The sequence below is a fragment of the Mesorhizobium sp. M0491 genome (assembly GCF_040321265.1).
Classification (GTDB): Bacteria; Pseudomonadota; Alphaproteobacteria; order Rhizobiales; family Rhizobiaceae; genus Mesorhizobium.
The window spans coordinates 1-230686 of the sequence record NZ_JAMYRE010000012.1 but is presented as its reverse complement, the minus strand read 5'-3'; the positions used below and the strand labels follow the sequence as shown (position 1 = coordinate 230686).

Below are 230686 nucleotides of genomic sequence, written 5' to 3'. Positions count from 1 at the left end.
GCTGGTGAACCTCGCCCATGGCGACCTCATCATTCTTGCCGCCTACCTGGTTTTGATGGGCGTCACGCTGCTCGGCCTGTCGCCCTGGATTGCCGCTCTGGTCGCCATGCCGGTGATGTTCGCGCTCGGCTGGCTGCTGCAGACCGCCGTTCTGAACCGCGTGCTGGGCAAGGACATCCTGCCGCCGCTTTTGGTCACCTTCGGCCTGTCGGTCGCCCTGCAGAACGGCCTGCTCGAGGCCTTCTCCGCCGACAGCCGCCGCATCCCGGTGGGCGCGTTGGAAGGGGCATCGCTCGATCTCGGGCTGGTCACGGTGGGGATCATGCCGCTGATGACCTTTGCCTCGGCGATCGTGATGATCATTGCGCTCAACGCGCTCTTCTACCACACCGCCCTCGGCCGTGCCTTCCGCGCCACCTCGGACGACGTCGTGACGGCGGGGCTGATGGGGATAGAGCCGAAGCGGATCTTCGCGATCGCCACCGGGATCGCCATGGTCGTCGTGACGCTGGCGGCACTCTATCTCGGCATGCGGGCGAACTTCGATCCTTCGATCGGACCGGCGCGGCTGATCTATGCCTTCGAGGCGGTGATCATCGGCGGCCTCGGCAGCCTGTGGGGGACGCTCGCGGGCGGGATCATCATCGGCGTGGCGCAGACGTTTGGCGCCGCGCTGAATCCGGAATGGCAGATCCTGGCCGGCCACATCGCCTTCCTGGCCGTGATGCTGCTCAAGCCGCGCGGGCTTTTTCCGCGCGCAGTGGATTGAGGGCGGCATGTATCGACTGACAACCCGCACCCGCGCCGGAACCGTGACCGCGATCATCGTGCCGATCTTCATCGTCGCCGCGCTCGCGCTGCCTGCCGTGGCCTCGCGTGGCGTCATACAGGATCTCTTCTTCATCCTCACCATGCTGACGCTGGCGCAGATATGGAACCTGCTGGCGGGCTATGGCGGCCTGGTGTCGGTGGGCCAGCAGGCTTTCGTTGGCATCGGCGCCTATGCGATGTTCGCCGGCGTGATCCTGCTCGGCTGGAATCCGGTCCTGGCGATCCCGCTGGGCGGCCTTGCCGCTCTGGTGCTGGCGGTTCCGACGGCCTTCTTCGCGTTCCGTTTGCAGGGCGCCTATTTCGCCATCGGCACCTGGGTGATCGCCGAAGTGACGCGACTGCTGGTCGCGCAGTGGAAGGCGCTCGGTGGCGGCACCGGCACCTCGCTGCCGCGCGAGGCGACGAGCAGTATCCTGGGCACCGATGCGGTCCGGGCGCTGTTCGGGGTCCGCGAGGCCGCGGCACGCGATGTTATGGCCTACTGGCTGGCTTTGGCGCTGCTCGTGGCCGTGACGGGAGGCATTTATTGGCTGCTGCGCAGTCGCCTCGGGCTGGCGCTGGCGGCCGTGCGCGACAATGTCGACGCGGCGCAATCGGTGGGCGTCGATACCGGCCGGCTCAGATGGGCGGTCTTTCTGATCGCCGCGGCCGCCACCGGGCTGACCGGCGCGCTGATCTTCCTGCAGACGGCCCGCATCTCGCCGAGCGCGGCCTTTGCCGTCACCGACTGGACCGCCAACGTCATCTTCATTGTCGTCATCGGCGGCATCGGCACCATCGAGGGGCCGATCCTCGGCGTGCTGGTCTTCTTTGCGCTGCGTTCGGCGCTGGCCGACTACGGCAGCTGGTACTTGATGACGCTCGGCCTCATCGCCGTCGTCGTGATGCTTTTTGCACCAAAGGGGCTGTGGGGCCTGATCGCGTCCCGCAATGGCCTGCACCTGTTTCCGGTTCGCCGCAGGCTGACCGGTCCGAAGATCGAGGGAGGAATTTGATGGCGGATATCGAAACCGACGTGCTGATCATCGGCACGGGCCCAGCCGGCTCGGCCACGGCGGCACTTCTGTCCAGCTACGGCGTGGCCAACATGATCGTCAATCGCTACCGCTGGTTGTCGAACACGCCGCGTGCCCACATCACCAACCAGCGCACCATGGAAGTGCTGCGCGACCTCGGTCCGGATGTCGAGGCGGAGGCCATGATGCACGCCTCGCCGCAGGAGCTGATGGGCGAGAACGTGTTCTGCGAAAGCCTGGCCGGCGAGGAGATCGGCCGCATGAAGAGCTGGGGCATCCACCCGCTCTCGAAGGCCGAACATCTCCTGTCGTCTCCCTGCTTCATGAACGATCTGCCGCAGACCTTCATGGAGCCGATCCTGTTCAAGTCGGCCTGCGCCCGCGGGACGCAGGCACGCATGAGCACGGAATATGTCAGCCATGTCCAGGATGCGGACGGCGTGACGACGACCTGCCACGATCGGCTGTCGGGCAAGGATTTCACCGTGCGGTCGAAGTTCCTCGTCGGTGCCGACGGCGGCAACTCGCTGGTGGCCGAGCATCTGGGCCTGCCGCTCGAAGGCAAGATGGGCGTCGGCGGCTCGATGAACATCCTGTTCAGGGCCGATCTCTCGAAGTATGTCGCCCACCGGCCAAGCGTCCTCTACTGGGTCATGCAGCCCGGCGCCGACGTCGGCGGCATCGGCATGGGCCTCGTTCGCATGGTGCGGCCCTGGACCGAGTGGCTGATCGTCTGGGGCTACGACATCAACCAGCCGCCGCCGGACGTGACGCCGGAACTGGCCACCAGCGTCGCGCGTCAACTGGTCGGAGATCCCGCGCTCGAGATCGAGCTCCTGGGCGCGAACACCTGGACCGTGAACAACTGCTTCGCCACGCACATGCAGAAGGGGCGGGTGTTTATCATGGGCGATGCCGCGCACCGGCATCCGCCCTCGAACGGGCTCGGCTCGAACACATCGATCCAGGACGGGTTCAACCTCGCCTGGAAGCTTGCCAAGGTCATCAAGGGGCAGGCGGGGGTCGGGCTTCTGGACAGCTTCTCGGCCGAGCGCGCACCGATCGCGCGCCAGATCGTGACACGGGCGAACCAGTCCATCGCCGAATTCGGACCGATCTTCGAGGCGCTCGGCATGGACGGCGGCGTGGATCACGACAAGATCCAGAGGAACATGGAGGCTCGCGCCGATGCGACGCCCGTCGCCGAAGCGCAGCGCGAGGCGCTCCGCAAGGCCATCGCCTTCAAGAAGTACGAGTTCGACGCCCATGGCGTCGAGATGAACCAGCGCTATGCCTCGGGCGCGGTGGTGACCGACGGCCAGCGCGAGCCGGCCTTCGAGAAGGATCGCGAGCTGCACTATGCGCCGACAACCTGGCCGGGCGCGCGCTTGCCGCATGTCTGGGTCTTCGAGCGCTCGGGCAGGAAGGTCTCGACGCTCGATCTTTGCGGGCATGGCGAGTTCACGCTGTTGACCGGCATTGGCGGAGAGGCGTGGGTCGCCGCGGCGGAGACGGTGGGCGCGGAGCTCGGTCTGCCGATCCGCAGCCATGTGATCGGCCCACGCCGCGCGATCGAGGATCATACCGGCGACTGGGCCGGCGCACGGGAGATCCGCGACACCGGCTGCCTGATCGTTCGTCCCGACCACCACGTCGCCTGGCGCAGCGAAACGCTGGCGGCCGATCCGGCGGCCGAACTACGCCGGGTCTTCAAATCCGTTCTGGCGCGCTGAGGAGGATCCCATGATCGACGAACACGAATCCGGCTATTTCACCGAAGCGAACTCGGCCGAGGTCGTCGTGGCGCGGAACCGGAACGCTGGGGATGAGCGGCTCAAAGAGGTGACGGAGGTCATCACCCGCAAGCTGCACGAGGCGGTGAAGGAGATCGAGCCGACACAGGAGGAATGGTTCGGCGCGATCATGTTCCTGACGCAGACGGGCCAGATCTGCAACGAGTGGCGGCAGGAATACATCCTGTTGTCGGATGTTCTCGGTATCTCGATGCTGGTCGATGCGATCAACAACCGCAAGCCGTCGGGCGCCTCGGAATCGACGGTGCTGGGACCCTTCCACGTCGCCGACGCCCCCGAACTGCCGATGGGCTCCAACATCTGCCTCGACCAGAAGGGCGAGCCCATGTTCGTGCATGGCCGCATCCTCGATACCGAGGGCAACCCGATCGCAGGCGCCAAGATCGACGTCTGGCAGGCCAATGACGAGGGCTTCTACGACGTGCAGCAGAAGGGCATCCAGCCCGACTTCAACCTGCGCGGCGTCTTTCGCACCGGCGCCGACGGACGTTACTGGTTCCGCGGCGTGAAGCCCAAATACTATCCGATCCCGGATGATGGTCCGGTCGGCAAGCTGCTGGGCGCGCTGGGGCGTCACCCCAATCGTCCGGCGCATCTCCACTACATCGTCGAGGCCGAGGGCTTCGAAGCGCTGACCACGCACATCTTCGACCCGGACGACCCGTACATCGATTCAGATGCCGTCTTCGGCGTGAAGAAGAGCCTGCTCGCCGAATTCCGCAAGGTCGAGAACGCCGAAGCTGCCGCCAGGGTCGAGGTTGCGGCCCCGTTCTACGACGTGGAGTTCGATTTCGTGCTGTCGCACAAAGGAGGAAACTGATGGCCGCACTTGAGGAGATGTTCGATGTCAGAGGCAAGTCGGTGATCGTCACCGGCGGCGCCAGCGGCATCGGGCAGGCCTATGCCGAGATCATGGCCGAGCACGGGGCGAAGGTCTGCATCTTCGACCTGAACCCTGCCGGGCTTGACACGACCGTGGCCGCGATCAGGGCGGTGGGTGGCGATGTCTGGGGCCAGGTTGTCGACGTCGGCGACCGTGCGGCCATGGCCGCAGCCTTCGACAAGGTCGCCGGGAAGGCGGGCTCGATCGATGTCGTATTCGCCAATGCCGGGATCGATGCCGGGCCGGGCTTCAACACCCAGACGGGCGAAAGGAACCCCGAGGGCGCCATCGAGAACCTGCCCGACGAGCACTGGGACAAGGTGATCGAGATCAACCTGACCTCGGTCTACACCACGATCAAACATGCCGTCCGGCACATGAAGCCGAATGGCGGCGGCCAGATCATCGTCACGTCGTCCATTGCATCGCTGATCAACGAGAGCATCGTGGGCACGCCCTACATGCCCGCCAAGGCCGCGGTGAACCATCTCGTTCGCCACATGGCGATGGAGCTTGGCGCCTACAACATCCGCATCAATGCCATCCTGCCCGGACCGTTCATCACCAACATCGCCGGCGGTCGGCTGCGCAACCCGGCGGACCGCGAGGCCTTCGAGGCCCAGTCGCTGCTCGGTCGGATCGGCGACCCCGAAGAGATCAAGGGCCTGGCGCTTTATCTGGCGTCGCCTGCCGCTTCCTACGTGACGGGCTCGCTGATCGTCATCGATGGCGGCTCGCTGCTGCGGATGACCTGAACACGCTTTGAACTGAGACCGGTCCCGTGGGCCGGAGAAACTTAACCCAGGGAGGAACCGACGATGAGCTACTACAACAGACTGGTGAAATCGGGCTTGCGGCCCAGCCGCCGAAGTGTCCTGAAGGGGATTGGAGCCGGCGTTGCCGCCAGCACGCTGGGCATGCCGGCCTATGTGCGCGCCGCGACCGCCGGGAAGATCAAGCTGGGCTACCTCAGCCCGACGACCGGACCGCTCGCCCTTTTTGGTGAAACGGATGACTACACCTTGCAGCAGATACGCGCCCTGCTCGGCGGCCAGCTGCAATGCGCCGACGGCAATACTTACGAAATCGAGATCCTCGACCGCGACAGCCAGTCCAATCCGAACAAGGCATCGGAAATCGCCGGCAATCTGATCCTGAACGACGAGGTTCATCTGCTCGTGCCGGCCTCGACCACCGACACGATCCTGCCCGCGGCCGAGCAGGCCGAACTTTATGAAACGCCCTGCATTTCCTCGGGCGCTCCCTGGCAAGCGGTGATCATGCCGCGCGGCGGCGGCAAGCAGACCTTCGACTGGACCTATCATTTCTTCTGGGGCCTCGACGAGGCGTTGAACACCTTCGTCGGGCTCTGGAACCATTTGGAGACCAACAAGAAGGTCGGGATGCTGTTCCCGCAGAACATCGACGGCGAGACCTGGGGCAACGACGAATATGGCTTGCCAGCGCCGACCCGCAAGGCCGGCTACGAGGTCGTGGTGCCCGGCTATTTCCAGCCCCGCACCAATGATTTTTCCGCACAGATCGCCGAGTTCAAGAAGCAGGGCTGCGAGATCATCGGCGGCATCACCTATCCCGACGATCTGAAGACCTTCGTCACCCAGTGCAACCAGCAGGGCTTCAAGCCGAAGGCGGTCACGGTGGCGGCGGCGCTCCTGTTCCCGGGCGGTGTCGAGGCGATGGGGCCGCTTGGCAACGGCATGTCCTCGGAGGTCTGGTGGACCCCGGCCTTCCCGTTCAAGTCGTCGCTGACCGGGCAGATCAGCAGCGACATCGCCAGCCAATGGGAAGCCGATACGAAGCGCCAGTGGACGCAGCCGCTTGGCTATTCGCACGCGCTGCTGGAGGTCGCGCTCGACATCCTGAAGCGCTCTTCCAATCCGCTCGACCGTGCGGCCAATCGTGACGCTCTGGTCGCTACCGATCTGCAGACGCTGGTCGGTCATATCAAGTTCGACGGCTCGCCCCACAAGAACATCTGCAAGACGCCGATCTTCGGCGGCCAGTGGGTGAAGGGTGAGAAATGGCCTTATGACCTGAAGATCGTCGACAACACGGTCAATCAGCTCTTCGCGCCGCAGCAGGCTATCCAGCCGATCGCCTGGTGACATGAGCGGGAACGCGGGCACAGTTATGGGTAGGGAAATCCTGCTGAAAGCGCACGGCGTGTCGAAGTCCTTCGGCGCTGTCCGCGTCCTGCATGACGTGAGTTTCGACGTGCATAGGGGCGAGGTCCTGGGCATCCTAGGCCCGAATGGGGCGGGCAAAACGACGCTGTTCAACATGATCAGCGGCGATTTGAAGACGTCCGGCGGCGAGATCCAGCTCGGCGACACCGCGCTTCGCGGCGAGCCGCCCTTCCGGCGTTGCCAGATGGGGATCGGGCGGACCTATCAGATCCCGCGTCCCTATTCCGGCATGACCACCTTCGAAAACCTGGTGGCGGCCGCCTCTTTGGGGGGCGGCCGGTCCGAGAAGCAGAGCTATGCTTTCTGCGCCCAGGTCCTGCGCGATTGCGAGCTCTCCGACAAGGCCAATGTCTCGGCCGGCGCTCTCACTCTGCTCGATCGCAAGCGGCTGGAGTTGGCGCGCGCGCTGGCGTCGGATCCGAAGCTGCTGCTGCTGGACGAGATCGCGGGTGGGCTGACCGACGATGAATCGAAGGCGCTGGTAGCGCTGGTGCGCCGCATCCGCGACCGTGGCATCACCATCGTGTGGATCGAGCATGTGTTGCACGCGCTGCTGGCGGTGGCCGACCGGTTGTTGGTGCTGAACTTCGGCGAGAAGATCGCTGAAGGCGTGCCCGCCGAAGTGATTGCGCTGCCCGAGGTCCAACGCGTCTACATGGGGATCGAGGCATGACGGCCGTTCTTTCCACCCACGGGCTGTTGGCCCGCTATGGCGATTTCCAGGCGCTCTACGGCGTCGACATCGAGCTGCACCAGGGTGAGGCCGTGGCCTTGATCGGCGCCAACGGGGCAGGAAAATCTACACTCCTGCGTTCGATCATGGGCCTGCTCCCGGTCCGGCGCGAGATGGTGCTGCTGCAAGGGGAGGCCGTTGGCGGCACCACCACCGACCGCATGGTGCAGAAGGGTGTCGCCATCGTGCCGGAGGGCCGCCGGCTCTTCACCGGCATGTCGGTCGAGGACAATCTGCGCGTCGCCATCGACCAGGCCGCGCGCATAGGCGCCAAGGGCGGATGGACGCTGCCGCGGTTGCATCAGCTGTTCCCGATCCTCAAGGAGAAGGCCCGCACGCAGGTCCAGAGCCTCTCGGGCGGGCAGCAACAGATGGTGGCGATCGGCCGCGCGCTGCTCTGCCAGCCGCGCGTGCTGCTCTGCGACGAGATCAGCCTTGGTCTTGCGCCGAAGGTGATCCGCGAGATCTATGCCGCCTTGCCCGAAATCCGCGCCACCGGAACGGCGATGATTGTGGTCGAACAGGATGTCGGCCTCGCCCGAACCGCCACGGACCGCCTCTACTGCATGCTGGAGGGGCGCGTGACCCTGACCGGCAGGTCCGCCGAGATCACGCGCGAGCAGATCGGCAAAGCCTATTTTGGAGCAGGCCATGGAGTGGTTTGACGCCTTGGTGCAGGGGGTCCTGCTGGGCGGCATGTATGCCCAGTATGCGCTCGGCATGGCGCTCATGTTCGGCGTCATGCGGATCGTCAACATCAGCCATGGCGATCTTGTGATCCTTTTGTCGCTGATCGGCATCTCGATCGCCACGGCCTGGGGTCTGGGGCCGCTGCCTGTGCTGATCGTACTGGTGCCGCTCGCGGTGCTGATGGGCTGGGTGCTGCAGAAGGCCGTGCTGAACCGGGTGGTAGGGAGCGATCCGCTGCCCTCGCTGATCGCGACCTTCGGACTGTCGATCGCGCTGCAGAACCTGATGCTGCAGATATGGTCCGCGAACAGCCGATCGTTGCCCGGCCATGGAATCGAGAGTCAATCCATCGAGATCGGCGGTATCTATGTCGGCCTCCTGCCGCTGATCGTGCTGGCCGTCGCCACGGGGTTGACAGGAGGCCTCGACCTGACGCTGAAGCGCACGCGCTTCGGCCGGGCGCTCCGCGCCGCGTCGGCGGATGTCGAGGCAGCGGCAATGACCGGCATCAATCCGCGCGCTGTCTATGCGATGGCGACAGCGGCAGCGGTCGGCATCCTCGGTTTTGCAGCCGTCTTCCAGGCGTTGCGGTCGACCGTCGCGCCGGCCGACGGACCTGCCCAACTGATCTACGCCTTCGAAGCGGTGATCATCGGCGGCATGGGGACGGTATGGGGCGCCTTCGCCGGCTCGATGGTCCTCGGCATCTCGCAGGCCGTCGGCTTCCGCATCGATCCGGGCTTCGGCGTGCTCGCCGGACACATCGTCTTCCTGATCGTGCTGGCGACCCGCCCGCAGGGCCTGTTTGGAAAGGCATTGTCATGAGTGCGATCCCCTATGTGGCAACCGAGGTGCCTGAGGTCCTGGTCCAGCGCCAGACCCGGTCCGGTCGCATCGCGATGACGCTGGCTGTGCTGGCGCTGATCGGTGTCGCCGCCATGCCGTGGTGGGCCTCGACCGGCACGATCCGGTCGATTCTGGTGCTGTGCTGCTACATCGCCGTCGCGCAGATGTGGAACCTGCTAGCCGGCTATGCCGGCCTCGTCTCGGTGGGCCAGCACGCCTTCATGGGTGCTGCCGGCTATGCGCTTTTCGTGCTGGCGCAGACTTACGGCATCAATCCGTTTGTGGCGGTCTTCCTTTCGCTGCTGGCGCCGGCCGCGCTGGCCGTGCCGATCTACCTGCTGCTGCATCGCCTGGATGGCCCCTATTTTTCGATCGGCACATGGGTGGTGGCCGAGGTATTCCGGCTGGCCGCCTCGAATCTCCCGCTCGTCAATTCCGGCGCGGGGATGTCGCTTCGCGTGATGAAGGACTATTCGGCCTTCGAGCGGAATGTCGCCATGTCGCTGCTCTGCGCGGGGATGCTGCTCGTCACGCTGGGCGGCAGCTATTGGCTGCTTCGCTCGCGCTTCGGCCTTGCGCTGATCGCCATGCGCGACAATCCGGTCGCGGCCGCGAGCCAGGGCGTGAATGTCGTCAAGCTGCGCTTCCTGATCTACGTCGCGTCGGCGGTCGGCTGCGGCCTTGCGGGCGCCATCTATTTCATGGCGCAACTGCGCATCACCCCGGGTTCGGCCTTTGATCCGATGTGGGCGAACGTCGCGATCTTCATCGTCATGGTCGGCGGGATAGGGTCCATCGAGGGCGTTCTGATCGGATCCCTGATTTTCTTCATCGCGGACCGCTGGTTCGGTGAATACGGCGCGAGCTATTTCGTCGTCCTCGGCCTGATGACGCTGCTGGTGGCGCTCTACGCCCGCACCGGCATCTGGGGCCTGATCTCGAAACGGTGGGATGCGCCATGGTTCCCGATCCGACGCAGGCTCGTCGATCCGAACCGCTGAGAGGGAGGGTTTTTATGAAAGCAGCCATCTTCGATACGGTCGGCAGTCCGCTGCGGATCGGCACGGTGCCGGATCCGACGCCGGCGCCGGATGAGGTCGTCTTGCGCATCGCAGCCTGCGGCATCTGCGGCAGCGACCTGCATATCACCGAGGATCCGGTGCCTTTCGGCATCGGTGGAGGTTTCGTTCTTGGCCATGAATTCGCCGGCGACATCATCGCGCTGGGATCACGGGTGGCGAGCCTTCGGATCGGTGAGCGTGTGGCCGTCGTGCCGATGCACGGCTGCGGGCACTGCCAGGCCTGCAGGCGCGGCGATCCAGGCCGCTGTCCCGACATGGTGCTGATTGGTGGCGGCTATGCGCAATACGCGGCCGTCGCCGCGCGCCAGTGCCATGTCTTGCCCGACGACGTTGCGCTGGAGGATGGCGCGCTGGCCGAACCGCTCTCGGTCGCGTTGCACTGCATCGTCCGCTCGGGCATGAAGCCCGGAGACCGGGTCGCCATCCTTGGCGCCGGACCGATCGGCCTGCTCGTCGCTTTCTGGGCGCGGCGGCTGGGAGCGTCTTGTGTGGTCGTGGCCGATATTCACAGCCATCAGCGTGACCGTGCGCTCGCACTGGGCGCAACCGGTTTCGCGCTGTCCGGAAACAAGCTGGCGGATAGCCTTGCCGATCTCTGCGGAGGAGCCCCCGATATCGTCTTCGAATGCGTCGGCAAGCGCGGCCTTATCGACGCGGCGGTCAAGGCGGTTCGGCCGCAGGGCACGGTGGTCGGTGTCGGCTTGTGTATCGGCGGCGACGAATGGGATCCATTCGTCGCGCTGACGAAGGAAGTGAACCTGCTCTTCTCGGTCTTCTTCCATCAGCGCAACGAATTCGGCGTCGCCCTCGATGCGCTGCGCGGCGGACCTTTCGCACCGCAGGCGCTGATCACCGATCGGATCGACCTCTCGCCGGTTCCGCAGATATTCGAGAGCCTTCGCCGCCGCACAACGCAATGCAAAGTGCTGATCCAGCCGGACCTTGTTTGAGGAGGAATAAAATGGCCGTTCAATTCGAAACGCTCAAATACGATGTCGCTGGCACCAAAACGGTGGTGAAGGCCATTGGTGAGGGAAAGCCCGTGCTGTTCCTGCACGGCGCCTCGACGCTTGAAGGTTTCGACTTCGCCGAAGGCCTCGCCGACCGTTTCCGCGTGCTTTGCGCGAGCCATCCGGGCTTCGGCTTTTCGGGCGCTGCGCCGCATGTGACCGGGATGTCCGACATGGTTCTGCACTACCTGAACCTGCTCGATGTTCTGAACCTGCCGGAGAAGCCTCATCTCATCGGCTTTTCCATGGGCGGCTGGATAGCGACGGAGCTCGCCGGCCTTGCGCGCGAGCGTTTCGACAAGGTGGTGCTGATCGCGCCGGCAGGGCTCAACGACCCCGCGCATCCGGCCACCGATCTGGGCGCGGTCGCGCCGCAGGAGCTGCCGGCCTATCTGGCGCATGACGTCTCGGTGGCGCTGCGCTATTTCCCGGACGGCTCGGATCCCGCCTTTGCGGAGGCCTTCGGCGCCGATCGCGCCCGCGAAGGAGAGACGCTCGGCCGGTTGCTGGCGCCGTTCGGCATGGGCCATCCGAACCTGCGGCGCTTCCTGGCGCGCATCGCCAATCCGACGCTGGTCGTCTGGGGCACCAGGGACCGTCTGCTGCCAGCTGGCCAGGCGCCGCTCTTCGTCGAAGCCCTGCCCGACGCACGCCTGATCCTGGTCGAGGATGCCGGCCATTTCGTCATGCAGGAGAAACCCGAAACACTCAGGAAGATCGGCGATTTCCTCGCCGGCTGACCGCATTTGAAAAGGAGGAGAAGACAATGAACAAACCCATCAAGCACGGCTCGTGGGGGACGACCACCGACTATCGCGACTTGCTCAGCAAGATCGCGGAGATCGGGCCGGCCCTGGAAGCCAACGCCACCACCGATGAGGAGAATGGCGAACTGACTGCGGCCACGTTCGAGCTGCTGAAGCCGCTGCGCATGTCGCATATCTTCGCCGCGGAGAGCCTCGGCGGTGCGCAGCTGCGACCCACCCAGGGTCTCGAACTGCTGGCGGCGATCACCTGGCACTCCGGGGCGGCCGGCTGGGTTTCAATGGTGCATTGCTGCATCGGTGCGATGTCGGCGGCCTTTCTGCCGGATAGCGCGGTCGAGCGGCTGTTCGCACCGGGCACCGACAACCGTTTCTCGGGGCAGGGCGCGCCGCTCGGCATGCTGAAGAAGGTCGACGGTGGTTACCGGCTGAACGGCAAGTGGAGCTATGGCAGCGGCTTCAGCCACGCCACCTATAGCCACAGTGCCGCCTTCGTCGACGACGGCACCGGCAAGCCCGCCAAGGACGACAAGGGCAATTTGATTATCATGTGCGCCCATGCCCCGATCTCCCAGCACAAGCAGGTCGGCAATTGGGACGTTCTGGGCCTCGGCGGTACCGGCAGCATCGACTATGCGGCCGAGGATGTCTTCATCGCCGACGATCTCGTCTTCCCGATCCTGACCGCACCACCGCTGCGCCAGAAGGAGTTCTTCAGTCTCGGGGTCGTTGGCCTCGCCGCCATCGGTCATACCGGCTGGGCGCTCGGCACCGGGCGGCGGATGCTGGACGAGATCGCCAAGTTCGCCCGCTCGAAGTCAGGCCGGGCCGGACTGATCGGCGAAAGCGAGAAGTTCTGGCACGACTATGGCCGCGCCGAAGCCCGCTATCGCGCTGCCCGCGCCTTTGTCTTCGAAGTCTGGCGCGACATCGAGGCGACGGTCGAAGCCGGCAACAGCGTATCGACGCGGCAGATCAGCCTTGTCCATCTGGCCAAATCCGAGATTCACGAGGTTGGCGTGGATATCTGCAACTTCGCCTACCGCGCCGGCGGCGGCGCGTCGCTGCGCGCCGGCGTGATCCAGCGCACCTTCCGCGAGATGATGGTGGCGGCCAACCATTTCACGATCGCGCCGTCGATCGTCACCTCGGCCGGTCGCGACATCGGCGGCCTGTGGAGCGATCGCACCTGGCAGTTCTACGACCTGATCGAGAAGAAGTAGCCCGCAAGGGCCGGACGGCGGACGCCGTCCGGCCCTTATTCACGCTGCAGAAGAGAGACGTCGATGAGCTTCCCGCATCCGATGACCAACGCCTTCCGCGAAGCCTTTCGCCACCATCCGGCCGGTGTTGCCGTGATCACGGCCGATCCCGGCGACAGGCCGGTGGCGATGACCGTATCCTCGCTGATCTCGGTAAGTGCTGCGCCGCCGGTCGTCGCTTTCTCGCTCTCCATGAAATCGACTTCGTCCGAGCCCTTGCTACGGGCCGAGACCATGGTGATCCACCTGCTGCGCTTCACTGATATCGACCTGGCGCAGCTCTGCGCGTCGAGCGGCGCGGAACGTTTCCCGCCGGGAGGCGCCTGGGCGCGGCTGCCTACGGGCGAACCCCGCTATACCGGCGTTTCGACCTGGTTCCGCGCCCGTCGGCTCGGCATCCTGCCGATCGAGGGCGCGACGCTGGTCGCGGCCGAACTCCTTGACGGCGAGGTGCAGCCGGACGAGGTCCCCCCGGAGGCGCATTCGCTTGTTTATCTCGACCGTCGCTGGCATCGCCTGCACAAGGAACTGGACGGGGTGGCTGAGCTTCTTGAGTCGTCGCGTTTTCTTTGAACGGCGCCGAAGCGCGGGTTGTCCGGTCGTTGCGCACGGAACTTGCAAAGCCAGTCGAAGCGCGTTCGGCGTCAGTCGTACCGCGCTCCCTGGCTCGCCGCGCAGGGTTGAGGGTCATCCGGCCAGTTGGGCATTGGCCGGAACTTCGTCCCGCATCGGATGCGGTACGAGTGGATGGCAATTTTTGTCGCAGATGACGTCAGACTTTTCCGCAAAAATATCTCACATGTTGACGTTAACTTAACATGCTATTATGGTCTGTTTACCGCGTCGGATGCGTCGCTTTTGTATCACCGTTGCTCGTTGATTGTCGTCATGTCTGTCATCCCTATCCCAACCTGCAGGTTAGCCTTGCAGCGCCCTTCACCAGTTGCTGAAAGCGGCGGCGCCCATGCCCAGTTTGCTCGGAATCGATAACGGTCTCACGGTCACCAAGGCAGTGATCTTCGATGCCGATGGCACGCAGTTGTCGGTGGCGCGTCGGCGCGTTCCGCAGTCGATGCCCCATGCGCGCTGGGTGGAGCGCGACATGGCAAGGCTATGGCAAGCCACCGCCGATGCCATCCGCGAAGCGATCGCATTGTGCGGCCGGCCCGCCAACGATATCAAGGCGGTGGCGGCGACCGCACACGGCGATGGTCTCTATTTGCTCGACAAGGATCGCCGGCCGCTAGGCCCCGGTATCCTGTCGCTTGACAGCCGCGCCGGCGAGATTGTCGAACAATGGTCGGCGGACGGGGTCTTCCAAAATGCGTTGGCGCGCACCGGACAGGCGCCGCACGTTTCGGCTCCGTCGGCGCTGCTGGCCTGGATCAGGAAGAACCAACCCGACCGCTATGGCCGCATCGGGCATATACTGGCCTGCAAGGACTGGCTGCGCTTTTGCCTGACCGGCACGATCGGCACCGACCGTACCGAGGCAAGCACCTCATTCACGGATTTCCGCACGCAGGATTACGCGCTGGAAGCGATGCGCATCTTCGAACTGGACGATCTTTTCGACGCGCTGCCGCCGATGGCGCATTCGGCCGAGATCGCCGGCCACGTTACCGCCGAGGCCGCCGACATGACCGGCCTTGCCAAGGGGACACCGGTCGCGAGCGGCCTGCATGACGTAACTGGCTCCGCACTTGGCATGGGCGGCCATGAGGAGGGCGTGCTCGCCATTGTTGCCGGGACCTATTCCATCAACGAAGTAGTCTCTTCGCAACCGCGCGTCGATCCGCGTTGGCTCTGTCGCAACGCCATCGACGCCGGCCGCTGGAACAACATGGCGATATCGCCGGCCTCGACCGCGAACTACGATTGGTTTCTCGACACGTTCTGCCGCTCGGAACAGGAGAGGGCATCGGTCGGTGGTGGCTCGATCCACGAGTTTCTGGCAGGCGAGATCGACGCGGCGCTGAAAAAGCGGTCGACCATCCTGTTTCATCCCTATCTGTTCGGCTCCCCCTTTGGCGATGTCGCCAGCGCCAGCTTTGTCGGCCTTCACGGCTGGCACGATCGCGGCGATATGCTCAAGGCGGTTCTAGAGGGCATTGCCTTCAATCATCGCACCCATGTCGAAGCCCTGCGCGAGGGCTTTGCTATCAGCGAGATCCGCCTGACCGGGGGCGGTTCACGCAATCCGGCCTTTGTCCAGATGTTTGCCGATGTGCTGAATGCCCCGGTCACCGTCACCTCGACCGACGAGGCCGCGGCCTTTGGCGCGGCCCTTTGCGCGGGTGCCGCGGTGGGCATCTTCGCGACGCCGCAACAAGGCGCCAGGCAAGCCGGCATGACGGCACGCCAATACGAGCCGATGGCGGCCTCAAGTGCTGTGTTCAACGAGCGCTTTTCCCTCTATGGCCGCATAGCCGGTGCGCTCGAACCGCAGTGGCCGGAGATCGAGAAGCTGGCGCGGCAAGACACTGGGGGAACCGCATGATCAAGGCCGACGAACGACGCGAAGAGATCGCCGACTATGTGATCAAGCTCGGCCAGGTGCGCATCGACGATCTGGTCGAACATTTCGGCGTATCGCGCATGACCATCCACCGGCACATCGACCGGCTGGCGCAGCAGGGTGTGCTGCGCAAGCTGCACGGTGCGGTGACGGTTCAGCCTTCCGGCCTCTATGAAAGCGCCTTCCGCTACCGGGTGACGGTCAATCGGGCCGAGAAGGATGCGCTGGCGCGGGCGGCGCTCGATTTTGTCGAGGCCGGCCAAGTGGTGATGCTGGACGATTCCTCGACGGCAAACGCCGTCGCCACGCTGCTGCTCGACGTCAAGCCGCTGACCGTCATCACCAATTCAGTGGCGACGGCTTCCCTGCTGACCAATGTCGACGAACTCGACTTCATCTGTCTCGGCGGTCAGTACCACGGCACCTACAACGCCTATATCGGCATCGTCTGCGAGAACGCCGTGGCGCAGCTGCGCGCCAATGTGCTGATCTGTTCGGCTTCGGCCATCACTGGAACCACCGCCTTCATCCAGGACCCCAATGTCGTGCGGGTCAAGCAGGCGATGATGGCCGCATCGGTCAAGCGCATCCTTCTGATCGACCATGCCAAGTTCGACAGGATCGCACTGCACGTCTTCGACGATCTGACCAGCTTCGACGTGGTACTGGCGACCGAAGGCCTGGGCGATGCGCGGGCGCGGGCCCTCGAACGGGCCGGCGTGAAGCTGCGCATCGTCAAGACGAAAGCGCCATGAGCTCAAGCGAAGCAACATTTACGGAAAATCCCGCCGGGCGATTGGCCGCCATGGCCGGGACCGGCGAGGTCGACGTCGTCATCCTTGGCGCCGGCATCAACGGGGCGGGCTTGTTTCGCGACCTGTGCGCGCAGGGCGTCAGCTGCCTGATCGTCGACAAGGCGGATTTCGGCTCCGGCACCAGTGCCGCGCCATCGCGGCTCATTCACGGTGGCCTGAAATATCTAGAAACTGGCGAATTCGGGCTGGTGGCGCAATCGACGCTCGAGCGCAATTTGCTTTTGAAAAACGCGCCGCACTATGTCAGCCCGCTGCCGACCGTCATCCCGATCTTTTCCTGGAGCAAGGGCATGCTGGCGGCGCTGCGGACGCTGTTCGGCTCGACCAGCGCGCCGCGCAGCCGCGGCGCCATCCTGATCAAGATCGGCCTGATGATCTATGATTTCTACGGCTCGCGAAACCAGGTCATGCCGCGCCACCGCATGGTCGGGCGGCGCCAGGCGCTCAGCAAGATGCCGGCGCTCAACCCCTCGATCGTCGCCACCGGCACCTATTACGACGCCAAGATAAGCCATCCCGAAAGGCTGGTGCTCGAACTGATCCTCGATGGGCTGCAGGCAAATACGGCCTCGGCCAGCGCGAACTACACGGCGCTGGCGAAGTCCGCCGATGGCGTGCTGACCTTCCAGCCGAAAAACGGCGCGGCCTTTTCGGTGCGGCCGAAGCTGGTGGTCAATGCCGCCGGTCCATGGATCGACGATGTCAACGATTTGCTAGGCGCGCCGTCGAAGATGATCGGCGGCACCAAGGGCTCGCACATCCTGTTGAAGCATGACGAACTGGTCAGAAGCCTGGCCGGGCGCATGCTCTATTTCGAGGCCGATGACGGCCGCATCTGCCTTGTCTACGACTATCTCGGGCTGGCGCTGGTCGGCTCCACCGACATCAAGGCCGACAATCCCGACGCGGTGCGCTGTGAGCCTGACGAAGTCGAGTACCTGCTCGACAGCGTGCGGACGCTGCTGCCGGGGATGGCGTTCGAGCGCGACCAGATCGTCTATGCCTATAGCGGCATCAGGCCGCTGCCGGCCTCGGATGCATCGCTGCCCGGGCTGATCAGCCGCGATCACTCGGCGCCGGTCGCCGAGCCGGATCGAAACAGACCTTTCGCGGTCATTTCGCTAGTCGGCGGCAAATGGACGACCTTTCGCGGCTTCGCCGAGGAAGTCGCCGACACCGTGCTCGGCCGCCTGCAACGCAGCCGCAAGGTGACGACGCAGGCCATGCCGATCGGCGGCGGCAGGGATTTCCCGGTCGATGCCGCAGCGCGAGCAAGTTGGCTGGCTCTGGCTCACTCGGAAACGGGCGCTGGAGAACGGCGTCTCGATGAGCTGCTGTCGCGATATGGCACCAGAGCCACGCAGATCGCCACGCATGGGTCGGGTGATGAGGGTCGGCTGCCGGATTCAGAAAGCTACAGCAAATCGGAAATCGACTACATCGTCCGCACCGAGTTCGTCGAACATCTGGCCGATATCGTCATGCGCCGCAGCACCCTGGCGATATCAGGGTCACTGACGGGCCGGGATCTGGAGGAGATTGCGACGATTGCCGGACGGGCGCTGGGCTGGAGCGCCGGGCGCCTCGCAGAGGAAGTCGAGGCCGCCGCCCTGGAACTCGAGAACCGGAACCTGATGCGGCTGGGCTGATCATTCCGTCGCCGATGCTCTTTCCCAAGGCAATCCGGTCGGTTTGCCTAAGGATGCGCCGCATCCCCAATCGCTCAACTCACAGGCGGATTGGGATTTCGCAGATATTAGATATTATTCCCGAGAAACAGTTAGTTAGAAAAAAATTGGATAGCCGATGGCTGTGCAATTCTACTGGCGCAGGCACGAAATAACACATATTGACGTTAAATTAACATAGCCGTATGATCAAGTAACATGCTCACCTCCTAATAGATCGATGTTGCCCGCCGAAATGTCGGCAGACCGGCGTTTCGGGAAGGGCGAGACCTGTGAATTCCCCGTATGTGCATGCGCCAAATCCGGCGAGGGATTGACAGCGAAGCAGGGATGTGAAAATTTTTGCACGCAAAGATAATAATATCATCCTGGGGAGGAGATGGCTTGAAATCCGGCGGAACCGCTAACCGCGACCATGAGTCCAGCCTCGCCACGCGCGCGGCCTGGCTTCACTATGCCGGGGGGCTCACACAGGCCCAGGTGGCCAAGCGGCTCGGCCTGACCAGCCTCAAGGCGCATCGGCTCATCACACGGGCCACCCAGGATGGCCTTGTCAGAGTGATCATCGACGGCGACGTCGGCGAATGCATCGACCTCGAGCAGCAGCTGATCGATGCTTACGGGCTCGACTATTGTGAGGTCGTTCCTGATCTCGATCAGGACGAATTGCCGCTGAAGGCGCTTGGCATCGCTGGCGCTCAGTTTCTGAAGCGGGAGATCGATCGCGGCGAGGATATGCTGATCGGCGTCGGCCATGGCCGTACCCTTGCCGCAAGTGTCGAATATCTGACGCGCACAGCCGCCGCCCATATCCGTTTCGTCTCGCTGCTTGGCGGCGTGACGCGCAAATTCGCGGCCAACCCGCACGACGTCATGCATCGTCTGGCCGAGCGGACTGGCGCGCAGGCCTATGTGATGCCGGTGCCTTTCGTCGCCAACACCGCCGAGGACCGTGAGGTGCTGCTTGGCCAGCGCGGCATCAGCGACGTCTTCGATCTGGCAAGCCGGTCCGACCTGATGTTTGTCGGGATAGGGACCGCCGAGCGGGAAGCCTCGCTGGTCGCCACCGGTATGATCGAGCATTCCGAAATCGATGAGGTCAAACGCGATGGCGGCGTCGGCGAGCTGCTCGCCCACTTCTTCGATGATAAGGGGCGCCCGGTGGAAACAGCGCTTTCGGAAAGAATTCTGGCGCTTCCGCGGGGCCAGTTGAAAGGCCGCAGGATCGTCGCCGTCGCCGGCGGCAAGATCAAAGTGCGTGCCATCAAGGCGGTGCTCGAAAGCCGTTACCTGAGCGGCCTGATCACCGATGAAAGCACTGCCCGTGCCCTTGTCGAACAGAACCAATCCAATGGTGCCAAGCGCCATGTGAACGGAGGATCGTCAAATGCGTGACAAGCGCAGATCAGCTTTGCCGGCGGTTGCGTCATGAGCGCGAAGGCTGCCACCGCACCGACCAGGCCGGCTTCGCCCGGCTTGCGCCGGGCAATTGCCGGCGCCGCGGTTGTCATCCTGCTCGGCGCGATGGCGCTCGACACCAAGGTGGTCAGGATCGGATCCGCCGGCGACGTTCGCAGCGCCGTCTTTTCCGCGACCGACTACGGCAAGTCGGAGTTTCCCAAGGTGCAGGCCGATGTCGAAGCGCGTGCCGCAGACGCGGTGACGGTGGCGACGGCGATCGCCAAGGACAGGGCGACGGCAGAGAAGGAATACGGCGTGCCTGCGGGTGTCGGGCCTGTCATTTCCGTCAAGTTCAGCGGCGTCGTCGGCGAAGGAACATCGGGCATCTACAAGGTCGCCGTCGAGGGCGTGCCGGATACGCTGGTGATCCGCGTGCAGACCGGGCCGGCGATCAACGGAACGGAGCTGCGCGACGCCACCGGCAAGATCACATTCGGCCAGTTCACCAACCAGATCGAGTATCAGGACGCCGGCTCGGCGCTGAACAACGAGATGAAGAAGGAAGTCTTGGCAAAGCTCGATACGAGCGCCTTGACCGGCAAGACGATATCGGTGGTCGGCGCGTTCAAGCTGGTCAATCCGAAGAGCTGGCTCGTCACTCCCGTGAGGCTGGACGTCAAATGAATCTGACTGCCGACACCGGACCCGCGACTGGTGACGCCGTGCTTTCGGCGCGCAACATCGTCATGTCGTATGGCGGCGTCCATGCACTCAAGGGCGTCAATTTCGACATCCATCGCGGCAAGGTCACGACGCTGTTCGGCGAGAACGGCGCCGGCAAGTCGACGCTGATGAAGATCCTGTCCGGTGTGGTCACGCCGACATCCGGCGACATCGTGCTCGACGGCCACCTCGTCAGCTTTTCCTCGTCCTCCGACGCACGCGATCGCGGCATCTCGATCATCCACCAGGAACTCAGCCTGGCGCCGAACCTCAGCGTTCGCGACAACATCTTCATGGGGCGCGAACTGCGCACCAGGACCGGTCTCGACTTCGCCGAGGAGTCGCGCCAGGCGCGCGCCCTGATGGCCGACCTCGAAGAGGATATTGACCCGATGACCTTGGTTGAGGATCTGCGCCTCGGCCAACAGCAGATCGTCGAGATCGCACGGGCACTGTCGGTCGACTCCCGCATCCTGATCATGGACGAACCGACCTCGGCGCTCAGCGCAACAGAGGTGGAGGTGCTGTTCAAGGTGATCCGCGACCTGACCAGCCGCGGCGTCTCCATCGTCTACATATCGCATCACCTCGAAGAGGCGCTGCAGATCACCGACTACGCCGTTGTCTTGCGCGACGGCGCGATAACGGCAACGGCCGAAGCCAGGGATATCGATCTCGAGTGGATCGTGCGCAACATGGTCGGCGAGAATTTCGATCTCGGCTCGCCGCCGACCGGCCATGCGTTCGGCGAGGTCGCCCTTTCGATCGAGGATGTCAGCGTCGTCGACACTTCGGGCTCAGGCTATTCCGTCGTCGACCACTTGTCGCTGGACGTCCGGGCAGGCGAGATCATCTGCATCTACGGGTTGATGGGCGCCGGGCGCACGGAATTGCTGGAAGCCGTCGCCGGACGGGTGCCGATGGCGGGCGGACGCGCGCTTCTGGAAGGCGAGGACGTTTCCGGACTGAGCATTGCGCAGCGCATCTCCAGAGGGCTTGTGCTGGTCCCCGAGGACCGCCAGCGCGACGGGCTGGTGCAAACGATGACCGTCGGCCGCAATCTCTCGCTCGCCAGCATCGAAGCGTTCGCCAAGGGGCTGTTTCTGTCCCGTTCGAGAGAGCGAGAGCTGGTCGAAGACTCGATCCGCAAGGTGACCGTCAAGACCGCAGGCGGCAATGCCATGATCGGATCGCTGTCGGGCGGCAATCAGCAGAAGGTCGTCATCGGCAAGATGCTGACGACCAACCCAAAAGTCATCCTTCTCGACGAACCGAGCCGTGGCATCGATGTCGGCGCCAAGGCCGAGGTCTTCCGCTTGCTGAGCGAACGCGCCGCGCAAGGGCTTGCGGTCGTCTTCTCGACCTCTGAGGTCAACGAATGCCTCAGCATTGCCCACCGCATCGTCGTCATGCGGCGTGGCAGGATTTCAGCTGAATTCGGCGCCAACGCCACCAAAGAGCAGATCATGGCCGCCTCTGGCGAAGCCGTGGTCGCCTGATCACCAGAATTTCGGAGCCCAGACCAATGACCGACGTCAGCCAGGCCAGAAAACAGTCCAGTCCAAGCGCGGGCGGCGAAGGCTTCGATCTCGCCAAGCTGCTGCTCGAGGGTCGCGCTTTCTTTGCCCTGATCGTCATCATCGTCGTGTTCTCGATCCTGTCGCCCTACTATCTCTCGGTGGCGAATTTCCTGACCATGGCCTCGCATGTCGCCATCTTCGGAATCCTCGCGATCGGCATGCTGCTCGTCATCCTCAATGGCGGTATCGATCTGTCGGTGGGGTCGACGCTGGGCTTGGCCGGCGTCGTTGCCGGGTTCCTGATGCAAGGCGTGACGCTGACCTGGCTGGGTGTCGTTCTCTATCCGCCGGTCTGGGTGGTCGCGGTGTTGGCCTGCATGCTCGGCGCCGTCGTCGGACTGATCAACGGCGTGCTCATCGCGCGCTTCAAGGTTCCGGCTTTCGTCGCCACGCTCGGCGTCATGTACATGGCGCGTGGCCTGGCACTGCTGATGACCAGCGGCCTGACCTATAACAATCTCGGCGGCAAGCCGGAGCTCGGAAACACCGGCTTCGATGCGCTTGGCTTCAACCGCTTGTTCGGCGTGCCGACGGGCGTCGTGGTTCTCGTGGTCATCGCGCTCATTGGCAGCATCGTCTTGAACCGCACCGCTTTCGGGCGCTGGCTCTACGCCTCGGGCGGCAACGAGCGCGCGGCCGAACTCTCCGGCGTTCCGGTCAAGACGGTGCAGATTTCCGTCTATGTGCTGTCGGGCATCTGTGCCGCCATCGCCGGCCTGATCCTGTCCTCGCAGTTGACGTCGGCTGGACCGACCGCCGGCACCACCTACGAACTGACGGCCATCGCGGCCGTCGTCATCGGCGGCGCGGCACTGACCGGCGGGCGCGGCAACATCCGCGGAACCCTGCTTGGGGCCTTCGTCATCGGCTTCCTGTCCGACGGTCTGGTGATCATCGGCATCTCATCCTACTGGCAGACAGTGTTCACGGGCGCGGTCATCGTGCTCGCCGTGCTCCTCAATGCCGTTCAGTATCGCCGCCGTAGCAAGCTCCCAAGCGCGTCAGGTGGCCAACCGACTTCTCAGAAACGGGGGAAGGCCGAACCGGCCAATCCTGCCCAAGGGAAGACTGCCAGGTGAACTGGCAGCAACACCGCGTAATCATTGGAGGAATGTACATGAAAACCATGCTGAAAAGTCTGCTCGCCGCCGCGATGGTCGTCGGGTTCACGGCCGCCGCGTCAGCCGCGGGCCTGATCTCGATCATCGTCAACGATCCGGCCAACCCCTACTGGCTGACTGAGGGCAACGTCGCCAAGGCCGAGGCCGAGAAGCTTGGCTATACGGCCAATGTCGGCGCCCACAAGGGCGATACCAATACCGAAAGCAATTTGATCGACACCGCCATCACCAACAAGTCGGTGGCGATCATCCTCGATCCGGCCAACGCTGACGGCTCTGTCGGTGCGGTGAAGAAGGCGATTGCAGCCAACATCCCGGTGTTCCTCGTCAATGCCGAGATCAATCAGGAAGGCCTCGCCAAGGGTCAGCTCGTTTCCAACAACGCGCAGGGTGCTGCTCTCGGTGCCCAGCAGTGGGTGCAGGCCGTCGGCGAAAAGGGCAAATATGTCGAACTGCTCGGCGCCCCGTCTGACAACAACGCCGCTACGCGCTCGAACGGGTACGCGACTGTGCTGAGCCAGTACCCGGATCTCGAAAAGGCTGCTTCGCAGGTCGCCAATTGGGATCGTACCCAGGGCCACGACAAGATGCAGAGCATGCTGCAGGCCAATCCCGACATCATCGCCGTGATCAGCGGCAATGACGAGATGGCGCTTGGCGCGGTTGCGGCGCTGAAGGAAGCCGGCAAGCTCGCCGGCATCAAGGTCGGTGGCTTCGACGGCTCCCCGGATGCGGTTGCGGCGATCAAGTCCGGCGAACTGCAGTACACCGTGCTGCAGCCGGTCGCCATCTTCTCGGCCAAGGCCGTGCAGCAGGCGGACTCGTTTATCAAGACAGGTGCCACCGGTGCAGCGACCGAGAAGCAGCTGTTCGATTGCCTTCTCATCACCAAGGACAATGTCGACAAGTACACCGCACCCTTCGTGCTGTCTGAGTAATACCTGTACAGGGGGTGTTTCGCGGACACCCCCTGCCTCTTCTACGAAATGACTGCCCTCGTGAACTGCCTTCGCAACCAACCGGAATTTGCGGCATGAAAGACCTGCTGATCGGCATCGACGCGGGAACGTCGGTGATCAAATCGATCGCTTTCGACCTGTCCGGGCGGCAGCTCGCCATGACGTCGGTGCCCAATAGCTTCGTCACGCTGGAAGGCGGCGGCGCCGAGCAGGACCTCGACCAGACCTGGCGCGACATGGCGCGGACCGTTCGCGATCTCGCGGCCAAGGTTCCCGACCTCGCGCAACGAACCGCGGCGGTGGCCATCACCGGGCAGGGCGACGGAACCTGGCTGATCGATGGCGACGGCTTGCCTGTCTCGCGCGCCTGGCTGTGGCTTGATGCCCGAGCTGGACATCTGGTGGACGAGATGCGCGCCGATCCCCGGGATCGCAGGCGGTTCGAGCTGACCGGCACGGGGCTGAATTCCTGCCAGCAAGGCGCCCAGCTTGCCTTCATGAAAAAGAACCATCCCGACATGCTGGAGCGGGCGGCGACCGCACTGCATTGCAAGGATTGGCTCTACTTCAAGATGACGGGCGAACGCGCCACGGATCCCTCCGAGGGAACCTTCACCTTCGGCGATTTTCGGTCGCGCAGCTATTCCGACGAAGCCCTCGACATCCTGGATCTGACGACGCATCGCCGCCTGTTGCCTCCCATGCTCGAAGGCACCACCGACCATCATCCGCTGTCGCGATCGGCGGCGGCAGAGACTGGCCTGCTCGAAGGCACGCCGGTGGTGCTGGGTTACGTCGATATGGTCTTGACGGCGCTCGGAGCCGGCCTCTATGATCCCTCGGGCAATGTCGGCTGCACGGTCATCGGCTCGACCGGCATACACACACGCTTTGCCGCCACTCCCGACGATGTCGTGCTGAACGACGATGGCTCCGGCTACACGATCGCCATGCCTATTCCAGGCGCCTTTGCACAATTGCAATCCAACATGGCGGCGACGCTCAACATAGACTGGGTGCTTGGCCTTGCGCGCGACGTGCTCGCGACGGCTGGCGGCAAGCCTTCTCATGACGAGTTGCTGAAGGCCCTCGACGCTTGGGTGGAAGCATCGGAGCCTGGTTCGCTGATCTACCAGCCCTATATATCGCTGGCCGGTGAAAGAGGACCGTTCGTCGATCCTGACGCACGCGCTGGCTTCATCGGCCTTTCGGTCAAGCACGGCTTTGGCGATCTGGCACGCGGCGTCCTCGAGGGACTGGCCTTCGCCGCACGCGATTGCTACCAGGCGATGGGCGCCGTGCCGAGCGAGATCCGCCTGTCGGGCGGCGCCGCGCGCAGCCCCTCCCTACGCCGCATCATCGCGGCGGCGACCCGGGCGCAGGTGCGCACCAGCAGTCGCCAGGAAGCCGGCGCGGCAGGCGCCGCGATGATGGCGGCCGTCGGCCTCGGCGTCTATGGCTCGATGGAAGACTGCGCCGCCGAATGGGTGACGCCGCTTCTCGGCGACTGCGATGCCTATGACGAGGCGCTTTCGCATACCTACGATGCCCTCTTCCCTTCCTTCGTTGCAGCGCGTCAGGCGCTTCGGCCGGTGTGGAAGGGCATGGCGCACCGCACAGGAGCAAGATCTTGAGCAATACAACAGATGTCGTCGATCTCTTCGTGATCGGCGGCGGCGTCAATGGAGCCGGCATAGCGCGTGATGCGGCAGGTCGCGGGCTGTCCGTCATCCTGTGCGAAAAGGACGATCTCGCGCAAGGCACGAGCTCGCGCTCCGGCAAGCTGGTGCATGGCGGCCTGCGCTACCTCGAATATTATGAATTCCGGCTGGTTCGCGAAGCACTGATCGAACGCGAGGTGCTGCTCGAGGCAGCGCCGCACATCATCTGGCCGATGCGCTTCGTTCTTCCGCACAGCCCGCAAGACAGGCCGGCATGGCTGGTCCGGCTCGGGCTGTTTCTCTACGACCACCTTGGCGGCCGTAAACGCCTGCCGGGGACACGAACACTGAACCTCAGGACTGCGCCGGAAGGCGCGCCGATCAAGGACGAATTCAAGCGCGGTTTCGAATATTCCGACTGCTGGGTCGACGATGCGCGCCTGGTGCTGCTCAACGCCCTGGATGCCAGGCAGCGCGGTGCCAGAGTGCTCACGCGCACCGCCTGTGTCGCGGCCCGCCGCGAAAACGGACTATGGTCGATCGACATGCAGGATGGTCGCACGGGTGCGGTGACGAAGGTCCGGGCGCGGGCGCTGGTCAACGCGGCCGGGCCGTGGGTCAACGACATTGTCAGCCGAGTCGCCGGGCAGAACTCCACCCGCAATGTTCGCCTGGTGAAAGGCAGTCATATCGTCGTGCCCAAATTCTGGGAGGGGCGGCAGGCCTATCTCATCCAGAACAACGACAAGCGAGTGATCTTCGTCAACCCCTACGAGAACGATCTGGCGCTGATCGGCACGACCGACATTCCCTACGAAGGCAGGCCCGAGGAAGTGGTCGCCGAGGCAAGCGAAGTCGATTACCTGATCAAGGTGGTCAATCGCTATTTCAAGCGACAGCTGACGTCACAGGACGTGGTCCACAGTTTCTCAGGCGTGCGTCCGCTCTATGACGACAATGCCGACAATCCAAGCGCGGTGACGCGCGACTATATTTTCGAACTCGACGCCTCCAATGGCAACGCGCCGCTGCTGTCGGTGTTCGGCGGCAAGATCACCACCTTCCGCAAGCTGTCGGAACATGCGCTGGAAAAGATCCAGCCGTTTTTTCCGATGATGAAGAAAGCCTGGACGGCCAAAATCCCCTTGCCGGGAGGCGACCTGCCCAATGCGGACTTCGAGCAGTTCCTGAGCGATCTGCATTCCGAGTTTTTATGGCTCAGCCCGTCGCTGGTGAAGCACTACGCTCGAAGCTACGGCACCCGTGCCAGGCAATTGCTCGCCGGCGCACAGCGCGAGGCGGATCTCGGCCGCCGCTTCGGTCCCGACCTGTATGAGCGGGAGGCAAGGTTCCTGGCCGAGACCGAATGGGCCGGCACATCAGCCGATATTCTGGAACGCCGCACCAAACATGGCCTGCATCTCAATGCGGCCGAGCGGAAAGCATTCGAAGACTGGTTCGATAACATCATGGCGACGGCAGACTGATGGCCTTCACGCTTTCCCTCAACACCAATCCGCTGGTCAACCGTTTCGCCGATCCGGACGATTTGATCGACGCGATTGCCTATGGCATCGGTATCCGCGACGTGCAGCTGACGCATGAATTCGTCAATCCGGGCTGGCCGGCGGCAACGATTGCCAAATTCCTGCGCCTGTTCGACAGGGCGCTTTCGCGGACCGGCGTGCGGATCACCTCCGGCATGACCGGACCTTATGGCCGGCTCAATCACTTCGGCCATCCGGACGCGGATGTCCGGCGCTACTATGTCGACTGGTTCAAGACCTTCGCCGATATTTCCGCGGAACTCGGTGCGTCGGGCATGGGCACGCAGTTCGCCATCTTCACCCACAAGGACTTTGACGATCCGCAACGGCGGGCAGTGCTTCTCGATATCGCCCTCGAATGCTGGCGCGAGGTGGCCGAACACGCCAAGGCGGCGGGTCTGACATACCTGTTCTGGGAGCCGATGTCGGTCGGCCGCGAGTTCGGCCACACGATCGAAAGCTGCGCCACGCTGCAAGGCGCCATCGACGCGGCGAAGCTGCCCATACCGATGAAAATGATGGTCGACATCGACCATGGCGACGTCACTTCGCCCAACCCTGCCGACACCGATCCCTATGCCTGGGCGAAAGCGTTTCCCTTGCAATCGCCGATCATCCACATCAAGCAGTCGTCGATGAATAAGGGCGGGCACTGGCCGTTCACGGCCGCCTACAACAAGGATGGCCGCATAGTGCCGCAGAAGTTGCTGGACGCGGTTCGGCAGGGCGGTGGAACCGACAATGAAATTTGCCTTGAACTTTCCTTCAGGGAGAGGGAACCAGTCGACCATCAGGTTATCGAGATGATCCGCGAGTCGGTGGATTTCTGGGCGCCTCATATCGACAGCGGTCGCGACAGTCTCAAGCCTCGGGCTTGAGTGAAATGCTGGCTAGACGCCGGCACCGATGGTGGCCAGGAAAAACGCGCGTTGAAGGAGAAAAGAATGACCCCATATTGGGTCGGCACGAGCTGGAAGATGAACAAGACGCTTGCCGAGGCGCTGCAGTTCGCCGATGCGTTGGCGGCCTTCGTGCCTGACTTCGATCAGGCGATACAGCCTTTCGTCATTCCGCCGTTCACCGCCGCGCGCCAGGTCAAAGCGGCGCTGGCCAACACCCGCGTGAAAGTCGGCGCCCAGAACATGCATTGGGCCGACGCCGGTGCCTGGACGGGAGAGATCTCGCCAGTGATGCTGAAAGACTGTGGGCTGGATGTGATCGAACTCGGCCATAGCGAGCGTCGCGAGCATTTCGGCGAAACGGACGCGACTGTGGGACTGAAAACGGCGGCCGCTGTCAGGCACGGGTTCGTGCCGCTGATTTGCGTCGGCGAGACGTTGGCTGAGCGTGAATCAGGCCGCGCCGAGGCGGTGTTGACGGCACAGGTTCTCGGCGCGCTGCAAGAGCTGAGCGGCGATCAACTGAAGGCTGAAATCCTCTTTGCCTACGAGCCCGTCTGGGCGATCGGCGAGAAGGGCATTCCCGCCAGCGCCGACTATGCCGACAGGCAGCAGGCGCTGATCAAGCAGGTTGCCGCCGACCGGCTGCCGGCTGCCCCGCCTGTGCTTTACGGCGGCAGCGTCAATCCCGGCAACGCGGCCGAACTCATCGGCCAGCCGCATATCGATGGCCTGTTCATCGGCCGCTCGGCGTGGCAAGCGGAAGGCTATATCGACATTCTGAAAAAGGCGTCGGCCGCCATCGCGCGCTGACCGCTAAAAGACCAACCAAAGGAGCTCATCATCATGAAGATCGCACTCGGAGCCGACAGCGCCGGCAAGCCGTTGCTCGACGTCATCGCCAAGCATCTCGCCACCAAGCCGGAACTGCAGGTCGTCGACCTAAGCCAGGCCGGATTCTACGCCGATATCGCCGCCTCGGTCGGCCACGAAATTCTCGACGGCAATTACGACCGGGCCATCCTGTTTTGCGGCACCGGCATCGGCGTCAGCATCTCCGCCAACAAGGTCCCGGGCATTCGCGCCGCATTGACCCACGACACCTATTCCGCTGAGCGCGCCGCCAAGTCCAATAACGCCCAGATCATCACCATGGGCGCCCGCGTCATCGGTCCCGAACTGGCGAAATCGATCGCCGACGCATGGTTGGCCTCGGAGTTCGATCCGAATGGCCCCTCCGCCACAAACGTGCAGGCCATCGACAAGCTCGACGCCAAGCGCTGAGGCGCGGAAGGCCCGTTACTGATCAGGTGGTCAAGGCGACCCGCATCGCCTCGATCACGGTCACGGCGGAGGCGGCGCCCGGGTCCATGTGGCCAAGCGAGCGTTCGCCGAGGCGCGATGCCCGGCCCTTGGTGGCGACCATCGACTTGGTCGCCTCCGCGCCGGCGTTTGCCGCTTGTGCAGCAGCTTCGAGACTGCCCGCCAGATCCTTGCCGGAGGTCAGCGCTTCGCCCGCCGCCTGCGCAGCCGGCGCCCATGCATCGATCATCGTCTTTTCGCCTGGCTCGGCCTTGCCGCGATCCTGAATGCCTTTGGCCATCGCCTGGAACAGAGTGACCACGTCCGCGTCGTCGAGCGTCGTCTTGCCCTTGACGGCTGCCGCGGCGCGCATGAACGCGGTCGCATAGAGCGGACCGGAGGAGGCGCCAACCGCATTCAGGAACGACTTTGCCGCCGTGTTCAGCAAGGTGGTCGGATCAGTGGCCTCGGTGTCCAGTGCGGCGACTGCATCGCGTGCCGCGGAAAATCCAAGCTCCATCGCGATGCCGTGGTCGGCGTCGCCGATAACTCCGTCAAGCGCGCATAGTCGGTCCCTGTCGGCCGACATGGCGGTTGCGATCGCCGCGAACATCGCGACAAGGCGGGCGGTGTCGATTGTCGTCATGTCTTAGTCCTTGCCACAGAAGTGGGTTTAGCCGGCGCGAAACATGGCGCAGTCGCAGGGGTGGTCCAGCATCGTCTGCAACTCGCCGTCCAGCCGATGCAGAGTGATCGAGGCCCCGGCCATTTCGAGCGAGGTGCAGTAATTGCCGACCCAGCTTGCGTGTATGGACACACCGATCTCATCGAGCCTCTGCTTCACGCGCCGGTTCATGATGTAGAGTTCCATCAGCGGCGTCGAGCCCAGCGAATTGACGAGCACCGCGACCTTGTCGCCGCGCGCCGGCGCCATCTCGTCGAGAATCCTGTCCAGCATCTCGTCGGTGATCTCGTCGGCTGTTTTCAACTTTTCGCGCGCGATGCCGGGCTCGCCGTGGATGCCCATGCCGATCTCCATCTCGTCCGGGCCGATCTCGAAATTCGGCCGGCGGGTCTGCGGCAGCGAACAGGGCGACAGCGCCACGCCCATGGTGAAGGTATGGTCGTTGGCCTTGCCGGCGACGCGCTCGCATTCGTCGAAGGACAACATCCGGTCGCAGGCGGCGCCGGCCGCCTTGAAGATGAAGAAATTGCCGGCGACGCCGCGCCTCTTGTGCCGCTGGTCGCGCGGTGCCGAGGCGACGTCGTCGGTGCTCAGCACCGTGCGCACCTCGATGTCGTCCATGGCGGCCATCTCGGCCGCCATGTCGAAATTCATCACGTCGCCGGCATAATTGCCGTACATGAAGAGCACGCCGGCGCCGCCGCTGACTGCCTTGGCGCATTCGAGGATCGGGTCCGGCGGCGGCGAGGCAAAGACATTGCCGATGGCCGCAGCGTCAGCCAATCCCTTGCCGACAAAGCCGAGAAAGCTCGGCTCGTGGCCCGAACCGCCGCCAATCACGAGGCCCACCTTGCCCTGGCGCGGTCCGTCGCGGGCGATGATGGAGCGTGGACTGCCGTCCACGCTTTTGAGATGGCGGGGATGCGCTGCCAGGATGCCTTCCAGCATCTCGTCAACGGCGCGGTTGCCATCGTTGATGATCTTCTTGGTCTGCACCCGACGTCCTCCCGATTTCGGCATTTTCGCAGATAGTACCGGGTGTTACCGGGATTTCCACCCGGCAAGGCGCATTTCGCGTGTTGAAGTGCTCTCGCACAGCGGCTCCTGAAATCCAGGTGTCGGCTGGTTCAAGTGCCGAGGCCGTCGCGGATGGCTGAGAAATAGCGATCGGTTCCGACCTGGCCGCCCTTGAGCGCGACCTCCAAGCCGTCGATCGCCTTGACGCGCGAGTGGGCAACGCAGAGCGGCGAGCCAGGCGAAGCGGGCAGCGGCATGCGAATTGTCAGGGCATCGACACCCATCTCGCCGAGTGCGTGGCTCGACGTGTCGCCGCCGGCAATGACCACGCGCCGCAAATTCTGTTCGATCGTCAGGCTGCGAAGGATTTCTCCAAGGCCGCGGCCAAGCCTGTGGCGGGCGCCTTCCTGCCGGTCGATTTCGGCGCCCCTGTCGGCATCGGGGCCAAGCGCGGTGTAGAGGATGACGCTGCGCCCGGCTTGCAGACTGGCACGGCCGCTTGCCGTTGCGCGCGCGATCGCCTGCTGCGAAGACTCCGAAACCAGCTCGACGGGATCGACCTCGATGCCGTCGAAACCGTCGGTCAGGGCATGCCGGATCTGCCGCTCGGTGGTCGGCGAACAACTGCCCGACACGACGGCTATCCGCTCGGCTGCGCCCGGCGGCGTAAAACCTTGTCCAGCGCCGACAATGTCATTCGACGCCCATTCGGCCAGCAATGCATACTCGACCCCGGACGAGCCGACGACAAAAGAACCGCCTGGCTTGCGAACGCGCCAGATCTCCTTGCCGGCCAGAGCCTGCGTTTCCAGATTGTCGACATCGAGAAGCACGATGGGGGTGCCGTTTCCGGTCAGGCGATCGAACGCGGCCGATCGCGACGCGGACTGCAGCGTTGCAAGGTCGATCAGCCCGGAGCTCAGCGCCGTCTGCCGCGACAGATGGATCAGGAGATCGGCCTCATCCATCGGCGTCGTCGGATGGCGGCTCATCACAGGGTGGCGATCGATGCGGAAATATTGGTCGCGATAGGCGGCGAATAGATGGCCGAAGGCGGTGTAGCGCTTGAGCTGCGGCGCGCCGACCAGCAGCGGCACACTATCCTGCGCGAACACCGAGCGGCCGACCTCGATGGCCCGGCCGATGCTGCCGACCGTTGGGCTGGAATCGAAGGTCGAGCAAACCTTGTAGTGGCAGATCGCGGCGTTGAGTGTCTTCAGCCAGGCAAAGGCATCGCGCAGATGCATGTCCATCCACTGCGGCGTCTCGCTGCGGCTGGTGCCGGCGAGGCCGATCGCCCGGCAATGGGCAAACCGCGAAAGCAAGGCATCGTCCGGCTGGCGCATGAACAGCACGGTCGGCACGCCGCCGAGCTCAAGCGCCTCCATGACATCGGTCGAGCCGGTCAGGTCGTCGCCATAATAGCTGAGAAGCAGGTTCTGCATGGCTTCAGGCTGCCTTGCCGTCGCCGAATTTTTCGATCGACCGCGCCAGTTCAGGGTGGTTCAGGGCGAAGTCGGCAAGCGGAATGCCGTCGACCGCCGCCTGCCAGGCTTGCTGCACGGCACGCACGCCGGCGCCCGGCCCGTCCGGATGGCTGACGATGCCACCGCCGCAGAGATAGAGAAGATCGACGGTCCGGCCGGTCCGCGCATATGTCTCGGGCGCCTGCCCGCCCCACTGGCCGGAGCCGGCGACCGGCAAGGCGCAGTCCTCAGGTGAGAAGATCGGCGTCGTCACCGCCTTGAACGACTCGACGAAGGAGTCATCCGGCTCCCAATATTTCGAGGCGATGCCGTTGATCTGGAATTGGTCGACGCCGAGCAGTCGCCAGAATTGCTGCCAGACCTTGAAGCCCATACCTAGCCCGGGGTGCCGGGTGAGGATGTCCCAGCCGTTGCGGTGAGCATGCAGCACCAGACTGGAGCGCTTCCTCAGGAACGCCATGCCACTGAGCCCGATCGAATTGATGTTGACAACAGCGCAATTGCCGCCGGCCTTCGCCACCAGATCGTGGTTGCGCATCATCTCATCCGGGTCGGCATGCGAAATGCCGAAGGCATACATCACTTTCTTGCCGGTCTTCTGCTTATGGTCGAGGATCAGCGGCATGATTGCCTTCACCCGCTCCGACAGCGGCGAATAGGCCGGGCTCATCAGCTTCTCGTCATCCTTGATGAAATCGACGCCGGCGGCGATCAGTTCCGCCACCATTGCCGCCGTCTCGTGCGGCCGCAGCCCGAGCGCCGGCTTGACGATGGTGCCGATGATCGGGCGGTCCGTCACACCGGTCAGTCGGCGGCTGCCGGCGACACCGAACTGTGGGCCGGGATGCGCGCCGCGAAAATCCTCCGGCAGCTTCATGTCGACGACGCGGATCCCGGTGAGGCCCTTGATCGAATAGGTGCCGCCGATGGCGATGGTCATCAGCGCCGAAAGGTCGGTGCCGATGGCATCGAACGGAAAGGCGATGTCGACATCGGCGCGTTTGAACGGCCCGCTGCCGTCATCGGGAAGTGACGGCCGCTCGGCATCGGGCAGAGGCCGGATCGCCAGCACGCGCGCCGCCACCCGGGCCTTCAGCTCTTCGGTCTCGCCGGGCAGCGCGACGAAGGTGCCGGTCGACTGGTCGCTGGCGATCTTGGCGGCCAACGCTTCGATGCTTCCAGGCGTTTCGATGCGATAGGTGAGGGTGATCATGGTCTGCTGTCTTAAGCCGAGGCGTTCGAAAAAGGTTCACCGGTGTTCTAAATCTGGTATAATGAGTACATAAGTATTGCAAGGCATATCCGGCTAGAAGTTTTAGGCAGATCGACAGGCGGCAATTTCCGGGAAATGTGGCGGCAGTGTTAGATAGGGCCGGCTCAAGGGAGTGATTCGCGACGATGAACCGTTCGGAACCGATTGTCCGGCGCAAGCTTTCCGACGAGGTCTTCTTGCGGCTGAAGCGCCTGATCACCAGCGGCGAATTGATGCCGGGTGACGACATGCCGTCGGAGCGCGAACTGATGGAGCGCTTCGAGGTCGGCAGGCCGGCGATTCGCGAGGCGATGCAGGCGCTGAGCAATATGGGCCTGGTCGCGATCTCGCATGGCGAGCGCGCCAAGGTGCTGCAGCTCACGGCAAAGTCGATCATCAAGCAGGTCGATGGCGCCGCCAAGATCATCCTGTCGTCATCGAAGGACACGCTTGAGCACCTGAAGACCGCGCGCATCTTCTTCGAGCGCGGCATGGTCAGGGAAGCCGCCGAAAAGGCCACCGCCGAGGATGTGCAGCGCCTCAGGGCCACCGTTGCCGAACAGCGCGGCTTCCGTGGCGATTCCGAAGCCTTCATCTCCGCCGACATGAAATTCCATACCCAGATCGCCGCGATCTCAGGCAATCCGATCTATGTCGCCGTTAGTGAGGCGATGCTCGGCTGGCTGAAGGAATACCACACCGAAATGCTGATCTGGACCGGCAAGGAAAAGTTCACGCTGACCGAGCACGAAGAGATCATCGGCCGCATCGAGAAAAAGGATGCGGATGGCGCCGAGAAGGCGATGATCAAGCATCTCGAACGCTCGCGCGCGCTCTATGTGATGAATTCCGAAAAGTAACTTCAGCCGAGCCGGGTGATCGCGTAAGGCGTCATCACGAGATGGCCGCGGCCAAAAGCCGAAATGTCGACCGGCACTTCGTCCGCCGTCAGGTTCGCCAGCCACGCGATTGTCTTGCCCGAGGCGGAGCGCCCGGCCAGCGCCAGCACCTTGGTCTCATCGCTCGTCCTTGCCGACACATGCGCAAGGCCGGCCAGTTCGCAAAGCCCCTTGATGGCCCTGAAGAGCGGCCGGGGTGTTCCTTCCGCGACGGGTTCTCCAAATGACGCCAGCACGCCGAACGGTCCGGTGAAGCTGGAGAGCGTGAGCTGTTCCAGCCCAGCGGGCGCGATGCGCGCGGCATAGCCGATCGTCCATGCCGCCGCGAACTGGCCGGCATGGCGCGGGTCTCGGTCGGCCATGGCGATGCGCTGTCCCCCGGGATTGGGCTTGGTCGCGCCGCCATAGGGGTTCTGCCGCATGGCAATCGTCGATGGTCCGATCCGATAGGGTTTCGCCCCGAAGATCGCCCGCGCCGATTGGGTGATGAAAGGCAGCGCCTCCAGCGATTGCATGATGCTGAGATCGTCGGCGGCGTGAACGATCGGGCAAGTACAATGGGTGACGAAATCGAGCTGGTCCTCCGGCACGCGCTTGCGGTTGAGTTCGGTGAAATAGCTGAACATGCCGCCGCCGAGCCGGATGTCCGGAAAGGCGCGCCGCGCGGCCGCGTAAACGTTCTCGAGCGGCGGACAGTCCGGCCACGTGCTGCCCGGCGGTGTCGACTGCCGGTCGACCGAAGGCGACACGGCAATGGCCGAGAGTTTTAGCCCGGCCTCGCGCACCAGGCCGGCGACACCTGACATCTCGGCGTCGAGATCGCCAGCGCAGGCAACGACGCATTCGAGGGTCGTTTCGGCTGCGTAGGCAGTTGCCAGTCGGGCGAAAGCGCGCAAGGCGTCGAGCCCGTGGCCACGCGTCGGATCGTAGTGGAAGATCAGCTGTTGCGGGCCGAGCGCCGACAGCATCGAGAGCTTCGCAAGTGCGCTCTCGACATCCTCGGGATAGATGACCACGCCGATATCGGGCAGCCTTGGCCCGGCTTCGCCGAGTTCGACGCGGACCGGTTCGCTGACCATGGCGGCAGCCGGCGCGTTGCCTTTCCCTGTGATGCGCAGGCTGATCGTTTGGCGCAAGGGCTGGCCGGCAGGCAGCACATAGGGCCATGGCAACGCGAGCGGCCGCACATAGGTCTTGTAGGAGGCGTCTGACCAGTTGCGCTGGTCTTCCATCTCGAATGTATCGCCTTCCATTAGGCATTCGGCGGTGACACCAGGCCGAACCTGATGGGTGATGGCGCGGATATCCTTGAAAGGCTGCCACGGGTCGATCAGTTCGGGCAGTTTCGTCGCCACCACGATGCCGTCCGTATGCTCGACAGTGACTGGACTGCCGGCCAGCCCTGCGATCGGATGCAGGATGCAGAAGCCGCAGCGGTTGGTCTCGAAATCGCTTTCGGGGAGGGCGCCGACGTCGAAGACCAGACGGCCATCGGCGAAGCCTTTGATGGTTGCGTGGAAGCCGAGCCGGCTTCCATCGGGTCCGATGCAGCTTGCCGAATAGCTGATCGCGAAGCTCTCCGCGTCCTGATCGATGACGAGGCCCGTCAGCACCGGCTCATAGGTGCCCCAGTCGCGGTCACGTACGATATAGGCGATGGCGCGCAGCACTTCGGTGCCGCGATGGCGGATGGTGCGCAGATTGCCGTTGACGAAGTCGGCGCTGAGCGCGCCCGCGCTCAGCCTGACTGGCTCGGCCTCGAGAGCACGCGTGCCGTAGAGCAGGAAAGTGTCGGCGGTCATTTCAGCAAGGCGTCGAGTTGCACCGGTTGCCGGCTCGCGGCACCAGCATAGGCGGCCTCGACGAGCGCGAACGTCTTGAGATTGTCCGCTCCCGAGGTCGCCGGTTCGATCCCCTTTGCCAGGCAGTCTACCCAGTGCTGCTGGATGGCGACAACGCTTTCCTGGATGTTGTGCCAGGGCCGCGACGCCCATGGCAGCAGCGGCGGCGAGACGTCGGTGACGACCGTGCCGTTCTTGCCGGTGACGGTGAGCCGGTATCCCTGCGCCAGCCGGATCGTTCCGTCGCTGCCGTCGATCTCGATCAGCGTCTCGGGAAACGGCTCGGTGGCAAGCTTCGTCGCATAGCTGCAGTCGACCACGGAGGTCGCGCCGCTCTTGTGGTCCAGAAGCATCGTCGCCACATCCTCGCCCGCGATACTAGGATTGATGCGGGCGGTTCGCGACGTGATGGTCGAGACGTCGCCGAGCAGGAAGCGGGCGATGTCGAGGACATGGATACCGAGGTCCTCGATGATGAAGCGCTTTCCCGTCGCCAGATAGGGCTGGCCGGAAAACACGTCATAGCCGGAGCGGAAGGAGATGCGCCCGAAGAAAGACGTGCCGATCTCGCCGCTGTCGAGCACGGCGCGCACCGCCTGGATCGGCGACTGCCAGCGAAAATTCTCATGCACCATCAGCGGCACGCCGGCTTCCGCGCATGCCCCGACCATTGCCTTGGCGTCGGCGAGCGTCGGCGCGAACGGCTTTTGGCAGATCACCGGAACGCGATGAGCGGCCGCCATTTCGACAAGCGGACGATGGCTGGGCGCGGTGGTGGCGATGTCGACGAAGTCCAGGCTTTCGCCGGCAAAAAGTTCCGCCGCATCGGTATAGCGCTTCGCTATGCCGAACTGGTCGCCGACGATCTTGAGCCGTTCCGGGTCACGGTCGCAGATAGCAACGATCGAAGCGCCCGCAATGCCGCGCCAGGCGTGCATCTGGTTGACGGCAAAGAAGCCGCAGCCGATCAGCGCTCCACGCAACTCCGCCATGCTCAACCCGCCTTCGCCATCTGCATCAAGGTGACGCGCTGTTGAAGCCGGCGTTGTGCCTGGTCGACGACAACGGCGACGATGATGACGAGACCCTTGATCACCATTTGCCAGAACGAACTCACACCCATCATCACCAACCCGTCCGAAAGAATGCCGATGACGAAGGCGCCGACGATGGTGCCGCCGATCGTGCCGCGCCCGCCCGACATCGAGGTACCGCCGAGCACCGCCGCCGCAATGGCGTTGAGCTCGAAACTTTCGCCTGTTGCCGGATGCGAGGCCATCAGCTCGGACGAGATGATCAGGCCGACGATCGCCGCGCAGAAACCGGAGAACATATAGACGAACATCTTCACCATGTTGACACGGACGCCCGAAATCCGCGACGCCCGTTCATTGCCGCCGACGGCGAAGATATGGCGGCCGAGCGGTGTGTATTTGGCGAGATAGGCGGCTCCCAGTGCAACGACGATCAGGATCCAGATCGCCACCGGCAGGCCAAGCAGCCGGCCTGCACCGAGGAAACCGAAACCGGTGGTGCCAAGCTCCGGCTTGCCGACGAGGTTGGGAAAGGTGCGGCCATCCGACGACAGCAGCGCCAGGCCGCGCGCGACATAGAGCACGCCAAGCGTGGCGATGAACGGCGCGACGTTCAGCCGGGTGATCAGCAAGCCGTTGACGGCGCCGATCAATATGCCGACGGCAAGCGTGATCAGCGCGATCTCGAAGACGTTGAAATAGATGGTGTAGCCGATCTGCAGGTCGATGCCATTGAGCACGAGATAGCCGGCCACCATGCCGCACAGGCCGACGATCGAGCCGACCGAAAGGTCGATGCCGCCGGTGATGATGACGAAGGTCATGCCCATCGCCAGGAACGCGTTCAGCGCCACGTGCTTCGACATCAGGATCAGATTGGCGGTCGACAGGAAATTCGGCGCCGCGATCGAGAAGAAGATCAGCACGGCGATAAGCGCGATGAAGGTCCTGAGCTTCATCAGCGTCAACAGCACGGAGCCGCTGGAAGCGGAATGAGCGGCCGCCTTGGCTGGGATGTCAGTCATGGGCGGTGCTCTCCGTGTGTGGGACCGGTCCGTGGCCAAGCGCCGAAGCAGCGACGAGTGCCGCCTCCGTCGCCTCGGCACGGTCGAACATGCCGGTCAGTTTTCCGTTGCTCATCACCGCGATGCGGTCGGACAGCGCCATCACCTCATCGAGGTCGGAGGTGGCGAACAAAATCCCCAATCCGTCGCGGGACAGTTTGCGCATGGTGCGGAAGACGTCTGCCTTGGCGCCGACATCGATGCCTCGGCTGGGTTCGTCCATTAGCAGCACCTTGGGTTCGGTGAGCAGCGCCTTGCCGATCACCACCTTCTGCTGGTTGCCGCCCGACAGCGAAGACACTTCCTGCGCCGGGTCGGCGACCTTGATCGCCAGTTCCCGCACCATCTGCGTCACCGCCTGCCTTTCGTCGGCGCCACGGATATGGAACAGGCGGGCAAATCGCGACAGGCTGGCTAGCGTCAGATTGCTGGCGACCGAGAGGATCGACACCAGCCCTTCGCGCTGGCGATCCTCGGGGATCAATGCCAGGCCACGCCGGATGCGCCGCGTCGTGTCGCGCTCCTTGACCTTTTTACCGCCAATGAAGATCGCGCCTGTCGAATGGCCGTGGCGGCCCATGATGCAGTCGAACAATTCGCTGCGACCGGCGCCCATCAGGCCGTAGATGCCGAGGATCTCGCCGGCGCGCAGCGACAGCGAGACATGGTCGACGGCAAGCCCGCCGATAGCGCGCGGCAGGCAGATGTCCTCGGCTCGAAAGATCTCCTCGCCCGGAAGATGGCCGTCAGCCTTGGCGAAATCCTTGGCGTCGGAACCGATCATCTGGCGAACGATCCATTGCGTGTCGACGTTCTTCATCTCCTCCTGGCCGGTGATGCGGCCGTCGCGCAGCACGGTGATGTAGTCGCCGATGCGGATCAGCTCTTCCAGCCGGTGCGAGATGTAGACGATGGCCACGCCGCGCGCCTTGAGGTCGGCGATCACCTTGAACAGGATCTCGACCTCCGCAGCGCTCAGCGCCGAGGTCGGCTCGTCCATGATCAGGATTCGCGCATCGAGCGAAACCGCCTTGGCGATCTCGACCAACTGCTGCTGGCCGATGCGCAAATCCTCGACCAGCATGTCGGGCCGTATGCCGGCTTGCAGGCGTTCCAGAAATTCAGCCGCACGGCGCTCCTGTTCCTTGCGGTCGATCTTGCCGAAGCGGTTGGTGATCTCCCGGGTGGCGAAAATATTCTCGGCGACGCTCATGTTGCCGAACAGGTTCAGCTCCTGGAACACCATGCCGATGCCGCGGTTCACCGCATCGCCGGATGACGAGAAGGAGACCTCTTCGCCCTCCAGCAGGATGCGGCCGGCTGTCGGCCGTTCGACACCGGCGATAATCTTCATCAGCGTCGACTTGCCGGCACCGTTTTCGCCGACCAGCACGTTGACCGCGCCCTTGCGCACCTCGAAATTGGCGCGCTTGACCGCAACGGTGCCGGAATAGACCTTGGAGACGTCTTCGAGCTTCAGGATGATTTCGCGCTCTGCTGTCGCGCTCATGGCTTCGGCCCGATCTCTGCCTCCGCCGGCGTCACCAGCGGCAGGTCCTGGCCGCTCCCCAGCGTATAGGCGCCCAGCACTTTGGTACTGCGGCCTTCCAGCGCTTCGCGCGGCAGCTTGGAGAGCACCGTCTTGTCGGTGTAGCTGTTGAACGCCTTGCCGAACTGGGCGAAGTCGATCTGGTTGGTGAAGTCGTTGAACTGGATGAAGTCCAGGCTGTCGCGCAGCGCGGTACCGCGCACCGCCGGTCCGATCTGCACTCGTGCATCGGCTTTGCCGTCGCCGTCGACATCGACGTCGACGGTTGCCGCCCGCGACTGCGTGTTGGCCGCGACGATCTTGCCTTCCAGCCGAACCGCGAAAGTCCAAGGCGAATTCGCCTGCTTGTTCGGATTGCCGTATTTGGCGCCGGCAGCCGATGGATCGGTTGTCGCCAGGGTGTGAACCTGCGCAAACGGTCCGGCTTTCTGCTGGAGATAGGGCACGACCTTTGCCGCCCATGTCTCTTCGACCATCTTGTCTGGATTGAAGGCGGGAGCGTTGTCTCCGGCTTCCGATTTCGTAGGCAGGATCTTGCAGGCGGTCAGGCTGATGCTGACCATCACGGTAAGGATCGGCCAGTTCGGCTTGGTGTTCAGCATGGCGGCCTGTCGTTCAGCATCGTGGGCGACCCACGGAAAATGGCGGCGAGGGGCGAAAACCGATTTTCGCCCCTCGCTATTGAAATCACGCTGGCTCAGTTCGTCAGCGCGAAGGTCTCCAGCTTGGCGGCATTGTCGCCATTGATCAGAACGCAGTCCATCAACTGCTTTTCCTTGGCCGGCGACTTCTTGTTCTTGATGAAGTCGTTGGCCTGCTCGACCGCCATCTGCGCCTGCGCGAAGGCCGGCTGCAGCACGGTTGCCTTGATACCGCCCGACGTGATGGAGTCCCGTACGTCGTTCGATCCGTCGAAGCCGACGACGATGACGTCCTTGCGGTTCGCCGCGGCAAGTGCCGCATAGGCGCCCATCGCCATCGTGTCGTTGCCGGAGATCACACCCTTGATGTCGGGGTTGGCCTGCAGGATCGATTCCATCTTGGAATAGGCTTCCGTCTGGCTCCAGTTGGCCGACTGCTGGGCAACCATCTTCAGGTCCGGATAGTCGTCGATGACGTCGTGATAGCCCTTGGAACGAATGCCGGCATTGGTGTCGGATTCCTTGCCGACCAGCTCGACGAAATTGCCCTTCTCGCCCATCAGCTTGACGAATTCCTGCGCGCCGAGCTGGGCGCCCTGGTAGTTGTTGGAGACGATCTGCGCCACGGCGACGCCGGTGGCGTTGATCTCGCGGTCGATCAGGAAGGACGGGATGCCTGCGTCCTTGGCCTTCTGCACGGCGGCGACAGTGGCGTCGGCGCCGGCATTGTCGAGGATGATCGCCTTGGCGCCGCGGCCGATCGCGGTGTCGATCAACTCGGACTGCTTGTTGGCGTCATCGTCATGGACGAGCACCAGCGCCTCATAGCCGAGTTCCTTGGCCTTGGCTTCGGCACCGACGGCTTCCGCCTTGAAGAACGGATTGTCGTGTGAGGGCGTGATAATGGCGATGAGATCCGCCGCGTAGGCGGGCACGGCCGTGCCAAGCGCCAGCATGCCGGCGAAAGCCGCAAGCGTCATTCTGCGTGTGAGTTTCATGAAGTCCTCCCGTTTGAAAATTGCCTTGATCGGCCAATGGCTTCGTCTGCATCCGAACTCGTCAGGCAGCGCGGGCCGCGGATCGCTTGGGTCAAAAAACCGTTGCCGGCTTACCCCAGGCGGATCGTTGCTCCCCAGCCATCCTCCACTCGCCAGGCTTCGAACTCCCTGCGAAACCCTGTCGATCCGAGCCATGAACAGCTAAGCCAACTGGTATGATGAGTCAACCACTAATTCAGGTGACATGTACCTGATGAGCTACCAAAACCGAGGGTCGGCAATGACAGGCCGGGCCCTCGAGGTGCTGCGTCAAGCACCTGTCTTCTCTCAGGTGATCCGCTGAATGCTGGCGGCGATCTCTTCCGGTTCGAACACCCGCTTCCAGTCGTCACGCATCAGCACCGGCTTGCCGAACTCGATCGCCTTGTTGCAGGCGTCCGAGAAAACGCCCTTGGTCTCGCCGAAGATGACGGCGCCGAGCACGTTCATATGGCCGAGCAGGAAGTCGAGCGCCGCCTGCTTGTCGACACCGCGCGCCACGACTTCGTCGACGGCTTCCTTCATCACCACCAACAACGAGGCGCACACCGTCTCCGAAAGGCCAGGCTCGAGCAGCGCCATCTGTTCGACGCTGACGCGGTGCGAACGCATCACCGGCGCCCATATGATCTTCGCGATCGCCTCGCCCTTGGCGTAGTCCTCTTCCGGCCCCTGCATCAGGGCGCTGACCATATGCTGCTTGGCCTTCACGCCGCCGAAATAGTCCTTCTTCGCGGCCATGTCCGTCTCGTCATTGAAGATCGGCGGATGGCAGGGGTGGGTGACGAAATAGGTGAGGTCCGGCCGCTTCGGCAGATGGCCGGCGAAGGGTGCTGCCGCGTCTAGCACCACCACCATCGTGCCTGATACCAGCTTGCTCTCGATGCTGGCCGCTACCTTGCCGATATGCGTGTCGGGAACGGCCAGGATCACCACATCGGCGTCCTTGAGCGCCTCGTCGGCACTGACCGTATCGAAACCCAGTCCGGTCTTCAGCCGTTCGCGGCCGGCATCGCTGACCTCGACATGGCGTATCGTGTAGGGCGACCCGCGAAAGTTGGTCGACAGGCGGTAGCCCATTTTTCCGCCAGCCCCGAACAGCGCAATCGTTGTCATCTGGTCACCACTCCTGTTCTTCGCCGACGGCATCGCCCGTCGTCAACTGATCAACTGGTATAATCACGCTACCAGATTTTGGCAATCTGATAATGACCATGCGATGCGTGCGCCGCGTCATCGGCTGCCGACGGCAAGCTCCAGCACGAGAACCATGGATGGCGCGCTCTGGATACGATTTCTAGATCACCAGAAGAAGCCCGCGCTTGCCCGCTGAGTGCGCATGGGCGCTGCTCTGCCATCCCTAGAAATAGGAGGCATCTGTTGGGGGTTGGAGGTGGGGCCGGGCGCTACTTCAAAAGGTCGACCAGCATGTCGAAAGCCGCATCGATATCGCCGCGAACCGCCGCCTGAACTGCCTGCTCGTCCCGGTCGCGCAGGGCCGCAAACATCTGTTGATGGTATGTGTTCGCGGTCGAGTAGGACCCATGCAGCATATTGAAATAGGGGCTGATCTGCAGCCATAGGTCCTTGATGATCTTGAGCAGGGTTTCGGATCCTGCTGCTCGGTAGATTGCGAAGTGGAAGGTGTAATTCGCCCTCAGATAGGCCTTTACGTCGTCCGCGCCATTCGCGCGTTCCAGCGAGTCCAGATCGCGCGCGAAAATCGCAAGATCCGCATCACTCCGGTTCTGTGAGGCCCAGCCGGCGGCGATGGCCTCTATCTCAAAACGTACATTGCGCAAATCGGTGAGCCGCTCGCGGCTGAGCGCCGGAATACCAATGGAGCGCCCGGATACCACGGTCAGCGCGTTGGCTGCCGTCAGGCGCCGCAGCGCTTCCCTGACCGGCATCGGGCTGACGCCAAAGGCGTCGGCGAGGCTCTGAACCGTGACCATCTCGCCCGGTACGATGCTGCCGTCGAGGATCAGTTCGGTGACCTGATTATAGACCCGGTCCTGCAGAGTTTCCTTGGACAGTGGAATGATCTCGACACCAGGCTTCCTGAACGCCGATCCAGCCATCTCCGGTCAACCTTCCCGCCCAACGGCGACACTATTGCTTGTGTCGGAATGCAAGGTTCGTGGTGCCACGTCAAGCGGCTGACATAGCCGTTTTGATATAAACGATTTCATCATTGATATTTGATCAAATCATGTTACGGTCGCTGGCATCGAATGGCAAAGGTTACGTTTTGTGCCCTTGGGAGGCATTCGGTCGTTCTGTTTGGGAGGAGTTTCACATGGGTATCGGATCGAAAGTCCGGCGGCTCGCGCTGCTGGCTGGGATGGCTGCATGCGCCTTCGGCCTGTCCGCCGCGCAGGCAGCCGAGAAGCACAAGATCTTTCTCAGCATGAGTTACATCGGCAATGATTGGCAAGCGGAGGCGGCCAACATGGTCAAGGCCATGGCCGCCCACAAGAGCCTGGCCGACAAGGTCGACCTGCAGGTCCAGGTCGCTGGCCCCAACGCGCAACGCCAGATTCAGCAGATCAACGCAATGGTGCAAAGCGGCGCCGAGGCCATCGTCGTATATCCGATCTCGCCGACCGCGCTCAACCAGGTCGTCAAGAATGCCTGCGACAAGGGCGTGAAGGTCTTTGCCTACGACGCCGAGATCACCGAGCCTTGTGCCTACAACGTCCACATCGACCAGCTGGAAGCCGGCAGGGTGACCGCCGAATGGCTGGTCAAGAAGCTCAACGGCAAGGGCAACATCATCGCCATCACGGGTGTCCCGGGAACATCCGTCGACGATCAGCGGACAAAAGCCGCCAAGGAAGTCTTCGCCAAATATCCTGATATCAAGATCGTCGGCGAGGCTGTCGGCATGTGGAGCCAGGCGGTCGCCCGCACCGAACTTTCGAAAATCCTGGCCACCCGCAATTGGGACGACATCAACGGGCTGTGGATGCAGGTCGGCTGCTTCACCGCCAACTCGATGCAGCTCGAGGCCGGCAAGAAGACAAGCGAACTCCTGCCTTGCGCCGGCGAAGGTTCCAATGGCGGCCGCATCCAGATGCTGCCGGAGGGCACCGAAGTCGAAGGTGCGGCCGCCCCTTACGCGCCGGCCGGCGCACAACGCATTTCCTACGCCTCGCCGCCTTATTCGGGTGCGCTGGCGCTGAAGCTTGCCGTCGAGGCGATCGAAGGCAAGGACGTGCCGAAGACCACCATCCTGCCGCTGCCGCTCGTCACCAATGAGACGATCAAGCTGTGCGACGAAGGCACATGGGCGGAGATGAAGGCCGGCTGCAACGCCTTCAAGCCGTCGCTGGTCTCCAATCCGGGCTGGTTTGCCTCGATCTTCTCGGACCAGACACCCGAGGTCGGCCTTAATGCTGCCCTCGTCGGACAACCGGAGAACTAAGCCTCCCAAGGCGCGTGTGACGATGCACGGACTGTTGTCCGTGCATCGTCAATCCATGCCAAGCCCGGCGATCGAGGACAATGACAGAACATTCCGAGCTCCCCGCCATCGAGATCGACGGTATCAGCAAGGCGTTCGGCCCGACCGTCGCGCTGGACGGCGTGTCGTTTGCGATCGCGCCCGGCAGCGTCCATGCCCTGCTCGGTGAAAACGGAGCGGGCAAGTCGACACTGGTGAAGCTGCTGTCCGGACTGGTCCGGCCGAGCCAAGGCCATGTCCGTGTCTTCGGCAAGGAGATCGCTTGCGGCGCACCGCGCGCAGCACATGCGCTCGGTATGCAGACAGCATTCCAGGAGATGACCCTGGTGCGTGACCTCTCCGTCCTCGACAACATGATGCTGCCTTACGCCCCCGTCGGCATCTCCGGCCTGATCCGCCGCGGTGCCGCCCGCAAGGCCGTCCGCCGCCATATCGAAGATCTCGGTTTTTCCGTCGATCTCGATGCCGAGGTGAGTGAGCTCGAGCTTTCGGTGCGCCAGAAGATCGAGATCGCGCGTGCCGTCTACCGCAAGCCGCGCATCCTTTTGCTCGACGAACCGACCTCGACGCTCGCCGGCCGCGACGTCGACTGGCTGGGCGACATCATCGCCAGGCTGAAGGCGGCCGGCACCACCATCGTTTTCATCACCCATCGCATGCGCGAGGTCCGTGCCTTCTGCGAGACGTTGACGATCCTGAGAAACGGCCGCCACGTCGTCACCGCGCCGGTTGCCGATGTCTCGGATGGCGACGTCATCGAAAAGATCATCGGCCGCAGCATCGAGCAGACCTTCCCGCCCAAGCCGGACAGCGCCCAGGCCTTCGGCCCGCCGGTTCTGGGCGTGCGCGATCTCAAGGTCGGGCGCAAGCTCGACGGCGCTGGCTTCGATCTGCGCAAGGGCGAAATCCTCGGCGTCGCGGGGTTGCAGGGCATGGGCCAGCAGGACCTATTCCTGGCCTGCTTCGGCATGGCCGAAATCACCCGCGGCCACATCCTCGTCGACGGCCGCAAGGTCTGGCTCGGTTCGCCGGCCGATGCTTTGCGCCCCAACATGGCCATCGGCCTGGTGCCGGAAGACCGCAAATCCGAAGGCCTGTTCCTGAAACTGTCGGGCAGCCAGAACGCCACTCTGCCCGTGATATCGCGCTTCACACGGCTAGGTCTTGTCGACGGGCAAGCCGAGACCCGCTCCGTCGAGGCGGCATTCGCCACTGTCGAGGTCGACCGCCGCGCGCTTTGGACGCGGGCCGGTGCGTTTTCCGGGGGCAACCAGCAGAAAATCGCCATCGCCAAATGGCTGGTGGCGCAGAGCCGCATCCTGCTGTTGTTCGATCCCACCCGAGGCATCGACGTCGGCACCAAGCACGAGCTTTATGTGATGATGCGAAACTACGTGGCTTCGGGCGGTTCGATCCTGCTGCACTCGACCGAGATTCCCGAACTCGTCCATCAATGCGACCGGGTCCTGGTTCTCTACGATGGGCGCATCGCCGCCGAACTCGAAGGCGACGCCATCACCGAACCGGCCATCATGCGCCCGGCGCTCGGGCATGCCGGGGAAGCCGCCGCATGAGCAGCGCAGCAGCCTCATCCCCCGCTACCGGCGGCGTCGGACTGCGCCGTGCGCTGATGCGCAATCGCGGCGCGCTGATCGCCGCGGCCGTCCTGGCGATCCTGCTCTTCGTTGTCGACTGGATCAGCGCCGGGCCGCTGACATATTTCGACGTGTCGTTCCTGTCGAGCGGCGGCGCCACCTCGGCGCTCGCGGCGATCGGCCAGACCATCGTCATCCTGTCGGGCGGCTTCGACCTGTCCGCCGGCGCGGTGATATCGCTGGTCAATGCCGTGCTGGCATCGAGCATGGACCCGATGGCGCCGGGCGCCAGCATCATCCTGTGGACCGCCGTCGGCATCGGCGTCGGCATGGCGGTGGGCGCCTTCAACGGCTTCTTCATTGCGGTGCTGCGCATGCAGCCGATCGTGGTGACGCTGTCGACCATGTTCATCCTGCAAGGCGTGACGCTGCTGGTGATGGACAAGCCCGGTGGCTTCGTGTCGCCCGATCTCGGTACCTTCTATCTCGGCGACGCGATCGCCGGCTGGCTGCCGATGCCGCTGGTGGTGATCGGCGTCGTCCTGCTCGCCTGGTTCTGGCTGAAGGGAACCCGCTTCGGCACAGCACTTTATGCGGTTGGCAGCGATCCGGACTCGGCCGCTTCCGTCGGCATCAATGTCGTGCTGGTGCGCTTTGCCGTCTATGTCATCGCCGGCGGCTGCTATGGCCTTGCCGGCGTGTTCATCAGCGCCCAGACCGGCAGCGGCGATCCGCTGGTCGGCAATCCGCTGCTCTTGTCGATGTTCGCGGCGGTCGTCGTCGGCGGCACGCGCCTCGGTGGCGGGCAGGGCGGCCCGGTGGGCTCTGTCTTCGGCGCCTACATCCTGATGATCGTGGTGAACATCCTGCTGGTGCTCAACGTATCGGCCTATTATTCGACCATTGCCGAAGGCACCATTCTGGTGCTGGCAGCACTTGCCGGCTCGATCTCCCATGCATCGGTGCTTGCCGTGCAATTGCGCGCCGCGCGCGCCCGGCTTGCCGCTTGGCGCGCCGGCATATTGCCCTCGCAACTCGAGCGCGTGGACCGGCGTCTCAAGATCGCCGAGCCAGCCCATGCCCAGCGCAATCCGGCATCGCCGCGCCCTGCCTTCCATCTACGCAACGCGGAAACGTTGCGCTATGCGCTGCCCGCCTATGTCTGCCTGTTGCTCATCGTGGTCGTCACGCAGGTCTGGCTCGGCCGCGCCATCCTCAATCCGGGTTACTGGAATTCGCTGCTGGTGCTGTCGTCCTTCCTCGCCGTCCTAGCGCTCGGGCAGGGAACCGTCATCCTGACCGGCGGCCTCGATCTCTCCGTGCCGTGGACGATCGGCATCTCCGGCATCATCCTGGCCGGCATGGTCAACGGCTCCGACGCGGCCCTTGTCTACGCCTTGCCGGTCGTTCTGGTGATGGCTTGCGCCATCGGCTTCGCCAATGGTTTCGGCATCGTCTATCTCGGCATATCGCCGATCGTCATGACGCTTGCCACCAACGGCATTCTGCAAGGCTGTGCGCTGCTCTATTCGCAGGGAACGCCGGCCGGGTTTTCCTCGCCGATGCTGCGCTGGGTCATGACGGCCAAGCTCGCCGGCCTGCTGACCCCAATCGTCCTGCTGATGGTCGTCTTTGTCGTCGCAGCGGTACTGCTGCTTGGCCGCACCCCGTTCGGACGACGCGTCTACGGCATCGGCAATGGGCTGCGCGCGGCGCGCTTGTCGGGCATCGGCGTCGAGCGCACGCTGATCCTGGTCTATATGCTTTCGGCCGTCTGCGCGGCTGTTGTCGGCGTCATGCTGACCGGCTTTTCGGGTCAGGCAAGCCTCGGCATGGGCGACGACTATCTGTTGCCGTCGATCGCCGTGGTGGTGGTCGGCGGCGCGCTGATCACCGGTGGGCGCGGCCACTATCTCGGCATGCTCGGCGGCGTGTTGTTGCTGACCGCGCTGCAGATGCTGCTCGCCGGCACCACGCTTCCCTATGCCACGAGGGCAATTCTTTACGGACTGGTCGTTCTGGGCGCCGTCATGGCGCTGCGCGAACGGCGGCTGCAATGAGAAGGACAGGACGATGAGCACAAGAGCCCCGGCATCTGCGGACGAATTTCTGACTGGGCTGAAAGGCCAGCGCGTGCTGGTGACGGCAGGCGCCGGCGGCATCGGTTTTGCCATAGCCGACACGCTGTCACGCCTCGGTGCCCGCATCGTCGTCTGCGACGTTTCCGACGAGGCGCTGGCCGCTGCTCCCGGCAAGATCGATCTGGTCGCCGCTGTGAAGGCGGATGTTTCGCGCGACGATGACGTCGACCGGCTGTTCGAGGCGGTCGAGAAAGAACTCGGCGGGCTCGACGCGCTGATCAACAATGCCGGCATTGCCGGGCCGACCGGCGGTGTCGACGAAATCGACCCGGCCGACTGGCGGCGCTGCATCGACATCTGCCTGACTGGCCAGTTCCTGTGCGCCCGGCGCGCCGTGCCGCTGATCAAGGCGGCGGGCGGCGGCTCGATCGTCTCGATGTCGTCGGCCGCCGGCCGCCATGGCTACGCCTTCCGCACACCCTATTCGGCGGCCAAGTTCGGTGTCATCGGTTTCACGCAGAGTCTCGCCAAGGAGCTCGGGCCGCACGCTATCAGGGTCAACGCCATCCTGCCCGGCATCATCGAAGGGCCGCGCATCGAAGGTGTTATCTCGGCGCGCGCCAAGCAGGTCGGTATCAGCCACGAGGAAATGACCGGACGCTATCTGCAGAATATCTCGCTGCGCCGCATGACTAGCCCCTATGATGTCGCATCGATGGTCGCCTTCCTGCTCTCCGATGCGGGGATCAATATTTCCGGCCAGTCGCTCGGCGTCGACGGCAATGTCGAAACACTTTGAGGAGCCGATCCATGGCCAATGTCGCAATTGTCGGAAGCGGGTTCATCGGGCGGGCCTGGGCAATCAGCTTTGCCCGTGCCGGCCATGACGTGCGGATGTGGGATCAGTCGCCCGCTGCGACCGGCGGCGCCCGCGACTACATTGCCGGCGTGCTCGGTGACCTTGCCGCAAACGACCTGCTGCGCGGTCAGTCCGTCGACACTGTGCTTGGCCGGATCACCATTGTCGCGGAGCTGGCAAAGGCGCTGGCGGGTGCGGTCCATATCCAGGAGAACACACCTGAAAACCTCGAGGTGAAGCGGGAGGTATTCTCGCTGATCGACACGCTTGCCGATCCGCGGACAGTCATCGCCAGTTCCACCTCGGCGCTGTTGCCGTCGAAATTCACCGACCATCTGCAAGGACGGCATCGCTGTCTGGTCGTGCATCCGATCAATCCGCCCTATCTCATTCCGGCGGCCGAAATCGTGCCGGCGCCATGGACGTCCGCCGAGACGGTCGAGAGAACCCGCGCCTTCCTCATCGACGCCGGTCATGCGCCCCTGGTGATGAAGCGCGAACTCGACGGCTTCATCATGAACCGCCTGCAAGGCGCATTGCTTGAGGAGGCTTTCCGGCTTGTCGCCGACGGCTACGCCAGCGTCGAGGATGTCGACATCGGCATCCGCGACGGGCTGGCGCTGCGTTGGTCGTTCATGGGGCCTTTCGAGACCATCGATCTCAATGCACCTGGCGGCGTGCGCGACTATGTCGAGCGTTATCAGTCGATCTATTCGAACATTTTCCCGCAGATGCTGCGGCGCGTCGACTGGGCGGGCGAGGTGATGAAAACCGTCGAAGCCGACCGCCGCGAACGCCTGCCACGCGAAAACCTCGGCGAACGGCAGGTATGGCGTGATCGTCGGCTGATGGCGCTGGCGGCACACAAGAAAAAATCGGACCAGGAGTACGGACAATGATCGAAACGAGCCGCAAGCCAGGTGCTGCGCAGACCAGGGGCAAGGTCATCATCACCTGCGCGGTGACGGGCGCCATCCACACGCCGACCATGTCGCCCTATCTGCCGATCACTCCTGACCAGATCGCTTCTGAGGCGATCGCGGCTGCCGAAGCCGGTGCCGCAATCCTGCATCTGCATGCGCGCGATCCGGAAACCGGCAAGCCCGACCAGACGCCGGAGGCCTTCGCTCGCTTCCTGCCGCGCGTCAAGCAAGGCACCAACGCCGCCATCAACATCACCACCGGTGGCAGCCCGTACATGAAGCTCGAGGAGCGCGTGCGCCCGGCCGCCCAGTTCAAACCGGAAGTCGCCTCGCTCAACATGGGCTCGATCAATTTCGGGCTCTATCACCTCGCCGACAAATACGAGACCTTCAAGTTCGACTGGGAAAAGCCGCATCTGGAAGCGACCCGCGACCTCGTCTTTCGCAACTCGTTCAAGGACATCGAGTACATCCTGGCGACCTGCTACGACAACGGCACGCGCTTCGAGTTCGAGTGCTACGACATCGCTCATCTTTACAACCTCTCGCACTTCGCCGACCGCGGGTTGGTGAAGCCGCCTTTCTTCGTGCAGTCGGTGTTCGGACTGCTCGGCGGTATCGGCACCCATCCCGAAGACGTCGCCCATATGAAGCGCACTGCCGACCGGCTGTTCGGCGACCAGTTCCGCTGGTCGGTTCTCGGCGCTGGCGCCAGCCAGCTCCGCATCGCCGCGCAATCGGCAGCGCTTGGCGGCAACATCCGCGTCGGGCTGGAGGACAGTCTGTGGGCGGGCAAAGGCAAGCTTGCCAAATCGAACGCTGAGCAGGTCTTGCTGGCCCGCAAGATCATCGAAGGGCTCGGCATGGAGGTGGCGACGCCCGATGAGGCACGCGAAATCCTGTCATTGAAAGGCGGGGACAAGGTCGCTTTCTAAATCGTTGCGTGGCGCCAATTCCGAGGAGGACGGCATGAAGATCGAAGTCGTGGTGGACGTGAAGACCACACTGGGCGAAGGACCGCTGTGGGACGTCGAACAGGAGCGCCTCTACTGGATCGACAGCTTCGACGGGCGCGTGTTTCGGGCGACCGCCGACGGACGCGAGATCCGGTCATGGGACGTGCCGATGAAGATCGGCTCAATGGCGCTGCGCAAGGACGGTAGCGGCGCCGTGGTGTCGCTGCAGCGCGGTTTCCATCTGCTCGATTTCGCCTCCGGCGACGTGACGCTGATCCACGATCCCGAGCCGGACAGGCCAATGAACCGGCTCAACGACGGCAAGGTCGACCGGCGCGGCCGCTTCTTCGCCGGCTCGATGGACACGATGGAAGAGGGGCCGTCCGGCGGTCTCTACAGGCTGGATCCGGATTTCTCCGTCACCCGGATCGATTCCGGCATCATCTGTTCCAACGGTCCATGCTGGAGCCCCGACGACCGCACCTTCTATTTCGCCGACACCTGGACCGGCGAGATATGGGCCTACGACTACGACATCGCCACCGGTGCCGCCACCAACAGGCGTACCTTCGTGCGCGTCGACACCAGCCGGGGCGGTGCGGCGGACGGCTCGACCGTCGATGCCGAGGGCTATCTGTGGAATGCGCTGGTCTATGACGGAAGACTGGTGCGCTATGCGCCCGATGGCAGCATCGATCGCATCATCGACATGCCGGTCAAGAAGATCACCAGCGTCATGTTCGGCGGACCGAAGCTAGATATCCTTTACGTCACCTCGATGGCCAAGCCGCCGTTGCCGCGTTTTCCCGGCGACGGCGTTTTGCGCGGCAGCCTGTTCGCCATCACGGGCCTTGGCGTCAAAGGCGTTGCGGAGCCCCGCTTCGGCAGCTGACGCCAGACAAGCGAAGCGCCCGTAGCATACGCGGATCAGGCCTTCGCGCAGGCATCCCAATGAGCGGTCAACGGATCATTGGCCAAACAGGTCCGGGCGAGCCACGTTGAGCCGTTGCACCGTGCGCAGCACTTCGCGCAGATGCGCCGCCATACGCGCGCCTGCCTGCTTTGCCTCGCCGGTCTCCACGGCCTCGAAGATCGCCACATGCTGAGCGAGCAGCGTTTCGAGGTGACCCGGCTCGGGCAGGCTCAGATAGCGCACACGGTCCATCTGCAGCTTGACCACTTGGATCACCCGCCAGCTCTTGGGCAGGCCGGCCTCTTCGCAAAGGCTACGATGGAAGCCCTCGTCGAGCTCAAGAAACAGCTCGCGGTCGCCCTCGGCCACTGCCTTGGCCTGCTGGGCAAGATTCACCCTGCCTGCCGCGATGAAGGCGCTCGAACCGTGTCCGGCCAGCTTCTGCACGACGGAGACCTCGAGTGCCTCGCGAATGAACTGCGCTTCCTCGACGTCACTTAGCCGGATCGGCGCGACGAAGCTGCCGCGTTGCGGCAGGATGTCGATCAGCCCTTCATCGGCAAGCCGGATCAGCGCCTCGCGCACGGGTGTCCGGCTGACACCGAGCTGCTGGGCTAGGTCCTGTTCGCTGAGCGCTTCCGACGGCAACATCGCCAGCGTCGTGATGGCGCGGCGCAGGCGCTCGTAGATCTGCGGTGAGATCGGCATGCGATTGTTGACCGGCTCCAGCACCCGCGAGGGTTCGCGCTGACCGGCGGTTTTCAGCCTGGCAGCACTGCCTGAAAATCTGGTCGCCCCCGAAAGCTTGGTCCCCATGACGAATCCGTTGCTGTGAATGGCGCTGCACTGCTCCGGTCATGACACCGCGCACGTCCCAACTCAAGCGGCAAGCAGGATTGAAGCTGTGTTGACATACTACCATGGTAGTGTGTATGACGCCAGCAGGCTAGGGGAGAGGAGCCGGCATGAAGATCACGGACATCAAGGCGACCACCATCACCGTTCCGCTGGAAGCAGCATTGCGGCACAGCAACGGTACGCATTGGGGACGCTTTGTCCGCACCGTGGTCGAGGTCGAGACCGACGAAGGCATTGTTGGGCTCGGCGAGATGGGCGGTGGTGGCGCCGGCGCCGAACTCGCTTTCGCCGGCCTGAAATCCTACCTGGTCGGCCATGACCCTTTCGATCTCAACCGGATGCGCTACGCCATCTGCAATCCGACGGCGTCGCTCTACAACAACCGCACGCAGCTGCACGCAGCGCTGGAATTCGCCTGTCTCGACATCATCGGCAAGAAGCTCGGCGTGCCGGTCTACCAATTGCTTGGCGGGCGCGTGCGCGACCGGATCGGCTTCGCCTCCTATCTGTTCTTCCGTTATGCCGACCGCCGCAGCGGCAAGGGCGAAGTCCGCACCATCGATCAATTGCTCGAGCATGCCCGCGCGCTCAAGGCCGAACATGGTTTTCACGCCCACAAGCTCAAGGCCGGCGTGTTTCACCCCGACTATGAGTTGGAATGTTTCAGGGCGCTCGCCGCCGAATTTCCTGCCGATACGCTGCGCTACGATCCGAACGCAGCCCTGTCAGTCGAAGAGGCGCTGCGTTTCGGCCAAGCCATCTCCGATCTCAGGAACGACTATTTCGAGGACCCGACCTGGGGCCTGGCCGGCATGCGCCGCTTACGCGAGAAGCTCTCCATCCCGCTGGCCACCAACACCATCGTCATCGATTTCGAACAGCTCGCCACCAATGTGCGCGACCCTGCGGTTGACGTGATCCTGCTCGACACCACCTTCTGGGGCGGCATCCGCGCCTGCGTGCGCGCGGCGCAGATCTGCGACACGTTCGGTCTCGGTATTGCGGTGCATTCCTCTGGCGAACTCGGCATCCAGCTCGCCACCATGCTGCATCTTGGCGCAGTGCTGCCCAACCTCGTCTTCACCGCCGACGCGCATTATCACCACCTTGCCGACGACATCATCGTCGGCGGCAAGATGCTCTACGAGAATGGTGCGATCGCGGTGCCGGAGGCACCGGGCCTCGGCGTCGAACTCGATCGTGACAAACTCGCCACCTATGCCGAACTCTATCGCTCGCTGGGCGGCTATGCCTACGACCGCGATCCCGGCCGTCCGGGCTGGTATCCGCTGCTGCCCAACACTAATTTCGCCGACCATTTGAACGATGCCGTGCCTGATCTCGGGCTGGGCTGACATTTTCCGTTCGAAAGGATCGTCGGGAGGACGCTATGACTTTCAACCGGAGGAGAACAACAATGAGCAAGACCACAGCCTTATTCATTGCAGCCATGCTCGGCTGCACCAGCTTTGCAGCGCTGGACGCGCGCGCCTATGAAGGCGTCGCCAAGGGCGACACTTCGGCCAAGAAGATCGCCTTCAGCAATTCCTACGCCGGCAATTCCTTCCGCCAGGTGATGATCAAGAGCTTCGAGGAAATGGGCGCCAAGGCCGTGGCCGACAAGCAGATCGCCGCAACAGCCGTCGTCAGCTCGAACAATTCGGTGACCGAACAGGCGAGCCAGATCGAGAACCTGATCCTGCAGGGCTACGATGCGATCATCGTCCTTGCCGGCTCCGACACCGCACTCAATGGCGCCATCAAGGATGCCTGCAATGCCGGTATCACGGTCGTCGCCTTCGCCAGCGGCGTCACCGAGCCTTGCGCCTATGTCGTCGACTACAACCTCGATTCCTATGCCAAGGCCGAACTGGATTTCATCTCCAGCAAGCTCGGCGACAAGCCGGCCAACATCCTCGAGATCCGCGGTATGGCCGGCGACGGTTTCGACAAGCGCCTGCATGAGGGCGTCGAGAAGGCGATGAAGGCGCACGCCAGCTACAAGGCTGTCGGCGAGGTCTATGGTCAGTGGACGGCCACCGTGGCACAAAAGGAAGTGTCGGGCATCCTGCCGTCGTTGCCTCAGGTCGATGCGGTGCTGACGCAGGGCGGCGACGGCTATGGCGCGGCGCAGGCATTCAAGGCCGCCAGCCGGCCGCTGCCGATCATCATCATGGGCAACCGCCAGGACGAATTGGCGCTGTGGAAGCAGGAGCATGATGCCGGCGGCTACGAAACCTTCTCGCTGGGCGCCACGCCCAGCGTCTCGCAGGTCGCGTTCTGGGTCGCGCAGCAGATCCTGGCCGGCAAGCAGGTGCCGAAATTCGTCGAGGTGCCGCTCCTGCAGATCAATCAGCCTGACCTCGACGCCTGGCTGAAGACGGTTCCCGCAGGCGGCGTGGTCAATGCCGAATACCCGCAGGAGCTGGTGGCCAAGATCATCGACGCCAACGTGAAGAAGGAGCCTCTGCCGGGCGTTCCCGCGCCGAAATGAGCAGCATGGCCGAATGATGAACGATCCCACGTCGCCCAAAAGGGACGCAGCAGAGACGGTCAATGCCGACGGCCTCCTCATCGAGGTGCGCGATGTCCGCAAGCACTATGATGCCGTGCATGCCCTGGGCGGCGTGGATTTTCATCTCAAACCCGGCGAGGTCGTTGGCCTTGTCGGTCACAACGGCGCCGGCAAGTCGACGCTGATGAACGTGCTGGCCGGCACCATCGAGCGCAGCAGCGGCAGCTTTCGCCTCGGCGGACGTGAGATCGGTGCCTGGAGTGCGGCCAGTGCCCAGCAGGCCGGTCTGCGCTGTATCTTCCAGGAACTGTCGCTCTGCGCCAATTTGACGTCGGCGGAAAACACCCGCATCGTGCACAGGTCCTTGCGTGGGTTGGGCTGGCGGCGGCGCGCGCGCCAGGTGATTGGTCCGGTGCTGGACGAGATCTTCCCTGGCCACGGCATCGATCTCGACAGGAAGGTCGCCGACCTGCCGATCGGCGAGCGACAGATGGTCGAGATCGCCCGCGCCTTCACGCAGACCAGCATCAAATTGCGCGCCGTCATTCTCGATGAGCCGACCTCGGCGCTCGGCCATGAGGCGACGGAACAACTGCTCGCCCACATTCGTCGTGCCGCAGGGCGTGGCATCGCCTGCATCCTGATCACCCATCGCCTCAACGAGATCCTCGCCGTCTGCGACCGCACCGTCGTCATGGTCGACGGCAAGGTCGTCGCCGAGCGGCCCACCGCCGGCCTGTCACGCGCCGCGCTGGTCGAGTTGATGGGAAGCATCGAACGGCCGCGTGAGCGCACGGCCGGCAAGGTGGCCTCGGTGCAAGCTCCGGTTATCCGGCATGCGGGTCGCGACACCACAGATCTGACCATCGACGTCGGCAAGGGTGAGGTCATCGGCTTCGCCGGGCTCGACGGCCACGGCCAGCGCGAGCGGCTGCGCGCGATGTTTTATGCCTCGCGCCGGCAACGCGAGGCCTTGCCGGGTGCCTATGTCGCCGGCGACCGCGGCTCGGAAGGCGTGTTTTCGCTGTGGTCTATCGCCGACAATCTGACCATCCGCAGCCTGAATGCACTGACGCGGGGCGGCATGATTTCAGGCGCCGCCGCCCGCAAGCTGGCCGAGACCTGGTCGAACAGGCTCAACGTCAAGGCGCCTTCGATCGACACGCCGATCCTGTCGCTGTCCGGCGGCAACCAGCAGAAGGTGCTGTTCGCCCGCGCGCTGTCGTCGGACGCCGAGGTGATCTTCCTCGACGATCCGATGCGCGGCGTCGATGTCGGCACCAAGCAGGAGGTCTACCGGCTGATCCGCGCGGAAGCCGAGAACGGACGCGCCTTCGTCTGGTACACAACCGAACTCGAAGAGCTGACCAATTGCGAGCGCATCTATGTCTTCCGCGAGGGCCGCGCCGTGACCAGGTTGGAAGGCGAGGCCATCGAGACCGGCCGTATCCTGCAGGCGTCGTTCGGAGGCGACCATGTCTGACGCGCCTGCCCGAGTTCCGGCCCGTTCTCCTTCCAATCCGCGCTCGGCCTTGCTCAATGCGATGCAGGTCGGCCTGCCGGCAATCGCGCTGCTGGTCATGCTGGCCATCATCTTCAGCATCCGCCCGGCGGCGATGAGCTATTTCGGCTTCCATCTGCTGTTCAAGCTCTCGGTGCCGCTGGTCTTTGCCGCACTGGCGCAGATGATGGTGATCATGCTGGGCGACATCGACCTGTCGAACGGCGCCTTTGTCGGGCTGATCACCTGCATCACGGCGCTCTATCTCGGGGATGCGCCGGCAATTGCGGCGCTGTGCTACCTGGTCCTGATCGCCGCCTATGCCGGCTTCGGCCTGCTTATTCATGCACGGCAATTGCCCTCGATCATCGTGACGCTGGGCATGTCCTTCATCTGGCTCGGCATCGCCGTCATCCTACTGCCGGCACCGGGTGGCTCGGCACCCGCATGGCTTGCCGCCTTCATGAGCTGGCAGCCGCCTTTGATGCCGCTGTCGATCTGGCTGGCGGCACTGGCGGCGCTTGCCGGCCATCTCGTCATCTCACGCTCCTCCTATGGCGTGGTGTTGCGCGGCGCAGGCGGCAATCCGCGCGCCGTCCAGCGCGCCGGCTGGTCCGTTGTCGGCATCCGCGTCGCTGTCTATGCCGCCGCCGGCCTGCTCGCCTGTCTGGCCGGGCTGACGCTGACCGGCCTCACCACATCGGGCGACGCCAATGTCGCGCCGGCCTATACGCTGCTCGGCGTCGGCGCGGTGATCCTCGGCGGTGGCGCTTTCACCGGTGGCGTCGTCTCGCCGGTCGGCACGGTGGTCGGCGCTCTGACGCTGTCGCTCGCGGGCTCGCTTTTGTCTTTCCTGCAGGTGCCGCCGACATGGCAGATCGGTGCCCAGGGCGTTATCCTGTTTCTCGTGCTGGCCGGGCGCGTGCTTTTGTCGGAGCGGGCGCGATGACCCGAAGATTGAGCCTCGCGCCGTGGACCTACGGCTTCATCGTGGCGCTCGCAATGTGGGTGGTGACATCAGCCTATTCCGGTATCGACAGCGCCGGCGCCACGCTCTCGGGGGCGCTCGCCTTCGGTGCCTTCAGCGTTGTGGTGGGAACCGGGCAGATGTTCGTCGTCGCCTCCGGGCCGGGCAATATCGACCTGTCCGTGCCATCCGTGCTGACGCTGGCCGCCTATGTATCGATAACGGTCATGCAAGGGTCCGACGGCATGCTGCTGCCTGGCCTGCTTGCAGCACTTGCCGTCGGCGCCGTCGCGGGTGCCGCTAACTTCCTTGCCATCGTCGCGCTCAGGCTGCCGCCGATCATCGCAACGCTCGCCTGGAGCTTCGTCTTCCAGTCGCTTGCCTTTAATCTCGGCGGCCAGGCGACACTGAAGCCGCCGGCCGGCCTTTCCCGGTTTACCTTGATGAACCTTGGCGGCGTCCAATTCATGCCGATCGCGGTGATGGTGCTGACGCTGGTCGCCATGGTCGTCCTCAAACGCACGGTCTGGGGCCGGCAATTGCTGGCCACCGGCCAGAGCGAACCGGCGGCGCGGCTCGCCGGCATCAACGTCGCCCGGGTGCGGTTGATTGCCTATATGCTGTGCGGCACGGCGGCAGCGCTCGCCGGCTTCCTGCTTGCCGGCTTCAGCGGCGGGGCAGCACTCAACATGGGTGACGCCTATCTGATGGAATCGATCGCCGTGGTGGTGCTTGGCGGCACCAGCGTCGCCGGTGGACAGGCCAACGCGGTAGGCATATGGGGGGCTGCGCTGTTCTTCAACCTGATGTCCACCATGCTCAACACCTTTGGCATCCAGGCAGGCGTGCGCTTCCTTTTGACCGGCGTGCTGATCATCCTGATCGTCGCTCTCGTGCCGAGGCCTCGCGTCAGATGACACCCGCCACCGATACGCTCGCCGGGCTGTTCGAAACAAAGGCAGTTTCCTTCGTCGACCTGACGCATCCGATGAAGCCCGGCATGCCGGTGTGGCCGACGCACCCGCATTACTGCCAGGAGATGGTGGAATCCTATGACCGCGGCGACGTCGCCTGCAACCATGCGTTGGCTATGAGCGAGCACACCGGCACGCATTTCGACGCGCCGGTCCATTTCATCCGCGGCGGTGCTGCCATCTCGGACATTCCGGTCGAGCGTTTCTTCGGCCGCATGGTGACGATCGATGCGCGGGACTGCGCGCCCCGGCAGGCGGTCGAGCCGGATTCTATCTTCGCTTTCGAGGCCGAACAGGGCTGCGTACGGCAGGGCGACGCCGTGTTCTTCCGTTTCGGCTGGGACCGGTTCTGGGACGATCCGGCCGCGTTTCTCGCCGACTGGCCCGGCCTGTCGCGGCAAGCAAGCGAATTGCTGGTCGAGCGCGGTGCGCGCATCGTCGGTTCGGACTGCCTGTCGATCGATTGTTTCGGCAGCGAGGATTTCCCGGCGCACAATACGTTGCTTTCAGCCGGCATCCTGATCGGCGAGAATTTCGCACGGCTTGGTGACTTGCCGCCTCGGTGCTTCCTGATCAGCTTGCCGCTGGCGATCGAAGGCGGCACCGGATCACCGCTGCGCGCCATCGCGCTGGTCGAGGGCTAAACCGGCTCAAGAGAAATCCAGCTGGACCTTGAGCGTGCGCTGAGGTTCCTTCTCGATCAGGTCGAAGGCGGCGCGCGCCTCCGTCGCCGCGAAGACCTGTGTGATCATGCCTTGCGGATCGAGCCGCTTGTCGGCCAGCCATTCGACGACGCGCGGCAACAGCCGGCGGTTCAGGCGCGAGCCGACGATGGTCAGTTCCTTGCGCACCACTTCCTGCTGGCTGAGGTTGGATGGGGCGTCCGAAAAGCCGAGCAGGCCGATGCGGCCCGCCGGGCTGGCCAGCCGGCAAGCCTCGTCAAGAAGTGCGGGAATGCCGGCGCCGTCAATGACCAGCGTCGGGCCAAGACCGTCATTTTCACCGCGCACCGCGGCCGGCACGGGATCGCGCACGGAGTGAATCACCCTGTCGGCGCCGAAGCGGAGCGCTCGCTCCAGGCGGGCTTCGTCGATATCGGCAACGATGCAGCGTGCGCCCTTGAGCTTGGCGACCTGCAGGACAGTGACGCCGACCGTGCCGGCGCCATAGATCAGCGCCGTGTCCTCGGGTCCGCAACCGGTACGATCAAGCACATTGGCGGCGATGGAAAACGGCTCGGCCAGTGCCGCCAGCCCAAACGGCATATCCCTTGGAACCGGTATGACATTTGCCGCCGGCACCGCCACGAAGGCGCGAAAACCGCCGTCGCGGTGAACGCCCATCACTTCGAGGTTGGCGCAGACATTGGAGCGGCCGACCCGGCAGGGATAGCAGTGGCCGCACGACACCACGGGATCGACCACCACGCGGTCTCCCACCGCTATGCCGGTCACATTGCGTCCGAGCGCTGTTACGGTGCCGGCGAATTCATGGCCGATGATGCGCGGATAGACGGCGAACGGATTGGAGCCGTGCAATATGTGAATGTCGGAGCCGCAGATGCCGGCACGGCTGACATGAACGACGACTTCGCCAGTGCCGGGCTCTGGCATGGCGCCCTGCCGGACTTCCAGCGACTGCGGTGCGCGAACGAGAACTTCAAGCATGGCCTCACCACTTGTATACTAGTCGACAAGTGGCTCAATCTCGCTGTGCCGTCAAGACGCAAGCGCTCATGGCGGCGGTAAGACGGCCTCTTACCTGACACGTTCCTTCACGAAATCGGGACGGGCGTCCGCTGAAACGCAAATGTGCCTGGCGACGGCAGTTCGGACTCCCAATGCGCTGTCCTGCCGATCTCCTCTCGAAGGGGTCGGCAGTCAAAATTTTTTGACTTCCATCAAAGAGGAAATGACTACCGCTTGCCTGCTTGTCGGACCATAAGACAGGCCGTGTGATCGGGCCTCGGCTGGCTTGCCGCACGGAAGGCGACCTTGCCTTTGAACGCGGACGCGCCACCTGGAATAGAGCAGCCGCTTGCATGACGGAATTGGCAATAGAATTGGAACAGCCTCAATTTGCCACCGAGCGCGACCCGAGGCTGAGATTGATCATCCCAATCATCGTCGCCATCGCCTTTCTGATGGAGCAGCTCGATTCCACCATCATCACCACCGCGATCCCCGCCATCGCACGCAGTCTCGACACGACGCCCGTCAGGCTGAACCTGGCGATCACCACCTACATTCTGACGCTGGCCGTATTCATTCCCGTCAGCGGCTGGTTCGCCGACAGGTTCGGTGCGCGAAAAGTGTTCGCGCTGGCGCTTTTCACCTTCACCCTCGGCTCGGCGCTGTGCGGCATGGCCAACAGTTTCGGCATGCTGCTGGCGATGCGCGCCCTGCAGGGGCTGGGCGGCGCCATGATGACGCCGGTCGGGCGGCTGATCCTGCTGCGCAGCTTCCCACGCAGCGGGCTGATCACCGCCATGACCTACACGACCTTGCCCGCCATCATGGGGCCTGTGATCGGGCCGCTGCTCGGCGGCCTGTTGACCACTTATGCCTCATGGCGCTGGATATTCTATGTCAACGTGCCATTCGGTTGCCTCGGCATTCTGGCGGCGCTGCGCTTCGTCGACGATTTCCGCGAGGAAGCGGTGCAACGCTTCGACTTTGCCGGGTTCCTGATGGTCGGATGCGGAGTCGCGCTGCTGCAGTTCGGACTGGAAAGCATCGGTAGGCCAATCATCTCCGTTTCGGCGACAGCGTTGGTGTTGGCCGCGGCGATCCTGCTGCTGCTCGCCTTCGGGCGCTATGCGCGCCGCGTCGTTGCACCGGCAGTCGATCTGACACTGTTTCGATTTCGCTCGTTCTGGGTCGGTACGCTCGCAGGCGGCCTGTGCCGCGTTGGCCTCAATGGCGTGCCTTTCCTGTTGCCGCTGATGCTGCAGGTCGGCTTTGGCATGAGCCCGGTCACCTCGGGCTCGCTGACATTCGTCGGCAGCTTCGGCGCCTTGCTCATTCGGCCGCTGCTGTCGCCGCTGTTGCGGCGCTTCGGTTTCAATGTCGTGCTGATCGGCAGCGCGGTGGTTGGTTCCGCCGCTGTCGGGGGCTTCGCCTTGATCGAAGCCGATACGCCGCACTGGATGATCGGCCTTTACGCCTTTGTCTTCGGGGTCATCCGGTCGGCGCAGTTCATGACCTCCAACACGCTTTCCTACGCCGACCTGCCGGCCGACAAGCTCAGCCGCGCCACCAGTCTCGGCGGCGTCCTGCAGCAACTCAGCGTTTCCCTGGGCGTTTCGATCGCCGCCATGGTGCTGGGCCTTGTCGCAGGAGAAACCCACATCGTGACAGCGGAACGCTTCCACCAGGTGTTCCTGCTGACCGCGGTCATCCCGTTGCTGTCCGTCCCCGGCTTCCTGTACCTGCGTGCCGAGGACGGCGTGCAGGTCAGCGGTCATGTTCGATCGGGTAATTCTCGCAAATGATGCCAGATGCATTCTGCGTTCAAAAAGGATTGCCTCGCCGGATCGGTCGATTATCATGAACGGCGATACCGTATGGCTGAGGGCAGCCCCACAGCGCTCTTGGCGGCGGATAGTGGGAAATGATCGCGCTGGCGAAACGGGAAAACGCGATGGTGTGGGTTAAGAAGCCTTCGGCTGACGAGAAGCTGGCCATGGCTGCCACTTGCGAGCGTTTCATCGCCGAGGTTCTGAAGCCTCGGTTCATCCACGGCCAGCCGAATCGGCTCGACCATCCGCTAGACATTTTCGGCAAGTGGCGAGGAAGCAAATACGGTTTCTCAGCGCGCTACCGTTCGGATGACGGTGAAGAATTCAACGCTCCCTTCGCCCGGCTCGATCATGTGGAGGAGCATCTCGCCGAGACCCGGTTCGACCTCATGTGGCACAGGCACACCGGAGCATGTGGGCGGCTGCATGCGACCGTTACGTTGGACGAAGCCCTGCGTCTCATCTCGGCTGACTCGAGGCTCCAGCCGCCACTATGAACCGCAAGAACAGCCGACCCCGTTTCGATGTCGATGCCCTGCGCGATCTTGTCGGCACCAAGGTGTACTCGCGCGGCGAGGCCTACTGGCGTGACGGGCTGGTGCAACTGCTGACCGTTGGGCCCAAGCGCGTGCTGGCGCAGGTTGCCGGCACGGAGGACTACCGTGTTGAACTGACGGGGCGTGGCGAGTCGGTCGACGGTTCGTGTTCCTGCCGCGCCTTCGGCGACTGGGGCTATTGCAAGCATTTGGTGGCGACGGCGCTGGCGGCAAACGCGATGGGCAGCGACACGGAAGCGCAAAGCATCGATGTGTTCACGCGTATACGCGAACATCTGGAAGGCAAGAACAAGGCGGCGCTTGTCGATATGATCATGGATGTCGTCGAGCGCGATCCTATCCTGTTGCGTAGGCTGGAAATGGCCACGCTGACTACGCAAGACGGCGACGAGGCGGCCATCGAGGCGCGTCTCGGCAAGATGATCGACGGCGCAACCGCCACGAATGGCTTCATAGATTACCGCGAGGCGCCCGACTGGGCCCAAGGTGTGGACGAGGCGCTCGATGTGATCGCCTCGGTCTCGAGCAAGCATGCGGGCATCGTTATACGGCTCGCTATGCGAGCCATCGATCGGATCGAGGCTGCCATCGAGGTCGTGGACGATTCCGATGGCCATTGCGCCCCACTTCTCGACCGGGCATGCGAAATTCACTGCAACGCTGTCTCGGAGGCGCCTTGCGAACCCTTGTCCCTGGCGCGTGACCTGTTCGCGCGCGAGATGAATGGTGGCTACGACACCTTCGGTGGCGCGGCTGAGCGCTATGGCGATATCCTCGGCGAGGAAGGATTGGCCGAATACCGTCGCCTGGCCAACGAAGCCTGGAATGAACTGCCCGCAACCGCCGGCAAGAATCGGATAGGTCACGGACTGTCCGGCGACCATTTCAGGCTGCAGGAAATCCTCGACTTCTTTGCTGACCGCGATGGCGACCTCGAGGCACGCATCGCCCTTCGCGCCAAGCATCTGTCCTCACAGCAAGCCTATCTGCAAGTCGCCAAATTCTGCCTCTCGCACGGTCGCGCCGAAGAGGCTTTGCGCAGGGCCGAGGACGGCCTGTGGGTGTTCGAGGATGATCGACCCGACGAGCGGCTCATTTCCTTTGTAGTCGACCTGCTGACCACGGCCGGTCGCGATGCGGACGCCGAAGCGCATCTGTGGCGCGCATTCGAGAAGGCACCGAGCTTCGGACTGTATCAACGGCTGTGCAAGACGGGCACGGCGACGCGCGATCGAGTAATCGAGCGCCTCCAGTCCAGGCTAGCGCGCGAGAAGCCGTCCGCCTGGCATTATCCGGCCGATCTGCTCATCAGCATCTTGATTGAGGAGAAGCAGTTTGATCTGGCGTGGGCGAACACGCGCGCACATGGCGCTTCCGAAGGACTGAAGGAAAAGCTCGCGCAGGTCAGTGAAGCCACGCATCCGCGCGAGGCACTGAAGATCTATGCGGAACGCGTAAACCAACTGGCCCAGTTTGGCGGTAACGGCGCCTATGCAGAAGCGTCAACCCTGATCGGCCGTATGGCCGGCCTGCGCGGCGCGTCCGAACATGCCGCGTATCTGGCGGATGTGAAAGACCGCTTCGGCCGCAAGCGCAATTTCATGAAACTGTTGGCCTGACATGCGGCGCGCGGCGATTGACGAGCAAAATCGCTACATGCTGGAACGCCAGCAGCAGTTCCGCGCGGCGGCGGATGTCGTCACCGATGCTTGGACGCGTTTTCGAGAGGTGGGGGCGGTGGCCGTTATCGGCTCTGTCGCGAAGCCGCTTTGGAAAGAGGTGCCGCGCTTCAGCGAATTCCGGCGCGCTCGGATCGAGGTCTGGCATGAATGTAGCGATCTCGACCTGGCGCTTTGGCTTGACTCGCAGGCTCGTCTAGGCGAACTGCGTCGCGCCGCCGCTCTTGCCCTGCGTGAGGCGTTTGAGAAGGGAACAGGGATCAGCGTTGCCGATCACCAGCTAGACGTTTTTCTGATCGAACCCGGCAGCGACAGATATCTGGGCCGGCTCTGCAAGTTCAGTCAGTGTCCGAAGGGAAAGCTCGACTGCCTGGTTCCCGGGTGTGGCGAGATCGCCTTCAACAAGTGCGTTGCCGACTTCACGCCGCATGCTGATCTGCTCGCCCCAGCTCAAGGCGCGATGCTCTACAAGCGTGGTGTCGGGCGGATGCGCTCCGCGCTTGACCTGCCGCAGACTGGCTGAAAGCCCGCAGGGCTGGGCGAGCCGCGCCTTCAGTGCTTCAGACGATCGTCTCATATGCGCGAATCGGGACGTTGCCTTGCGGAGGCGGGTGGCGTCTTGCGGAGGAAGTCTGCTTGGCGCGGGCAGTGTGTATACGGGCATACCTATATCCGCATGGGTTTTTCAATTAGGCTCGATGCTGTGTGAAAACGGGGAGCATCGATTGCGAGGATTTGCGGAAAGCGTGATGCAGGGGCCGCGGACCGTGGCCGAACAGGTCGCCAATGTCCTGCGCGAAGCGATTGCCAGTGGAACCATCAGGGCGGGCACGCCGCTGCGCCAGGATGAATTGGCCGAGCAGTTTGGCTTCAGCCGCATGCCAATTCGTGACGCCCTTCGCCAATTGGAAGCCGAAGGTATTGTTTCCATTCATCCCACAAAAGGCGCGCAGGTCGCCCGGATGGACGGCGCCGAGATCAGTGAAATCTACGCGCTACGCGAGCTGCTCGAAAGCGAGGCGCTCCGGCTTTCGGTACCCAGCCTCTCCGGCGCGAAGTTCGACGAGGCCGAACAGGTGCTCGACCAGATCGACGCGGAGCGCAATGTCGGCCGATGGGGTGCGCTGAACCGTGCCTTTCATCTGGCTCTCTACGATGCCTGTGGCAACCATCGATTGCTCGGCCTGATCGAGGCGCACCACAATGCCGCCGATCGCTACGTCCGCATCCTGCTGTCGAACCTGGACTATCGCAGCCGCTCGCAGACGGAGCATCGCGAGCTGCTGGCCGCCTGCCGGCGGCGCGACGGCGACAGGGCCATAAGCATTCTGAGGCAGCATCTTCGCGAAGGAAGCGAGACGCTGGTCCGCGCGATCAGGGAAGATGGCCTGTCGCGAGAATCCTGACGGCGTGGCTCATGGGCATGCGATGGGCTTCAGCCCTGCGCCGGCCTGCGTTCGACGATGTAGACGTGGTCGGCCGCCAGCACCACTTCGCCGCGCTGGTTGATCACCTCGCAGCGTTCGATCACCCGTCCCGCCCCCGGCCTCTTCGGGTCGTCTTCCCTGGCCGTAATTGTCGTGCGCGTCCGGATCGTGTCGCCGATGAACACCGGCTTGATGAAGCGCAGCCGGTCATAGCCATAGGAAAAGGCAACAGGATTGATGACGGTTGCCGTCAGCCCGATGCCGACCGAGAACACCAGCGTGCCGTGCGCGATGCGCTGGCCGAATGGCGTCGTCTTCATGAACTCGGCGTCCATGTGGTGCGGGAAGAAATCGCCGGTGTGGCCGGCATGGACGATGAAGTCGGTCTCGGTGATGGTGCGGCCGCTGGTCAGGCGCGACGCGCCAATCTCATAGTCTTCGAAATACTGAATCCGTTCCATCAGGGTCTTTCCGCAATCGGCGTCGCCGGTGCCGCACTCGACTGATACGCCGCCTCGACCAGCGCCATCGTGCTCCACGCGTCCTCGACCGGGCTGATCAGCGTAGCATCTTCTCCGGTGGCAAAACGCTGGACATTGGCCATGCGGCCGACGAAGGCGTCGGGAAACCACTCGCCGGCCAAGGGCACTGCGATCCAGTCCGTCCCGCCTTTCGGATAGATTTCCAGCACATCCGGCTCACCTGTGGGATAATCGAGGTTGAGACCCAACTTGAGATAGGCTGCTCCCTCGGTGCCGCAGATGCGGAACTCGCAGGCTTGGTGCCGGCGGCCGAACTTGTGGTCGTGGTTGATCGACAGCGCGCAGCGCATGGTGTTGCCATAGTCGAGAATGGCGCTGGTGCGCGTCTGCGCCACGGCATGATTGGGATGGCCGAGCGTCTTAGCGTGCACGCCCTTGGGGTCGCCGAGCAATTGCCTGATCAGGTCGAGATAGTGGATCGAATGCATGGCGATCTCGACGCGCGGCGCCTTGAGCAGGAATTCCCAAAGCTGCCACGGTGTCGCCAGCGCCAGCCAGGCATCGAAGTCGACGATCTCGCCGAGCCAGCCCTTGCCGACGGCATCTTTGAGCGCCAGCATCATCGGCGCGAAGCGCAATTGGAAGTTCACCGCTGCGTGCAGCTTCCGGGCGCGGCAGATCTCGAGGATCGCGGTCGCCTCGGCAAGATTGCTGCCCATCGGCTTCTGGATCAGCGCCACCGCGCCATCAGGCAAGGACTTCAGCACATCGGCATGACGCGACGGCGGGGTGGCAAGGTCGAAGATCGCGCCCTCGACGGCAGCAGCTTCTTCGACCGACCCAAAGGCCGTCACGCCCCATTGGCTGGCCAGCTTTTCGGCCCTGGTATGATCAGGATCATAAAGCCCGGCAACCGGAAAGCCGGCCTTCCGGTAGGCCGGGAAATGCGCGTCGCCGACGATCGATCCGGCGCCGAAGGTGACGATCTGCCGGGGCTTGGAGGGTTTTGGCCAGGATTGAACGAGCAAGGCAGGGTCGAAACCGCCTTCAGTCATGATGGAAGACCTCATCCATCTCGGCCCACCACTCGCCCTCTTTGCGCGTCGCCAGCGGCTCCTGGCACGGCATGCAGACCGCCCACCATTCCTGCGTCTTCGGATCGGCCGCCATCTTCGCCATGTCGGCCTCGTAGTCGCTGCCGTGGTATTCGAAGGTGCTGAACAGCACGTTCTCCGGCCGCTTCAGGTAGATCGAGTAGTTCTTGATGTTGCAGGCGGAGATCATGGCCAGCACGTCGGGCCAGACGGCGGCATGGAGGCGGACATACTCCTCGACCTTTTCCGGCTTCAGCCCCAGAACCATTCCCATCCGCTGCATATCATTCTCCTATTTCGTGATCGCCGTGGTGAATTCGGCGATGCTCATGGCCTTGACCGCGTCCCAGTCCCAATCGATGCCGATGCCGGGTTCGTCGGGCGCCAGCGCCTGGCCATCCTCGATGCGGAGGCGCTTGCCGGTCAACTGGTCGAGTTGCGGAATGTACTCGACATATCGGCCGTTCTGAACAGCGCAGGTCAGGCTGACATGCAGCTCCATCAGGAAATGCGGGCAGACCGGAATGTCGAAGGCCTCCGCCGCGTGCGCGATCTTGAGCCAGGGCGTGATGCCGCCGATGCGGCCGACATCGACCTGCACGATCGAGCAGGCGCCTTTCTGCATGTACTCGCGAAAATGGCGAATGGAGTAGAGCGACTCGCCGATGGCAATCGGCGTCGGCGTCGAGTTCGACAACCGCACATGCCCGTCAATGTCGTCGGCCGGCAGTGGCTCCTCGATCCAGGCGAGGTCGAGGTCGCGTAATCTTGCCGCGCGCCGGATCGCCTCGTCGACCGAAAAGCCCTGATTGGCGTCGGTCATGATCTCGTAGCCGTCGCCGACCGCCTTGCGCACCGCCGACAGGCGCGCCAGATCTTCCGAGCCGTGCGGCCTGCCGATCTTCACCTTCGAGCCGCGAAAGCCCTTGGCCTTGGCGGCCAGCGCATCGTCGACCAGCGCCTGCGTCTCGATGTGCAGCCAGCCGCCTTCGGTCGTGTACAGCGGGCAGCGGTCCTTGGCGCCGCCGGCCAGCTTCCACAAAGGCAGGTTCTGCTTCTTTGCCCGTAGGTCCCACAGTGCTGTATCGATGGCCGCGATGGCGATGGCGGTGATGGCGCCGATGGTCGTGGCATGCGTGGCGAATTCGAGATCGTGCCAGATTGCCTCGATCATGTCGGGGTCGCGGCCGATCAGGCGCGGCACCAGATGGTCGGACAAAAGCCGCATCACCGACGAGCCGCCGGTGCCGATCGTGTAGCTGTAGCCGGTGCCGACCGCACCGTCGGAATCGGTGATGGTGACGATAGGCGTTTCCTGGCTGACGAAGCTCTGGATGGCGTCGGTGCGCTTGACCTTGGGCACAAGGTCCACCATCCGAAGGTCGACTTTCTCAATTTTGGCCATGCCGATCAGCTCCGCAATGTCTTTCCGGTCTCGGTTGCAAACAGGTGCGCCTGCGACATGTCGAGGCTCATGGCGACCCGCTCGCCCGGCCGCAGTGGCCTCGGGTTCAGCATGCGCGACACCCAGTCCGTACCGTTGAATTCGACGAATACCAGCGTCTCGTTGCCGAGCGGTTCGGTCACCGTGATCGGCAGTTCGATCTGGTGTACGTCTGCCGCGCCACCGGAACTGATGCCATGGCCGGTTGGATAGATGTCGTCGGGCCGCAGCCCGAACACGATCTTGTCGCCGGTGGCGACATTGGTTTTGAACTGGCCGGGCAGCGGCAGCTTTTCGCCGCTGGCGAAAACCATCTGGCCGTCATCGATCGTCGCCTCATGCAGGTTCATCGGCGGCGAGCCGATGAAGCCGGCAACGAAGCGGGTTGCCGGCCGCCGGAAAACCTCGTCGGGCGTGCCGACCTGTTCGATATGGCCGTCGCGCATGATGACGATGCGATCGGCCAGCGTCATCGCTTCGACCTGGTCATGGGTGACGTAGATCACTGTCGACTGCACCTTGGCATGCAGCTTCTTGATCTCGGTGCGCATCTGCGTGCGTAGCTTGGCGTCGAGATTGGAAAGCGGCTCGTCGAACAGGAAGACGTCAGGATCGCGCACGATGGCGCGGCCCATGGCGACGCGCTGGCGCTGACCGCCGGACAGTTGTGAGGGGCGGCGATCGAGCAACGTGTCGAGGCCGAGGATGGCCGAGGCTTCGGCGACACGGCGATCCATGTCTTCCTTGGCGGCACCGGCGATCTTCAGGGAGAAGCCGAGATTCTCGCGCACCGTCATGTGCGGATAGAGCGCGTAGGATTGGAACACCATCGAGATGTTGCGCGAGCGCGGCGGCAGGTCGTTGACGATGCGCCCGCCGATCTCGATCGAGCCGGCGCTGATCTCTTCCAGTCCGGCGATCATGCGCAGCGTCGTCGACTTGCCGCAACCAGAGGGGCCGACCAGCGCGATGAATTCGCGGTCGGCGATCTCGAGATCGATGCCGTGCACGATCCCGATATTGCCGTAGCGCTTGGTCAGCTTGGTGAGGGTAACGGTTGCCATGGTATCAGCCTTTCACCGCGCCGGAGGTCAGGCCGCCGACAAGGTGTTTCTGGACGACGTAGGTGAGGGTGAGCGCCGGGATGATCATCACCACGGCCAGCGCGCACATGCCGCGCCAATCGATGGTGAACTCGGCCGTGTAATCGAGCAGGCCGACCGGCAGCGTCTTGGCGCTCACCGAGCGGGTCAGCTGCGAGGCCAGCGCGAACTCGTTCCAGCAGGTCAGGAAGGCGAAGATCGCGGCCGACGCGATGCCCGGCCCGGCAAGCGGGAACTCGACCTGCCAGAACGCCTGCCAGCGCGTGCAGCCGTCGATCTGTGCCGCCTCCGCGAGGTCCTTGGGCACCTGGCGGAAGAAGCCGTCGATCAGCCAGATCGTGAATGGCACGTTGAGGGCGACATAGGCAAGGATCAGCCCGAAATGCGTATCGATGATGCCGAGCCGCACATAAAGGAAGAACAGTGGCAGCGAGAGCGCAATGCCCGGCACGGTGCGCGTCAGCATCAGGCCGAGGAAGACGCTCGATTTGCCGCGAAAACGATAGCGGGCGAACGCATAGCCGCCGGCCATGCCGATGGCCACCGCAATGACCGTCGAGGTCACCGAGATGATCAGTGAGTTGCGGAAGTACTCGATGACAGGGATGCCGCCCTTGCCGATGCCTGAGAACATGGCGACATAGGCGTCGAATGAAATCTCCTGCGGGATCCAGACAGGTGGCTTGGCCATGATCTCGACCGTCGGCCGTAGCGACGAGATGACGATCCACAGGCCCGGCAGGCAGATGGTCAGCATCGCCAGGAACAGGCCGATGCGATAGACGACGCCCAGCAGCCGGCGCTTCAGGCGGGCGGAAGAATTCTCGTCCATCACCACTCCGCACCGATCTGCGTGCGCGCCGCGGCGAGCTTGTTGAAGAAGTGGACGGTGAAGGCGATCGACAGCAGGATCGAGAAATAGGCCATGGCGTTGGCCATGCCCATGCGCCCGTCGCTGTAGGCGGTGCGGGCCACCAGGGTCCATAGCAGTTCGGTGCGGCCCGCCGGTCCGCCATCGGTCATGATCTTGACGATGTCATAGGCGCGCGCGACGTCGAGCGAGCGAATGGTCATGGCGATGTACGCGAAAGGCATGACGAACGGCCACGTCACATAGCGGAATGTCTGCCACGGCGTGCAGCCGTCGACCCGCGCCGCCTCGATCGGCTCCTTGGGCATGGCGAGCAGACCGGCGAGGATCAGGATGGCGAAGATCGCCGTCGACGACCAGATCTCGGCGATCGAGATGGCGATGAAGGCGAGATGGCCCTCGATCAGCCACGGTATGGCGTCTTGCGTGATGCCGAGCGACTGCAGCGCATTGTTCACCAGTCCGATATTGTCGTTGAACATAAACTTGAACTGAAAGCCGACCAGGATCGGCGAAAACATCATCGGAAACATCATCAGCGTGCGCAGGATGCGCTGGCCGCGTGTCGCTTTCTCGACCAGCATGGCAAGCCCAAGGCCAAGCAGCATTTCGAGATTGAGCGCGATGGTCAGCAGCAGCACCGTGCGACCGAACGCCCACCAGAAATCAGTGTTGGACAGGATCGAAAGATAGTTCCGGATGCCGATGAAGACGTAGAACGTTTCGGGCCGCGTCAGGCGGAACGGCGTGAAGCTGGAGTAAAGGGACAACAGCAACGGCACAACGACAACCGCCGCCAGCACGATCATGGCCGGAAGCAGCAGCAGGAATGGCGCGGATGGCTTGAAGCCCTTCATCAGAATCCTTGAGGTGTTTGCATTTGGACGGCCGTGAGTGGGCCGGGGGCGATGGGTTAGCGTAAATCGCTGGCCGCGAAACACGATCGCCTCCCCCATTTCCGATGGGGGAGGCAGCCTTGGGAGCCCGTTTCTAGAGCTTGCCGGCGTCCTGGAGGATTTGCGTCGCCTTGGCGGCCGCATCGTCCAGTGCCTGCTTGGAGGTCTTGTCACCGAGGATCGCCGCCTGCAATTCGGGATAGACGGCGTTCGAGATCTCGATCCATTCAGGCGTCTGCGGCACGGCAAACGCGTGCTTGGCCTCTTCCTGGAAGGCGGTAAGAACCTCCTTCTTGTAAGGATCGTTTTCGGCCTGCTTCAAATCCCAGTCCCACACCGCGGTGCGGGTCGGCAGCGGGCCTGCGGCGGCCTCGAGCTTCTGGCTGTCTTCGTTGGTCAGCCACCACACCAGGGAAGCCGCGGCCTCCTTGTTGGGGCAATTCCCGGTCACCGAGAAGCCATGGAAACCCGACCAGCCGGTGCGTTTGCCGGACGAGCCCTTCGGCGAGACTTTCACGCCGACATTGCCGGCGACCTTCGACGACTTCGGATCGTTGAAGAAGCCAGCCCAGCCCGGCCAGTCCAGGTTGATGGCGACGGTGCCGGACGCAAAGCCCTGGCCGAGATCGTCCCAGAGATAGTTGGTGGTTCCGGCCGGTACGGCCTTGGCCTTGTAGAGGTTGACGAACCAGTCGAGCGCCCGGATGCCGGCCTCGGAATTGAAGACCGGCTTGCCGTCCTTGTCGAGATACTCGCCGCCTTCAGCGACAACCATCTCGTAGAAGCGGCCGTTGATCGCCTCTTCCTTGCCGGCGAACTGCGTGCCGTAGAAATTGGGTGGGTTGGCGAAGAACTGGGCCTGGTCGGTCACTTCCTTCCAGGTGTCCGGCGGCACCAAATCATAGCCGTACTTCGCCTTGAACTTGGTCTTGTTGTCGGCGTTCTCGTACAGGCTCTTCTGGTAGTAGAGCGCCGAAACGTCGAACTGCGCACGCGGCAGCATCTCCAACTTGCCGTCGATGGTTGCGGACGTGATCGTCGACGGCACGAAAGCGTCGATCTCTTCCTTGGGCAGCAATTTGCTGAGGTCGGTGTAAAGGCCCGTATATTGCGGCGCAAAGGACGAATGGTTCCAGCCGACGCACCAGTTGGTGCTGCCCGAGGCGATGTCGGACTTGAGCTCCTTGTCGATGTCGAAGCCGTTCTTCTTGGTCAGGATGTTGACCTTGGCGCCGGTCGCCTTCTCCCATTCGGGAATGCGCTCGTAGAGCTTTTCATATTGCTGGCCGCCGATCAGCTTCACGTCGACGGTCACGCCTTCGAACTTGCCGGGCAGGTCGCCGGCAAGGGCAGCGCCCGCACCTGACGCGAGCAACAATGCACCGGCGCACACGCCGGACAGCAGTCTGTTCATTGGTATCCTCCCTTGGTGCCGCCTCCGCGGCGACCGCAACTCGTCTGATGACAAGAAGTGCTACATTCATATACAAACAAAACATTCATAGACACGTCAAGGCGAAATTTGTTTCCGCCGCGCACGTTCCTGCGTATATGAAGGGTGAAATTCACTGGAGGATGAGCCCATGGACGACAGCGAAGACGAGCGCTATCGCGCGCCGGCGCTCGACAAGGGGCTCGATATCCTTGAACTGCTGGCGGGCGTCGACGGCGGCCTGACCCAGGCAGAAATCGCCAAGAAACTCGACCGCAGCCCCAACGAATTCTACCGTATGCTCGACCGGCTGGTGCGGCGCGGCTATGTCACCAGGCTCGACGGCGACCGCTATTCGCTGACGCTCAAGCTGTTCGGTCTGGCACAGTTGCACGCGCCGGTTCGGCGGCTGGTCTCCTATGCGACGCCGCTGATGCGTGAGCTTGCCGAGACATCGCAGCAGGCCAACCAACTCGTTGTTTTTGATCGCGGTTCTGCCGTCGTCATCGGCCAGCAAGAAGCACCGAACTACTGGGGCATATCGATCCGGGTCGGCTCCCATATCAGTCTGTTCGACACCGGCTCGGGACATGTGCTGCTCGCTTTCCGCTCACCGGAAGAGCGCCAGATGATGATTTCCGAACACGTCCGCAGCACCGACAAGACGGCGCAATCGACCGAGTTCTTCACCCGTCTCGACCAGATCCGCGACCGTGGCTACGAGATGATGGCCTCGATGCAGACAGCCGGCGTCTTCAACCTGTCCGCCCCGGTGCGCAGTTCCGACGGCAAGGCGATCGCCGCGCTGTCGATTCCCTACATCACGGTGGTCAACGCGCCTTCCGCGCCCGACATCACCAGGACGATCGAACTGTTGCTGGCAACGTGTGAAAAGCTGTCGCACCTTGCTGGATCAGCAGTCGGCTCATCGGTGTGAATTCTTATTTGAATGAAGAATTCCCCCGTGAGATGATTTGAAAAGCCAGAGGGAGGAGCCTCACCATGATCATCGATACCCATCTTCACCTGATCGATCGCTCGGCCCTGCGCTATCCCTGGCTCGCCGGCGTGCCGGCGCTCAACCGCGATTTCTCCTATGAGGAATACGCCGTGGAGGCGCAGCGTGTCGGCGTAGGGCGTGTGCTGCATATGGAGGTCGATGTCGATGCGGCCGACATCGAAGCCGAGACCGCTCGTGTGGAAGGACTGTCACGGCAGTCCGGCAGCATGCTGGCCGGGGTGATCGCGTCCTGCCGTCCTGAGGAAGGGGACTTCGCGGCCTATCTCGAACGGCAGCGGGCAAACCCGTTCGTAAAAGGCTTTCGCCGCGTCCTCCACGTCGTGCCCGACGAGCTCTCGGAAGGTGCGGTGTTTCGCGCCAGCATAAAGCGGCTTGGCGGCACCGGCCTGACCTTCGATCTCGTCGTGCTGCCGCACCAGATCCCCAGGGCGATCGTGCTTGCCGACCTGGCACCCGATGTGACGTTCGTCCTCGACCATTGCGGCGTCCCCGACATCAAAGGCAAGAGCGAACATCCATGGCGCGAGCATATGAGCGACATCGCCCGGCGCCCGAATGTCATGGCCAAAATCTCCGGTGTCGTCGCCTATGCCGATGCCGGCAGCTGGACGGTTGAGACGTTGCGGCCGTACGTCGAGCACACCATCAATTCATTCGGCTGGGACCGCGTCGTCTGGGGCAGCGACTGGCCGGTCTGCACGCTAGGCGGCGGTCTGTCGACCTGGGTGGCGGCGACCCATGCATTGCTCTCGGGCTGCAGCATCTCCGAGCGCGACAGGCTGTTGTCCGGCAATGCCCGCAAGCTGTGGCGGCTCGACTGACTGGTCCTTTCAGATGGTTGTCGAGACGTGCCGTTCGCGGCCATAGAGCGAAACCAGCAGCACGATGACGAAGCCGAGCGCGGCCTGCACCGCTGCGGGCTGGAAGCCGAGGCCGATCAGTAGCGTGTTGATCTCGGTCAGCACCAGCACGCCGGCGATCGTGCCGAGATAGCTTCCCCGGCCACCGACAAGTGCTGCGCCTCCTACGACGACCGCCGCGATGGTCTGGAAAAGATAGGGCTGGCCGACATCGCCATAGGCCGAACCGGTGAAGCCGAGCAGCAGCACCCCTGCCACGGCGGCGAAGAAAGCGCTTGCCGCATAGGTGATGACCCACATGCGAACCGGGTCGATCAGCGCCAGCGGTGCCGCGCCCGGATTGCTGCCCAGCGCATAGAGCCGGCGGCCATAAGGCGTTCGCTCCAGCACCAGCACGACGAGCGCGGCCAGCACGACCAGGCTCGGCACCAGCCACGGAACCGGCAGCGGTCCGGCCGATCCCCCGATCGACACGAAGCTGGAAACCGCTTGCGGCGCGGAGCCCGACGGGAAGCCGGCTGTCCACAGCAGCACCAGCCCTTGCACGACCATGCCGACGCCGAGCGTGACGATGAGCGGCTGGATGTCGAGGCTGCGCGAGATCAGCCCGTTCAGCCCGCCGATGAAGAGCGCCAGCATACTGACGAGGACGCAGACCAGGACAAAATTCCAGCCATCGCCATAAAGCTGCGCCGCCACGACATTGGCAAAGCCGATGACGAAAGGGATCGAAAGGTCGATGCCGCCCATGATGGCGACCAGCGTCTGGCCGATCGAGGCGACGGCGAGCAGCGAAGCGAGGACCAACATGGCGCGCACCGCAAACGGCGAGGAGTAGCCAGGAATGAGAACCGTACCGGCAAGGTGCAGAAGGACGGCGACACAGAAGGCCCCGACGACGCGGGCGTTGGTTGTCGCGAAGAGGTTTTGGCGCAAAACCATGTCAGCGTCTCCCCATGGCAAGACGTTCCTGCAGCGCTGTCAGCATCACGGCCAGCACCAGTATGGCGCCATAGGCGATCTGCAGCACGAAGGTCGAGACGTTGAACGTCGTCAGCACGCTTTGCAGCAGGAAGATGTCGATGGCGCCAATGGCGGCACCGGTGACGCTGCCACGCCCGCCTGCAAGGCTGACGCCGCCGAGCGCTACCGCGGCGATGGCGATCAGTGTGTAAGTTGGCCCGATGTTCGGATCGGCGGAGCCGATCAGCGCGGTCAGCATCAATCCGGCGCAGCCGCCAAGGATGCCGGTCATGATATAGGCGATGAAGCGCACGCGCGTGACATCGACGCCGGCGGTGTAGGCGGCACGGTCGTCGCTGCCCACCGCCATAAGCTGGTCGTAGTAAGGGGTGCGCCGCACCAGCCACCAGACGATGAACATCGCCGCCAGCGGCAGCATCGACAGCGGGCCGGACAGTGCCTTGAGCCAGGCCGGTGCGGGACCGATCGGCGCCGGCAGGATTGTTAACGTCACGCCGGTGAGGATCAGATAGGTGCCGAGCGTCGCGACGATCGGCTGAATGCGCACGATTGTCGCCAGAAAGCCGTTCGCAGCACCCACCAGCGCCCCGACGAGCAATGCAGCCGGAACGAGCACCAGGGGCGATGAGATGCCGGTGCCGAGGAACAGCACCTGGATCGTCAAAGCGTTGACGAAGCCCATCAATGGCCCGACCGAGATGTCGATTCCGCCACGCCCGGCGAGGATGACAGGCGTGGACGCAATGGCCGCACCGATCAAGGGCGCCGCCAATCCGACCAGCGCGCCCCAGGAACCCGGCTGGAACCGCCCGGGGCTAAGGATAAGATTGATCGCAAGCAGCACGACCAGCAGCACCACCGCGAAGCCGAAATTTCGCCCAAGGGACAGGAGGCGCGCAACAGGGTTCATGCCGCACGTCCGAACATGGCTGATATCACGCTGTCGGTGGTGAGCGCGTCGCCAGAGATCTCGGCCGCGACTTCATTCTCACGGAACACCAGCACGCGCTGGCACAGGAGAAGAATCTCCTCGATTTCACTGGATAGGATGACGAGCCCCATGCCGTCGGACGCCAGCCCGCGAAACACGTCGTAGAGCACATGCCGCGTCGCCACGTCGACGCCACGCGTCGGATCGTTGAGGAGCAGGATCGCGGGCTCCAGCGCCAAGGCACGCGCCAACAGCACCTTCTGCTGGTTGCCGCCCGAAAGAGTGGTGATCGGCGCATCGGGCCGGGGCGCCACTATCGAGAGTTTTTCGCGATAGAAGTCGTAGCGCGCCTTGCGTGCCGACGGGCTGATTAGCCCGAGCCGCGTGTCGCGCGACAAGGTCGAGACGGCGAAATTGTCGAGCACCGACTGTGTCGGGAAAATGCCGTTGGCGCGTCGGTCGCGCGGCAAATAGGCGATGCCGCTGGCGACAGCCTTGCGAAACCCGGTAATCTTTCGGGAGGCATCTGATGAACCGAGTTCGATCGAGCCGCCATGGGGCGGTTCCAGGCCGGCAAGCATCTTGAGAAACAGCTCCTGGCCATGACCATCGAGACCGGCAAGCCCGACGATCTCACCCGGAGCGATTGCCTGCGTGATCGGGCTGGCGCCGGGCGCGATGACGAGGTCGCGAACGGCAAGACCACCAAAATCGAGGGCGGCGCGATCAGCCATGCTGCAGCTCCGCCGCCGTGCGTGGCGCCATCGCCTTGAGAAGTTCAGCCGGCGTCGAAGCGCCGCGCTCCTCGGTGCGCACGACGCTGCCGCCGCGCAGGATCGAGATGCGATCCGACAGCGACATCACCTCGTCCATGCGGTGGGTGATGAACAGGATCAGGCAGCCTTCGCCGGCCAGCGCGCGCATCAGGGAAAAGACGGATTCGCGATCGGCGAAGTCGAGCGCGGCGGTGACCTCGTCGAGGATCAGGATCTTTGGGTTGCGCACGATCGCGCGGGCGAGAACGACCAATTGCTGCGCGGCAAGCGGCAGCAGGCCGGCTGGCTTGTCGAGGGGGACGTCGGTAACCGCGAAGCGCTTCAGCGCGGCTTTCGCCCGGTCACGGCGCTCGTTGCGGGGAACAGCGCGCCGGACCAGCCCGTCGAGGCCGAGCAGGATGTTATCGATGACGCTGCAGTCCGGCGCGATCAGCACCTCCTGGAACACCGTGGCAAAACCTTGCGCCTGGAAGGCCGAGGGCTTGGCACCCGAAAACGGCTTGCCTTGCAGCAGGATCGCGCCATTGTCCGGCTGGACGATGCCGGACAGCAGCTTGACCATCGTGCTCTTGCCCGAACCGTTCTCGCCCAGGATGGTGTGGATGGTTCCCGCCCGAAACGCGATCGATGCGTCCGCGAGCGCGATCGTCTCGCCATAGCGTTTGGATATGGTTTTGATTTCAAGCATGTCGCGTTTCGATGCTGGCAGGCCGGCTCCCTGAAAGGAGCCGGCCTGCTGAGAGACTAGCAGGCGTCACTTTGCACAGGCATCGGGCACCTTCGAATAATCCCAGCCCTTGGTCGGCGCCGGGTTCGAGAAATAGGCGTCGAGCCATTCCTCCGGCATCGGATCTTTCGGCGGGATCGGGAAGATCGACACGGCATCCGTCGTCATGCAGTCCTTGTACCAGGCACCGAGATCGGCGGTGTGGACAGGCGGGATCGGGATCAGCAGCGTGTTCAGCTTCGGCTTCTGGCCGTCGAGCATGCGCTCGCCGACGCGGAACAGTGTTTGCGCGGTCCAGTGCGGCAGCACCGCATGGCCTTCGAAGCGGTACTTGTCGGGGTTGGCCTTCCAGTAGCCCAGCGCGTCCCCGGTGATCGAGCCGGTGATCAATGGCGCCGGCCGGCCGGCTTCCGCGAAGGCTTCGGCAACGACACGGCTTTCGCTGCCTGTCGTCCACACCGCATCGATCGGCGCCGGGTTGGTGGCGATCGCCTGCAGCACCACGGTCTTGGTGACGTTGGCTGTCCAGTTGCCGTTGACGTTGCGCGAAATCTTCAGCTTCGGATTTTCGGCCAGCGCCTTGTCCGCGCCCTGGCGCTCCTGCACCACGATCGGGTGTCCGGCGATGCCTTCGACCAGAAGGATGCTGGCGCCGTCCGGCTGCGCCTTGGCGATCGCCGTCATCATGTCATAGCCCCAGCGCGCATAGTTGGAATCGACATTGATGGCGTTCGGGCTGGTCACCGAGCCGGCGGCGGTGATGAACGGAATGCCGGCCTTGGCGGCAGCGTCGATGGCATCGTCGAGCGCCGTCGCCGAGCCCGGCACCGACGTGATGATAGAGCATTTCTTGTCGATGAAGGCGCGGATCTGGTTGATCTGCTGGCTGGCGTCGTTGTTGGAATCCGACACCTCGAAGCTGGAGACGGTGCCGTCGGCGATCAGCCCGTCGACAAGACGCTTCAACTCCTTGGTCACCGTGACCCGCCACGGGTTGCCCTGGTAGGATTCCGAGTGGCACCATTTCCACGGCTTTGGCGGCGCGTTGAAATTCTCCCAGGCCGAAGGCAATACCTTCTGGGGTGCTCCGTCATACTGCGCCTTGAGTTCGGTCGGCAGTCCACCGATGACGCCTTGCACATCCTGTGCAAAGGCGGCCGTTGCAAGCGAGGCAAGCGCCGTTGCGGCCAGCAGGCCGCGGATCATTCCTGTCATTCTTGTTCTCCTCCGTTCGGTTTGGTTCAGGCTCCTCCACCGGCAGCGCCGGACACCTGCACCGGGGAACTCTCCCGAAACAGGCGATTGAGATCGGCAACGACCTGTCGGGCTTGATGCCGGAAGGTCATGCCGGAAAGGATGCGTTCGGACGCGGCCTGCTGGAACGCCATGTAGCCGTCATGGCGCGGCCGCACCCATGCACCCTCCAGTGTCGCGCGCGTGTCCCGGTAGAAATTGCCGGTCGCTTCATTGACGGCCTGATCTTCCCAGGCCGCTGCATGGCCGGGCTGGCCGCCGGCGGCGGCATAGGCGCCGCGCTGGACATCGCCGCTCGAGACCCAATAGGCAAAGTTGATCGCGGCATCCCTGGCTTTGGAAAAGGCTGATACGGCTATGCCGGTGCCGCCGAGCGCCGAACCGATCGGGCCGCCGGAACCGATGACCGGAACATCGGCAAAGGCCAGCCGGTTCGCCCGAAAGCCAGTCGTCGCATAGGAAACATAGCCATAGATCAGTGGCGCGCAGACGAACCTGGAACCGGCCTCCGCCATGCGCTCCGAGACGGCAATCGGATCCATCTCCAAGCAAGCCGGATCAACGAGCGCTGCAATCTCGCGCATTGCTTCAAACACTTCGCTACCGGCGTCAACATCGATGAGATCGTGGGATGGATCGGTGGTGCAAGGACGGCCGAGATTGCCTGCGAATGTGTAAAACACCATCAACACGTGAGGCGGCCGCAGCGGCAGCAGCACACGGCCTTGCCGGGCGAGATCGAGCACCTCGCTCCAGCGCGCCGGTGGCGCCTCGATCGCATCCGGCCGCCATGCCTGGACCTGGGTTGCCGCATCGATCGGGAAAGCCCATTGCCGTCCTTGCCAGTTGTAGCTCGGATAGGACTGGCCGACGCTGCCCGAGGCAAGGGCCGTGCGTTCCGCCTCGCGTCCGGCGACATCCAGCGGCTCCAGGCAGCCTTCGGCCGTGATCTGGCCGACATGCGGATGGTCGATGACGATGAGATCATAGGCGCGCGCCAGTTCCTCGACCGGGAAGGATTCGAAATCCTGCAGCGAGCGCTTGTCCCATTCGATGGCAATACCGGTCTTCTGCTGCCACAGCGCCGAGCAGGCGACCATCGGATCGTAGCCACGCGGATGGCTCCAGGTCATGCCCTTGAGCTTGGGCACGCTCACAGGCCGAACTCCGCGCGGATGGCGGCACTGTGCTCGCCGATGCGCGGCGCCGCCCGATCGACCTTGGCCCTGATGCCATCGACCCGGAGCGGCGAACTCGTCGTGAGGATCGAGACGTCATCCTCGCGCGTCACCGTCTGCAGCATATCGAGCGATTGAAACCCCTCGCTTGCCAGCATCTCGGGCCAGGTCAGTACCTTGGCGCACCAGATGTCGGCCGGCTCGAGGATATCAAGCCATTCGTCGATGGTTTTGGTGGCGATCCGCTGCGCGATGATCGCCTTGATGTCGTCGCGCGCGGTGAACCACGATGCAGGCTTGTCGCGATAGGGTGCCAACTCGCTGAGCGACAAGAGGTCGGCCAGCTTGGGGATCGGCGTCATAGCGATGGCGAGATAGCCGTCCTTGGCCGGGTAGACACCGTAAGGCGCCGACAGATAGGCATGCGCGCTGCGGAAGCTGGAGCGCCTGGGCAGCCGGCGGCCGTCATTGAGATGCGTCGTCAGCACCTCGAACTGGAAATCGACCAGCGCTTCCAGCAGGCTGGTTTCGATATGGCTGCCCTGACCGGTGATGCCGCGCCGCACCAGTGCGGCCAGAATGCCCTGCGCACAGGCGGCACCAGCCAGCATGTCGCCGATGGCGAGGCCGAACGGCACCGGTCCCTGATCCTCGTCGCCGTTCAGCCACATCACGCCGGAACGCGCCTGCGCCAAGAGATCCTGGCCGGGCCGTTTGACCCATGGCCCATCCTCGCCATAGCCGCTGATCGAAGCATAGACCAGCCGCGGGTTGATCTTGCGGACCGCTTCATAGTCCAGGCCGAGCCGTTCGATGACGCCCGGCCGGAAATTCTGGATCAGCACGTCAGCCCTGGCCAGGAGGCCGCGCAACGCTTCGAGATCGGCCTCGTTCTTGAGGTCGATGGCAAGACTTTCCTTGGCCCGGTTGATGGCGTGGAAGATGGTGGAATCGCCGCCGATCTCGGTGTCGCTGAGATAGAGCCGGCGCGACAGGTCGCCGCCATCCGGACGCTCGATCTTGATCACGCGGGCACCGAGATCGAGCAGCCTGAGTGAGCAGTACGGGCCCGACAGGAACTGGCTCATGTCGACGACGACGAGACCGGCGAGCGGCAATTCGGCTGCTGCCGGCATGCTATTTCTCCGTCTTGCCGACGAAGTCGGCCGGGTTGCGGTACTTCACCGTCTGCAGATGCTCGCAATAGAGAACGAGCTCGCCTTCGCCCTTGAAAACCTCATAGCTGGCGCGGATCAGCCCCATCTCCTTGTAGCGGGGCTTCTTGTCGAGGTTGGAGCGGATCGAATAGATCGTGTCGCCAATGAAGACAGGCTTTATGAAACGGAGCTTGTCGTAGCCATAGGAAAAGGCATTGACGCAATTGGTGGCGACCAGGCCGAGGCCAGCCGAGAAGACAAAGGCGCCGGCGATCAGCCGCTTGCCGAAAATGCCTTCGCTCTCGGCAAATATCTGGTCCTGCACATAGGGGTGGATGTCGAGCACCAGCGTGTTGAACAAATGGCTATCGCCTTCGGCCATGGTCCGTCGCAACGAGCGGATCTTCTGCCCGACCGGCCAATCCTCATAGAACCAGTTTTCGGCGTTCCACACCGGCAGCGCGGCGTGCTCCTCGGGCATATTTTTTGGGTGCGTCGAGGCGACGCCGACGGTGGGCGCAAAATCGTTCATGGTCGGCTCCACCAGCCCTGCCTGGAGCACGTCTCAGCTGTCGGAAAACGCATCAAGGCGTCGAAATGCAAGACGTCTCCTCCCGTCAATCTTCTTTTGTAAATAGTATTTTCACATATGGGGTTGCGTTGCAAGCGTGAGCAGGCGAAATTTTGGTTGCTCCCGCGCGCCGAAGCGCAGGCGGGCAGGGGAGGAAATCATGCGCAAGGATTGTCTGGTCTTTGTCGGCAGCCTGAACCGCGAGGCGCCGTATTTTCAGGGCGCTCGGGGCGTCGGTCTCGGCGTCTACAGCTTTGACGAGACGACGCTGGAAACACGAAAACTGGCCGAGACCAACGATGTCGACAATCCGACATTCCTGTCGGTGACGCCAGACGGCTCGCACATCTATGCCAATTCGGAAGTCTTCACCTGGCGCGAGGGCACCGTCTCCGCCTACAGCTTCGATCGAGCTTCTGGTACGCTCATTTATCTGAACAAGCAGCCGTCGCTCGGCAGCATCACCGCCCACAACACCATCACCCGCGACGGGACGAGGCTGCTGGTCGCCAACTATGGCATGGGCGAGGGCGGTCCGGATTGTGCCGTGGCGGTTTATGGTTTCGAAAAGGACGGCGCGCTGTCGGCGCCGCTGGCCAGCGTATCGCATTCCGGCACCGGCCCGAATGCGGCGCGGCAGGAACGCTCGCATGCCCACAGCGTCACCGAAACCATTGCCGGTGGTGGCATGGCTATCGTCGCCGACCTCGGCATCGACCGGCTGGTGTCCTACCGCATCGGGCGAGATGGCGAGCTCAGCAAGCTCGCTGAATCCGCTCTGCCGCCGGGCGCCGGTCCGCGCCATCTTGCGTTGCATCCGAACGGACGCTTCGTCTTTGTCATGAACGAGCTGGATTCGACCATTGTCTCGATGGCGCTGGACGAGGCATCAGGCAAGCTGTCCATCATCGACGCAAAGCCGGCGGTGCCGGCCGAGGCGCGCGACAGCAACCATTGCGCCGATATCCAGATTTCGCCGGATGGCCGTTTTGTCTACGGCTCCAACCGTGGCCACGACAGCGTCGTCATCATGGCGGTCGATCAGCAGACAGGTTCGCTGGCCCTCGTCGGCTATGTCCCTTGCGGCGGTGCGACGCCGCGCAACCTGGCGCTGACGCCTTCAGGCGGCCATCTGTTCTCGGCTAACCAGAATGCCGACCGCATCTCGATTTTCGCTCGCGACGCCGAGACCGGCATGCTCAGCGACACCGGGCGCGCCATCGAGATCGGCACGCCGATGTGCATCAAGATCGTGCGCTGAACGCCCACAACTGTGAAGCCCTGGACAAAATCGCCCTGGGCTCAAGCCTGTTGTATTGCCGAGAGCTTCCAGTTCGAGCCATTCTCACGCACGAATGTCCACAGCTCGGTCGTCTCTGTCGGATGATCATCGTCGCCCGCGACGACCTTGCCGCTAGCCCGTTCGCGCGTCACGTCACGAGACTCGTAGCGCAATGCGGCCGTGGCGTAGTCGCGGTCATCCTCACGCCAGCTTTCAGCGACGTCGGCCTGCAGCAACGTGACGTCCGTTACCTCGTTCCTGAGACCTTTCTGGGCATTGTCGGCCAGCTCTTCCGACAGATAGGACACCATTTCGGGGGTAACAGCCCGGCGCAGAGCGGCATGGTCTTCGCGCCCGAATGCTTCCTGGACATCGGTCAACAGCTGCTGGAATGCGTCGAGGTCGGTCTGAGCCAGCGTGATCTCATCAGAACCGATGGCCGGAGAGCTTCCGCCCGAAACACCGCCAAAGCCAGGAATTGTGAAGGAGCCTGCAGTCTGCTGCCCTGCCGTTGCGCGGTTCTCAAATCTCGAAGCCTGGGCATTGCCGACACCGGCGAGCGCTGGCGCAGGACCACGCGCCGATTGCGAGCGGAAGAAGCGGATAGCCAGCATGATCGTGCCACCGATGAGCAGGGCCTGAAGCAGGAAACCGAACATGCCGGCCAGGCCGCCGAAGCCTTGGCCGACGAGCAGGCCGATCAGGCCGCCGAGCAGCAGGCCGCGCATCATCGTTCCACCGAAACCGCTCATGAAGCCGGGCCTCTGCGGGCCGGCCTGCGGCTGCTGGGCCGCGTTGTTCGCACCGGTGTTGGGCGTCGTCGAACGCTCGACTGGAGCGGTCGGGGCCGTGCGGTCCTGGTCGGCGGTGCCGATTGGAACGTGCGCATGCCACGACTGCCGAAACTGCCGCCGCGGCGCGCCTCGGCATGGTCTATCGCAACCATCGAAAACGCCAGGAACAGTCCTGCAAAGAGGGCTGCAAATCGGCTTGTACGGGAAGTCATCGGAGATGAACCTTTGTCTCTGCGGTTTCGGAAGTTTTCAGCCGCCGCCGGGTGCCGGCGTCATGCGGTCAATCGAACAACTCTTCGAAAAATGATTTCTTCCGCTTCGGATAGCGGTGGCCGTGGGAGCGGGAATAATCGTCGTCGCGGCCCTGGCCGTGTTGCGGCTGGGAGAATGCTGCCGGCTGTGGCTGCGGCGCGGGCGCCGCTTCCCTGCCGGAACGCTCGATGATTTTGTCGAGTTCTCCCCGATCAAGCCAGACGCCGCGGCACTGCGGACAGTAGTCGATTTCGATACCCTGGCGTTCGCTCATCACGAGCGCAACGCGGCAGGAGGGGCAAGTCATGCCAAGAAGAGAAGATGTCATACGGGGCTCCAAACCGAAAAAGATTGAGCCCGCTTGACCGAAAACATGGAAACGGGCCCGTTAAAGCGGTCCGACATCACGATCGCCAAAAGCGATAGTCAGAGGGGCCCGGCCCGCGTGAGACAGTTAGGAATGCAACTCGGCGCCTTCAAGAGCGATATCGCCCCCAGGAACGATTTGTTTGTCAACTCCGCTCAAATCATCACCACGATTTTGCCGAACTGCTCGTTTGATTCCAGATACCGATGCGCTTCGACGATCTGGTCGAACGCAAAGGTCCGGTCGATGATCGGTCTTAGTGCCCCACTCTGCAGGCCTTCGACGATGAACGCCTTGGCGGCCTCCAGCTTTACCGGGTTACCGGTGATCTGGTGCACGAGGTAGCCGCGCAGTGTCAGCGTCTTGCTCAGCACCGCTGGCAGCGGGAATGGCGTCGGCGCGTGGCTCAGTCCGCCATATTCGATGAGGATGCCGCTATGCGACATGGCCGCCGTCAGCGGCTCGAAGATCGGGCCGCCGACCGCATCAAACACGACGCGCACGCCTCGCGGCCCGGCGATCTGGTTCAATCGCGCCGCCAGATCCTCCTCCGTCGAGGCCACGACGTCGGCCGCGCCGGCCTCGAGCAGCGCCCGCATCTTCGCCGATGTCCGCGTCACCGCGATCGCGGTCGCGCCGACCTTGTTGGCGATCTGGATCGCCGCAAGCCCGACACTGCTCGATGCTGCTGTGATGACGACGGCGTCTCCGCTGTGCAGCCCGGCGATGTCGATCAGCGCGCCATAAGCGGTGAGATATTGCATCCAGACCGCCGCTGCCGTTTGCCAGTCAAGCGACTGCGGATGCTTGACGACAAGTCGGGCGGGGTAGGTGGCAAGATCGCCATAGGCCGGCCAGCGGATCATCGATTGCGGCGGGATGACACTGACGCTGTCACCTGGCGCGAAATCCTTCACGCCGTCGCCAATAGTCTCGACGACACCCGCCGCTTCAAGACCAAGCCCCGAGGGGAGCGTCGGCGTCTCGATATAGGCCCCCGCGCGCAGCAGCGCTTCGGCGCGATTGAGGCCGAGTGCCTTGACCCGGATTTGAACTTCGCCCGGCCCCGGTGGGGAAAGCGCGACATCCTCGATGCGCAGAACCTCCGGGCCACCATGCTGGTGAAAGCGAACTACGCGTGTCATTCGGGATACTCCAAATCATCTGAACCGAATGAGCTATGCAGCTAGGCTTGCCGGGGATAAATGGCTGTAAGGGAAGAACAGTAGAAACCAGGAGTTTTGAATATGGATCGGCTTGAGAGCATGTCCGTGTTCGTCAGGGCCGTCGACCTCGGCTCGTTCGCAGCCGCCGCAGTCGCACTCGATCTGTCCGGACCAATGGTTGGCAAGCATGTGCGGTTCCTCGAGGAGCGGCTGGGCGTGCGGCTGCTCAACCGGACCACGCGGCGGCAGAGCCTGACCGACTTCGGGCGCGCCTACTATGAACGCTGCCGGGTGGTGCTGGCCGAGGCCGAAGCCGCCGATGCGCTCGCCGCCGACCAGTTCTCCGAACCACGTGGAAAACTGCGGGTCACCATGCCGGCGCATTTCGGCCGCCATTGCGTTGCACCCGTGCTGCTGCGGCTGGCGCGGCAATATCCGATGCTGGAGCTCGACCTGTCGCTCACCGACCGCTTCGCCGATCTTGCCGAAGACGGATACGATCTCGCCATTCGGACCGGTGCTCTGGGCGACAAGGCGGGGTTGATCGCACGCCGCGTCGCGCGCCAGGACATGGTCGTCTGCGCCGCACCCTCCTATCTCAGAATTCATGACGAGCCGCAGCGTATCGAGGATCTCGCTGATCATCAGGCGATTGTCTACCGCCGGCTCGGCCAGGTCGTTCAGCCGTGGCTGTTTGCGCGCGAGGGGCAATCCGTACAGGAGATTACGCCAACCGGGCGGCTGCGGCTCGACGATCTCGATGCCATCGCCGATGCGGCTGTTGAGAGCATGGGGCTTGCCTGGCTGCCCTGGTGGCTGGTGCGCGAGCGCATTGAAGCCGGTGCGCTGGTGGCGCTGTTGCCGGACCAGCCGCGATATCTCTACGACTGCTACGCCCTTTGGCTGCAGACACCGCATCTGCCGCTGAAGGTGCGGCTGGCCGTCGATGCGCTGGCTGCCGCCTTGCCGAGATCGATGGCCTGATTGCCAATCGCAGCCGCTTTCAGTTGAGGTCGCGCGGATACTCCTTGACCTCGCTGCGATCGACGACCACTTCATCTCCGTCATGGGCAGTGATGTGGGTCTCGATCCGCCAGACATCGCGCAGCGCGCGCACGGTCGCCTTCACCGAAAGGCGCGCCTGCCAGTCGCCGCGGCCATAGGACTTTTCCCAGGTGCAGGTGCCGACCGCCGAGTTCGGATCGTCGGGGTGGATGGTGAACCGGTCGACATGCCTCGCCGCAACGGTCATCTGCGTATGTGGATGCCGCACCGTGCCGCCATCATTGACGACCTGATAGACGGTCTCGCCGGTGACCTGGTCCGCCGACACCGAGCGCTGAAAGCCGTCGCCCTTGGCCAGAACCTCCTGCTCCATCGGCTTGGCGCTTTCAGGTCCCAGGAAGGCCCCTAGCGTGTCGTCCAGCTTCTGCGGTGGGCGTACCGGCAGGATCAGCCGGCTGTCGCCGCAATGGATCGACAGCGTCGCCTGTTCGGCGGTCGGGAAGACGATCGGCCAATGCGATGTCGCCAGTGCCAGCCGGATACGCTCGCCAACCTCGAAACGCTGCCCGCAGCAGCGCAGCTTGATGCGCACCGTTTCCGCCTGGCCCGGCACCATGGGTGCGATGTCCAGATCATCGTTGCGATGGCTCAGGTTGAGGATGCCGTAGCTGATGCGCGAGGCAGCACCTTCAGGGAACACTTGCGACAGCGTGGCGGACAGAAGGGCGACGGGCTTGTCAGAGGAGAGCCTGACCTCGAATTCGGGGAAACCAAGGATCTCGATGGCTTCGGTCAACGGCGCGGTCTCGAAGATCAGGGCATTGCCTTCCTCCGTGCGCTGGTCGACCGGCAAAGTCGGCATGACGCCATAACCGCACCAGGCGCCGGACGACAGGCCGGCCGTCTGCGGCGACGAAATCTCCAGGATCGTATCTTCGCCCCTGGCCTCGCTCAGCACATGCGGCGCAAGGTTCAGCACCTTTTCGCCAACGCCTGGTCCCGGCCACGCCGGCTCCGCCACCCAGCGGCCGGGCCGCTCGTCATAGATCGCCGCCGGCCGTGCGGGGTCCTGAATCCAGGCGCGCAGCATCGGCTCGTCGGCAATGCCGGTGTCGATGCCCTTGAGATATTGATCCCACCAGCGCAGGCACTCCTGCAGGAAGCCGATACGCGGGCCGGGCATGGCGAAGTGCGGATATTTGTGGCCCCAGGGTCCGATCAGGCCCTTGCGAGGACCGCTCAGTTTTTCCAGCATCCGGAAGATCGGATTGGGATAGCCGTCGGCCCAGCCGCCGACGGCATAGACCGGGATTTCGACATCGGAATAGTCCTCGCAGATCGAGCCGTGCTTGTAGAAATCGTCGCGGCGCTGGTGTTCGAACCAGTCCTGCATCCAGATGCCGTTGCCGTTCAGCCGTTGCTCCCAAAGATCGCGCCAGCGATCGCCGACAATGAACGGGTCGGGCGGGGTCATGGCGATGGCCCAGGCGGTGGTTCCCCACATCAGATTGTCGCACATCATGGCGCCGCCGAGATAATGCACGTCATCATTGTAGCGATCATCCGTGGAGCACAGCGAGACAACCGCTTTCAGTGCTGGCGGTCGCCGCGCGGCGACCTGAAGCCCGTTGAAGCCGCCCCAGCTGATGCCGATCATGCCGACACTACCCGAGCACCAGGATTGCCGGGCCAGCCATTCGATGACCGCCAGACAGTCATCCTGCTCCTGCTTCAGATACTCACCCTTGCACAATCCCTCGCTGTCGCCTGAGCCGCGCATGTCGACCCGCACGCCGGCATAGCCGTGACCGGCAAAATAGGGATGCGTCAGCGCATCGCGCTCCACCGTTCCGTCGCGCTTGCGGTAGGGCAAATATTCGAGGATCGCCGGCACCGGATCGGCCTCCGCGTCTTCCGGCAGCCAGACACGCGCCGCCAGCTTGACGCCGTCAGGCATCGGAATCCACAAATTCTCGATCTCGCGGATTTTGCGCGGGAAATCGGTGACGACGCGGATATCTTGCATGGCGGCTCCTCTCGACGCCCCGGCCGACAACTTGCGCCGGTGGCGATCCTTATGTGTTCAGCGGGAAATGGCAGGTCAGGCGGCCGTTTCCGACCGCGACCGGGATGGGGACATCCACCGCGCAGCAGCGCTGGGCCTGCGGACAGCGTGTGTGAAATTCGCAGCCTGAAGGGCGCGCCAGCAGGGAGGGAACGTCGGCCGGCAGCGTGATGCGCTGGTGCACCCGATCTGGGTCCGGCTCGGGATTGGCGGACAGAAGGGCCGCCGTATAGGGATGATGCGGCGCGCGGAAGATCGCTTCGGTTTCACCCTGCTCGACGAAGCGCCCGAGATACATCACCGCCATGCGGTCGGCGATCTGGCGCACGACATGCAGATTGTGGGTGATGATCAGCATCGACAGGCCCATTCGGTCGCGCAGGTCGTTGAGCAGGTTCAGCACCTCTCCCTGCACGGAGACGTCGAGGCCGGCGGTCGGCTCGTCGGCGACGACCAGCACCGGGTCCAGAGCGATCGCCCGCGCCACACCGACGCGGCGCGCTTGGCCGCCGGAAAGCTGGTGCGGGTAGCGGTCGGCGAAATCGCGCGGCAGCCCGACCAGCGCAAGAAGCCGTGTGACTTCGGCGTTGAGATCGCGATCGGACAAGCCGTGAATGACGAAAGGCTCAGACAGCAGCGAGCGCACGCTGAGCCGTGGTGACAGCGATCCCACAGGATCCTGGAACATCATCGGCATGCGCCGCCGCACCGGTTTCATGGCGGTGTTAGACAGGCCTTGCAGTTCCTGCCCTTCAAACAGGATCGTGCCCGCCTTCACCGGCTGAAGACCGTTGAGCGTGCGCGCCAGCGTCGTCTTGCCCGAGCCGGATTCGCCGACCAGCGCGAAGGTGCTGCCTCGTTGAAGCGTGAAGCTGACGCCGGAGACCGCTTCGATCTCGGTGGCCCGCCCCGCGAGCCTGGCGGACAGGCCGCCAGCGCGGAACGCGACGCGCAAATCATTGACGCTGAGCAGGTCTTCGGAGCTCATGCGTTCATCGCTCCCAAGGGAATGTCCGCATGCCAGCAGTGGGCGATGTGAGACCCACCGAGGACTGCGCTGGGAGGCGTCGTCAGGCATTGGGCGTCGGCGCGATCGCAGCGCGGCTGGAAGACGCAGCCGCTCGGCCGGCGGCGCAAATCCGGCAAGGTCCCGGCAATGGTCGGCAGGCGAGCAACCCGCTGCGACAGCCGGGCGGGATCGCAAGCCAAAAGCTTCTGCGTGTAGGGATGACGCGCATCGTGGAATATCTCGCGGGTCGTGCCGCTCTCCACTACTTCGCCGGCATACATCACGATCATCTCGTCGCAGAGTTCGGCAATCACGCCCAGATGATGCGAGATGAACAGCACCGAGCAGCCGATGTCGCGCTGCAGATCCTTGAGCAGTTCGATGGTGGCCACCTCCAGCGTCGCATCGAGTGCCGTCGTCGGCTCGTCGGCGATCAGCAGCGCCGGCTCCATCATCAGCGCCATCGCAATGGCGATGCGCTGCTTCATGCCGCCGGAGAACTCGTGTGGAAACTGCGTCAGCCGGCTTCCCGGATCGGGAATGCGAACCTTGCGCAGCATGGCGACGGAGCGTGCATCCTTGTCCCGCTTCGACAGACCCGAGCGATACTGAATGTCGCGCATCTGCCGCCCCACCGACAGCACCGGGTTGAGCGCGCCCATCGGATCCTGGAACACAGTGGCGATCCTGAGGCCACGCAGGCCGCGCATCGCGGTCGGGTCGAGCCGGGCAAGGTCCTTGTCGCCCTCGAAGATGATCTCGCCCGATGTGATTTCACCATTGTCGGCGAGCAGGCCGAGAATGGCGTTGATGAGCGTCGATTTCCCGCAGCCGGATTCGCCGACCACGCCGACGCTGCGGTTGGCCGGCACGCAAAAACTCACCTGCTTCAGCGCCTCCAGTCGCCCGGCCTCGGTGTGGAAGGCGACGCTCAGATCCTTGACCTCGAGAACCGTCATGAGCGTCCCTTCAGCCTGGGATCGAAGAGGTCGCGTAGCGTCTCGCCGAAGAAGGTGAAGCCGAGCGTGGTCAGCACGATCGGCAGGCCGCCGGCAATCACGATCCAGTAGGAATCGCGGATGTTGGCGAAGCCGTCATTGAGGATCGCACCCCAGCTCGGCGTCGGCGGCCGCACGCCGAGCCCGAGGAAGCTCATGCCCGCCTCGATCGCCACCACCACGGGAATGTCCATCGAGATCAGGATCAGGATCGGGCCGATGATGTTGGGCAGGATATGGACACGCAGGATGCGGCCGGCGCTTGCCCCCATCGAGCGCGCCGCCATGACGTGTTCGGCCGATTTGAGCACCAGCGTCTGGGTTCGGATGATGCGCGCATAACCCGGCACATTGACCAGCATCACCACCAGCACCACCGCGTAGAGCGAGGGGCCGAACAGGGTGACCAGCGTCAGCGCCAGCATAACGGTGGGAAAGCTCTTCACGGCGTCGAAGATCAGCAGCAGCACATTGTCGAGCCAGCGCGGCCCATAGCCTGCGATCAGCCCTAGCACGACGCCGACAACCAGCGACACCGCTGTCGCGCCCAGCGCGATCAAAAGCGCGACGCGTCCGCCATAGAGCACCCGGGTGAGAAGATCGCGGCCGAGATGGTCGGTGCCGAGCAGATGCAGGAGGCTCGGCGAAGCGAAGCGTTCGGCCGGCGATATCTTGCTCGGCGCATAGCTGGTCAGGAGGCTGGCGAAGACCGCCGACAGCACCACGACCGTCACCAGCGTCAGGCCGATCGCGCCGAGCGGCTCGCGCATGATGCGGCGCAAGGTGCGCCATATCATGCCGAGACGGAAGCTGCGGGATGGCAGCTCAGTTGAAACTTGATCTGACACGGGGATCCAAGATACCGACGAGGATGTCGGCTGCTACGTTGACGAGAACGAAGAAGACCGTGGTGACCAGCACGGCTCCGGAGACGATGGGATAGTTGCGCACCGAGATCGCCTCATAGACCAGCTTGCCGATGCCGGGACGGGCAAAGACGATTTCGGCGAAGACGGAAGACGACAGCATGTGGCCGATGCCGACGCCGAGCAAGGTGATCGTCGGCAGCACGGCGATGCGGAGGGCGTAGGTGTAGACGATCCTGTGCTCGGTCAGGCCGAAGGCGCGCGCCGTGCGGATATGGCTGGCTTCCAGCGTCTCCAGCATCGAGGCGCGCACCATGCGCGAGATATAGCCGATCCAGCCAAGGCCAACCGCCAGCGACGGCAAGATGAGGTGCTGGAGCCGGCTGGCGAGGTCGCCCGGTTCGCCGGCGCCGATCGCCGGCAGCCATTGCAGGGCGACCGCAAACACCAGCAGCGAATAGATGGCGACGACGAAGGACGGCACGGCGATCATCGCCACCGACAGCACCCCGATCACCTGATCGACAAAGCCGCCGCGCCGCACCGCCGCGATGCAGCCAAGCGGAATGCCGAGCGCCACCGACCACGTGATGCCGCCGACCACCAGCGCCAGCGTGAACGGAAGCTGTTCCATCACCACGTCCAGAACTGGCCGATCTGACAGCACCTCTGTGCCGAGATCGCCGCGCAGGACCGATCCGTAGAAATGTAGGAACTGCCGCCACACCGGCTGATCGAGGCCCATGCGTACGCGCAGCGCCTCCATCATCTCCGGCGTCGCGCGCGGCCCCAGCGCAACGGAGGCCGGGTCGCCGGGAATGAGGTAAACCATGGCGAACATCATCATCATGGCCACGCTGATGATGATGGCGCCAAGCCACAGACGCTTGAGGGCGTAGCGGATCATTTCCAGTACCTGTCGGACGGTCTTTGGCGGGGACGAGCCCCGCCCGCCGATATCATGCGGGTTTGAAGTCGGTGAACACGGGTTCGCCGTTCGGCTTCAGGCCGGCCACAAGCGTATCTCGATTCATGATGCCGGTGACCTCATGCGTCAGGAAAACGTAGTTGCCGTTCTCCTCCATCAGGTCCTGCAGCTTCTTGTAGATGACATCGCGTTTTGCCGGGTCGAGCTCGACCATGCCTTCGGCATTGAGCTTGTCGAATTCCTCGCTGGAAAACCGCTCCCAGTTCCAGACACCGATCTGGTCGCGGGTAAACCAGGCAGTGGCCCAGCTCGGATCCGGCTGCATGGAGAAGCGGCTGATGATCATCTGCAGCTTTTTGTAGTAGTCGCCTTCCTTGGCGCCCAGCGTCCAGAAGGTGCCGCTGTCGTTCTGCTTGATCTCCACAGTGAGGCCGACATCCTGCAGGTTCGACTGCACGACCTGCGCCGCGGTCAGGCGCTCGGTCTTGTTGAGGATGTCGAGCGTGATCGTCGCGCCGGCCAGTCCTTCCTTGGCGATCATGTCGCGGGCGCGGTCCGGATCGAAATCGAACAGGTTCTTCTCGCGATGGCCGGGCAGGCCGGGCGCGATGATGCCGGTGGCGGTGGCGGCGGCGCCGAAATAGGCGGCATCGACCACCGCCTTGCGGTCCACGGCGTACTGAACCGCGCGGCGCATGTTCGGATTGTTGAAAGGCGCGACATCCTGGTTCATGCCAAGCCAGACAAAGGCCAGCGACGGCTTCTCGACCACGGTCGTCTTTGGCGGCGGTGTCTGCTTCAGGCGCGAGATCGAGGAGACCGCGGTCCAGGTGTAATCCAGGTCGCCGGCCTCATAGCCGAGTTCGGCGGTCTTCTCATCCTCGATCGGATGGATGTGGATCTCCGCGAAGGCACCTTGCTCGTACTTCCAGTCGGGATTGCGCACCAGCACCGTGCGCTGCTTGGGCAGCCATTCCTTCAGGATGTAGGGCCCCGACTGGGCCACCGGCTTGACACCCATCTTGCCACCGAGCTCGGTGATGGCGCGCTTCGACAGGATGGTGCCGGAAGGCGTCGGCAAGGTCGACGTCCACAGCGGCGCGAAGGCCTGCTTCAGGTGGATCAGCCCCGACAGCTTGTCCTTGACTTCGACCTCTTTGAGCGTCGCCCAGTCGCCGGAGTAGGGGCTCTTGTTGGCGGGATCGGCGATGCGTTCGATCGAAAACTTGACGTCTTCGGCCGTCATCTGGCCGTAGCCATCGGTGAAGCCGATATTGTCGCGCAGCTGGAAGGCGACGGTCAGCGGATCGAGCTGCTTGATCGTCTCCGCCGCCATCGGCCGCCAGCCCCAGCTGTCGCCCGGCGTGGTGACGACGAGGCCGGCGAAGATGACGCTGGTGATGTCGCCTTCGGGTGCCGCCAGCCGGAAGCAAGGGTCGAGCGTCTGGATGTCGGCGTAGGAGCGCACCTTGAGGATCGGCCCGTCGCTCGACCAGGAAACTTTTGGATTGACCATTGAGGCGAGGCCGAAAGCGCCGGCTCCGGCGAGCAGGCTGCGGCGCGAAACCCTGGTGTCGGCTAGAATGGACATGCTCTACCCCTCTGCTGTTTTCGTTGTCTTGTTTCCGGCCGTTGGCCATTCTCCAAGCCGGGCCGAATGTGTCTGTCAGCTAAAACTGCTAATAATAGACATGTATGTCTAGCGAAAATTTTGCCGGCATGTCCGAATCTTGAATACGGACGATCTTGCGGGAAATATCGACATCTGTTCCGACCGCGCCAGCGCGTCGGCTTGGGCCCTACGCGGGCTAAATGTGATCGCCCACACGGCGCGGCTTGGCCCGCCATTCGGTGGGGCCTGGATCAAGAGCTGTAGCGGACATGCGCCTCTCCGCGGCCGATCACTTCCAGATTTCGGCCGCCAGGCGCACGAAATTGCCGCCCAGGACGTTGCGCACGGTCTGCTCGGACTGGCCGCGGCGCAGAAGCACATCGGTCAGTTCGCTCATCTGGCCGGGAGCCGCGTAGGTCGTCGCCCCTTCCGGATACTCGCTCCTGGGCCAGAATTGCGGGTTGTCGGAAATGATACGGTCGATGCCTTTGATGTCGACGGGGAAGGCGTAGTCCAGCCCGATGCCGACATGATCTGGGCCAGCCAGATCGACAAGATATTCGATGTGGTCGGCCAACCTGTCCGAGTCCGTGCGTCCCTCTCCCAGGAAACGATTGAGCCCGACGATCGCGACGATGCCGCCGGTGCGCGCGCAGGCCTTTATCTGCTCGTCGGTGATGTTGCGGCCATGGCCGCACAAGGCCTTGGCGTTGGAGTGCGAGAAGATCACCGGCCGGTTGGAATATTCCATCACCTCCATCGAGGTGCGATAGCCGGTGTGGGTGACGTCGACGAACATGCCGAGACGGTTCATCTCGTCGATGACCTGGCGGCCGAACGCCGTCAGGCTGGTCTCGACATCGTGGCAACCGCCGCCGGCGAGGTTGTTCCTGTTGTAGGCAAACAAGATCTGGCGCACACCCAGATGGTGATAGAACTCCACCATTTCGATGCGGCCGTCGAGCGCGTTCATGCCCTCGACGTCGAAGGTGATTGCCAGTTTGCCCTCAAGCTTTGCCTTGCGGATTTCCTCTACCGAGGAGACCAGCGTGTAGTGCTCGGGATTGGCAAGGATCCAGTGGCGGAAATTTGCGAGCGTCCGCACTGTCTGCTCCCAGGGCAACAGGTCGAAGCCGACATCAATCGACAGATAGTCGATGCCGGCGTCGCGCCAGATCTGCAGATTGTTCAGGTCCGCAGCCGGGTCCGGCATGAAGCCGGAATGCGCGTCCCATATGATTTCACTGTCGAAAATGGCCTTGGCGGCAGTCGAAACGCTCACTTTTTTCTCACTCTCTTGGCAACGCCAACACGACGGAAGGCCGGATCAAGCGGCGTTCCGGACGTGTGATCCAGATGCAGTACGCATCAAGTATCAGGCCACAGACACATGTGTCTATACAGCTCCGAACGGGCCTGTATGGTCGCCGTCGCTGCATGTCGCTCCGATCGGACCATCGGCAAAAGGGAGAACAAAGATGAGTTCAAACGGAAGCCATGGCGGGAGCGATAGCAGGCACATCGCGGTAATCGGCGGCGGCATCATCGGCTGCAGCGCGGCTTTCCATCTGCTGCGGTCCGGCGTGCGCCGGGTGACGGTCATCGATGCGGGTCAGCCGGGTGCCGCGACCACCAGCGCCGGCGCGGGATTTGTCTCGCATTGGTCCGCCGGCATGATTCCGCTTGGCGAAGAGGGTCTTCAGCTGCAGCAATATGGCCTCGATTTCTATCGCCGGCTGCACGAGGTCGGCGTCGAGATCGGCTATCGGCCGAACGGCACCTTGATCATGGCGCTGACCGAGGACGGGCGCGAGCGTTTTGTCCGCCCGGTGCTGGACTCTTCCTATGCCCCGACGGAAATGCAGGATCTGAACGCCGCGCAGATCGGCCAGAAGATGCAAGGTCTCATCGATCCGGCGCGGGTCCATTCGGCGGCCTACAATCCGCATGGCATCCAGCTCGACACCAAGCTGGCAATGGGTGTGCTGACCGGCCAGATCAGCGAGCTGGGCGGCGTATTCCGCAGCAACACACGCGTGACGGCCGTCCATGATGCCGACGACCGGGTGGCGATCGAGACCGATCAGGGCAGCCTTGAGGCTGACGGCGTGATCGTTGCCGCTGGCGCATGGGACAACCAGATCATATCGGGCCTCGGCTGGAAGTTGCCGCTGCTGCGGGTCGTCGCGACACGCATCGTCACCGATGATCGCGGGCTGCCGTCGACCATCCCCACCGTCCAGTGCCGCGAATTGCGGCTGTGGCTGCGCGAGACATTCGGGGCCGTCATGTGGGGAACCGGCCGGCACTACAAACCCCTGTACAAAACAAATGACAGCGAAATCGAACCCGGCCAACCGCACAATCTCGAACTGATGCAGGAGACATTCGAGCAGGAGCTTGCCGAGCTGCAGACGGTGTTCCCGCCGCTGCGCGGTTCGACGATCGCGAGTTGGGCGCAAGGTGTGCCGTGCTACACGCCCGACAACGGTCTTATCGTCGGCAAGGTCCCCGGCAGCGACAATATCGTGGTCGTCGGCGGCGATAATGAGAGCGGCGTCACCCATGGGCCGGGTCTTGGCCGGCTCTCCTGCGAACTGGTCCTCGGGCAGACCCCATTCGTTTCCGCGGAGCGGTTCCGTGTCGATCGCTACGCCTCCGATGCCTTCAAGTCGGAAGCAGAGATCGAGGCCGCCATGCCGGCCTGGGGCGCGCGTCATGAGGCGTCGCGATTTGGCCGCGAGGCTTGATGTCAGCAGTCGTCGACGCTGCCGAGCAGCGCCTGCGCCACCGCCCTGACCACCGGGCCGGCATTCTTCCTCGTGACGATGTGGAAGGAGCCGGCGTGACGACGCGAGGTCTTCGTCAGCCGGACGAGCTGGCCGCGGCGCAGATGCTCGTCGGCAAACCCGGCCCAGGCGAGCGCGGCGCCGCGCCCGGCGATGGTTTCGTGGATCATCGATATGTAGCCCGTGAACCGAGGTCCATCGAGTTTCCGGTCGGTTCCGATCCACGATTGCCAGCTGTCGATCGCGCCCGGCGGCGTCACCTGATGCAGCAGCGGCACTGCTATGAAAGCCTCTGGGTCTTCCGAGGCGAGCGCCGGATAACGCGCCAGGAACGCCGGTGCGCAGACCGGGAACCATTCACCGTCGAGCAGTTTTTCGGTCACGAATTCGGACCATTGCCCGGCTTCGCCGAAGCGGATCGACAGCGCCACTTCAGGCTGGTCGAAATCCCTGTAGTCGGTGGATGTCTGCAACAGCACCCGGCCATCGGCAACCTGCGATGTGATGAGGCCGAAGCGCGGCATCAGCCATGCCTGCGCGAAGTCGTGGCTGCAGCCGACCACGAATGTATCGCTGTCGTGCGCGGTCAAATCCTCGACCGCTTGCCTGATGGTGCCGAGACCCTCGCGGATCGCTTCGGCTAGCGTGTTGCCGGCCCCGGTGACGGCGACGCGGTTGCCTTTGCGCGCGAACAGCTCGACCGACAGCTGGCGCTCGAGATTGGCGACGTGCCTGCTGACCGCCGATTGGGCGATGTTCAGCTCCTGAGCGGCCAACGTCAGCCCGCCATGCCTGGCGGCAGCCTCGAAGACGACCATGGCGTTCAGCAGGGGAAGCGATGTCTTGAGGGTTTTCACAATCCAAACCTGCCTTCATGCCTTTTCGATATGAAGGTCTATCATTTCTGTGTTTGCCGCAAGCCTTTCCGCATCGCACATTCCTATCGAAACGTCATCCTAACGCCAGCGAGCAGAAAGGTGTTGCAGTGCAGGCCTATACACCGAACAGCCAGCCTATCGACAGAAGCGAGACCGTCAGGCTGATCGACCGGCAACGTCCGGACTGGTCGCTGGAACAGGCCTTTTATGCCGACCCTACGATCTTCGCGCTGGAACGTGACTTGTGGTTTCCGCGCCAATGGATGCTTGTCGCCCATGCCAGCGAGGTCCCTGAAAAGGGCCGCTACATCGTGCGCCAGCTGTTCGACGAAGAGATCATCGTCGTGCGCTTCGGCGATGGCGAGGAGGACATCGCGGCCTACTACAATGTCTGCACCCATCGCGGCTCGCGGCTCTGCGCCAAGGATGGTCGCGGCAAGCTTCTGGTCTGCCCATATCATGCCTGGTCGTTCAGGCTGACCGGCAAATTGCAGTCGCGGCAGGACCTTCCTACAAGCGCCGATCCGGAAACGCTCGGCCTGCACCGGGTGCCCTGCAAGAGTTTCGGCGGCCTGGTATTCTGCGGCCTCGATGCCAAGTCGTTGCCCGACATCCAGCCTGTCGCGGACGGGCTGACCGGTGGCTTGCGCGAGAACGGCCTCGACCGCGCACGCATCGTTGCGCGCAGGAATTACCTGACCAAGGCGAACTGGAAGCTGGTGCTCGAGAACTTCCTTGAATGCTATCACTGCCGTCCGGCTCACCCCGAATATTACCGCGTCAACGGTCATGTCAAAGTGACCGCGACCCGCGATGCCGACAAGGCGGTCGAGTGGCAGAACGAAATCGAGGCCTGGCACAGCGTCATCGGCGATGCCGAGTTCCACAAGGGCGCGTGGCAGGCTGGCGACCTGGACACGATGCCGTTCGCCATGCACCGCAAGCCGATCGGCTCCGGCCGTAACACGCTGTCCAATACGGGCGAGGGGGTCTCGTGCCTGATGGGTGGTCGTCGTGCCTATGATGGCGGCGAAAGCGGCTTTCGCCTCGGACGCCTGTCGTTTGCAAGTGCTGCCAATGACTATGTCACGCTGTTCCAGATGATACCGCGCAACGCCATGGAAACAGACGTCATCCTGACTTGGCTCGTCGACAAGGATGCCGATAACGACGTCGACGCCGATGCGATCAGCTGGATGTGGGACATCACCACGGTGCAGGACAAGAAGATCACCGAAGACAATGCCGACGGCATCATGTCGCGCGCCTACCGGCCGGGGCCCTATACGCCGCTGGAAAGCCAGACCTCGTTCTTCGTGCAGACCTATCTGTCGGAACTGCGCTCGCTGATCACCGGCACGCGCGGCGCGACCGTCAGCCAATGGTCTGCGCCGAAGGAACTTTTCGCTTCGCCGAAAGCGGCGAGTTGCAACACGCGCCTCTGACCCGCGGCCGAAGATGCCTCTTTGAGGCGTCGCATTCCGATGCCATATGAAGGGGGGCCGACGGAATGTTGCGGGAGAGACAGTTTATGACCAAAGGTTCGGATCTGTTCGTCGCGGCCCTCGAGAACGAAGGGGTCGAACGGATTTTCGGCATTCCGGGCGAAGAAAATCTCGATATCGTCGAATCCATCCGCCGCTCCTCGATCCAGCTGATCCTGACCCGCCACGAGCAGGCAGCGGCCTTCATGGCCGCCACCTATGGCAGGCTCACCGGCAAGCCGGGTGTGTGCATCACCACCCTTGGCCCAGGCGCGCTCAATCTTTCGACCGGTTCGGCCTATGCGCTGCTCGGCGCGATGCCGATGATCATGATCACCGGCCAGAAGGGCATCCTGTCATCCCGGCAGGCGCGCTTCCAGATCGTCGACATCGTCGCGGCGATGAAGCCGCTGACCAAGCTGTCGCGCCAGATCGTCTCGCCGAAGATGATCCCCTCGCTGGTGCGCGAAGCTTTCCGTGTCGCCCAGGAAGAGCGTCCCGGCCCCGTGCATCTGGAACTGCCGGAAGACATTGCGGCGGCCGAGTGCGAACCGATCGCGCTGGTGCCGACGCACCCGGTCGAACTGCCGCTGGCCAGTCCAGGCGCGCTTGATCGCGCCGCCCGTATGATCCTGGAAGCCAGGCGCCCGCTGCTGATGTTCGGCGCGGCGGCGTCGCGACCGCGCGTGACCCCCGATGTCGCGCAGTTCGTGCTGCGGACGCAAATTCCCTATTTCACCACGCAGATGGGCAAGGGCACCGTGCCTGGCGGCACGGAGCTCTATATGGGAACGGCAGCCCTTTCGGAGCGCGACTACGTGCACGAGGCCATCGAGCAGGCCGATCTGATCATCACCATCGGTCACGACACCGTGGAGAAGCCGCCCTTCATCATGGGGGCGAAGGGGCCGAAGGTCATTCATGTCGGCTACCAATCAGCCGATGTCGAGCAGGTCTATTTCCCGCAAGCCGAAATCGTCGGCGACCTCGGCCCTTCGCTGGCGCTGCTGGCCGACCGCATCGAGGGCAAGATCCCCAACGCGCAGGCCCTGCTGCCGCTGCGGGAAGGCATTCTGAGCCGGATCGCCGCGCGGGCCACCGAAGATCGCTTCACGCCGCAGCGCATCGTGCACGACGTGCGCGCCGTGATGCCGGCCGACGGGATCCTCGCCCTCGACAACGGCATGTACAAGATCTGGTTCGCGCGCAACTACCGGACGCGCATGGCAAACACGATCCTGCTCGACAATGCGCTGGCCACCATGGGCGCGGGCTTGCCGTCGGCGATGATGGCGGCACTGCTCTATCCGCAGCGCCGTGTCATGGCCATCTGCGGCGATGGCGGCTTCATGATGAACAGCCAGGAATTGGAGACCGCCGTCAGGCTCAAGCTCAACCTCGTCGTCCTGCTGCTCGAGGACCATGCCTATGGCATGATCCGCTGGAAGCAGGCGGTTGACGAATTTCCGGATTTCGGCATGACCTTCGGAAATCCCGATTTCGTCAAGTATGCCGAGGCTTATGGCGCCAAGGGAACCAGGGTTGCAGAGATCGCCGACTTGCGGCCGGCGCTGGAACAGGCCTTCACCGGCGGCGGCGTGCATCTCGTCGTTGTGCCTATCGACTATTCCGAAAACACCAGGGTGCTCGTCGACGAATTGCGCGAGCGTCTGCCTGCGCCGCAGACGCCCTGACGGCAGCGACAAAGCCGCCGTCAGGATTGCTTGGGCGGAAGACCCTACACCTTGCAGTAAGGCGTTACCGGCGCGATGGTGCCGAAATCCTTAGCGATCTCGTAGCCGATGCCGTCGGCCGCCGCCTTGCCTACATAGGAATGGCAGAGTGTGTGGTTGTTGGTGGCGTCGACGCGGATCTTGCCTTGCGGTGCGTCGAACTCGATCGACGGCAGCGCGGCCAATACATCGTCGTCCTTCAGCGATCCCGCCTTCTCCGCGGCCAGCGCGTAGAGATGCAGGCCGTTGTAGCCGGCCTCCCCGATGCCGTTGACCATCTTCTCCTGGCCGAATTTCTCACGGAAGCTGGAGATGAACTTTTTGTTGACCGGATTGTCCAGCGCCATCCAGTAGGGCTGCGGCGCATAGGTGCCGGCCGCAACGCCGGGCGGCAGCGCGTCCTTGTTGAAGACCTCGTCGAGCGGGGCGATCAGCGGCTGCTTGATGTCGAAGCTGCGATACTGCTTGAGCTGGGTGACGGCGTCGTTGCCGACCACCATCGACCAGACGACATCGGGCTTCAGCGACTTGATCTTCTGGAAGGCCGGGCCGAAATCTGTGGTCCCGAACGGATAGTAATCGGCGCCGATGATCTTGCCGCCGGCCTTCTCGTAGGCCGCCGTGATCGCCTCGGTCATCTTCTGCGGCCAGGCATAGTCCGAAGCCATGACATAGATCGTCTTGCCGAGGTTCTCTGCCACCCATGGCATCATCGGGTCGACCTGCTGCATCGGGATCGGGCCGGTGGCGACGAAGTAGCGGTTGCATTCGCCGCCTTCGAAATTGGTCGGGTAGAAGAACAGCTTCTTGGCCTTCGAGGTGACCGACAGCGTGGCGCTGCGCTCAGGCGAAATGATCGTGCCCATGATCACGTCGACCTTGTCTTCGTTGATGAGCTTGCGCGCCTTGTCGATGGAGCCCTTGGTCGTGGTCTGGTTGTCCTCGATGATGAGTTCGACCTGGCGCCCGCCAATGCCGTTGGCGGCGTTGAGTTCGGCGGCGGCGAGCTTGTAGCAATTGAGCAACGTCTCGCCGAGGATCGCCTGCAGTCCGGTGATCGGGATCGACAGGCCGACCTTGACGGTGTCGGCGGCGCGCAGGATCGACGGCGCGCCGACTATGGCGAAGGCGGCGGCAGCGCCGCCCGATTTCAAGACAGTTCTTCTGCTTATCATTGTTGTGTTCCCTTCCAGTCCCAGGCGCGCCCCATGCACGCCTTACAAAGCCAACAGGTCCTTCAGCAGGGTCTCGTCGGCGAAGGTCTCAGGCGCACCTTCGTGGACGATCCTGCCCTTCTCCATCACCAGGCAGCGGTCCGATGCCTTGAGAACGAGATCGAGATTCTGCTCGACAAGAATGATCGCGATGCCGCGCTCGCGGGCGATGCGCGGCACCAGTTCGGCGATCGACTGCACGATGTTCGGCTGGATGCCTTCCGAGGGCTCGTCGAGCAGCAGCACCGAGGGCAGGCCGCAGAGCGCGCGGCCGATCGCCAGCATTTGCTGCTGGCCGCCCGAAAGCGTGCCGGCGACCTGCGCTTCGCGTTCGCGCAGGATTGGAAAATAGCCGAAGATGTCGGCCGGAATGCCGCCGTCGCCACGGTCCTTGGCAGCGCGGGTGCCGACCTCCAGGTTTTGCCGCACCGTCAGCTGGTTAAAGATCCCGCGCCCCTGCGGCACATGCGCGATGCCTGCGCGCGCACGGCGGAAAGCCGGCGCGTTGGTGAGATCCTTGTCTCCGAGAACCACCGCCCCGCCGCTTGCCCGCAAGCCGCCGGAGATGACGCGCAGCAGCGTTGTCTTGCCTGCGCCGTTACGGCCGAGCAAGCCCACGACTTCGCCCAGCGCGACGCTGAGGTCGATGCCGTTCAGCACGGGGAGCAGACCGTAGCCGGCCGACACCGCCATTGTTCGCAGCATGATCAGCGCCTCCCCAGATAGACATCGCGGACCATCTCGTCGGTCTCGATGTCATGGAAAGGACCGCTGCGCAGCCGGCGTCCCTGATGCAGCACCAACGTCTCGCAGTTCAGCGCCCGCACGAAGCGGATGTCGTGCTCGACGGCAACGATCGAGAATTCACCTTTGAGTCGCAGCAGCATCTGCGCCGTCGCCAGCGTCTCCTGCGGCGTCATGCCGGCAGTGGGTTCATCGAGCAAAAGCAGGCGCGGCTCTATCGCCAACGCCATGCCGATCTCCAGCCATTGCTTCTGGCCATGCGCGAGTTCGCCGGCCAACGTGGCGGCGCGGTTGGTCAGTGCGACCAACTCCAAGAGTTCGCCAACCGGGCGCGCAGGCGAAGGCGCCCCCCAGCGCGCGACCTTGAGATTATCCTCCACCGAGAGGCTCGGGAAGACAGAGGGGATCTGGAACTTGCGGGCAATGCCGAGCCGGGCGATGCGATGCAGCGGCAAGCCGGCTATGTCGTGGCCGAGGAAGCGCACGCTGCCGCTGGTCGGACGCAGCGTGCCGGTCAGCACGTTGAGGAAGGTGCTCTTGCCAGCGCCGTTCGGCCCGATGATGCAGCAGAGTTCCTTGTCGCGCACCGTGAGGTTCAGAGCCTCCAGCGCCTGCAGCCCGCCAAAGCGGATACCGACGTTCTCGGCCTGCAGCAGGATGTCGCTCATTGCGCGCGCCTCCCGCCCTTGAACAGGCCTTTCAGCCGCGCGTAGATCGACAGGATCCCATCCGGCAGGACGAAGACGATGATGACGAAGACACAGCCGAGCAGAAGGGGCCACAGGCTCGGGTTGAAGCTGCTGATCGTCTGCTGCGCGCGCTGAATGAAGATGGCGCCCAGTACTGGCCCAAGCAGCGTGCCGCGCCCGCCGACCGCCACCCAGACGATCACCTCCGTCGACAGGAGCAGTCCGGACAGGTCGGGCGCCACCAGTCCTGCCATGCAGACATAGAGCGCGCCGGCAAGTCCGGCGATCGCCGCCGACAAGACGAAAGTAACGAGCAGCCGCAACGGCGCATTGTGGCCGAGCGCGGCCGCCCGGACTTCATTGTCCTGGATTGCGGTCAGCACCGTGCCCCAGCGGCCGCGGCTGATCGACCACAGCGCCAGCACCGTCACGGCGACGATAGCCGAGACGAAGATATAGGAGGGCAGATCCTGGCTCAGATCGACATGCAGGCCGCCAAGATCGAACTCGATCGGCGGAATGCCGATCAGGCCGCTGTCGCCGCCGGTGACCGAACTCCAGGAAACCGCGGCCTGCTGGCAGATGACGCCCATGGCCAGCGTGACGATGGTGAAATAGCTGCCACGAATGCCGCCGAAGAACAGGAAGTAGCCGATGATGGCGGCGACGAAGGCCGCACCCGCCACCGCACCGATGATGCCAAGCAGGCTTCCGAAGGGGATGGCATCATTGAGCGTAACCAGCGCCATGATGTAGCCGCCGATGCCGAAGAAGGCGGCGTGGCCGAAACACAGGATTCCGGTGCGGCCCCAGAAGAAGTCGAGGCTCGCCGCGAACAGGCCGAAGATCAGCGCGTCGCGGATCACCGTCAACTGATAGCCGCCGGCAAAGAACGGATAGATGATCGCGAGCGCCACGCAGACGGCAAAGATCATCAGCCAGTTGCGGTCGCGGGCGATCATCGCGACGCTCCGTTGAACAGGCCGTTGGGCCGCAGACGGACAGCGACGATGGCAGCCAGCAGCACGATCGCCTGCGCCAGCGACGGCGAAATCTGATAATTGAGGATGCTGGTCAGTCCGCCGACGAAGACGCTGCCGGCGACAAGGCCGCCGATCGAGCCGACACCACCGACGATGACGACGAAGAAGGCGTTGGCGAGATAGTTCACCCCCATCTGCGGCAGCACGATTGCCAGCGGTGCGACCAGTCCGCCGGCAAGGCCGGCGATTGCCGCGCCGAAGGTGAAGGCGATGGCGTAGGTGCGCCGGGTATTGATGCCGACGCCTTCGGCCATCTCGCGGTTCTGGATGACGGTGCGGATGTCGAGACCGAAGGGCGTCCGGCTGATCAACAGGATGACGCCGAGCAAGGTCAGCATGGCAATGCCGATCAGGATCAGCCGGTAGGCCGGATAGACGGTAAAGAAAAGATCGAGCGTGCCCTCGATCGGCGGCGTCACCGGCTTGGCGCCGAGCCCGAAGATCAGTTCCAGCCCTTGCTGCAGGATCAGGCTGACGCCCCAGGTGGCAAGCACGGTCGAGACCGGCCTGGAATAGAGATGGCGGATGATGGCGAATTCGAGGATACAGCCGACCACCGCGCCGGCAACGGGCGCCGCCGCCAGGCCCAGCCAGAACGAGCCGCCCACGCTCTGGACGAAATAAACCGCGAAAGCGCCGACGGTGACGAACTCGCCATGCGCCAAATTGGTCACGTTCATCAGCCCGAAGCTGATCGCCAGCCCGAGCCCGACCAGAATCAGGATACTGATCAGCGTCAGCGCATTGAGCAGCGTGGTGATGAGAAAATCCATCGCGTCAGGCCGCACTGGCGAGACGTTGGCGCAGGCCGGCGAGCAGGCCTTCGGCGGCATCGATCGCCGCGGCCTGATGCGACTGCAGATCCTGCCCCGCCCATTCGTCGATATGCTCCGACAACGGGTCGACCACTTCGGTGCGATGGTTGGCCAGAGTCTCGATGACGGCATGGCCGCAGAACGGCACATAGCCCTCGGAGTAGCCGCCCTCATGGGTCATCATCAGGCGCCCTTGCGAAGTTTCGGCGGCCAGCGCCACCATGCGCGCGGCGAGCCGCCTGAAGCATTCGCTGTTGAGCATCATGCGGCCGAGCGGATCAAAGCCGGACGCATCGAAGCCGGACGCGACGATGACGAGGTCCGGTCTGTAGGCACGCAGCGCCGGCGCGACGACACGGTCGAAAGTCGCTTCATAGGCGCCGGTGCCGCTGCCCGCCGGCAGCGGTATGTTTATGTTGTAGCCTTCGCCGGCATCTTTGCCGTTGTCGGCCAGCGCACCGCGCCCGGTCGGGTAGAGATTGTCCTGATGCAAGGAAATGGTCAGCACCGACGGGTCGGAATAGAACACCGTCTCGGTGCCGTTGCCGTGGTGCACATCCCAGTCGACCACTGCGGCGCGGCCAAGCAGGCCTTCATGCTGCAGCCGGCGGACAGCGACGCCGATGTTGGAGAACAGGCAGTTGCCCATCGCCTGATCAGGCTCGGCATGGTGCCCCGGCGGCCGCGCCAGCGCATAGGCATTGTCGACGCGTCCGGTCAGCACGGCGCGCATCGCGGCATAGGTGGTGCCGGCAGACAGCAGCGCGATGTCGAAGCTGTTGAGGCCGATTGGCGCCTGCGGCCCGGCGAAACCGGAGCCGCGCTCGCTGAGCATCCTGATGTCGTCAACGTGACGTTGCGTGTGGACGCGCAACAGGTCCTCGACCGAGACCGGCTCGGGGATAATCGGGACGAGATGGCGCGACAGGCCGCTGACCTGGATGAGGTTGTTCAGCCGCCGCTTCGAGCCAGGGGATTCCAGATGGCGGCCGGGTTCCACGAAACGGCCGGGAGGCATCATGTCGGCGCTGGAGCCGGTGTCATGCCACATCAGCTGTTCGTGAAAAACGTAGCCTGTCGCCATTCGCAGCGTCCTCTAAAAACCAGGTGACGCTAGCAGGCTAACGATCATGTGGCCCGACCCGAAAGAGGGGCCTGCGCCTGTATCTATGCCCCTCCTTTCGGAGGGGTATAGGCGCCTGCTGACCCTTGCGCGGCGCGCACCGCCTGCACCCGGTTGGATACCGCAAGCTTGCCGAAAATGTTCTTCAGGTGCCATTTCACCGTGGTTTCGCTCACCGACAGCGCCAAGGCGATATCGCGATTGGACATGCCCTCAGTGAGATAGCGCAGCAGTTCGGCCTCGCGCTGGGTGAGCTGTTCCTTCTCAGCGGCTGGTGCGGCCAGCTTGCGCGCCGCCACGGGCATCGCCTGCGCTGCATCGATGATGCGCGTGGCATAGGCTGACAGCGCGGGGTCGGTCTTCGCCTGGGCAGCACGCAGCCGCATCAACCCTTCGACGACAGACCTTCCCTCGTCGACGAAGGAACGGATGAAGCCGGAAGGTTGGGCGAGACGCAACGCATCGAGGAGATTGCGGTCTGCCTCGCGTTGGTCGTGGGCAGCGCTGGCCGCTTTGGCTCGCAGGATCAGCGCCAATATATGGCGACGCATGCGCCCGCTGGTTCTCGTGCGCTCCAGAAGCGCGTCGAAAACCCCCGCTGCATCGGCATAGGATTTTTCCGCCGTCAGCAAACGGCCCTCGGCAAAGAACTCGAACTCGTTTGCGGTGGTGATGACCGTCGAAGTCTCGGTCTCTTCGCCGCGATGCTCGGCCAGCAGCGCGCGCGCCTCGGCATTGCGGTTCTGGTCGAGCAGCACACGTACGCGGTCATGCATGATCATCGATGCCAGGCGGCGATACACCGTGCCGCGCACGCGTTGATAGACGCGCTCCAGCATGTCCAGTGCGGCTTCGGTGCGACCGGTCAGCTGCAGCACACGGGCATAGGTCGGCACGCTGGCAAGGGGATAGACGATGACCGCCGCGCCCTCGATCTGCGGGCCGAGATTCTCGACCAGGGTCAGCGCTTCGCCCGACGCATTGGTCTCGTAGGCGAGCTCGGCTAGCAGCGTTCCGGCCAAGGCCTCGGCATAGGAATTAGCACCGATCCGCGCCCTGGCCTCGATGATGGCGTTGCGCAGCAGCCGCTCGGCGGCGGGCAAGCGGCCCGCCGAACGCTCGACAACGGCCATGTAGCAATTGGCAATGGTGACGCCGAGCAGGCTGCCGCTTCGCTCATGCGCCCGTCGCGCCGCATCGATCGCGGCGCGGGCACCTTCGAGGTCACCCAGCGCATAGAGGTTGTAGCCGATGACATTGGCGGTCGCGCCTTCCATGAACCAGGCATCGGGTGAGATGACGCGCAGGGCCGCAAGTGCTGTGTCGCGCGCCTGATCGAACTGCTCCAGCGTGCTGTGGACGGCAGCGGCGAGAACCACCAGTTCGGCCTCGATCGTTGTGCCGGTCATGGTGCCTGGGTCATTGCTGTCAGTCGGTCCGGTCTCGACCAGCTTGCGCGCATTGCTCAGCGTCTGCTGGGCAATCTCGGGTTGGCTGCTGTGCACCGCCAGCCAAAGCACCACCAGTTGCAGCCGGATGCGCTGGTCGATCAGTTTCCTAGGCAGCAGCGCGAGCAGCTGGCGCACGTAGAGAAGCTGGCACTGGGCGATGAGGTCGAGCGCGTTGTTTTCGACGAATACCGCCGCGCGTGCCTGGTCGCCGGCGGCCAGCGCGTACCCGATCGCCTCGGTCAGCATCTTGCGTTCGCCGAACCATTCGGCGGCCGCCAGATGCAGCGGCGCGATCATCTCCGGTTCGCGCCGTTCCATTTCGCGGCTGAGGAAATCGCGGAACAGATGATGGTAGCGGAACCAGCGTCGCTCTTCATCGAGCGGCACCAGGAACAGGTTGCGCGTCTCGATCTCGGTAATCGCCGCCTCGGCATCCGCCGCGCGCATCACCGCCCGGCAGGCTTCGGCGCTGAAGCGTTCGAAGATCGAACTGTAGAGCAGGAATTTTGCGATTGCCGGCGGCAGCTCCAGAAACACTTCGCCCATCAGGAAGTCGGCGACGTTGCGGTTGGCGCCGGTAAAATTGCCGATGACGGTTTCGGGTGCGTGTGCGGCACTCAGCGAGAGCGAGGCGAGCTGCAGGCCGGCGGCCCATCCTTCGGTACGCGAGCACAAGGTCTCCACTGTGCCGCTGCTGACGCTCAGGCCCAGCTTCTCGTTGAAGAAAGCCTCGGCCTCGGACGAGGCGAAACGCAGATCGTCGGGGCCGATTTCGAAGATGTCGCCCAGCACCCTGAGCTTGCCGAGTTGCAGATCGGGCAGGCTGCGCGAGCCGATGACGAAGGCGACGTTTGCCGGCGCCTGCCGGGTCAGGCGCTCCATGAACCGCTTCACCGCCGTCGCCTCGACAGCGTGGTAGTCGTCGAAGAACAGCGTGATGTCAGCTTCGCGCGCTGCAAGGCCCGTGACCAGTGCCGCGAGCATGACATCGAGCTGGGGGATCGGGCTGGACTGGAAGGCAAGGTCGAGTTCCGCTGGGCTCTGGACGAGATGGCGGAGCGCGCCCACCAGATGCGACAGGAAGGCGCCCTCGTCATTGTCGGTTGCCTCGCAGGATAGCCATGCGGTCAGCCGACCGTGGCGCGCGACCTCCGTGGCCCATTGCGCCATTGTCGTCGATTTGCCGAAGCCGGCGGGCGCGGCGAACAGCACGATCCGCGTGTCGATGTGGCGCTCCAGCGTCGACAGGATGGTCTCGCGGCGCACCCATCGGCGATGGTGCGGCGACGCTTGGCTGACGGATTGCGGAGCTGTTCTCATCTAGGTCCGTGCAACCTGCCGCTTTTCCGGGAAAGCGCGGCTCCCTTGCCATTGCTCCACTCCGTTTCGATCAGCGGAATCTGCGGTGCGGCATCGCGCGGCAAGGTTCCCTTGATCCGGGGATCGTCGATGATCTCAAATCCGGTCGCGAAGGGGACGAACCCGCAGGCACTGTAGAACCCGATGACACTGTGATGATCGAAGCTGCTTGTATGCAGCCAGATGCGGCTCGGGTTGAGACGCCATGCGAGGTCCAGTGCCCCGGCCATCAGCCGTTTGCCGAAACCCCTGCCGGTCAGGGACGGGAACAGGCCAAAATAGGTGATCTCGATCTCGCTGCTGTCGGCGACGAAGAATTCGACCATACCGAGATGCGCGCCGGTCTCGTCATGGCCGTAGTAGAGATGCTGGCGCGGGTCGGCGAAATGCTCGGTGATTTCGGCATCGGACATTTCGGAAACACGGTCCCAAAGCCAGGGCGCGCCGATCTCTAGGAAAATCGCCCGGTAGGAAGCGCAGTCGGGGGTCGTGATCCGTGTCATGGCCAAGGGGTGCGCGAGATCGGGCTGCGGCGAGCGCGCCTCCATCCACGTCACCGCATTGGCAAGCTTGCCCGCCGGCAGGCGATGGTAGCCAATGGCGAGATCGGTGATTTCGGCCGGCATCGTGTCTTCGGTGATCAACGCATTCCTCGTCATGTCTTCCAGAGATAGCAGTATCGGCTTGCTGCATCCGATGCCAACTCCCCAGACCATGGCAGCATTGAACGGCAAGTCCTGGACTGAAAGTTTGGCGCGTATGCCACTTGCATTTCACAGAAATGGCATATGAGATATGATACACCATTCAGATGAAAGTGAAACATAATGCCTGAGCGGATTGCGGACGAGGCCATTCTCAGCGCGGTCGATGGCGGCTTCGCGCGGCAGGTAGCGTTTCTGCAAGACCTCGTGCGTTTTCCTTCGCAGCGTGGTGAGGAACATGCCGCACAATCGTTCATGGCGGCTGCCTTTGAGGCTGACGGCTATGCCGTCGACATGTGGCGCGTCGATGTCGATGCGATTCGCGACCTGCCGGGTTTTTCACCCGTGGCAGTTTCTTATGACGACGCCTTCAATGTCGTTGCCACGCATACGCCGCGAAACGCGACCGGCCGCTCGCTGATCCTCAACGGCCATATCGATGTCGTTCCGACCGGACCGCTCGACCGCTGGGTGCGCGATCCCTACGATCCGGTGGTCCAGGACGGCTGGATGCATGGCCGCGGCGCCGGCGACATGAAGGCCGGCCTGTCCGCCTGCCTCTATGCGCTGGCCGCATTGCGCAGCCTTGGCTATCAGCCTGCCGCGAACGTGTATCTCCAGTCGGTGGTCGAGGAAGAATGCACCGGCAATGGCGCGCTCGCCTGCCTGCAGCGTGGCTACCGCGCCGACGCCGCTTTCATTCCCGAACCGCTGGAGCCGAGACTGATGCGGGCGCAGGTCGGGCCGATCTGGTTCCGGGTCGAGGTCGACGGCGATCCGCAGCATGCGTCGGGTGCATTCTCGGCCGGGGCCAATGCCATCGAAAAGGCGTTCGTCATCATCCAGGCGCTGAAGCAGCTCGAAATCGTCTGGAACGCGCGCAAGGTCGACGACAGGCATTTTCACGATCACCCGCACCCGATCCGCTTCAATCTCGGCAAGATCGAAGGCGGCGAATGGACATCGAGCGTTCCGGCGCGATGTGTCTTCGAGATGCGGGTCGCTACCTATCCCGGCCAGAAGCTCGAGGACGCTAGGGCCGAGCTTGAGGCCTGTATCGCCGAAGCGGCGCGTGCCGATCCGTTCCTGGCCAATCGTCCACCGATGATGACCTACAACGGCTTCATGGCCGAGGGCTATGTGCTGGAAGGCGCCGACGAGATGGAAGCCGTGCTGCGCCGCAGCCACACCGCCGTGTGGGGCGAGCCGCTGACGGAGCACGTCACCTCGGCGACCACTGATGCGCGCTTCTTCGGCCTCTATGCTGACACGCCGGCGATCGTCTACGGCCCGATCTGCCGCATGCCGCATGGCTATGACGAGGCCGTCGATCTCGACTCGGTGCGCAAGGTCACCCAGACGATCGCGCTGTTCATCGCCGACTGGTGCGGCCTCGAACCTATCGAGGCCAAGCCATGAATGCAGCCGTCCCCGATGCTTTCGGCGAAACGCTCGCCGAGGACGCGCCCCATGTCTCGACGACCGACGCGCTTGCCATCCTGCGCCGGCACTACGGGCTGACCGGCACCGCGCGTCCGCTGCCTAGCGAACGCGACCACAATTTCCACATCCAGGCCGACGGCGAGCGTGAGTTCGTTCTAAAGATCTCCCATCCGGCGGAAGAGGCCGGCTTCACCGATTTTCAGAACAAGGCGCTCGACCACATCCTTGCAGTCGACCCCACCTTGCCGGTTCCCGCGGTGCGCAAAAGCCTTGAGGGCGAAGCGCAATTTACGGCCAGTGTTGGTGGATCGGCACCGCGCATCGTCCGGCTGGTGACTTATCTGCCCGGTCAGCTGCTGTCGCGCTCGCCGACTTCAGAGGCGCAAGATCGCAATCTCGGCATCTTCCTCGCCCGCCTTGGCCGGGCGCTGCGCGGCTTCTTCCATCCGGCCGCCGGCAGTGACCTGCTTTGGGATATCCGCAAGGTGGCCGAGACGCGGCCGATGATGACGCATATCACCGATCCCGGCCGGCGGGCGATGGTCGAGCGTGCGATCGACTCCTTCGAGCAGCACGCGGCGCCGGTCATCCCGAAACTGCGCGCCCAGATCGTCCACAACGACATGAACTCCTACAATGTGGTGATGGACGCCTCGCGGCCGGAGATCGTCAGCGGCATCCTCGATTTCGGCGACATGATCCATTCGCCGCTGATCTGCGACCTCGCCATCGGCGCCGTCTATCGCTGGCCGGCACAAGGCCATCCGCTGGCGCCGGCCGCGCGCTTTGTCGCCGGCTATCAGTCCGTGCAGCCGCTCGAGGAGGAAGAGATCGGCATTCTCTTCGATCTGATCCGTGCCCGCCTTGCGCTCATCGTCAACATCGCCAGCTGGCAGGCCGAGCGCTTCCCGGCCAAGCGCGACTATGTGCTGCGCCTCGCCACCGAAGTCTGGGCCTCACTCGAACGGCTGGACGGCCTGTCGTCCGCTGATGCCCGCCGCTATTTTCTCGACCATTCCAATCCGGAGTAGATGCTCGTGTCCCAATCCTCGCTATACCCTGCAAATGCCGACGCGGCATCGGAGCGCGCGCTGCTCGAACGCCGCGCCAGGCTGCTCGGGCCGACCTACCGCGCCTTCTATCGCAACCCCATCCATCTTGTGCATGGCAGCGGTGTGTGGCTCTACGATGCGCAGGGCCGCAAGTTCCTCGACGCCTACAACAACGTCGCCTCGGTCGGCCACTGCCATCCGCGTGTCGTCGAGGCGCTGTCGGGGCAGGCCGCCACGCTCAACACCCACACACGCTATCTCAGCGAAATCATCCTCGATTACGCGGAAAAACTCCTCGGCACCGTCCCGGCCCATCTCGGTCACGCCATGTTCACCTGTACCGGCAGCGAGGCCAACGACCTCGCCATCCGCATCGCCCAGCATTCCAGCGGCGGCACCGGGGTGATCATCACCGACTTCGCCTATCACGGCGCCACCATCGCGACGGCGCAGCTGTCGCCGGCGGCGGTCGGGGCAAAGGGCGTGCCCGCGCAGCACCGCACCGTGACGGCGCCGGACACGTTCCGCGACCATGGCCGGGCCGCGAATGATTTTGCGAAAAATGTCGCAGCAGCCATTGAGGACATGGGCGCAAGAAATGTCCGGCCGGCGGCGCTGCTCCTCGACTCGGCCTTTTCCAGCGACGGCATCTTCTTTCCGGATGCGGCGGTAATGCGCGAGGCGGCCGACAATGTAAAAAAGGCCGGCGGCATCGTCATTGCCGATGAGGTCCAGTCTGGCTTCGGCCGGCTCGGCCAGGGCATGTGGGGCTTCGCCAATTATGGCATCGAGCCGGACATCGTCACGATGGGCAAGCCGATCGGCGACGGGCATCCGATGGGTGCGGTGCTGGTGCGGCCGCAGCTTGTCGCCTCGTTCGGCTCGAACACCGGTTATTTCAACACTTTCGGCGGTAATCCCGTCGCGGCCGCCGTCGGCCTCGCCGTGCTTGAGGTGATCGAGGGCGAAGGTTTGATCGAGAATGCACGCAACGTCGGCGCCTATACGAGTGAACTGCTGCGCGCCCTGCATAGCCGGCATGGCGCGGTCGCCGATATCAGGCACAACGGCCTCTATTTCGGCGTCGAGCTGACGGCGGACGGTGACGAGGCGCTGGCCGCCACCAAGACATCGGCGGTCGTCGAAACCATGCGCGAGGACGGCGTGCTGATCTCGTCCTGCGGCCCGCGCGGCAATGTGCTGAAGATCAGGCCACCACTGCCCTTTGCCAGGGACAATGCCGAGCAACTGGCCGAGACGCTCGATCGCGCCCTGTCGAACTGGTGATCGGGGCGGGCCGCGCATGCTGAAGCTCGAACATCAAACCCTGAATGACCGCGCCTATGGCTCGCTCAAGCAGGAATTGATTTCCGGTGGCTTCAGCCCCGGGCAGACGCTGGTCATCCGCAAGCTCGCCGAGACCTTCGGCATCTCGACGACACCGATCCGCGAGGCGCTGCAGAGGCTTGTCGCCGAGCGGCTGCTCGAGATGCAGAACAACCGCTCGGTCATCGTGCCGTTGCTGTCCGCGCCTGCCTTCGAGGAGCTGACGCGCATCCGCATCGCCGTCGAGGGACTGGCGGGCGAGATGGCAGCGACCAGGATGACGGAGAGCGCGCTCGCTGACATCCAGGCCACGCTCGCCGGCATGCAGCGTGCCATCGAGGCCGGTGACGCTCGGGCCTATCTGACGCTGAACGAAGCGTTCCACTTTGCCATCTACCAGCAGGCCGGCGCGCCGATCCTGTTGAACATGATCCGCGACCTCTGGGGGCGGGTTGGACCCTATCTCAAGCTGCTGATGCAGGCCGATCGCTACATCCCGCACTCCAACGACGCGCATCGCAAGATCGTCGCCGCACTGGAGCAACGCAGCGGCCCCACTGTGCGGGTCTTCATAGAAGAGGACATCGCGATGGCGGCCGCCGTGCTGTCGGCAAACCTTGACGCTGCCAAGCTACTGTCGGCCTAGCTCGTCCTGTCCAGCCGATCGCGCAGCATGCTCCAGCCGAGCAGCATGTTGGGCGCGTGCCGCAGCAAGGCATGGAACGGGATTGGCGCCGGCGGCGCAAAGGGCAGCGACAGGTCGCGGGCCTCGGTTCCAGAGGCCCAGTCCGCCAGAACCTTGCCCATCGCCGTGGTCATGGCGATGCCGCGGCCGTTGCAGGCGCGCCCGGCGATCAGGCCTGGGCCGAGGTCGATTAGGTGCGGCAGGAAATCCGGTTCGACCGCGGCCATTCCCGACCAGCTATAGGCGAGTGGCGGCAGGTCGGGCAGATTGAGATGTCGGCCAAGCCTTCGCCAGATCGTCTGCGGTACGCGCGTGTCGGCACCGGTGCCAAGGATGTGCATGCCGCCGCTGATCAGCCGGTTGTCGGCGTCGAAGCGGAAGGTGAAGAGATTGCGCCTGGTGTCGCCGACACCTTGCCCACCGGGCAAGAGGCGCGCGCGGATTTCGGGCGGCAGCGGCGCCGTGGCGATCTGGAAAACCTTGAGCGGGAAATAGGTTCGCTGCAATGACGGATTGAGGGACCAGCCATAGGCGTTGGTGGCGATCAACACCTTTGCGGCGCGTACCGATCCCGCCGGCGTTTTCAGCACCCAGCCATCGGCTATGCGATCAACCGAGGTGACGCGCGTCAGCTCGAAGATGCGCGCGCCGGCCTTCTCCGCCGCATCGGCGAGCCCGCGTGCATAGGCGACCGGATTGAGCACGCCGCCAGAACGATCCATCCAGCCACCGACATAGCCTGGCACACCCGTCAGTGCTTCGACTTCCTGCCGATCCAGTGTGACTGCCGGCCGGCCAAGCTGTGCCCATTGCCCGGCACGTGACTTGACCTTCTCGAAGGCGGCTGGCGAATGCGCCGGCTGGATCCACCCGTTCTGCACCGCGTCGCAGTCGATGCCGTGCTGCCGGATCAGGCGGAAGACCAGGTCGGCGCTGCCGGCGGCGAAATCGATCAGTCTTTCGCCGCGCGAAGGTCCGAGATGGGCCAGTATGTCGACCGGGTCCATCTTGGCGAAGTTTGGTACGACGAAGCCCGCATTCCTGCCGGTCGCGCCCCAGGCGATGAATTCGGCTTCGAGAACGGCGACGGAAAGGCCTTTCCCGGCGGCGTGCAGCGCGGTTGAAAGGCCGGAAAAGCCGCCGCCGACAATGGCCAGGTCGACATTGAGCCCACCTTGCAGCGCCGGCCGCTCGCGGCGGCTACCGCTGACGGCATGCCAGAGCGAAGCGCCTTGTGCCTCCTGCCGGATCACGGCATTCATGAGCCGGAACTGCTCTCGCCCGCAGCGATCTTCGCCCGCTTGCTGAAGCGGCGCCGCCGCGGCCTGTCGCCGAACAGGCCGTTCGGCCGGATCAGCAGGATGACGCAGAGCATGACGCCGATGGCGGCGATCTGCAGCGCGGCGGCGCGAGCCTGCTGTTCCGGCGGGAACAGGATGCTGGTCAGCGTGCCCGATCCGGCCCATATCGCCCACACCAGGATGCTGCCGATGACGGCGCCAAGATTACTGCCCGAGCCGCCGACGATCAGCATCACCCAGACCTGGAAGGTCAGGATCGGCAGGTAATTGTCCGGCGCGATGAAGCCGGTGAAGTGCGCCTGCAGTGCGCCGGCCAGCGCCATGATGGCGCCGCCGACGGCAAAGGCCTGGACGCGGTAGAAACGCGCGCTCTTGCCAAGCGAGATCGCCGCCCGCTCATCCTCGCGCAACGCCTTCAAAACCCGCCCCCATGGGCTGCGCGACAGGTGCTCCAAAGCGAGATAGGCGATCAGCGTCACCACCGATACGACCGCGAGGTTGGACAGGTTGAACAGCAGCGGCGTCTCGGCAAGGCTGCCGAAGGGGCGCGGGATGAAACCGATGCCGAACGGGCCGCCGGTCAGCTTCTGCGCGTTGAGCGCGACCAGTTGCACCACCACGGCGACGCCGAAGGTGGTGATCGCAAGATAGTCGGATCTCAGCCGCAGCGTCGCCATGCCGGTAAGCGCCGCGGCGATGCCGCCGACAACCATGGCGCCGAGCCAGCCGACAAGGATCGGCAGGCCGAAGCCGCCCAGCCGCGCGGCATCGTCCGGTGTGGTCAGCAGCACCGATGTATAGGCGCCGATGGCGACGAAGCCGGCGAGGCCGACATTGAACAGGCCGGTCAGCCCCCATTGCAGATTGAGCCCCAGCGTGACCAGCGAAAAGATCAGCGCGGTGGTCAGGAAGAAGGCGCCGTAGCCGAGCAGGTCCATCAGCGTTCCCTCACACCAAACAGGCCGATAGGCCGCACGAACAGCACCGCCATCAGGATGATGAAGGAGACGGCGGCGCGCCACTCGGCTCCGATCAGCTGTACTGCACCGGCTTCGGCGAACCCGATGATCAAGCCACCGAGCACCGCGCCAGGAATGCTGCCGATGCCGCCGAGAATGGCGGCAGCGAACATCGGCAGCAGCATGTCGAAACCCATGAACGGGCGGATCTGCACCAGGATGCCGATCATCACGCCGGCCACGCAGGCCAGCGCCCCGCCGATGACCCAGGTGACGCGCACCACGCTGGCGACATCGATGCCGACGATGCGGGCCAGCGCCGCGTTCTGGCTCAAGGCCTGCATCGAGCGGCCGGTCTGCGTGCGCGTTATCAACAGATGCACGCCGAGCACCAGCACCGCGGTCAGTAGCAGCAGGGCGATCTGGTCGGGCGTGATGCGGATGCCGAAGCCGACCGGCATGGCGATCTGGATTGCCCGGCTGAAATAGGTCGGCCGCGAGGTGAAAGTGAATTCGAGCAAGCTTCTCAGCGCCATCGAGGCGCCGAAGCTCGCCATCACCACGATGATCGCCTGGCCTTGCGAGCGAAGCCGCGAAAACAGCACCTTGTCGAGCAGCAGCGCCAAGAGCGCGGTGAAGGCCATGCCGATAGCGAGCGCAACAATGAGCGGCCAGCCGAAGGACAACGGTGCGATCGGCGCCACCTTGCCGACTGTCGCGCCGATGGCGCTGACGACGGCCAGCGTCGCATAGGTTCCCCAGGCCATGAAGTCGCCATGGGCAAAGTTCGAGAAGCGCAGGATCGAATAGGTGAGCGTCACGCCGATGGCGCCGAGGCCGATCATCGAACCCGTCAGCAATCCGTCGACGACAAATTGCAGGCTCATGCCGCACCTCCCGTGTCGGCCTTACGGGGGCGCTGGCCAAGATAGAGTTCGGCGACCACCGGATCGTTCCATAGTTCGGAGGCGATGCCCTCGTGCCGGTCCTTGCCTTCGACCAGCACATAGGCGCGGTCGCCGATGGCGAGTGCCGCCTTGGCATTCTGCTCGACCAAAAGGATGGTGACGCCGGACTTGCGGATGCCGGCCAGCATCTCGAACACCATCGAGACGAATTTCGGCGACAGGCCGGCCGACGGCTCGTCCAGAACCAGCACTTTGGGGTGGACGATCAGCGCGCGCGCGACGGCCAGCATCTGCCGCTGCCCGCCCGACAAATTGCCGGCGGCGGTGCGACGCTGGCGCACGAGATCGGGGAAGGCCGAATACATCTCCTCGATGCGGCCAGGGATCTCGCGCCGTTCGAGGATGCCGCAGGCGACTTTGAGATTGTCCTCGACCGACATCAGCGGAAAGATGTTTTCGGTCTGCGGCACGAAGGCAAGCCCGAGCCGAACCATGGTGTGGGCAGGCGCGGCCGTGATGTCCTTGCCGTCCAGAAACACCGTGCCGCCGGTGATCGGGACGAGGCCGGCGATTGCCTTGATGAAGCTCGACTTGCCGGCGCCGTTGGGGCCCAGCACGACGACGATCTCACCCTTGGCGACGATGATCGAGGCGCCGCGCACGATCGGCACGCCGGGCTCGTAGCCGGCCTCGAGGTCGCGGACATCGAGGACGATCTCGCTCATGCCGCGCCTCCGAGATAGGCCTCGATGACACGTGGGTCGCGGGCGACTTCCTCTGCCGTGCCTTCGCTGAGCAGCTGGCCGCTCGCCATGACGAGGACGCGATGGCAAAGCCGCGTCACCATGTCGATATTGTGCTCGATTAGCAGGAAGGTGATGCCGCGCGCATTGATGTCGCGGATGCGTTCGATGATGACTTCGAGCAGCGTCGCGTTGACTCCGGCGGCCGGTTCGTCGAGCAGGATGATCGCCGGGTCGGCCATCATGACGCGGGCGAGTTCGAGGAGCTTGCGCTGGCCGCCGGAAAGCACGCGCGCCGGCTCATGTGCGAGGCGGGTGAGGGTGACCAGTTCCAGCAGTTCGAGCGCCTTTGTCCTGGCGGCTCTTTCCTGCGCGGCGACGCGCCATGGCGTCACGAAATTGGCGAGCAGCTTTTCGCCGGCCTGACCTTGTGCCGCCAGCATGATGTTTTCGATCAGCGTCAGATTGGGCAGCGGGCGCGGTATCTGGAAGGTGCGGCCGAGACCGCGTCCGATGCGCAGATGTGCGGCTTCGCCCGAGACTGGCGTACCGTTGAGAAGGATTTCACCGCTGGTCGGCAGGATGCTTCCGGCAAGCAGGTCGAACATCGTCGTCTTGCCGGCGCCGTTGGGGCCGATCAGGCCGAGGATTTCTCCCGCTTTGACTTCAAACGAGACATCGTTGACCGCGACAAGGCCGCCGAACCGCCTGACGACATTTCTTGCCGTCAGAACCGGCGCGCGGGTTTCCCCTTGCCGTTTGGTTGCCTCGCTCATCAAACCCTCTGGCCGAAGACGATCGTTGCCGCCTTCTGATTATGATTTGTGATCACACTTGCTTTGATCACGCTATTCGGCTTTAATTTCATCCGCAAGCCGAAAACCGGCCAAGAACGGAATTCCATGCAAAAGGCTGCCATCGAAAAGAACAACGAGGCGATCGCGGCCCAACTTGCGCCGGTCGGCCGCGAAACGGTGCAGGACCGCGTCTACTCCGAACTGCGCCGTGCCTTGATCGGCGGCCTGTTCGAGCCGAGCCAGGTGTTGACCATCCGTGGCCTGGCCGATGCGCTGGTCACTTCGACCATGCCGGTGCGCGAGGCGCTCGGCCGGCTGATCACGGAAAAGGCGCTGGAGGCGCTTCCCAACCGTTCGGTGCGTGTGCCGCCGATCACATTGGAACGCCTCGATGATCTCTTGCGTGCCCGCATCCTGATCGAGGGCGAGGCGATCGCGCTGGCGGCCGCCCGCATGGGTCCGCGCCAGATCGCCACCATCGAAACCATTCTCGGCGAATGGGACGAGATGCGGGCGCTGAAACACAAGAAGGACGTCGATCGCGAAGTGACGCTCAACCAGAGCTTTCACTTCGAGATCTACCGCTCCTGCGGCTCGGCCGTGCTGATCCCGATGATCGAAAGCCTGTGGCTGCAATCAGGCCCCTGCATTCGTGTCGCCATCTACGCCTTCTCGGAAGCCGGCGAGGTCGACACCGCCCAGTATCACCGCCGCATCGTCACGGCGCTGTCCACGCAGGATGCGCAGGCCGCGCGTGAATCACTGGTCGCCGACATCAGCCGCCCCTTCACCTTCCTGCGCAGCAAGCTGCAGGCTGCCGCCGCGAAAGACCAGACATGACCGCCATCAGGATCACCGAGCCACGTTCGAAGCTTTCCGTCACCGCATTGTTGCTGTCCGAGAAGGCGCCGGAAAACGCTGCCTTCCTCTTGGCCTATCTCGGCACGCCACGCGTCGTTCCGGGTATCCATGCGATGTGGACAGGGCCTGAGATTTCCTGTCCAGTTCCCGCCGCCGCCCTCGAGGGCCAGGCCTATGCAAAACCGTTGCCGGCCGAGAACGCGACGCTGACGCCGCAGCCGGGCGACATCGTCCTGTCCTATGTGCCGCCACGCATGTGGGGCGGCAATCCCAATGCGATCTTCGACATCGGCCTCTACTACGGGCAGGGGGCGCGGCTGTTGTTCCCGATCGGCTGGCTGGCCGGCAGCGTGGTGGCGCAGGTGCGTGCCGGGGAGCGCGATCAGTTCGCCGCCGCTTGCGGCGTCATCCGGCGCAACGGCGCCTGCGATGTCACCTTCAGCCTGGTGGAGGCCTGAAATGACCGACGACAGTTTCGAACTCTTCGATCTTCGCGTCGAGGCGGTCATCCCCGAGGGAAAACCGATCTATTGCGGCGCCAGGGCCGGCGACTATTTCGAGCTCAAGGGCGAGATGCTTTCGATGCCGGCAGGGCAGGGGTTTTCGATCTATTCGCTCGCCGCCGTCTTGCCGCTGCTGGCGGCCAAGCAGCGCCCTACCGACAGGAACGACTGGATGACCTCGGACGCCGAGATCGCTTGTCCCGATCCCAATTGCGCCAGCCGGCTGCGGATTGTCAGGGTGGCCAAGCGACGGTTCAGCCACGCCGAGACGACGGCCGTGCCGCTGCCGAAGGAGGATGACCAGAGATGAGTGCCAAGACCTTCGAACTCGGCCCCGGCTACACCATCTCGCGCGTCATTCGCGGCGGCTGGCAGCTGGCTGGTGGCCACGGCGCCATCGACCGCAGCCAAGCGGTGGCCGATCTGATCGCCACTTTCGATGCCGGCATCTGGACCTATGATTGCGCCGACATCTACACCGGCGTCGAGGAACTCATCGGTGCCGCGCGCCTGCGGCTGGCCAGCGAGCGCGGCCTCGACGTCGCCGCCCGGATGAAGGTGCACACCAAGCTGGTGCCCGACCTCGAACGGCTGGCCAGCATCAGCCGCGACTACATCAGAGGCATCGTCGACCAGTCGCTGCGGCGGCTGAAGACCGAGCGGCTCGATCTCGTGCAGTTCCATTGGTGGGATTATGACCAGCCGCGCTATGTCGATGCGATGGGCTGGCTCAACGAGCTTAGGCTGGAAGGCAAGGTGCGCAATCTCGGCACCACCAATTTCGATACGCCGCGGCTCACCGAAATCCTCGCCGCCGGCATCCCGCTTGTCAGTCAACAGCTGCAATATTCCGTGCTCGACCAGCGGCCGGGCAACAGCTTGGCGGCACTCGCAAAACAGAACGGCGTCAGCTTCCTCTGTTACGGCTCGGTTGCCGGCGGCTTCCTCAGCGACAAATGGCTCGGTGCGGCCGAACCCGCCACGCCGCTCGAAAACCGCTCGCTGGTCAAATACAAGCTGATCATCGATGATTTCGGCGGCTGGGATCTGTTCCAGCACCTGCTTCAGGCGCTGAAAGCCGTTGGCGACCGCCACGGCGTCGACATTGCCACCATCGCCAGCGCCTGGGTGCTGGAACAGCCGCAAGTGGCGGCTGTCATCGTCGGTGCCCGCAACCAGGCGCACGCCATTGCCAATGCGAAAATCATGGACGTGGCGCTTGACGCCGAGGACCGGGCGCGGATTGCGGCCGTCATCGCGCAAGGCGCGGGTCTCGAAGGTGATGTCTATACGCTGGAACGCGACCGCCGCGGCCGCCACGGTTCGATCATGCATTACAACCTCAATGCGGGGAAGAAATGAGCGGCGAACCCTCCCTGTTTTCACGCGCCAGTGCCGAAATCATCGACCTGCACCGCTTCTTTGTCGACTGGTTCGTCGCCGCGCGCGCCAACACGGCTGATTTCGGCCGCTTCGAACGCGCGATGGGAAAAGACCTCAGCATGGTCGCGCCGGACGGGCAGATCCTCGACCGCGAAGCGGTCGTCGACCATGTCCGCTCAAGCCGCGCCTCTTGCGACGACGGTTTTGCCATTTCGATCGAGGATATCCGGCCCGGCTGGCAGGACGCCGATACCATCGTCGTCCTTTATGTCGAAGCGCAGCTGCGCGCAGACAAGCACAGCCGACGCCAGTCGAGCGCCGTCTTCACCACCAGTTCATCGGCGCCCAACGGCGTCGAATGGCGACATCTGCATGAAACCTGGCTGCAGGTGCCGGAACGCTGAACAGGTTCCAGAATTCAAATACAGTCGAGTAACGAAAAGGGGAACAACAATGACAAAGACGATACTCCAACTCACCACCGCGCTCGCTCTCGTCACGATGGCGGATGCCGCGCAGGCAGCCAATTGCAAGATCACCGTCGGCCTGGTCATGGAACTGACCGGTCCGGCCGGCGAATACGGCCAGGCCGGCGCCAAGTCGGTCGAGATGGCCTTCCGCGACATCAACGGAGCCGGCGGTGTGCGCGGCTGCGATCTCGTCACCGACACGCGCGACAGCCAGAGCCAGGGCAACATCGCCGTCGACGCCGCCACCCAGTTGGTTCAGGTCAAGAAGGTGCCGGTCATCATCGGTGGCATCATCTCTTCGGTGTCGATCCCGATCCTGACCTCGGTCACGGCACCCGCCAAGATCGTCCAGGTCTCGCCGGCTTCGTCCTCGCCGACGCTGACCGCGCTCGGCCGCGACGGCAAGACCAACGGCATCTTCTTCCGCACCATCACTTCGGATGCGCTGCAGGGCGTCGCCGCCGCCAAATATGCCGTCGACAAGGGCTTCAAGAAACTGTCGATCATCCACGTCAACAACGATTTCGGCGTCAACATGGTGGCCGAATTCTCGCGTGCCTATAAAGCGCTCGGCGGCACCATCGTCTCCGACACGCCCTACAACGAGAAGCAGTCGAGCTATGCCTCGGAAGTCACGGCGGCGATGGCCGGCGAACCGGACGGGCTCTATCTCGTCAGCACGCCGGTCGACGGCGCCACGGTTGCCCGCACCTGGATCTCGCAAGGCGGCGTGCAGAAATTCCTGCTCAATGACGGCATGAACAGCCCTGATTTCATCGAATCCGTCGGCGCCGATTATCTGAAGGAAGCCTACGGCACGTCGTCCGGCACCAGCCCGACGGCCTCGACGGAGTATTTCACCAAGAACTACAAGGAATTCTCCGGCATCGAACCGACCAATCCGGCAGCCGACCGCTCCTATGACGCCGGCGCGATTGTTGGCCTCGCCATCGCCATTGCCGGTTCGGAGGATCCGGCCAAGATCAAGGACGCGATGTACAAGGCGGTCGATCCGGCCGGCACGCCGATCTTTGCCGGCAAGGAAGAGTTCGCCAAGGCGCTCGGCTTGATCAAGGACGGCAAGCCGATCCGCTACGAAGGCGTGATCGGCCCGGTCGCCTTCGATAAATATGGCGACATCACAGGCCCGTTCCGGCTGTGGAAGATCGTCGACGGCAAGGTGGCGACGGACGGTGAAATGACCACCGACGATGTCAACGCCTTGCAAGCCAAGCTTCAGTAAGCATCATTCCGTTTGTCCGGCATCGATTGTATCAGCATCGATGCCGGACCAAGACTATGGCTGCTTCATTGCTGCGCTCTTGCCCGGCACTCAAGTCCGTTCCGTCGCGACCTGCCTGGGGATGAGAAAGCGGGCGGCGAGCACGCAGAGCAGCACTGTGAACATCAGGATCAGCGCTACCAGCGCATTGATGTCAGGTGAGAAGCCAAGCCGCATCATTGCCCACAGCCTGACCGGCAGCGTGCTCTGGGTACCTGTGACCAGGATCGTGATCATGGTCTCGTCGAACGACAGCGCGAAGGCCAGGATGGCGCCGCCGACCATGGCGCTCGACAGGTTCGGCAGGATAATGCGCCAGAACGTCTGCCAGCCCGTGGCACCGAGATCGTAGGACGCTTCGACCAGCGTGCGGCTCATCGACTGCAGCCGCATCAGCACCGTGCGGTAGACGATCGCCAGCACGAAAACCGTATGCCCGATGACGACCGTCAGCAGCGAGCGTTCGAGGCCGATTTCGCGGAAGAAGATCAGCAGCGCTAGGCCGCTGATGATCGGTGGCATCAGGAACGGCAGGAAGATGATGAACTGCAGCACCGAGCGTCCGGAACGGCGCCCATGATAATAGAGCGCCAGCAGCGTTCCGCTGACCACCGACAGGATGACGGTGCAGACGCCGACGATCAGCGTGGTGCGCAAGGCGACCAGTATGTCGTGGTTTTCAGCCAGCGCCACATAGGTCGACAGGGTCGGCGCCGACCAGTCGACGGAACCATGCGAAATGGTGAAGAACGACGACACGATCGGCACGAACAGCGGGCTGTAGAGCAGGACCGCAACCAGTGTCGTGATCGCGGCCAGAAAGATCGTGGACAGTCGGGGCAGGGCGCTCATACCGAAGTCCCCCGGTTGCGGCCAAAGCGTTCGCCGACGAGGATTGCGGCGATCACCACGACGGCCAGCGCCACCGACAGCGCCGCGCCGAACGGCCAGTTATAGGCCGTGCCGAACTGGCTGTAGAGGATGCGGCCGAAGGTGAAGCCGCTGATGCCGCCGACCATTTGCGGCGTCAGGAAATCGCCGATCGCCAGCACGAAGACGAAGCTCGCCGCCGAAGCGACGCCGGGCAGGCTGAGTGGCAAGGTGATGCGCAGGAAGGTCTGCAAGCCGCTTGCGCCGAGATCGTCGGAGGCGCGCAGCAGCACCTGCGGAATCCGCTCCAGCGACAGGAAGATCGGCAGGATGGCGAAGGGGATCAAGAGCAGCGTCAGCGTCAGCAGGATGGCGTTCATGTTGAACACGAAAAGCGTCGACGGTTCCTGCAGGATACCGAGCGCCACCAGTGCCTTGTTGAGGAAGCCGTTGAGGCCGAGGATGCTGCGGATCGCATAGATCTTGATGACGTAGCTCATCAGCAGCGGCACCAGCAGCAGCATCAGCAAGGCATAGCGCCAGCGCCCTTTCAGTGTCGTCAGGAAATAGGCGGCGGGATAGGCGAGCAGGATGCAGATGATGGCCACCGACACGCACAGCACGATGGTGTTCCAGAACACCGGCAGAAAGACTGGGTCGGTGAGGAACCTGATATAGTTGCCCAGGGATAACCCGTAGACGATGGTGCCCTGGTCGACACTGAAGAAGCTGTAGCCGAGGAAGATCGCCAGCGGCACCAGGACGAAGACCACCGGCAAGGCAAACGCCAGCACCGTGACCAGCAGCGACAGTCGTCTTTCCGCAGTGAGTGTCGAGCCGGCTTCGCTCATGCCAGCACCAGATGGCCTTCATACGGCGCAAACGAAAGCGATACAGCCTCGCCGGATTTGAGCGCGCTGCCGTCGATGCGGCTCGGCACGCGCAGCCGCAAGCGTTGCGCAGCATTGTCTGGGCCTGCCGCGATGGTGGCGACGCTCGACGAGCCGGCAAAGGCCATGTCGGAGATCGTGCCGGAAAAACGGTTGTCGGTGTCCTTTGCGTCTGCAAGATGCAAGGCCTCGGGACGGAACGCAGCGTAGGCGCTGGCGCCATCCGCTGCGCCCTTCAAATGCGGCTGGTCACTGATCGAGCAGACCAGGCGGCCGAGCGTCGTTTCGATTGATCGCAACTCGCCCTGGACGGCCCCAAGTTTTCCGGCCACCAGATTGTTCTCGCCGAAGAAACGCGCGACGAACTCGCAATTCGGTCTGTAGTAAAGGTCGTGCGGCGTGCCGAGCTGGCGGATATGACCGGCCTCCATGACGCAGATCCGATCGGCCATGCCGATGGCTTCTTCCTGGTCATGGGTGACGAACAGGAAGGTGGTCTTGATTTCTCGCTGGATGGATTTCAGGAAGATCTGCATCTGCCGGCGCAGTTCGAGGTCGAGTGCCGCCAGCGGCTCGTCGAGCAGGATCAGGCGCGGCTGGCAGATCAGAGCACGGGCGAGCGCGACGCGCTGGCGCTGGCCGCCGGAGAGCTGCGCGGGAAAGCGGTCGGCGAAACGCCCAAGCTGGACTAACTCCAGCGCCTCCGCGACACGGCGCGCGATTTCCTTGCGCTGGATATGGCGAACCGAAAGCCCGTAGCCGACATTGCCGGAAACGGTCAGGTGCGGGAACAGCGCATAGTCCTGGAACACGGTATTGAACGGCCGCCGGTTGATCGGCATGCGGCTGATGTCTTGCCCATCAAGGTGGATCTCGCCCGACGTCAGCGGCTCCAGCCCGCCGATCAGCCGCAGCACCGTGGTCTTGCCGGAGCCGGATGGTCCAAGAACGGTGAGGAACTCACCGTCCCGGATCGACAGGTCGATGTCGTGCAGCACGGGAACCGTGCCGTAGGATTTCGAGACGGACCGCAGCGTCAAGAGGTCGGTGTTCTGGTTCATGAAATACTCTCGCATACGCTTCGGCGGTCCGGAATTCCGGACCGCCTGGTCCTTCGAAGGCATGGTGCGGAAAGATCAGGGCGTCGCCTTGACCTCGTTCCACATGTCCGACCGCTTGAGCGGGTCCTCGACATTGTTGAGCCAGACCAGCGTGTCGTTGCCACCGGCGCTGCCGGTTTCCGTCACCGTGTTGCCGAAGCCGGTGCGCTCGGAAAGCTCGCCGCCGACCTTCTTGCTCAGCATGAAGTCGATCCATTTCTCGGCTGCCGCATTGTCACGGACACCCTTGGAAATGACCCAGTTGTCGAGCCAGGCGAGCGCGCCCTCGCTTGGGTTGACGTAGGCGACATGGGCGCCGATCTTCTGCAGCGCCTTGACCTGCTGCTGGCCGTAATTGGCCCAGATCAGGGCCACGTCATTGTTCTGGTAGATCTGCTGCGCCTCGTCGGCGGTGGTGTAGAAGCTCAGCACGTTGCGCTTGAGTTCGACCAGCTTGGCCTTGACCGCCGCCATCTGCTGTTCGTTGAGGTTGAACGGATCCTTGTAGCCGAGCGTCAGTGCGGTGAACGAGAAATTGTGCTCGCCATTGTCATAGGCCAGAACCTTGCCCTTGTAGGCCGGGTCCCACAGAACCGACATCGAGGTCGGCGCCGGCTTGACCTTGTCCGTATCGTAGATCAGGCCGATGGAGTCGAAGCAGAACGGAATGCCGTAGACCTTGCCGTCCTTGGTCACGCCGCTGACCGCCGTCAGGTCGCGGAAGCGCGGCAGCACTTCTTTCTGGTTGGCGAGCTTCGTGACGTCGATCGGCGACACCAGGTCGGCTTTGATGTAGCGCTGCAACTGGGCGGTGTTGACGGCGAAGACGTCGAAGTCCTGGCCTTCGCTGCCCTTGATCTTGGCCCAGATCTCGTCGTCGCTGCCGATGAAGACGACATCGACGCCGATCCCGGTCGCGGCGGTGAAGTCCTTGACCCAGTCGGCATCGGCGTAGCCGTCCCAGGCCAGTACCCGCAGGTTCGCGGCGAGTGCCGCCGATGTCATCAGGCCGATGCCGAGCCCGATTGTCGCTAGTCTTAGAAACGCTTTCTTCAGTCCCATTTTTAATCTCCCATTGTCGTTCTGGTGGACCGTAATTTCCGGGCCTGCGCCGTCACAGCTGGGTAACAGCGACCAGTCCCTCGTCCGGCACCGACACCATCCGGTTGCGCAGTGGCTTGCCGAATGTCTGTGCCTGGATTTCATACTCGTCGCCGGAAGCCGTCTTGACGCCGGAGGCGTAGCTCATCACCGCCGCGCCGAAGAAATAGGCATGCAGGTCGCCCGCCCTGCGGTGCATCGGGTAGCGGAAATGGAAGTGTTCGAGATTGGCGATCGAGTGCGACATGTGCGCTTCGCCCGACAGGAACTCCTGCTCCCAGATGACGGTGCCGTCGCGCAGGATGCGCGAATGGCCGCGCACTTCTTCGGGCAGGTCACCGATCAGCAGCTCGGGTCCGATGGAGCAGGAGCGAAGCTTGGAGTGGGCGAGGTAGAGGTAGTTCTCGCCCTCCGTCACATGGTCGGAATATTCGTTGCCGAGCGCATAGCCGATCCGATAGGGGCGGCCGTCCGGCCCGTTGAGATAGAGGCCGACGATCTCGGCCTCTTCGGCGCCGGCGCGCGCGAAGGCCGGCATCGGCAGCGGCGCGCCGGGCGGCACGACACAGGTGCCGACGCCCTTGAAGAACCATTCGGGCTGGATGCCGATCTGCCCGGCGGCAGGCTTGCCGCCTTCCAGGCCCATACGGAAAATCTTCAGCGAATCCGATTCCTCGGTACCTTCGCCATGGGTCAGAACATGCATCTGGTTGCGCGCGGCGGCGCTTCCCGTGTGGGTCAGGCCGGTCCCGGTGACCAGGAAGCGCGCCGGTTCCGGATGGTCGACCGGAGCGAGCACCTGGCCATCGCGTAACAGTTGGTCGTAGTCGATTTTCGCTGTGCCCGTCTGCTTCTCGACCAGCGCTGCGATCGACGTGCCCTGGGCAATTGCCGCTTCGGCCAGCTCCAGCACGCTGCCGGTCTTTTCGAGCGGGTGCAGATGATTGCCGTCATCCGAGACACGGCCAACCCCTCTGCTGCCGTCGGCCATTCTGAACTGAACAAGACGCATGAATACTAACCTTCTTCCCTTGGAGCCGTACGGGTCACACCCAGCCCGCATCGACGATGAACTGCTGGCTCGTGCACATGCGGCTGTCGTCTGCGGCGAGAAACAGCGCCATGCGCGCGATATCGGAGGGTTGCAGCCGGTCGGGCAGGCACTGCCTTTCCGCGATCTGGCGTTCGCCGGCCGAGTTCAGCCACAGCCGCATCTGGCGCTCTGTCATGACCCATCCCGGCACCATGCAGTTGACGCGGATGCGTTCGGGGCCGAGTTCGCGAGCCAGCGCCCGCGTCATGCCGTAGACAGCCGCTTTCGCGGTGACATAGGCTGGGCAATCCGGATCGCCGACCATCCAGGTGATGGAGCCGAAATTGATGATCGAGCCGCCGCCCAGCGCATTCATCTGTGGACGCACCGCCTGCGCCGCGAAGAACTGATGGCGCAAATTGACCGCCATGCGGTCGTCCCAGTAGGCAACCGTCACGTCCTTGGTCTGGTGGCGGTCGTCATTGCCGGCATTGTTGCACAGCGCCTGGATAGGGCCGTTGTGCTGCATCGCCTGAACGGTTGCCGCCTGCAACTCTTCGACGTTGCGCAGGTCGCAGGGAATGAACAGCGGCGCGGCATGTCCCTCGGCCGAGATCGCGTCGACCAGACGCCGGGAAGGCTCCTCGGCCATGTCGACGAAGGCGACGCGGCTGCCTTGCGCGCAGAAATGGCGCACCAGGCTTTCGCCGATGCCACTGCCGCCGCCGGTTATGAAGACGCTGCGGCCCTTGAGGCTTGGATAGATCGCATAGCCGATTTCATCCGTCATCGCGCGCCTCTCTAGTGCGAATGCCGAGGAATGCCGGCATCGCGCCGACCGACGAGAAAGTCGAAATCGCAGCCCTTGTCGGCCTGCAGCACGCGCTCGACATAAAGGCTCTGATAGCCGCCTTCCGGCGGCGCCGGCGGCTTCCAGTCACGCCGGCGGATCGCCAGCTCCTCATCCGACACCAAAAGCTCCAGCCGGCGGCCGGCGACATCGAGCTCGATGAGGTCGCCGTCGCGCACCAGAGCCAGCGCGCCACCTGCGGCTGCTTCCGGCGCCACATGCAGAACCACGGTGCCGTAGGCGGTGCCGCTCATGCGCGCGTCCGAAATGCGCACCATGTCGGAGATGCCTTGCTTCAGCAGTTTCGCCGGCAGCGGCATGTTGCCGACTTCGGCCATTCCGGGATAACCGCGCGGTCCGCAGTTCTTCAGCACCATCACCGAGGAGGCGTCGATGTCCAGCTCCGGATCGTCGATGCGGGCGTAGTAGTGCTCGATGTTCTCGAACACCACCGCCTTGCCGCGATGCTGCATCAGTTCAGGCGTTGCCGCGGACGGTTTGATGACCGCCCCGTCGGGCGCCAGATTGCCGCGCAGGATCGAGATGCCGCCTTCCTTGGTCAGCGGCTGGCTCAGCGGCCGGATCACCTCGCTGTTGTAGTTGGGCGCGCCGTCGATCAGTTCACCGATGGTCTTGGCGCTGACGGTCATGGCGTCGCGATGAAGAAGCCCCACTTCATCAAGCGACGCCATGACCGCAGCTAGCCCCCCGGCGTAGTAGAAATCTTCCATCAGGAACCGGCCCGACGGCATCAAATCGACAATAGTTGGAATGTCCCGGCCAAGGCGGTCCCAGTCATCGAGGCTGAGATCGACACCGATCCGGTTGGCGATGGCGATCAGATGCAGCACCGCATTGGTCGAGCCACCGATCGCGCCGTTGACTCGAATGGCGTTCTCGAATGCTTCCCGGGTGAGGATCTGCGCGATTGTCACGTCCCTGCGGACGAGGTCGACGATCTGGCGTCCGGCCATCTGGGCGAGCACGCCACGGCGCGAATCCACCGCGGGGATCGCGGCGTTGTCCGGCATGCCGATGCCGAGCGCCTCGACCATGCTGGCCATGGTCGAGGCCGTGCCCATTGTCATGCAGCTGCCCGCAGATCGGCTTTGGCCCTGCTCGGCGGCGAGAAAGTCGGCGACCGGCATCCGGCCGGCCTTAACTTCCTCGGCGAATTTCCAGACATGGGTGCCCGAGCCGATATCCTGTCCGCGGAACTTGCCGTTGAGCATCGGCCCGCCGGAAACGGCGATGGTCGGCAGGTTGCACGACGCGGCACCCATCAAGAGTGCCGGCGTGGTCTTGTCGCAGCCGACCAGCAGGATGACGCCATCGATGGGGTTGCCGCGGATGGACTCTTCGACATCCATGCTGACCAGATTGCGAAACAGCATGGCGGTCGGGCGCATGTTGCTCTCGCCGAGCGACATCACCGGGAATTCGAGCGGCAGGCCGCCCGCTTCATAGACGCCGCGTTTGACGTGATCGGCCAGCGCCCGCAGATGGGCATTGCATGGGGTCAGTTCCGACCAGGTGTTGCAGATGCCGATCACCGGGCGGCCATCGAAAGCGTCGGCGGGGATGCCCTGGTTCTTCATCCAACTGCGGTGCATGAAGGCGTTCTTGCCCTCACCGCCGAACCAGGCCTCGGACCGCAGCTTGCGTTTGGTGTCGGTCACGATGTCTGTTCCCGATCCTGGCGGCGCTTGTTGCGGCTTTCGACGCTGCGGCGCACGTCTTCCTCGGCATTGTCGATGAGCACCAGCAGCGCGTTTTGCGCACCAGTGGCGTCGCCGGATGCGATCTTTTCGGCCACTTCCCGATGCAGCGGCAAAGAATGACGCTGCCCGTCCGGATTGTCGTTGGAGAGGCGAAAGCTCATCACCAATGCGGTTTCGACCAGTGCCGCCAGCGAGCCGATCAGCTCATTGCCGGTCATGCGCAGGATGGTCTGATGGAACAAAAGATCGGGCTTGGCGAAGCGGTCGCCGTCGTCAACCACCGCTTCCATTTCGGCCAGCGCGGCATTGATCTCGGCAATCTGCGCCGGCGTGGCGCGTTGCGCGGCAAGTGCGGCCGACATCGGCTCGATGGCTCGGCGCAGCTCGAACAGCGCCCGGACATCGTCGGCGCTGACGCCGCCTGCGTAGCGCCATGACAGGACGTCCGGGTCGAGGAAATTCCAGTCGGCACGGGGACGCACCCTTGTGCCGGTCTTCGGCCGCGATTCGACCAGTCCCTTGCCGGCCAGCACCTTGATCGCCTCGCGCAGCACCGTGCGGCTGACCCCCAGCATCTCGCTGGAATCGTCGGCATTGGGCAGTGCCTCGCCGGGCAGGAAATCGCCTTGCACGATGCGCAATCCGATCTGCTCGACGACAGTCGCATGCAGCGCCGTCGAGCCGCTGGAGACCGCGACCGCAACCCTCGACGTGCGCGCCGTGCTGAAAGATTTCTTATTCTTCATACTATTCATATGATATGTCTTATCGGCATTGCGACTGGAGTCAAGGGAGGGGGAATGCCGGTGACAAAGAATTCCGCTGCCGTTGCCGAGCGGCATCAAGAGCTGGTCTCGATCAGCGATGGCATTGCGACTGTAGAGATTGCCCCGGCCGCCGGCGGCGCGCTGGCGTCGTATCGCTGGCGGCAAAACGGATCCGTCGTGGATTGGCTGCGTCCTGCGGATCAGGCGGCGATCGACAGCCGCGATGCCGGCGCCATGGCCTGCTTCCCGCTGGTTCCCTATTCCAATCGCATAAGGGGCGGGCGCTTCGCATTCGCGGGCCGCACCGTCGAACTGCCGACCAGCCCGGAAGATCCGCATCATGAGCATGGCCATGGCTGGCGTCGGCCATGGACAGTCGTCCGGCACGAAGCCAGCACCACCCTCCTATCTTATCGCCATGCCGCCGATTCCTGGCCGTGGAGCTATGAGGCAAGGCAAGCGATCTCGCTGGCCGATGGCGGGCTGATCATTGCCCTTTCGCTGCGCAATCTCTCGGACATGCCGATGCCGGCAGGCTTCGGCCTCCATCCCTATTTCCCGTCGACACCGTGGACACATGTCCAGGCGCAGGTATCCGGCATGTGGGAGACCGATGCGGAAATCCTGCCCACCCGGCACGTCCTGCCGCCCGCTGGCTCCAATCCTACCACCGGCTTCGACGTGTCGGAGACGGACTTCGACACGGTCTTCACCGGATGGACGCGCCGTGCCCGGATCTCCTGGCCGGAGCGTGGGCGGCAACTGGACATCGAGGCCGAGGCGCCGCTCGATTTCCTCGTCCTCTACACGCCGCCCGGCGAGCCATTCTTTTGCGCCGAGCCGGTCAGCAACATCACCGACGCCTTCAACCGCACGGGTGAAGCAGGCATCGACACCGGTTGCATCGTGCTGGCGCCTGGGCAGATGCGATCCGCAAGCGTTCGCTTCACGCCTTCGCAGGCGGCCTGATCGCCAATCTGAGCCGCATCAACTGCTTTGCTTTGCTGCTTCGCGGATGGTCTGCAGCAGGATGGAGAAGGCCGGCGAGGGCGCCGTGTCGGTGCGCATGGTCAGACCGACCGGTCCCTTGGTTTCCTCGGTGTTGACCGGCAAGGCGACGAAGGCGCCGCTGCCGAGTTCGTTGGCAACGACGCCAGCCGAAATGATCCAGACGGCATTGCTCTGCCGCAGGAAGGCTCGGCCGAAGGAGTCCGAGACGGTTTCGATCTCGGTTGCCGGCGCCGTCATGCCGTTGGTGATGAACAGGCGGTCGACGAAGGGGCGGATGACCGATTCCCGCGTCGGCATCAGCATCGGGAATTCGTCGAGCCGTGCGAACACATCCTGTCCTGGATCGAGCAGCGGATGTCCCGCCCGCACCACGAACAGCACCGGTTCGGAATAGAGGTGCTCGAAGAAGAAGCCGGTCATGTTCTCCGGCGCCGCCAGCCGTCCGACGACGAGATCCAGTGCGCCGGTTCGCAACTGTTCGAGCAGCACCGCATTCTCGCCGGTGACGATCTTGATCGCCGCACCGGCGCTCTCCTTGAGGAACAAGGTCATGGCGAGCGGCATCACCCGCGCCGAGACCGTCGGCAGCGCGCCGATGCGGATCGGGTGCCGGTTGACCGCTCCGTCCTGCCGGACGGAATCGACGCCGCGTCTCAATGCTGTGATCGCAGTACCCGCATGGCCAAGGAAGATTTCGCCCAGCCGTGTCACCTTGATACCGCGGCCATCGCGTTCGACCATAGCGACGCCGAGCGCCTCTTCCAGTTCGCGCAATGTCTTGGTCACAGCCGGCGGACTGACATGCAGCAAGTCGGCCGCTCGTGCCACGCTTCCCTGCCGCGCAACTTCCAGGAATGCCTGCAGGTGACGGAACCGGATGCGGCTATGGGACATGGATTGATAACCCATGAGTTAATGAAACGACGCAAAATATCATTTTACCGAACCAAACGCCTTGTGCAATGTGGAGGCGGAGGACCAAAACCGTGCCATTCGTCACCATCGGCGGCATCACGCTGCACCATCGCCACACCAAGGCGGCCGGCAATGCGCGCCCTATCATATTCATCAATTCACTGGGCACCGACTTCCGGATCTGGGACGAAATTGTCTCGGCGCTCGATGGTGAAATGCCGCTGCTGGTCTATGACAAGCGCGGCCATGGGCTGTCCGATATCGGCGACATCAGGTCGATCGACGATCATGTCGATGATCTTTCGGCGCTCATCGATCATTTCGGCTTGAGCAAGGTCGTGCTGTGCGGCCTGTCGGTCGGCGGCATGATCGCTCAGGGGCTTTATGCCAGGCGCCCCGATATCGTAGAGGCCATGATCCTTTGCGACACGGCACACAAGATCGGCACGACGGACAGCTGGAATACACGCATCGCGACGGTCGAAAGCAAGGGCATCCAAGCGATTGCCGATGGCGTGCTCAAAGTGTGGTTCACCGCCGCCTTCCACGCGGCGCGTGTGGCCGAGCTCGACGGCTATTGGAACATGATGACGAGGCAAGCGCTTGCAGGTTACGTCGGCACTTGCGCGGCCGTTCGCGATGCGGATTTCACCGACAGCGCGCGCCACATCGCGGTGCCGACGCTCTGCGTTGCCGGCGACCAGGATGGCTCGACGCCTCCCGATCTCGTCCGCTCGCTGGCCGAGCTGATCCCCGCCGCGCGCTTCCAGATCATCCGCGACGCCGGACACATTCCTTGCGTCGAACAACCCGAAGCGCTGGTCGCCCTGATCCGCAGTTTTATCGCGTCGCTTGCCCCTGGAGCAGAAACCCATGGATGAAGTCCCCGGCGACGCAGCCAGATATCGCAAGGGGCTCGCGGTGCGGCGCTCGGTACTCGGCGACCGGCATGTCGACCGGGCCGAAATCGCCGCCACCGATTTCGACCAGCCTTTCCAGGAGCTGATCACCGAGGCTGCCTGGGGAACCGTCTGGGCGCGGCCGGGCTTCACCAAGCGTGAGCGTTCGATCGTCACGCTGGCGCTACTGGCCGCACTCGGCCATGATGAGGAGATCGCCATGCATGTGCGCGCCACCGCCAACACCGGTGCTTCGCGCGACGACATCTGCGAGGCGTTCCTGCATGTCGCCATCTATGCCGGCGTGCCGGCAGCCAACCGTGCCTTCAGAATAGCCAAGGACGTGTTTTCGGAAATGGACGGAGCCAGGAATGCCCGCTGAGTCCGGCGCGACGAGGCCCGAGACCGGCGCCTTCTTCCAGCGCGACCGGACCTGGCATCCGCCGGCTCTGACGCCGAACTATAAAACCTCGGTGCTGCGCTCGCCGCAAAAAGCACCGCTCGCCTTCGACAACACGCTGTCGGAGATTGCAGGTCCCGTTTTCGGCCACGCAATATTGGGCGAACTTGACGTCGACCTGATCCACAATTTCGCCAGGCCCGGCGAGAGCGCGCTCGGCGAGCGGATTATCGTCCATGGCCGAGTGCTCGACGAGCGAGGCGTTGGCGTGCCCGGCGCGCTGCTCGAATTCTGGCAGGCCAATGCCGGCGGCCGCTATCGCCACAAGAAGGATGGCTATCTGGCGCCGCTCGACCCGAATTTTGGCGGCTGCGGCCGAGCCCTCACCACCGAGGACGGCGGCTATGCGTTTCGCACCGTCAAGCCTGGACCCTATCCCTGGCCGAATGGGCCGAACGACTGGCGCCCCTCGCACATTCATTTCTCGGTGTTCGGCCACGGCTTTGCCCAGCGGCTGATCACGCAGATGTATTTCGAGGGCGACCCGCTGATCTGGCAGTGCCCGATCGCGCGCGGCATTCCCGACAAGGCAGCCGTTGAGACGCTGATCGCCGCGCTCGACATGCAAGCGACGATCCCCTTCGACGCGCGCGCCTACAAGTTCGACATCGTGCTGCGCGGGCGCCGCGCGTCGCTGTTCGAAAACAGGCTGGAGGGCAATTGATGGCCCAGTCGCTCGACCGGCTCAGGGAAAGCCCTTCGCAGACCGCCGGACCCTACGTCCATATCGGGCTGACACCCAATTTCTGCGGCATCGGCGGCGTCTATCCCAGTGATCTCGGCGCCACCATGGTCAACGACAAGACCAAGGGCGAGCGCATCGGCCTGCGCATCCGGGTGCTCGATGGCACCGGCACGCCGCTCAAGGACGCGCTGATCGAGATCTGGCAAGCGGATGCGGATGGGCTCTACAATTCGCCGGCCGAACTGCGTGGTGCTGCCGATCCGAATTTCTTCGGCTGGGGCCGTTGCCCGACCGATATGGACACCGGCCTCTGCACGTTCGAGACGGTCAAGCCGGGTCGCGTGCCGTTCCGGGACGGCCGCCTGATGGCGCCGCACATCACGCTCTGGATTGTCGCCCGCGGCATCAATCTCGGCCTGCACACAAGGCTGTATTTCTCCGATGAGGAAAAGGCCAATGCCGAAGATCCGATCCTCGCGCGTATCGAGCACCGCGTTCGCGTGCCGACGCTGATCGCCGAGCGCCAAGGCGATATGTATGTCTTCGACGTCCATCTCCAGGGGGAGAAGGAAACGGTCTTCTTCGATAGCTGATGCTCAGGAGGCCTGTGACATGACTGTATCGCCTTTCGACCATCCGCTGCTCTCCGCTCTTCTCGGCGACGAAGAAGCGGCGAGGCATTTTTCCGTTGAGGCGGAAATCGAGGCCATGCTGATCTTTGAACAGGCGCTGTCGCAAGCGGAGGCCGATAACGGGATAATTCCCAAGGATGCCGGGGCAGCGATCGTGGCGGCGCTTGGCACCTTCCGGCCGGACACGGCTCTGCTGCGAGCCGGGGTCGCCAAGGACGGCGTCATGGTGCCGGAGCTGGTGCGCCAGATCAGGGCTGCGGTCGGCGAACCGCATGGCCGGAAAGTGCATTTCGGTGCGACCAGCCAGGATGTGATCGATACCGGCCTGATGCTTCGGCTGAAATCCGTCGTCGAGCATCTCGATCTGCTGTTGACTGAAACCGTCATACGCCTCGCTTCGCTCAAAGAGCGTTTTGGCGGCAGGGCGCTGACCGGGATGACGCGCATGCAGAAGGCGCTTCCGATCAAAGTGGCCGATCGCGTCACGGCGTGGCGGGCGCCGCTGCAACGGCATCAGGAGAGGCTATCCGAGCAGTCCAGGCGTCTGCTGGTGGTGCAATTCGGCGGTGCCGCCGGCACGCTGGAAAAGCTTGATGACAAGGGGCCGGCGGTGCGCGCGGCACTTGCCGCCAGGCTTGGTCTTGGCGACGCACCGCAGTGGCACAGCCAGCGTGACGCGCTCGCCGACTTTGCCGGCCTGATGTCATTGGTATCAGGCAGCCTCGGCAAATTCGGCCAGGACATCGCGCTGCTGGCGCAAGATGGAACCGAGATCGAGCTTTCCGGTGGCGGCGGCTCGTCGGCCATGCCGCACAAGAAGAACCCGGTGAAGGCCGAAGCGCTGGTGGCGCTTGCCCGCTTCAACGCCACGCAGCTTGCCGGCATGCATCAGGCGCTCGTGCATGAGCAGGAGCGGTCGGGCGCTGCCTGGACGCTGGAGTGGCTGCTGCTGCCGCAAATGGCCGTCGCCACAGCCGCGTCGCTGCGCCTTGCCGCCGAACTGGCCGCACAGGTCGAAAGTCTCGGCCGCTGATGCGCACACAAATCGTCATCGTTGGGTCCGGACCGTCCGGCCTGCTGCTTGGGCAGCTTCTGGCCGGCATCGGCGTCGAGACGGTCGTCCTGGAACGTGCGAGCCGCGAGCACGTGCTTGGCCGCGTGCGGGCAGGGGTGCTCGAACAGGGCACCGTCGAATTGCTGGAACAGGCCGGCGCGGCGGCAAGGCTGCATGCCGAAGGGCTGCCGCATACTGGCATCTCGCTCGCCTTCGACGGACGCTTGCATCGCATCGACCTCGAGGCGCTGACCGACGGCAGGCATGTCACCGTCTATGGCCAGACCGAGGTGACGCACGATTTGATGGACAAGCGCGACGCGGCAGGGCTGACCACGATCTACGAGGCGGCAGATGTCGCTCTGCACGATTTCGACGGCACCGCGCCTTTCGCCACCTATGACAAGGACGGCGTCACGCATCGCATCGACTGCGACTTCGTTGCCGGCTGCGACGGCTATCATGGCGTCAGCCGCAAATCGGTGCCCGAGCGTGCGCTAAAAATCTTCGAGCGGCGGTATCCGTTCGGCTGGCTCGGCGTGCTGGCCGAGGTGCCGCCAGCCGACCGCGAACTGGTCTACGCCAATCACGAGCGGGGTTTTGCGCTGTGCTCGATGCGCTCGACGCATCGCAGCCGCTACTATGTGCAGTGCCCGCAGGACGATCGCGTGGAGGCGTGGTCGGATGAGCGCTTCTGGGACGAGTTGCGCCGCCGCTTGCCGGAGCAGACGGCGGCAAATGTCGTCACTGGACCGTCCTTCGAGAAATCGATCGCGCCGCTGCGCTCCTTCGTTGCCGAGCCGCTGCGCTTCGGCCGGCTCTTCCTGGTCGGTGATGCCGCCCACATCGTGCCGCCGACCGGCGCCAAGGGCCTCAACCTCGCCGCCAGCGACGTGCGCTATCTCTTTGCCGGCCTGCACGATTTCTATCGCGACAAGTCAACGGCCGGCATCGACGCCTATTCAGGCAAGGCTCTGGCACGGGTCTGGAAAGCGGTGCGTTTCTCCTGGTGGATGACGACGATGCTGCACCGCTTTCCAGACACCGGCGAGTTCGGCCAGCGCATCCAGGAGGCCGAACTCGACTACCTCGTGCAGTCACGTGCCGCATCGACCGCGCTCGCCGAGAACTATGTCGGCCTGCCGTACTGAGGGCCGCGGATCATCCGGCGCCTTGCTGCCTGGCAAAGTCCGACAGCATCGGGCGCTGCCCTTTGAGGATCTTCACCTCGGCCTCGGCCAAGGTGAACCAGCCCGCTCTGTCCACCTCCGGGAACTCCTTCAGGAATCCCGACCTTGGCGGCCATTCCATGGTAAAAATGTTGCTCGTGATGGCGGCGACATCAATGTCGGCGGTCGCCTCGACAGACCAGGCCATGACGATCTTTCCGCCTGGTTGCCTGTAGTCGCCGAGACGCGTGAAGGACCCATCGACCCTGATGCCGAGCTCTTCCTCGGTCTCGCGCTGCGCTGCCGCCAACTCGTCCTCGTTCTCGCCGATGAGGCCCTTCGGTATCGACCACGCACCGTCGTCCTTCTTCGCCCAGAAGGGGCCGCCCGGGTGAACCAGCAACACCCTGAGATCGCCGTCGCTGCGGCGATAGATCAGCAATCCCGCACTGCATTTTGCCATTTTTGTACGTCCGTTGCGAAGCCGGCAGCCTGCCGATGGTCCTTGAATCGTTGACGCGAACCTTGCACCAGGGGATTGCGACGCTATGTCAGGCACGTCTGCATTGCACCTCACCCGCGAGTCCGGCAATCTGATACCATCGCTTATTTGGCGGCTCGAAGGCTAGGTGACGATGCAACTCGGTCTTATTGGCTACTATAGCGACTTCGTCGTGTATCCGCTGGTAATCGCCGTGCTGGCAGTGGCCGGGCTGCTCGAGGCCGGCGAAGAGAGTGCACCAGGCTGGATCGGCACGGTCCTCGCCTGTCTAGGCCTCTGGACGCTGATCGAGTATGTGCTGCACAGGTTCGTTCTTCACCATATTCCCTACATCAAGGACCTGCATGATCGTCACCATGTCGAGGAGCGCAGTTCGGTGGGCACCCCGACCTGGCTCAGCCTCGGGGTGCATGCGCTGATCGCGTTTGTGCCCGTTTGGGTGGTCTCGGACTTCGCAACCGCGAGCGCGGTAAGCTGCGGGCTGATGCTGGGGTACCTCTGGTACATCAGCATCCACCACATGATCCATCACTGGCACCCCGCCCATCCGAGCTATCTCTACACGCTCAAGCGCCGACACGCCGTGCATCATCATGTCGACGAAAACGCCAATTTCGGCGTGACGTCGATATTCTGGGATCGGGTTTTCGGGACGGCGCGGCTCTAGTCCGAGGCCAGGCCAACCCCAACCGTTCAACGCCTCTTCCCGCGACCGCCGGGAGACTTGGCTCCGCGGGGGCCGCTCTGAACCGGCGTGTTGTTCTGGTTCTCGTCGGACAGTTTTCGCCAGCGGGCAAGGCGCTCCGGATCGAGCGTCCCGGCCTTTAAGGCAGCCTGCACAGCGCAGCCCGGCTCATGCACATGCGTGCAGTCGCGGAACTTGCAGAGCGGCGCGAGCTCGGTGATTTCGGCAAACAGCGTGTCGATGCCGGAGGCGACGTCGCTGACCTGCAAAGTCCGCATGCCCGGCGTATCGATCACCCAGCCGCCGCCGGCAATGGCGTGCAGCGATCGCGACGTGGTGGTGTGGCGTCCCTTGGAATCGTGCTCGCGAATGCCTCCGGTCTGTTGCGGCGATTGCTGCGCCGATCCGGCCAGCGTGTTGACCAGCGTCGATTTGCCGACGCCGGAGGAGCCGATCAGCGCCACCGTCTGGCCGACACCGCACCAGGCAGCCAGGACGGTTGCCGCATCCGATGTGCGGGGGTTCAGCATCACGACCGGCAATCCACGCTGCAGCGCGGCAGCCTGCCTTTCATAGCTCCCGGCGTCTTCAGCGGTATCGGCCTTGGTCAGCAGGATCACCGGCGTCGTTCCGGCCTCGTTGGCCAGCGCCAGGTAGCGCTCGAGGCGGGCGGGGTTGAAGTCGGCATTGCACGAAGTGACGATGAACAGCGTGTCGATATTGGCCGCGGCAAGCTGCGGCACCCTGCCGCCCTGGGTGCGGCGTTCCAACACCGTCTTGCGGGACAGGCGGCGCTGGACAAGGTGTTCATGCCCATCGACCAGCACCCAGTCGCCGACCGCATAGTCACCGGTGTTCGCCTGCGCCGGCAGCGTCAGATCGACCGGCCCTGCCTGGGACAGGCCGGTCAGGCGATCCCGGTGGACGGTGGCGATCCGCGTCGGGACAAGATCGGCGTCGCCGGGTTCGAGCTGGTCGCCAAAAAAATCCGTCCAGCCCAGGCCGGCAAGCGATGGCATGGAGTGGTCCGTCACGGCTTTGACCACGGCGTCGCGGACATCGGACAGTATCCCTGGCAGGTGGCGAACGGGCGAGGCGATTGCCCAAGCCGTGTATGGGCGGCATGGCGACATTTGGCAAGCAGGCCCGTAGCCGAGAGCGAGCGGCAAGCTTCTGCAGCCTATCCCTCGATCGTCGAACTGACGATCAAGTCGACGAAACAGCGCTGTCCGAAAGCGTTTGGCGGGAAAACGGCGGCGAGCCACGTCAGCTTTAAACGTTAACAAATAATTTGACGCATGCAATTTTTTTGCGCTCTATTGGTAACCGTGAAAATTGACTGAATAAGTTGTGTCGAGCATTGTCGCATCCGGTCAACGGCCGCATGACTGGTGGCGGGGCCGATCATGGCAGGGGATCAGGAATATATCGATGGCGGAGAAGACACACCGCACGATGGACGACTTCGCCCAGGCATGCGGCGTGTCCCGGCCGACGCTGTCCAAATATTTCGACGATCCGGCGAGCGTGAAGCCGGCGACGCGGGCGCGCATCGAAGCCGCCCTGCGCTCCTCGGACTATCAGCCCAACCTTTTCGCCCGCAATCTCAACCGCAAGCGCACCCGTAACATCGGCATCGTCGTGCCGACGATCACCGATCCGTTCTACGCCGAGATGGTCAGCCGCATCGAATTTCGCTGCCGCGACGAAGGCTACTGGCCGATCGTCATCTCCTCGCATGGTTCGCCGAAGCTGGAGGCGGAGTCGGTCAGGACGCTGCTGTCCCTGAAGGTCGCCGGCGCGATCATCGCCCCACTGGGTCTGGCTTCCGACCGCGGCGTCTTCGACAAGCTCGGGCAGGACATTCCGATTGTCTATTTCGACACCTATATCGAGGGCGATACGCCGTTCGTCGGCAACGACAACCGGCAGAGCGTCTCGACCATCGTCGACTATCTCTGCCGTTCGGGTGAGCCGCCGGTCTATCTCGACATCCCACACGTCAACCACAACTCCGGCGAACGCCAGGAAAGCTACATCGTCGCGATGGAGACCGCCGGGTTCAAGCCGGTCGTCATCGAAGGCACCCGCGATTACACCTGGGATTTCGAACGCATCGGCTACGAGCAGACGGAAAAAATACTGGAGGCCGGCACCTTGCCCGGCCGCACCATCCTGTGCGCCAATGATCGTCTCGCCTTTGGTGTGATGGCGGCCGCGTTCTCGCGCGGCCTGAAGGTCGGCCGCAGGCCCGATTGCGATCTGCGCGTTGCTGCGCATGACGATCATCCGCTGAGCCGCTACACCTGCCCGGCGCTGACCACCATGGCGCAGGATTTCGCCGCTATGGCCGGGCGCAGCGTCGAGATCCTGCTGGCCTTGCTGGACGAGGCCGATCCCCCGAAGCAGGGCATGGCGCGCACCGTCAAGCTCGGCGCCACCCTGGTGATGCGTCAGTCGGCCTGAACGACCGGCATCAGCTTTTCTCGAACTGGCGCCAGGCGGCCACCGCCTCGGCCACCGCTTGCCGGGCAGCGGGGATATGGCGTCCCATCGAGACGAAGCCGTGGATCTGCCCCGGCCATTGCCGCAGGATGAGCGGAACGCCCGCGGCTTGCAGGCGCGCCGCATAGGCTGCCCCTTCGTCGGCGAGGATGTCGCAGCCGGCAAGCGCCACAAAAGCCGGCGCCGCGCCGGCGAGGGCAGGCGCCAGCAAGGGCGAGACGCGCCAGTCCGTGATATCGTCGGGCGTTCGCAAATAATGGTCGCGGAACCAGGCCATGGTGGTTGCGGTGAGCCCGAAGCCGTCGCCGAAACGCCGGTAGCTGTCGGATGTCTGCCGCGCGTCGGTGTTGGGGTAGATCAGGATCTGCGCGGCAAGGGCTGGCGCCAGCCCATCGCGGGCGAGCAGCGCCAGCACGGCCGCGAGGTTGCCGCCGGCACTGTCGCCGGCCACACCGATGCGTCTGATGTCGATGCCGAGATCGGCGGCGTTCTCGGCCAGGAAACGAAGAGTTGCCAGACAATCCTCGAGCCCGGCGGGAAATTTATGGTCCGGCGCCAGGCGATAGTCAGGACAGACAATGACGGCGTTGCCGAGATGGGCCATCAGGCGACAGATCTCGTCATGCGAATCGAGGTTGCCGATGACCCAGCCGCCGCCATGCAAATAGAGCAGCGCCGGCGCCCCGCTTTGCGGTGCGCCGATGCCGCGATGGATGCGGAGCGCAATAGGCCCATTCGGCCCGTCGATCTGCCGTTCTTGGGTCGCAGCGACCGGCTCGTGCTCACCCTGTAGCGCCGGGAACGAGGCGTTGTAGGCAGTTCGCGCTGCCGCCACGCTGCCGGTCTCGAATGGCTCGCCGCCGGCTGCACGACCAATTTCGAGGACGCGCAGCGCATCCGGATCGAGCGTCATGATCATACCCTCAGGCCAGCAGGCTGCTCGCCTCTTCCTCGGTCAGCAGAGCCGGCTGCACGACATCGCCCGCGATGGCGACCGAGCCCTGTGTTTCACCGGAGCGCAGGATAGCCTCCATGACCTCCAGTACATGCAGCGCAAGGCTGCCGGAGGCCCGTGGGGTGTTGCCGGTTTGAAGCGAGCGCACCAGATCGGCGACGCCGAGCATGCGGTAATTGGCGCGATCGGGTGCCGCGTAAGGCCAGTTGCGGGCGCCGTAGAGCTCGCCCTCGCTGGCGAAATCCTGCCAGTCGGTGCCGCGTTCCGACAGCGACACCGTGCCGCCGAACGTGTCGGGGTCGGGCAGGCGCAGCGAGCCCTCCGTGCCGTGCAGTTCGATCGGATGGTTGGAGTGGCGAAAGACGTCCCACGAGGCGCCGAAGGTGACGGTCGCGCCGGAGCGGAACTCGAGCAGCGACAGCACATTGGTCGGCGTGCCGACCTTGAATGTGGTGTTCTTGAATGGCCCTTCGGCGGTGATCAGCCTTTCTTCCTGGCCGCGTGTCGCCATTGCCATGACGCGCTCGACCGGGCCGAGCAGATTGACCAGCATGGTCAGATAGTACGGACCCATGTCGAACACCGGGCCACCGCCTGGCTGGTAGTAGAATTGCGGGTTGGGGTGCCAGTGCTCCATGCCGCGGCCCATCATGAAGGCGGTGCCGGTGACCGGACGGCCAATGGCGCCCTGGTCCATCAACCGGCGCGCACGGCGCCCGGCAGCACCGAGGAACGTGTCGGGCGCCGAGCCGAGCAGCAGGCCGCGCGACCGCGCCTCATTGACCAGGCGCTGTCCATCGGCGGCCGAGGTGGCGAGCGGCTTTTCGGTGAAGACGTGCTTGCCGGCCGAAAGCGCGGCAAACGAAATATCGAAATGCGCCGCCGGAATGGTCAGGTTGAGGACAAGATCGATCTCGGGGTCGGCCAGCAGTGCATCGACGCCGAGTGCCCGTATGCCATATTCCTTCGCCCGCACTGCCGCCATGTCGGCGGAAATATCGGCGCAGGCGCGCAATTCGATGCCGCCGAAGAGGGCGGCATTGCGCAGATAGGTCATCGAGATATTGCCGCATCCGATGACGCCGATCCCGAGTTTCGTCATTGGTATCCCGTGCATTTTCGATCGTACCTCCCGATGCGCCATGCTCCGCCGGATTCGCCCAGCCGGCAACGGATCGCTTTCGCAAAGGGCTATACAACATTTTAAATATTGACGCGCGTAAAATTTTTATCCAACATGCGAAAATGCTGGCGCGATATCGGAGGCTGCCAGCCCTGGGAGGGAGAAAATGACCGACATGAAAAAACGGCCGACCGCCGATGCGAATCCCGTGGGTCATGCGCGCATTGGGTATTTCCGTCGTGGCCAGGGACCGCGATGGAGTCAGGCATAGATCACCTTGGCCCCGGTCCTATCAAGCTGGCTGCGTATCGCGCCGGACAGGCCATCGTCCGTGATCACGACATCGACGCTCGACAGCGAAAAGGCCTTTGAGGTCCCGCTGACGCCCCATTTGCTCGAATCCGCAAGGAGGACAACGCGCCGGGCCATGCGCACGAGGTTTCGCTTCGTTCGCGCCATGTCTTCGTTCACGTCGACCACATCCAGTGACGAGTCAATCGCATGCGCTCCAACAAAGACCTGATGCGCTACCAAGCCGCCGAGAGCCGTGTCGGCATCGGTGATCAGTGTGCTCACCGTGTCTGGATAGACCCGGCCGCCGATCATGTGAACGTCGAGCCCGGGCCGATGCATCAGATGCTGCACGATATTCATCGCCGTGGCCGCGACCACGACATTGCTGAGCGGCGGTAACAGCATGGCAACCTGCATCAATGTCGAGCCGCCGTCGAAGATGACCGATTGGTTGTCCTCGAACAGTTCTACCGCTGCCCGGGCGATGCGTTTCTTTGCATCGAGGTTCGTTTGCATCCGCCGGGCGAACGCGGCCGTGGTCGAATCCGTGGTCCGGGTCACTGCGCCTCCACGGGTCTTGGTCAGCAGTCCCTTACGGTCCAGTATCTCGAGGTCGGAGCGCACCGTGACTTCCGACACGCCAAAATCGTCTGACAGGTCCTTGATGCGAACCTGTCCGCTGCGTTGCACTTCACCCAGGATCGACTGGCGTCTCTGCTCTGACAACATGCCCTGTCCTTGCCTCCATGCGCCAAGCGATCGCCCTGGCTTCGGTTCACTCTACCAAAAATATGCGAATTCGAAAGCTTTCGAAAGATTGCATTTGTCTTTTCTTTCGCAAACACTGGGTCCAGGATTTTGAAATCAATCGATTGGAGAGTTTTGGACTCATGAGCCTCGGAACCAAGGTGCGCCTGGCGCGCCTCTTCTCACATCCGTCGGGGAATCTTTTTGGCGGCGCGGTCGACCACTTTGTCGGCTATGGCGACGTGCGCAAAGGAGGTCTTGCCGACCTGCCGGGCGCGCTTGCACGCGTCATGGTAGGCAAACCCGACTACGTCAGCATCCAGCCTGGCACTGCGCGCCATCTGTGGCCGCAATACGCGGGCAAGGCTTGCCTGGTGATCCAGGCCGGCTGCTTCACCCCGGACGATCGCATCAGTGAACTAATTGGAACGCCCGAGGATGCGGTGCGCGCTGGCGCCGATGCGTTGGCCGTGGCCATTCCGGTGCGCGGCGCGACCGAGGGCAAATACATACGCTGGCTGACCGATTCGGTGAATGCGGCGGCCCGTTACGGCATGCCGGTGGTGGCGCATATCTACCCTCGCGATTTCACCGACGGGGCAAAAATCGTCTTCACCCCCGACGAGATCGCCTATGCGGCACGCATCGGCTACGAGTCCGGCGTCGACGTGATCAAGATCGGTTACACGGGCGATTTCGAGTCGTTTCGAGAGACCGTTCGGACCTGCCCGGTGCCGGTTGTGATCGCCGGCGGTCCGAAGACCGACACGCTGCTCGGCGCCCTTCAGCAGACGGCGGACGCCATCCGTGCCGGCGCGCGCGGTGCCGTGGTGGGCCGCAATCTCTGGGGGCACGGCGATCCGGAAAAGGCAGCGATCGCCTTTCGAGGCGTCATCCATGACGGCCTTTCGGCGCAAGACGCCTTGGCGAAGGCGGGTGCCTGAACGATGCCCACCGTCCCTTCAATCCTCGGCTTCGGAGCTATTGCGATCGACGACATCGTCTATGTCGATCAGCCGTTGTCGGCGGGCAAGGGGAAGGTTCTGCAAAGTGCCCGAGCTTTCGGAGGAAATGTCGCGACGGCACTTGCCGCCGTCGCGCGGCTCGGCGGAAGCGCCGGGTTCGTCGGATGGCTGGGCAATGCCGCCGACGACGCCGTGTTGTGCGATCTCGTTGCGAGCGGCGTTGAAACCGCGTTCGCGCCGCGCCACCCGCACGCGCGCCCGGTGCGCTCGCGGATCACCGTCGGTTCGGATGGCGAGCGATTCATCGCGTATGACGACGAAGCGATGCTGGGCACCGCGCCGGACTTTCCGGACGAGGTTCTCAGCCGCGCGACAGTCCTGATCGTCGACAGTTACGGGATCGGGTCGCTGGATGTCGTGGCCCGGGCTCGCGATCTCGGCCTTGCGATCCTCGGTGATGTCGAATGGAGCCACGGCCCGGCCACCGAGAGACTGATCGGGCTCTGCGACCATCTCATTCTTCCGCTCGGCTTTGCGCGGACCGCCACCGGCCGCCGGTCGCCGGCCGAGATACTCGACGCATTGTGGTTGCCGTCGCGGTCCGCCGTGGTTCTGACGGATGGCGGCAGGGGCGTCTTCTATCGCGGACGCGACCAGACAGGGCTCTGGCACCTGCCTCCGCACCGGGTTGCCGTCGTCGACTCGACCGGCGCCGGTGACTGCTTTCATGGCGCCTATGCCTTTGCATTAACGCGCGGGGCCGACACCGCAGGCCGGGTCGCATTCGCGGCTGCGGCGGCGGCCCTTTCGATAACGGGGCGGGGCGGACGCGAGGCGCTTCCGACCAACGACCAGGTCATGGAACTTCTGGCATCGACGAAAGCGCCGTCGGCAGTCGAACTGAAATATGCGCGGCTCGATACCGGAACTTAGTCCGAACTATCCGAGGAATATTTCGCAGGTGAACATAAGCCGAGGACAATCATAAAAATCAGTGGCTTAGACTTGTGGAGGGAGGAATATGGCAGAAGTCGTTCTTGAGAATATCTGCAAGACATACGGGAACAATTTTCACGCAATCGACCAATTGAACCTGTCGGTCAAGGACGGCGAGTTTTTGATTCTCGTCGGGCCGTCCGGCTGTGGCAAATCCACCGCGCTGCGGATGATCGCGGGATTGGAGGACGTCACCAGCGGCAGCCTTCGGATCGGCGGAGTCGACGTTGTCGACATGCCGCCCAAGGACCGCGACATCGCGATGGTCTTCCAGAGCTACGCCCTCTACCCGCATATGACGGTGTTCGAAAACATCGGCTTTTCGATGCGGCTGGCGGGCAAGCCGAAGGCCGAGCGCAAAAAGCGCGTGGACGAGATCGCCAAAACCCTTCAACTGACGTCTCTGCTGGACAGCAAGCCCGCGAACCTTTCAGGCGGACAGCGTCAAAGGGTTGCCATGGGCCGCGCCATGGTGCGCGAGCCGGCAGCCTTTCTCATGGACGAACCCCTTTCCAATCTGGACGCGAAACTGCGCGTTCAAATGCGCGCCGAAATCACCAGTTTGCAAAAGCAGCTCGGCGTAACGACCATATATGTGACCCACGACCAAACCGAAGCCATGACGATGGGCGACCGGGTCGCGGTGTTGAAAGGCGGCGTGCTGCAGCAGGTCGACACACCCAAGAGGCTCTATGAATCGCCGGTGAACGCCTTCGTTGCCGGCTTCATCGGGTCTCCTTCAATGAACCTTTTCGAGGCGACCCTGACGGGCGACGAACTGATGTCCGGCGCCTTAGCCATCCGGCTGCAGGATGCAGCCTTCGTCCGCAGGCCGGACTTGAGGTCGTATGCGGGGCGCAAGGTCGTGTTCGGGATACGACCGGAGGATCTCTATGACAGCAGCCTCGAATCCGGCCGCAAGTATCAGACGATACCGGCAAAGGTGACCTCGATCGAAGAACTTGGATCCGAACAAATCGTCCATCTCGACATCGACGCGGTCCGGGTGGACTCCGGCGACCCCGACGCGGTGCAGGATTTCGGCCTGGCGTCGAATGCGGTGGCGAAATTCGAACCGGTCAGCACAGTCCGCTCCGGCTCGGAAATCAGGTTGGCCCTGGATGATACCAAGCTCCATTTCTTCGATCCCGAGACGCATCTGGCAATCTGAATATCAGCGATAAGACCCGCGGGTGAGGGTGAGGCACCTGCATAAGAAGACTTGTGAATAACCAGACGATCGGCCGCATTGTGCGGTCGAATATAAAGAAGGAGGAGAAGATGACGTTTCGTATAAAACCCGCGATGCTGAAAATAGCCGCAGCCGCATGGTTGCTTGGCGCAACCGGCGCCATGGCGGATACGACGCTGGAATTCACCCAATGGTGGGAGCCCGAATTGCCGGCTGGCTCGCTCAGGGCAATCATGGATGACTTCGAGGCCGCAAATCCAGGAATCAAAGTGACGCTGGTCAGCGGCCCCTACGCGACCACGCGCGACCAGATCTCGGTTGGTGCTGCAACCGGAACGCTCAGCGACGTCGTCGGTCTCGACGGTGCCTGGGTGAACAATCTGAATGCGCAGAGCGCACTCGCCGACATGAATCCGATGATGGATGCGAGCGGTTTCGACAAGAGCCAGGTCGCGGACATCGTCAAGGTGGACGGCAAGGCGGTGATGTTTCCCGTGGCTTCTTTCGTCTATCCGGTCTTCGTGAATTTGGACCTCGCCGCCCAGGCAGGCGTGACCAAGCTGCCGTCGACCCGTGCGGAGTTTCTCGAAGCCGCCAAGAAGATGACGATCGCCGACAAGAACCAGTATGGCTGGGTGCTGCCCCTCTCGCTGCAAACGCCATCCGGCGTCCAGAACGACATGATGTCGTGGGTTTGGGCTTCGGGTCAGTCGATGATGGCGGACGGCAAGCCGGACCTTGAGGGCAAACCGGTGGTGGATATGCTCACCTTCGTCAAATCTCTCAACGACGCCGGAACCATCTCGCCCGGCATCGCCACCAAGACCGAGCAGGAAAAGGTCGAGGAGTTCGTCAACAACCGCGTCGGGATGATGATCGACTCGCTCGCGCATGTGAACCTCATCCGTAAGCGCAATCCCAAGCTGAACTTCGACCTCATCCCGGTCCCGGTCGTGGAAAACTATACCGGCAAGCGCGGCCTTCCCTATGCCTCCTGGGGCATCGGCATCTCTGCTGCCTCGAAACATCAGGAAGAGGCCTGGAAACTCGTCCAATATGTGATGAGTGAAAAGGTGAACGCCAAGCTCGTATCGCTTGCAAACGCCTTCCCGGGCAACGTCAACGCCCAGCCCGATTTCGTGACCTCGGACAAGGCTTTCGGCAAGGCTTTTGAAATCTTCAAGACCGGTTATCTCGCCAATGAGTTCACGGGCCTGCCGGTGGCAGAAGACCTGATGACCCAGTTCGACGTGCAAGCTCAAAAGATGCTCGCCGGCGAGCAATCTCCGGAACAAGCCGCAGCCGCCGCTCAGAAGGGCTGGATGGCGAAATTCTGATCGGCCTGTTCCCGTTTGCTATCTTTGACCGGGTGGCCTGACTTCGGGCAGGCCACCCGGCAACAACGGATCGGCAATTTGAGTGGACCTGTTTTTGAAGCTTACCTTCTCTTGAAGGCGTATCCCAAGGTTGGCACATGACCCGGCAAAAGCGCTCCCACCATAAGCTTAAACGAGCGGTCGCACCCTACCTCTATCTGTCGCCCTCGCTGCTCATAATCGGGCTTCTGATGCTGCTGCCGATGGTGACGGTGATTGGCTACTCGTTCCAGAACAGCGCGGTGCTGCGTCGTGACCCATCCTTTGCCGGACTGAAACACTACCAGGCGATCTTCGACGACCCCGTGTTCTGGGCTTCGCTGTGGCACACGCTCTACTTCACATGCATGAGTGTCATTTTCCACATGACCATTGGCATGGCCTTCGCGCTCATGCTGAACAGCGACCGCATCAATCCGACGCTGCGCAATATTCTGCGCGTGCTCTACATATTGCCCTGGCTGTTCACCGCGGTGATTATCGCCGTGATCTGGCGCCTGCTGCTTGAGCCGAACGGTGTCGTGAACAGCATACTCATGCAAATCGGCATCATCGGTTCCAAGGTCGAATGGTTTTCCTCGCCTGAGACCGCGCTGCACGCCGTCACCTTCGCCAATATCTGGGCGGGCTATCCGCTCTTCATGGTCAGCCTGCTCGCGGGTTTGCAGGGCATTCCCAAGGATTTCTACGAGGCCGCCGATATCGACGGGGCGAAAGCCTACCAGAAGCTGATCTTCATCACCATTCCGCAGCTGATGCCGATCATCATCAGCATCTCGCTGCTTGACTTCATCTGGACCATGCAGGTCTTCCCATTAATCTGGATAACGACGGGCGGTGGCCCGATCTACTCGACCGAGGTCCTCAGCACCTACACGTACAAGCTGGCGTTTTCGAGCTACAACCTGTCGCAGGCTTCGGCGAGCGCTGTGGTCATCTTGTTGATCTCTCTCGGCCTGACGCTGTTCTATATTCGCTATCAAAAGGCTCGGTAGTCATCATGAGGAAAAGGCATACGCCGAAAGACAGGCTGATCACCGTCGCGCTCCATGTAGCGCTTGCAGCGGGGCTCTTTTTCGCGGCATTTCCGATCTACTGGATGCTGAGCAGCTCGTTCAAATCGAATACCGAAATCTTTGCCCTGCCACCAACCATCCTGCCAAAGGCGTTTACGCTGGAAGCGTATGCAGCCATCCTTGGCGACCCGGTAAAGCTGCGCTTCTTCTTCAACAGCTATTTCGTGGCGGGAGCGGTGACTGTGCTGACGGTGCTGATCGCCCTGCTGGCGGCCTACGGGTTCAGCCGCTTCAACTTCCGCGGCAAGGGCAGCCTCAACACAATCATCATCAGCACGCAGACGATTCCGCCGATCACACTTTTGATCCCCTTCTTCGGGCTCGTCGTCTCATACGGCATCTTCGACACCTATGTCGCACTGATCCTGACTTATCTGGTGTTTACGCTGCCCTACGCGATCCTGCTAATGACGGGGTATCTGAACACCTTGCCCCGCGATCTCGATGAAGCTGTAGCCGTCGATGGCGGCACCAGTTGGACAGCGCTTTGGCGGGTGATAGTCCCGATTTCACTGCCTGGCATCGTGGCGACGTCAGTCTACACCTTCCTGTTGTGCTGGAACGAATTTCTCTTTGCGCTGACACTGACGAAGTCAACGTCCATGCGCACCGTCCCGATCGGCATCCAGCTGTTGATGGGGCAGCACGCCTTCGAATGGAACCAGATGATGGCAATGAGTGTGCTCGGCTCGCTACCGCTCTTGCTCATCTACCTCGTTGCCCAGAGGTACTTCCTCGCCGGCATGACCGCGGGCTCGGTCAAGTAGGACGTCCATCCGACGGCGACGCAGGGTGGCATCAAGCAATAGGCGATACCAAGGAATGAAAGGATGAACGTGAAAGACCTCAAAGTCGGCTGCCAGACCTTCACCTGGGAAATGCTGGGAGACCGGTTCACCGGCGGCCCCGACGATCTGCTGAAGGCGATCTCTGACGGTGGCTATGCCGGCATCGAGATCACCGACACCATGATCGGACATTATGGCGACAAGCCGGAGGAGTTCGCCGCCGCGCTGAAGGCGTCGGGGCTGACGCTGGTTTCCTTCGCCTTTGGCTCGAACAGTGGTTTTACGCTGAAGGAGGAGATCGGCGCCGATCTCGAGACCGCCAAACGCTGGATCGACTTCGCCGCCGCCTTCCCTGGCGCGCTCGTGTCGATGGGCTCTGCGACGGTGGTCTCCGACGGTCCGCGCGACGACAAATTCGCCATCGCCGCAGAGGTCTACAACGAGGCTGGCGAGCTTGGCCGCAAGACCGGCGTCCAGGTCGCGGTGCATCCAAGCTCGCACCACAACACGCTGCTGTTCGACCGGGCCGACTACGACACGATCTTTGCCTTGCTCGATCCCGATCTGGTCGGTTGGGTGCCGGATACCGGCCATATCCTGCGCGGCCACAAGGACATGGCCGACACGCTGCGCACCCACCGCGACCGCATCCGCTACATCCACCTCAAGGACGTCGATGCCAACGGTACCTGGGCCATGCTTGGCAAGGGCGTCTGCGACACGCCTGCGGTCATCGAGATCGCCGGCACCGCACCGCGCTTCAATGGCTGGCTGGTGCTGGAGGAAGAATCCGAAACGGCCGCCGCCGATCCCGCCGGCGCGGTCAAGACCAACCGCCAGACGATGCGCTCCTACGGCGCCTGAAGAACGAGACGATGATCAAGAAACAGGACAGACGCCTCAGGGTCGGCGTGCTCGGCTGCGGCCCCATCGCGCAGTTCGCGCATCTGGAATCCTGCGCCAAGGCCGGCAATGCCGACCTCTACGCCATCTGCGACGCGGCACCCGATCTGCTTGCGCGCATGGGCGCGACCTACGAGCCGCAGAAGATGTATTCCGACTATGAGGCAATGCTCGCCGATCCTGAGCTGGAAGCGGTGATCGTCGCCACATCGGACGCCTATCACGTGCCGATGTCGATCAGGGCGCTCAACGCCGGCAAGCATGTTCTCTGTGAAAAGCCGATCGGCACCTCGGTTGAGGAAGGCGAGGCGCTGGCCGAAGCGGTCAGGCGCTCGGGCAAGATCCTGCAGGTCGGGCACATGAAGCGCTTCGATCCGGCACTGGAGGCGGCGCGCGACTTCGTTCGAGACGAGATCGGCGAAGTGCTGGCGCTGAAGGCCTGGTACTGCGATTCCACCCATCGCTACACCAACACCGATGCCGTGCAGCCGCTGCCCGTCACCAGCAGGCTAGCCAGGAAGCCAGCGGGAAATCCCAAGGCTGATCTCAGGCAATATTTCATGCTGGCGCATGGCTCGCATCTCGTCGACACGGCGCGTTTCCTGTGTGGCGAAATCCTTGCGGTCCGCGCGCGCCTCAACGAGCGTTTCGGCGCCTATTGCTGGTTCGTCGAGACCGAGTTCGCCAGCGGCGCGCTCGGCCATCTCGACCTGACGGTTGCCGTGCGCATGGACTGGCACGAAGGTTTTCAGCTCTATGGCGAGAACGGCTCCGTTATCGCCAGGACATTCAACCCTTGGTATTTCCGCGCCAGCGAGGTCGACATTTTTCATGAGAAGGACGCGACATCGCGCCGGCCGCTCGGCGCCGATGGCCATTTCTTCCGCCGCCAGCTGGAAGGTCTTGCCGACACGGTGCTGAACGGCGCGCCGATGCGCGGCGCCAATGTCGAGGACGGCATCGGCTCGATCCGCGCCATGGTCGCCATCGCGCGTTCGGTGGTATCAGGCGAGCGAGTCGAACTCGCCTCGGTTTCGGGGGCGGTGTGATGCGTCTCGGCATTTTCGCCAAGACCTTTGCCGGCACCGACCCGGCCGCCGTGCTGGCTGCGGTGAAGCAGTCGGGATACGAGACGACGCAGCTCAATCTGGCCTGTGCCGGCCTGCCGTCGATGCCGGATGCTGTGCCGGCGGACGCCATCGCCTCCATCCGCACCGCAGCGCAATCGAGCGGTGTCTCACTTGCAGCACTTTCGGGCACCTACAACATGGCGCATCCCGACAAAGCCGTGCGCGACGATGGCCTTCGGCGTCTCGCCGTCGTCATCGAGGCTGCTGCTGCCCTCGACATCCCGCTGCTCACGCTCTGCACCGGCTCGCGCAACGCCGCCGATCAGTGGGCCTATCATCCCGACAATGCCGATCCGGCCGCCTGGTCCGACATGGCCGCCGAGATGGCGAAGGCGCTGGCGTTGGCCGAAGGTGCCAATGTCGATCTCGGCATCGAGCCTGAGCAGGCCAACATCGTCACCTCGGCCAGGGATGCGACCCGGCTGATCGCCGAGATGGGATCGAAGCATCTGAAGATCGTGCTCGATCCGGCAAACCTGTTCGAACACGCCACGCCCGGCGAGGCGCGCGCCATCGTTGCCGCCGCGATCGACGAGGCCGCCGGCCACATCGCCATGGCGCACGCCAAGGACCGCTATAGTGACGGCCGCTTTGCCCCATCAGGGCAAGGCATCGTCGATTTCCCGGATTTCGGCGCGCGGCTGAAGGCAGTCGGCTTCGAGGGATCGCTCGTCACCCACGGGCTGTCCGCCGACGAAGCCCCCGATGTCGCCGCCTTTCTACGAAGGCTCCTCTGATGGGCGCCGCCCCGACGATCCTGCTCCGCGACGATGCAGCGCTTCGTGTCTTCGACACGGGGCAGGGCAGACTTCCCGTCGTCTTCCAGCATGGCCTCGGCGGTGACGCAGCGCAGGTCGCGCAGAACTATCCCGACAGCCCGTCATACCGCCGGCTGACCGTCGAATGCCGCGCGCAGGGCGGTTCCGGCGCCGGTAGCAAGCGCCCGTTTTCGATCGCGATGTTCGCCGACGATGTGCTGGCCGCCGCAGATGCGGCCGGCCTCGACCGTTTCGTCGCCGGCGGCATTTCGATGGGTGCGGCCATTGCCTTGCAGCTTGCCGCCCGCCACCCGGACCGCGTCCTGGGTTTGGTGCTTGTTCGCCCTGCCTGGGCTTTCGACGCGGCACCGCAAAACATGCGCCCTTACGTGGAAGTGGCGGAGCTCATCCTCAGCCGTCCTTTATCGGAGGCGCGAGATATCTTCGCGGCGTCCGCGACGGCCGCCCGCTTTCGCACCGAAGCGCCGGACAATCTTGCTTCCCTGCTCGGCTTCTTCGCGCGCGAAAACGCACCCGTCTTCGCCGAGGTGATGCAGCCGATCGCAGAGGATGGACCTGGCGTGACGCGGGCAGCGGCCGCTAGCCTTGCGTTCCCTACGCTCGTCATCGGCAGCGGCATCGATCTCGTCCATCCGCTGGCCGCCGCCCGCAGCCTCGCCGACGCCATCCCCAATGCGACCTTTGCCGAGGTGACGCCGAAGGCCACCGACAAGGAGCGCCATTTCGCCGAGATCCGCGCCGCCATCGGCAGCTTCCTCAAAGATCGTTTCAACAACCAGGACCAGTCATGATCTCGAAACCTCTCTCAGGCCCGGCCGCCATCGCCGCATTGCCGCGCGACCGGATGATCGCCGAATTCTCGCTGTGGTCGGCCAACCTCGCCAATTTCGAAAACGACTTGAAGCGCATCGAGCCCTATGTCGATCTTCATCATATCGATGTGGCGGACGGCCACTTCGCCCCGTCCTTCCTGTTCTTTCCCGATCTTGTCGCCCGCATCGCCGGGCTGACGGCGAAACCCATCCACGTCCATCTGATGGTCGATGAAGCAATCGTCGAGGCGCAGACGCGCCAGTTCATCGAGGCCGGCGCCGACATGATCAGCGTCCATGCCGAGAATGGCGAGGCCGGATTGCGCGCCGTGCGGCTGGCGCGGGAGCTCGGCGCCGAGGCCGGCGTCGTACTCAGGCTGGAGACGCCTGTGGAAGCGGTGACGGCCTTTGCCCCGGAAGTCGCCTTCGTGACGCTTCTTGGAACCGCAATCGGCGTCAAGGGACAGAGCCTGTCGGACAAGGCCTGCGACAGGCTGGGCGCTGCCCGCGCCATCCTGAGAAAGGCCGGCCGTGAGGCACAGGTGGTTCTGGCGGCCGATGGCGGCATCCGCCACGAGACCGTGCCGTCGCTGCGTGCCGCCGGGGCTGAAACCGTGGTTCTCGGTTCGCTCGCCTTCGGTGACAAGGACCTCGCCGGCCGCATCGGCTGGCTGCACGGCTTGAAGGTCGCGGCATGACATCAGAAGCCGCCCTTGCGATCGATCTTGGCGGGACGGAGCTTCGTGTCGCCCTGGTCGACCGCGACGGCAAGATCCTGGCATTCGCGGCGGTGCCGACGCAGGCGCAGGCCGGTCCCGATGTGGTGATCGGCCAGATCGAGGCGTTGGCGGCGACAGTCCACGCCGAGGCGCCGGCACTCTCGATCGTCGGCGTCGGCGTCGGTGCGCCGGGACCGCTCGATCCGCTGGCCGGCATCGCCGTCGGCCCGCCGACACTCGCCGGCTGGCTGGACGTGCCGCTTGCCGACATCCTCGAGCGGCGGCTCGGCCTGCCGGTGCGGCTGGAGAACGACGCCAATGCCGCGGCGCTCGGCGAATGGCGTTTCGGTGCCGGCCATGGTGCGGGCTCGCTGGTCTTCGTCACGGTTTCCACCGGCATTGGCGGTGGTGTCGTCGTCGACGGCCGCATCCTGCATGGCCGCCGTGGCCTTGCCGCCGAGATCGGTCACATGACCATCACCAATGAAGGCGAGCGCTGCGTATGCGGTGTCGTTGGCTGCTTCGAGGCCATCGCCTCGGGAACGGCACTTGGCCGCCGCGCCAGCGCCGCCACGGCAGCCGGAGACGGCTCTACCTTGCGACGCTTGTCAGCGGACGCGGAGGTAACCGGCCGCCATGTCGTCGAGGCGGCACGGCTGCAGGACGCTCTTGCCTCGGCCTTGCTGGAGGAGGAAGCGCGCTGGCTGGGTGTTGGCTTCACCAATCTCCTGCATCTCTATTCGCCCGATGTGCTGGTCGTTGGCGGCGGCATCGCCAATGGGCTCGACCTGATGCTGCCGACCATCGAGGCGACCATCAGGCAACGGGCCATGCGCGCCTATCGCGACGTGCCGGTCGTTCAGGCCCAGCTCGGCCGCCATGCCGGGCTCGTCGGCGCCGCCAGCCTTGTGCTGTTCGACGACGGCGGCACTTTGGCAGCCCGCATGCCTGTTGGCCCAAGCACGTTTCCGGACACCGCTGAGCAAGACCGGCACGGTCTGACGTTGCGACCTGCATGACAAAGGCCAGAGGCAGCACGCCTCCGGCCTTTTACGCATTGACCGCGCGTCATTACTCGGCGGGAACAACGTCCGCCGGCAGGCTATCGTCGGCCGTGCCCGCCAGCGCCCTCGCCAGCTTGGCCTCGTCGAGTTCGCCTTCCCAGCGCGCCACCACCAGCGTGGCGACAGCATTGCCGACGAAGTTGGTCAACGCCCGGCATTCAGACATGAAGCGGTCGACGCCGAGGATCAGCGCCATGCCAGCGACCGGCACCGCCGGAACCACCGAAAGCGTCGCCGCAAGGGTGATGAAGCCGGCCCCGGTGATGCCGGCGGCACCCTTGGAGGAAAGCATGGCCACCAGCAGCAGCAGGATCTGGTCACCCATCGACAGGTGGATGTTGGTCGCCTGTGCGATGAACAGCGCCGCCAAGGTCATGTAGATGTTGGTGCCATCAAGGTTGAAGGAATAGCCGGTTGGGATGACCAGGCCGACGACCGAGCGCTTGGCGCCGGCCTTCTCCATCTTTTCCATCAGCGAGGGCAGGGCGGCCTCCGACGAGGAGGTGCCCAGCACCAAAAGCAGCTCTTCCTTGATGTAGCGGATCAGCGACAGGATGGAGAACCCGTTGTAGCGGCAGACCGCGCCAAGCACGACGAACACGAACAGGAACGACGTCACGTAGAAGGTGCCGACCAGCATGGCGAGGTTGATGACCGCGCCGATGCCGTATTTGCCGATGGTGAAGGCCATGGCGCCGAAGGCACCGATGGGGGCGGCCTTCATCAGCACGCTGACCAGCTTGAAGATCGGTGTCGTCAGCGCCTGCAGGAAATTGAGCACGGGCGTGCCCTTGTCGCCGACCAACGCCAGCGCGATGCCGAACAGCACCGAGAAGAACAGCACCTGCAGGATGTCGCCATCGGCGAAGGCGCCGACGATGGTCGACGGGATGATGTTCATCAGGAAGCCGGTGACCGACTGGTCGTGCGCCTTGGCGGCGTAAGTGCTGATGGTCGAGGCGTCGAGCGTCGCCGGGTCGATGTTGAAGCCGGCGCCCGGCTGCACGACATTGGCGACGACAAGGCCGATGATCAGAGCCAGCGTCGAAAAGGTGAGAAAATAGAGCATCGCCTTGCCGGCGACACGTCCGACCTTCTGCAGGTCGCTCATGCCGGCAATGCCCGTCGTCACGGTCAGGAAAATGACCGGGGCGATGATCATCTTGACCAGCTTGATGAAGGCGTCGCCGAGCGGCTTCATGCTCTCGCCGACCGACGGATAGAAATGGCCGAGCAGGATGCCGACGGTGATCGCGACGAGCACTTGCACGTAGAGTTGGGCATAGAAAGGCTTGCGCTGCGCGGCAAGCGCGCCTGATTGGTCTGCGATGTGCATCGAACTCTCCCTGGCCGGATGGGGCGGAGCGCCCTGCGTGACTTCTCCCATCGCGGCGCTCCGGTCGCACGCCGCTGCCAGGGAGTTTTGCAAGCGTTGTGCCAGTTCGCGGAAAGGCCGGAACCACGGGATTTCCGCCTTTGTCTGACGTCATGCGGGCAAAGCCTGTGCGGATTTCCGCACAGGCAGTGTTTGCCTGGGCGGGTTTTCGCATTACACTGGCCGAAAGCCGCGAGCAAAGGGGAGAGGGCAGACGCCGCAAGCAGGCACCGATAGCGGATTCCCTGGATTTGCCGGCCGTGAATTGCTGCGCGAGGCGGTGGCGCGGCTGCGCGATGGCCGCTGGGTTGCCGTGGTCGTCGCTCTTGCCTTTCTGGCCGGCGCGATCGCCATTGCCGGGCGCATCGCCTCCGGCCAGGCGGCCGATAATCTGCGCGAGACGGCACTCGCCGCACTGCCGCTGGCGGCGGGAACCCTGACCGGCGAAATCGAAAAGCAGCGCCTGGTTCCACTGGTGTTGGCCAGAGACGATGCGGTGCGCGGCGCTCTGCGCCGGGCCGGAAAAATGAAAGAAAAGGCCCTCAACGACAAGCTCAAGTCGATTGCCGGCGATGCCTCGGCATCCGCCATCTACATCATCGATACGGCAGGCATCGCCATATCAGCCAGCAATGCCGACGAACCGGCGAGCTTTGTCGGCATCGATTACAATTTTCGGCACTATTTCCAGGAAGCGATGAGCAAGGGTGCTGCCAGCCAATATGGCCTCGGCACAATCAGCGGCAGACCGGGGCTGTACCTTGCCAGCCGCGTCGACGATGGCGGCAAGCCGCTTGGCGTTGCGGTGCTGAAGGTCGAACTCGACGGCGTCGAAGCCAATTGGCGTTCCAGCGGTTTCCTTGTGTTCATCACTGATGAACGCGGCGTGGTGCTGGCTACCAGCCAGCCCGACTGGCGGTTCCGTGCGCTGGCACCACTGTCGGCCGAGGACACCGCCGCAGCCCACGAGCAGCTCCAGTTGGCCGATGCAGGCTTCGAGCCGCTGCCGATCCGGCGCGGCGCGGGTGACGGCCTGGCGACGATCGACAACGCGGGAAAACCGCGCCAGTTCGTCGAGGTGGTGCAGGATTTGCCTGGTGCTGTTCCTGGCTGGCGTCTCTGGCTGCTCACTCCCGCCGACGCTGCTCTTTCATCGGCCGCCAACACGGCGCGCCTGACCACGCTGCTTGGGCTTCTGCTGATGGGCTTGCTTGCCTACGTGCTGACCCGGCGCCGGCGAACGCGCAGGCTGAGGCAGGAGGCGCTGGCGCGTATGAATGCCGAGCTGGAGAGCCGAGTCAGCACGCGAACGGCCGAGCTGACCCGCTCCAACACCGCACTTGCCGGTGAAATCGCCGAGCGCGAGAATGCCGAAGCCAAGGTGCGCCGGCTGCGCGACGACCTCGCCCAGGCCAACCGGCTTTCCATCCTCGGCCAAATCGCCGCCGGCGTGGCGCACGAGATCAACCAGCCGGTCGCCGCTATCCGCACCTATGCCGAGAATGCGGGCCGCTTTCTCGAAACCGGCAAAACCGAACCGGCCAGCGGCAATCTGACGTCGATCGTCTCGATGACCGAGCGCATCGGCGCGATCACCGGCACCTTGCGCACTTTCGCCCGTCGACCCGGGGTTGCCGCTTCGCCGCTGCCGGTGCGCGAGGCAATTGATGGCGCGCTGTCGCTGCTGTCGGGCCGCATCCGTGATTCCGGCGTGACCATCGTCAAGCCGCGCGGCAATGCCTCGCCGGTGGTCCTGGCCAGCCGCATCCGGCTGGAGCAGATACTCGTCAACCTTTTGCAGAATGCGCTCGACGCGATGAAGGACCAGTCTGATCCCCGCATCGAGATCCAACTCGCCGAGCACGACGACAGGGTGCTGATTTCGGTGCGCGACAATGGCCCAGGTCTCGGCCCGGAAGCAGCCGGCAATCTGTTTATGCCGTTCCAGACCACCAAGGAGAAGGGGCTTGGTCTCGGGCTGGTGATCTCGCAGGAGATTGCCCAGGAATTGGGCGGCACGCTGCGGCTCGATCCCAGCAATGGCACCGGCGCATCTTTTACCGTCGACTTGAGGCGAATTGAATGATTGAGGGATCAGGGTTGGTGGCGCTCGTCGACGACGATGCGGACCTCCTTCACGCCACAACGCAATTGCTCGAGCTTGCCGGCTTCACTGTGGTCGCGCGCGACGCCGCCGAGGCAGCGCTTGCCGTTGTCGACAGGACCTTTGAAGGCGTGGTGGTCAGCGACATCCGCATGCCGGGCATGAACGGGCTGCAGCTGTTCGATCGCATCAAGGCGATCGACCCGGACATACCCGTGATCCTGGTCACCGGCCATGGCGACGTCGATCTCGCAGTGGCCGCGCTCAAGGATGGTGTCTACGATTTCATCCCGAAACCCTTTGCCGGCGACCGCCTTGTCGAGGCGCTGAAACGGGCATCGGAGAAGCGACGACTGGTGATGGAGAACCGGCGGCTGCGCGAAGCCGCGGCGCTCGCCACTGACGGCCTGCCGCTGATCGGCGAGGCTCCTGCCATCAAGCGGCTGCGCGAGACCTTGCGCCAGATCGCCGACATGGATGTCGACGTGCTGGTCGAGGGAGAAACGGGAACCGGCAAGGAAGTGGTGGCTGACCTGCTGCACAGGTGGGGGCGGCGGCGCTCAAAACCCTTCGTGGCACTGAACTGCGGCGCCCTACCGGAGACGGTCATCGAGAGCGAGTTGTTTGGCCATGAGGCGGGCGCGTTCACCGGCGCGCAGCGGCGGCGGATCGGCAGCATCGAGCATTCCAGCGGCGGTACGCTGTTTCTCGACGAGATCGAATCCATGCCCCCGGCGCTCCAGGTCAAGCTGCTGCGGGTGCTCGAAACGCGCAGCCTCACCCCGCTTGGCTCGAACGATATCAGGCGCATCGATCTGAGGGTCGTTGCGGCGACCAAGGTCGATCTCGGCCGGCCGGACCAGCGCGGCGATTTTCGCGAGGATCTGTATTTTCGCCTCAACGTGGTGACGCTGCGCATCCCGCCGCTGCGCGAACGGCGCGGCGACGTCCCGATGCTGTTCGGGCATTTTCTCGGCAAGGCGGCGGAACGGTTCGGCCGGCCGGTCGCCAAGATGAATGCAGCCGTCAGCGATCATCTCCAGTCGCATGACTGGCCGGGCAATGTCCGCGAGCTCGCCCATTTCGCCGATCGCGTCGCGCTCGGTCTCGGTCCGGACGATGAGGTGAGGACGGTCTCCGCGCACGCGCCGGAGCCTGCGGCAGCATTGCCCGAACGGGTCGGCCAATACGAAGCGCAGCTCATCCGTGACGCGCTGCGCGACCATGGCGGCGACGTGCGCGGCGCCATCGACGCCCTCGGCGTGCCGCGCAAGACCTTTTACGACAAGCTCAAGCGCCACGGCATTGCCGCATCCGAATTTCGCAATGGCGGCGATACCGATACGCAACCCATCTCGGAAAAGCGATGAATACGACCATTGAAACGACGGCAAATCCCTCGCCGGAAGAACTCGCCTTTCTCGGCGAAAGGTTGACGGCGTTCAACGACGGCGATGTCGGCGCATCCGAAAGGAAGGCGCTTGTGGTGTTTGTGCGCGACGAGGATGGCGCGGTCGTCGCCGGCATTTCCGGTTACACGGCCTGGGGCTGGCTCTATGTGCAATGGCTCTGGGTCGATGAGCGGCTGCGCGGCCAGCACATGGCCGGCACAATGCTGGACGCGGCCGAACAGGAAGCGGTGGCGCGCGGCTGCAACAATGCCTGGATCGATACCTTCAATCCGAACGCCGCCAAGGTCTATCAGCGCCAGGGCTATCGGCCCTTCGGCTCGCTGGCCGATTTCCCTGTCGGCCGCAGCCGCATCTTCCTGCAGAAGGAACTGGTTGGCGGTTGAGCAATTCCAGGAAAAGTGTGAAGCGGTTTTGCGTCCGGAATTGCGTCAAAGCAAGAGTCTAGCCGGCGAGTTTTCCGCCACGCATCGGCTGCGGCGCGCCGGTGGTGCTCGGGAAACTGATCGGCAAGCCGCGCAACACGCGAACCGCGAGGAAGGCAAAACACTCCGCCTCGACCGCATCGCCGCTCCAACCGAGGCTTTCCGCCAGCACCACCTCGACGCCGGCGCGGCTGGCCAGCATTGCCATCATGGTCGGGTTATGGCGACCACCGCCGCTGACCACCAGCTTTTTAGGCCGGCTTGGTAAGAGGTCGAGTGCCTTGCCGACGGCGCCGGCGGTGAAGGCGGTGAGCAAGGCGGCACCATCCTCGGCATCCAGGCCGTCCGCCATCGCGGCACCGAAGTCGAAACGGTCCAGCGATTTCGGGTAGGCTTTGCTCAGATAAGGGTGCTGCAACAGCTTGGCCAGCCGGGCCTCGTCCACCTTACCTGCACGGCCAAGCGCGCCGTCGCGGTCCATCTCGCCGAGCCCCTTCGACTTGATGAAATCGTTCAGCGGCGCGTTGGCGGGTCCGGTGTCGAAGGCGACGACATTGTCGGCGCCATCCCACCAGGTGATGTTGGCGACGCCGCCGAGATTGAGTACGGCGACCTCGCCATTGGCGCCGGCGCTGCGCATCAGCGCGGTGTGATAGACCGCGGCCAGCGGCGCGCCTTGCCCGCCGGCGCGTATGTCGGCCGAGCGGAAATCGTATGCGACCTTGGTGCCCAAGATGGCATGCATCAGCTCGCCATCGCCGAGCTGCCTTGTCTGGCCCAGCCGTCCAACCTGCGGCGCGCGATGCAGAACGGTCTGGCCGTGAAAACCGACGACGCCGATATCGGCCATCGTCATGCCATAGCCTTCGACCAATTCCTTGACGGCTGCCGACTGGGCACGCGTCAGGGCTTCCTCCGCGGTGCGGAAGATCGCCGGCTCCGGCCCGACAAAGTTCCACGCCCGCGCCTCCGTCAGCGTCTCTTCCAGCAGGGAGCGGATAGATGGGGGATAGGGCATCAGCCGATAGGTGCCGAAATCCTCGATCTGCTCGCCATCGGTCTTGATCAGCGCGACGTCGATGTTGCCGTCCAGCACCGTGCCGGTCATCAGGCCGACGGCCCAGATTGGTTCCATAATCGTTTCCTTATCGAACATGATCTTTTCCGAAAACGGTTTCCCACTTTTCGGGGCCATGCTCCAGTCCCCATTAATGAGGCCGCCGACCGCTTGACGAAGCAAAACGATTCCACTGTCGAAATGACGTGTCGGATGGATCCGGTTGGTGAGCAAGGTCCAAGCCTTGCCCCTGTCGAGGCGGGGGTCGCGGTGCCGAGGCGGACCTATCCTCGTAGCGCCACGGGCGACACTGGACTGCGCAACGCCGGTTCTGCGGTCGTTTGGGCTCAACACAGCGGCAATGCCACCTCTTGCCTATCATGCGCGAAGGCGCGACCTTGCTCGATCTGGCAAACGCTTCCGCCGAAATCCGCAAGGGAGAGAAAATCATGACATCATCCGATGTGGCCGTCATTGCAGGCGCGGGCGCTGGTGTGAGCGCCTCGCTTGCGCGCCTTCTCACCCGGGAAGGCTTTCGCGTGGTTCTGGCCGCCCGCAACGTCGAGAAGCTGGGCGCTCTGGTCGATGAGACCGGTGCGCTGGCCGTTGAGACGGATGTCGCCGACGCTGCGTCCGTCGCCAGGCTGTTCGACACCGCCGACAAGGCCGGCCCGCTGGCGCTCGTGGTGTTCAACGCCAGCGCACGCACACGCGGCCCGATCGCCGAGCTCGATGCGGAAGCGGTCAAACAGGCATTGCTGGTCGGCGCCTATGGCGGCTTCCTGGTCGGCCAGCAGGCGGCGCGCCGGCTGCTTGTCCGGGGATCCGGTTCGATCCTGTTCACCGGCGCCACCGCCAGTGTGAAGGGCTTTCCCGGCTCGGGCGGCTTTGCCATGCCGAAATTCGGCCTGCGCGGCCTGGCGCAGTCCATGGCCCGCGAACTCGCCCCGAAGAACATCCATGTCGCCCACTTCATCATCGACGGCCAGATCGAGCCGCCCGGACAGGCAGCCGATCCCGACCGGCCGGACCGCCGCCTGTCGCCGGATGCCATCGCCGAGGCCTATCTCACAACCCATCGCCAGCATCGCAGCGCCTGGAGCTCGGAGCTTGAGTTGCGGCCCTGGGTCGAGACGTTTTGACAATCCAGCTGACCGGCGGGCGGGAAGTAATGCGATCCTTCCGCCGTTCCTTGCATATTAGGCAATGCTGATATTTTGTGGCGCTAAGCTGCTTATCCAATACATAAAAAGACATAGGGTAATATATACGTTTGTTTAACGCCGGTTGTGCATGTTGCAGCTTTCCCGGGTTAATTGAGAACGCGCATGTCGGTTACACGTCGTACACTGCTTGCGGCCGGGAGCGGCGGGTTGCTGATTTCACAAGCCCGGGCAGCCAGCACTCTGGGACAGCAGGCGGAGAGCGCCCCTCAACCTATCGCGAGCGGCGATGCATTGCGCATCGCAATGCCGGCCTTCGCTTCCAATCCGTTCTTCCCGGCCGACGGATCGGGGGACGATGGTATAGACATGGAACTGGCCCACGGCATCGCCGCGGCGCTTGGCGTCGAGCCGGTGTTCGACCGATCCGCCGCAACGTTCGACGATATTGTGAAACAGGTCAGTTCCGGACAGGCCGACCTGGCGATTGGCAAGCTCAGCCGGACGCTTCAGCGCGGCCGGTCGATCATCTATTCGCGCCCCTACGCCATGCTGCGGCAAGGGCTGATCGCCAACCGCCTCAACCTGGCGCGTATCGCGCAAGGCAAGCCGCCCGAAGGGATCGTCCGTGATTTCTCAGGCGATCTTGGCGTGATCGAGGGCTCTTCATTCGCCACTTATGCGGCCACGACTTTCCCGCATGCGCAAATCCACCGCTTGGCAAGCTGGGATCTGATCATCGATGCGATCCGAAACGGGACGATCGACATGGCCTATCGCGATGATTTCGAGATCAAGAAGCTGATGGTCGACGATCCGTCGATGACGGTCGTAGCGCGCTCCATCACGCTGACCGACAAGGTCGATACGATCGCAGTCGGCGTGCGGCCGGACAATCCGCATCTCGCAGCCTTTGTCGATCTGTATCTCGATCTCGCGCGGGGTCAGCAGGTTCTCAGCACGGACGAGATCATCGCCCGCTATCGCCAGGGGAGCAAAGCCTGACATGGCAATCTCCGAGTTAGCCGGACCCCTGCCTTTCGATTGGCGCCTGATGGCCAGGCGCATACTGCGATCACCCGTGACGACGATCGCGATGATTGCTGCAGGGATCCTGTGCGGCCTCTACTATCCAGATTTTGCCCATGCGATCAGCCCTGTCGCACAGCTCTACCTGAATTTCCTCAAGATGGTCGTCCTGCCCTATTTGGTCTCGTCGGTCATCTTCTCCATCACGGCGATGGTCCAGGACCCGAAATCGGTCCGCTACCTCGGCAAGGTGGGTATGGCCGTGCTGGTCGTGTCGTTCCTGAGCGTGCTGGTGAGTGGCACCTTGTCGCTGATCCTGCAGCCGGGCCAGATCGAGAATCCCCAGTCGCGCATCGAGCTTGGCGAGTTCATCAATTCGCAAGGCAGCGTATCCACCGATCTCGCCTTCCCGTTCCAGCCGCCAGCCTCCAATGGGGATCCCAATGGCGGGCACTCGATCCTGCTCGACCTGGTGCCGAACAACGTCTTCAATGCCCTGGCCTCGGGCCAGACCATTCAGGTCCTGCTGTTCTGCCTGCTTTTCGGGCTCGCGATGGGGAAGATTCCCCAGCCCTCGTCCATGAGCCTGACCCAGGCGCTCAACGCGGTCTACCGGGCCTGCACGGTGCTCACCAACTGGTTCATCTGGGGGTTGCCCTTTGCAACCTTCATCCTGATCGCGGACCAGACAGCGTCGACCGGAACCAAGCCGCTCATGCTGATGGGCGGTTACCTGCTGGTGATGGGTCTTTCCTGCCTTACATTCGTTGCCGGGGCATTTGCCATTATCGCGATCCGGTCGCGACGCAGCTACTGGACGACGATCAAGACCTGCCAGCCGCTTCTCATGGTGGCCATCACCACACGCTCCTCGGTCGCCTCGCTCCCATGGGTCATCAACCTGTTGGGCGAGCGCCTGCGGTTCAGCCTGGTGGTCGTCGAACTGCTCGTGCCGTTACAGGCGGCACTGCTGCGGACAGGCCCGGCACTGCTCTATACCTCGGGTGCGCTGTTCATCGCTCAGCTCTACGGCCACCAGCTTGCAGTCCCGGACCTCGTGCTCGTCGGTATCATCTCAGCGCTTCTCGCGCTCACCACCGGCGGCATGGGCAGCCTGCTCATCCTGTCGCAGATGTCCATCGTCTGCGGCTACCTGAAGCTTCCCTTCGAGGCGGCGTTCGTCCTGTTCGTCGCGGTGGATGCAGCCGTCGACACGTTCATGACGCTGGCCAGCGTCTGCACCGTCGCGGCGAGCACGGCAATGATCGCTCCCAGCCACAGGGAGGCGGCACAGCCTGAAACCGTCTCGGAACAGCTCGAAGCCGAGCCTGCCAGATGATCGACGACAGCATCCGTCCCCAGCTCGGCATTATCGGCGGTCTTGGGCCGCTTGCTTCGGCTGATTTCTACTTCAAGCTGACCCGGATGACCCAGGCGCTCAGAGACAACGAACATGTGCCTGCCGTGATCCTCAGTGTCCCGCAGCTGCCCGACAGGACCGAAGCGATCCTTGCCGGCCATGACGGGCCGCTGGCGCCTTTGAAAGCCGCGGTCGCGACGCTCAATGCGCTCGGCGTCGCCCGCATCGCGATGCCGTGCAACACCGCCCACCATTGGTACGGCCAACTGGCGGCGAATTCGCGCGCGGAAATCATCCATATCGGAGATGCTGTGGTGACGGAGACGCGTCGCAGCCTGGATCAGGGCCGGGTTGCTGTTCTCGCCACCCAAGGCACGCTGGTCTCCGGCTTCTACCAGGACAGGATGTCGGCAGCGGGATTTGAGCTCTGCCTTCCCGCGAACACCGAGTTTCAGGCCTGCGTCGACAGCGCGATCAGCCTCGTCAAGGCGGGTTCGATCGCGGATGCGGCGGTTGAAACCGAGCGCGCGCTCGACATCGCGCAAGCGGCCGGCGCCGATGCAGCCCTGCTCGGCTGCACCGAACTGTCGGTGGTGGCCGCCAGCCTCAACGATATCAATGGATTGGTCGTCATCGACAGCAATGCGGCCTTGGCGCGAGCCTGTCTGACACGATTGGGCTTCGGTGCCCAGGAAGCCCGCGGCCTGCCGACCGTATCGCGGCTGCCGGAACATGACCGATCGATGCGCGCCAGCTTGGCCGCACTGGTCTAGCCCTATGGATAGAACCTCATAGCATTTCGGAACCCGTCAGCCTTGGCGCGGCACGCCCTTGGCAAGCAGGTAGACGAGGTACGGCCCGCCAAGCAGCGAAGCGAACAGGCCGGCGGGCAGTTCGTAGGGAAAGGCCGCCATGCGCGACAGCCAGTCCGAGACGATCATCAGCAGGGCGCCCAGAAGCATCGCTCCGGCGAGATGGACGCGGGCGTGGGAAAAGCCCACCAGACGGGCAAGGTGTGGCGCGATCAGGCCGACGAAGCTCAATGGCCCGACGACCATGGCGGCCAGCGCAGTCAGCAGCGCGGCAACGATGATCAGCATCAGCCGTCCGCCGGCAACCGGCACGCCCAGCCCGCGTGCGCTGTCGGACCCGAGCGGCAGGATATCCAGCCAGCGGGCGGCAAGGAACAGCGGCAACGTCAGCGGCAACAGACAGGCGAGTGCTAGCCCTGCATCGAGCGCCGACGCCTGGCCGGTCGAGCCGCTCAGCCAGCGCAACAGAATGTAGGACTGCGCGTGGCCCATCGCGATCGTTGCGGTGATCGCAGCGCTGCACAGCGCGCTCATGGCGATACCGGCAAGCAGCAGCCGCTCGGCACCGAACTTTGCTTGTGCGGCAAGGGCCAGCATGGCAATCAAGGCCGCCAGTGAGCCCAGGGCTGAGCCGGCGAGCTGCCAGCCGAGACTGGCCGTGGCGCTGACCATCAGCACGGCTGTCAGGCCGGCCCCGGCGCCGGTGCCGACTCCCAGCACTTCGGGGGGTGCCAGTGGGTTGCCGGTGACCCGCTGGATGACGACGCCGGCGGCCGCGAGCATGGCGCCGGCGGCGGCCGCCACGCCGATCCGCGGCGCACGCCACGCGGCGAGATCGGTTAACAGGTCTCCCCCAGCAATAGACCAGCCGTCCGGGCCACGCCCGACGACAAGCGCCACGATGGCAGCGACAAGCGCCAGCGCAAGCAGAAGCAGGATGATGAGCCAGGGCCGGCTGGCCTTGCGCGGTGCGGTACCATTCGAACCGAGATGCGGCCACTCGAAAAGGCGCAGCCGCGGCAACAGCCACAGCAGCAGCGGACCGCCGAGCAGGGCGGTGCCGGCACCGGTCGGAATGCGTTCGCCACCGGAACCGGCGGCCAGCTGTACCAGCCCGTCCGTCAGCCACAGCAGCACGGCGCCGATCAGCGGCGCGGCGATCAGTTTTTGGCGCAGTGTGCGGGCGCCCGAAAGCGTGGCCAGCGCCGGCGCTGCAAGACCGACGAACCCGATGACGCCAACCTCTGCCGCGACCGACGTCGCCATCCACACGGCAAGCGCGATGATGAGAAAGCGGCTTGAGTGACGGGCGACGCCCAGGCCGCGTGCCGAGGCATCGTCGAGACCAAGAATGGTCAGCGGCCGCAGCAGCATCAATGCGGCAACCACACCGGCCGCCAGCCTGATCGTCAGCGCGATGGTCGGCTCCCAGTCCTGCTGGACCAGCGATCCGCCGCCCCAGATGAACAGCGAAAACAGGTACTCGCCATTGGCGAGGATCAGTGCTGCGCTGACGGAACTGGCGGTCAGCGCCACCATCATCCCGGCGAGCACGATGGAGACCGGTTCCAGCCCGCGCCGCCAGGTCAATGCCAGCACCAGCAGCACCGCGGCGATGCCACCGGCGAAGGCGACCAGGCCCTGCGACCGCTCCATCAGCAGCGGTGCGTAAAGCGAGGCGATCGTCATGGCCAGTTGCGCGCCGGCCGAAATACCGAGCGTCGACGGTTCGGCCAGCGGGTTGCGCAGCACATGCTGCAACAGCAGGCCGGACAGGCCGAGCACCGCGCCGGCCAGCACCGCCACGGCGGCGCGCGGCAGCGTGCTGTAGACCAGGATGACGCTGTCGAGATCAATGCCGTCGCCCGGCGGTGCGGCCGGCCATTGCATGCCGACGCGCCATGCGAAGAGGAGGGCGGCCAGCGCCGCCAGGAAGCTCCACAGGGCGATTGGCGACAGCGCGGCACTCGTCGCGGTGCGATCGCTTATGGTGCGCTCAGCCATGGCTCTGCCCGGCAAGGGCGGCCGTCGCCAGACGCGCGAAGCGGCGTGCCGATGGCAGGCAACCGAAATGGTTGACCGGATCCAGCACAGCAACACGCCCCTGGCGGACAGCGGGTAGCGCGTTCCACAAGGCATTTGTAGGAAGCGAACGCCCGACATCTGCCGGCAGTGGCGAAACGATCAGGATCGACGCCTCGGGCACGCGCGCTAGCGCCTCCAGTCCGACGGGTGCCGCCGCGCTGTAGCTCGTCTCGTCGGTCCATGCATTGACCAGGCCGAGACGCGTCAGCACATCGCCGAATATGGAATCGCGGCCAAAGGCTCGAAAATGCCTGCTATCGCCGAGACTGATGACGAAGACCCGCGCGGGGGAGGGGGGCAAGGTGGCGCCAAGCTGCGTGATCTCGACCGCCGTCTCATCGACGTAGCGCTTCGCCTCGGTCTGCCGTCCCAGCTTTTCGCCCAGGGCCAGTGTCGCCGCCTCGGCGAGCGCATAAGGTGGCACGCCGGCCTCGTAGACCGTTTGCGCAAACACCGGCGCGATGCGTTCGAGCATCGGGCGCTGGTATTCGTAGAAATTGGAGATCACGATGAGATCAGGCGCGACGATGCGCAGCAGCTCGTAATTGGGCGCGCCGCGCAGCCCGAGATCGGTTGCCGATTGAGGAACCGCCGGCTCGACCGCGATCTTGCGGAACTGGATCAGTTCGGTCGCCGCCACCGGCTCGATGCCGAGCGCCAGCAACGTCTCCAGCATGCCCCAGTCGATCGCGGCAACGCGCATCGCCGCCGCCCTGGCGGCGACCGGTGGCAGCAATGCCGCGGCCGCCAGCGCAAGCACCTGCCGTCTGTTGGGCAGATGGATCATCACTGGCGGATTCGGCACATGGCTACCAAGTCGTATGCGCCTTCAGCTTGAATGAGCGGCCTTCGCCATAAGAACAGGCTTCGACAGTGGTGGTCTGACAACTCGAGACATAGGTTTTGTCGAACAGATTGGTGATGTTCAGATCGACACCCCAGGTCTCCTTGTCGTAGCCAAGCTTCAAGTCGGCCAGCGTGACAGCTGGAACCTTGTTGTTGTTTGCGTTGTCTGCCCATGAGGAGCCGACGTAGCGCAGGCCGCCGCCGATCGAGATGCCGTCGTACCAGCCGCCACGAAAAGTATAGTCGACTGAGGCGGAGGCCATCACCTCTGGCACGATGAACGGCGTCTTGCCAATCAGCGCCGGGTTGGCGTCCTTGGTGATATCGATGTCATAGGCGGTGAAAGCGCCGGTGAGCCGGAAATCCTCGGTGACGTTGACCTTGCCTTCCAGTTCTATACCGCGTGAGCGCACTTCGCCGGTTTGCAACTGCGTGAAGAAAGTAACGTTCGACGGTACATTCTGACGGGTCAGGTCAAAAAGCGACAGGGTGAACAGGCCATCGACAAAGGTCGGCACATATTTGACGCCGACTTCGTACTGCACGCCCTCTTCCGGCTTGAACAGATTACCGTTGGCGTCGGTGCCGATGAGCGGGTTGAAGAAGGTGGCAATGCTGGCATAGGGGGTTACGCCATTGGCAAACTCATAGGCGAGGCCCGCGCGACCGGAGAAGTCGCCGACAGTCTGGTTCTGCGTGCTGGAACTCGCCGAGTAATATGTCGGCCGATTGTCGGCGTCGAGCCAGCCACGGTCGTAACGGCCGTTCAGCGTCACCAGCCAGCCGTCGCCGAAGCGCAACTGGTCCTGCGCGTAGAAGCCGAGCTGCTTCTGGGTCAAGTCCTGATTGAGGTAGCTGACTCGTGGCGTCAGTGGCGCGCCGTAGATTGGGTCGAAAGCATCAATGGGAGGGGTTGTGCCGAAGAGCGCCGACGATTGCACCTGGTCGATGTTGTAATATTTGTAGTCGATGCCGGCCAGCAGCGTGTGTTCCACAGCGCCTGTCTCCACCTTGCCCTCGATCTGCAGGTCCGACAGGAATGTCGTGGCGTCGGTATCGTGACCGAAATTGATGCGATTGAGCTGCGTCGCGCTCGCCCACCCGTTGGCGTAGACGTTGACTTCATTAATCGAGGCCGCACTGAGGCGCATGTTGGAACGCACCGTCCATTGATTGTCGAAAGTGTGCTCGAACTCGTAGCCGATCGAACCTTGCTCGCCCTTGTAGAGATCGACACTCGGCTCGGTAAAATTGGCATCTGGGTCGATTCGACCGTAATTCACGCCGCCGATAATCCGATCCGTTACAGTGCCGATGTAAGGCAGGAAGCTGCCGCCATTGTGGTTCTCGTCGATGTGGCTGTAGTTGGCCAGTACCGTCAGCTTGGTCTGCTCGTCGGGCTGCCAGGTGATGCTGGGCGAAATGAAGCCGCGCCAGCCATTCTGCAAATCGCTGTAGGTGTCGCCGCCGGCGACTTTGCCCGTTACCCGGTAGCTGACAACACCATTGCCGTCGACGTCGCCGATGTCGAAGCCCAGATAGACATTGCCGGCATCGTTGACGCCGGTCTCGATATAGCGCTGCCTGCCATCCGGTCGCTTGCTGACATAGTTGACGAGGCCGCCGGGATTGCTGCCGCCATAGAGTACGGAGGCCGGCCCTTTCAGCACTTCGACTCGCTCGAGGCCGAAGCTGTCGACGTAGAAGCCGCCAAAGGCGTAGCTGAACAGTTGCAGCCCATCCATGTAGGTGCCATCAGCCGTGGCTTGGAAACCGCGGATGAACAGCCAGTTGGTGTCGCTGTCCGGGCCGAAGGGCTGTGCGAACACCCCGGCCGTGTAGCGCAAGGCCTCGTCGACTTTCTGTGCGCCCTGGTCGTCGATCTCTTGACGTCCGACCACCGACACGGATTGTGGGATATCCTTGATGTCGGTCGCCGTCTTGGAGCCGGTCCTGCTTTTTTTGGCGACGACGCCTTTAACCGGTCCGGTCGCGCCATCGCCGGCCTCGCCCTCGACCACCACCGGTTCAAGCTGGGTGCTGGTTTGCACCGACTGCGCCAACGCGGCCATTGGCGGGATCATCGCGGCTGCGGCGACGCTGGCCGCCAGAAGCGCCTTCATCCGGTAAGTTCTGCTCATCAGGAAGTCCCCGCCTGTCGATATTGAGATACTTGATCATTTATCTCAACTTATCTGCTGGTCATTGGACGGAATTGGGCGGTTTGTCCATTCTTGTCCAAACGAGGGACATCGCGGTGTGATGTTGCGGAAATGTCACTGGCGACTGGTGCTCCTCATCCAGGCGCCGGGTGTCACGCCGACAATCGACTTGAACACACGCGTCAGATGCGCCTGGTCGAAAAAACCCGTTGCCTCGGCGATGTCGCCAAGTGAAGCGGTGCCACGCGCCATCATGGCCTTGGCCCTGTCGACCCGCGCCTGCATCTGCCAACGATGCGGCGGCACGCCCGTCGCCGCCTTGAAGGCGTGACTCATAGCGGTTTCGGACAGGCCGGTCAGCGCGGCGAGGTCGGCAAGCCGGATCCTTTCCAGGCAATGCGCGTCGATGTAGTCGGTGACGAGGCGCAGCTTGCGGCGCGACAGCGGCGACCGCCGCCTAAGGGTATCAGGCCGGTCGATCTGGAACAGGCTTGCGAACAAGGCATTGAGCAGACCCTCGCCATAGAGATCATGCAGGGGCCGGTCGCTGCCGCATTCGGCGGCGATCAGGCCGGCAAGCATGGCGATCCGGTCGTCGCGAAACTGGAAGCGCGACATCCGCAAGGCCTCGTGGTCAAGGCTGCGGCCGAAGCGGCGCGTCAGCACTGCGGCGTCGAAATGCAGGTCGAGATGCCGGATCCGCCGCAGCCCCTCGACCCGGCCGCGGATCGGCACGCCGGCCGGTATGTAGGCCATGGAAAAAGCCTGGTCGTGGCGGCGCAATTCGCCCTTGGCGTCTTCGACGAAGAAAGCGCCATCGCCATCCACATCGAGCGCGACGAACAGCCGGGGGTCGGGAGAGACGTAATAGCCTTCGGCCTTGTCACCGCATGAGACATCCCAGAGGTCGGCGACCACGCCGTCCCAGACATGCCATTTCAGGTCGCCAATGACTGAAAAGCCCTCAATCCGGCTTTCCATGCGCGCAACGAAGGTCAAGTCCTGTGATCCCAGCCATAATACATGATAAAAACCATCATGTTTATGCCCGGTTAGCGACCCCACCGCAAGTGCTTTGCGGCTGCTCGAAAATCGGCCGGAACCAATGCCGCTGGGGCAATCGGGCCTCAAACACTTTCGAGGTATGTCTCGATCTCGAAATCGCTGACATTGAGCGCGAACGTGTTCAATTCCTGGCGTTTGCAGGCAACGAAGGAGTCGCGCAGGATGGCTGGAAAAATCTCCGCCACATGCGTCCCGCTCTCGAAGGCGGCGATCGCCGACGCCCAGTCCGGCGGCAGCTTTGCCGGCGGAAGTCCCTGGCCGTCGGTGCCGATCGGATCGCCTGGCGATATTTGTCTTTCAATGCCCGTCAGTGCGGCGCCCAATATGGCCGCTAGCACCAGATAGGGATTGGCGTCGGCTCCCGAAACGCGATGCTCGATGCGGCGCGCACCGGTTGGCCCGCCGGGAATGCGGATCGCGACCATACGGTTCTCATAACCCCAGGCGACTGCGGTCGGCGCATAGGATCTCGGGCGCAGCCTGCGGTAGGAGTTGAAGTGCGGCGCGAACACCAGCGTGCTTTCGGCCATTGCCGCAAGCAGGCCGCCGACCGCATGGCGCATGGTCTCAGAACCCTGGTCGGTGCCGTCATCGAAGACGTTGCGCCCTTCGCCGTCGACCAGGCTGAAATGAACGTGAAAGCCGTTGCCGGCCCGGTCGCCATAGGGCTTGGCCATGAAACAGGCGGCAAAGCCGTGCTTGCGGGCAATGCCCTTCACGGTGCGCTTGAACAGCACCGCATCGTCAGCCGCCCGCAAGGCGTCCGCGACATGGTTCAGATTGATTTCGAACTGGCCGACGCCGTTCTCGGCGATGGCCGTGTCGACGGGAATGCCTTGCGTCCGGCAGGCCTCGTAGACGTCATGGATGAAGGATTCGAAGTCGTCAATCTCGTCGATCGACAGCGCCGCGTCGGAATCGAGGCGGCGTCCGGTCACCGGCGAGACCGGTCCGACCGGCCGCTGCGACTGCGGATCGACGAGGTAGAATTCGAGTTCCGTTGCCGCGACCGGAGTCAGGCCCAAGGCCTTGTAGCGATCGAGGATGCGGGCCAGCGCCCGTCGCGGGTCGCCGAGATAAGGCGCGCCGCTTTCGTCGGCGAGCCAGAGGGGGACAAGCGCCGTCGGATGCGCCGTCCAGGCCACCGGCAGAATGCCGCGCCCCGTCCACTGGCACAGTCCGTCGGCATCGCCGGTCGAGAATACCAGTGTGTTGCCTTCGATGTCCTCGCCCCAGACATCGAGCCCGATCAGCGAAAAAGGCATGCGCAGCTTGCCTTCCAGCGCCTTTCTTGCCTGCTCGACGGGAATGCGCTTGCCGCGCATGATGCCGTTGAGGTCGCACACCGCGGCTCTCAGGCTCTGGATGTCGGTCCTGCTATCAAGCCAGTTCAAAACGTCCGCAATTGCATCGCTCAATTTATGACCTCTGGTTTTCGAAGGTGCCGCAACCTGACCGGCTGCACTGTCCCTGATAAAAATAGCTTGTGAGTTTTAGGAAAACAGACTTGGCTGTCGCCAAGCGCTTTTCCTTATTTTTTCAAGTCACTAGCCGGGATGTCGGGAGGCATTTCAAAACCAATTGCGCGATCTGCGATCGCAACATAGAGGCAAGAGGCCGGAAAGCCAAGTGGCGTCGCCCGAATCCGCACAAACGCGACGCGCATCAGTTTCTCGCCTTCGGAAATCTCGCCTGCTGCAGTATGTGCGAGGCCCCTTCGTCGATGTCGCGCACGATGGCAGCGCGGGCGCGCTCGCCATCCTGGGCCTCGATCGCAGCGACGACTTCCTCGTGAAAGTCGATGTCGAGGATGGAGGCGAGGTTATCCTCGAAACCCATGGCAAGGTTCCTGAGGAAAGGGCCGACCTGCATCCATACGGTTTCGATCAGGAAGATCATCTGCTCGTTGCCGCAATGGCGATAGATCGAGAATTTGAAGTCGTGGTTCTTGCGCAGGTAATCATCGATATCGCCTTTGCGGGCCGCCAAAGTCAGGTCGGTGGCGTGGCGTCGGATGGTGCGCAGATTGTTGCCATTGATGCGTTTTGTCGCCAGTTCGGTCGCCGAGCCTTCGAGGATAGTCCGCACCGCGGTCAATTGCGAAAACCGCTCGGCCGATATCGCCGGCACTTCGACGCTGCCGTTCGGCATCGGGCTGAGCGCCCGCAGCGCCTGCAGCCGCATGAAGGCGCTGCGCACCGGCATGTCGCTGGTGCCGAGTTCCCTTGCGAGTTTTCGCGACGTCAGCTTCTGGCCCGGCGTGAACTGGCCGGACATCAGCGCCCGCACAAGTTCCAGATAGACTTTTTCATGCAAGGGAACGGTGTCGACGGCGGTCAACCCGAATTGTGTTTTGTCGGCCATTGGCGGGGCGCTGCTTCATCGGTTCAGAAATCTGTGCGGCCGGCTGGTTTCGCCGCTGGGGATTCTGCGTGGCCGAGCCCGGCGAGAACGCCGAAGTCAGCGACTTATCAAGCACATGATAGACGCTTCGATCGTTGCGCGGCAAGCCGACGCGTCGCACCAAGGCCGACGGCTTGATTGTCAGGCATATGGCGTCTCTGCCACGCTGTGCAAAACGGTCATCACAAATCTTGACCTCGCATGCACTTGCACCTCTGGCCGCTGTCTGGCTTTTTGGGCTACCCATCGCAACGGAGTGATTCGCATCATGCCGCTCGATTGCAAGGTTTCAAGGCAGTCTGCGGGTGGGTCGTGAAGCGCGCGCAATTGGCGAAGGAGACACAGGCATGGCCGAGTTCAAGAAGCCCGAAATCTCCGAGATGAGACCCAAGATCACCGTGATCGGCGTTGGTGGCGGCGGTGGCAATGCCGTCAACAACATGATCGCGGAGCAGCTTCAGGGTACTGAATTCATCGCCGCCAACACGGACGCCCAGGCGCTGACCATGTCGAAGGCGTCCAGGCTGATCCAGCTTGGCGCCCACGTCACCGAAGGATTGGGCGCCGGATCGCTTCCCGAGATCGGCCGCGCCGCGGCCGAGGAATCGCTCGACGAGATCATGGACCATCTGGCCGGTACGCATATGTGTTTCGTCACCGCCGGAATGGGCGGCGGCACGGGAACCGGTGCGGCTCCAATCATCGCCCAGGCGGCACGCAAGGCCGGCATCCTGACGGTTGGTGTCGTCACCAAGCCGTTCGCCTTTGAAGGCCGGCGCCGCATGCAGATGGCCGAAGAGGGCATCGAGCGGCTCCGCGAGAGCGCCGACACGGTGATCGTCATCCCGAACCAGAACCTGTTTCGGATCGCCGATGCCAAGACCACCTTCGCCGATGCGTTCGTCATTGCCGATCGGGTGCTCTATGCCGGCGTCAGCTGCATCACCGACCTCATCGTCAAGGAAGGCCTGATCAATCTCGACTTCGCCGATGTCAAATCGGTGATGCGCGACATGGGCCGCGCCATGATGGGCACCGGTGAGGCCTCCGGCGAGGGTCGGGCGATGAAGGCGGCCGAAGCCGCGATCGCCAACCCGCTGCTCGACGAAGTGTCGATGAAAGGCGCCAAGGGCGTGCTGGTCTCGATATCGGGCGGCAGGGACATGACCCTGTTCGAGGTCGACGAGGCCGCCACCCGCATCCGCGAAGAGGTCTACGAGGATGCCGACATCATCGTTGGCGCCATCTTCGACAAGGGCATGGAAGGCCGCTTCAGGGTCTCGGTCGTGGCGACGGGCCTCGACCGTGCTTTTGGCGCCGAGGATGCCGAAGCCGGCATCGCACGCGACCACGCCGGTCAGCCGGCGCGGACGCTTCAATAAGTCATATCGCGCGTTTATCCTCGCCAAGAGATAATTTCTCGGGGGAGACATCGCTGAATAGCAATGGCATTGCCGACGGATCAGATTGACTGGCGCAACTATTGTGTTCAGCTGTATCGATCTCTGTACGGTTGCTGCTACAAGAATCCGTCATGGACGGCCATCTATACTGGCTACTCGTATCGTTCGAGCGACGAGAGGCGCGGCTTGGAATTCGACTTGAAAACCATCGAAGCGCTTGCGCCCGATCAGGCGTCGTTGAGCGCCGCTTCCAGGTTGACCAGGCAATCGAACTGGCCACGGCTCGAGAAGAGCGATCAGCTGGGGCTCCTCTGGGGGGAATGCCAGGGTTCCGGCTCCAATCCGTATCGTGTGGTCGTCGACACCGGCGACCATGGCTACAAATGCACCTGTCCGTCGCGGAAATTTCCCTGCAAGCACACTTTGGCGCTGATGTGGATTGCAGCCACCACGCCGGCCAGTTTTACCGCCGCAGGCTCGACCCCGGAATGGGTGAATGATTGGCTCGGCCGCCGCAGGAAGGCCTCGCCACAGCCGGCGGCGCCAGCGCCCGGTGCGGGAGGCAAGAGCATTGGCGAGGCCTCGCGCGACGACGAAAGCGCAGACATCGAGGACGCCGCTGCGGTCGAGCGCCGCGAGGCAGCGCAGCGCAAGCGGACGCTGGATACGCAATCCGCGGTGTCGGCGGCGTTGGATGAGCTGGATCAATGGATCGCTGACCAGTTGCGGCTTGGCCTGGCCGGTTTTGTCGACAACAGCAGTGATCGTTGCCGCCGGATTGCGGCACGGCTGGTCGACATGAAGGCGACAGCGCTTGCCGGCCGCATCGACGAGATTCCGTCACGGCTGATGGGGCTGCGCAGCGAGGAGCGCCCGGACGCGGCGCTCCGCGAACTCGGCAAGCTTGTGCTGGTGGTCAAGGCCTGGCGATCGACACCAGGAGACGCCGAACTGAGGCGGCTCGTATCGACGTCCGAAAGCCGTGAGCAGGTTCTGGCCAATCCCGATGCCAAACAGGTCGAAAGCGTCTGGGAGGTGCTTGGCGAGAAGATCGAGTCGCGCCGTGACGGTCTCGTCAGCCATTCGACCTGGCTCCTCGACCTGAAGAGCGCGAGCCCGCAATTTGCTCTCTTGCTCGACTATTTTCCGGCCTCGGCCGGTCGCCGGTCGAACGCCTTCACACCGGGCGACCGGTTCGATGCCAGGCTGGTCTTTTACCCGGCACGCCAGCCGCTGCGGGCCTTGGTGGCGGACCGCAAGGGCGACGTCCCGACAGGTGAGTGGCCCGATTTCGGCTTTCACACAGCCGATCCGCTCGCGGCGCATGCTGCTCACCAGAACGCAGCCCCTTGGCTCACCGATTGTCCTGTCATGCTGCCGCCCGGCGCGATCCTGCTGGACGATCGGGGCGCCGCCTGGTGGCAAGCCGCCGGCGATCCGCATGGTATCGCCTTGCCGATTGCCGACACCGTCAATCCAACGCTGCTTGGGCTGGACCTTATGGCAACGGCAGCACTTTGGAATGGCAGCCGGCTTGACCTGCTGGCGGCGCAAAGCGGTTTCGGTAGGCTTGACCTGTCGTGAACGAGATCGAGCAGACCGGCCTGGCGGCCATGCGCGACTGCTGGATCACCGGCGGGATCACCTTCGACCTGGCTCCGGGCGCGTGGAAGGAGATCGCCGGCGGTGCCAGCCCCGACGAGCGCGAACGCCGGCTGCTGGCGATCGCCGCACAAGCTCTCGACATCGCCTTGCGGCCAGCCGCGCCAAAGACGCTGAAACGCCGCCCGCAATTGCCCGAACTCGCCTTGCCGATGCTGCCGGAACGGCTGCGGCCGCTATTGCGAGCCGCGCTAAAGCATGCCGCCGACACAAGAAGCAAGTCGCGTGTGGTCACGCTCGTCTCCAGCCGCGGCTTCGTGCTGCATCCGATGGACTGGATGCCAGCCGCGTCGGATCAGAGCAGTCCGGACGTCTATGCACCCTGGATCGACTGGCAGGCAGGCGCGGACGGCGAAAAACCTGCAAGCCAGGAGCATCTGACGGTGGAAAACTGGGATGACTTCTATCCCGCCGCACGCCGCACCGCGCTCGCCGATATGCGCCGCACCGCACCGGCTTCGGCTAGGCAGCTGATCGAAACCAAGGCATCCGGCGAGCCGGCGGAAATCAGGATTGCACTCGTCGACCTGTTGCGCTTCGGCCTGGGCGCTGATGACGTGCCGTTCCTGAAGAGCCTCTCCGCCGATCGTTCCGGCAAGCTGCGCGAGCTCGCTGGCCGGTTGCTGGCAAGATTGGGAGAGCACGGCTCGCCAGGCGATGGCGGGCCGGAAGATCCGACGGCCGAACTCGCTGCCTTCATCGCTGAAGGCAAATCCGGCTTCATCCGCCGACGCACCACCTACACGCCGGCAAAACTCAAATCGCCGGCGCAGGAAAGACGTCGCGCCGAACTGTTCGAGACCTGCAACCTGGTCGACCTCGCCACGCGCTTCGGCACCACCGAATCCGAGTTTATCGGGGCGTGGCAATTCGGCGCTGAGAACAATGCCGATATCCTTGTTGCCCGAATGGTCGCGGCGTCGGGCAGCGACGCCGCGGTGACGCACATGGCGGATATGCTTGTCGCCGAAGGTGGCAAGCCCGCACTCTTCGTCCTCCACCTCATGGCGCGTCTGGACAGCCGCAGGAAGCGCGTCCTGATCAAGTCGATCCTGAAGGACACGCAACATCTCGGCGCGCTCAATCTGGCCGAGGGCCTCGAAGCAAGCTGGCTGGAATGGGCCGACCTGACAAACGGCCAGACGCTCCCGGCGCTTCGCTCCGCTGTTGCAGGAAACGATGACGCTGTGAAGCGGGGCGTCGACCAGCTCCTGGAAACTATGGGCTTTCTCGCCACGGCGGCGACGGCGGAGAAATTGATCGGAGACGTCGTTGCGGGCGGTATGGCGCCGGCAGCGCCTTCACTCGGTCTTCTGCGCCTCAACGCAGCGCTGGCCGAGCCTTAACCGACACATGATCAATCCGGAGAACAGCTAATGAACGCAGCCATCCGTCTTCCGGTCGAGCAGGCCTATGCCGCCGAATTGCAGGCGCTCTCGCGCAATGACGAGCGGCAAAGGCCTGCCGGATGGAGCCTTTCGCCAAAGGCGGTCCTTACCTACCTGCTCGGCGGAAAGGCTGACGACGGGACAGTGATAACGCCGAAATATGTCGGCCGGCGCCGGCTGATGGAAACCGCGGTGGCGACGCTCGCCACCGATCGCGCGCTGTTGCTGCTGGGTGTCCCCGGCACGGCCAAATCCTGGGTGTCGGAACATCTCGCCGCCGCCATCATGGGCGATTCGACCCTGATCGTGCAGTGCACGGCTGGTACCGACGAGAACCAGATCCGCTATGGCTGGAACTACGCACAGCTTCTGGCAAAGGGCCCAAGCCAGGACGCGCTGGTGCCGACGCCGCTCTACCGCGCCATGCAGGACGGCAAGCTTTGCCGCCTCGAGGAGCTGACGCGCATGGGCTCCGATGTCCAGGACACGCTGATCACCGTGCTGTCCGAAAAGATGATGCCGATCCCGGAACTCAACACCTCGATCTACGCGCAGCGCGGCTTCAACATCATCGCCACCGCCAACAACCGCGACAAGGGCGTCAACGAGCTGTCCTCGGCGTTGAAGCGCCGCTTTAACGTCGTCGTACTGCCCTTGCCCGAAGACATGGCGGAGGAAGTGGCGATTGTCTCCAAGCGGGTCGGCGAGATGGCCGGCGGTCTTGACCTGCCGGTGCCGAAGAATGTCGGTGAGGAGATCGCGCGCGTGCTGACCATTTTTCGCGAGTTGCGCTCCGGCGCTACAGCCGACGGCAAGGTGACGTTGAAGACGCCGTCCGGTTCGCTGTCCACGGCCGAAGCCATTGCCACCATGGTCGGCGGCCTCAGCCAGGCGGCCTGGTTCGACAGCGGCAAGCTCGGCGCCGAAGGTCTTGCCGCCAGCCTCGTCGGTGCGATCGTGAAGGATCCGGTGCAGGACAAACTGGTGCTGGAGGAGTATCTGGAAACCGTGCTCAAGAAGCGGCCAGACTATGCCGGCTACTACGCGGCCTTGAACGCGGCGATCTGACGCCATGGCGCTTAGCGACGTTTCCTATTTCGGCATACGCCATCACGGGCCAGGCTCCGCCGGCAGCCTGGTGCAGGCGTTGCAGGAGTTGAAACCGGTCGCCGTGCTGATCGAAGGACCGGCCGACGCCAGCCCGCTGCTGCCGTTGCTGGCCCACCCCGAAATGCAGCCGCCGGTGGCGCTGCTCTGCTATCCCGAAGACGATCCGGCCTCGACAAGCTTCTGGCCCTTCGCCGAATTCTCGCCGGAGTACCAGGCGACGCTCTGGGCCGTCACCAACAATGCGGCAGTGCGCTTCATCGATTTGCCGTCTTCAGCCCGCACTGCGCCGATTGAGGCCGTGGGGGAAACCGATAGCGATGGAACGGAAGCCAGCGTTGAGGCTGACTTGGCGCCGCATCTGCGGGACCCGATCGGAACGCTGGCACAAGCTGCCGGCTATGAAGATGGCGAAAGCTGGTGGGCTGATATCATCGAGCAGAACCCTGAGCCCGGCCCAATCTTCGCGGCAATAGCCGACGCGATGACGACGTTGCGCGAAGGCGAAGGTCCGCTTGCCGAATTCGAGGCAAAGCGCGAAGCGCATATGCGACTTGAAATCGCCGCCGCGCGAAAGGAATTCGATGGGCCGATCGCTATCGTTTGCGGTGCCTTCCATGTGCCGGCACTGCAGGCGACGCGACCGCTGAAGGAGGACCAGGCGCTACTCAAGGGGCTCGCCCGCCGCAAAAGCATGATGACCTGGGCGCCGTGGACGGGGCCGCGCCTGGCGCTGGGCTTCGGTTATGGCGCCGGCGTTGTCGCGCCCGGCTGGTGCAAGCATCTGTGGCAGACGCGCGGGCAAGGGGACTCCTCGGTCCTGTGGCTGGCGAAGATCGCGGCGGTCCTGAGGGCCAAGGGGCACATGGTCTCGACCGCCTCGCTGATCGAAGCCGAACGGCTGGCCCGCACGCTGGCTGTGATCCGTGAACGGCCAAAGCCCGGTTTCGAGGAATTGCGTGACGCCGCGATCGCCGCCCTGTTCAACGGGGAAGCGCTGCTGTGGGCGCTGGTCGAAGCCGAATTGCTGCTGGGCGCCGATGTCGGTGAAATTCCGCCGGACACGCCGCTGGCGCCGCTGATCGAGGACCTGCAGCGCAGCCAGAAGGCGGCGCGGCTGAAGCCCGAAGCGCTGGAGCGTGAATTGTCGGTCGACCTGCGCAGCGAAAGCGGGCTGTTTCGATCGACCTTGCTGCACCGGCTGTCCGTGCTTGGCGTGCATTGGGGCAAGCTGACCGACAGCGGCCGCAGCCGCGGCACCTTTCGCGAGCGCTGGATGCTGTCGTGGGAACCTGAATATGCCGTTCGACTGGTCGAGAACCTGGTCTACGGACCAACCATCGAAAAGGCGGCCAATGGCCGGCTGATCCAGATGATCGGCGCGGCGACGTCTCTTGATGCGATGGCCGCACTGGTCCAGGGCGCCATCACGGCAAACCTGTCGGAAGCGTCGATCGCCGGTCTCGCGGCATTGGAGGAACGGGCGGCGCGCAGCAGCGAATGCCTGGAAATCCTGACATCGGTGCCGCCGCTCGCCGACATCATCCGCTACGGCGAGGCTCGCAAGACGGAAACCGCCCGTCTGTCCGGCCTCCTGGAGCGGCTGATCGTCGAAGGCGGGATCGCACTTGCCTATGCCGCCCGCGACCTCGATGCCCAGGCATCCACGACGCTGGTCGGCGCCATGCGCAAAGCCGACGAAGCGATCAGTCTGGTCGAGCCTGAACAGGACGTGCTGGACATCTGGCGCAATGGACTGGCTGCGGTGCTCGATGGATCGCGCTCGACGGCGCTGGTGGCAGGCTGTGCCGCGCATCTGCTCTACGAAGCCGGCCATTTGTCAGCCGACGCGGCAACCGGTCTGATCGCACGACGTCTGTCTCCAGGAACGCCGGTCACCGAGGCTGCAGGGTTCTTCGAGGGTTTCTTCAGCACTGCCGGCCAACGGCTGATCTACGACGAGGGCCTGCGCGGTGCGGTGGATGCCTGGCTCGCATCCCTCGACGAAGAGGCCTTCATTGCTCATCTGCCGTTGCTGCGCCGGGTCTTTTCGCATCTGGACTCGATGGAGCGGCGACGGTTGATCGAAGCGGTGCTCGGCCGCACCGCACGGCTGCCTGCCGGACTGACGCCGACTCCGGATGGCGGCGAAGCGTGGCGCCGGCACCTGGAACGGCTTGGACCCCTGCTGATGAGCGAGGCCGGCAATGGATGACGAGGCCGAAATCAGCGAGCCAATCCAAGCCGGCGACGGACGGGAGCGCCGCTGGCGCATGGCGATCGGTGCCGATGAGGAAACCTCGTCAGCGCTGTCCGACACCGACAAGCGGCTTTCCGCGGCGCTCGATGCGCTTTACGGCGATGGTGCCGGCGATGCGGCTGCCGATCCGCGCAAGCGGCGCGGCGGCCTCGGCCGCTCGGCGCCAAGGGTGGCACAGTGGATGGGCGATATCAGGTCGTTCTTTCCCGCACAGGTCGTCCAGATCGTCCAGAAGGATGCCTTCGAACGGCTCAACCTGAAGCAGATGCTGATGGAGCCGGAATTCCTCAAAGCGATCGAGGCCGACGTCAATCTCGTCGCCGACCTGATTTCGCTCCGCTCGGTCATGCCGGCCAAGACCAAGGACATTGCGCGCACGATCATCGCCGATATCGTTGCCAAGCTGATGCAGCGGCTGGAACAGAAGACAGCCGAGGCGATACGCGGCGCGGTCGACCGATCGCAGCGCACCAACCGCCCACGCCAGCGCGACATCGACTGGCCGCGTACGATCTCAGCCAACCTTCGCCATTACCAGCCCGAGCACAAGACCATCGTGCCGGAGAAGCTGGTCGGCTTCATGCGCAAACAGCGAAGGCTGGTCGACCTGGATGAGGTGGTGCTGTGCGTCGACCAGTCGGGCTCTATGGCAAGCTCGGTAATCTACGCCTCGATATTCGCGGCGGTGATGGCCTCCCTGCCGGTGGTGCGGACCAAGCTTGTCTGCTTCGACACGGCAATCGTCGATCTGACCGAGGAGCTTAGCGATCCTGTCGAAGTCCTGTTCGGCGTGCAGCTGGGCGGCGGCACCGACATCAACCAGGCCGTGGCCTATTGCGCGGACCGCATCGAACGGCCGACCAAGTCGCATATGGTGCTGATCACTGACCTTTATGAGGGCGGCAACGGGCAGGAATTGCTGCAGCGGCTTGCTGCACTCGTTCGCTCCGGCGTCAACGTCGTGGTGCTCCTGGCGCTGACCGACCAGGGCAGGCCGGGTTATGACCCGAAGATGGCAGGCTCGGTGGCCGCCCTCGGCATTCCGGTCTTTGCCTGCACGCCGGATCTGTTTCCAGACATGATGGCGGCGGCATTGCGTCGGGAAGATATCGGCGCATGGGCGGCTGGCGCAGATATCAAGCTGGTTCGTGCCGAGGCCGAGACTCCGGAGTAAAACAGCCGTCGCCAGAGCTGCCAGGTTGCTTCTGGCAGCTCTGGGATAAATCGCTGGAACTCAGCCGAACTTCGGGTCGAGGCTGCCCGACTTATAGCGCTTGGCCATTTCGGCGACCGGCAGCGGCTTGATCTTCTGCGCGTTGCCGGCGGTGCCGAACTGTTCGAAGCGCTCCTTGCAGAGCTTGCGCATGGCGGCCATGGCCGGTGTCAAATATTTGCGCGGATCGAACTCGCTCGGGTTCTCGGTCAGCACCTTGCGGATCGCGCCGGTCAGCGCCATGCGGTTGTCGGTGTCGATGTTGATCTTGCGCACGCCGTGCTTGATGCCGCGCTGGATTTCCTCGACCGGCACGCCCCAGGTCGGCTTCATCTGGCCGCCATACTTGTTGATGATCTCCTGCAAGTCCTCGGGCACAGAGGACGAGCCGTGCATGACCAGGTGCATATTGGGCAGGCGGCGATGGATCTCCTCGATGACGTTCATGGCCAGCACCGCGCCGTCGGGCTTGCGCGAGAATTTGTAGGCACCATGGCTGGTGCCCATGGCAACCGCCAGCGCATCGACATGGGTGTCCTTGACGAACTCGACCGCTTGTTCGGGATCGGTCAAAAGCTGGTCGTGGCTGATCGCGCCTTCGACGCCGTGGCCGTCTTCCTGCTCGCCGCCGCCGCTCTCCAGCGAGCCGAGCACGCCAATCTCGCCTTCCACGGACACGCCGCCCCAATGCGCCATGTCGACGACGCGCTTGGTGATGCCGGAATTGTAGGCGTAGTCGGCCGGCGTCTTGCCGTCTTCCTTCAGCGACCCGTCCATCATGACCGAGGTGAAGCCGTACTGGATAGCGGTGACGCAGGTGGCTTCGTTGTTGCCATGGTCGAGATGCATGCAGACCGGAATGTCGGGGTGGATTTCGACCAGCGCGTCGATCAGCTTGGCCAGCACCACGTCATTGGCATAGGCGCGGGCGCCGCGGCTTGCCTGCAGGATGACCGGTGACTTGGTCTCCTCGGCGGCCTCCATGATGGCAAGGCCCTGTTCCATGTTGTTCATGTTGAAAGCGGGCACGCCGTAGCCGTATTCGGCAGCGTGGTCGAGCAATTGTCTCAGTGTTATGCGAGCCACCCAATAGTCTCCCGTATCTGGTTTCAAGCGCAACGTCGCGGGCCGGCCGGTTGCCGGTCGGCCCTTGATGCTTCTGGCGGGATTTCAACGGAACCGCAACCTTCAGAGCTCTTCTCGATCGCAATTCTTGTTGCAGGGTTGAAATCCGGCCGTTTTGGTGACTTAAGCCGCGATCAACTCCCGCGCCGCCAGGAGTTGCACGCAGGCGTTCGCCGCTTCCTTGCCCTTGACCGTGAAGTGCTCGAAGAAGAAGCGGTGGTGCTCGGCGCTGTCATGGTAGTTGAGCGGCGTGAGAACCGCCGACAGCACCGGTACACCGGTCGACAGCTGCACGTTCATCATGCCGTCGATCACCGCGCTGGCGACGAACTCATGCCGGTAGATGCCGCCATTGACGACGAAGGCGGTACCGAGGATCGCGGCATAGCGGCCGGTTCCGGCCAGGGTCTTGGCATGCAGCGGAATCTCATAGGCGCCCGGCACGTCGAAGACATCGACGGTGAAGCGCTCGCCTCCGATGTTAGCCAGTTCCGCCTCGAAGGCCTGTACGCACTGGTCGACGATATCGGCATGCCAGCGCGCCCTGATAACGGCGATGCGGGTCGTTTCATAGTCTTTGTGGGAATGCTGATTCATGGGTCCATCCTTCCGTTTCGAACCAGAATCAGGACGCACGATACGCAATCCGGCCCGCCGGGGCGGTCCGTTTTGCGTTTCGTTCTCTTCCATCCGGACTGTAACCGTCGGCTCCGGAATCACACCGGATCTGCTGACCCCTCCGACCATCGGAGGGCGCTCGCGGGCTTGGGTAAAACCCTTACCGCCGGTGGGGACTTTCACCCCGCCCTGAGAACATTAACGGCTTTGTATGAAAGGGCAGGGCGCTGCTGTCAACCGTGGGAAGGTTGGGCCAAGCACGTCGACTACCGCGTGCGCCACGCCGCCGCCGATGCGGCGATCAGCATGAGCAGCGCTGCAACCATCGCGCAGGCAGCAAAGCCGAAGTTGGAATAAAGCGGCCCGAAGCTGGTGGTGCCGACGAAAACCGCCAGATAGGTCACCGCGCTGTTCAGGCCCATGATCGTGCCGCGCCGCGACGGATCGAGTGCAGACAGGCGCATCACCAGGACATTCAGGCCGAAATGATTGGCCAGTCCCCAGATTGCCACCATGGTCAAGGTCAGCCCGAAACTGCCGCTTGCCGCAGCCATGGCGACGTAGACGACGGCGACCAGAAGATAGGCGAATGGCATGACGCGCCGCGCACCCAGTCTGTCGATGACGCCGTCAAGAAGAGCAGCGGTGCCGAAGCCTACACCATAGGCAAGCGCCGCCAGCCCATTGGCGCTAACCGGCTGTCCAAGCCCGACATGAAGATGGTCGCCGAGATAGCCATAGACGCCGTAGAACGAAGTCATGAAGGCCGCGCACGCGACCAGCAGCGGCAGGATTCCGGGAATGCCGAGCGCTTCCAGCGGGGCGGGCGCCGGTCCGGCCTTCCTGATGTCGCTAAGCGACGTCACTGTCAGCCCCATCCATGCAAGGGTCGCAAGCACCGCGACCGCTGCGAAAACGGCGCGCCAATGCACAAGATCGGCAAGCACGGCCGACAGCGAGACGCCGGCGACCATGCTGAGCGTCCATCCGGTCAGCACGACGCCGATCGTGCCGCTCTCCCTGCCCGGTGGGGCGATGGCCGCCGCGCTGGCATAGATCGCGGGCATGGCGATGCCGGCAGCGATGCCGGCCAGCAGCTGTGCGGAGACCAGCATGATCACCGTGGGTGCGGCGGCACTCGCCACCAGCGCTAGTGCCAGCAGCAACAGTGCGCCCTGCAGCATCCGGCGTGCGCCGAGCCGGTCGATGTAGCGGGCCAGGAACAGGGCGCTGGCCGAGGTGCCGAGGCCGAACGCGGCCGCCGCAATCATCACGGCAGGCACGCTGGTTCTGAACGACGAGGCGACAGCCGGTGCGATCGGACCCAGCACTAGCGAGTTCGAACCGATGACGGCGATGCAGCCCGTCAAGAGATAGGCAAGCGCCGGGATCGGGGCTCGGGCAGTCAATGGCGCAACTTGATCAATGTTCGACATATCAGCATAATGGCCGTATTCTATTCAGTGGAGAACCAGGAATTTCGCCATGGATGAAGAAACAGATGGTATTCCGCAGAACAAGGCTACGGCCCGCGACCTCGACGCGATTGACCGAAGAATATTAGGCGTCCTGGTCGATGACGCCACGATCAGCTACGCCGAACTCGGCGATCGCGTCGGCTTGTCGCCACCCGCAGCGCATGAGCGGGTCAAACGGCTCCGTCGCAGCGGCGCCATCCGCAACACGGTCGCCATCATCGATCCCCGGGCGGTGAAAAAGCCTTTGCTTGCCTTTGTCCATATCGACACCAGGGGCTGGGGAAAGACGCCGGAACTGATGGCGGTCTCGCAATATCCCGAGGTCGAGGAGATCCATACCGTCGCCGGCGATACCTGCATGCTGCTGAAGGTCCGCACGGAAGACACCAGAGCACTCGAAGGCCTTCTGGCGCGCCTGTACGAAACGCCGGGCGTCACCTCGACGCGCAGCTATGTGGTTTTATCGACCTATCTGGAGCGGCCGGTGCAGCCTGGCATTACCGAGACATGGCCGACGCCGAAGCATATGGCCGAGCCTCTGTACTAGGGACGTGGCTACGCCCGCTCGGGGAACATCGCCTTCAATCCCTCGCGCGATGCCTTGGCAACGCCGCGCTCGGTGATCAGGCCGGTGACCAGCCGCGCCGGCGTCACGTCGAAGGCCGGGTTGGCCGCAGGCGTCGTCTCCGGCGAAATGCGCACCTGGGCAATCTCGCCGGCAGCGGTCTTGCCCCAGACCAGCGAGACCTCGTCGGCCGAGCGCTGCTCGATCGGGATCTCGGCCAGTCCGTCATGCACCGTCCAGTCGATGGTCGGCGACGGCAGCGCGACATAGAACGGCACATCATTGTCGGCGGCGGCGAGTGCCTTCAGATAGGTGCCGATCTTGTTGCAGACATCGCCGTCGGCCGTGGTGCGGTCGGTGCCGACGATGACCATGTCGATCTCGCCGCGCTGCATCAGATGGCCGCCGGCATTGTCGACGATCAGCGTGTGCGGCACGCCGTGGCCGGCCATCTCCCAGGCGGTCAGCTGGGCGCCCTGGTTGCGCGGCCGTGTCTCGTCGACATAGACGTGGACCGGAATGCCGGCTTCCGTGGCCAGGTAGATCGGCGCCGTGGCGGTGCCGTAGTCGACGGTGGCCAGCCAGCCGGCATTGCAGTGGGTCAGGATGTTGACCGGCTCGCCCTTCTGCTTGCGCGCAGCGATCGCCTTGATGATGGCGAGACCGTTCTCGCCGATGGCGCGGTTGAGGCCGACATCCTCGTCGGCGATCTCACTGGCCCGCCGATAGGCGGCTGCCGCGCGTTGTTCGGGAGGCAAAGGCCGCAGGAAGCGCCGCATCTCGTCCAGCGCCCAGCGCAGATTGATCGCCGTCGGCCGTGTCTCGTGCAGGGTCTCCCACACGGCGTCGAGCGCTGCATCCGACGGATCGTCGGCCATCTGCATGGCGACGCCGTAGGCAGCGGTGACGCCGATCAGCGGCGCGCCGCGTACCCACATGTCGCGGATGGCGGTGGCGATGCCGTCGACCGTGCCGATCGTTTCGATGCGGAAATCATGCGGCAGCCAGCGCTGGTCGATGATATCGACCGAACGGCCGTCGTCGCTCAGCCAGATGGTGCGATAGTGGCGGTCGCCGACGTTCAAAGGCTGCTCTCCTGTTCGATCAGCGTGGCCAGTTGGTTGACCTCGTCGATGCTGTGGATCTGGCGCCGGTTGACGGCGAGGTGACGGCCGAATTTCAGCGCCTTTGCCTCACAACTGGCGCGCAAATCCTCATCGGCAATGGTCTCGAAATCGGCATTGTGGGCGAGGCCGAGGATGCGCCTGTGCACCTCGATGCCGGCAAAGCCGAGCAAATCGGTCCACATCTGGTGCAGAACATGGTCGAGCGCCTGCTCGGCACCGAGCCTGTCGCCCTGATCCTCGAACAGGCTCCTCTGGTAGAGCATGCCGGTGCGTTCGGTCCGCCATAGATGCGAGAACTCGGCGCGGAACACCGCCCAGGTCTCGGTCGTCACCCCGAGCAGATAGGCGCGCATGGCGTCACGCTTTCCCTCCTGCTCGTGGCCGCGCTGCGAGAAGAAGGACATCCAGAAATTGGCGAGCAGCATGCCGACATCGAAGGCCATCGGGCCGTAGAAGGCAAACTCCGGATCGATCATCCGGGTTTCGGTGTCGGTGACCATGATCGAGCCGGAATGCAGATCGCCATGCAGCAGCGTTTCGGCATTGGCGGCGAAGATGTGCTTCAGCCGCTGCGCCTCGACCTTCAGGTCACGGTCGGCGCGCAGTTCGGCGACCAGGCCGTCGAGCTGCGGCGAGGTGTGCCGGTTCATCTTGGCGTCGAAATAGGGGTCGGAAAACACCAGGCTTTCGGTGATGTCGCAGAGCTCGACATTGTCGGCGAACAGCGCCAGATCGGCCTTGCGGTCCTTGGCGGCCATGTGCAGGTCGGAGCCGCGAAACAGCGTGCGGGCCATGAACAGGCCGATGTCCCGGGCAATGTTCGGCAGCTGGCGGCCGTCGATCAGGGCGCGGCGCAGGATGATGTGCGGCGGCGCAAGATATTCCATGATGATCAGCGCCTGGCCTTCATCGAAATAATGGATCGCCGGCACCGAGCCTGGCGCGCGCGCCTCTTGCCTGGTCAGCGCGTGATATTCGAAGAAGGAGCGCTTCAACGGCAGCGGCCAGCTGTCGCCGACCAGGCGAACATAGGGCAGGGCCTGCTTGACGACGGCTGCACCATTGGCGCCCTCGGCAATGAACACCAGGTTGAGATTACCGTCGCCGACCTCGCGGACCTTCCAGGCGCCAGTGTCCTTGCCGATCTTCGCGCACAGCGCCTCGTTGCCGCCAAGGCGTGCAGCCAGGGTTTCGACCGATAGTGCTTCGAACGGCAATTTTTCAGTCATCGTCATCCTCCCGCTTATGCGCTCCGAACATAACGGACGCATGGCGGCTGGGCCAAGCTAGGAAGCGATCTGGCAATTGTCAATCGTGTTGACAATTGCCGATGCAGCCCATAGCGTCATGTCAGGGAGGAACGCATGGTCGGTAATGCCGTGTTCCGCGTAGAGGGACTGAGGAAATCCTTTGGCCATAACGAGGTGCTAGGCGGCGTCTCGGTCGAATTGCATGCCGGCGAAGTCACCGTGCTGATGGGCGCCAACGGCGCCGGCAAATCCACCCTCGTCAAGATCATCTCCGGTGTCTACGAACGCGGCGGCGGCACGATGGCGCTCGCCGACCAGGATTTCGCACCGAAAACCCCTGCCGAAGCGATCCGCGCCGGCGTCGTCACCGTGCACCAGAATATCAACGACGGTGTCGTCGCCGATCTCGACGTCGCCACCAACCTGACCCTCGACCGACTGAGCGGCAGCGGTGCGCCGACCCTGTTCAATCCAATGCGCGTGCGGCGGGAGGCCAAGGCGGTTGCCGAGCGCATGGGGCTGACCATCGATTTGAAGGCGCGGGTGAGCGATCTTTCGCTGGCCGATCGCCAGATGGTGGCGATTGCCCGCGCGCTGGCGCACAAGCCGAAAGTGCTGATCCTCGACGAGCCGACCTCATCGCTCTCCAGCGCCGAGGCCGACCGGCTGTTCGCGCTGATCGACAGGCTGCGCGAGCAGGGCGTGGCGATCCTCTACATCTCGCATCGCATGTCGGACATCAGGCGGTTGGCCGATCGCATCGTCTCGATGCGTGACGGGATCATCTCAGGCATTTTCGACAAGAAGCCGCTCGACTATGAAGGCGCGGTCAACGCCATGCTCGGCCGCAAGATCCATCTCGACCAGATCGTCGTCAGGAATTCGGCCAAGGCCGTCCTCAAGATAGAAGGTCTGCGCATTGCACACGGCGCTCGGCCGATTTCGCTGACGCTCGGCGACGGCGAGGTCGTTGCCATCACCGGCCTCGTCGGCGTCGGCAAGACGGCGCTTGCCGAGACGCTGTTTGGCGTGCGCCAGCCGCTCGCCGGTACAATGACGCTGAACGGCAGGCCTTATGCGCCTGAAACAGCCGGCGAGGCGATCGCCGCCGGCGTGTTCCTCGTCGCCAAGGACCGCGGCGAGAACGGCATCGTCCAAGGCTTCAACATCCAGGAAAATATCAGCCTGCCGTTTCACAAGCGCATGTCGCGCTTCGGCATCCTGAGGCGCCGCCTCGAACGCGCCACGGCACGCCGGCAGATCGAGGAACTGAGCATCGTCTGCCGTTCCGAGAAGGACGAGATGTCGGAGCTGTCCGGCGGCAACCAGCAGAAGGTGATGGTCGCCCGCTGGATGGCGCAGAAGGCAAGACTGTTCATTCTGGATGAGCCGTTTCAGGGCGTCGATATCTCGGCCCGGCGCGACATTGCCGCCAAGCTCAGGGCCAGTGCAAACGGCCGCGCCACGCTGCTGTTCGTCACCGAGCTCGATGAGGCGCTGGAGACCGCCGATCGCATCCTGGTCATGTCGGAACAGACCATCGTCGGCGAGCACCGCAATGCCGATGTCGATCTCGACCGTCTGTTGGCCGAGGTCGCCGGCGGGCCGCTGCACAGTGCGGCCTGAGCGTGGGCGATAGGAATTGGAATGGAGAGAGCATGGGTTCGGGTTGGGTAAAGACGGCAGCAGCGCGCGGGAGCGCCGGATGACATTGCGCGACCACGCCATCCGCTACGGGTTCATCGTGCTCTTGTTCGGGCTCGTCGCCTATTTCTCGATCGCCGCCGACGGTTTCGTTTCGCCGCAAAGTGCCGTTTTCATCTTCCAGTCAGTCGCCATCACCGGCGTGCTGGCGCTCGGCGTCACCGCCACGCTGGTCGTCGGCGGCTTTGATCTGTCGATCGGATCGGTCGCTACATCAGCCATGATGGCGGCCGCCTATGTGATGGTGGTGCTGGAACAGAACGCCCTTGTCGCGGTCGTCGTCTGCCTGCTGATCGGCGCCGTTGTCGGCCTGATCAATGGCTGGCTGATCGTCTACATGCGCGTGCCCGATCTGCTGGCGACGCTCGGCATGATGTTCCTGCTGGTCGGCCTGCAGCGCATTCCGACAGAAGGCCGCTCGATCGCCACCGGCATGACCATGCCGGACGGTTCGGTCGCCAACGGCAAATTCTCCGACGCCTTCCTGGCGCTCGGCCGCCACCGCTTCGATTTCTTCATCCCGAACCTCATTCCGGTGTCGGTAGTCGTGCTGCTCGTGCTCGCCGTACTGATCTGGTTCTTCCTCGAATACACACGTTTCGGGCGCATGATGTATGCCGTAGGCAGCAATGAGCGTGCCGCCGAACTCGCCGGTGCGCCTGTCAAGGCATACAAGATCTGGGCCTACGTTATTTCAGGAGTTTTTGCCTCGATCGGCGGTATTTTGCTCGCTGCCCGGCTTGGACGCGGTGACATCGCCTCGGGTAATAATCTGCTGCTGGATGCGGTTGCCGCGGCACTGATCGGCTACGCGGTGCTTGGCGCCGCCAAGCCGAACGCTTTCGGCACTGCCATCGGTGCGCTGTTCGTCGGCATCTTGCTGCAAGGCCTGACGATGATGAACGCGCCTTACTACACGCAGGATTTCGTCAAGGGCGTGGTTCTGGTCGTCGCCCTTGTCTTCACCTTTGCGCTTTCGGGCAGGGGCAGGAGGTAGCTTTCGACCGGAACAGGATTTTCGAGTTCAACAAGAGTGGAGGAAAACAAAGTGAGCATTACAAGAAGACTTCTGGGGAAGGTGGCGCTCGGATTGGCCGGCGCAACCATGCTGATGCAGGTCCCGGCTTTTGCCGCGGACAAGCCGGCGCCTTTTGACAAGCCCGGCGTCAAGATCGCGCTGGTGCGCTATCTCTCGACCGGCGACTTCTTCCAGGCCTATCTCTCGGGTGTCGAGGCGCAGTCGAAGGCGCTCGGCATCGACCTGCGCGTCCTCGACAGCCGCCAGGATGCCGCCCTTCAGTCCGACATGGTCGATCAGGCCATCGCGCTTGGCGTGCAGGGTATCATCATCCAGCACGGCCTGACGGAATCGATGAAGGACGCCGCCCAGCGTGCGGTCGACGCCGGCATCAAGGTGGTGGCGTTCGACGTCAATGTCGAAAATCCCAAGATCCCGCAGATCGAACAGTCCGACCGCGACCTGGCGCGCCTCGCGCTCGAGCAGGCGGTCAAGGACAATGGCGAAAGCTGGAATGCCGGCTATGTCTATGTCGCCGGCATCGCGCCGCTCGACCGCCGCAACGAGACCTGGGTCGACGTCAAGAAGAAGTATGCCGGCATCAAGGAAGTCGCGATGTTCGGCACGCTCGACAATCCGATTGCCAACTCCGTCGCCAACCAGGCGCGTTCGGTGCTGACGGCGCATCCCGACATCAAGGTGATGTTCGCTCCCTATGACGAATTCGCCAAGGGCGTGAAAATCGCTGTCGATGAAGCAGGCTTGAACAAGGGCATCAAGATCTATTCGGCCGATATCTCGACGTCCGATATCGCTGCGATGCGTGAGCCCGACAGCGCCTGGGCCGCGACCGCCGCGACCAATCCGGCCGTCGTCGGCCAAGTCTCGGTGCGTGCGCTGGCGCAGCTGCTGGCCGGCGAAGATCCCGGCCACAACGTCGTCGTGCCGCCGACGCTGATCACCCAGAAGGACCTCATCGACAAGGACATCAAGAACATGGAGGACCTGTCGGCCAAGCTGCCGCAGTTCGCCCACGCCGATGTCGCGATGCCGGCCTGGATGCCGAACCCGAACGCGAAGTAAGTTGGACCTCTGACAACGAAAGGGCGGCGCTCGTGCCGCTCTTTCCATGTGAATGCTCCACCTCTCCCGATTACAGCCAGTGTTCCGGGTCGCGCATTCCGTGGACAATCGCGACGACCAGCACGCCATCCGATTGCGGCTCGTAAATGACGATATAGCGGCCTTCGATGAGCACGCGGGCCGTCACGCTCAATTCCGGTCGGGCCGTGCCCATCTTGGGGTGCTGGGTCGCCAGTTCCAGCTTGTCAAAAATGCGCATGAGCAGCTTGTCCGCCGCTTTTTCATTGTCGATTGCTATGGTGTGCCAGATGTCTCGCAAATCCTGCGAGGCGCGTGGTGTGAGCCGATATCTAGCTACGAGCGCGGCGTTCTGCCTTCAGGCCGCGTATAAACTCGGCGGGTTCGACTTCCACCGGCTTGCCGCTGGCCATGCCATCGGCATAGGCCCGTTTCAAATGTTCGAGTTCCAAGGCTCGCAATTCTTCGCGCTGCTCCCACAGACGAAGGGCGTCACGAACAATCTCGCTGTTGGAGGCGTATCCGCCGCCTTCGACGGCGCTTTGCAGGCGAGCAACCTGCTGAGGGGTCAGGGATATGGTAAGGGTACGCATTGGTTCAGGTTTCATTGCCAGCCTGTACCACACCTAACAAGAGTTAACAATTATTGTTAGGAGTTAACGTCGCGCCTTGCCCCCGCTGCCTGGCGGCAGCAGGGTGATCAAGGCAGGATTCCTACCGCAGCGCTGCCGCGATATTGCCACCATCGACCGTCGTCACATCGGCGGTGGTGCGGTCGGCCAGCGCGTGATGCAGGAAGGCCTGCGCCACGTCTTGCGCCGTCACTTCCTGGCCGAGCAGGTTGCCGGACATGTAGTCCTTCTCCGACACGCCGCGCGCGCCCGAACGGCTGGCGATCATGGCGTCGGTCAGAAGCCCTGAGCGGATGCGGTCGGCGTTGACGGCGTTGGAGCGGATGCCATGCGCGCCATAGTCGAGCGCGTATTGCCGGGACAGGAACAGCGTCGCTGCTTTCGGCACGCCATAGGCGCCGAACTTCGGACCTGGATTGACCGCCTGCTTGGAGGTGTTGAACAAAAGCACGCCGCCTGTGCCCTGCTCGAGCATGATGCGCACGGCATTCTGCGCCACCGACTGATGGGCGAAGAAATTGAGTTCGAAACTCTTGCGCAGGAGTGCGTCGTCGAGCTCACCGATGCGGCCTTCCCAGGCCGCGCCGGCATTGGAAACCATGATGTCGACACCGCCGAACACGGCGACGGCTCTGTCGAAGGCGGCACGCACCTGCGCCGGGTCGGTGATGTCGGCTGCGACGCCGATCGAGTTGTTGCCGGCCTTCTTCGCCGCGTCGGCAGCCTTTTCGGCGTCGAGATCGACGACGACGGCATGGGCGCCATTGTCGGCGAACAATTTGGCTGTCGCTGCGCCGATCGCGCCGGCGCCGCCGGTGATCAGCACCACCTGGCCAGTCAGTGGCTTCGGCTTGTTGGACGCGAGCTTGGCCTGTTCCAGCGACCAGTATTCCAGCGGGAACAGATCGGCCTTGGAGAGCGGGTGGAAACGGCCGACCGCCTCGGCGCCGCGCACCGCCTCGATCCACATCTCGCCGACATCCGAGGCGATCTTCGCGTCCTTCAGCGTGCGGCCGTGGCCGAACATGCCGAGGCCGGGCACCAGCGTCAGCCGCGGCATCTGGTCGAGCATGGTGCGCTTGACGTCGTCGAGCGAATCATTGGTTTCGAAATAGGCGCGATAATCATTGGCGAACGCGTCGACATGGCTCTTGATCACCGCCTTGTAGTCGCCGGCCTTGTCCGCATCGGGCGCCGGCAGCGCCATCGGCCCGGTCTTGATGCGGATCGACAGATCGGGTGTCGACACGCCGCGTCCGGCATAATCGGCAATCTCGGATGAATTGATGAAATCGACGATTGCCGGCGAAGTGCGGAAGTCAGAGATCATGCGGTCGAAGCGGCCTTCGCCGCGCGCTACCGCCACCGCTCCGCGCAGCATCGGCGCAATGGACGCCGGTGTCGCGAGCTTTGCCGGCAAGACTGCCTTTGCCGCCTTCGGCTTGCCGCTTGCGGCAATGAAGTCCTCGGCGACATTCACATAGTGGATCATCCGGTCGTAGGCCTGTTTGGCGTCGTCGCCGAAGGTGAAGATGCCGTGCTTGTCGAGGATCAACCCTTCGACATCAGGGTCGGCATCGAAGATGTCGGCCGCCGCCTTGGCGAGGTCGAAGCCGGGCATGATATAAGGCACGTAACCCATCTTGCTGCCGAAAACCGTCTTCACCAGCGGCTTGGAGTCCTCCTGGTCGACGATGGCGAGGATGGCGGTCGAGTGCGTGTGGTCGACGAATTTGTGCGGCAGGAAGGCATGCAGCAGCGTCTCGACCGACGGGTTGGGCGAGGACGGATCGATGAGGTTGACGCGTTGCAGGGCAACCATGTCCTCGTCGGCCAGCCTGTTCAGCGCGCGCGCCTTGAGCAGCGGCTTGAGCTTGACCGCCGGCAGGCCCTGCGGCTCGATGACGCCCATGTCCCAGCCGCTGCCCTTGACGCACAGCACGTCCCACTGGTCGCCGACGAGGTCGGTTGCCGTCGTCTTGCACGAGGTGTTGCCGCCGCCATGCAGGACCAGCCGTGGTTCGCCGCCGAGCAGCCGGGTCGTGTAGACGCGCAGCGCCAGGTCGCGGCCGACACCCTTTTTTGCGTAGTCGGCGACGAGTTTTTCGGCTGCTTCGTCATTCCACAAATTCTTCATGTTCGCTTCGTCCGGTTGCTGTCTTTGTTGGTGAAACAGGATTGCCGCGACGCTTTGATGACAATGCGCCGGCAGCGGAGAGGGGGGGTTCTAGGAGGCCTTTTCTATGGTGGCAGCCGCATGGTCCAGGAGCCGCTGCGCCATGTGCGCGCCGACCACCAGATGCGTGCAAAGGCCGCCGGCGATCGCCGCGAGCAGCGGTTCGAACTTGCTGTCCTCCTGCACCACCACCAACCGCCTGGCGATGGCGCGCAGCGAGGCAAGCTCGGCGGAGATCACCCGCCTGTTATAACTGCAGTCGAGCACCTTGCCCTCGGCGTCTATGATCTGCCCGGCAATCACGCCGGCAGCGCCTTGGCTGCGCAGATCCGCCATTTCACTGGGCGTCAGCGCGCCGCATTTGACCAGATGGCTGTCGGCGTCGACCGCGCCGACCGAGTACAGCGCCAGATCGCATTCACTCACACCTGAGAGCTGTTCGCGGATCACCGGCTCGGCACGCAGCGCGCGCGCCAACTCTTCCGTCGACAGCACCAGCGGCGCGTAGAAGTTGAGTCCCTTGGCGTTGAGCCGCCGAGCGATCTCCATCGTGCATTGGTCGGGCCGGTAGGAATAGGGCGCGCCGAGATTGCCGCAGAGCTGCACCACCGTGACATCCTGCAGATCGGCATAGGACATGACGTCGGCGATCATATAGACGGTGCGGCCCCAGGCTACGCCGATGCGGTCGCCCTTCTTGACCAGTTCGAGGAAGACGCTCGCCGCCAGCACGGCGATTTCCGTCGACGGGTCGGCAATATGATCATTCTCCGGTGCGATCCAGACGGCGTCGAGGCTCAACGCATCCTCGAGCTTGCGCGCCAGCACGTCGTCGGTGAAAAGCTGGGTCGAAGTCGAGATGTTGACGATGCCGGTCTCGCGTGCCTTGCGCAGGTACATGGCGACTGAGGCACGGGAAATGTTAAGCTGGCTCGCCACCTGGTCCTGCCGCAGGCCATGGGCATAGTAGAGCCAGGCGGCCTTGTGGATGAGCTGTTCTGCCGGTCGGATCGCCATGCCGTCTCCTCGGCTGACATTATTCACGGCTCTCGACAAAAGTCAAACTGGGCAGAGGTATGCGATGCTCCCGCTTACGCCGAATCTGGTTCATCATTGCGCCGAATGCGCTCTGTCGTGGCATCGTTTGTGGTGACGCGGCCCGAGCCTGTGATTAGAACGTCTGAAAGAAAACCGCGGGGGAGCATGGGATGGGCAGTCCTTACGAACAGGATCTCGACAAGAACGCGGCCAACCATCAGCCGTTGACGCCGCTCACCTATCTGGAGCGCGCGGCCAAGACCTATCCCGACCATATCGCCATCATCCATGGCCGCCAGCGCATCGACTATCGCACTTTCTGGCAGCGGTCGCTGAAGCTTGCCTCGGCGCTCGACAGGCGCGGCATCGGCAAGGGCGACACCGTCACCGTCATGCTGTCAAACACGCCGCCAATGCTGGAGGCGCATTTCGGTGTGCCGATGACCAAGGCGGTGCTGCATTCGCTCAACACCCGCCTCGATGCCGCGGTCATCGCCTTCCAGCTCGATCATGCCGAGACCAAGGTGCTGATCGTCGACCGCGAATTCTCCGGCGTCGTCAGACAGGCCCTGGAACTGGCCAAGGTCAAGCCGCTGGTCATCGACTATGACGATCCCGAATACGCCGCCGACGCGCCGTACCCGAAGGGTGAGCGCATCGGTTCGCTCGACTATGAGGACTTCATCGCCGGGGGCGCCGCGGACTTCGCCTGGTCGATGCCCGACGATGAGTGGGACGCGATCTCGCTGAACTATACCTCCGGAACGACAGGCAATCCGAAGGGCGTCGTCTACCACCATCGCGGTGCCGCGCTGATGGCCTACACCAACACCATTCATGCCGGCATGGCCAAGCACGCTATCTATCTCTGGACGCTGCCGATGTTCCACTGCAATGGCTGGTGCTTTCCGTGGACGCTCGCAGTCCAGGCCGGCACCCATGTCTGCCTGCGCTGGGTGCGGCCGAAGCCGGTCTACGATGCGATCGCCGATCAGGGCGTCACCCATCTGTGCGGCGCGCCGGTCGTCATGTCGGTGCTGATCAATGCCAGGGACGAGGACAAGCGCGTATTTCCGCAGACGGTCACTTTCAACACCGCCGCAGCACCCCCGCCGGAAGCGGTGCTATCGGGGATGGCGGATGCCGGATTTGCCGTCACCCATCTCTACGGCCTGACCGAGACCTATGGCCCGGCGGTCGTCAACGAATGGCATGGCGCCTGGGATGATCTCGAAAAGGGCGAGCGCAGCGCCAGGAAGGCGCGGCAGGGCGTGCGCTATGCAGCGCTCGAAGGCCTGACAGTCATGGACCCCGAGACGATGCGGACGACACCGGCCGATGGCGAGACCATCGGCGAGGTCATGTTCCGCGGCAACATCGTCATGAAGGGCTACCTGAAAAACCGCAAGGCGAGCGACGAAGCCTTCGCCGGCGGCTGGTTCCATTCCGGCGATCTCGGCGTCATGCACCCCGATGGCTACATCCAGCTCAAGGACCGCTCCAAGGACATCATCATCTCCGGTGGCGAGAACATTTCCTCTATCGAGGTCGAGGACGCGCTCTACAAGCACCCGTCGGTTGCCTCTTGCGGCGTCGTCGCCAGGCCCGACGACAAATGGGGCGAGGTGCCTGTCGCCTATGTCGAGCTGAAGCCCGGCAAGATCGCGACCGAAGCCGAGATCATCGATCACTGCCGCGCGCTGCTTGCCCGGTTCAAGGTGCCGAAGGCGGTCATCTTCGCCGAAATCCCGAAGACCTCGACCGGCAAGATCCAGAAATTCCGGTTGCGCGAGATGGCAAAGGACCTGACTTCGTCATCCTAGGGTGGCGCAGTCGCGAAGCGACGTCGCGGAAACCCTAGGATCCATGCCGTGACCTCTCAGCCATGCTCCAACGTCGAGGATGACAGGGCGCGCTTACCAGCGTAACTTCTTGATCCGCCACACTCTTCAGCAGACGTCGCGGCATGGATCCTAGGGTCTGCGCCGCGTCGCTTCGCTCCTTGCTTCGCCCTAGGATGACGAATTCATCAGGGCCAGCCGCTAATAGCGATCGTCGATTCCACCTTCTCACTGTCACCATCTGTCACCATCTGTCACCATTCGTACGCGTACATCGAATCCGCGTTGACAGGCCGCTCTTTTCAATTTACGAGTGACGAAAATCGAAATTCGTCACTCGTAAATTGACAGAGGATCATGTCCGAAGCCGCCACCATAGTCGCCGAAGCCGCCCGACAGGAAAATGTAACGCGCATTCTCGATTGCGCCGAGCGCTTGTTCCGGCACTATGGCTACGGCAAGACCAATGTCGCCGACATCGCGCGTGAGCTCGGCATGTCGCCGGCCAACATCTATCGTTTCTTCGCCTCCAAGGTCGAAATCCACCAGGCCGTCTGCGGCCGGATGCTCGGTGCCAGCTACAAGATGGCCTACGAGATTTCGCGCCTGCCGATCAGCGCCGAGGAGCGGCTCCGGCGTTACGTGCATGCGCAATACAAGATGACGATGGAGGTCATGCTCGACGACCAAAAGGTCCACGAGATGGTCATCGTCGCCCTCGAACGGGATTGGGGTGTGATCGACAAGCATGTCGACAGCATTCACGACCTGTTTGCGGAAATCATTCGTGACGGCATCGAGGCCGGTGAGTTCAGAAAACAGGATCCGGTGATCGCGTCTCGCTGTTTCGGCGCCGCGACCGTCATCCTGTGTCATCCGCAGATGGTGGCGCAATGCCTTGCCAAGACCAACCGGGCAATGCCTGACGACCTCATCGATTATGCAATCAAGGCTTTGAAGTAGCTGCCGCCCGCCGGGCGCCGGTTCAACGATTCATCTCCATTTCGGGAGTACGCGCGTGTCTTCGTTCAGTTCAATCATCAGCAGGCTGCCGGCTGTGGGCCCGGTGCTGCTTGTCACCGCCACTCTCGGGCTTGCCGGCTGCAGCCAGGAAAAAGCCGAAGTCAAGGATATCATCCGTCCGGTCAAGGTTGTCGAGATCGCGAAGGTGCATGACACCCGCATGCTCTCCTATTCCGGGTCGGTGCGGGCCCGCACCGAGAGCGCTCTGGCGTTCCGCGTCAATGGCAAGATCACCGAGCGCCTCGTCGATATCGGCCAGCATGTGGCCTCGGGCGATGTGCTCGCCCGCATCGATCCCATTGACTACGACCTCTCGGTCAAGAGCGCGCAGGCAGCGCTCGATGCCGCCGAGCGGCAGGTCGAGACCGTGGAGCTTGCCCGCAAGCGTGCCGAGCAGCTTTTTGCCAAGAATTTTGCCCCGAAATCACAACTCGAACAGGCGACCTTGACCTATGACCAAGCGGTCGCCACGCGTGATTCCGCCCTTTCGACACTTGCTCAGGCGAAGAACCAGGTCGGTTATACCGATCTCAAGGCCGACAGGGATGGCATCGTCACCACGGTCAGCGCCGACGTCGGCCAGGTGGTCGGTTCCGGCACGCCGGTTGTTACTGTCGCTGTCGACGGCGAAAAGGAAGTGCTGATCGCCGTTCCCGAAATGGAAATCGCCGAATTCAAGCCGGGCAAGGCCGTCAAGGCGGGCTTCTGGTCCGACGATGCGCTGGCGCTCGATGGCAAGGTCCGCGAAGTCGCCGGCAGCGCCGATCCGCAGTCACGCACCTTTGCCGTCCGCGTCAGCCTGCCCAACGATCCGCGTGTGCTGCTCGGCATGACCGCCAGCATCGAAGCCTCGGCGGCCAATGAGCGGCAGCTGGTCTCGATCCCGCTGAGCGCACTGGCCGAGCAAGGCACGCAATCGATCGTCTGGACCGTCAATCGTGGCGCCGACACCGTTCATGCCCGTCCGATCAAGGTCGCCGAATTCGCCGCCGATGGGGTGCGTGTCGCAGAGGGTTTGAACCCCGGCGATGTCGTGGTCGCCGCCGGCACGCAATTCATGACCGAAAACCTGAAGGTGAAGCTCGCCGGTGAGACGGCGCTGCAATCGGCATCCGCGGCAGACGGCGACGCCAAGCAGGTGCGCTGACGACAGACAACCGGCTGCGCGTTCCCGCAGTCGCTGGTTTCCGGGCGGCAGGCGCCCCGACCGAGACGCTCGATTGATGTAACCCCCACATCGATTTCGCGTCCCACCGCGATGAGCGTTTCTCCTCTCGGAGAGCCTTGCCGCCCGGAAGCCACTACGAACCCTCGATTTTGTTGCGCTAGATAGATGGACCAGCGTCGATGACCAATTCCACGGAAGAGAAGCGGCCCTTCAACCTGTCGCGCTGGGCAATCGGCCATCCCGCCGTTGCGCGGTTCCTGTTCGGCCTGATCATCATTTCCGGCGCGCTCGGCCTGATGCGTATGGGCCAGAAGGAAGATCCCGATTTCACCTTCCGGATCATGGTCGTCCAGGCGATCTGGCCGGGCTCCTCGATCAAGGAGATGGAAGACCAGGTCGTCAACAAGATCGAACGCAAGCTGCAGGAAACGCCGCATCTCGATTTCGTGCGCTCCTTCACCCGCGCCGGCAGCGCCATCATCACTGTGCAGATCAAGGGCGACACCAACACCGCCGAGGTGACGGACGCTTTCTACCAGGTGCGCAAGAAGGTCGGTGACATTGCCGGTGACTTGCCGCAAGGTCTGCTCGGCCCCTATTTCAACGACGAGTTCGGCGACACCTTCATCACGCTGCATTCGATCAGCGGCGATGGCTTCAGCTATCCCGAGCTGAAGAAGTTCGCCATCCAGGCGCGTGACATGCTTTTGACGACGCCCGGCGTCGAGAAGGCCGTCATCATCGGCGACCAGCCGGAAAAGCTCTATATCGACGTCTCGTCCAAGGCCCTGGCCGAACGCGGCCTGACGCTGACCGATCTGCAGAATGCGATCAAGGGACAGAACAATGTCGACCCGGCCGGCTCCGTCGATACCGGCACCAACTCGGTACGCATCTCCGTCGAGGGCGATGTCGGCAAGGTCGAGGATATCCGGAACCTGCGCCTGCGCGCCGGCGGACAGGTCACAAGGCTGGGCGACATCGCCACGGTGACCTCGGGGCTGGAAGATCCGTTCCAGCGCAAATACCGCTTCAACGGTCACGACAGCGTGCAGTTGGGCGTCGTCATGGCCAAGGGCTTCAAGGTTACCGACGTCGGCAAGGATGTCGAGGCCACCTACAAGCGCTTCGAAGAGGCGCTGCCCTACGGCGTTGCGGTCGACCAGATCTCCGACCAGCCCGGCGTCGTCACCGATGCGGTGGCCGAGTTCATGCATGCGCTTGGCGAAGCGCTGCTGATCGTGCTCGTCGTCTCGTTCCTGTCGATAGGCTGGCGTTCCGGCCTGGTCATCGCCATCGCCATCCCGCTGGTGCTGGCTGCGACCTTCGCCATCATGTACGAACTCGGCATCGACCTGCAGCGCATCTCGCTCGGCGCGCTGATCATCGCGCTCGGTCTTCTGGTCGACGACGCGATGATCGTCGTCGAGATGATGGAGCGCAAACTGGAGGAGGGGATGGTCAAGGTCGAGGCGGCGAGCTTCGCCTATTCCTCGACCGCCTTCCCGATGCTGACCGGCACGCTGATCACCACAGCCGGCTTCATTCCGGTCGGCTTCGCGGCCTCGACCGCCGGCGAATATGTCCGCACCCTGTTCTATGTCGTCGGCATCGCGCTGATCGTCTCCTGGTTCGTCGCGGTCTATTTCACGCCATGGCTCGGCAACATGATCCTCAAGCAGCGCAAGCATGCCGGCAGCCATCACGATGTCTTCGACACACGTTTCTACCGCCGGCTTCGTGCTACCGTCAGCTGGGCCGTGCGCCATCGCATCATCGTCCTGGTGATGACGCTGGTCACCTTCGGCACCAGCCTGTGGGCTTTCCAGTTCATTCCGCAGAACTTCTTCCCGCAATCGTCGCGGCCGGAAATCCTTGTCGACCTTTGGCTGCCGGAAGGCACCAGCATCAAGGAAGTCGAGGCGCAGGCCAAGGCGCTCGAAACCAAGATGATGGACGACAAGGACAAGCGTTTCATCGCCACCTATATCGGCGAAGGCGCGCCGCGCTTCTTCCTGCCGCTCGACCAGCAACTGAGCAATCCCAACTTCGCCCAGCTGCTCGTCATGGCCAATGACGAACCGGCCCGCGAACGGCTGATCGTCAAGTTGCGCACCGTCCTGGCGCAAGACTTCCCATCCATCCGTGCCAAAGTCGATCGTCTGTTCCTCGGCCCGCCGACCGGCTGGCCGGTGCAGATGCGCGTCATGGGGCCGGATCGCCAGGAGGTGCGCCGCATCGCCGACCAGGTGAAGGCGAAGTTCCGTGAGGATCCGCTGCTTGGCGCCGTGCATGATGACTGGCTGGAGCCGGTTCCGGCGATGAAGCTGGTCATCGACCAGGATCGTGCCCGCGCACTCGGCGTCACCTCGCAGCGCATCCGCCAGATGCTGCAGGCGGCGATGTCCGGCGCGCCGCTCGACGACTTCCGCGACGGCGAGGAGACGGTGTCCATCGTCGCCCGCGAGCCGGATGCCAGCCGCAGCCTCCTGTCCTCCGTCGACTCGGTCTATATCCCGACCGACTTCGGTGGCTTCGTGCCGCTGTCGCAGGTTGCCAAGGTGGTGCCTGTACTGGAGCAAGGCATCGAGTGGCGCCGCGACCGTCTGCCGACCATCAGTGTGCGGGCAACGCTGCCCGACGGCGTGCAGTCCAATGACGTCGTCACCAAACTGTACAAGGATATGCAGGGCCTGCGTGACGGATTGGCGCCCGGCTACAAGGTCGAGATCCAGGGCGGTGCGGAGGATTCGGCGGAAAGCCAGGCTTCGATCGCCGCCAAGGCGCCGATCATGCTGGCCGTCATCGTCGTGCTTTTGATGATCCAGCTGCAGAACTTCGGCAAGGCGATGCTGGTGCTGGCGACCGGTCCGCTTGGCATTATCGGTGCTGCCGCGGCACTCTTGATCAGCGGCGCGCCGTTCGGCTTCGTCGCCATTCTCGGCGTCATCGCGCTGCTCGGCATCATCATGCGCAACTCGATCATCCTGGTCGACCAGATCGACCAGGACATCGCTGCGGGCATGGACCGCTACGAGGCGATCATCGGTTCGGCCGTTCGCCGTTTCCGGCCGATCACGCTGACGGCGCTGACGGCGGTGCTGGCGCTGATCCCGATCTCGCGCGGCGTCTTCTGGGGTCCGCTCGCCTACGCCATGATGGGCGGCATCCTCGTTGCCACGGTGCTGACCATCCTGGTCCTGCCGGCCGGTTACGCCCTGTTCTTCGGCCAGGAGCCGAAGAAGCGCGGGGCGGAGGGGCGGACGGACGATCTGGAACTGAGCCAGGAAGCCGAAAAGCCGCAACTGGCGCTGGCCGCCGAATAGATCGATCACGCCAGTCGAAAAGGATCGGACGCGCCGAAGCGCGCCCGGTCCTTTTCACTTTTACGAGGTCAGATGACGAAGAACCAGTTGGCGAGCAGCATCACCACCACGCCGGCGACCAGCGTCAGATAAGGCAGCATCCCCGCCTTTTTGACCGAGAGGTCGGCCCCCGTCATGCCGAGATCGGCCAGCATGTGGTCGGGGAACTTGCCCTTGTCCTGGATATAGTGGCGGAAGCAGAACACCGGGATGATCAGGGCCGCGGTGATCAGGCCGGCCCACAGCGCCATCGGGTTCCACACCTTGGCGCCGGCGCCCATGAAGATCATGTTGACATAGGCGAAGATCGCGCCGACGCCGAGCAACCAGCTCGGTGCTTTCCAGGGCCGGGCGATATGGCCGTTGTCGATGCGGTGGATCCAGCCGGCGTTGAGGTTGAGGAAGTTGAAGATGATATAGCCGCAGTTCGACACGGCGAGGATGAAGAAGAAGCTCGTCGCGTCGGCAGAGGCGATGGCCAGCACGATCAGGTTGAAGACGAGATCGGTCCACATTGCCCGCGTCGGCGCGCCATGTTCGTTGACATGGCTGAGATAGCGCGGCAGCCAGCCATCGACCGAGCCCTGGTAGAGCGTGCGCGAAGAGCCTGCCATGGCGGTCATGATGCACAGAACCAGAGCCAGGATCATCAGCATCACCAAGAGGCTGTGGATCAGTGCGCCGCCGCCGACCATGCCGGCCAGCGCGTCGGCGACACCGGAGCCGTCGACGATCGGTGTCGCCAGCATGCCGTTGAGGCCAAGCACGCCCTGGAAGGTGAACGGCACCAGGATGAACAGCAGCATGCACAAAAGGCCGGAATAGAAGATCGCCTTGAACGTGTCGGTGCCCGGGTTCTTGAACTCCGAGGTGTAGCAGACGGCGGTCTCGAAACCGTAGGTCGACCAGGCGGCGATGAACATGCCGCCAAGCACCAGCGTCCAGCCGGCAATGTTCCAGGCGCCGGGTTCGGGCGCATAGGCGGCCGCCAGCGGCACCAGCGGCGAAAAATTCGCCCAGTTGATCTGGCCGGTGACGATCGGCACCACGCCGACGATCAGCATCGGGATGATGACCAGCAGGCCGATATATTTCTGCACGTTGGCAGTGCCGAGGATGCCGCGATGCTGGATGGCGAAGATGATCAGCATCAGCACCGCACCGATGAAGAAGGTCGCGTTGAGGGTGAACGAGACCGGCCCCAGCGTGTGGCTGTAGAGCGTCCAGTTGCGGATCACCGGCGTTGCCGCGGCGGTCACCGCCGTGATGGCGTCGGCGGCACTCGTCCCGGCATGCGCGGCGATATAGGCGACGACTTCGGGCGAGGCATCGGTGAACAGCGGCACCGGCGCCAACGCGTTGAGGATATAGGCGGCGGCGATCGAGCAGCCGAGCGATAGCACCGGCGACCAGGCGAACCAGTTGCACCACACCGACAGCGGCGCGATGAACTTGGAATAGCGCAGCCATGCGGTGGCGCCGTAGATCGACGCGCCGCCCGACTTGTTCGGAAACAGGCCGGCGATTTCGGCATAGGTGAAGGATTGCAGGAAGCCCATGATCATGGAGAAGATCCAGATCGCGAAGGCCAGCGTGCCGGTCGTGCCGGCAATGCCGCCGATCGAGAACAGGACGAGGGCAGGCACACCGCTCGCCACCCAGAAGGCGCCGCGCCAGTCGATATTTCGGTGCAACTTGCCTTCGGCAAGCGGCTCCAGGACAGTCACTATCGTGCTCATATGTCTTTGTTCCCCATTTTGATGTTCCCCGTTCGTGACCGCCGCGGCTTCGCGAGGCTTCACCATCGACGCATGCATTGTTCGACTGCCGGTGTTTCCACTCAGTCGTATTTTTTTCTTAACAGTGAAGATTGATCCGGTGCGCTTTCAGGTCAAGCGAATTGTCGCGCCGTGCACATCCCGCTTGCGAAACATGTCAGCTTCACACTGGCGGGCAGGATTGTTCGGAAAAGGACCAGGGGTCTGGAAACGAAAAACCCGCCGGAGGCGGGTCGCGGCGCAAATCAGCACCATGGACGAATATGTAGCATAGCTGCCCTCAGCAGGTCAAGAAAAAATTCCTATCACGAACTGCCAGCACGGCCTCACTGTCTTGGGAGGAAGGCCGTCAGGAGCGTGGTTTGGTCTTTTGCGGATCGTAGTGGGCGAAGGCGACGACGCGCGCCGGCAGCCGCTTGGCATGGCCGTCGAGCTTGCCGATCTCGACCTCGGTACCGACAGCTGAATGGGTGACGTCGAGCCTGGCCAGCGCGATGGTCTTGTTCAGCATCGGAGAACGCATGCCCGACGTGACCACGCCGATCTGGGCGCGGCCGACATGCACGCAATCGCCATGGCCGACGTCGACATTGGCCTCGATGTCGAGGCCGACCAGCTTCGTCTGCGGGTGCTCCTTGCGGCGGATCAGCGCTTCGCGGCCGATGAAATCGTCGGTCTTGCTCTTCAGCGGCACGGTGAAGCCGATGCCGGCCTCGAACGGGTCGGTCTGGTCGGAGAATTCGTAGCCGGCGAAGATCAGCCCGGCCTCGATGCGCACCATGTCCAGCGCCTGCAGCCCCATCGGCTTCAGTCCATGCGACTGGCCGGCTTCCCAGATGGCGTCGAACACTTTTTCGGCGTCGCGCGGATGGCACCAGATCTCGTAGCCGAGCTCGCCGGTATAGCCGGTGCGCGAGACCACGACCGGAATGCCGTTGCCGCCACCAATGCGGGCGACGGCGAAGCGGAACCATTCGAGTTCGTCGATCGATGGCTGCAATGGCGAAGTCCAGATCACTTCTCGCAGGATGTCGCGGCTCTTCGGACCCTGCACGGCGACATTGTGCATCTGGTCGGTCGACGAGCGCACCAGCACGTTGAGACCCAGCTTGGCGGCCGTCTCGCGCAGCCATTCGCCGGACAGATCGTCGCCGCCGACCCAGCGGAAATTGTCCTTGCCGAGCCGCAGCAGGGTGCCGTCGTCGACCATGCCGCCATGCTCGTAGCACATCGCCGAGTAGACCACCTGGCCGACGCCCAGCTTCTTGACCTCGCGGGTCAGCGTGTATTGCAGCAGCGCTTCGGAATCCGGACCGGTAACCTCGAACTTGCGCAGCGGCGACAGGTCCATGATCACCGCGTCCTGCCGGCAGGCCCAGTATTCGGCGATCGGCCCGTCCTTGGCGAAGGAATTGGCCAGCCAATAGCCCCTGTACTCGCCGAAGTTGCGGGTGTGCTTGGCAAAGCTCGAATGAAAAGCTGTCTCGCGGGTCATTTTCGGTTCCGAATCGGGCGTCATGCGTCTGGCGATCGCTCGCGAGAATTTGTGCTGGCCGGAATAGGTCCGCACATGGATGTCGGTCGGGTTCCAGCCATTGGCCGGCGTCGTGTCGTCGGGGCAGGCGGAGGAAACGCAGACGATGTCGGTGAGCGCCCGCAGCAGCACGTAGTCGCCCGCCCGCGACCACGGCTCGTCGGACACCATGACGCCATGCGCGTCGATCGCGGTGTTGAAGAAGAAGTTGATCGCCATCCAGCCGGCGCGGGGCGTGACGCCTTTGTCCAACAACGCGCGATTAAAGTTCTCAGAGCAGTTGGTGTGGCCGGGATAGCCGATGTCGTCGTAATATTTGGCGGCGCAGGCGAGCGCGAAGGCGTCGTGCCGACCGCATGTGTCCTGCACCACCTCGACCAGCGGCTCCATGTCCTGGTCATAGTATTTGGAATGCAGGCCGGGCATCGGGTAGCTCGCACCCATCAGCGTGCGCGTTGTCGTCACGTCGAGCGGATGATCCAGTCCCCTGTCCAGCTTGCGCGCCGAAAAGCACTGGAAGTCGGTGCACTGGCGGCCGTCGACATCGATGATCTGCAGATAGTCACCGGCCTTGACGAAATAGGCCTCCGCCGTCGCCGAATGGACACGCAAATCGAGCACCGGGTCGGCCAGCGGGTCCGCCAACAGCGATTTCGCCGCCGGGCGGATCGTGGCGCGGCGAACGATGGCGGTCAGCGGCGTCGCCGTGTCGTGACCGTCGACCAGCATCGGCCCGCCGGGGGCCGCAATCAGCATCGAGCCGTCACGCGTGACCGTGAATGTTTGTTCTGTACCGGCAGGCGTAGTGGCGCCGAACACCCGCACCGCCTTGGCATGGTCAAGCTGCACCTGCCGGCGCGCGAGCCCGCTCCGTAGCGATGCGAGGCTGTCGTCGTCCTCTATGAGCAGCGCCTTGATGCCGGCAGCGTTGCTGTCCGATGCTTCACCGAAAATGCCGGGATCGGTCGCGCCGGTCCTGTCCCAGGCCAGCAACTCGCAGGCCTGGCCACCCTCGACATTGCGCACGGTGATCGTGTCGCCGGCCATGATATCGATGAGCACCGCGCCATTGCCATGGATCGTATAACGCTCCATGCCCGGCGGCAGCGCGATCTGGCCGGGCCTCAGGATGAGGCTCGGCCGCGGCGGTCCGGCGGCAATTGCGGGGTAGGGCGACTGGCTCATCTCAGCCTTGCGGTTCGAGAAACAAGTTTGCCTGTGTGTGAAATTATTTTAGCGGTAAGAATAGCAGTGCGCGTGCGTTTGGCAAGGCGAAGCGCACTTCTTCCCTTCTCCCCCAAGGGAGAAGGTGGGGCGCGCGCAAACGCTATTCGAAATCCTCGGAATGGCTGACCGTAACGCCGTACTCCGCAGCCGAGTCGAGCATCGTATGCCAAAGGCTTTCGGCAAAGGTCGCGAACACCAGGAGGTTGAACACCGCCAGGCCATCCGGCCGATCATTCCCGCGCCAGAGCGTGACGCTGGTGTGGTCCATCGACGTCGCAGCAGCGGCACCAATCGGAAACGAGGCGGCATGCAGGTCGATCGACGACAGCTTGGCGAGCATGGCGCGCGCCTGGATTCCGGAAACGCTGATCAACGCGCGTGCATGCGACTGGTCCGATAGCGAAGCGGGACCGGTGAATGCCGGCGCCAGCGTCCACATCGTGTGCTTGCCACTTTTCGACAGGATCAAGAACTGATCCGGCCCCGACCAGATCAGCGTGGCATCCGGAGTTTGTACCGCCTTCGGCGCATCCGGTGCCGCGATGCCGAAGCGGGTCCTAGTCGCCTTTGCCAGTTCGGCTCCTTTGCCGCGCCGCGCCATCACCTGGATCGGATCAAAATTGCGAACCTCGGTCAGCGAGACGCCAGCCTCGATACCGCGTGCACCATGCGCACCGGTGACAAGCGCTTTTTCAAGCGGACTGCGGGGAGTCCAGGAAAAATCAACCACGCTGACGCCCTCCATCCGGATCGTAGAAGACGGGATTGCAGAGTTCGACATCGTAGTCTTCGCCGCGCAATGGATCATGCGCGTGGACGATCTCGCCGATGCGCTCGCGGCCGCGTTCGACAAGCGCGAGCCCGATCCACTGATCCAACGTCGGCGAGAAGCAGACCGAGGTGACATAGCCCTGGTCGTTGCCGGGGCCGGGCGTCTGACCCTTCGGGATGATGTGCGCGCCAGAGCGCAAGCGGCGGCCCTTGTCGGTCGGCTTGATGCCGACCACGACCTGGCGATCCGGGGCGATCAGTGCCTCGCGTCCGGCCATCACGCGGCCGATGAAATCCTTCTTGGTCGACATCATTTTGCCGACGCCAAGATCGGCGGCTGTCGTCGTGCCGCTCAGTTCCGGTCCGGCGACGTGACCCTTTTCAACGCGCATGACACCGAGCGCCTCGGTGCCGTAAGGCGTCACGCCGAATGGCGCTCCGGCCAGCATCAAATTGCGCGCCATGGCATCGCCAAAGCGCGCCGGCACCGAAATCTCGAAAGCCATCTCGCCTGAGAACGAGATGCGGAACAGCCTTGCCCTCAGGCCCCCGCGAAGTGCTACTTCGCGCGCGCCCATGAATGGAAAGCCTTCGTTGGAAAGGTCCTCGGTCGGATCGACGATTTCCCTCAGCAGGTCGCGTGTCTTCGGCCCGGCGATCGAGAATTGCGCCCACTGGTCGGAGACGGAAGTGAGCTGCACGTCGAGCTCCGGGAACAGCACCTGGCGGCAGAATTCGAGATGCTGCATCACCAGCCCGGCCTTGGCCGTGGTGGTGGTCAGGAAATAATGGTCCTCGGCCAGCCGCGACGTCGTGCCGTCGTCATAGACGATGCCGTCCTCGCGCAGCATCAGCCCATAGCGCGCCTTGCCAACTGCGAGGCTGGAGAAGGTGTTGATGTAGACGCGATCCAGGAAGGCGCCGGCATCGGGGCCGTGCACGTCGATCTTGCCGAGCGTCGAGACATCGCAGAAGCCGACGCCACCGCGCACCGCCTTGACCTCGCGGGTCACCGATTCCAGCCAGTCCTTCTCGCCCGCGCGGGGGTACCACTGTGCCCGCTTCCACAGGCCGGTGTCGACGAAGACAGCACCTTGTTCCACGGCCCAGTGGTGCGACGGCGTCAGCCGCGTCGCATGGAACGTCTCGTCGCGGTGATGGCCGGCGAAGGCGCCGATGGCGACCGGCACGTAAGGCGGCCGGTAGATCGTCGTGCCGGTCTCGGGGATCGAACGGCCGCTGACCGCGGCCATGATGGCAAGGCCGGCGACATTAGAGGTCTTGCCCTGGTCGGTGGCCATGCCGAGCGTCGTGTAGCGCTTCAGGTGTTCGACGGATTCAAAGCCTTCGCGTTGCGCCAGTTCGATGTCAGAGGCGGTGACGTCGTGCTGGTAATCGACAAAAGCCTTGCCCTTGCCGGCGACGTGCCAGAGCGGCGTCAGCGAGAATGCCTCGTCGTCGGCGGAAGGCGCGGTACCCACTGTGCCGCCATGTCCCGTGTCACGCGCCGCTGCCGCGCCGGCGGCAAATCCCTGGCTCAGGCAGGCGCCGAGCCCGAAATCGCCATTGGCGGCGCCGGCGGCGACCATGCCGGAGGGCGCGCCGTCGGGCACGAAGGCGGCAATGTCGTCACGCCATTTCGGCCGGCCGCGATGATAGGAGGTCAGCCCAACCGCCGGGTTCCAGCCGCCCGAGACGGCGAGCCCGTCGGCTTCGACTTCGGCGCGCGCGCCGCCGGTCAGCGACACCGCGATTTTCCTGACCCCATCCTTGCCGCCATCGACGCCACTGACGGAACCGTGCAGCACCGGGAAGCCGCCCTTGGAGGCCAGCGAACGATGCGCCGGCGATACTTCGGACCGTGCATCGATGACCGCCGCGATCTGCAGACCGGCACCGAGTGCCGTCTCGACAGTGCGCCAGCCATCCTCATTGTTGGTGAACAGCGCGAGGCGCTTCGCCGGTGTCGCCGCATAGCGCGCGACATAGGTGCGCATGGCGGACGCCATCATCACACCGGGCGTGTCGTTGCCGGCAAACACGATCGGCCGTTCGATGGCGCCGGCCGCGACAACGCAACGCTTGGCCACGATCCGCCACAGCCGCTGGCGCACCTGATGCTGAGGCGGCGAGGGCAGGTGGTCGTTGACCCGCTCGATCGCGCCATAGGTACCGCCATCGTAGACGCCGAATAGTGCCGTGCGGGTCATGATGCGGACATCCGGCATATCAGCCAGTTCAGTCAGCGTCCGCGACAGCCATTCGGCTGCCGGCACACCATCGATCGTGCCGCCATCCGACAGCAGGCGGCCGCCGGGGACAAAATCCTCTTCGCACAGGATGACGCGGGCACCAGCGCGGCCGGCTGCCAATGCCGCGGCCAGACCGGCCGGGCCGGAGCCGGCGATCAGCACATCGCAATGCGCCCATGCCTTGTCGTAGTGGTCCGGATCGGCGACGCCTGCGGCGCGGCCAAGGCCGGCGGCGCGACGGATCGCCGGCTCGTAGATCGCTTCCCAGAATTTCGCCGGCCACATGAAGGTCTTGTAGTAGAAGCCGGCAACGAAGATCGGCGCGAACAGCTGGTTCACCGACATCACATCGTGGCGCAGCGATGGCCAGCGGTTCTGGCTGGCGGCTTCCAGCCCTTCATAGAGTTCGGCTGTCGTCGCCTTGGTGTTCGGCTCGCGCCGTGCGCCGGTGCGCAGCTCGACCAGCGCGTTGGGTTCTTCCGAACCGGCGGTGAGAATGCCGCGCGGGCGATGGTATTTGAACGAGCGGCCGACCAGCTTGACGCCATTGGCGATCAGCGCCGAGGCGAGCGTATCGCCCTGGAAGCCGGAGAAAGCCTTGCCGTCGAAACGGAAGTTCAGCGGCGCCGAGCGGTCGATGAGACCGCGATTGCCGAGCCGGTGTGTCTGCGCGCCGGCCATCACGCACCGACTTTCGCGGCGCCGGCACCCGCCGCCGGTTCGACCGACGAAATCTCGTGCGTCAGCGAGTTGCGGGTGACCTTCAGCCAGGCCCGGCAGCCGCCGCCATGGTACCAGTGTTCGCTGGTCTGTCCGGCGACATTGTCGCGCAGATAGACATAGTCGAAGACCTCGTCTTCCGAGGCGCCGGCTTCGGGCCGCACAGGCTTGGCGTCGCCGAGATAGGTGAACTCGCCGAGTTCGCGTTCGCCGCAGAAGGGACAGACAATGCGCATTTTCTTCTAAACCGCCTTCAATGCAGGTTCGGTTGGGCGCCCTGGCCCTTTTCGTCGATCATGGCGCCAGTCCGGAACCGGTCGAGGCGGAACCGTGCGGCCTCTTCGTGCGATTCATCGCGGGCCAGAAGGTGGGCAAAGACAAAGCCGGAGCCTGGTGTCGCCTTGAAGCCGCCATAGCACCAGCCGGCGTTGAGATAGAGCCCGTCGACCGGCGTCTTGTCGATGATCGGCGAACCGTCCATCGACATGTCCATAATGCCGCCCCACTGGCGCAGCAGACGCACGCGGCCGATCATCGGCATCAGCGCCATGCCGCCCTCGCAGACGTCCTCCATGACAGGCATGTTGCCGCGCTGGGCATAGGAATTGTAGCCGTCTATGTCGCCGCCGAACACCAGCCCGCCCTTGTCGGACTGGCTGACGTAGAAATGGCCGGCGCCGAAGGTCATGACACCAGGGATGAGCGGCTTGATCGCCTCGGAGACGAAGGCCTGCAGCACATGGCTTTCGATCGGCAGGCGCAGGCCGGCCATCGCCGCGACGCGCGATGAACTTCCGGCAACAGCCATACCGACCTTGCCGGCGCCGATCTTGCCGCGCGACGTCTCGACGCCGGTCACCTTGCCATTGGCGTCCCTGACGAAGCCGGTGACTTCGCAATTCTGGATGATGTCGACGCCGAGTTCGCTCGCCGCATGCGCATAGCCCCAGACAACAGCATCGTGCCGCGCCGTGCCGCCGCGTCGCTGCAACAGCCCGCCTTGCACGGGAAAGCGCGCATTGTCGAAGTTCAGGAACGGTATCATCTTCTTGACGGCAGCGAGGTCGAGCAGTTCGGCGTCGATGCCGTTGATGCGCATGGTGTTGCCGCGCCGCGCATAAGCGTCGCGTTGCGCGTCGGAGTGGTAGAGGTTGATGACGCCGCGCTGGCTGACCATTGCATTGTAGTTGAGGTCCTGCTCCATCCGCTCCCACAGCTTCATCGACAATTCGTAAAAGCCGGTATTGCCTGGCAGGCCGTAATTGGAGCGGATGATGGTGGTGTTGCGGCCGGCATTGCCGGAGCCGATCCAGCCTTTTTCGAGCACGGCAACATTCTTGATGCCGTACTCGCTGGCGAGAAACCAGGCGGTGGCAAGGCCATGGCCGCCACCGCCGATGATCACCACATCGTAGCGATCCTTCGGCGTGGCGTCGCGCCAGGTGCGTTGCCAGTTCTTGTGGCCGGAGAGGGCAGCACGGGCGAGCGAGAAGATCGAATATTTCATCAGTTCATTCCGAGGTCGCTCGCACCGCGCTGGTGGTCAGATATCCAGCGTGTGGTCGCGCTCCCATTGCGTGAAGTGCGAAGCATAGGAATTCCATTCCTGGTGCTTCAGCTTTAGGTAGGCCGACGAGAATTCCTCACCCAGCGCCGCCTTGAGCGATTTGTCCTTGTCGAACTCGCGCAGCGCGTCGAGCAGATTGAGCGGCAGTTTTGGCGCGCCCTTCACCGTGTGCCCATGCTGGTACATGTCGATGTCGTAGCGCTTGCCGGGATCTGCCTTCGAGCGGATGCCGTCGAGGCCGGCGGCGATGATAACCGCCTGCAGCAGATAAGGGTTGGCAGCACCATCCGGCAGCCGCAGTTCGAAGCGGCCGGGGCCGGGCACGCGCACCATGTGGGTGCGGTTGTTGCCGGTCCAGGTCACCGTGTTCGGCGCCCAGGTGGCGCCCGAAATGGTGCGCGGCGCATTGATGCGCTTGTAGGAATTGACCGTCGGGTTGGTGATCGCGGCAAGCGCGGAAGCATGCTTCATGATGCCGCCGAGGAAATTCCGGCCCTTGGCCGACAGGCCAAGCTCCATCGCATTGTCGGCGAAGACGTTGGTCTTGCCCGATTTGTCCCAGACCGAGATATGGGCATGGCAGCCATTGCCGGTCAGGCCCTGGAAGGGTTTGGGCATGAACGTCGCGCGCAGGCCGTGCTTCTCGGCGATCGACTTGACCATGAATTTGAAGAACGAGTGCTTGTCGGCGGTCGCCAGCGCGTCGTCGAAGGCCCAGTTCATCTCGAATTGGCCGTTGGCATCCTCGTGGTCGTTCTGGTAGGCGCCCCAGCCGAGCGCCAGCATGTGGTCGCAGATCTCGGCGATGACGTCGTAGCGGCGCATCACCGCTTGCTGGTCGTAGCAGGGCTTTGAGGCCGTGTCGTATTCGTCGGAAATCGTCTTGCCGTCCGGCGAGATCAGGAAGAACTCGGCCTCGACGCCGGTCTTGACGTGCATGCCGTCGCTGGCGGCTTCCGCGATCAGCCGATTCAGCGTGTTGCGCGGCGCCTGGTCGACCTCCTTGTCGTCCATGATGCAGTTGGCGGCGACCCAGGCGACCTCCGGCTTCCACGGCAGCTGGATCACCGAGTCCGGGTCCGGCACCGCCAGCATGTCGGGATGCGCCGGCGTCAGATCAAGCCAGGTGGCGAAACCGGCAAAGCCGGCGCCATCCTTCTGCATGTCGGCGATGGCTTGCGCCGGCACCAGCTTGGCACGCTGGCCACTGAACAGGTCAGTGTAGGAAATCATGAAATATTTGACGTTTTTCGCCCTTGCGAATTCAGCAAGATCAACTGTCACGGAAGTTCCCCATTTTTTTGTCGATTGTGGCCCCAGAGCGTGTGGGCTTCGGCCCTTCATTGATTAGAAGCCGTTCTTCCCCGGTATCCAGTTGGTGCCGGCCAGCGGTACGCCGGCCATGGCGGCTGCCTCGATCGTCAGCGCGACGAGGTCCTCGGGTTCCAGATTGTGCAGGCTGTTCTTGCCGCAGGCACGGGCGATGGTCTGCGCTTCCAGCGTCATCACCTTGAGGTAGTTCGCCAGCCGGCGTCCGGCGGCCACCGGGTCGACCCGCTTCATCAGTTCGGGGTCCTGCGTGGTGATGCCTGCGGGGTCGCGCCCCTCGTGCCAGTCGTCATAGGCGCCGGCCGTGGTGCCGAGCTCGTTATACTCCGCCTCCCAGCGGGGATCGTTGTCGCCGAGCGCGACAAGGGCGGCCGTGCCGATCGAGACCGCGTCGACGCCGAGCGCCAGCGCCTTGGCGACATCGGCGCCGTTGCGGATGCCGCCGGAGACGATCAGCTGCACCTTGCGGTGCATGCCGAGATCCTGCAGCGCCTGCACCGCCGGCCTGATGCAGGCAAGCGTCGGCATGCCGACATTTTCGATGAACACTTCCTGGGTGGCTGCGGTGCCGCCCTGCATGCCGTCGACGACGACGACATCGGCGCCGGCCTTCACCGCAAGCGCGGTATCGTAATAGGGCCGGGCACCGCCGACCTTGACGTAGATCGGCTTTTCCCAGTCTGTGATTTCGCGCAATTCGAGGATCTTGATCTCGAGATCGTCGGGACCCGTCCAGTCCGGATGGCGCGAGGCCGAGCGCTGGTCGATGCCCTTCGGCAGCGTGCGCATTTCGGCGACGCGGTCGGAAATCTTCTGGCCAAGCAGCATGCCGCCGCCACCCGGCTTGGCGCCCTGGCCGACGACGACTTCGATCGCATCGGCACGGCGCAGATCGCGCAGGTTCATGCCATAGCGCGACGGCAGGTATTGATAGACCAGCTGCTTGGAATGGCCGCGCTCTTCCTCGGTCATGCCGCCATCGCCGGTGGTGGTCGAGGTGCCCGACAGTGTGGCGCCGCGCCCGAGCGCTTCCTTGGCGGGCCCCGACAGCGAGCCGAAGCTCATGCCGGCGATGGTGATCGGGATCTTCAGCTCGATCGGCTTCTTGGCATGGCGTGAACCGAGCACGACTGATGTGTCGCAGCGCTCGCGGTAGCCTTCGAGCGGATAGCGCGAGATCGAGGCGCCGAGGAACAGGAGGTCGTCGAAATGCGGCAGCTTGCGCTTGGCGCCGGCGCCACGGATATCATAGATGCCGGTCGCCGCGGCGCGGCGGATCTCGGAAAGCGTGTAGTCGTCGAAGGTCGCGGATTTGCGCGGCGTCGTCGGCGGGTTGCGATAGGTCATGCTGCCTCAATACGCGTCGGCGTTGTCGATATTGAAATTGTAGAGGGTACGCGCCGAGCCGTAGCGCTTGAACTCCGCCGGCTTGACGCCGGTGACGCCGGCACGGTCGAGCAGGCCTTGCAGCAATTCCAGATGCTCGGCCCGCATCTCCTTGGCGATACAGTCGGCACCCAGGCTGTCGACCTTGCCGCGCACGAAGAGACGCGCCTCGTAGATGGAATCGCCCAGCGCGTCGCCGGCATCGCCCAGCACCACCAGATTGCCCGACTGCGCCATGAAGGCCGACATGTGGCCGATATTGCCGTGCACGACGATGTCGATGCCCTTCATCGAAATGCCGCAGCGCGACGACGCATTGCCTTCGATGACCAGCAGGCCGCCCTTGCCGGTGGCGCCGGCATACTGGCTGGCGTCGCCTTTGATGGTGATCGAGCCCGACATCATGTTCTCGCCGACGCCGGGACCCGCCGAGCCGTGCACGGTGATGGTGCTGCCGGAATTCATGCCGCCGCAATAATAGCCGACGCTGCCGCGCACATCGATGGCAACAGGCTGGTCGACGCCGACGGCGACCGAATGGCTGCCTTTCGGGTTCAGCACTTCCCATGCCGTTTCGTTCGAGCCGGGAGCCAGATTGTGCAGCGCCTGGTTGAGTTCACGCAGCGACAATTGGTCGAGATCGAAGACCCGAGGGTCGTGTGCTGCCGTCTTTGAAAGCGTGGTTGCCGGCATGAATTCAATGCTCCCAGAAATAGACGGTTGCGGGTTCGGGTTCCCAGACCCTCGCATTGTCTATGCCAGGCAGTTTGGTCAGCGCGCGATATTCCGAGCCGAAGGCGACATACTGGTCGGTTTCCGCCATCACGGCGGGCTTGCAGGCGATCGGGTCGCGCACCACGCCAAAACCGTTCTTGGTGCCGACGACAAAGGTGAAGAAGCCGTCGAGGTCGGAGAGCGTGCCTTCCAGCGCCTCACCGAGATTCTTGCCATGCGCCATCTGCGACGAGAGATAGGCGGCGGCCACTTCAGTGTCGTTCTCGGTTTCGAATTTCATGCCTTCGCGGATCAACTCGCGGCGGACATTGTTGTGGTTCGACAGCGAGCCATTGTGCACAAGGCACTGGTCGGCGCCGGTCGAGAACGGATGCGCGCCCATTGTCGTCACAGCCGATTCCGTCGCCATCCGGGTATGACCAATGCCATGCGTGCCGGTCATCTTGCGGACATCGAAGCGATCGACGACCGCCTCGGGCAGGCCGACTTCCTTGTAGATCTCGACAACGTCGCCGGCGCCCATGATGCGGATGTCGGGGCGCAGCGTCTGGATGGTTTCGCGCGCTTCATCGATCTTGGCGGGCGTGGTCCTGACGACCGCATGGGTGGATTTCACCGCGATCGTCACCGGCGTGCCGATGGCCTTGGCGAGCTCCGCCTCGAGGCCGCGGAAATCGCGGTCCGGCTTGGCCGACTGGATGGTGATCTTGGCCTCATTTTTGGAAGGCGCGCCATAGATGGCAATGCCGGCGCTGTCGGGACCGCGATCGCTGAGCGAGATCAGCATCTGCGACAGCATCGCGCCAAGCTGGGGCTCCAGCGACTTGTCCTTCAAAAACAGTCCGACAATTCCACACATGTCAGCCTCCGATGTTTGTAGCTAAGAGATCGTTTGTAGCTAAGAGACGATGTATCGAATGAGCTGCACTAATTCAATCATATGAAAAAAATATTCCTCTAGTTACCTATGCGGCTCAATGCCGCTCTGCGCACTGTCGCCGTCTCGCCGGGCAGTGTGAACCCATTTCGCGGTGCGGATGCGAGCGATCTTGTAGGCGTCGAGAATCGACAAGGCATAGATCAGGAAGCCGCCGGCGTGACGGCCGACAAAGCTGGCATCCGACGGTGCGATCTTGGCCGTCACCCATGCCAGGATCACCATGAAGAAAAGGAACTGCAGGCCGCGCACCGGCACGCCGAGAATGACATGCCCGCTTCCCGGCAACACGATTGCGGCGCCGAGAACCAGATAGGGGTTGGTGGGTGCAGTGGTGGGAATGGTCATGCGGCCTGCCGTTCGCTTTTGTTGATGGCGTCGCGAAGCGCCGACACCGACACCAGCAGTCTTTCGATCAGCGCGGGATCGAGTGTGGCGTCGCCGAATTCGGCCTGCCGAAAGACGCCATAACGCGCCCGTTCGGCTTCGGCCAGCAGCCACACGATGCGTACCCCTTTCGGGGTGATCAGCAGTTCCTTGGCGCGCCCTTCGGAAAAAATCCCGAGGTGGCCGGCGATGGTCTCCAGTGGGAAGTGGACGCCCCTGCGATCGGTCCGCAACACGGCCTCAGCCGGAAATGCTGAGCTCTTCGGCAGCGTGTGCTCGAGATGATCGAAATTGGAGAAGGTCGTCGGCGATCCCGGCCGCATCATCATGTCGAACGTCGCCGGCACCGCGACCTCTTCGGTGATCGAAACACTGAGCCAGCGCGCCGGCAGTTTTCGCGTCGCCAGCGTATCGACGATGGTGCGCACCTGGACACGTTTGCCGTTCCAGGATCCTTCCCAGGTGATGACGCCGGCGGTGCCATCCGAAACATTGGCAGCGTCGGCGATGACTGTGCGGATGCGGCCCTGCTCGACGGCGAGCGCCATCGACGCCCTGCTGTGGCTGGCACGCGCCTGCCAGGCAAGGTGGAGGACGACAGCCAGGACAATGGCCCCGGCCAGCAGTGCTGATGTCACCTCGGACATTTTCTCATGCCAGGCCCGCCCGGGATCCGGACGGGCCTACTCCCATCAATAACCCTGCGGCTTTGGCCACGGCATGGTGAATTGGTCGCCGCGCCGCACGAATTTGTAGCGATAGAAATGGAACCACAGCGAGATCAGGAAATAGAAGGCGACCATGGCGATCAGCTGCGAGCCGAAGCCGAGGAAGATGGCGAAGAAGGTCACCACGCACAGGCAAAACAGCACGATGGCCGGGATCGGGTGGAAGGGGTGCGTGTAGCCGCGCCGGATCGAGCCCAGCGGCCACTTCTTGCGGAACATGATGATGTTGATGCTCATGAAGGTATATTGCAGCACGCCCGACAGGATCGAGAAGGTGATCGCCTGGTTGAGGTCGGCGATGAAGGCGAAGGCCAGCGCGATCGGCAGCAGGAACAGGATCGAACGATAGGGCGTGCGATATCTCGGATGCACGGCCGAGAACCATGTCGGCAGATAGCGGTCGCGGCCGAGCGAGAACCAGGCGCGCGCCGCATCGTTGATGCAGCCATTGGCGGAGGCCATTGCAGCAAGCAGCGTGGCGACGAACAACAGGTTCTCGAGCAGCGGGCTGCCAGTCAGTTTGCCGGCGTCCCACAGCGGATAATAGGTGATGCCGAGATATTCCCATGGCATCATCGAGGCGCAGACATACCAGGTCATGGCGGCTGCGATCAAAAGCGTGATCATGCCGGCCATGGTGCCGTAAGGCAGCGAGCGGGCCGGCGAGCGCACTTCCTCGGCGGCCTGTGTGGTGCCCTCGATGCCGAGATAGTACCAGATGCCGAACTGGAAGGCGGCGATGACGCCGATCCAGCCATAGGGGAGCGCATTGCCGGGAGTGACCAACTCGTTCAGCTTCAGCACGGCGCCTTGCGTCCACGGGCTGACCGAAAAGAACAGGATGACAATCGAGATATAGGCGACTGCTGTGATGACGAAGTTGACGTTGAGCGTCATCAGCACGCCGCGATAGTTCAGCCACGCCAGCACGACGATGGTCGCGGCGATGAAGGAATTGTGGGTGAGCCCTTCGACGCCGGCCTTGGCGACGATGGTGTCGCCGAGCAGGATGGCGTCGGACACTTCGAGCATGGTGTAGGCAAAGACCAGGAACAGCGCGACGTTGAACGCCATCAGCGGTCCGACGATGTGCTTTGCCTGCGCATACTGGCCGCCGGCGGCGGCCACGGTCGATGTCACCTCGGAATCGATCATGGCGACCGAGGTGTAGAGCAATCCCACGACCCAGCAGACGATCAGCGCGGCCAGTGCGCCACCCTTGTCGGCCGAGAAATTCCAGCCGGTGAATTCGCCGACCAGGACGATGCCGACGCCGAGCGCCCAGACATGGGCCGGTCCGAGCACGCGCAGGAGTGAAACTCTGTCCCCTTGGGCAGCCGGGGCAGCCGGTTCAAGTGCGATCGTCATTGTTCAATCCTCACTCAGATCCGGTGTTTTTCGGAAGTGGCTTCCAGTTCGCCTTCGCGCGAGGAGGTCAGCACCTCTTCGGAGAAGGTCGTGTCGACCTTGAACCAGTCGTAGAGCATCCACAAAGCGAGCACGATCGAGATGCCCCAGCATGCGTAAGAGAGTGCCACCCACATGATCGTGTCCCCCGAATTAGATCGTCCTAAGAACTCTTACTTGTCGTCGAATTTTTCGTTGATGACGTCGCGGTATTCGCGGTCTGATGCACGAAACAGGAAGATGAAATAACCGATCAGCACCGCCGCCATGATGATCAGCGTCGGCCAGTCGATGACATAGTGGAAGCGGTTCTGGATGATGTCGTGCGCGGTCTCGGGCGTATAGCCGAGCTTTTCCCAGATAGACGCCATGGTCGGGTTCTGGCCTAGCGCTTCCCAGGTCTTGGCGTCGAGCGCGTCGATGGATTTCGCCGCGCCGGCGAGGCCCAGCTTGAGCGGTAGCCACAGTGCCACGAAAATGGCGACGACGACGACGGCGATGTCGAAAACCTGCCCGGCCTTGCTTTGCTCCGGCGGCGTGTAGCGGGACATCTCTTCTACCCCTCAGGACTTGCGGTTGCTGAACGCGTCGGCGTTCTTGATGTCGAGCCCGTAAATGAATTCCTTGTCTTCCTTGTAGTGCTTGACCATCGCCAGGATGGCCGCGGTGTTGAAGATCAGCACGGCGGCGGCGGCGATCGCGACGACGGCCTTGATGCCGCTGTGCGGGATGTAGGGCCATGTCATGAGGAGGACGAAGAGGATCGTCGCCCACAGGCAGACGATCAGGAGCGCGGCTCCGCGCAGGTCGGAACGGTACAGCGCTTCGATGCGCTGCTGCATGTCTGACATCGGTTTCTCCCCTTTTCCGCCGTCCGGTTCCGAATCTCCCGTCCGCCGTCCTCTTTCAGCAGAGTGAAATTTTTTTCATAAGTTCTGTCTGAATCCCGCAATTGTCAAGCGCGATTTACGCGGGGTTAACCGTTTGCTTGGCGCAACGGATTTTGCCTGAGAATGAAATTAATTGCTTATGGGTATTGCGGCGCCCGGAGGTTTGCGATCAATATTCGGCCAAAGCTCCCGCCGCTGCGCAGGGGGCAGGGAACAGCAGAGCATTATCGAAACGGAGGACGAGCGGATGACGGCATCCTGGAGATTTTCGACCCTGGCGGATCGCCATCGCGCGCTCGGTTCGAAGCTCGAAGACTGGAGCGGCATGGGAACCGCCTGGACCTACGACAAGGATGCCGACGAGGAGTACATCGCCATCCGCACCAAGGCTGGTCTGATGGATGTCTCCGGCCTCAAGAAAGTCCATATCACCGGGCCGCATGCCTCACACCTGATCGACCTGGCGACGACGCGCGATGTCGAAAAGATCTATCCCGGCAAGTCGGCCTATGCCTGCATGCTGAACGAGGCGGGGAAATTCACCGACGATTGCATCCTCTACCGCACCGGCCCCAATGCATGGATGGTCGTGCATGGTTCGGGCACCGGCCATGAGGAGTTGCAGCGTGCTTCGGTAGGACGCGACGTCTCGCTGCGCTTCGACGACAATCTGCACGATCTGTCGCTGCAGGGTCCGACAGCGGTCGACTATCTGGCCAAGCACGTGCCGGGTATTCGCGACCTCAACTATTTCCATCACATGCAGACGCAGCTGTTCGGTCTTCCGGTGATGATCTCGCGCACCGGCTATACCGGCGAGCGCGGCTACGAGATCTTCTGCCGCGGCCAGGATGCCGGCACGATCTGGGACAGGATCCTCGACGAGGGCAAGAGCGCCGGCATCATTCCGTGCCGCTTCACCACGCTCGACATGCTGCGCGTCGAAAGTTATCTGCTCTTCTACCCCTATGACAACTCCCAAAAATATCCGTTTGAGAACGAAGGCCCAGGCGACACGCTTTGGGAACTCGGCCTCGACTTCACCGTCAGCCCTGGCAAGACCGGCTTTCGCGGTGCCGAGGAGCACTATCGTCTGAAGGGCAAGGAGCGCTTCAAGATCTATGGCGTCCTGCTCGACGGTAAGGAGCCGGCCGATGAAGGCGCGCCGGTCTATCGCGACGGCAAAAAGGTCGGCGTGGTGACCTGCGCCATGTATTCGCCGCTGGTCGAGAAATCGATGGGCATCGCCCGACTCGACGTCGACTGCGCGGTCAAGGACACCAAGCTCGAAATCCGCAACAAGAGCGGTGCCATCAAGGCGACGGCGCAGCCACTGCCATTCGACGATCCCAAGAAGACCAAGCGCACCGCGAAAGGTTGAGGCATAGTCAACGGCGAGGGGTTCGAGGCACGAAGGCATAAATGGCAGCCAAAAGCATCATCAGCCGGCCGGTTTACGGAACTTTGTCTCCGCAACCCGGCAAGCATCATCTTTTCATCGCGGACGCGGAAGGGGCGCTGGCAATAGCGGAGATGGCCGGGAGGGCGCCCCCCAGGTTTTTCGACGACGCCGAAGTCGTCTTCATTCCTGGGCCGGACGGCAAACACACCGTCGCGCTCGAAGCGTTGAAGCTGGCACAGTTCCACCAGGCGCCGTCCTTTGCCAGCCTGTTGCCACGGCTCCGGCAGACACTGGCCAACGCGCATATGGGCCTGCGCCTCTATCTCTCGGGCACCGAGGGCCTGATCGGCCAGGCGATGCAGGTGGCGCTTGAAGCCGGCATCGACCACACCTCGATCCAGACCGAGCACCGCGGCTCGCTGGCGCGGCGCATGCAATGCGTCCACTGCAAGGGCATCACCGAGAATGTCACGACGCAGCCGGCGACCTGCGCGCATTGCGGCCTGCTGCTTCTGGTGCGCGACCATTATTCCAGGCGCATCGCAGCCTTCCAGGGCGTCTGCATCAATGCGGAAGATCGCAGCGAAATTCCTCCGATGGAGGAGATTTTCCGATGAGCACCGGCACCACTAAGCTAGACGTCGTTGTCAGCGATGTCGTCCCGGTCAACGACCTGGTCAGCCGCTTCCATTTCCGCCGGCGCGACGGCAACCTGTTGCCGACATTTTCCGGCGGCGCGCACGTTGTCGTTGAAATGCGCGATGGCGAACGGACCCGGCTCAATCCCTATTCGCTGATGGGCTCGCCACTCGATACGCGCGAATACACGATCTCGGTGCGCCGTGACGATGTCGGGCGCGGCGGCTCGCTGTTCATGCACCGGAGCGTCAAGCCCGGCATGGAGATGGTGGTCAGCTATCCGGTCAACCTGTTCTCGCTCGACCTGCGCGCCAAAAAGCATCTGATGCTGGCCGGCGGCATCGGCATCACGCCGTTCATGGCGCAGACCGCGCAGCTGGCGGCGGAGGGCGGCAATTTCGAACTGCATTACACCGTCCGCACCGCATCGCTCGGCACCTATGCGGATGTGCTGCGCGCGCGCTACGACCGCAGGGTCAGGCTCTATCATGATGACCTCGACGAGCGCATCGGACTCGACCGGTTGCTGTCGACGCAGCCGCTCGGCACGCATCTCTATGTCTGCGGCCCGGCCGGCATGATCAACTGGGTGCGCGATCGGGCTGCTGCCTTGGGCTGGCCGCCGGAGACCGTGCATTTCGAGCATTTCGCGGCACCCCAGCCCGGGCTGCCGTTCGACGTGACGCTTGCCGTCAGCGGCAAGGCGATCCGCGTCGACGAACAGCAGAGCCTCTTGGAAGCGATCGAGGCGGCCGGCGTCGATCCGCCTTACCTCTGCCGCGGCGGCGTCTGCGGCCAGTGCGAAACCAACGTCATCTCTTGCGACGGCAAGTTCATCCACAACGACCACTGGCTAAGCGAGGAAGAGCACCGTTCGGGCAAGAAGATCATGCCGTGCGTGTCGCGCTTCGAAGGCCGGTCGCTGGTCCTGGAACGGTAGGAGAAAATCATGGGCATTACCTTTCGCAAGGAAACGTTCCGCGACGACTTCACCTTCAAGAACAGCCCCGAGCACATAAGGCGGTTTCCGTTCCCGTTCCACGAAGACGCCTACATGTATGCGGTCAACATCGAGCCGCATGTCGTCGGACCCAGGGGCAGCGTGCTGGAAAACCTGATCGACGTCGACGAGCACTATGTCGCCGAGATGCAGGACCGCGCGCTGGTCCTGGCTGAGGATCCGCTGCGCTGCCAGTCGCTGCCGCACATGACGCTGGCCGGCTGGGACCTGCTCGAATTGCTAATGGAGCAGCAGGCGCTGGGCTATCCCGAGCATTTCACGCTGACCCGCGACGGCGATCGCTGGCGCTGGATCAACCGGCCGCTCGGTATCGACGACACCTTCACTTTCGGCGACACCTCGACGTTGCCTTACGGCCCGATGGAATACATCACCCGGCAGAGCCAGGGTGATTTCTGCATCCTCGACCAGCGCGACGGCAATCTGTGGATGGATGCCGGCATGGTCACCACCCAGGCCGACTGGTCGCTCGATTTCGACATCGGCATGAACTTCTTCGAATGGCATGCGCCGGTGCCGCTGGCGCATGAGAAGGGGATTTTCGTCAGGGCGCTGAAATTCCTCACCAACATCCAGCAGGGCAAGCCGGCGCGGCGCCTGAACTGGACGATGACCATCAACCCGCGCCTCGACACCAGCCCGGAGAATTACCACAAATGGGGGCCGGACCGGGCGACGGTGACGCCGGAGAATGTCGGCGACAAGGTGCATCTGCGTGTCGAGTTGCAGAGTTTCTGGCGCCTGCCGCGCTCCAACGGCATCGTCTTCCCGATCCGCTGCTATCTGATCAAGATGGACGAATTGGTGACGCAGCCGAAATGGGCACGGCGCCTGCACCGCGTCATCCGCGACCTGCCCGACGAACTCGCCAACTACAAGGGCCTGACGCGCTATCGTCCGGCGTTGGTCGAGTGGCTGTCGAAGCTGGATGATGGGAGTGCGACAAGTTCGGGCTTTGGGCCGGATTAGAGCCTGCTGGGAGAGAAAGAAAGGAGCCCGGCGGGACGGTTTCGCTCCCTTCCTCTACCCCGTCGATCGGGGGAGAGGTGGGGGGGGGAGCACCCCCCCGGGGGGGGGGGGCCGGGTCGGGGGGGTTGTGTTGGGGGGCCCCGCGCGGGGCGGTGTGGTGATGGAGGGG

208 protein-coding genes, 2 pseudogenes and 1 riboswitch (1 of these 211 cut by a window edge) are annotated in these 230686 nt (G+C 63.6%); of the genes and pseudogenes, 109 read left to right on the top strand and 101 right to left on the bottom strand.

Annotated elements, in window-relative coordinates:
- The 27 genes from NKI69_RS17920 to derI form a co-directional block, all read left to right on the top strand.
- Nucleotides 1-769 carry the 3' portion of a branched-chain amino acid ABC transporter permease gene (locus tag NKI69_RS17920; protein WP_023808929.1) on the top strand. Its footprint begins 95 nt before the window's first position, so 769 of the gene's 864 nt are visible here — the last part of the coding sequence; its start codon lies off the left edge, out of view; it ends in the stop codon at nt 767-769.
- A gap of 7 nt (nt 770-776) precedes the next feature.
- Nucleotides 777-1826 (top strand): branched-chain amino acid ABC transporter permease, encoded by a 1050-nt coding sequence (locus NKI69_RS17915; RefSeq protein WP_352440111.1) that lies wholly within the window; start codon nt 777-779, stop codon nt 1824-1826.
- Nucleotides 1826-3580 (top strand): FAD-dependent oxidoreductase, encoded by a 1755-nt coding sequence (locus NKI69_RS17910; protein ID WP_352722231.1) that lies wholly within the window; start codon nt 1826-1828, stop codon nt 3578-3580. Before NKI69_RS17915 ends, NKI69_RS17910 begins: the two co-directional genes overlap by 1 nt.
- Before the next feature lie 10 nt (nt 3581-3590).
- Nucleotides 3591-4481, top strand: coding sequence for an intradiol ring-cleavage dioxygenase (locus NKI69_RS17905; RefSeq protein WP_352722229.1), 891 nt, complete (start codon nt 3591-3593; stop codon nt 4479-4481).
- Nucleotides 4481-5299, top strand: a complete 819-nt coding sequence (locus tag NKI69_RS17900; RefSeq protein WP_352440108.1) for an SDR family NAD(P)-dependent oxidoreductase — start codon at nt 4481-4483, stop codon at nt 5297-5299. The genes NKI69_RS17905 and NKI69_RS17900 overlap by 1 nt, the downstream gene beginning before the upstream one ends.
- Before the next feature lie 63 nt (nt 5300-5362).
- Nucleotides 5363-6670, top strand: coding sequence for an ABC transporter substrate-binding protein (locus NKI69_RS17895; RefSeq protein ID WP_352440107.1), 1308 nt, complete (start codon nt 5363-5365; stop codon nt 6668-6670).
- A gap of 25 nt (nt 6671-6695) precedes the next feature.
- Nucleotides 6696-7424: an ABC transporter ATP-binding protein gene (locus tag NKI69_RS17890; RefSeq protein WP_352722226.1), complete on the top strand. Its 729-nt coding sequence runs from the start codon at nt 6696-6698 to the stop codon at nt 7422-7424.
- The gene (locus NKI69_RS17885) at nt 7421-8149 is read left to right on the top strand and encodes an ABC transporter ATP-binding protein (RefSeq protein ID WP_352673900.1); all 729 of its coding nucleotides are present in this window, start codon (nt 7421-7423) and stop codon (nt 8147-8149) included. Before NKI69_RS17890 ends, NKI69_RS17885 begins: the two co-directional genes overlap by 4 nt.
- Nucleotides 8136-8999: a branched-chain amino acid ABC transporter permease gene (locus tag NKI69_RS17880; RefSeq protein ID WP_352440105.1), complete on the top strand. Its 864-nt coding sequence runs from the start codon at nt 8136-8138 to the stop codon at nt 8997-8999. The genes NKI69_RS17885 and NKI69_RS17880 overlap by 14 nt, the downstream gene beginning before the upstream one ends.
- On the top strand, nt 8996-10021 hold the full coding sequence (locus tag NKI69_RS17875; RefSeq protein WP_352440104.1) for a branched-chain amino acid ABC transporter permease: 1026 nt from the start codon (nt 8996-8998) through the stop codon (nt 10019-10021). Before NKI69_RS17880 ends, NKI69_RS17875 begins: the two co-directional genes overlap by 4 nt.
- A gap of 14 nt (nt 10022-10035) precedes the next feature.
- Nucleotides 10036-11052 (top strand): zinc-dependent alcohol dehydrogenase, encoded by a 1017-nt coding sequence (locus NKI69_RS17870; RefSeq protein WP_352440103.1) that lies wholly within the window; start codon nt 10036-10038, stop codon nt 11050-11052.
- A gap of 11 nt (nt 11053-11063) precedes the next feature.
- Nucleotides 11064-11852, top strand: coding sequence for an alpha/beta fold hydrolase (locus tag NKI69_RS17865; protein WP_352722224.1), 789 nt, complete (start codon nt 11064-11066; stop codon nt 11850-11852).
- Nucleotides 11853-11878: 26 nt separating this feature from the next.
- Nucleotides 11879-13099: an acyl-CoA dehydrogenase family protein gene (locus NKI69_RS17860; RefSeq protein ID WP_352440102.1), complete on the top strand. Its 1221-nt coding sequence runs from the start codon at nt 11879-11881 to the stop codon at nt 13097-13099.
- A 63-nt stretch (nt 13100-13162) separates the two neighbouring features.
- Nucleotides 13163-13711: a flavin reductase family protein gene (locus NKI69_RS17855; protein ID WP_127255083.1), complete on the top strand. Its 549-nt coding sequence runs from the start codon at nt 13163-13165 to the stop codon at nt 13709-13711.
- A 391-nt stretch (nt 13712-14102) separates the two neighbouring features.
- The gene (locus tag NKI69_RS17850; RefSeq protein WP_023808915.1) at nt 14103-15638 is read left to right on the top strand and encodes an FGGY-family carbohydrate kinase; all 1536 of its coding nucleotides are present in this window, start codon (nt 14103-14105) and stop codon (nt 15636-15638) included.
- Nucleotides 15635-16411 carry a DeoR/GlpR family DNA-binding transcription regulator gene (locus tag NKI69_RS17845; protein ID WP_031212333.1) on the top strand — a complete coding sequence of 259 codons (777 nt, stop codon included), beginning with the start codon at nt 15635-15637 and terminating at the stop codon, nt 16409-16411. Before NKI69_RS17850 ends, NKI69_RS17845 begins: the two co-directional genes overlap by 4 nt.
- Nucleotides 16408-18120, top strand: a complete 1713-nt coding sequence (locus NKI69_RS17840; protein WP_502900182.1) for a glycerol-3-phosphate dehydrogenase/oxidase — start codon at nt 16408-16410, stop codon at nt 18118-18120. The genes NKI69_RS17845 and NKI69_RS17840 overlap by 4 nt, the downstream gene beginning before the upstream one ends.
- Before the next feature lie 423 nt (nt 18121-18543).
- Nucleotides 18544-19554 (top strand): sugar-binding transcriptional regulator, encoded by a 1011-nt coding sequence (locus NKI69_RS17835; protein ID WP_352609302.1) that lies wholly within the window; start codon nt 18544-18546, stop codon nt 19552-19554.
- A 33-nt stretch (nt 19555-19587) separates the two neighbouring features.
- Complete coding sequence (locus NKI69_RS17830; protein ID WP_352722221.1) at nt 19588-20244, top strand: DUF2291 family protein; 657 nt, start codon at nt 19588-19590, stop codon at nt 20242-20244.
- Nucleotides 20241-21782 (top strand): sugar ABC transporter ATP-binding protein, encoded by a 1542-nt coding sequence (locus NKI69_RS17825; protein ID WP_352722218.1) that lies wholly within the window; start codon nt 20241-20243, stop codon nt 21780-21782. Before NKI69_RS17830 ends, NKI69_RS17825 begins: the two co-directional genes overlap by 4 nt.
- A gap of 26 nt (nt 21783-21808) precedes the next feature.
- Complete coding sequence (locus NKI69_RS17820; protein WP_128302320.1) at nt 21809-22942, top strand: ABC transporter permease; 1134 nt, start codon at nt 21809-21811, stop codon at nt 22940-22942.
- A gap of 38 nt (nt 22943-22980) precedes the next feature.
- Nucleotides 22981-23922: a D-ribose ABC transporter substrate-binding protein gene (locus NKI69_RS17815; RefSeq protein WP_013533072.1), complete on the top strand. Its 942-nt coding sequence runs from the start codon at nt 22981-22983 to the stop codon at nt 23920-23922.
- Nucleotides 23923-24017: 95 nt separating this feature from the next.
- On the top strand, nt 24018-25577 hold the full coding sequence (locus NKI69_RS17810) for an FGGY-family carbohydrate kinase (protein WP_352722216.1): 1560 nt from the start codon (nt 24018-24020) through the stop codon (nt 25575-25577).
- Nucleotides 25574-27091 (top strand): glycerol-3-phosphate dehydrogenase, encoded by a 1518-nt coding sequence (locus tag NKI69_RS17805; protein ID WP_128302322.1) that lies wholly within the window; start codon nt 25574-25576, stop codon nt 27089-27091. Before NKI69_RS17810 ends, NKI69_RS17805 begins: the two co-directional genes overlap by 4 nt.
- Nucleotides 27091-28029 carry a sugar phosphate isomerase/epimerase family protein gene (locus tag NKI69_RS17800; protein WP_023808905.1) on the top strand — a complete coding sequence of 313 codons (939 nt, stop codon included), beginning with the start codon at nt 27091-27093 and terminating at the stop codon, nt 28027-28029. Before NKI69_RS17805 ends, NKI69_RS17800 begins: the two co-directional genes overlap by 1 nt.
- Nucleotides 28030-28095: 66 nt before the next feature.
- Nucleotides 28096-28863 (top strand): triose-phosphate isomerase, encoded by a 768-nt coding sequence (locus tag NKI69_RS17795; RefSeq protein WP_023808904.1) that lies wholly within the window; start codon nt 28096-28098, stop codon nt 28861-28863.
- A 33-nt stretch (nt 28864-28896) separates the two neighbouring features.
- Nucleotides 28897-29334, top strand: coding sequence for a D-erythrulose-4-phosphate isomerase (gene derI / locus NKI69_RS17790; protein ID WP_013533067.1), 438 nt, complete (start codon nt 28897-28899; stop codon nt 29332-29334).
- Between the two features lie 22 nt (nt 29335-29356).
- Here the strand turns inward: derI and dhaL are convergent, their stop codons facing one another.
- From dhaL to oiaX, 4 genes are all read right to left on the bottom strand, one after another.
- The gene (gene dhaL / locus NKI69_RS17785; protein ID WP_023808903.1) at nt 29357-29998 is read right to left on the bottom strand and encodes a dihydroxyacetone kinase subunit DhaL; all 642 of its coding nucleotides are present in this window, start codon (nt 29996-29998) and stop codon (nt 29357-29359) included.
- A gap of 27 nt (nt 29999-30025) precedes the next feature.
- Complete coding sequence (locus tag NKI69_RS17780) at nt 30026-31033, bottom strand: dihydroxyacetone kinase subunit DhaK (RefSeq protein WP_023808902.1); 1008 nt, start codon at nt 31031-31033, stop codon at nt 30026-30028.
- A gap of 131 nt (nt 31034-31164) precedes the next feature.
- Nucleotides 31165-32499, bottom strand: coding sequence for a four-carbon acid sugar kinase family protein (locus NKI69_RS17775; RefSeq protein WP_023808901.1), 1335 nt, complete (start codon nt 32497-32499; stop codon nt 31165-31167).
- Nucleotides 32500-32503: 4 nt separating this feature from the next.
- Complete coding sequence (oiaX, locus tag NKI69_RS17770) at nt 32504-33754, bottom strand: 3-oxo-isoapionate-4-phosphate decarboxylase OiaX (protein WP_023808900.1); 1251 nt, start codon at nt 33752-33754, stop codon at nt 32504-32506.
- A 185-nt stretch (nt 33755-33939) separates the two neighbouring features.
- On the opposite strand from oiaX, the gene NKI69_RS17765 reads away from it, so the two are divergent.
- Nucleotides 33940-34653: a transcriptional regulator NanR gene (locus NKI69_RS17765; protein ID WP_023808899.1), complete on the top strand. Its 714-nt coding sequence runs from the start codon at nt 33940-33942 to the stop codon at nt 34651-34653.
- Between the two features lie 2 nt (nt 34654-34655).
- Here the strand turns inward: NKI69_RS17765 and apnL are convergent, their stop codons facing one another.
- The 8 genes from apnL to NKI69_RS17725 form a co-directional block, all read right to left on the bottom strand.
- Nucleotides 34656-36494: a D-apionate lactonase gene (gene apnL / locus NKI69_RS17760; protein WP_023808898.1), complete on the bottom strand. Its 1839-nt coding sequence runs from the start codon at nt 36492-36494 to the stop codon at nt 34656-34658.
- On the bottom strand, nt 36491-37525 hold the full coding sequence (locus NKI69_RS17755; RefSeq protein ID WP_023808897.1) for a Gfo/Idh/MocA family protein: 1035 nt from the start codon (nt 37523-37525) through the stop codon (nt 36491-36493). The genes apnL and NKI69_RS17755 overlap by 4 nt, the downstream gene beginning before the upstream one ends.
- Nucleotides 37526-37527: 2 nt before the next feature.
- Nucleotides 37528-38592: an ABC transporter permease gene (locus NKI69_RS17750; protein ID WP_023808896.1), complete on the bottom strand. Its 1065-nt coding sequence runs from the start codon at nt 38590-38592 to the stop codon at nt 37528-37530.
- Complete coding sequence (locus NKI69_RS17745) at nt 38585-40141, bottom strand: sugar ABC transporter ATP-binding protein (protein WP_023808895.1); 1557 nt, start codon at nt 40139-40141, stop codon at nt 38585-38587. Before NKI69_RS17745 ends, NKI69_RS17750 begins: the two co-directional genes overlap by 8 nt.
- Complete coding sequence (locus NKI69_RS17740) at nt 40138-40782, bottom strand: DUF2291 family protein (RefSeq protein ID WP_023808894.1); 645 nt, start codon at nt 40780-40782, stop codon at nt 40138-40140. Before NKI69_RS17740 ends, NKI69_RS17745 begins: the two co-directional genes overlap by 4 nt.
- 95 nt (nt 40783-40877) lie before the next feature.
- On the bottom strand, nt 40878-41819 hold the full coding sequence (locus tag NKI69_RS17735; RefSeq protein WP_023808893.1) for a D-ribose ABC transporter substrate-binding protein: 942 nt from the start codon (nt 41817-41819) through the stop codon (nt 40878-40880).
- Between the two features lie 327 nt (nt 41820-42146).
- Nucleotides 42147-42974: a phosphogluconate dehydrogenase C-terminal domain-containing protein gene (locus tag NKI69_RS17730; protein WP_023808892.1), complete on the bottom strand. Its 828-nt coding sequence runs from the start codon at nt 42972-42974 to the stop codon at nt 42147-42149.
- Between the two features lie 290 nt (nt 42975-43264).
- On the bottom strand, nt 43265-43939 hold the full coding sequence (locus tag NKI69_RS17725; RefSeq protein ID WP_013533053.1) for a GntR family transcriptional regulator: 675 nt from the start codon (nt 43937-43939) through the stop codon (nt 43265-43267).
- 218 nt (nt 43940-44157) lie between these two features.
- Here NKI69_RS17725 and NKI69_RS17720 point away from each other — a divergent pair, with 218 nt between their 5' ends.
- The 7 genes from NKI69_RS17720 (at nt 44158) to NKI69_RS17690 (ending at nt 52630) form a co-directional block, all read left to right on the top strand.
- Entirely contained in the window at nt 44158-45285 is a 1128-nt protein-coding gene (locus NKI69_RS17720; protein ID WP_023808891.1) for a sugar ABC transporter substrate-binding protein, read from the top strand.
- 80 nt (nt 45286-45365) lie between these two features.
- Entirely contained in the window at nt 45366-46898 is a 1533-nt protein-coding gene (locus NKI69_RS17715) for a sugar ABC transporter ATP-binding protein (RefSeq protein WP_023808890.1), read from the top strand.
- A complete protein-coding gene (locus tag NKI69_RS17710) occupies nt 46895-48979 on the top strand; it encodes an ABC transporter permease subunit (protein ID WP_023808889.1) in 2085 nt (694 codons plus the stop codon). Before NKI69_RS17715 ends, NKI69_RS17710 begins: the two co-directional genes overlap by 4 nt.
- Nucleotides 48980-48992: 13 nt before the next feature.
- Nucleotides 48993-49799 (top strand): SDR family oxidoreductase, encoded by an 807-nt coding sequence (locus tag NKI69_RS17705; RefSeq protein WP_023808888.1) that lies wholly within the window; start codon nt 48993-48995, stop codon nt 49797-49799.
- 11 nt (nt 49800-49810) lie between these two features.
- Nucleotides 49811-50758 carry a 3-hydroxyacyl-CoA dehydrogenase gene (locus tag NKI69_RS17700; protein WP_128302338.1) on the top strand — a complete coding sequence of 316 codons (948 nt, stop codon included), beginning with the start codon at nt 49811-49813 and terminating at the stop codon, nt 50756-50758.
- A complete protein-coding gene (gene kce, locus NKI69_RS17695) occupies nt 50755-51717 on the top strand; it encodes a 3,5-dioxohexanoate:acetyl-CoA acetone transferase (protein WP_352722209.1) in 963 nt (320 codons plus the stop codon). The genes NKI69_RS17700 and kce overlap by 4 nt, the downstream gene beginning before the upstream one ends.
- 34 nt (nt 51718-51751) lie before the next feature.
- Nucleotides 51752-52630 carry an SMP-30/gluconolactonase/LRE family protein gene (locus NKI69_RS17690; protein WP_023808885.1) on the top strand — a complete coding sequence of 293 codons (879 nt, stop codon included), beginning with the start codon at nt 51752-51754 and terminating at the stop codon, nt 52628-52630.
- Nucleotides 52631-52705: 75 nt separating this feature from the next.
- Here NKI69_RS17690 and NKI69_RS17685 read toward each other — a convergent pair whose 3' ends face one another.
- Complete coding sequence (locus NKI69_RS17685; protein WP_128302340.1) at nt 52706-53467, bottom strand: GntR family transcriptional regulator; 762 nt, start codon at nt 53465-53467, stop codon at nt 52706-52708.
- 149 nt (nt 53468-53616) lie between these two features.
- Between NKI69_RS17685 and NKI69_RS17680 the strand changes: the two genes are divergently transcribed.
- From NKI69_RS17680 to NKI69_RS17655, 6 genes are all read left to right on the top strand, one after another.
- Complete coding sequence (locus NKI69_RS17680) at nt 53617-54864, top strand: enolase C-terminal domain-like protein (protein ID WP_023808883.1); 1248 nt, start codon at nt 53617-53619, stop codon at nt 54862-54864.
- Between the two features lie 62 nt (nt 54865-54926).
- Entirely contained in the window at nt 54927-56003 is a 1077-nt protein-coding gene (locus NKI69_RS17675; protein WP_023808882.1) for an ABC transporter substrate-binding protein, read from the top strand.
- Nucleotides 56004-56016: 13 nt separating this feature from the next.
- On the top strand, nt 56017-57507 hold the full coding sequence (locus NKI69_RS17670; protein WP_023808881.1) for a sugar ABC transporter ATP-binding protein: 1491 nt from the start codon (nt 56017-56019) through the stop codon (nt 57505-57507).
- Between the two features lie 61 nt (nt 57508-57568).
- Entirely contained in the window at nt 57569-58474 is a 906-nt protein-coding gene (locus NKI69_RS17665) for an ABC transporter permease (protein WP_352440117.1), read from the top strand.
- Nucleotides 58471-59409, top strand: a complete 939-nt coding sequence (locus NKI69_RS17660; RefSeq protein WP_023808879.1) for an ABC transporter permease — start codon at nt 58471-58473, stop codon at nt 59407-59409. Before NKI69_RS17665 ends, NKI69_RS17660 begins: the two co-directional genes overlap by 4 nt.
- A complete protein-coding gene (locus NKI69_RS17655; RefSeq protein WP_023808878.1) occupies nt 59406-60110 on the top strand; it encodes a cyclase family protein in 705 nt (234 codons plus the stop codon). The genes NKI69_RS17660 and NKI69_RS17655 overlap by 4 nt, the downstream gene beginning before the upstream one ends.
- Before the next feature lie 6 nt (nt 60111-60116).
- On the opposite strand, the gene NKI69_RS17650 is transcribed toward NKI69_RS17655, so the two are convergent.
- Nucleotides 60117-61133 (bottom strand): Zn-dependent oxidoreductase, encoded by a 1017-nt coding sequence (locus NKI69_RS17650; protein WP_128302346.1) that lies wholly within the window; start codon nt 61131-61133, stop codon nt 60117-60119.
- A gap of 374 nt (nt 61134-61507) precedes the next feature.
- Between NKI69_RS17650 and NKI69_RS17645 the strand changes: the two genes are divergently transcribed.
- The 5 genes from NKI69_RS17645 to NKI69_RS17625 all read left to right on the top strand — a co-directional run bounded on the left by NKI69_RS17645 (nt 61508) and on the right by NKI69_RS17625 (nt 66628).
- On the top strand, nt 61508-62959 hold the full coding sequence (locus NKI69_RS17645) for a DHA2 family efflux MFS transporter permease subunit (protein WP_128302347.1): 1452 nt from the start codon (nt 61508-61510) through the stop codon (nt 62957-62959).
- A 119-nt stretch (nt 62960-63078) separates the two neighbouring features.
- A complete protein-coding gene (locus NKI69_RS17640; protein WP_245273055.1) occupies nt 63079-63483 on the top strand; it encodes a DUF3024 domain-containing protein in 405 nt (134 codons plus the stop codon).
- Nucleotides 63480-65162, top strand: a complete 1683-nt coding sequence (locus tag NKI69_RS17635; RefSeq protein ID WP_023808874.1) for an SWIM zinc finger family protein — start codon at nt 63480-63482, stop codon at nt 65160-65162. Before NKI69_RS17640 ends, NKI69_RS17635 begins: the two co-directional genes overlap by 4 nt.
- A gap of 1 nt (nt 65163) precedes the next feature.
- Nucleotides 65164-65745 carry a hypothetical protein gene (locus NKI69_RS17630; RefSeq protein WP_023808873.1) on the top strand — a complete coding sequence of 194 codons (582 nt, stop codon included), beginning with the start codon at nt 65164-65166 and terminating at the stop codon, nt 65743-65745.
- Between the two features lie 127 nt (nt 65746-65872).
- Nucleotides 65873-66628, top strand: a complete 756-nt coding sequence (locus tag NKI69_RS17625; RefSeq protein ID WP_502900181.1) for a GntR family transcriptional regulator — start codon at nt 65873-65875, stop codon at nt 66626-66628.
- 29 nt (nt 66629-66657) lie between these two features.
- On the opposite strand, the gene NKI69_RS17620 is transcribed toward NKI69_RS17625, so the two are convergent.
- The 8 genes from NKI69_RS17620 to NKI69_RS17585 form a co-directional block, all read right to left on the bottom strand.
- Nucleotides 66658-67110 carry a MaoC/PaaZ C-terminal domain-containing protein gene (locus NKI69_RS17620; RefSeq protein WP_023808871.1) on the bottom strand — a complete coding sequence of 151 codons (453 nt, stop codon included), beginning with the start codon at nt 67108-67110 and terminating at the stop codon, nt 66658-66660.
- Nucleotides 67110-68186, bottom strand: coding sequence for a Gfo/Idh/MocA family protein (locus tag NKI69_RS17615; protein ID WP_023808870.1), 1077 nt, complete (start codon nt 68184-68186; stop codon nt 67110-67112). Before NKI69_RS17615 ends, NKI69_RS17620 begins: the two co-directional genes overlap by 1 nt.
- A complete protein-coding gene (locus NKI69_RS17610) occupies nt 68179-68508 on the bottom strand; it encodes an L-rhamnose mutarotase (protein WP_023808869.1) in 330 nt (109 codons plus the stop codon). Before NKI69_RS17610 ends, NKI69_RS17615 begins: the two co-directional genes overlap by 8 nt.
- A gap of 9 nt (nt 68509-68517) precedes the next feature.
- Nucleotides 68518-69630, bottom strand: a complete 1113-nt coding sequence (locus tag NKI69_RS17605) for a mandelate racemase/muconate lactonizing enzyme family protein (RefSeq protein ID WP_023808868.1) — start codon at nt 69628-69630, stop codon at nt 68518-68520.
- A 5-nt stretch (nt 69631-69635) separates the two neighbouring features.
- Nucleotides 69636-70733: an ABC transporter ATP-binding protein gene (locus tag NKI69_RS17600; protein ID WP_352722204.1), complete on the bottom strand. Its 1098-nt coding sequence runs from the start codon at nt 70731-70733 to the stop codon at nt 69636-69638.
- A gap of 4 nt (nt 70734-70737) precedes the next feature.
- Entirely contained in the window at nt 70738-71604 is an 867-nt protein-coding gene (locus tag NKI69_RS17595; protein WP_352673941.1) for a carbohydrate ABC transporter permease, read from the bottom strand.
- Nucleotides 71604-72500 carry a carbohydrate ABC transporter permease gene (locus tag NKI69_RS17590; protein WP_352722201.1) on the bottom strand — a complete coding sequence of 299 codons (897 nt, stop codon included), beginning with the start codon at nt 72498-72500 and terminating at the stop codon, nt 71604-71606. The genes NKI69_RS17595 and NKI69_RS17590 overlap by 1 nt, the downstream gene beginning before the upstream one ends.
- Nucleotides 72501-72633: 133 nt before the next feature.
- Nucleotides 72634-73953, bottom strand: a complete 1320-nt coding sequence (locus NKI69_RS17585) for an ABC transporter substrate-binding protein (RefSeq protein ID WP_352722199.1) — start codon at nt 73951-73953, stop codon at nt 72634-72636.
- Nucleotides 73954-74122: 169 nt separating this feature from the next.
- Between NKI69_RS17585 and NKI69_RS17580 the strand changes: the two genes are divergently transcribed.
- Nucleotides 74123-74908: an IclR family transcriptional regulator gene (locus tag NKI69_RS17580; protein ID WP_023808863.1), complete on the top strand. Its 786-nt coding sequence runs from the start codon at nt 74123-74125 to the stop codon at nt 74906-74908.
- 65 nt (nt 74909-74973) lie between these two features.
- A complete protein-coding gene (locus NKI69_RS17575) occupies nt 74974-75813 on the top strand; it encodes an amidohydrolase family protein (RefSeq protein ID WP_352722197.1) in 840 nt (279 codons plus the stop codon).
- A gap of 9 nt (nt 75814-75822) precedes the next feature.
- Here NKI69_RS17575 and NKI69_RS17570 read toward each other — a convergent pair whose 3' ends face one another.
- From NKI69_RS17570 to NKI69_RS17535, 8 genes are all read right to left on the bottom strand, one after another.
- On the bottom strand, nt 75823-76794 hold the full coding sequence (locus NKI69_RS17570) for an ABC transporter permease (RefSeq protein WP_352722195.1): 972 nt from the start codon (nt 76792-76794) through the stop codon (nt 75823-75825).
- Between the two features lies 1 nt (nt 76795).
- Entirely contained in the window at nt 76796-77746 is a 951-nt protein-coding gene (locus NKI69_RS17565) for an ABC transporter permease (RefSeq protein WP_352722193.1), read from the bottom strand.
- A complete protein-coding gene (locus NKI69_RS17560; RefSeq protein ID WP_023808860.1) occupies nt 77743-78501 on the bottom strand; it encodes an ATP-binding cassette domain-containing protein in 759 nt (252 codons plus the stop codon). Before NKI69_RS17560 ends, NKI69_RS17565 begins: the two co-directional genes overlap by 4 nt.
- Complete coding sequence (locus NKI69_RS17555) at nt 78494-79231, bottom strand: ATP-binding cassette domain-containing protein (RefSeq protein WP_352554897.1); 738 nt, start codon at nt 79229-79231, stop codon at nt 78494-78496. Before NKI69_RS17555 ends, NKI69_RS17560 begins: the two co-directional genes overlap by 8 nt.
- A 66-nt stretch (nt 79232-79297) precedes the next feature.
- Complete coding sequence (locus tag NKI69_RS17550; protein ID WP_352722190.1) at nt 79298-80485, bottom strand: ABC transporter substrate-binding protein; 1188 nt, start codon at nt 80483-80485, stop codon at nt 79298-79300.
- Nucleotides 80486-80511: 26 nt separating this feature from the next.
- Complete coding sequence (locus NKI69_RS17545) at nt 80512-81681, bottom strand: extracellular solute-binding protein (RefSeq protein WP_352440083.1); 1170 nt, start codon at nt 81679-81681, stop codon at nt 80512-80514.
- Complete coding sequence (locus NKI69_RS17540; protein ID WP_023808856.1) at nt 81678-82838, bottom strand: CaiB/BaiF CoA transferase family protein; 1161 nt, start codon at nt 82836-82838, stop codon at nt 81678-81680. Before NKI69_RS17540 ends, NKI69_RS17545 begins: the two co-directional genes overlap by 4 nt.
- A gap of 1 nt (nt 82839) precedes the next feature.
- Nucleotides 82840-83391, bottom strand: coding sequence for a MaoC family dehydratase (locus tag NKI69_RS17535; protein ID WP_352440082.1), 552 nt, complete (start codon nt 83389-83391; stop codon nt 82840-82842).
- A gap of 199 nt (nt 83392-83590) precedes the next feature.
- On the opposite strand from NKI69_RS17535, the gene NKI69_RS17530 reads away from it, so the two are divergent.
- Nucleotides 83591-84691 (top strand): lactonase family protein, encoded by a 1101-nt coding sequence (locus NKI69_RS17530; protein ID WP_352722187.1) that lies wholly within the window; start codon nt 83591-83593, stop codon nt 84689-84691.
- Between the two features lie 41 nt (nt 84692-84732).
- Here NKI69_RS17530 and NKI69_RS17525 read toward each other — a convergent pair.
- From NKI69_RS17525 to NKI69_RS17515, 3 genes and pseudogenes are all read right to left on the bottom strand, one after another.
- Nucleotides 84733-85718 (bottom strand): annotated as a pseudogene (locus tag NKI69_RS17525) (Tim44 domain-containing protein).
- A gap of 68 nt (nt 85719-85786) precedes the next feature.
- Nucleotides 85787-86086, bottom strand: a complete 300-nt coding sequence (locus tag NKI69_RS17520) for a TFIIB-type zinc ribbon-containing protein (protein ID WP_023808853.1) — start codon at nt 86084-86086, stop codon at nt 85787-85789.
- 194 nt (nt 86087-86280) lie between these two features.
- Nucleotides 86281-87270 (bottom strand): zinc-dependent alcohol dehydrogenase family protein, encoded by a 990-nt coding sequence (locus NKI69_RS17515; RefSeq protein ID WP_023808852.1) that lies wholly within the window; start codon nt 87268-87270, stop codon nt 86281-86283.
- Between the two features lie 102 nt (nt 87271-87372).
- On the opposite strand from NKI69_RS17515, the gene NKI69_RS17510 reads away from it, so the two are divergent.
- Entirely contained in the window at nt 87373-88275 is a 903-nt protein-coding gene (locus NKI69_RS17510; RefSeq protein ID WP_023808851.1) for a LysR family transcriptional regulator, read from the top strand.
- 19 nt (nt 88276-88294) lie between these two features.
- Here the strand turns inward: NKI69_RS17510 and NKI69_RS17505 are convergent, their stop codons facing one another.
- The 7 genes from NKI69_RS17505 to NKI69_RS17475 all read right to left on the bottom strand — a co-directional run bounded on the left by NKI69_RS17505 (nt 88295) and on the right by NKI69_RS17475 (nt 97056).
- Nucleotides 88295-90322: a CocE/NonD family hydrolase gene (locus NKI69_RS17505; protein ID WP_031212303.1), complete on the bottom strand. Its 2028-nt coding sequence runs from the start codon at nt 90320-90322 to the stop codon at nt 88295-88297.
- A 49-nt stretch (nt 90323-90371) separates the two neighbouring features.
- On the bottom strand, nt 90372-91349 hold the full coding sequence (locus NKI69_RS17500; RefSeq protein ID WP_023808849.1) for an ABC transporter ATP-binding protein: 978 nt from the start codon (nt 91347-91349) through the stop codon (nt 90372-90374).
- The gene (locus tag NKI69_RS17495; RefSeq protein WP_023808848.1) at nt 91346-92329 is read right to left on the bottom strand and encodes an ABC transporter ATP-binding protein; all 984 of its coding nucleotides are present in this window, start codon (nt 92327-92329) and stop codon (nt 91346-91348) included. Before NKI69_RS17495 ends, NKI69_RS17500 begins: the two co-directional genes overlap by 4 nt.
- Complete coding sequence (locus tag NKI69_RS17490) at nt 92326-93165, bottom strand: ABC transporter permease (RefSeq protein WP_031212293.1); 840 nt, start codon at nt 93163-93165, stop codon at nt 92326-92328. The genes NKI69_RS17495 and NKI69_RS17490 overlap by 4 nt, the downstream gene beginning before the upstream one ends.
- A gap of 28 nt (nt 93166-93193) precedes the next feature.
- Nucleotides 93194-94141, bottom strand: a complete 948-nt coding sequence (locus NKI69_RS17485) for an ABC transporter permease (RefSeq protein WP_023808846.1) — start codon at nt 94139-94141, stop codon at nt 93194-93196.
- A 52-nt stretch (nt 94142-94193) separates the two neighbouring features.
- On the bottom strand, nt 94194-95753 hold the full coding sequence (locus tag NKI69_RS17480; protein WP_023808845.1) for an ABC transporter substrate-binding protein: 1560 nt from the start codon (nt 95751-95753) through the stop codon (nt 94194-94196).
- Nucleotides 95754-96063: 310 nt separating this feature from the next.
- Nucleotides 96064-97056 carry a dipeptidase gene (locus NKI69_RS17475; protein ID WP_023808844.1) on the bottom strand — a complete coding sequence of 331 codons (993 nt, stop codon included), beginning with the start codon at nt 97054-97056 and terminating at the stop codon, nt 96064-96066.
- Between the two features lie 196 nt (nt 97057-97252).
- Here NKI69_RS17475 and NKI69_RS17470 point away from each other — a divergent pair, with 196 nt between their 5' ends.
- Nucleotides 97253-98524 (top strand): NAD(P)/FAD-dependent oxidoreductase, encoded by a 1272-nt coding sequence (locus NKI69_RS17470; RefSeq protein ID WP_023808843.1) that lies wholly within the window; start codon nt 97253-97255, stop codon nt 98522-98524.
- Nucleotides 98525-98526: 2 nt separating this feature from the next.
- Here the strand turns inward: NKI69_RS17470 and NKI69_RS17465 are convergent, their stop codons facing one another.
- Nucleotides 98527-99420 carry a LysR family transcriptional regulator gene (locus tag NKI69_RS17465; RefSeq protein WP_023808842.1) on the bottom strand — a complete coding sequence of 298 codons (894 nt, stop codon included), beginning with the start codon at nt 99418-99420 and terminating at the stop codon, nt 98527-98529.
- A 128-nt stretch (nt 99421-99548) separates the two neighbouring features.
- On the opposite strand from NKI69_RS17465, the gene NKI69_RS17460 reads away from it, so the two are divergent.
- Both NKI69_RS17460 and NKI69_RS17455 read left to right on the top strand, forming a co-directional pair.
- Nucleotides 99549-100886 (top strand): aromatic ring-hydroxylating oxygenase subunit alpha, encoded by a 1338-nt coding sequence (locus NKI69_RS17460; protein ID WP_023808841.1) that lies wholly within the window; start codon nt 99549-99551, stop codon nt 100884-100886.
- Between the two features lie 86 nt (nt 100887-100972).
- Complete coding sequence (locus tag NKI69_RS17455) at nt 100973-102619, top strand: acetolactate synthase large subunit (protein WP_352609317.1); 1647 nt, start codon at nt 100973-100975, stop codon at nt 102617-102619.
- A 44-nt stretch (nt 102620-102663) separates the two neighbouring features.
- Here the strand turns inward: NKI69_RS17455 and NKI69_RS17450 are convergent, their stop codons facing one another.
- The 8 genes from NKI69_RS17450 to NKI69_RS17415 form a co-directional block, all read right to left on the bottom strand.
- Nucleotides 102664-103833 (bottom strand): substrate-binding protein, encoded by a 1170-nt coding sequence (locus NKI69_RS17450; protein ID WP_023808839.1) that lies wholly within the window; start codon nt 103831-103833, stop codon nt 102664-102666.
- A 42-nt stretch (nt 103834-103875) separates the two neighbouring features.
- The gene (locus NKI69_RS17445; protein WP_023808838.1) at nt 103876-104577 is read right to left on the bottom strand and encodes an ABC transporter ATP-binding protein; all 702 of its coding nucleotides are present in this window, start codon (nt 104575-104577) and stop codon (nt 103876-103878) included.
- A gap of 2 nt (nt 104578-104579) precedes the next feature.
- Nucleotides 104580-105284 carry an ATP-binding cassette domain-containing protein gene (locus NKI69_RS17440; protein WP_023808837.1) on the bottom strand — a complete coding sequence of 235 codons (705 nt, stop codon included), beginning with the start codon at nt 105282-105284 and terminating at the stop codon, nt 104580-104582.
- Nucleotides 105281-106267 carry a branched-chain amino acid ABC transporter permease gene (locus NKI69_RS17435; RefSeq protein ID WP_023808836.1) on the bottom strand — a complete coding sequence of 329 codons (987 nt, stop codon included), beginning with the start codon at nt 106265-106267 and terminating at the stop codon, nt 105281-105283. The genes NKI69_RS17440 and NKI69_RS17435 overlap by 4 nt, the downstream gene beginning before the upstream one ends.
- On the bottom strand, nt 106264-107121 hold the full coding sequence (gene urtB, locus NKI69_RS17430) for an urea ABC transporter permease subunit UrtB (protein ID WP_352689192.1): 858 nt from the start codon (nt 107119-107121) through the stop codon (nt 106264-106266). Before urtB ends, NKI69_RS17435 begins: the two co-directional genes overlap by 4 nt.
- 4 nt (nt 107122-107125) lie before the next feature.
- Nucleotides 107126-108247 carry a histone deacetylase-like amidohydrolase gene (locus NKI69_RS17425; protein WP_023808834.1) on the bottom strand — a complete coding sequence of 374 codons (1122 nt, stop codon included), beginning with the start codon at nt 108245-108247 and terminating at the stop codon, nt 107126-107128.
- Between the two features lie 83 nt (nt 108248-108330).
- Nucleotides 108331-111057: a winged helix-turn-helix domain-containing protein gene (locus NKI69_RS17420; protein WP_352554887.1), complete on the bottom strand. Its 2727-nt coding sequence runs from the start codon at nt 111055-111057 to the stop codon at nt 108331-108333.
- Complete coding sequence (locus NKI69_RS17415; RefSeq protein WP_352722181.1) at nt 111054-111755, bottom strand: GNAT family N-acetyltransferase; 702 nt, start codon at nt 111753-111755, stop codon at nt 111054-111056. The genes NKI69_RS17420 and NKI69_RS17415 overlap by 4 nt, the downstream gene beginning before the upstream one ends.
- Nucleotides 111756-111923: 168 nt before the next feature.
- Here NKI69_RS17415 and NKI69_RS17410 point away from each other — a divergent pair, with 168 nt between their 5' ends.
- The 4 genes from NKI69_RS17410 to NKI69_RS17395 are packed head-to-tail and all read left to right on the top strand — an operon-like array spanning nt 111924 to nt 116267.
- Nucleotides 111924-113219: an ArgE/DapE family deacylase gene (locus NKI69_RS17410; RefSeq protein ID WP_352673965.1), complete on the top strand. Its 1296-nt coding sequence runs from the start codon at nt 111924-111926 to the stop codon at nt 113217-113219.
- Nucleotides 113216-114274, top strand: coding sequence for a phosphotransferase (locus NKI69_RS17405; RefSeq protein ID WP_352722179.1), 1059 nt, complete (start codon nt 113216-113218; stop codon nt 114272-114274). Before NKI69_RS17410 ends, NKI69_RS17405 begins: the two co-directional genes overlap by 4 nt.
- Nucleotides 114275-115582: an aspartate aminotransferase family protein gene (locus NKI69_RS17400; protein ID WP_352722177.1), complete on the top strand. Its 1308-nt coding sequence runs from the start codon at nt 114275-114277 to the stop codon at nt 115580-115582.
- A gap of 16 nt (nt 115583-115598) precedes the next feature.
- Entirely contained in the window at nt 115599-116267 is a 669-nt protein-coding gene (locus tag NKI69_RS17395; protein ID WP_352554771.1) for a GntR family transcriptional regulator, read from the top strand.
- On the opposite strand, the gene NKI69_RS17390 is transcribed toward NKI69_RS17395, so the two are convergent.
- From NKI69_RS17390 to NKI69_RS17370, 5 genes are read right to left on the bottom strand one after another with little or no spacing between them, the layout of a single operon-like run.
- Nucleotides 116264-117568 (bottom strand): NAD(P)/FAD-dependent oxidoreductase, encoded by a 1305-nt coding sequence (locus tag NKI69_RS17390; protein ID WP_352722175.1) that lies wholly within the window; start codon nt 117566-117568, stop codon nt 116264-116266. The genes NKI69_RS17395 and NKI69_RS17390 overlap by 4 nt on opposite strands.
- Nucleotides 117565-118548: a branched-chain amino acid ABC transporter permease gene (locus NKI69_RS17385; RefSeq protein WP_352722242.1), complete on the bottom strand. Its 984-nt coding sequence runs from the start codon at nt 118546-118548 to the stop codon at nt 117565-117567. The genes NKI69_RS17390 and NKI69_RS17385 overlap by 4 nt, the downstream gene beginning before the upstream one ends.
- Nucleotides 118545-119453 carry a branched-chain amino acid ABC transporter permease gene (locus NKI69_RS17380; protein WP_352722173.1) on the bottom strand — a complete coding sequence of 303 codons (909 nt, stop codon included), beginning with the start codon at nt 119451-119453 and terminating at the stop codon, nt 118545-118547. Before NKI69_RS17380 ends, NKI69_RS17385 begins: the two co-directional genes overlap by 4 nt.
- Nucleotides 119450-120199 (bottom strand): branched-chain amino acid ABC transporter ATP-binding protein, encoded by a 750-nt coding sequence (locus NKI69_RS17375; RefSeq protein WP_128302371.1) that lies wholly within the window; start codon nt 120197-120199, stop codon nt 119450-119452. The genes NKI69_RS17380 and NKI69_RS17375 overlap by 4 nt, the downstream gene beginning before the upstream one ends.
- Nucleotides 120196-120993 carry an ABC transporter ATP-binding protein gene (locus tag NKI69_RS17370; protein WP_352609324.1) on the bottom strand — a complete coding sequence of 266 codons (798 nt, stop codon included), beginning with the start codon at nt 120991-120993 and terminating at the stop codon, nt 120196-120198. The genes NKI69_RS17375 and NKI69_RS17370 overlap by 4 nt, the downstream gene beginning before the upstream one ends.
- 126 nt (nt 120994-121119) lie before the next feature.
- On the opposite strand from NKI69_RS17370, the gene NKI69_RS17365 reads away from it, so the two are divergent.
- From NKI69_RS17365 to NKI69_RS17340, 6 genes are read left to right on the top strand one after another with little or no spacing between them, the layout of a single operon-like run.
- Nucleotides 121120-121854, top strand: coding sequence for a GntR family transcriptional regulator (locus NKI69_RS17365; protein ID WP_127327034.1), 735 nt, complete (start codon nt 121120-121122; stop codon nt 121852-121854).
- Nucleotides 121851-122333 carry a DUF3830 family protein gene (locus tag NKI69_RS17360; protein WP_352673978.1) on the top strand — a complete coding sequence of 161 codons (483 nt, stop codon included), beginning with the start codon at nt 121851-121853 and terminating at the stop codon, nt 122331-122333. The genes NKI69_RS17365 and NKI69_RS17360 overlap by 4 nt, the downstream gene beginning before the upstream one ends.
- A gap of 1 nt (nt 122334) precedes the next feature.
- Entirely contained in the window at nt 122335-122688 is a 354-nt protein-coding gene (locus tag NKI69_RS17355; protein ID WP_352673979.1) for a TIGR04076 family protein, read from the top strand.
- Complete coding sequence (locus tag NKI69_RS17350) at nt 122685-123740, top strand: aldo/keto reductase (RefSeq protein ID WP_352673981.1); 1056 nt, start codon at nt 122685-122687, stop codon at nt 123738-123740. The genes NKI69_RS17355 and NKI69_RS17350 overlap by 4 nt, the downstream gene beginning before the upstream one ends.
- Nucleotides 123737-124165 carry a DUF4440 domain-containing protein gene (locus NKI69_RS17345; protein WP_352722170.1) on the top strand — a complete coding sequence of 143 codons (429 nt, stop codon included), beginning with the start codon at nt 123737-123739 and terminating at the stop codon, nt 124163-124165. Before NKI69_RS17350 ends, NKI69_RS17345 begins: the two co-directional genes overlap by 4 nt.
- 49 nt (nt 124166-124214) lie before the next feature.
- Entirely contained in the window at nt 124215-125474 is a 1260-nt protein-coding gene (locus NKI69_RS17340; RefSeq protein WP_352722168.1) for an ABC transporter substrate-binding protein, read from the top strand.
- Between the two features lie 90 nt (nt 125475-125564).
- Here NKI69_RS17340 and NKI69_RS17335 read toward each other — a convergent pair whose 3' ends face one another.
- The 8 genes from NKI69_RS17335 to NKI69_RS17300 form a co-directional block, all read right to left on the bottom strand.
- The gene (locus NKI69_RS17335) at nt 125565-126365 is read right to left on the bottom strand and encodes an ABC transporter permease (RefSeq protein ID WP_023808816.1); all 801 of its coding nucleotides are present in this window, start codon (nt 126363-126365) and stop codon (nt 125565-125567) included.
- The gene (locus NKI69_RS17330) at nt 126362-127234 is read right to left on the bottom strand and encodes an ABC transporter permease (RefSeq protein WP_352722166.1); all 873 of its coding nucleotides are present in this window, start codon (nt 127232-127234) and stop codon (nt 126362-126364) included. Before NKI69_RS17330 ends, NKI69_RS17335 begins: the two co-directional genes overlap by 4 nt.
- The gene (locus NKI69_RS17325; protein WP_352722164.1) at nt 127231-128334 is read right to left on the bottom strand and encodes an ABC transporter ATP-binding protein; all 1104 of its coding nucleotides are present in this window, start codon (nt 128332-128334) and stop codon (nt 127231-127233) included. The genes NKI69_RS17330 and NKI69_RS17325 overlap by 4 nt, the downstream gene beginning before the upstream one ends.
- Nucleotides 128335-128409: 75 nt before the next feature.
- Nucleotides 128410-129435: an ABC transporter substrate-binding protein gene (locus NKI69_RS17320; RefSeq protein ID WP_023808813.1), complete on the bottom strand. Its 1026-nt coding sequence runs from the start codon at nt 129433-129435 to the stop codon at nt 128410-128412.
- A gap of 52 nt (nt 129436-129487) precedes the next feature.
- Nucleotides 129488-130486, bottom strand: coding sequence for an AraD1 family protein (gene araD1, locus NKI69_RS17315; protein ID WP_352609329.1), 999 nt, complete (start codon nt 130484-130486; stop codon nt 129488-129490).
- 34 nt (nt 130487-130520) lie between these two features.
- On the bottom strand, nt 130521-131297 hold the full coding sequence (locus NKI69_RS17310; protein ID WP_128302381.1) for an SDR family NAD(P)-dependent oxidoreductase: 777 nt from the start codon (nt 131295-131297) through the stop codon (nt 130521-130523).
- An 11-nt stretch (nt 131298-131308) separates the two neighbouring features.
- On the bottom strand, nt 131309-133036 hold the full coding sequence (locus NKI69_RS17305) for an IlvD/Edd family dehydratase (protein WP_352722161.1): 1728 nt from the start codon (nt 133034-133036) through the stop codon (nt 131309-131311).
- Nucleotides 133033-133824 carry a FadR/GntR family transcriptional regulator gene (locus tag NKI69_RS17300; RefSeq protein ID WP_031212276.1) on the bottom strand — a complete coding sequence of 264 codons (792 nt, stop codon included), beginning with the start codon at nt 133822-133824 and terminating at the stop codon, nt 133033-133035. Before NKI69_RS17300 ends, NKI69_RS17305 begins: the two co-directional genes overlap by 4 nt.
- A 60-nt stretch (nt 133825-133884) precedes the next feature.
- On the opposite strand from NKI69_RS17300, the gene NKI69_RS17295 reads away from it, so the two are divergent.
- Nucleotides 133885-134814 carry an aldose 1-epimerase gene (locus NKI69_RS17295; protein WP_352722159.1) on the top strand — a complete coding sequence of 310 codons (930 nt, stop codon included), beginning with the start codon at nt 133885-133887 and terminating at the stop codon, nt 134812-134814.
- Nucleotides 134815-134832: 18 nt separating this feature from the next.
- On the opposite strand, the gene pcaQ is transcribed toward NKI69_RS17295, so the two are convergent.
- Nucleotides 134833-135750, bottom strand: coding sequence for a pca operon transcription factor PcaQ (gene pcaQ / locus NKI69_RS17290; protein WP_352722157.1), 918 nt, complete (start codon nt 135748-135750; stop codon nt 134833-134835).
- Between the two features lie 92 nt (nt 135751-135842).
- Between pcaQ and pcaD the strand changes: the two genes are divergently transcribed.
- From pcaD to pobA, 6 genes are read left to right on the top strand one after another with little or no spacing between them, the layout of a single operon-like run.
- Nucleotides 135843-136652 carry a 3-oxoadipate enol-lactonase gene (gene pcaD / locus NKI69_RS17285; RefSeq protein ID WP_352722154.1) on the top strand — a complete coding sequence of 270 codons (810 nt, stop codon included), beginning with the start codon at nt 135843-135845 and terminating at the stop codon, nt 136650-136652.
- Nucleotides 136645-137052, top strand: coding sequence for a 4-carboxymuconolactone decarboxylase (pcaC, locus tag NKI69_RS17280; protein WP_352722152.1), 408 nt, complete (start codon nt 136645-136647; stop codon nt 137050-137052). The genes pcaD and pcaC overlap by 8 nt, the downstream gene beginning before the upstream one ends.
- Nucleotides 137042-137794, top strand: a complete 753-nt coding sequence (gene pcaH / locus NKI69_RS17275) for a protocatechuate 3,4-dioxygenase subunit beta (protein ID WP_352722150.1) — start codon at nt 137042-137044, stop codon at nt 137792-137794. The genes pcaC and pcaH overlap by 11 nt, the downstream gene beginning before the upstream one ends.
- Nucleotides 137794-138408: a protocatechuate 3,4-dioxygenase subunit alpha gene (gene pcaG, locus NKI69_RS17270; RefSeq protein WP_128302388.1), complete on the top strand. Its 615-nt coding sequence runs from the start codon at nt 137794-137796 to the stop codon at nt 138406-138408. The genes pcaH and pcaG overlap by 1 nt, the downstream gene beginning before the upstream one ends.
- Nucleotides 138409-138427: 19 nt before the next feature.
- A complete protein-coding gene (locus NKI69_RS17265; protein WP_352722147.1) occupies nt 138428-139480 on the top strand; it encodes a 3-carboxy-cis,cis-muconate cycloisomerase in 1053 nt (350 codons plus the stop codon).
- Entirely contained in the window at nt 139480-140652 is a 1173-nt protein-coding gene (gene pobA, locus NKI69_RS17260) for a 4-hydroxybenzoate 3-monooxygenase (protein ID WP_352722146.1), read from the top strand. The genes NKI69_RS17265 and pobA overlap by 1 nt, the downstream gene beginning before the upstream one ends.
- Before the next feature lie 10 nt (nt 140653-140662).
- Here the strand turns inward: pobA and NKI69_RS17255 are convergent, their stop codons facing one another.
- Nucleotides 140663-141133 (bottom strand): NUDIX hydrolase, encoded by a 471-nt coding sequence (locus tag NKI69_RS17255; protein ID WP_352722143.1) that lies wholly within the window; start codon nt 141131-141133, stop codon nt 140663-140665.
- A gap of 172 nt (nt 141134-141305) precedes the next feature.
- Between NKI69_RS17255 and NKI69_RS17250 the strand changes: the two genes are divergently transcribed.
- Nucleotides 141306-141839, top strand: coding sequence for a sterol desaturase family protein (locus NKI69_RS17250; RefSeq protein ID WP_023808800.1), 534 nt, complete (start codon nt 141306-141308; stop codon nt 141837-141839).
- A 26-nt stretch (nt 141840-141865) separates the two neighbouring features.
- On the opposite strand, the gene rsgA is transcribed toward NKI69_RS17250, so the two are convergent.
- On the bottom strand, nt 141866-142876 hold the full coding sequence (rsgA, locus tag NKI69_RS17245) for a ribosome small subunit-dependent GTPase A (RefSeq protein WP_352722141.1): 1011 nt from the start codon (nt 142874-142876) through the stop codon (nt 141866-141868).
- A gap of 412 nt (nt 142877-143288) precedes the next feature.
- Between rsgA and NKI69_RS17240 the strand changes: the two genes are divergently transcribed.
- Nucleotides 143289-144323, top strand: a complete 1035-nt coding sequence (locus NKI69_RS17240) for a LacI family DNA-binding transcriptional regulator (RefSeq protein ID WP_127291142.1) — start codon at nt 143289-143291, stop codon at nt 144321-144323.
- Nucleotides 144324-144333: 10 nt separating this feature from the next.
- Here NKI69_RS17240 and NKI69_RS17235 read toward each other — a convergent pair whose 3' ends face one another.
- The 3 genes from NKI69_RS17235 to NKI69_RS17225 form a co-directional block, all read right to left on the bottom strand.
- Nucleotides 144334-145275: an alpha/beta hydrolase gene (locus NKI69_RS17235; protein ID WP_352722138.1), complete on the bottom strand. Its 942-nt coding sequence runs from the start codon at nt 145273-145275 to the stop codon at nt 144334-144336.
- 10 nt (nt 145276-145285) lie between these two features.
- Complete coding sequence (locus tag NKI69_RS17230) at nt 145286-146434, bottom strand: Gfo/Idh/MocA family protein (RefSeq protein ID WP_352674015.1); 1149 nt, start codon at nt 146432-146434, stop codon at nt 145286-145288.
- A gap of 267 nt (nt 146435-146701) precedes the next feature.
- A complete protein-coding gene (locus NKI69_RS17225; RefSeq protein ID WP_023808795.1) occupies nt 146702-147463 on the bottom strand; it encodes a DeoR/GlpR family DNA-binding transcription regulator in 762 nt (253 codons plus the stop codon).
- A gap of 161 nt (nt 147464-147624) precedes the next feature.
- On the opposite strand from NKI69_RS17225, the gene NKI69_RS17220 reads away from it, so the two are divergent.
- The 12 genes from NKI69_RS17220 to NKI69_RS17165 all read left to right on the top strand — a co-directional run bounded on the left by NKI69_RS17220 (nt 147625) and on the right by NKI69_RS17165 (nt 159236).
- Entirely contained in the window at nt 147625-148425 is an 801-nt protein-coding gene (locus NKI69_RS17220; protein ID WP_023808794.1) for a beta/alpha barrel domain-containing protein, read from the top strand.
- A 3-nt stretch (nt 148426-148428) separates the two neighbouring features.
- Nucleotides 148429-149379: a PfkB family carbohydrate kinase gene (locus NKI69_RS17215; RefSeq protein WP_023808793.1), complete on the top strand. Its 951-nt coding sequence runs from the start codon at nt 148429-148431 to the stop codon at nt 149377-149379.
- An 88-nt stretch (nt 149380-149467) separates the two neighbouring features.
- Complete coding sequence (locus NKI69_RS17210; RefSeq protein ID WP_023808792.1) at nt 149468-150613, top strand: ABC transporter ATP-binding protein; 1146 nt, start codon at nt 149468-149470, stop codon at nt 150611-150613.
- Between the two features lie 110 nt (nt 150614-150723).
- Complete coding sequence (locus NKI69_RS17205; RefSeq protein ID WP_352440061.1) at nt 150724-151971, top strand: ABC transporter substrate-binding protein; 1248 nt, start codon at nt 150724-150726, stop codon at nt 151969-151971.
- Nucleotides 151972-152108: 137 nt separating this feature from the next.
- Nucleotides 152109-153005 carry a carbohydrate ABC transporter permease gene (locus tag NKI69_RS17200; RefSeq protein ID WP_023808791.1) on the top strand — a complete coding sequence of 299 codons (897 nt, stop codon included), beginning with the start codon at nt 152109-152111 and terminating at the stop codon, nt 153003-153005.
- Nucleotides 153006-153010: 5 nt separating this feature from the next.
- Nucleotides 153011-153853, top strand: a complete 843-nt coding sequence (locus NKI69_RS17195; RefSeq protein ID WP_023808790.1) for a carbohydrate ABC transporter permease — start codon at nt 153011-153013, stop codon at nt 153851-153853.
- A gap of 63 nt (nt 153854-153916) precedes the next feature.
- Complete coding sequence (locus tag NKI69_RS17190) at nt 153917-154738, top strand: sugar phosphate isomerase/epimerase family protein (protein WP_023808789.1); 822 nt, start codon at nt 153917-153919, stop codon at nt 154736-154738.
- Nucleotides 154739-154749: 11 nt separating this feature from the next.
- A complete protein-coding gene (locus NKI69_RS17185; protein WP_023808788.1) occupies nt 154750-155826 on the top strand; it encodes a Gfo/Idh/MocA family protein in 1077 nt (358 codons plus the stop codon).
- Nucleotides 155826-156644: a sugar phosphate isomerase/epimerase family protein gene (locus NKI69_RS17180; RefSeq protein WP_023808787.1), complete on the top strand. Its 819-nt coding sequence runs from the start codon at nt 155826-155828 to the stop codon at nt 156642-156644. Before NKI69_RS17185 ends, NKI69_RS17180 begins: the two co-directional genes overlap by 1 nt.
- Nucleotides 156644-157477, top strand: coding sequence for an alpha/beta fold hydrolase (locus NKI69_RS17175; RefSeq protein WP_023808786.1), 834 nt, complete (start codon nt 156644-156646; stop codon nt 157475-157477). Before NKI69_RS17180 ends, NKI69_RS17175 begins: the two co-directional genes overlap by 1 nt.
- On the top strand, nt 157474-158196 hold the full coding sequence (locus NKI69_RS17170) for a ribulose-phosphate 3-epimerase (RefSeq protein ID WP_023808785.1): 723 nt from the start codon (nt 157474-157476) through the stop codon (nt 158194-158196). Before NKI69_RS17175 ends, NKI69_RS17170 begins: the two co-directional genes overlap by 4 nt.
- Nucleotides 158193-159236, top strand: coding sequence for an ROK family protein (locus NKI69_RS17165; protein WP_128302404.1), 1044 nt, complete (start codon nt 158193-158195; stop codon nt 159234-159236). The genes NKI69_RS17170 and NKI69_RS17165 overlap by 4 nt, the downstream gene beginning before the upstream one ends.
- 52 nt (nt 159237-159288) lie before the next feature.
- Here NKI69_RS17165 and NKI69_RS17160 read toward each other — a convergent pair whose 3' ends face one another.
- A complete protein-coding gene (locus NKI69_RS17160; protein ID WP_023808783.1) occupies nt 159289-160617 on the bottom strand; it encodes a dicarboxylate/amino acid:cation symporter in 1329 nt (442 codons plus the stop codon).
- Between the two features lie 304 nt (nt 160618-160921).
- Here NKI69_RS17160 and NKI69_RS17155 point away from each other — a divergent pair, with 304 nt between their 5' ends.
- Genes NKI69_RS17155 through NKI69_RS17145 form a run of 3 tightly spaced genes read left to right on the top strand, consistent with a single transcriptional unit; the run spans nt 160922 to nt 164555 of the window.
- Complete coding sequence (locus tag NKI69_RS17155) at nt 160922-162742, top strand: sensor histidine kinase (RefSeq protein WP_031212271.1); 1821 nt, start codon at nt 160922-160924, stop codon at nt 162740-162742.
- Nucleotides 162739-164130 carry a sigma-54-dependent transcriptional regulator gene (locus NKI69_RS17150; RefSeq protein WP_023808781.1) on the top strand — a complete coding sequence of 464 codons (1392 nt, stop codon included), beginning with the start codon at nt 162739-162741 and terminating at the stop codon, nt 164128-164130. The genes NKI69_RS17155 and NKI69_RS17150 overlap by 4 nt, the downstream gene beginning before the upstream one ends.
- Nucleotides 164127-164555: a GNAT family N-acetyltransferase gene (locus NKI69_RS17145; RefSeq protein WP_023808780.1), complete on the top strand. Its 429-nt coding sequence runs from the start codon at nt 164127-164129 to the stop codon at nt 164553-164555. The genes NKI69_RS17150 and NKI69_RS17145 overlap by 4 nt, the downstream gene beginning before the upstream one ends.
- Before the next feature lie 58 nt (nt 164556-164613).
- On the opposite strand, the gene NKI69_RS17140 is transcribed toward NKI69_RS17145, so the two are convergent.
- The gene (locus NKI69_RS17140; protein ID WP_023808779.1) at nt 164614-165729 is read right to left on the bottom strand and encodes an anhydro-N-acetylmuramic acid kinase; all 1116 of its coding nucleotides are present in this window, start codon (nt 165727-165729) and stop codon (nt 164614-164616) included.
- Nucleotides 165730-166100: 371 nt separating this feature from the next.
- Here NKI69_RS17140 and NKI69_RS17135 point away from each other — a divergent pair, with 371 nt between their 5' ends.
- From NKI69_RS17135 to cuyB, 4 genes are all read left to right on the top strand, one after another.
- Nucleotides 166101-166793, top strand: a complete 693-nt coding sequence (locus NKI69_RS17135) for an SDR family NAD(P)-dependent oxidoreductase (protein ID WP_023808778.1) — start codon at nt 166101-166103, stop codon at nt 166791-166793.
- Between the two features lie 315 nt (nt 166794-167108).
- On the top strand, nt 167109-167819 hold the full coding sequence (locus NKI69_RS17130; RefSeq protein ID WP_352722132.1) for a substrate-binding periplasmic protein: 711 nt from the start codon (nt 167109-167111) through the stop codon (nt 167817-167819).
- 1 nt (nt 167820) lies between these two features.
- The gene (locus NKI69_RS17125) at nt 167821-169182 is read left to right on the top strand and encodes a dicarboxylate/amino acid:cation symporter (RefSeq protein WP_128302408.1); all 1362 of its coding nucleotides are present in this window, start codon (nt 167821-167823) and stop codon (nt 169180-169182) included.
- Nucleotides 169179-169976: a cysteate racemase gene (cuyB, locus tag NKI69_RS17120; RefSeq protein WP_023808776.1), complete on the top strand. Its 798-nt coding sequence runs from the start codon at nt 169179-169181 to the stop codon at nt 169974-169976. Before NKI69_RS17125 ends, cuyB begins: the two co-directional genes overlap by 4 nt.
- Nucleotides 169977-170012: 36 nt before the next feature.
- Here cuyB and fhuB read toward each other — a convergent pair whose 3' ends face one another.
- From fhuB to NKI69_RS17090, 6 genes are all read right to left on the bottom strand, one after another.
- Nucleotides 170013-172019, bottom strand: coding sequence for a Fe(3+)-hydroxamate ABC transporter permease FhuB (fhuB, locus tag NKI69_RS17115; protein WP_352722128.1), 2007 nt, complete (start codon nt 172017-172019; stop codon nt 170013-170015).
- A complete protein-coding gene (locus tag NKI69_RS17110) occupies nt 172012-172887 on the bottom strand; it encodes an ABC transporter substrate-binding protein (RefSeq protein WP_023808774.1) in 876 nt (291 codons plus the stop codon). The genes fhuB and NKI69_RS17110 overlap by 8 nt, the downstream gene beginning before the upstream one ends.
- Before the next feature lie 22 nt (nt 172888-172909).
- Nucleotides 172910-175087, bottom strand: coding sequence for a TonB-dependent siderophore receptor (locus NKI69_RS17105; protein ID WP_023808773.1), 2178 nt, complete (start codon nt 175085-175087; stop codon nt 172910-172912).
- A gap of 135 nt (nt 175088-175222) precedes the next feature.
- Nucleotides 175223-176107 (bottom strand): helix-turn-helix domain-containing protein, encoded by an 885-nt coding sequence (locus tag NKI69_RS17100; protein WP_023808772.1) that lies wholly within the window; start codon nt 176105-176107, stop codon nt 175223-175225.
- A gap of 128 nt (nt 176108-176235) precedes the next feature.
- Nucleotides 176236-177591, bottom strand: a complete 1356-nt coding sequence (locus NKI69_RS17095; protein ID WP_023808771.1) for a glutamine synthetase family protein — start codon at nt 177589-177591, stop codon at nt 176236-176238.
- A gap of 247 nt (nt 177592-177838) precedes the next feature.
- Nucleotides 177839-178537: a GntR family transcriptional regulator gene (locus tag NKI69_RS17090; RefSeq protein WP_023808770.1), complete on the bottom strand. Its 699-nt coding sequence runs from the start codon at nt 178535-178537 to the stop codon at nt 177839-177841.
- Between the two features lie 386 nt (nt 178538-178923).
- Between NKI69_RS17090 and ftsZ the strand changes: the two genes are divergently transcribed.
- From ftsZ to NKI69_RS17060, 6 genes are all read left to right on the top strand, one after another.
- Nucleotides 178924-179958 carry a cell division protein FtsZ gene (gene ftsZ / locus NKI69_RS17085; RefSeq protein ID WP_023808769.1) on the top strand — a complete coding sequence of 345 codons (1035 nt, stop codon included), beginning with the start codon at nt 178924-178926 and terminating at the stop codon, nt 179956-179958.
- 219 nt (nt 179959-180177) lie between these two features.
- Nucleotides 180178-181563: an SWIM zinc finger family protein gene (locus tag NKI69_RS17080; RefSeq protein WP_245273044.1), complete on the top strand. Its 1386-nt coding sequence runs from the start codon at nt 180178-180180 to the stop codon at nt 181561-181563.
- Complete coding sequence (locus NKI69_RS17075; RefSeq protein ID WP_023808767.1) at nt 181560-182987, top strand: DUF5691 domain-containing protein; 1428 nt, start codon at nt 181560-181562, stop codon at nt 182985-182987. Before NKI69_RS17080 ends, NKI69_RS17075 begins: the two co-directional genes overlap by 4 nt.
- Before the next feature lie 30 nt (nt 182988-183017).
- Complete coding sequence (locus NKI69_RS17070) at nt 183018-184097, top strand: ATP-binding protein (RefSeq protein WP_023808766.1); 1080 nt, start codon at nt 183018-183020, stop codon at nt 184095-184097.
- 4 nt (nt 184098-184101) lie between these two features.
- Complete coding sequence (locus NKI69_RS17065) at nt 184102-186351, top strand: DUF5682 family protein (RefSeq protein ID WP_128302411.1); 2250 nt, start codon at nt 184102-184104, stop codon at nt 186349-186351.
- Nucleotides 186344-187570, top strand: a complete 1227-nt coding sequence (locus NKI69_RS17060; RefSeq protein ID WP_128302412.1) for a VWA domain-containing protein — start codon at nt 186344-186346, stop codon at nt 187568-187570. The genes NKI69_RS17065 and NKI69_RS17060 overlap by 8 nt, the downstream gene beginning before the upstream one ends.
- Before the next feature lie 60 nt (nt 187571-187630).
- Here NKI69_RS17060 and fba read toward each other — a convergent pair whose 3' ends face one another.
- From fba to NKI69_RS17045, 3 genes are all read right to left on the bottom strand, one after another.
- Entirely contained in the window at nt 187631-188695 is a 1065-nt protein-coding gene (gene fba, locus NKI69_RS17055; RefSeq protein ID WP_013532928.1) for a class II fructose-bisphosphate aldolase, read from the bottom strand.
- A gap of 162 nt (nt 188696-188857) precedes the next feature.
- Nucleotides 188858-189331: a 6,7-dimethyl-8-ribityllumazine synthase gene (locus NKI69_RS17050; protein WP_352440047.1), complete on the bottom strand. Its 474-nt coding sequence runs from the start codon at nt 189329-189331 to the stop codon at nt 188858-188860.
- Between the two features lie 77 nt (nt 189332-189408).
- Nucleotides 189409-189553: riboswitch (FMN riboswitch) on the bottom strand.
- A gap of 65 nt (nt 189554-189618) precedes the next feature.
- The gene (locus NKI69_RS17045) at nt 189619-190788 is read right to left on the bottom strand and encodes an MFS transporter (protein WP_352440046.1); all 1170 of its coding nucleotides are present in this window, start codon (nt 190786-190788) and stop codon (nt 189619-189621) included.
- A 49-nt stretch (nt 190789-190837) separates the two neighbouring features.
- Here NKI69_RS17045 and NKI69_RS17040 point away from each other — a divergent pair, with 49 nt between their 5' ends.
- The gene (locus tag NKI69_RS17040) at nt 190838-191377 is read left to right on the top strand and encodes an Lrp/AsnC family transcriptional regulator (RefSeq protein ID WP_023808760.1); all 540 of its coding nucleotides are present in this window, start codon (nt 190838-190840) and stop codon (nt 191375-191377) included.
- An 8-nt stretch (nt 191378-191385) separates the two neighbouring features.
- Here the strand turns inward: NKI69_RS17040 and mtnA are convergent, their stop codons facing one another.
- Nucleotides 191386-192480 carry an S-methyl-5-thioribose-1-phosphate isomerase gene (gene mtnA / locus NKI69_RS17035; protein ID WP_352609362.1) on the bottom strand — a complete coding sequence of 365 codons (1095 nt, stop codon included), beginning with the start codon at nt 192478-192480 and terminating at the stop codon, nt 191386-191388.
- Complete coding sequence (gene mtnK, locus NKI69_RS17030; RefSeq protein ID WP_352609363.1) at nt 192477-193751, bottom strand: S-methyl-5-thioribose kinase; 1275 nt, start codon at nt 193749-193751, stop codon at nt 192477-192479. Before mtnK ends, mtnA begins: the two co-directional genes overlap by 4 nt.
- 135 nt (nt 193752-193886) lie before the next feature.
- Between mtnK and NKI69_RS17025 the strand changes: the two genes are divergently transcribed.
- From NKI69_RS17025 to NKI69_RS17015, 3 genes are all read left to right on the top strand, one after another.
- Nucleotides 193887-195398, top strand: coding sequence for a sugar ABC transporter ATP-binding protein (locus tag NKI69_RS17025; RefSeq protein ID WP_352722122.1), 1512 nt, complete (start codon nt 193887-193889; stop codon nt 195396-195398).
- Nucleotides 195399-195477: 79 nt separating this feature from the next.
- Nucleotides 195478-196473 (top strand): ABC transporter permease, encoded by a 996-nt coding sequence (locus NKI69_RS17020; RefSeq protein WP_127291078.1) that lies wholly within the window; start codon nt 195478-195480, stop codon nt 196471-196473.
- A gap of 51 nt (nt 196474-196524) precedes the next feature.
- Entirely contained in the window at nt 196525-197577 is a 1053-nt protein-coding gene (locus NKI69_RS17015) for a substrate-binding domain-containing protein (RefSeq protein ID WP_023808755.1), read from the top strand.
- A gap of 70 nt (nt 197578-197647) precedes the next feature.
- Here NKI69_RS17015 and NKI69_RS17010 read toward each other — a convergent pair.
- The 4 genes and pseudogenes from NKI69_RS17010 to NKI69_RS16995 all read right to left on the bottom strand — a co-directional run.
- Nucleotides 197648-197914 (bottom strand): annotated as a pseudogene (locus NKI69_RS17010) (type II toxin-antitoxin system RelE/ParE family toxin); the annotation flags it as partial.
- A gap of 13 nt (nt 197915-197927) precedes the next feature.
- The gene (locus NKI69_RS17005) at nt 197928-198188 is read right to left on the bottom strand and encodes a type II toxin-antitoxin system ParD family antitoxin (RefSeq protein WP_023808753.1); all 261 of its coding nucleotides are present in this window, start codon (nt 198186-198188) and stop codon (nt 197928-197930) included.
- Between the two features lie 121 nt (nt 198189-198309).
- A complete protein-coding gene (locus NKI69_RS17000) occupies nt 198310-200364 on the bottom strand; it encodes a bifunctional aldolase/short-chain dehydrogenase (RefSeq protein WP_023808752.1) in 2055 nt (684 codons plus the stop codon).
- Between the two features lie 90 nt (nt 200365-200454).
- Nucleotides 200455-201420 (bottom strand): sugar-binding transcriptional regulator, encoded by a 966-nt coding sequence (locus NKI69_RS16995; protein WP_127291072.1) that lies wholly within the window; start codon nt 201418-201420, stop codon nt 200455-200457.
- Between the two features lie 191 nt (nt 201421-201611).
- Between NKI69_RS16995 and NKI69_RS16990 the strand changes: the two genes are divergently transcribed.
- The 4 genes from NKI69_RS16990 to NKI69_RS16975 all read left to right on the top strand — a co-directional run bounded on the left by NKI69_RS16990 (nt 201612) and on the right by NKI69_RS16975 (nt 208799).
- A complete protein-coding gene (locus tag NKI69_RS16990; RefSeq protein ID WP_128302422.1) occupies nt 201612-203264 on the top strand; it encodes an acyl-CoA synthetase in 1653 nt (550 codons plus the stop codon).
- 375 nt (nt 203265-203639) lie between these two features.
- A complete protein-coding gene (locus NKI69_RS16985) occupies nt 203640-204245 on the top strand; it encodes a TetR/AcrR family transcriptional regulator (RefSeq protein WP_023808749.1) in 606 nt (201 codons plus the stop codon).
- A gap of 55 nt (nt 204246-204300) precedes the next feature.
- Nucleotides 204301-205452 carry an efflux RND transporter periplasmic adaptor subunit gene (locus NKI69_RS16980; RefSeq protein ID WP_023808748.1) on the top strand — a complete coding sequence of 384 codons (1152 nt, stop codon included), beginning with the start codon at nt 204301-204303 and terminating at the stop codon, nt 205450-205452.
- 200 nt (nt 205453-205652) lie between these two features.
- Entirely contained in the window at nt 205653-208799 is a 3147-nt protein-coding gene (locus tag NKI69_RS16975; protein ID WP_352722117.1) for an efflux RND transporter permease subunit, read from the top strand.
- A gap of 68 nt (nt 208800-208867) precedes the next feature.
- Here NKI69_RS16975 and NKI69_RS16970 read toward each other — a convergent pair whose 3' ends face one another.
- From NKI69_RS16970 to NKI69_RS16895, 16 genes are all read right to left on the bottom strand, one after another.
- Nucleotides 208868-210577: a trimethylamine N-oxide permease gene (locus NKI69_RS16970; protein WP_128302425.1), complete on the bottom strand. Its 1710-nt coding sequence runs from the start codon at nt 210575-210577 to the stop codon at nt 208868-208870.
- Nucleotides 210578-210965: 388 nt separating this feature from the next.
- Nucleotides 210966-213335, bottom strand: coding sequence for a trimethylamine N-oxide demethylase (locus tag NKI69_RS16965; RefSeq protein WP_352440037.1), 2370 nt, complete (start codon nt 213333-213335; stop codon nt 210966-210968).
- Between the two features lie 142 nt (nt 213336-213477).
- A complete protein-coding gene (locus tag NKI69_RS16960; RefSeq protein ID WP_023808744.1) occupies nt 213478-214107 on the bottom strand; it encodes a sarcosine oxidase subunit gamma in 630 nt (209 codons plus the stop codon).
- A complete protein-coding gene (locus NKI69_RS16955; protein WP_352722114.1) occupies nt 214100-217081 on the bottom strand; it encodes a sarcosine oxidase subunit alpha in 2982 nt (993 codons plus the stop codon). Before NKI69_RS16955 ends, NKI69_RS16960 begins: the two co-directional genes overlap by 8 nt.
- Complete coding sequence (locus NKI69_RS16950) at nt 217081-217356, bottom strand: sarcosine oxidase subunit delta (protein WP_128302428.1); 276 nt, start codon at nt 217354-217356, stop codon at nt 217081-217083. Before NKI69_RS16950 ends, NKI69_RS16955 begins: the two co-directional genes overlap by 1 nt.
- 17 nt (nt 217357-217373) lie before the next feature.
- On the bottom strand, nt 217374-218627 hold the full coding sequence (locus tag NKI69_RS16945) for a sarcosine oxidase subunit beta family protein (protein ID WP_127270293.1): 1254 nt from the start codon (nt 218625-218627) through the stop codon (nt 217374-217376).
- Between the two features lie 36 nt (nt 218628-218663).
- Nucleotides 218664-219971: a type III glutamate--ammonia ligase gene (gene glnT, locus NKI69_RS16940; RefSeq protein ID WP_023808741.1), complete on the bottom strand. Its 1308-nt coding sequence runs from the start codon at nt 219969-219971 to the stop codon at nt 218664-218666.
- Between the two features lie 63 nt (nt 219972-220034).
- On the bottom strand, nt 220035-221363 hold the full coding sequence (locus tag NKI69_RS16935) for an FMN-binding glutamate synthase family protein (RefSeq protein ID WP_023808740.1): 1329 nt from the start codon (nt 221361-221363) through the stop codon (nt 220035-220037).
- A gap of 6 nt (nt 221364-221369) precedes the next feature.
- A complete protein-coding gene (locus tag NKI69_RS16930) occupies nt 221370-222095 on the bottom strand; it encodes a GltB/FmdC/FwdC-like GXGXG domain-containing protein (protein ID WP_128302431.1) in 726 nt (241 codons plus the stop codon).
- A gap of 4 nt (nt 222096-222099) precedes the next feature.
- The gene (locus tag NKI69_RS16925) at nt 222100-222996 is read right to left on the bottom strand and encodes a class II glutamine amidotransferase (protein WP_023808738.1); all 897 of its coding nucleotides are present in this window, start codon (nt 222994-222996) and stop codon (nt 222100-222102) included.
- Between the two features lie 102 nt (nt 222997-223098).
- Nucleotides 223099-223422, bottom strand: coding sequence for a hypothetical protein (locus tag NKI69_RS16920; protein ID WP_023808737.1), 324 nt, complete (start codon nt 223420-223422; stop codon nt 223099-223101).
- On the bottom strand, nt 223419-224108 hold the full coding sequence (locus NKI69_RS16915) for a hypothetical protein (protein WP_023808736.1): 690 nt from the start codon (nt 224106-224108) through the stop codon (nt 223419-223421). Before NKI69_RS16915 ends, NKI69_RS16920 begins: the two co-directional genes overlap by 4 nt.
- Nucleotides 224109-224153: 45 nt before the next feature.
- A complete protein-coding gene (locus NKI69_RS16910) occupies nt 224154-225557 on the bottom strand; it encodes an APC family permease (RefSeq protein ID WP_023808735.1) in 1404 nt (467 codons plus the stop codon).
- Nucleotides 225558-225571: 14 nt separating this feature from the next.
- Nucleotides 225572-225733 (bottom strand): hypothetical protein, encoded by a 162-nt coding sequence (locus NKI69_RS16905; protein WP_013532900.1) that lies wholly within the window; start codon nt 225731-225733, stop codon nt 225572-225574.
- Nucleotides 225734-225769: 36 nt separating this feature from the next.
- Nucleotides 225770-226147, bottom strand: a complete 378-nt coding sequence (locus tag NKI69_RS16900; protein WP_023808734.1) for a hypothetical protein — start codon at nt 226145-226147, stop codon at nt 225770-225772.
- 12 nt (nt 226148-226159) lie between these two features.
- Nucleotides 226160-226447 carry a hypothetical protein gene (locus NKI69_RS16895; protein WP_023808733.1) on the bottom strand — a complete coding sequence of 96 codons (288 nt, stop codon included), beginning with the start codon at nt 226445-226447 and terminating at the stop codon, nt 226160-226162.
- A 286-nt stretch (nt 226448-226733) separates the two neighbouring features.
- Here NKI69_RS16895 and NKI69_RS16890 point away from each other — a divergent pair, with 286 nt between their 5' ends.
- The 4 genes from NKI69_RS16890 to NKI69_RS16875 are packed head-to-tail and all read left to right on the top strand — an operon-like array spanning nt 226734 to nt 230517.
- Nucleotides 226734-227867 (top strand): aminomethyl transferase family protein, encoded by a 1134-nt coding sequence (locus NKI69_RS16890; RefSeq protein ID WP_023808732.1) that lies wholly within the window; start codon nt 226734-226736, stop codon nt 227865-227867.
- A 41-nt stretch (nt 227868-227908) separates the two neighbouring features.
- Complete coding sequence (locus NKI69_RS16885; protein WP_352722110.1) at nt 227909-228505, top strand: dimethylamine monooxygenase subunit DmmA family protein; 597 nt, start codon at nt 227909-227911, stop codon at nt 228503-228505.
- Nucleotides 228502-229467 (top strand): PDR/VanB family oxidoreductase, encoded by a 966-nt coding sequence (locus NKI69_RS16880; protein ID WP_023808730.1) that lies wholly within the window; start codon nt 228502-228504, stop codon nt 229465-229467. The genes NKI69_RS16885 and NKI69_RS16880 overlap by 4 nt, the downstream gene beginning before the upstream one ends.
- A 9-nt stretch (nt 229468-229476) precedes the next feature.
- A complete protein-coding gene (locus tag NKI69_RS16875; protein ID WP_023808729.1) occupies nt 229477-230517 on the top strand; it encodes a heme-dependent oxidative N-demethylase family protein in 1041 nt (346 codons plus the stop codon).
- The last annotated feature ends 169 nt before the right edge of the window (nt 230518-230686 follow it).

Bases quoted from the DNA above. Each gene is read 5' to 3' on its own strand.
- NKI69_RS17065 (WP_128302411.1), top strand. From the start codon at position 184,102: ATGGCGCTTAGCGACGTTTCCTATTTCGGCATACGCCATCACGGGCCA.
- NKI69_RS17210 (WP_023808792.1), top strand. From the start codon at position 149,468: ATGGCAGAAGTCGTTCTTGAGAATATCTGCAAGACATACGGGAACAAT.
- NKI69_RS17890 (WP_352722226.1), top strand. From the start codon at position 6,696: ATGGGTAGGGAAATCCTGCTGAAAGCGCACGGCGTGTCGAAGTCCTTC.
- NKI69_RS17730 (WP_023808892.1), bottom strand. From the start codon at position 42,974: ATGACAACGATTGCGCTGTTCGGGGCTGGCGGAAAAATGGGCTACCGC.
- NKI69_RS17320 (WP_023808813.1), bottom strand. From the start codon at position 129,435: ATGGGACTGAAGAAAGCGTTTCTAAGACTAGCGACAATCGGGCTCGGC.
- NKI69_RS17855 (WP_127255083.1), top strand. From the start codon at position 13,163: ATGAGCTTCCCGCATCCGATGACCAACGCCTTCCGCGAAGCCTTTCGC.
- NKI69_RS17160 (WP_023808783.1), bottom strand. From the start codon at position 160,617: ATGCACATCGCAGACCAATCAGGCGCGCTTGCCGCGCAGCGCAAGCCT.
- NKI69_RS17190 (WP_023808789.1), top strand. From the start codon at position 153,917: ATGAACGTGAAAGACCTCAAAGTCGGCTGCCAGACCTTCACCTGGGAA.
- NKI69_RS17040 (WP_023808760.1), top strand. From the start codon at position 190,838: ATGGATGAAGAAACAGATGGTATTCCGCAGAACAAGGCTACGGCCCGC.
- oiaX (WP_023808900.1), bottom strand. From the start codon at position 33,754: ATGATCACCCTCACCTATCGCATCGAAACGCCTGGAAGCATCGAAGCG.
- NKI69_RS17000 (WP_023808752.1), bottom strand. From the start codon at position 200,364: ATGAAGAATTTGTGGAATGACGAAGCAGCCGAAAAACTCGTCGCCGAC.
- NKI69_RS17830 (WP_352722221.1), top strand. From the start codon at position 19,588: ATGAGCGCGAAGGCTGCCACCGCACCGACCAGGCCGGCTTCGCCCGGC.
- apnL (WP_023808898.1), bottom strand. From the start codon at position 36,494: ATGACCGCCGACACTTTCCTGCTCTACGGCACGCGTGCTCTCGAGGCC.
- NKI69_RS17195 (WP_023808790.1), top strand. From the start codon at position 153,011: ATGAGGAAAAGGCATACGCCGAAAGACAGGCTGATCACCGTCGCGCTC.
- NKI69_RS16965 (WP_352440037.1), bottom strand. From the start codon at position 213,335: ATGAGCCAGTCGCCCTACCCCGCAATTGCCGCCGGACCGCCGCGGCCG.
- NKI69_RS17205 (WP_352440061.1), top strand. From the start codon at position 150,724: ATGACGTTTCGTATAAAACCCGCGATGCTGAAAATAGCCGCAGCCGCA.
- NKI69_RS17255 (WP_352722143.1), bottom strand. From the start codon at position 141,133: ATGGCAAAATGCAGTGCGGGATTGCTGATCTATCGCCGCAGCGACGGC.
- NKI69_RS17655 (WP_023808878.1), top strand. From the start codon at position 59,406: ATGACACCCGCCACCGATACGCTCGCCGGGCTGTTCGAAACAAAGGCA.
- NKI69_RS17880 (WP_352440105.1), top strand. From the start codon at position 8,136: ATGGAGTGGTTTGACGCCTTGGTGCAGGGGGTCCTGCTGGGCGGCATG.
- fhuB (WP_352722128.1), bottom strand. From the start codon at position 172,019: ATGGCTGAGCGCACCATAAGCGATCGCACCGCGACGAGTGCCGCGCTG.
- pobA (WP_352722146.1), top strand. From the start codon at position 139,480: ATGCGCACACAAATCGTCATCGTTGGGTCCGGACCGTCCGGCCTGCTG.
- NKI69_RS17700 (WP_128302338.1), top strand. From the start codon at position 49,811: ATGGCCAATGTCGCAATTGTCGGAAGCGGGTTCATCGGGCGGGCCTGG.
- NKI69_RS17340 (WP_352722168.1), top strand. From the start codon at position 124,215: ATGACAAAGACGATACTCCAACTCACCACCGCGCTCGCTCTCGTCACG.
- NKI69_RS17235 (WP_352722138.1), bottom strand. From the start codon at position 145,275: ATGACGCTCGATCCGGATGCGCTGCGCGTCCTCGAAATTGGTCGTGCA.
- NKI69_RS17450 (WP_023808839.1), bottom strand. From the start codon at position 103,833: ATGATAAGCAGAAGAACTGTCTTGAAATCGGGCGGCGCTGCCGCCGCC.
- NKI69_RS17645 (WP_128302347.1), top strand. From the start codon at position 61,508: ATGACGGAATTGGCAATAGAATTGGAACAGCCTCAATTTGCCACCGAG.
- NKI69_RS17090 (WP_023808770.1), bottom strand. From the start codon at position 178,537: ATGGCCGACAAAACACAATTCGGGTTGACCGCCGTCGACACCGTTCCC.
- NKI69_RS16990 (WP_128302422.1), top strand. From the start codon at position 201,612: ATGGGCAGTCCTTACGAACAGGATCTCGACAAGAACGCGGCCAACCAT.
- NKI69_RS17605 (WP_023808868.1), bottom strand. From the start codon at position 69,630: ATGGCCAAAATTGAGAAAGTCGACCTTCGGATGGTGGACCTTGTGCCC.
- NKI69_RS16885 (WP_352722110.1), top strand. From the start codon at position 227,909: ATGGCAGCCAAAAGCATCATCAGCCGGCCGGTTTACGGAACTTTGTCT.
- pcaG (WP_128302388.1), top strand. From the start codon at position 137,794: ATGGCCCAGTCGCTCGACCGGCTCAGGGAAAGCCCTTCGCAGACCGCC.
- NKI69_RS17555 (WP_352554897.1), bottom strand. From the start codon at position 79,231: ATGCTTGAAATCAAAACCATATCCAAACGCTATGGCGAGACGATCGCG.
- NKI69_RS17145 (WP_023808780.1), top strand. From the start codon at position 164,127: ATGAATACGACCATTGAAACGACGGCAAATCCCTCGCCGGAAGAACTC.
- NKI69_RS17885 (WP_352673900.1), top strand. From the start codon at position 7,421: ATGACGGCCGTTCTTTCCACCCACGGGCTGTTGGCCCGCTATGGCGAT.
- NKI69_RS17775 (WP_023808901.1), bottom strand. From the start codon at position 32,499: ATGCAGAACCTGCTTCTCAGCTATTATGGCGACGACCTGACCGGCTCG.
- NKI69_RS17850 (WP_023808915.1), top strand. From the start codon at position 14,103: ATGCCCAGTTTGCTCGGAATCGATAACGGTCTCACGGTCACCAAGGCA.
- NKI69_RS17230 (WP_352674015.1), bottom strand. From the start codon at position 146,434: ATGCACGGGATACCAATGACGAAACTCGGGATCGGCGTCATCGGATGC.
- NKI69_RS17585 (WP_352722199.1), bottom strand. From the start codon at position 73,953: ATGAACAGACTGCTGTCCGGCGTGTGCGCCGGTGCATTGTTGCTCGCG.
- NKI69_RS17400 (WP_352722177.1), top strand. From the start codon at position 114,275: ATGCTCGTGTCCCAATCCTCGCTATACCCTGCAAATGCCGACGCGGCA.
- NKI69_RS16890 (WP_023808732.1), top strand. From the start codon at position 226,734: ATGACGGCATCCTGGAGATTTTCGACCCTGGCGGATCGCCATCGCGCG.
- NKI69_RS16935 (WP_023808740.1), bottom strand. From the start codon at position 221,363: ATGACCTATCGCAACCCGCCGACGACGCCGCGCAAATCCGCGACCTTC.
- NKI69_RS17420 (WP_352554887.1), bottom strand. From the start codon at position 111,057: ATGAGAACAGCTCCGCAATCCGTCAGCCAAGCGTCGCCGCACCATCGC.
- NKI69_RS17820 (WP_128302320.1), top strand. From the start codon at position 21,809: ATGACCGACGTCAGCCAGGCCAGAAAACAGTCCAGTCCAAGCGCGGGC.
- ftsZ (WP_023808769.1), top strand. From the start codon at position 178,924: ATGGCCGAGTTCAAGAAGCCCGAAATCTCCGAGATGAGACCCAAGATC.
- NKI69_RS17845 (WP_031212333.1), top strand. From the start codon at position 15,635: ATGATCAAGGCCGACGAACGACGCGAAGAGATCGCCGACTATGTGATC.
- NKI69_RS16950 (WP_128302428.1), bottom strand. From the start codon at position 217,356: ATGCGCATTGTCTGTCCCTTCTGCGGCGAACGCGAACTCGGCGAGTTC.
- NKI69_RS16905 (WP_013532900.1), bottom strand. From the start codon at position 225,733: ATGTGGGTGGCACTCTCTTACGCATGCTGGGGCATCTCGATCGTGCTC.
- NKI69_RS17815 (WP_013533072.1), top strand. From the start codon at position 22,981: ATGAAAACCATGCTGAAAAGTCTGCTCGCCGCCGCGATGGTCGTCGGG.
- NKI69_RS17665 (WP_352440117.1), top strand. From the start codon at position 57,569: ATGCAGGTCGGCCTGCCGGCAATCGCGCTGCTGGTCATGCTGGCCATC.
- NKI69_RS17045 (WP_352440046.1), bottom strand. From the start codon at position 190,788: ATGTCGAACATTGATCAAGTTGCGCCATTGACTGCCCGAGCCCCGATC.
- NKI69_RS17410 (WP_352673965.1), top strand. From the start codon at position 111,924: ATGCCTGAGCGGATTGCGGACGAGGCCATTCTCAGCGCGGTCGATGGC.
- NKI69_RS17370 (WP_352609324.1), bottom strand. From the start codon at position 120,993: ATGAGCGAGGCAACCAAACGGCAAGGGGAAACCCGCGCGCCGGTTCTG.
- NKI69_RS17435 (WP_023808836.1), bottom strand. From the start codon at position 106,267: ATGATCGCCCGCGACCGCAACTGGCTGATGATCTTTGCCGTCTGCGTG.
- NKI69_RS16920 (WP_023808737.1), bottom strand. From the start codon at position 223,422: ATGACCATTCCCACCACTGCACCCACCAACCCCTATCTGGTTCTCGGC.
- NKI69_RS17895 (WP_352440107.1), top strand. From the start codon at position 5,363: ATGAGCTACTACAACAGACTGGTGAAATCGGGCTTGCGGCCCAGCCGC.
- NKI69_RS17360 (WP_352673978.1), top strand. From the start codon at position 121,851: ATGACCGCCATCAGGATCACCGAGCCACGTTCGAAGCTTTCCGTCACC.
- NKI69_RS17185 (WP_023808788.1), top strand. From the start codon at position 154,750: ATGATCAAGAAACAGGACAGACGCCTCAGGGTCGGCGTGCTCGGCTGC.
- NKI69_RS17735 (WP_023808893.1), bottom strand. From the start codon at position 41,819: ATGAAACTCACACGCAGAATGACGCTTGCGGCTTTCGCCGGCATGCTG.
- NKI69_RS17595 (WP_352673941.1), bottom strand. From the start codon at position 71,604: ATGGACGAGAATTCTTCCGCCCGCCTGAAGCGCCGGCTGCTGGGCGTC.
- NKI69_RS17690 (WP_023808885.1), top strand. From the start codon at position 51,752: ATGAAGATCGAAGTCGTGGTGGACGTGAAGACCACACTGGGCGAAGGA.
- NKI69_RS17240 (WP_127291142.1), top strand. From the start codon at position 143,289: ATGGCGGAGAAGACACACCGCACGATGGACGACTTCGCCCAGGCATGC.
- NKI69_RS17750 (WP_023808896.1), bottom strand. From the start codon at position 38,592: ATGACTGACATCCCAGCCAAGGCGGCCGCTCATTCCGCTTCCAGCGGC.
- NKI69_RS17380 (WP_352722173.1), bottom strand. From the start codon at position 119,453: ATGAGCCTGCAATTTGTCGTCGACGGATTGCTGACGGGTTCGATGATC.
- NKI69_RS17550 (WP_352722190.1), bottom strand. From the start codon at position 80,485: ATGACAGGAATGATCCGCGGCCTGCTGGCCGCAACGGCGCTTGCCTCG.
- NKI69_RS16975 (WP_352722117.1), top strand. From the start codon at position 205,653: ATGACCAATTCCACGGAAGAGAAGCGGCCCTTCAACCTGTCGCGCTGG.
- NKI69_RS17575 (WP_352722197.1), top strand. From the start codon at position 74,974: ATGATCATCGATACCCATCTTCACCTGATCGATCGCTCGGCCCTGCGC.
- NKI69_RS17070 (WP_023808766.1), top strand. From the start codon at position 183,018: ATGAACGCAGCCATCCGTCTTCCGGTCGAGCAGGCCTATGCCGCCGAA.
- NKI69_RS17825 (WP_352722218.1), top strand. From the start codon at position 20,241: ATGAATCTGACTGCCGACACCGGACCCGCGACTGGTGACGCCGTGCTT.
- NKI69_RS17560 (WP_023808860.1), bottom strand. From the start codon at position 78,501: ATGGCTGATCGCGCCGCCCTCGATTTTGGTGGTCTTGCCGTTCGCGAC.
- NKI69_RS17615 (WP_023808870.1), bottom strand. From the start codon at position 68,186: ATGACTGAAGGCGGTTTCGACCCTGCCTTGCTCGTTCAATCCTGGCCA.
- NKI69_RS17635 (WP_023808874.1), top strand. From the start codon at position 63,480: ATGAACCGCAAGAACAGCCGACCCCGTTTCGATGTCGATGCCCTGCGC.
- NKI69_RS17510 (WP_023808851.1), top strand. From the start codon at position 87,373: ATGGATCGGCTTGAGAGCATGTCCGTGTTCGTCAGGGCCGTCGACCTC.
- NKI69_RS17620 (WP_023808871.1), bottom strand. From the start codon at position 67,110: ATGGAACGGATTCAGTATTTCGAAGACTATGAGATTGGCGCGTCGCGC.
- NKI69_RS17355 (WP_352673979.1), top strand. From the start codon at position 122,335: ATGACCGACGACAGTTTCGAACTCTTCGATCTTCGCGTCGAGGCGGTC.
- NKI69_RS17875 (WP_352440104.1), top strand. From the start codon at position 8,996: ATGAGTGCGATCCCCTATGTGGCAACCGAGGTGCCTGAGGTCCTGGTC.
- derI (WP_013533067.1), top strand. From the start codon at position 28,897: ATGAAGATCGCACTCGGAGCCGACAGCGCCGGCAAGCCGTTGCTCGAC.
- NKI69_RS17600 (WP_352722204.1), bottom strand. From the start codon at position 70,733: ATGGCAACCGTTACCCTCACCAAGCTGACCAAGCGCTACGGCAATATC.
- kce (WP_352722209.1), top strand. From the start codon at position 50,755: ATGATCGAAACGAGCCGCAAGCCAGGTGCTGCGCAGACCAGGGGCAAG.
- NKI69_RS17125 (WP_128302408.1), top strand. From the start codon at position 167,821: ATGGCAATCTCCGAGTTAGCCGGACCCCTGCCTTTCGATTGGCGCCTG.
- NKI69_RS17455 (WP_352609317.1), top strand. From the start codon at position 100,973: ATGACCAAAGGTTCGGATCTGTTCGTCGCGGCCCTCGAGAACGAAGGG.
- NKI69_RS16900 (WP_023808734.1), bottom strand. From the start codon at position 226,147: ATGTCCCGCTACACGCCGCCGGAGCAAAGCAAGGCCGGGCAGGTTTTC.
- NKI69_RS17910 (WP_352722231.1), top strand. From the start codon at position 1,826: ATGGCGGATATCGAAACCGACGTGCTGATCATCGGCACGGGCCCAGCC.
- NKI69_RS16995 (WP_127291072.1), bottom strand. From the start codon at position 201,420: ATGGCGATCCGACCGGCAGAACAGCTCATCCACAAGGCCGCCTGGCTC.
- dhaL (WP_023808903.1), bottom strand. From the start codon at position 29,998: ATGACGACAATCGACACCGCCCGCCTTGTCGCGATGTTCGCGGCGATC.
- NKI69_RS17250 (WP_023808800.1), top strand. From the start codon at position 141,306: ATGCAACTCGGTCTTATTGGCTACTATAGCGACTTCGTCGTGTATCCG.
- NKI69_RS16880 (WP_023808730.1), top strand. From the start codon at position 228,502: ATGAGCACCGGCACCACTAAGCTAGACGTCGTTGTCAGCGATGTCGTC.
- NKI69_RS17350 (WP_352673981.1), top strand. From the start codon at position 122,685: ATGAGTGCCAAGACCTTCGAACTCGGCCCCGGCTACACCATCTCGCGC.
- NKI69_RS17330 (WP_352722166.1), bottom strand. From the start codon at position 127,234: ATGAGCGAAGCCGGCTCGACACTCACTGCGGAAAGACGACTGTCGCTG.
- NKI69_RS17175 (WP_023808786.1), top strand. From the start codon at position 156,644: ATGGGCGCCGCCCCGACGATCCTGCTCCGCGACGATGCAGCGCTTCGT.
- NKI69_RS17480 (WP_023808845.1), bottom strand. From the start codon at position 95,753: ATGTCCATTCTAGCCGACACCAGGGTTTCGCGCCGCAGCCTGCTCGCC.
- NKI69_RS17105 (WP_023808773.1), bottom strand. From the start codon at position 175,087: ATGAGCAGAACTTACCGGATGAAGGCGCTTCTGGCGGCCAGCGTCGCC.
- NKI69_RS16915 (WP_023808736.1), bottom strand. From the start codon at position 224,108: ATGTCCGAGGTGACATCAGCACTGCTGGCCGGGGCCATTGTCCTGGCT.
- rsgA (WP_352722141.1), bottom strand. From the start codon at position 142,876: ATGCCATCGCTTGCCGGCCTGGGCTGGACGGATTTTTTTGGCGACCAG.
- NKI69_RS17395 (WP_352554771.1), top strand. From the start codon at position 115,599: ATGCTGAAGCTCGAACATCAAACCCTGAATGACCGCGCCTATGGCTCG.
- NKI69_RS17765 (WP_023808899.1), top strand. From the start codon at position 33,940: ATGAACCGTTCGGAACCGATTGTCCGGCGCAAGCTTTCCGACGAGGTC.
- NKI69_RS17570 (WP_352722195.1), bottom strand. From the start codon at position 76,794: ATGGTTTTGCGCCAAAACCTCTTCGCGACAACCAACGCCCGCGTCGTC.
- NKI69_RS17515 (WP_023808852.1), bottom strand. From the start codon at position 87,270: ATGACACGCGTAGTTCGCTTTCACCAGCATGGTGGCCCGGAGGTTCTG.
- NKI69_RS17900 (WP_352440108.1), top strand. From the start codon at position 4,481: ATGGCCGCACTTGAGGAGATGTTCGATGTCAGAGGCAAGTCGGTGATC.
- NKI69_RS17680 (WP_023808883.1), top strand. From the start codon at position 53,617: ATGAAGATCACGGACATCAAGGCGACCACCATCACCGTTCCGCTGGAA.
- NKI69_RS17470 (WP_023808843.1), top strand. From the start codon at position 97,253: ATGAGTTCAAACGGAAGCCATGGCGGGAGCGATAGCAGGCACATCGCG.
- NKI69_RS16970 (WP_128302425.1), bottom strand. From the start codon at position 210,577: ATGAGCACGATAGTGACTGTCCTGGAGCCGCTTGCCGAAGGCAAGTTG.
- NKI69_RS17565 (WP_352722193.1), bottom strand. From the start codon at position 77,746: ATGAACCCTGTTGCGCGCCTCCTGTCCCTTGGGCGAAATTTCGGCTTC.
- NKI69_RS17425 (WP_023808834.1), bottom strand. From the start codon at position 108,247: ATGGCGACAGGCTACGTTTTTCACGAACAGCTGATGTGGCATGACACC.
- NKI69_RS17580 (WP_023808863.1), top strand. From the start codon at position 74,123: ATGGACGACAGCGAAGACGAGCGCTATCGCGCGCCGGCGCTCGACAAG.
- NKI69_RS16930 (WP_128302431.1), bottom strand. From the start codon at position 222,095: ATGCCGGCAACCACGCTTTCAAAGACGGCAGCACACGACCCTCGGGTC.
- NKI69_RS17390 (WP_352722175.1), bottom strand. From the start codon at position 117,568: ATGAATGCCGTGATCCGGCAGGAGGCACAAGGCGCTTCGCTCTGGCAT.
- NKI69_RS17180 (WP_023808787.1), top strand. From the start codon at position 155,826: ATGCGTCTCGGCATTTTCGCCAAGACCTTTGCCGGCACCGACCCGGCC.
- pcaH (WP_352722150.1), top strand. From the start codon at position 137,042: ATGCCCGCTGAGTCCGGCGCGACGAGGCCCGAGACCGGCGCCTTCTTC.
- NKI69_RS17590 (WP_352722201.1), bottom strand. From the start codon at position 72,500: ATGAAGGGCTTCAAGCCATCCGCGCCATTCCTGCTGCTGCTTCCGGCC.
- NKI69_RS17505 (WP_031212303.1), bottom strand. From the start codon at position 90,322: ATGCAAGATATCCGCGTCGTCACCGATTTCCCGCGCAAAATCCGCGAG.
- NKI69_RS17675 (WP_023808882.1), top strand. From the start codon at position 54,927: ATGAGCAAGACCACAGCCTTATTCATTGCAGCCATGCTCGGCTGCACC.
- NKI69_RS17870 (WP_352440103.1), top strand. From the start codon at position 10,036: ATGAAAGCAGCCATCTTCGATACGGTCGGCAGTCCGCTGCGGATCGGC.
- NKI69_RS17670 (WP_023808881.1), top strand. From the start codon at position 56,017: ATGATGAACGATCCCACGTCGCCCAAAAGGGACGCAGCAGAGACGGTC.
- NKI69_RS17705 (WP_023808888.1), top strand. From the start codon at position 48,993: ATGAGCACAAGAGCCCCGGCATCTGCGGACGAATTTCTGACTGGGCTG.
- NKI69_RS17365 (WP_127327034.1), top strand. From the start codon at position 121,120: ATGCAAAAGGCTGCCATCGAAAAGAACAACGAGGCGATCGCGGCCCAA.
- NKI69_RS17740 (WP_023808894.1), bottom strand. From the start codon at position 40,782: ATGCTGAACACCAAGCCGAACTGGCCGATCCTTACCGTGATGGTCAGC.
- NKI69_RS17415 (WP_352722181.1), bottom strand. From the start codon at position 111,755: ATGACGAGGAATGCGTTGATCACCGAAGACACGATGCCGGCCGAAATC.
- NKI69_RS17500 (WP_023808849.1), bottom strand. From the start codon at position 91,349: ATGAGCTCCGAAGACCTGCTCAGCGTCAATGATTTGCGCGTCGCGTTC.
- NKI69_RS17520 (WP_023808853.1), bottom strand. From the start codon at position 86,086: ATGACATCTTCTCTTCTTGGCATGACTTGCCCCTCCTGCCGCGTTGCG.
- NKI69_RS17200 (WP_023808791.1), top strand. From the start codon at position 152,109: ATGACCCGGCAAAAGCGCTCCCACCATAAGCTTAAACGAGCGGTCGCA.
- cuyB (WP_023808776.1), top strand. From the start codon at position 169,179: ATGATCGACGACAGCATCCGTCCCCAGCTCGGCATTATCGGCGGTCTT.
- NKI69_RS17865 (WP_352722224.1), top strand. From the start codon at position 11,064: ATGGCCGTTCAATTCGAAACGCTCAAATACGATGTCGCTGGCACCAAA.
- NKI69_RS17745 (WP_023808895.1), bottom strand. From the start codon at position 40,141: ATGAGCGCGACAGCAGAGCGCGAAATCATCCTGAAGCTCGAAGACGTC.
- NKI69_RS17530 (WP_352722187.1), top strand. From the start codon at position 83,591: ATGCGCAAGGATTGTCTGGTCTTTGTCGGCAGCCTGAACCGCGAGGCG.
- NKI69_RS17310 (WP_128302381.1), bottom strand. From the start codon at position 131,297: ATGACGGATGAAATCGGCTATGCGATCTATCCAAGCCTCAAGGGCCGC.
- NKI69_RS17725 (WP_013533053.1), bottom strand. From the start codon at position 43,939: ATGGCTGGATCGGCGTTCAGGAAGCCTGGTGTCGAGATCATTCCACTG.
- NKI69_RS17345 (WP_352722170.1), top strand. From the start codon at position 123,737: ATGAGCGGCGAACCCTCCCTGTTTTCACGCGCCAGTGCCGAAATCATC.
- NKI69_RS17110 (WP_023808774.1), bottom strand. From the start codon at position 172,887: ATGATCCATCTGCCCAACAGACGGCAGGTGCTTGCGCTGGCGGCCGCG.
- NKI69_RS17810 (WP_352722216.1), top strand. From the start codon at position 24,018: ATGAAAGACCTGCTGATCGGCATCGACGCGGGAACGTCGGTGATCAAA.
- NKI69_RS17490 (WP_031212293.1), bottom strand. From the start codon at position 93,165: ATGATATGGCGCACCTTGCGCCGCATCATGCGCGAGCCGCTCGGCGCG.
- NKI69_RS17685 (WP_128302340.1), bottom strand. From the start codon at position 53,467: ATGGGGACCAAGCTTTCGGGGGCGACCAGATTTTCAGGCAGTGCTGCC.
- NKI69_RS17660 (WP_023808879.1), top strand. From the start codon at position 58,471: ATGACCCGAAGATTGAGCCTCGCGCCGTGGACCTACGGCTTCATCGTG.
- NKI69_RS17610 (WP_023808869.1), bottom strand. From the start codon at position 68,508: ATGCAGCGGATGGGAATGGTTCTGGGGCTGAAGCCGGAAAAGGTCGAG.
- pcaC (WP_352722152.1), top strand. From the start codon at position 136,645: ATGGATGAAGTCCCCGGCGACGCAGCCAGATATCGCAAGGGGCTCGCG.
- NKI69_RS17495 (WP_023808848.1), bottom strand. From the start codon at position 92,329: ATGACGGTTCTCGAGGTCAAGGATCTGAGCGTCGCCTTCCACACCGAG.
- NKI69_RS16895 (WP_023808733.1), bottom strand. From the start codon at position 226,447: ATGTCAGACATGCAGCAGCGCATCGAAGCGCTGTACCGTTCCGACCTG.
- NKI69_RS17440 (WP_023808837.1), bottom strand. From the start codon at position 105,284: ATGAGCGACATCCTGCTGCAGGCCGAGAACGTCGGTATCCGCTTTGGC.
- NKI69_RS17915 (WP_352440111.1), top strand. From the start codon at position 777: ATGTATCGACTGACAACCCGCACCCGCGCCGGAACCGTGACCGCGATC.
- NKI69_RS17540 (WP_023808856.1), bottom strand. From the start codon at position 82,838: ATGCCGGCAGCAGCCGAATTGCCGCTCGCCGGTCTCGTCGTCGTCGAC.
- NKI69_RS17020 (WP_127291078.1), top strand. From the start codon at position 195,478: ATGACATTGCGCGACCACGCCATCCGCTACGGGTTCATCGTGCTCTTG.
- NKI69_RS16925 (WP_023808738.1), bottom strand. From the start codon at position 222,996: ATGTGTGGAATTGTCGGACTGTTTTTGAAGGACAAGTCGCTGGAGCCC.
- araD1 (WP_352609329.1), bottom strand. From the start codon at position 130,486: ATGCGTCTTGTTCAGTTCAGAATGGCCGACGGCAGCAGAGGGGTTGGC.
- NKI69_RS16875 (WP_023808729.1), top strand. From the start codon at position 229,477: ATGGGCATTACCTTTCGCAAGGAAACGTTCCGCGACGACTTCACCTTC.
- NKI69_RS17150 (WP_023808781.1), top strand. From the start codon at position 162,739: ATGATTGAGGGATCAGGGTTGGTGGCGCTCGTCGACGACGATGCGGAC.
- urtB (WP_352689192.1), bottom strand. From the start codon at position 107,121: ATGGATTTTCTCATCACCACGCTGCTCAATGCGCTGACGCTGATCAGT.
- NKI69_RS17050 (WP_352440047.1), bottom strand. From the start codon at position 189,331: ATGAATCAGCATTCCCACAAAGACTATGAAACGACCCGCATCGCCGTT.
- NKI69_RS17860 (WP_352440102.1), top strand. From the start codon at position 11,879: ATGAACAAACCCATCAAGCACGGCTCGTGGGGGACGACCACCGACTAT.
- NKI69_RS17135 (WP_023808778.1), top strand. From the start codon at position 166,101: ATGACATCATCCGATGTGGCCGTCATTGCAGGCGCGGGCGCTGGTGTG.
- NKI69_RS17215 (WP_023808793.1), top strand. From the start codon at position 148,429: ATGCCCACCGTCCCTTCAATCCTCGGCTTCGGAGCTATTGCGATCGAC.
- NKI69_RS17445 (WP_023808838.1), bottom strand. From the start codon at position 104,577: ATGCTGCGAACAATGGCGGTGTCGGCCGGCTACGGTCTGCTCCCCGTG.
- NKI69_RS17060 (WP_128302412.1), top strand. From the start codon at position 186,344: ATGGATGACGAGGCCGAAATCAGCGAGCCAATCCAAGCCGGCGACGGA.
- NKI69_RS17405 (WP_352722179.1), top strand. From the start codon at position 113,216: ATGAATGCAGCCGTCCCCGATGCTTTCGGCGAAACGCTCGCCGAGGAC.
- NKI69_RS17535 (WP_352440082.1), bottom strand. From the start codon at position 83,391: ATGAACGATTTTGCGCCCACCGTCGGCGTCGCCTCGACGCACCCAAAA.
- NKI69_RS17710 (WP_023808889.1), top strand. From the start codon at position 46,895: ATGAGCAGCGCAGCAGCCTCATCCCCCGCTACCGGCGGCGTCGGACTG.
- NKI69_RS17170 (WP_023808785.1), top strand. From the start codon at position 157,474: ATGATCTCGAAACCTCTCTCAGGCCCGGCCGCCATCGCCGCATTGCCG.
- NKI69_RS16910 (WP_023808735.1), bottom strand. From the start codon at position 225,557: ATGACGATCGCACTTGAACCGGCTGCCCCGGCTGCCCAAGGGGACAGA.
- NKI69_RS17720 (WP_023808891.1), top strand. From the start codon at position 44,158: ATGGGTATCGGATCGAAAGTCCGGCGGCTCGCGCTGCTGGCTGGGATG.
- NKI69_RS17905 (WP_352722229.1), top strand. From the start codon at position 3,591: ATGATCGACGAACACGAATCCGGCTATTTCACCGAAGCGAACTCGGCC.
- NKI69_RS17140 (WP_023808779.1), bottom strand. From the start codon at position 165,729: ATGGAACCAATCTGGGCCGTCGGCCTGATGACCGGCACGGTGCTGGAC.
- pcaQ (WP_352722157.1), bottom strand. From the start codon at position 135,750: ATGTCCCATAGCCGCATCCGGTTCCGTCACCTGCAGGCATTCCTGGAA.
- NKI69_RS17025 (WP_352722122.1), top strand. From the start codon at position 193,887: ATGGTCGGTAATGCCGTGTTCCGCGTAGAGGGACTGAGGAAATCCTTT.
- NKI69_RS16955 (WP_352722114.1), bottom strand. From the start codon at position 217,081: ATGGCCGGCGCGCAGACACACCGGCTCGGCAATCGCGGTCTCATCGAC.
- NKI69_RS17165 (WP_128302404.1), top strand. From the start codon at position 158,193: ATGACATCAGAAGCCGCCCTTGCGATCGATCTTGGCGGGACGGAGCTT.
- NKI69_RS17375 (WP_128302371.1), bottom strand. From the start codon at position 120,199: ATGAGCGAGATCGTCCTCGATGTCCGCGACCTCGAGGCCGGCTACGAG.
- NKI69_RS17715 (WP_023808890.1), top strand. From the start codon at position 45,366: ATGACAGAACATTCCGAGCTCCCCGCCATCGAGATCGACGGTATCAGC.
- NKI69_RS17840 (WP_502900182.1), top strand. From the start codon at position 16,408: ATGAGCTCAAGCGAAGCAACATTTACGGAAAATCCCGCCGGGCGATTG.
- NKI69_RS17265 (WP_352722147.1), top strand. From the start codon at position 138,428: ATGACTGTATCGCCTTTCGACCATCCGCTGCTCTCCGCTCTTCTCGGC.
- NKI69_RS17650 (WP_128302346.1), bottom strand. From the start codon at position 61,133: ATGCTTGAAGTTCTCGTTCGCGCACCGCAGTCGCTGGAAGTCCGGCAG.
- NKI69_RS17300 (WP_031212276.1), bottom strand. From the start codon at position 133,824: ATGAAGAATAAGAAATCTTTCAGCACGGCGCGCACGTCGAGGGTTGCG.
- NKI69_RS17640 (WP_245273055.1), top strand. From the start codon at position 63,079: ATGATCGCGCTGGCGAAACGGGAAAACGCGATGGTGTGGGTTAAGAAG.
- NKI69_RS17325 (WP_352722164.1), bottom strand. From the start codon at position 128,334: ATGAACCAGAACACCGACCTCTTGACGCTGCGGTCCGTCTCGAAATCC.
- NKI69_RS17220 (WP_023808794.1), top strand. From the start codon at position 147,625: ATGAGCCTCGGAACCAAGGTGCGCCTGGCGCGCCTCTTCTCACATCCG.
- NKI69_RS16985 (WP_023808749.1), top strand. From the start codon at position 203,640: ATGTCCGAAGCCGCCACCATAGTCGCCGAAGCCGCCCGACAGGAAAAT.
- NKI69_RS16945 (WP_127270293.1), bottom strand. From the start codon at position 218,627: ATGAAATATTCGATCTTCTCGCTCGCCCGTGCTGCCCTCTCCGGCCAC.
- NKI69_RS17335 (WP_023808816.1), bottom strand. From the start codon at position 126,365: ATGAGCGCCCTGCCCCGACTGTCCACGATCTTTCTGGCCGCGATCACG.
- NKI69_RS17005 (WP_023808753.1), bottom strand. From the start codon at position 198,188: ATGCGTACCCTTACCATATCCCTGACCCCTCAGCAGGTTGCTCGCCTG.
- NKI69_RS17485 (WP_023808846.1), bottom strand. From the start codon at position 94,141: ATGATCCGCTACGCCCTCAAGCGTCTGTGGCTTGGCGCCATCATCATC.
- NKI69_RS17755 (WP_023808897.1), bottom strand. From the start codon at position 37,525: ATGGCGGAGTTGCGTGGAGCGCTGATCGGCTGCGGCTTCTTTGCCGTC.
- NKI69_RS17630 (WP_023808873.1), top strand. From the start codon at position 65,164: ATGCGGCGCGCGGCGATTGACGAGCAAAATCGCTACATGCTGGAACGC.
- mtnK (WP_352609363.1), bottom strand. From the start codon at position 193,751: ATGACTGAAAAATTGCCGTTCGAAGCACTATCGGTCGAAACCCTGGCT.
- NKI69_RS17795 (WP_023808904.1), top strand. From the start codon at position 28,096: ATGACCCCATATTGGGTCGGCACGAGCTGGAAGATGAACAAGACGCTT.
- NKI69_RS17225 (WP_023808795.1), bottom strand. From the start codon at position 147,463: ATGTTGTCAGAGCAGAGACGCCAGTCGATCCTGGGTGAAGTGCAACGC.
- NKI69_RS17800 (WP_023808905.1), top strand. From the start codon at position 27,091: ATGGCCTTCACGCTTTCCCTCAACACCAATCCGCTGGTCAACCGTTTC.